The sequence below is a fragment of the Ideonella sp. WA131b genome (assembly GCA_023657425.1).
In the GTDB taxonomy this organism is placed as follows: domain Bacteria; phylum Pseudomonadota; class Gammaproteobacteria; order Burkholderiales; family Burkholderiaceae_C; genus Rubrivivax.
Window position 1 is genome coordinate 1,699,017 of sequence record JAGTJW010000001.1, and the last position, 226,268, is coordinate 1,925,284.

217 protein-coding genes, 2 tRNA genes and 3 pseudogenes (2 of these 222 cut by a window edge) are annotated in these 226,268 nt (G+C 69.9%); 147 read left to right on the forward strand and 75 right to left on the reverse strand.

Features of this window, described 5'->3' with window-relative positions:
- The 3 genes from KA711_07780 to KA711_07790 form a co-directional block, all read left to right on the forward strand.
- On the forward strand, positions 1-1,278 hold the 3' portion of the coding sequence (locus KA711_07780) for a CBS domain-containing protein (protein MCM0608884.1). The gene continues 153 nt to the left of window position 1, outside the view; only the last 1,278 of its 1,431 coding nucleotides appear in the window; its start codon lies beyond the left edge, outside the window; its stop codon occupies positions 1,276-1,278.
- A gap of 121 nt (positions 1,279-1,399) precedes the next feature.
- Entirely contained in the window at positions 1,400-1,771 is a 372-nt protein-coding gene (locus KA711_07785) for a response regulator (protein MCM0608885.1), read from the forward strand.
- Positions 1,768-3,960 carry a DNA polymerase III subunit epsilon gene (locus tag KA711_07790; GenBank protein MCM0608886.1) on the forward strand — a complete coding sequence of 731 codons (2,193 nt, stop codon included), beginning with the start codon at positions 1,768-1,770 and terminating at the stop codon, positions 3,958-3,960. The genes KA711_07785 and KA711_07790 overlap by 4 nt, the downstream gene beginning before the upstream one ends.
- Before the next feature lie 8 nt (positions 3,961-3,968).
- Here KA711_07790 and KA711_07795 read toward each other — a convergent pair whose 3' ends face one another.
- A complete protein-coding gene (locus KA711_07795; protein MCM0608887.1) occupies positions 3,969-4,142 on the reverse strand; it encodes a hypothetical protein in 174 nt (57 codons plus the stop codon).
- A gap of 394 nt (positions 4,143-4,536) precedes the next feature.
- On the opposite strand from KA711_07795, the gene KA711_07800 reads away from it, so the two are divergent.
- From KA711_07800 to KA711_07810, 3 genes are all read left to right on the forward strand, one after another.
- The gene (locus KA711_07800; protein MCM0608888.1) at positions 4,537-5,892 is read left to right on the forward strand and encodes an HlyD family efflux transporter periplasmic adaptor subunit; all 1,356 of its coding nucleotides are present in this window, start codon (positions 4,537-4,539) and stop codon (positions 5,890-5,892) included.
- Positions 5,893-6,636: 744 nt separating this feature from the next.
- The gene (locus tag KA711_07805; GenBank protein MCM0608889.1) at positions 6,637-7,680 is read left to right on the forward strand and encodes a hypothetical protein; all 1,044 of its coding nucleotides are present in this window, start codon (positions 6,637-6,639) and stop codon (positions 7,678-7,680) included.
- A gap of 197 nt (positions 7,681-7,877) precedes the next feature.
- Positions 7,878-10,061 carry a peptidase domain-containing ABC transporter gene (locus KA711_07810; protein ID MCM0608890.1) on the forward strand — a complete coding sequence of 728 codons (2,184 nt, stop codon included), beginning with the start codon at positions 7,878-7,880 and terminating at the stop codon, positions 10,059-10,061.
- Positions 10,062-10,348: 287 nt separating this feature from the next.
- On the opposite strand, the gene KA711_07815 is transcribed toward KA711_07810, so the two are convergent.
- The 6 genes from KA711_07815 to KA711_07840 all read right to left on the reverse strand — a co-directional run bounded on the left by KA711_07815 (position 10,349) and on the right by KA711_07840 (position 16,811).
- The gene (locus KA711_07815; GenBank protein ID MCM0608891.1) at positions 10,349-10,621 is read right to left on the reverse strand and encodes a hypothetical protein; all 273 of its coding nucleotides are present in this window, start codon (positions 10,619-10,621) and stop codon (positions 10,349-10,351) included.
- A gap of 155 nt (positions 10,622-10,776) precedes the next feature.
- Positions 10,777-12,336 carry a malonyl-CoA synthase gene (locus tag KA711_07820; protein ID MCM0608892.1) on the reverse strand — a complete coding sequence of 520 codons (1,560 nt, stop codon included), beginning with the start codon at positions 12,334-12,336 and terminating at the stop codon, positions 10,777-10,779.
- A 123-nt stretch (positions 12,337-12,459) separates the two neighbouring features.
- The gene (locus KA711_07825) at positions 12,460-13,449 is read right to left on the reverse strand and encodes a tripartite tricarboxylate transporter substrate binding protein (protein ID MCM0608893.1); all 990 of its coding nucleotides are present in this window, start codon (positions 13,447-13,449) and stop codon (positions 12,460-12,462) included.
- Between the two features lie 38 nt (positions 13,450-13,487).
- Complete coding sequence (locus KA711_07830) at positions 13,488-14,735, reverse strand: malonyl-CoA decarboxylase family protein (GenBank protein MCM0608894.1); 1,248 nt, start codon at positions 14,733-14,735, stop codon at positions 13,488-13,490.
- 49 nt (positions 14,736-14,784) lie between these two features.
- Positions 14,785-15,510: a GntR family transcriptional regulator gene (locus KA711_07835; protein MCM0608895.1), complete on the reverse strand. Its 726-nt coding sequence runs from the start codon at positions 15,508-15,510 to the stop codon at positions 14,785-14,787.
- A gap of 80 nt (positions 15,511-15,590) precedes the next feature.
- On the reverse strand, positions 15,591-16,811 hold the full coding sequence (locus KA711_07840; protein MCM0608896.1) for a cation:proton antiporter: 1,221 nt from the start codon (positions 16,809-16,811) through the stop codon (positions 15,591-15,593).
- Between the two features lie 168 nt (positions 16,812-16,979).
- Here KA711_07840 and KA711_07845 point away from each other — a divergent pair, with 168 nt between their 5' ends.
- The 4 genes from KA711_07845 (at position 16,980) to KA711_07860 (ending at position 25,900) form a co-directional block, all read left to right on the forward strand.
- On the forward strand, positions 16,980-19,088 hold the full coding sequence (locus KA711_07845; protein ID MCM0608897.1) for a D-(-)-3-hydroxybutyrate oligomer hydrolase: 2,109 nt from the start codon (positions 16,980-16,982) through the stop codon (positions 19,086-19,088).
- Positions 19,089-19,092: 4 nt separating this feature from the next.
- Positions 19,093-19,551, forward strand: coding sequence for a (2Fe-2S)-binding protein (locus KA711_07850; GenBank protein MCM0608898.1), 459 nt, complete (start codon positions 19,093-19,095; stop codon positions 19,549-19,551).
- A gap of 121 nt (positions 19,552-19,672) precedes the next feature.
- On the forward strand, positions 19,673-19,840 hold the full coding sequence (locus KA711_07855) for a hypothetical protein (protein MCM0608899.1): 168 nt from the start codon (positions 19,673-19,675) through the stop codon (positions 19,838-19,840).
- A 93-nt stretch (positions 19,841-19,933) separates the two neighbouring features.
- Entirely contained in the window at positions 19,934-25,900 is a 5,967-nt protein-coding gene (locus KA711_07860) for an excinuclease ABC subunit A (protein ID MCM0608900.1), read from the forward strand.
- A 16-nt stretch (positions 25,901-25,916) separates the two neighbouring features.
- On the opposite strand, the gene KA711_07865 is transcribed toward KA711_07860, so the two are convergent.
- The 6 genes from KA711_07865 to KA711_07890 form a co-directional block, all read right to left on the reverse strand.
- Positions 25,917-26,144 (reverse strand): hypothetical protein, encoded by a 228-nt coding sequence (locus KA711_07865; GenBank protein MCM0608901.1) that lies wholly within the window; start codon positions 26,142-26,144, stop codon positions 25,917-25,919.
- A gap of 87 nt (positions 26,145-26,231) precedes the next feature.
- Positions 26,232-26,840, reverse strand: coding sequence for a sulfoxide reductase heme-binding subunit YedZ (locus tag KA711_07870; GenBank protein ID MCM0608902.1), 609 nt, complete (start codon positions 26,838-26,840; stop codon positions 26,232-26,234).
- Between the two features lie 19 nt (positions 26,841-26,859).
- Positions 26,860-27,831, reverse strand: a complete 972-nt coding sequence (gene msrP, locus KA711_07875) for a protein-methionine-sulfoxide reductase catalytic subunit MsrP (GenBank protein ID MCM0608903.1) — start codon at positions 27,829-27,831, stop codon at positions 26,860-26,862.
- A gap of 51 nt (positions 27,832-27,882) precedes the next feature.
- The gene (gene ccsB / locus KA711_07880; GenBank protein MCM0608904.1) at positions 27,883-29,235 is read right to left on the reverse strand and encodes a c-type cytochrome biogenesis protein CcsB; all 1,353 of its coding nucleotides are present in this window, start codon (positions 29,233-29,235) and stop codon (positions 27,883-27,885) included.
- On the reverse strand, positions 29,232-31,379 hold the full coding sequence (locus KA711_07885; protein ID MCM0608905.1) for a cytochrome c biogenesis protein ResB: 2,148 nt from the start codon (positions 31,377-31,379) through the stop codon (positions 29,232-29,234). Before KA711_07885 ends, ccsB begins: the two co-directional genes overlap by 4 nt.
- 93 nt (positions 31,380-31,472) lie before the next feature.
- Positions 31,473-32,111 carry a cytochrome c4 gene (locus KA711_07890; GenBank protein MCM0608906.1) on the reverse strand — a complete coding sequence of 213 codons (639 nt, stop codon included), beginning with the start codon at positions 32,109-32,111 and terminating at the stop codon, positions 31,473-31,475.
- Positions 32,112-32,191: 80 nt separating this feature from the next.
- Here KA711_07890 and KA711_07895 point away from each other — a divergent pair, with 80 nt between their 5' ends.
- Both KA711_07895 and KA711_07900 read left to right on the forward strand, forming a co-directional pair.
- Positions 32,192-32,962: a YihA family ribosome biogenesis GTP-binding protein gene (locus KA711_07895; protein MCM0608907.1), complete on the forward strand. Its 771-nt coding sequence runs from the start codon at positions 32,192-32,194 to the stop codon at positions 32,960-32,962.
- Positions 32,959-33,870 (forward strand): alpha/beta fold hydrolase, encoded by a 912-nt coding sequence (locus KA711_07900; GenBank protein ID MCM0608908.1) that lies wholly within the window; start codon positions 32,959-32,961, stop codon positions 33,868-33,870. The genes KA711_07895 and KA711_07900 overlap by 4 nt, the downstream gene beginning before the upstream one ends.
- A gap of 163 nt (positions 33,871-34,033) precedes the next feature.
- Here the strand turns inward: KA711_07900 and groL are convergent, their stop codons facing one another.
- Both groL and groES read right to left on the reverse strand, forming a co-directional pair.
- Positions 34,034-35,677 (reverse strand): chaperonin GroEL, encoded by a 1,644-nt coding sequence (gene groL / locus KA711_07905; protein ID MCM0608909.1) that lies wholly within the window; start codon positions 35,675-35,677, stop codon positions 34,034-34,036.
- A 131-nt stretch (positions 35,678-35,808) separates the two neighbouring features.
- Positions 35,809-36,099 carry a co-chaperone GroES gene (groES, locus tag KA711_07910; protein MCM0608910.1) on the reverse strand — a complete coding sequence of 97 codons (291 nt, stop codon included), beginning with the start codon at positions 36,097-36,099 and terminating at the stop codon, positions 35,809-35,811.
- 255 nt (positions 36,100-36,354) lie between these two features.
- On the opposite strand from groES, the gene KA711_07915 reads away from it, so the two are divergent.
- Genes KA711_07915 through KA711_07925 form a run of 3 tightly spaced genes read left to right on the forward strand, consistent with a single transcriptional unit; the run spans position 36,355 to position 38,860 of the window.
- Positions 36,355-37,227 carry a hypothetical protein gene (locus tag KA711_07915; protein MCM0608911.1) on the forward strand — a complete coding sequence of 291 codons (873 nt, stop codon included), beginning with the start codon at positions 36,355-36,357 and terminating at the stop codon, positions 37,225-37,227.
- Positions 37,224-37,637 carry a hypothetical protein gene (locus KA711_07920; GenBank protein MCM0608912.1) on the forward strand — a complete coding sequence of 138 codons (414 nt, stop codon included), beginning with the start codon at positions 37,224-37,226 and terminating at the stop codon, positions 37,635-37,637. Before KA711_07915 ends, KA711_07920 begins: the two co-directional genes overlap by 4 nt.
- A gap of 5 nt (positions 37,638-37,642) precedes the next feature.
- A complete protein-coding gene (locus KA711_07925) occupies positions 37,643-38,860 on the forward strand; it encodes a hypothetical protein (GenBank protein ID MCM0608913.1) in 1,218 nt (405 codons plus the stop codon).
- Here the strand turns inward: KA711_07925 and nagA are convergent.
- From nagA to KA711_07970, 9 genes are all read right to left on the reverse strand, one after another.
- The gene (gene nagA / locus KA711_07930) at positions 38,821-39,924 is read right to left on the reverse strand and encodes an N-acetylglucosamine-6-phosphate deacetylase (GenBank protein MCM0608914.1); all 1,104 of its coding nucleotides are present in this window, start codon (positions 39,922-39,924) and stop codon (positions 38,821-38,823) included. The genes KA711_07925 and nagA overlap by 40 nt on opposite strands.
- Before the next feature lie 5 nt (positions 39,925-39,929).
- Positions 39,930-40,139, reverse strand: a complete 210-nt coding sequence (locus KA711_07935; protein ID MCM0608915.1) for a DNA gyrase inhibitor YacG — start codon at positions 40,137-40,139, stop codon at positions 39,930-39,932.
- Positions 40,136-40,957 carry a cell division protein ZapD gene (gene zapD / locus KA711_07940; GenBank protein ID MCM0608916.1) on the reverse strand — a complete coding sequence of 274 codons (822 nt, stop codon included), beginning with the start codon at positions 40,955-40,957 and terminating at the stop codon, positions 40,136-40,138. Before zapD ends, KA711_07935 begins: the two co-directional genes overlap by 4 nt.
- A gap of 34 nt (positions 40,958-40,991) precedes the next feature.
- Positions 40,992-41,612 carry a dephospho-CoA kinase gene (gene coaE / locus KA711_07945; GenBank protein MCM0608917.1) on the reverse strand — a complete coding sequence of 207 codons (621 nt, stop codon included), beginning with the start codon at positions 41,610-41,612 and terminating at the stop codon, positions 40,992-40,994.
- Positions 41,613-41,623: 11 nt separating this feature from the next.
- On the reverse strand, positions 41,624-42,568 hold the full coding sequence (locus tag KA711_07950) for a prepilin peptidase (protein ID MCM0608918.1): 945 nt from the start codon (positions 42,566-42,568) through the stop codon (positions 41,624-41,626).
- A 7-nt stretch (positions 42,569-42,575) separates the two neighbouring features.
- Positions 42,576-43,796 carry a type II secretion system F family protein gene (locus tag KA711_07955; protein ID MCM0608919.1) on the reverse strand — a complete coding sequence of 407 codons (1,221 nt, stop codon included), beginning with the start codon at positions 43,794-43,796 and terminating at the stop codon, positions 42,576-42,578.
- 46 nt (positions 43,797-43,842) lie between these two features.
- Complete coding sequence (gene pilB, locus KA711_07960) at positions 43,843-45,579, reverse strand: type IV-A pilus assembly ATPase PilB (protein ID MCM0608920.1); 1,737 nt, start codon at positions 45,577-45,579, stop codon at positions 43,843-43,845.
- 409 nt (positions 45,580-45,988) lie between these two features.
- Positions 45,989-46,065, reverse strand: a tRNA-Pro gene (locus KA711_07965).
- 15 nt (positions 46,066-46,080) lie between these two features.
- Positions 46,081-47,010: a polyprenyl synthetase family protein gene (locus KA711_07970; GenBank protein ID MCM0608921.1), complete on the reverse strand. Its 930-nt coding sequence runs from the start codon at positions 47,008-47,010 to the stop codon at positions 46,081-46,083.
- A 211-nt stretch (positions 47,011-47,221) separates the two neighbouring features.
- Here KA711_07970 and rplU point away from each other — a divergent pair, with 211 nt between their 5' ends.
- The 4 genes from rplU to KA711_07990 all read left to right on the forward strand — a co-directional run bounded on the left by rplU (position 47,222) and on the right by KA711_07990 (position 50,086).
- The gene (gene rplU / locus KA711_07975) at positions 47,222-47,533 is read left to right on the forward strand and encodes a 50S ribosomal protein L21 (GenBank protein MCM0608922.1); all 312 of its coding nucleotides are present in this window, start codon (positions 47,222-47,224) and stop codon (positions 47,531-47,533) included.
- 12 nt (positions 47,534-47,545) lie between these two features.
- On the forward strand, positions 47,546-47,803 hold the full coding sequence (gene rpmA / locus KA711_07980; GenBank protein MCM0608923.1) for a 50S ribosomal protein L27: 258 nt from the start codon (positions 47,546-47,548) through the stop codon (positions 47,801-47,803).
- Between the two features lie 64 nt (positions 47,804-47,867).
- A complete protein-coding gene (gene obgE / locus KA711_07985; GenBank protein MCM0608924.1) occupies positions 47,868-48,968 on the forward strand; it encodes a GTPase ObgE in 1,101 nt (366 codons plus the stop codon).
- Positions 48,965-50,086: a glutamate 5-kinase gene (locus tag KA711_07990; protein MCM0608925.1), complete on the forward strand. Its 1,122-nt coding sequence runs from the start codon at positions 48,965-48,967 to the stop codon at positions 50,084-50,086. Before obgE ends, KA711_07990 begins: the two co-directional genes overlap by 4 nt.
- On the opposite strand, the gene KA711_07995 is transcribed toward KA711_07990, so the two are convergent.
- Positions 50,087-50,671, reverse strand: a complete 585-nt coding sequence (locus tag KA711_07995) for an RNA pyrophosphohydrolase (protein ID MCM0608926.1) — start codon at positions 50,669-50,671, stop codon at positions 50,087-50,089.
- Between the two features lie 165 nt (positions 50,672-50,836).
- On the opposite strand from KA711_07995, the gene KA711_08000 reads away from it, so the two are divergent.
- Genes KA711_08000 through KA711_08010 form a run of 3 tightly spaced genes read left to right on the forward strand, consistent with a single transcriptional unit; the run spans position 50,837 to position 54,344 of the window.
- Entirely contained in the window at positions 50,837-52,591 is a 1,755-nt protein-coding gene (locus KA711_08000; GenBank protein ID MCM0608927.1) for a proline--tRNA ligase, read from the forward strand.
- Positions 52,592-52,614: 23 nt separating this feature from the next.
- On the forward strand, positions 52,615-53,739 hold the full coding sequence (locus KA711_08005) for a DUF418 domain-containing protein (protein MCM0608928.1): 1,125 nt from the start codon (positions 52,615-52,617) through the stop codon (positions 53,737-53,739).
- Positions 53,736-54,344, forward strand: coding sequence for a lytic transglycosylase domain-containing protein (locus tag KA711_08010; GenBank protein MCM0608929.1), 609 nt, complete (start codon positions 53,736-53,738; stop codon positions 54,342-54,344). The genes KA711_08005 and KA711_08010 overlap by 4 nt, the downstream gene beginning before the upstream one ends.
- Before the next feature lie 15 nt (positions 54,345-54,359).
- Here the strand turns inward: KA711_08010 and KA711_08015 are convergent, their stop codons facing one another.
- The 5 genes from KA711_08015 to KA711_08035 all read right to left on the reverse strand — a co-directional run bounded on the left by KA711_08015 (position 54,360) and on the right by KA711_08035 (position 58,648).
- On the reverse strand, positions 54,360-54,923 hold the full coding sequence (locus KA711_08015) for a UbiX family flavin prenyltransferase (protein ID MCM0608930.1): 564 nt from the start codon (positions 54,921-54,923) through the stop codon (positions 54,360-54,362).
- A 13-nt stretch (positions 54,924-54,936) separates the two neighbouring features.
- Positions 54,937-55,251, reverse strand: a complete 315-nt coding sequence (gene grxD / locus KA711_08020) for a Grx4 family monothiol glutaredoxin (GenBank protein MCM0608931.1) — start codon at positions 55,249-55,251, stop codon at positions 54,937-54,939.
- 93 nt (positions 55,252-55,344) lie between these two features.
- Complete coding sequence (prmC, locus tag KA711_08025) at positions 55,345-56,187, reverse strand: peptide chain release factor N(5)-glutamine methyltransferase (protein ID MCM0608932.1); 843 nt, start codon at positions 56,185-56,187, stop codon at positions 55,345-55,347.
- Positions 56,180-57,274, reverse strand: coding sequence for a peptide chain release factor 1 (gene prfA / locus KA711_08030; GenBank protein MCM0608933.1), 1,095 nt, complete (start codon positions 57,272-57,274; stop codon positions 56,180-56,182). Before prfA ends, prmC begins: the two co-directional genes overlap by 8 nt.
- Before the next feature lie 72 nt (positions 57,275-57,346).
- A complete protein-coding gene (locus KA711_08035; GenBank protein MCM0608934.1) occupies positions 57,347-58,648 on the reverse strand; it encodes a glutamyl-tRNA reductase in 1,302 nt (433 codons plus the stop codon).
- Between the two features lie 85 nt (positions 58,649-58,733).
- Here KA711_08035 and KA711_08040 point away from each other — a divergent pair, with 85 nt between their 5' ends.
- Positions 58,734-59,012, forward strand: a complete 279-nt coding sequence (locus KA711_08040) for a hypothetical protein (protein ID MCM0608935.1) — start codon at positions 58,734-58,736, stop codon at positions 59,010-59,012.
- A gap of 13 nt (positions 59,013-59,025) precedes the next feature.
- On the opposite strand, the gene miaB is transcribed toward KA711_08040, so the two are convergent.
- From miaB to KA711_08055, 3 genes are all read right to left on the reverse strand, one after another.
- Entirely contained in the window at positions 59,026-60,399 is a 1,374-nt protein-coding gene (gene miaB / locus KA711_08045) for a tRNA (N6-isopentenyl adenosine(37)-C2)-methylthiotransferase MiaB (protein MCM0608936.1), read from the reverse strand.
- The gene (locus KA711_08050; GenBank protein ID MCM0608937.1) at positions 60,396-60,785 is read right to left on the reverse strand and encodes a hypothetical protein; all 390 of its coding nucleotides are present in this window, start codon (positions 60,783-60,785) and stop codon (positions 60,396-60,398) included. The genes miaB and KA711_08050 overlap by 4 nt, the downstream gene beginning before the upstream one ends.
- 81 nt (positions 60,786-60,866) lie before the next feature.
- Positions 60,867-60,943 (reverse strand) — tRNA-Met (locus KA711_08055).
- A 77-nt stretch (positions 60,944-61,020) separates the two neighbouring features.
- Between KA711_08055 and ftsY the strand changes: the two genes are divergently transcribed.
- Entirely contained in the window at positions 61,021-62,076 is a 1,056-nt protein-coding gene (gene ftsY, locus KA711_08060; protein MCM0608938.1) for a signal recognition particle-docking protein FtsY, read from the forward strand.
- 227 nt (positions 62,077-62,303) lie between these two features.
- Here the strand turns inward: ftsY and ffh are convergent, their stop codons facing one another.
- Entirely contained in the window at positions 62,304-63,701 is a 1,398-nt protein-coding gene (gene ffh, locus KA711_08065; protein ID MCM0608939.1) for a signal recognition particle protein, read from the reverse strand.
- Positions 63,702-63,778: 77 nt separating this feature from the next.
- On the opposite strand from ffh, the gene ccsA reads away from it, so the two are divergent.
- The 15 genes from ccsA to KA711_08140 all read left to right on the forward strand — a co-directional run bounded on the left by ccsA (position 63,779) and on the right by KA711_08140 (position 81,297).
- Positions 63,779-64,594, forward strand: a complete 816-nt coding sequence (gene ccsA / locus KA711_08070) for a cytochrome c biogenesis protein CcsA (protein MCM0608940.1) — start codon at positions 63,779-63,781, stop codon at positions 64,592-64,594.
- A 28-nt stretch (positions 64,595-64,622) separates the two neighbouring features.
- Positions 64,623-64,883, forward strand: a complete 261-nt coding sequence (locus tag KA711_08075; GenBank protein MCM0608941.1) for a hypothetical protein — start codon at positions 64,623-64,625, stop codon at positions 64,881-64,883.
- Between the two features lie 18 nt (positions 64,884-64,901).
- Entirely contained in the window at positions 64,902-66,746 is a 1,845-nt protein-coding gene (locus tag KA711_08080; protein ID MCM0608942.1) for a histidine kinase, read from the forward strand.
- A gap of 51 nt (positions 66,747-66,797) precedes the next feature.
- Positions 66,798-68,243, forward strand: a complete 1,446-nt coding sequence (locus KA711_08085; GenBank protein MCM0608943.1) for a sigma-54-dependent Fis family transcriptional regulator — start codon at positions 66,798-66,800, stop codon at positions 68,241-68,243.
- 33 nt (positions 68,244-68,276) lie between these two features.
- Positions 68,277-68,900 (forward strand): 1,6-anhydro-N-acetylmuramyl-L-alanine amidase AmpD, encoded by a 624-nt coding sequence (gene ampD, locus KA711_08090; GenBank protein MCM0608944.1) that lies wholly within the window; start codon positions 68,277-68,279, stop codon positions 68,898-68,900.
- A 384-nt stretch (positions 68,901-69,284) separates the two neighbouring features.
- Positions 69,285-72,170: a ribonucleoside-diphosphate reductase subunit alpha gene (locus KA711_08095; protein MCM0608945.1), complete on the forward strand. Its 2,886-nt coding sequence runs from the start codon at positions 69,285-69,287 to the stop codon at positions 72,168-72,170.
- Positions 72,171-72,440: 270 nt separating this feature from the next.
- Positions 72,441-73,577, forward strand: coding sequence for a ribonucleotide-diphosphate reductase subunit beta (locus KA711_08100; GenBank protein MCM0608946.1), 1,137 nt, complete (start codon positions 72,441-72,443; stop codon positions 73,575-73,577).
- Between the two features lie 247 nt (positions 73,578-73,824).
- Positions 73,825-74,265 carry a histone gene (locus KA711_08105; protein MCM0608947.1) on the forward strand — a complete coding sequence of 147 codons (441 nt, stop codon included), beginning with the start codon at positions 73,825-73,827 and terminating at the stop codon, positions 74,263-74,265.
- 151 nt (positions 74,266-74,416) lie between these two features.
- Entirely contained in the window at positions 74,417-75,526 is a 1,110-nt protein-coding gene (locus KA711_08110) for a hypothetical protein (protein MCM0608948.1), read from the forward strand.
- 33 nt (positions 75,527-75,559) lie between these two features.
- The gene (gene purE, locus KA711_08115) at positions 75,560-76,048 is read left to right on the forward strand and encodes a 5-(carboxyamino)imidazole ribonucleotide mutase (GenBank protein MCM0608949.1); all 489 of its coding nucleotides are present in this window, start codon (positions 75,560-75,562) and stop codon (positions 76,046-76,048) included.
- A gap of 65 nt (positions 76,049-76,113) precedes the next feature.
- Entirely contained in the window at positions 76,114-77,220 is a 1,107-nt protein-coding gene (locus tag KA711_08120) for a 5-(carboxyamino)imidazole ribonucleotide synthase (protein ID MCM0608950.1), read from the forward strand.
- A gap of 20 nt (positions 77,221-77,240) precedes the next feature.
- Positions 77,241-78,212: a threonylcarbamoyl-AMP synthase gene (locus tag KA711_08125; protein ID MCM0608951.1), complete on the forward strand. Its 972-nt coding sequence runs from the start codon at positions 77,241-77,243 to the stop codon at positions 78,210-78,212.
- Positions 78,213-78,333: 121 nt separating this feature from the next.
- Positions 78,334-79,257 carry an esterase gene (locus KA711_08130; protein MCM0608952.1) on the forward strand — a complete coding sequence of 308 codons (924 nt, stop codon included), beginning with the start codon at positions 78,334-78,336 and terminating at the stop codon, positions 79,255-79,257.
- 148 nt (positions 79,258-79,405) lie between these two features.
- Positions 79,406-80,569 carry a phospholipase gene (locus KA711_08135; GenBank protein ID MCM0608953.1) on the forward strand — a complete coding sequence of 388 codons (1,164 nt, stop codon included), beginning with the start codon at positions 79,406-79,408 and terminating at the stop codon, positions 80,567-80,569.
- Positions 80,570-80,592: 23 nt separating this feature from the next.
- The gene (locus KA711_08140) at positions 80,593-81,297 is read left to right on the forward strand and encodes an OmpW family protein (GenBank protein ID MCM0608954.1); all 705 of its coding nucleotides are present in this window, start codon (positions 80,593-80,595) and stop codon (positions 81,295-81,297) included.
- Here the strand turns inward: KA711_08140 and KA711_08145 are convergent.
- Both KA711_08145 and dacB read right to left on the reverse strand, forming a co-directional pair.
- Positions 81,285-81,572 (reverse strand): SemiSWEET family sugar transporter, encoded by a 288-nt coding sequence (locus KA711_08145; GenBank protein MCM0608955.1) that lies wholly within the window; start codon positions 81,570-81,572, stop codon positions 81,285-81,287. The genes KA711_08140 and KA711_08145 overlap by 13 nt on opposite strands.
- Positions 81,573-81,601: 29 nt before the next feature.
- Positions 81,602-83,002: a D-alanyl-D-alanine carboxypeptidase/D-alanyl-D-alanine-endopeptidase gene (gene dacB, locus KA711_08150; protein MCM0608956.1), complete on the reverse strand. Its 1,401-nt coding sequence runs from the start codon at positions 83,000-83,002 to the stop codon at positions 81,602-81,604.
- Between the two features lie 102 nt (positions 83,003-83,104).
- Here dacB and tsaB point away from each other — a divergent pair, with 102 nt between their 5' ends.
- The 3 genes from tsaB to KA711_08165 are packed head-to-tail and all read left to right on the forward strand — an operon-like array spanning position 83,105 to position 85,191.
- Positions 83,105-83,848, forward strand: a complete 744-nt coding sequence (tsaB, locus tag KA711_08155; protein ID MCM0608957.1) for a tRNA (adenosine(37)-N6)-threonylcarbamoyltransferase complex dimerization subunit type 1 TsaB — start codon at positions 83,105-83,107, stop codon at positions 83,846-83,848.
- 13 nt (positions 83,849-83,861) lie between these two features.
- A complete protein-coding gene (rimI, locus tag KA711_08160) occupies positions 83,862-84,383 on the forward strand; it encodes a ribosomal protein S18-alanine N-acetyltransferase (GenBank protein ID MCM0608958.1) in 522 nt (173 codons plus the stop codon).
- Positions 84,370-85,191, forward strand: coding sequence for a uracil-DNA glycosylase (locus KA711_08165; protein MCM0608959.1), 822 nt, complete (start codon positions 84,370-84,372; stop codon positions 85,189-85,191). The genes rimI and KA711_08165 overlap by 14 nt, the downstream gene beginning before the upstream one ends.
- A gap of 68 nt (positions 85,192-85,259) precedes the next feature.
- On the opposite strand, the gene glmU is transcribed toward KA711_08165, so the two are convergent.
- Positions 85,260-86,660 (reverse strand): bifunctional UDP-N-acetylglucosamine diphosphorylase/glucosamine-1-phosphate N-acetyltransferase GlmU, encoded by a 1,401-nt coding sequence (glmU, locus tag KA711_08170; protein ID MCM0608960.1) that lies wholly within the window; start codon positions 86,658-86,660, stop codon positions 85,260-85,262.
- A gap of 34 nt (positions 86,661-86,694) precedes the next feature.
- Between glmU and KA711_08175 the strand changes: the two genes are divergently transcribed.
- A complete protein-coding gene (locus tag KA711_08175; protein MCM0608961.1) occupies positions 86,695-87,564 on the forward strand; it encodes a hypothetical protein in 870 nt (289 codons plus the stop codon).
- On the opposite strand, the gene KA711_08180 is transcribed toward KA711_08175, so the two are convergent.
- Complete coding sequence (locus KA711_08180) at positions 87,542-89,053, reverse strand: deoxyribodipyrimidine photo-lyase (GenBank protein MCM0608962.1); 1,512 nt, start codon at positions 89,051-89,053, stop codon at positions 87,542-87,544. The two genes, KA711_08175 and KA711_08180, sit on opposite strands and share 23 nt — an antisense overlap.
- Before the next feature lie 41 nt (positions 89,054-89,094).
- Here KA711_08180 and KA711_08185 point away from each other — a divergent pair, with 41 nt between their 5' ends.
- From KA711_08185 to KA711_08210, 6 genes are all read left to right on the forward strand, one after another.
- Entirely contained in the window at positions 89,095-89,703 is a 609-nt protein-coding gene (locus KA711_08185; protein ID MCM0608963.1) for a YqgE/AlgH family protein, read from the forward strand.
- The gene (gene ruvX / locus KA711_08190) at positions 89,700-90,113 is read left to right on the forward strand and encodes a Holliday junction resolvase RuvX (GenBank protein MCM0608964.1); all 414 of its coding nucleotides are present in this window, start codon (positions 89,700-89,702) and stop codon (positions 90,111-90,113) included. Before KA711_08185 ends, ruvX begins: the two co-directional genes overlap by 4 nt.
- Entirely contained in the window at positions 90,100-90,594 is a 495-nt protein-coding gene (pyrR, locus tag KA711_08195; protein ID MCM0608965.1) for a bifunctional pyr operon transcriptional regulator/uracil phosphoribosyltransferase PyrR, read from the forward strand. Before ruvX ends, pyrR begins: the two co-directional genes overlap by 14 nt.
- A complete protein-coding gene (locus KA711_08200; protein ID MCM0608966.1) occupies positions 90,594-91,556 on the forward strand; it encodes an aspartate carbamoyltransferase catalytic subunit in 963 nt (320 codons plus the stop codon). Before pyrR ends, KA711_08200 begins: the two co-directional genes overlap by 1 nt.
- Before the next feature lie 76 nt (positions 91,557-91,632).
- Positions 91,633-92,943, forward strand: a complete 1,311-nt coding sequence (locus KA711_08205) for a dihydroorotase (GenBank protein ID MCM0608967.1) — start codon at positions 91,633-91,635, stop codon at positions 92,941-92,943.
- Positions 92,943-93,677 (forward strand): 1-acyl-sn-glycerol-3-phosphate acyltransferase, encoded by a 735-nt coding sequence (locus KA711_08210; protein MCM0608968.1) that lies wholly within the window; start codon positions 92,943-92,945, stop codon positions 93,675-93,677. Before KA711_08205 ends, KA711_08210 begins: the two co-directional genes overlap by 1 nt.
- Before the next feature lie 46 nt (positions 93,678-93,723).
- Here the strand turns inward: KA711_08210 and gpmA are convergent, their stop codons facing one another.
- Positions 93,724-94,479, reverse strand: coding sequence for a 2,3-diphosphoglycerate-dependent phosphoglycerate mutase (gene gpmA, locus KA711_08215; protein ID MCM0608969.1), 756 nt, complete (start codon positions 94,477-94,479; stop codon positions 93,724-93,726).
- 59 nt (positions 94,480-94,538) lie between these two features.
- Here gpmA and KA711_08220 point away from each other — a divergent pair, with 59 nt between their 5' ends.
- The 4 genes from KA711_08220 to KA711_08235 all read left to right on the forward strand — a co-directional run bounded on the left by KA711_08220 (position 94,539) and on the right by KA711_08235 (position 96,902).
- Positions 94,539-94,958 carry a rhodanese-like domain-containing protein gene (locus KA711_08220; protein MCM0608970.1) on the forward strand — a complete coding sequence of 140 codons (420 nt, stop codon included), beginning with the start codon at positions 94,539-94,541 and terminating at the stop codon, positions 94,956-94,958.
- A 54-nt stretch (positions 94,959-95,012) separates the two neighbouring features.
- Positions 95,013-95,270, forward strand: coding sequence for a glutaredoxin 3 (gene grxC, locus KA711_08225; GenBank protein MCM0608971.1), 258 nt, complete (start codon positions 95,013-95,015; stop codon positions 95,268-95,270).
- A 143-nt stretch (positions 95,271-95,413) separates the two neighbouring features.
- Positions 95,414-95,884, forward strand: coding sequence for a protein-export chaperone SecB (gene secB / locus KA711_08230; GenBank protein MCM0608972.1), 471 nt, complete (start codon positions 95,414-95,416; stop codon positions 95,882-95,884).
- Between the two features lie 22 nt (positions 95,885-95,906).
- Positions 95,907-96,902: an NAD(P)-dependent glycerol-3-phosphate dehydrogenase gene (locus KA711_08235; GenBank protein ID MCM0608973.1), complete on the forward strand. Its 996-nt coding sequence runs from the start codon at positions 95,907-95,909 to the stop codon at positions 96,900-96,902.
- Positions 96,903-96,912: 10 nt separating this feature from the next.
- Here the strand turns inward: KA711_08235 and KA711_08240 are convergent, their stop codons facing one another.
- The gene (locus KA711_08240; protein MCM0608974.1) at positions 96,913-97,383 is read right to left on the reverse strand and encodes a tRNA (cytidine(34)-2'-O)-methyltransferase; all 471 of its coding nucleotides are present in this window, start codon (positions 97,381-97,383) and stop codon (positions 96,913-96,915) included.
- Positions 97,384-97,385: 2 nt separating this feature from the next.
- Complete coding sequence (locus tag KA711_08245; protein ID MCM0608975.1) at positions 97,386-98,138, reverse strand: ComF family protein; 753 nt, start codon at positions 98,136-98,138, stop codon at positions 97,386-97,388.
- 21 nt (positions 98,139-98,159) lie between these two features.
- On the opposite strand from KA711_08245, the gene KA711_08250 reads away from it, so the two are divergent.
- The 7 genes from KA711_08250 to KA711_08280 all read left to right on the forward strand — a co-directional run bounded on the left by KA711_08250 (position 98,160) and on the right by KA711_08280 (position 104,655).
- Complete coding sequence (locus tag KA711_08250; protein MCM0608976.1) at positions 98,160-99,071, forward strand: biotin synthase; 912 nt, start codon at positions 98,160-98,162, stop codon at positions 99,069-99,071.
- A gap of 224 nt (positions 99,072-99,295) precedes the next feature.
- Complete coding sequence (locus tag KA711_08255; protein MCM0608977.1) at positions 99,296-99,844, forward strand: DUF2244 domain-containing protein; 549 nt, start codon at positions 99,296-99,298, stop codon at positions 99,842-99,844.
- A gap of 16 nt (positions 99,845-99,860) precedes the next feature.
- Positions 99,861-101,030, forward strand: coding sequence for a cytochrome c oxidase subunit II (gene coxB, locus KA711_08260; protein MCM0608978.1), 1,170 nt, complete (start codon positions 99,861-99,863; stop codon positions 101,028-101,030).
- A gap of 30 nt (positions 101,031-101,060) precedes the next feature.
- The gene (gene ctaD / locus KA711_08265; protein ID MCM0608979.1) at positions 101,061-102,695 is read left to right on the forward strand and encodes a cytochrome c oxidase subunit I; all 1,635 of its coding nucleotides are present in this window, start codon (positions 101,061-101,063) and stop codon (positions 102,693-102,695) included.
- Positions 102,696-102,848: 153 nt separating this feature from the next.
- Positions 102,849-103,478 (forward strand): cytochrome c oxidase assembly protein, encoded by a 630-nt coding sequence (locus KA711_08270; protein ID MCM0608980.1) that lies wholly within the window; start codon positions 102,849-102,851, stop codon positions 103,476-103,478.
- A gap of 62 nt (positions 103,479-103,540) precedes the next feature.
- Positions 103,541-103,717 carry a DUF2970 domain-containing protein gene (locus KA711_08275; GenBank protein MCM0608981.1) on the forward strand — a complete coding sequence of 59 codons (177 nt, stop codon included), beginning with the start codon at positions 103,541-103,543 and terminating at the stop codon, positions 103,715-103,717.
- A 53-nt stretch (positions 103,718-103,770) separates the two neighbouring features.
- On the forward strand, positions 103,771-104,655 hold the full coding sequence (locus KA711_08280; GenBank protein MCM0608982.1) for a cytochrome c oxidase subunit 3: 885 nt from the start codon (positions 103,771-103,773) through the stop codon (positions 104,653-104,655).
- Between the two features lie 71 nt (positions 104,656-104,726).
- Here KA711_08280 and KA711_08285 read toward each other — a convergent pair whose 3' ends face one another.
- Positions 104,727-104,963 (reverse strand): DUF2909 domain-containing protein, encoded by a 237-nt coding sequence (locus KA711_08285; GenBank protein ID MCM0608983.1) that lies wholly within the window; start codon positions 104,961-104,963, stop codon positions 104,727-104,729.
- 36 nt (positions 104,964-104,999) lie between these two features.
- Between KA711_08285 and KA711_08290 the strand changes: the two genes are divergently transcribed.
- Genes KA711_08290 through KA711_08310 form a run of 5 tightly spaced genes read left to right on the forward strand, consistent with a single transcriptional unit; the run spans position 105,000 to position 109,139 of the window.
- A complete protein-coding gene (locus KA711_08290) occupies positions 105,000-105,746 on the forward strand; it encodes an SURF1 family protein (protein ID MCM0608984.1) in 747 nt (248 codons plus the stop codon).
- The gene (locus KA711_08295) at positions 105,721-106,419 is read left to right on the forward strand and encodes a hypothetical protein (protein ID MCM0608985.1); all 699 of its coding nucleotides are present in this window, start codon (positions 105,721-105,723) and stop codon (positions 106,417-106,419) included. Before KA711_08290 ends, KA711_08295 begins: the two co-directional genes overlap by 26 nt.
- Before the next feature lie 11 nt (positions 106,420-106,430).
- Positions 106,431-107,582 (forward strand): COX15/CtaA family protein, encoded by a 1,152-nt coding sequence (locus tag KA711_08300; GenBank protein ID MCM0608986.1) that lies wholly within the window; start codon positions 106,431-106,433, stop codon positions 107,580-107,582.
- Between the two features lie 25 nt (positions 107,583-107,607).
- Positions 107,608-108,531, forward strand: coding sequence for a heme o synthase (locus KA711_08305; GenBank protein MCM0608987.1), 924 nt, complete (start codon positions 107,608-107,610; stop codon positions 108,529-108,531).
- A complete protein-coding gene (locus KA711_08310; GenBank protein MCM0608988.1) occupies positions 108,510-109,139 on the forward strand; it encodes an SCO family protein in 630 nt (209 codons plus the stop codon). The genes KA711_08305 and KA711_08310 overlap by 22 nt, the downstream gene beginning before the upstream one ends.
- A 34-nt stretch (positions 109,140-109,173) precedes the next feature.
- On the opposite strand, the gene rpoH is transcribed toward KA711_08310, so the two are convergent.
- Positions 109,174-110,091 (reverse strand): RNA polymerase sigma factor RpoH, encoded by a 918-nt coding sequence (rpoH, locus tag KA711_08315; GenBank protein ID MCM0608989.1) that lies wholly within the window; start codon positions 110,089-110,091, stop codon positions 109,174-109,176.
- A gap of 465 nt (positions 110,092-110,556) precedes the next feature.
- On the opposite strand from rpoH, the gene KA711_08320 reads away from it, so the two are divergent.
- Positions 110,557-111,666 carry a Tat pathway signal protein gene (locus tag KA711_08320; protein MCM0608990.1) on the forward strand — a complete coding sequence of 370 codons (1,110 nt, stop codon included), beginning with the start codon at positions 110,557-110,559 and terminating at the stop codon, positions 111,664-111,666.
- A gap of 88 nt (positions 111,667-111,754) precedes the next feature.
- Here KA711_08320 and KA711_08325 read toward each other — a convergent pair whose 3' ends face one another.
- Positions 111,755-114,979: a CHASE domain-containing protein gene (locus KA711_08325; GenBank protein ID MCM0608991.1), complete on the reverse strand. Its 3,225-nt coding sequence runs from the start codon at positions 114,977-114,979 to the stop codon at positions 111,755-111,757.
- Positions 114,979-116,073: a redox-regulated ATPase YchF gene (gene ychF, locus KA711_08330; protein MCM0608992.1), complete on the reverse strand. Its 1,095-nt coding sequence runs from the start codon at positions 116,071-116,073 to the stop codon at positions 114,979-114,981. Before ychF ends, KA711_08325 begins: the two co-directional genes overlap by 1 nt.
- A gap of 76 nt (positions 116,074-116,149) precedes the next feature.
- On the opposite strand from ychF, the gene KA711_08335 reads away from it, so the two are divergent.
- A complete protein-coding gene (locus KA711_08335; GenBank protein ID MCM0608993.1) occupies positions 116,150-117,046 on the forward strand; it encodes a pirin family protein in 897 nt (298 codons plus the stop codon).
- A gap of 46 nt (positions 117,047-117,092) precedes the next feature.
- Here KA711_08335 and KA711_08340 read toward each other — a convergent pair whose 3' ends face one another.
- A complete protein-coding gene (locus KA711_08340) occupies positions 117,093-118,043 on the reverse strand; it encodes an MOSC N-terminal beta barrel domain-containing protein (GenBank protein ID MCM0608994.1) in 951 nt (316 codons plus the stop codon).
- 49 nt (positions 118,044-118,092) lie between these two features.
- Here KA711_08340 and KA711_08345 point away from each other — a divergent pair, with 49 nt between their 5' ends.
- The 4 genes from KA711_08345 (at position 118,093) to KA711_08360 (ending at position 121,709) form a co-directional block, all read left to right on the forward strand.
- Entirely contained in the window at positions 118,093-119,241 is a 1,149-nt protein-coding gene (locus KA711_08345) for an FAD-dependent monooxygenase (protein MCM0608995.1), read from the forward strand.
- 114 nt (positions 119,242-119,355) lie between these two features.
- A complete protein-coding gene (locus KA711_08350) occupies positions 119,356-119,772 on the forward strand; it encodes a DUF3429 domain-containing protein (protein MCM0608996.1) in 417 nt (138 codons plus the stop codon).
- A complete protein-coding gene (locus tag KA711_08355; GenBank protein MCM0608997.1) occupies positions 119,756-120,838 on the forward strand; it encodes a DUF3108 domain-containing protein in 1,083 nt (360 codons plus the stop codon). Before KA711_08350 ends, KA711_08355 begins: the two co-directional genes overlap by 17 nt.
- Before the next feature lie 79 nt (positions 120,839-120,917).
- A complete protein-coding gene (locus KA711_08360; GenBank protein ID MCM0608998.1) occupies positions 120,918-121,709 on the forward strand; it encodes an enoyl-CoA hydratase in 792 nt (263 codons plus the stop codon).
- A 486-nt stretch (positions 121,710-122,195) separates the two neighbouring features.
- Here the strand turns inward: KA711_08360 and KA711_08365 are convergent, their stop codons facing one another.
- Positions 122,196-122,771: a pyridoxamine 5'-phosphate oxidase family protein gene (locus KA711_08365; protein ID MCM0608999.1), complete on the reverse strand. Its 576-nt coding sequence runs from the start codon at positions 122,769-122,771 to the stop codon at positions 122,196-122,198.
- A 33-nt stretch (positions 122,772-122,804) separates the two neighbouring features.
- Positions 122,805-124,301 (reverse strand): lysine--tRNA ligase, encoded by a 1,497-nt coding sequence (lysS, locus tag KA711_08370; GenBank protein MCM0609000.1) that lies wholly within the window; start codon positions 124,299-124,301, stop codon positions 122,805-122,807.
- 103 nt (positions 124,302-124,404) lie between these two features.
- On the opposite strand from lysS, the gene KA711_08375 reads away from it, so the two are divergent.
- Positions 124,405-125,451, forward strand: coding sequence for a glycosyltransferase family 2 protein (locus tag KA711_08375; GenBank protein MCM0609001.1), 1,047 nt, complete (start codon positions 124,405-124,407; stop codon positions 125,449-125,451).
- Positions 125,452-125,480: 29 nt separating this feature from the next.
- On the forward strand, positions 125,481-126,560 hold the full coding sequence (locus tag KA711_08380; GenBank protein MCM0609002.1) for a glycosyltransferase: 1,080 nt from the start codon (positions 125,481-125,483) through the stop codon (positions 126,558-126,560).
- Here KA711_08380 and KA711_08385 read toward each other — a convergent pair.
- On the reverse strand, positions 126,550-127,545 hold the full coding sequence (locus KA711_08385; protein MCM0609003.1) for a glycosyltransferase family 2 protein: 996 nt from the start codon (positions 127,543-127,545) through the stop codon (positions 126,550-126,552). The genes KA711_08380 and KA711_08385 overlap by 11 nt on opposite strands.
- A gap of 112 nt (positions 127,546-127,657) precedes the next feature.
- Between KA711_08385 and KA711_08390 the strand changes: the two genes are divergently transcribed.
- From KA711_08390 to KA711_08455, 14 genes and pseudogenes are all read left to right on the forward strand, one after another.
- Positions 127,658-128,956 (forward strand): hypothetical protein, encoded by a 1,299-nt coding sequence (locus KA711_08390; protein ID MCM0609004.1) that lies wholly within the window; start codon positions 127,658-127,660, stop codon positions 128,954-128,956.
- 4 nt (positions 128,957-128,960) lie between these two features.
- Positions 128,961-129,890 carry a class I SAM-dependent methyltransferase gene (locus KA711_08395; GenBank protein ID MCM0609005.1) on the forward strand — a complete coding sequence of 310 codons (930 nt, stop codon included), beginning with the start codon at positions 128,961-128,963 and terminating at the stop codon, positions 129,888-129,890.
- Between the two features lie 61 nt (positions 129,891-129,951).
- Positions 129,952-130,734, forward strand: a complete 783-nt coding sequence (locus KA711_08400) for a glycosyltransferase (GenBank protein ID MCM0609006.1) — start codon at positions 129,952-129,954, stop codon at positions 130,732-130,734.
- Positions 130,735-130,831: 97 nt separating this feature from the next.
- The gene (locus KA711_08405) at positions 130,832-131,836 is read left to right on the forward strand and encodes a glycosyltransferase family 2 protein (protein MCM0609007.1); all 1,005 of its coding nucleotides are present in this window, start codon (positions 130,832-130,834) and stop codon (positions 131,834-131,836) included.
- Between the two features lie 16 nt (positions 131,837-131,852).
- On the forward strand, positions 131,853-132,557 hold the full coding sequence (locus KA711_08410; GenBank protein ID MCM0609008.1) for a methyltransferase domain-containing protein: 705 nt from the start codon (positions 131,853-131,855) through the stop codon (positions 132,555-132,557).
- Positions 132,550-133,779, forward strand: coding sequence for a DegT/DnrJ/EryC1/StrS family aminotransferase (locus KA711_08415; protein MCM0609009.1), 1,230 nt, complete (start codon positions 132,550-132,552; stop codon positions 133,777-133,779). The genes KA711_08410 and KA711_08415 overlap by 8 nt, the downstream gene beginning before the upstream one ends.
- A gap of 30 nt (positions 133,780-133,809) precedes the next feature.
- On the forward strand, positions 133,810-134,967 hold the full coding sequence (locus KA711_08420; GenBank protein MCM0609010.1) for an ATP-binding protein: 1,158 nt from the start codon (positions 133,810-133,812) through the stop codon (positions 134,965-134,967).
- 17 nt (positions 134,968-134,984) lie between these two features.
- Positions 134,985-135,597 (forward strand): annotated as a pseudogene (locus tag KA711_08425) (sugar transferase).
- Positions 135,598-136,355: 758 nt separating this feature from the next.
- Entirely contained in the window at positions 136,356-136,778 is a 423-nt protein-coding gene (locus tag KA711_08430; GenBank protein ID MCM0609011.1) for a hypothetical protein, read from the forward strand.
- Complete coding sequence (gene istA / locus KA711_08435; GenBank protein ID MCM0609012.1) at positions 136,771-138,231, forward strand: IS21 family transposase; 1,461 nt, start codon at positions 136,771-136,773, stop codon at positions 138,229-138,231. The genes KA711_08430 and istA overlap by 8 nt, the downstream gene beginning before the upstream one ends.
- A 13-nt stretch (positions 138,232-138,244) precedes the next feature.
- Positions 138,245-139,006: an IS21-like element helper ATPase IstB gene (gene istB, locus KA711_08440; protein ID MCM0609013.1), complete on the forward strand. Its 762-nt coding sequence runs from the start codon at positions 138,245-138,247 to the stop codon at positions 139,004-139,006.
- 39 nt (positions 139,007-139,045) lie between these two features.
- Positions 139,046-140,965 (forward strand): polysaccharide biosynthesis protein, encoded by a 1,920-nt coding sequence (locus KA711_08445; GenBank protein MCM0609014.1) that lies wholly within the window; start codon positions 139,046-139,048, stop codon positions 140,963-140,965.
- Positions 140,966-141,039: 74 nt separating this feature from the next.
- The gene (locus KA711_08450; GenBank protein MCM0609015.1) at positions 141,040-141,303 is read left to right on the forward strand and encodes a type II toxin-antitoxin system ParD family antitoxin; all 264 of its coding nucleotides are present in this window, start codon (positions 141,040-141,042) and stop codon (positions 141,301-141,303) included.
- On the forward strand, positions 141,300-141,629 hold the full coding sequence (locus tag KA711_08455) for a type II toxin-antitoxin system RelE/ParE family toxin (protein ID MCM0609016.1): 330 nt from the start codon (positions 141,300-141,302) through the stop codon (positions 141,627-141,629). Before KA711_08450 ends, KA711_08455 begins: the two co-directional genes overlap by 4 nt.
- 44 nt (positions 141,630-141,673) lie before the next feature.
- Here the strand turns inward: KA711_08455 and KA711_08460 are convergent, their stop codons facing one another.
- The gene (locus tag KA711_08460) at positions 141,674-141,928 is read right to left on the reverse strand and encodes a BrnA antitoxin family protein (protein MCM0609017.1); all 255 of its coding nucleotides are present in this window, start codon (positions 141,926-141,928) and stop codon (positions 141,674-141,676) included.
- Positions 141,929-142,167: 239 nt separating this feature from the next.
- On the opposite strand from KA711_08460, the gene gmd reads away from it, so the two are divergent.
- The 3 genes from gmd (at position 142,168) to KA711_08475 (ending at position 145,059) form a co-directional block, all read left to right on the forward strand.
- On the forward strand, positions 142,168-143,298 hold the full coding sequence (gene gmd / locus KA711_08465) for a GDP-mannose 4,6-dehydratase (GenBank protein ID MCM0609018.1): 1,131 nt from the start codon (positions 142,168-142,170) through the stop codon (positions 143,296-143,298).
- 14 nt (positions 143,299-143,312) lie between these two features.
- The gene (locus KA711_08470; protein MCM0609019.1) at positions 143,313-144,275 is read left to right on the forward strand and encodes a GDP-L-fucose synthase; all 963 of its coding nucleotides are present in this window, start codon (positions 143,313-143,315) and stop codon (positions 144,273-144,275) included.
- Positions 144,276-144,900: 625 nt separating this feature from the next.
- A complete protein-coding gene (locus KA711_08475) occupies positions 144,901-145,059 on the forward strand; it encodes a hypothetical protein (GenBank protein MCM0609020.1) in 159 nt (52 codons plus the stop codon).
- Positions 145,060-145,103: 44 nt separating this feature from the next.
- On the opposite strand, the gene KA711_08480 is transcribed toward KA711_08475, so the two are convergent.
- Positions 145,104-146,162, reverse strand: coding sequence for a hypothetical protein (locus KA711_08480; protein ID MCM0609021.1), 1,059 nt, complete (start codon positions 146,160-146,162; stop codon positions 145,104-145,106).
- A 469-nt stretch (positions 146,163-146,631) separates the two neighbouring features.
- On the opposite strand from KA711_08480, the gene KA711_08485 reads away from it, so the two are divergent.
- The 12 genes and pseudogenes from KA711_08485 to KA711_08540 all read left to right on the forward strand — a co-directional run bounded on the left by KA711_08485 (position 146,632) and on the right by KA711_08540 (position 159,603).
- Positions 146,632-148,671, forward strand: coding sequence for a S8 family serine peptidase (locus KA711_08485; protein ID MCM0609022.1), 2,040 nt, complete (start codon positions 146,632-146,634; stop codon positions 148,669-148,671).
- Positions 148,656-149,444, forward strand: a complete 789-nt coding sequence (locus KA711_08490; GenBank protein MCM0609023.1) for a hypothetical protein — start codon at positions 148,656-148,658, stop codon at positions 149,442-149,444. The genes KA711_08485 and KA711_08490 overlap by 16 nt, the downstream gene beginning before the upstream one ends.
- A 252-nt stretch (positions 149,445-149,696) precedes the next feature.
- Positions 149,697-150,086, forward strand: coding sequence for a type II toxin-antitoxin system Phd/YefM family antitoxin (locus KA711_08495; GenBank protein MCM0609024.1), 390 nt, complete (start codon positions 149,697-149,699; stop codon positions 150,084-150,086).
- A gap of 170 nt (positions 150,087-150,256) precedes the next feature.
- On the forward strand, positions 150,257-151,006 hold the full coding sequence (locus tag KA711_08500) for a hypothetical protein (GenBank protein MCM0609025.1): 750 nt from the start codon (positions 150,257-150,259) through the stop codon (positions 151,004-151,006).
- Positions 151,006-151,514: pseudogene (locus KA711_08505) on the forward strand (NAD-dependent epimerase/dehydratase family protein). Before KA711_08500 ends, KA711_08505 begins: the two are co-directional and overlap by 1 nt.
- Positions 151,515-151,655: 141 nt before the next feature.
- The gene (locus KA711_08510) at positions 151,656-152,402 is read left to right on the forward strand and encodes a class I SAM-dependent methyltransferase (protein MCM0609026.1); all 747 of its coding nucleotides are present in this window, start codon (positions 151,656-151,658) and stop codon (positions 152,400-152,402) included.
- Between the two features lie 455 nt (positions 152,403-152,857).
- Positions 152,858-154,045 (forward strand): NAD-dependent epimerase/dehydratase family protein, encoded by a 1,188-nt coding sequence (locus tag KA711_08515; GenBank protein ID MCM0609027.1) that lies wholly within the window; start codon positions 152,858-152,860, stop codon positions 154,043-154,045.
- Between the two features lie 35 nt (positions 154,046-154,080).
- Positions 154,081-155,343 carry a glycosyltransferase family 4 protein gene (locus tag KA711_08520; GenBank protein ID MCM0609028.1) on the forward strand — a complete coding sequence of 421 codons (1,263 nt, stop codon included), beginning with the start codon at positions 154,081-154,083 and terminating at the stop codon, positions 155,341-155,343.
- 32 nt (positions 155,344-155,375) lie between these two features.
- A complete protein-coding gene (locus tag KA711_08525) occupies positions 155,376-156,548 on the forward strand; it encodes a glycosyltransferase family 9 protein (protein MCM0609029.1) in 1,173 nt (390 codons plus the stop codon).
- On the forward strand, positions 156,545-157,135 hold the full coding sequence (locus KA711_08530; protein ID MCM0609030.1) for a D-sedoheptulose 7-phosphate isomerase: 591 nt from the start codon (positions 156,545-156,547) through the stop codon (positions 157,133-157,135). The genes KA711_08525 and KA711_08530 overlap by 4 nt, the downstream gene beginning before the upstream one ends.
- Positions 157,132-158,058, forward strand: a complete 927-nt coding sequence (gene rfaE1, locus KA711_08535; protein MCM0609031.1) for a D-glycero-beta-D-manno-heptose-7-phosphate kinase — start codon at positions 157,132-157,134, stop codon at positions 158,056-158,058. Before KA711_08530 ends, rfaE1 begins: the two co-directional genes overlap by 4 nt.
- 195 nt (positions 158,059-158,253) lie before the next feature.
- Positions 158,254-159,603, forward strand: a complete 1,350-nt coding sequence (locus KA711_08540) for an ISL3 family transposase (GenBank protein ID MCM0609032.1) — start codon at positions 158,254-158,256, stop codon at positions 159,601-159,603.
- Positions 159,604-159,816: 213 nt separating this feature from the next.
- On the opposite strand, the gene wecB is transcribed toward KA711_08540, so the two are convergent.
- From wecB to KA711_08565, 5 genes are read right to left on the reverse strand one after another with little or no spacing between them, the layout of a single operon-like run.
- Positions 159,817-160,926, reverse strand: coding sequence for a UDP-N-acetylglucosamine 2-epimerase (non-hydrolyzing) (gene wecB / locus KA711_08545; GenBank protein MCM0609033.1), 1,110 nt, complete (start codon positions 160,924-160,926; stop codon positions 159,817-159,819).
- Between the two features lie 4 nt (positions 160,927-160,930).
- Positions 160,931-161,944, reverse strand: a complete 1,014-nt coding sequence (locus KA711_08550; protein MCM0609034.1) for a polysaccharide biosynthesis protein — start codon at positions 161,942-161,944, stop codon at positions 160,931-160,933.
- 20 nt (positions 161,945-161,964) lie between these two features.
- Positions 161,965-162,840, reverse strand: coding sequence for an SDR family oxidoreductase (locus tag KA711_08555; GenBank protein MCM0609035.1), 876 nt, complete (start codon positions 162,838-162,840; stop codon positions 161,965-161,967).
- Positions 162,841-162,885: 45 nt separating this feature from the next.
- Positions 162,886-163,446 carry an HAD family hydrolase gene (locus tag KA711_08560; protein MCM0609036.1) on the reverse strand — a complete coding sequence of 187 codons (561 nt, stop codon included), beginning with the start codon at positions 163,444-163,446 and terminating at the stop codon, positions 162,886-162,888.
- Positions 163,443-163,976, reverse strand: a complete 534-nt coding sequence (locus tag KA711_08565; GenBank protein MCM0609037.1) for an adenylyltransferase/cytidyltransferase family protein — start codon at positions 163,974-163,976, stop codon at positions 163,443-163,445. The genes KA711_08560 and KA711_08565 overlap by 4 nt, the downstream gene beginning before the upstream one ends.
- A gap of 335 nt (positions 163,977-164,311) precedes the next feature.
- Here KA711_08565 and KA711_08570 point away from each other — a divergent pair, with 335 nt between their 5' ends.
- On the forward strand, positions 164,312-164,992 hold the full coding sequence (locus KA711_08570; GenBank protein ID MCM0609038.1) for a methyltransferase domain-containing protein: 681 nt from the start codon (positions 164,312-164,314) through the stop codon (positions 164,990-164,992).
- Here KA711_08570 and KA711_08575 read toward each other — a convergent pair.
- The 6 genes from KA711_08575 to KA711_08600 all read right to left on the reverse strand — a co-directional run bounded on the left by KA711_08575 (position 164,943) and on the right by KA711_08600 (position 172,649).
- Entirely contained in the window at positions 164,943-166,391 is a 1,449-nt protein-coding gene (locus tag KA711_08575; protein MCM0609039.1) for a hypothetical protein, read from the reverse strand. The two genes, KA711_08570 and KA711_08575, sit on opposite strands and share 50 nt — an antisense overlap.
- Before the next feature lie 26 nt (positions 166,392-166,417).
- Positions 166,418-167,728 carry a glycosyltransferase family 2 protein gene (locus KA711_08580; GenBank protein ID MCM0609040.1) on the reverse strand — a complete coding sequence of 437 codons (1,311 nt, stop codon included), beginning with the start codon at positions 167,726-167,728 and terminating at the stop codon, positions 166,418-166,420.
- A gap of 25 nt (positions 167,729-167,753) precedes the next feature.
- Positions 167,754-169,235, reverse strand: coding sequence for an oligosaccharide flippase family protein (locus KA711_08585; GenBank protein MCM0609041.1), 1,482 nt, complete (start codon positions 169,233-169,235; stop codon positions 167,754-167,756).
- Between the two features lie 158 nt (positions 169,236-169,393).
- Positions 169,394-170,524, reverse strand: a complete 1,131-nt coding sequence (locus KA711_08590) for a lipopolysaccharide biosynthesis protein (GenBank protein MCM0609042.1) — start codon at positions 170,522-170,524, stop codon at positions 169,394-169,396.
- A gap of 53 nt (positions 170,525-170,577) precedes the next feature.
- Positions 170,578-170,751, reverse strand: coding sequence for a hypothetical protein (locus tag KA711_08595; protein MCM0609043.1), 174 nt, complete (start codon positions 170,749-170,751; stop codon positions 170,578-170,580).
- Complete coding sequence (locus KA711_08600) at positions 170,748-172,649, reverse strand: SLBB domain-containing protein (protein ID MCM0609044.1); 1,902 nt, start codon at positions 172,647-172,649, stop codon at positions 170,748-170,750. Before KA711_08600 ends, KA711_08595 begins: the two co-directional genes overlap by 4 nt.
- Before the next feature lie 142 nt (positions 172,650-172,791).
- On the opposite strand from KA711_08600, the gene KA711_08605 reads away from it, so the two are divergent.
- Together KA711_08605 and KA711_08610 are read left to right on the forward strand one after the other, a co-directional pair.
- Positions 172,792-173,895 carry a glycosyltransferase family 4 protein gene (locus tag KA711_08605; protein ID MCM0609045.1) on the forward strand — a complete coding sequence of 368 codons (1,104 nt, stop codon included), beginning with the start codon at positions 172,792-172,794 and terminating at the stop codon, positions 173,893-173,895.
- Between the two features lie 7 nt (positions 173,896-173,902).
- A complete protein-coding gene (locus KA711_08610) occupies positions 173,903-175,357 on the forward strand; it encodes a DEAD/DEAH box helicase (protein MCM0609046.1) in 1,455 nt (484 codons plus the stop codon).
- 299 nt (positions 175,358-175,656) lie between these two features.
- Here the strand turns inward: KA711_08610 and KA711_08615 are convergent, their stop codons facing one another.
- Positions 175,657-176,421 carry an SAM-dependent methyltransferase gene (locus KA711_08615; protein MCM0609047.1) on the reverse strand — a complete coding sequence of 255 codons (765 nt, stop codon included), beginning with the start codon at positions 176,419-176,421 and terminating at the stop codon, positions 175,657-175,659.
- The gene (maf, locus tag KA711_08620) at positions 176,418-177,002 is read right to left on the reverse strand and encodes a septum formation inhibitor Maf (GenBank protein ID MCM0609048.1); all 585 of its coding nucleotides are present in this window, start codon (positions 177,000-177,002) and stop codon (positions 176,418-176,420) included. The genes KA711_08615 and maf overlap by 4 nt, the downstream gene beginning before the upstream one ends.
- 76 nt (positions 177,003-177,078) lie before the next feature.
- On the opposite strand from maf, the gene KA711_08625 reads away from it, so the two are divergent.
- From KA711_08625 to KA711_08735, 23 genes are all read left to right on the forward strand, one after another.
- The gene (locus KA711_08625; protein MCM0609049.1) at positions 177,079-177,633 is read left to right on the forward strand and encodes a DUF177 domain-containing protein; all 555 of its coding nucleotides are present in this window, start codon (positions 177,079-177,081) and stop codon (positions 177,631-177,633) included.
- A 167-nt stretch (positions 177,634-177,800) separates the two neighbouring features.
- Positions 177,801-177,983 carry a 50S ribosomal protein L32 gene (gene rpmF / locus KA711_08630; protein MCM0609050.1) on the forward strand — a complete coding sequence of 61 codons (183 nt, stop codon included), beginning with the start codon at positions 177,801-177,803 and terminating at the stop codon, positions 177,981-177,983.
- Between the two features lie 68 nt (positions 177,984-178,051).
- Positions 178,052-179,071: a phosphate acyltransferase PlsX gene (gene plsX, locus KA711_08635; GenBank protein MCM0609051.1), complete on the forward strand. Its 1,020-nt coding sequence runs from the start codon at positions 178,052-178,054 to the stop codon at positions 179,069-179,071.
- Entirely contained in the window at positions 179,068-180,048 is a 981-nt protein-coding gene (locus KA711_08640) for a ketoacyl-ACP synthase III (GenBank protein MCM0609052.1), read from the forward strand. The genes plsX and KA711_08640 overlap by 4 nt, the downstream gene beginning before the upstream one ends.
- 48 nt (positions 180,049-180,096) lie before the next feature.
- The gene (fabD, locus tag KA711_08645) at positions 180,097-181,035 is read left to right on the forward strand and encodes an ACP S-malonyltransferase (protein ID MCM0609053.1); all 939 of its coding nucleotides are present in this window, start codon (positions 180,097-180,099) and stop codon (positions 181,033-181,035) included.
- Positions 181,032-181,793 (forward strand): 3-oxoacyl-ACP reductase FabG, encoded by a 762-nt coding sequence (gene fabG / locus KA711_08650; protein MCM0609054.1) that lies wholly within the window; start codon positions 181,032-181,034, stop codon positions 181,791-181,793. The genes fabD and fabG overlap by 4 nt, the downstream gene beginning before the upstream one ends.
- Positions 181,794-181,877: 84 nt before the next feature.
- Positions 181,878-182,117 (forward strand): acyl carrier protein, encoded by a 240-nt coding sequence (gene acpP, locus KA711_08655; GenBank protein ID MCM0609055.1) that lies wholly within the window; start codon positions 181,878-181,880, stop codon positions 182,115-182,117.
- Between the two features lie 17 nt (positions 182,118-182,134).
- Positions 182,135-183,382: a beta-ketoacyl-ACP synthase II gene (gene fabF / locus KA711_08660; GenBank protein MCM0609056.1), complete on the forward strand. Its 1,248-nt coding sequence runs from the start codon at positions 182,135-182,137 to the stop codon at positions 183,380-183,382.
- 24 nt (positions 183,383-183,406) lie between these two features.
- The gene (locus KA711_08665) at positions 183,407-183,850 is read left to right on the forward strand and encodes a hypothetical protein (GenBank protein ID MCM0609057.1); all 444 of its coding nucleotides are present in this window, start codon (positions 183,407-183,409) and stop codon (positions 183,848-183,850) included.
- A gap of 37 nt (positions 183,851-183,887) precedes the next feature.
- Positions 183,888-184,502, forward strand: coding sequence for an RNA polymerase sigma factor RpoE (rpoE, locus tag KA711_08670; GenBank protein ID MCM0609058.1), 615 nt, complete (start codon positions 183,888-183,890; stop codon positions 184,500-184,502).
- A 31-nt stretch (positions 184,503-184,533) separates the two neighbouring features.
- The gene (locus tag KA711_08675) at positions 184,534-185,109 is read left to right on the forward strand and encodes an anti-sigma 24 factor (GenBank protein ID MCM0609059.1); all 576 of its coding nucleotides are present in this window, start codon (positions 184,534-184,536) and stop codon (positions 185,107-185,109) included.
- The gene (locus KA711_08680; protein MCM0609060.1) at positions 185,109-186,185 is read left to right on the forward strand and encodes a MucB/RseB C-terminal domain-containing protein; all 1,077 of its coding nucleotides are present in this window, start codon (positions 185,109-185,111) and stop codon (positions 186,183-186,185) included. Before KA711_08675 ends, KA711_08680 begins: the two co-directional genes overlap by 1 nt.
- A 51-nt stretch (positions 186,186-186,236) precedes the next feature.
- Positions 186,237-187,724 (forward strand): DegQ family serine endoprotease, encoded by a 1,488-nt coding sequence (locus KA711_08685; protein MCM0609061.1) that lies wholly within the window; start codon positions 186,237-186,239, stop codon positions 187,722-187,724.
- Positions 187,725-188,282: 558 nt separating this feature from the next.
- Positions 188,283-190,091 (forward strand): translation elongation factor 4, encoded by a 1,809-nt coding sequence (gene lepA, locus KA711_08690; GenBank protein ID MCM0609062.1) that lies wholly within the window; start codon positions 188,283-188,285, stop codon positions 190,089-190,091.
- A 25-nt stretch (positions 190,092-190,116) separates the two neighbouring features.
- A complete protein-coding gene (gene lepB / locus KA711_08695; protein MCM0609063.1) occupies positions 190,117-191,085 on the forward strand; it encodes a signal peptidase I in 969 nt (322 codons plus the stop codon).
- Positions 191,086-191,103: 18 nt separating this feature from the next.
- A complete protein-coding gene (locus KA711_08700; protein MCM0609064.1) occupies positions 191,104-191,493 on the forward strand; it encodes a DUF4845 domain-containing protein in 390 nt (129 codons plus the stop codon).
- Positions 191,494-191,531: 38 nt separating this feature from the next.
- Complete coding sequence (gene rnc / locus KA711_08705) at positions 191,532-192,215, forward strand: ribonuclease III (protein ID MCM0609065.1); 684 nt, start codon at positions 191,532-191,534, stop codon at positions 192,213-192,215.
- Positions 192,212-193,156, forward strand: coding sequence for a GTPase Era (gene era / locus KA711_08710; protein MCM0609066.1), 945 nt, complete (start codon positions 192,212-192,214; stop codon positions 193,154-193,156). The genes rnc and era overlap by 4 nt, the downstream gene beginning before the upstream one ends.
- Positions 193,143-193,964 carry a recombination protein O N-terminal domain-containing protein gene (locus tag KA711_08715; GenBank protein MCM0609067.1) on the forward strand — a complete coding sequence of 274 codons (822 nt, stop codon included), beginning with the start codon at positions 193,143-193,145 and terminating at the stop codon, positions 193,962-193,964. The genes era and KA711_08715 overlap by 14 nt, the downstream gene beginning before the upstream one ends.
- Entirely contained in the window at positions 193,961-194,764 is an 804-nt protein-coding gene (locus tag KA711_08720) for a pyridoxine 5'-phosphate synthase (protein MCM0609068.1), read from the forward strand. Before KA711_08715 ends, KA711_08720 begins: the two co-directional genes overlap by 4 nt.
- Entirely contained in the window at positions 194,761-195,177 is a 417-nt protein-coding gene (locus KA711_08725; GenBank protein MCM0609069.1) for a holo-ACP synthase, read from the forward strand. Before KA711_08720 ends, KA711_08725 begins: the two co-directional genes overlap by 4 nt.
- A complete protein-coding gene (gene nagZ / locus KA711_08730; GenBank protein MCM0609070.1) occupies positions 195,174-196,244 on the forward strand; it encodes a beta-N-acetylhexosaminidase in 1,071 nt (356 codons plus the stop codon). Before KA711_08725 ends, nagZ begins: the two co-directional genes overlap by 4 nt.
- Positions 196,245-196,293: 49 nt before the next feature.
- Positions 196,294-196,440, forward strand: coding sequence for a LacI family DNA-binding transcriptional regulator (locus tag KA711_08735; GenBank protein MCM0609071.1), 147 nt, complete (start codon positions 196,294-196,296; stop codon positions 196,438-196,440).
- 67 nt (positions 196,441-196,507) lie between these two features.
- Here KA711_08735 and KA711_08740 read toward each other — a convergent pair whose 3' ends face one another.
- The 3 genes and pseudogenes from KA711_08740 to dbpA all read right to left on the reverse strand — a co-directional run bounded on the left by KA711_08740 (position 196,508) and on the right by dbpA (position 199,596).
- Positions 196,508-197,449 (reverse strand): alpha/beta hydrolase, encoded by a 942-nt coding sequence (locus KA711_08740; protein ID MCM0609072.1) that lies wholly within the window; start codon positions 197,447-197,449, stop codon positions 196,508-196,510.
- Between the two features lie 107 nt (positions 197,450-197,556).
- Positions 197,557-198,111 (reverse strand): cupin domain-containing protein, encoded by a 555-nt coding sequence (locus tag KA711_08745; protein MCM0609073.1) that lies wholly within the window; start codon positions 198,109-198,111, stop codon positions 197,557-197,559.
- Between the two features lie 34 nt (positions 198,112-198,145).
- Positions 198,146-199,596: pseudogene (gene dbpA / locus KA711_08750) on the reverse strand (ATP-dependent RNA helicase DbpA).
- 128 nt (positions 199,597-199,724) lie between these two features.
- On the opposite strand from dbpA, the gene KA711_08755 reads away from it, so the two are divergent.
- Entirely contained in the window at positions 199,725-200,891 is a 1,167-nt protein-coding gene (locus KA711_08755) for a sterol desaturase family protein (protein MCM0609074.1), read from the forward strand.
- Here the strand turns inward: KA711_08755 and KA711_08760 are convergent.
- From KA711_08760 to gcl, 4 genes are all read right to left on the reverse strand, one after another.
- Positions 200,881-201,318: a BLUF domain-containing protein gene (locus KA711_08760; protein MCM0609075.1), complete on the reverse strand. Its 438-nt coding sequence runs from the start codon at positions 201,316-201,318 to the stop codon at positions 200,881-200,883. The genes KA711_08755 and KA711_08760 overlap by 11 nt on opposite strands.
- A 196-nt stretch (positions 201,319-201,514) precedes the next feature.
- Positions 201,515-202,393 (reverse strand): 2-hydroxy-3-oxopropionate reductase, encoded by an 879-nt coding sequence (locus tag KA711_08765; protein MCM0609076.1) that lies wholly within the window; start codon positions 202,391-202,393, stop codon positions 201,515-201,517.
- Positions 202,390-203,166 carry a hydroxypyruvate isomerase gene (hyi, locus tag KA711_08770; GenBank protein ID MCM0609077.1) on the reverse strand — a complete coding sequence of 259 codons (777 nt, stop codon included), beginning with the start codon at positions 203,164-203,166 and terminating at the stop codon, positions 202,390-202,392. Before hyi ends, KA711_08765 begins: the two co-directional genes overlap by 4 nt.
- Before the next feature lie 5 nt (positions 203,167-203,171).
- The gene (gcl, locus tag KA711_08775; GenBank protein MCM0609078.1) at positions 203,172-204,962 is read right to left on the reverse strand and encodes a glyoxylate carboligase; all 1,791 of its coding nucleotides are present in this window, start codon (positions 204,960-204,962) and stop codon (positions 203,172-203,174) included.
- 105 nt (positions 204,963-205,067) lie between these two features.
- On the opposite strand from gcl, the gene KA711_08780 reads away from it, so the two are divergent.
- On the forward strand, positions 205,068-205,970 hold the full coding sequence (locus tag KA711_08780) for a LysR family transcriptional regulator (protein MCM0609079.1): 903 nt from the start codon (positions 205,068-205,070) through the stop codon (positions 205,968-205,970).
- A gap of 153 nt (positions 205,971-206,123) precedes the next feature.
- Positions 206,124-207,587: an exodeoxyribonuclease I gene (gene sbcB, locus KA711_08785; GenBank protein ID MCM0609080.1), complete on the forward strand. Its 1,464-nt coding sequence runs from the start codon at positions 206,124-206,126 to the stop codon at positions 207,585-207,587.
- A gap of 12 nt (positions 207,588-207,599) precedes the next feature.
- Here the strand turns inward: sbcB and KA711_08790 are convergent, their stop codons facing one another.
- The 4 genes from KA711_08790 to KA711_08805 form a co-directional block, all read right to left on the reverse strand.
- Positions 207,600-209,879 carry a PBP1A family penicillin-binding protein gene (locus KA711_08790; GenBank protein ID MCM0609081.1) on the reverse strand — a complete coding sequence of 760 codons (2,280 nt, stop codon included), beginning with the start codon at positions 209,877-209,879 and terminating at the stop codon, positions 207,600-207,602.
- Positions 209,880-210,391: 512 nt separating this feature from the next.
- Positions 210,392-210,541 (reverse strand): hypothetical protein, encoded by a 150-nt coding sequence (locus KA711_08795; GenBank protein MCM0609082.1) that lies wholly within the window; start codon positions 210,539-210,541, stop codon positions 210,392-210,394.
- A gap of 131 nt (positions 210,542-210,672) precedes the next feature.
- Positions 210,673-211,668 (reverse strand): CoA ester lyase, encoded by a 996-nt coding sequence (locus KA711_08800; protein ID MCM0609083.1) that lies wholly within the window; start codon positions 211,666-211,668, stop codon positions 210,673-210,675.
- A 20-nt stretch (positions 211,669-211,688) separates the two neighbouring features.
- Positions 211,689-212,678, reverse strand: coding sequence for a malate dehydrogenase (locus tag KA711_08805; GenBank protein ID MCM0609084.1), 990 nt, complete (start codon positions 212,676-212,678; stop codon positions 211,689-211,691).
- A gap of 141 nt (positions 212,679-212,819) precedes the next feature.
- Between KA711_08805 and KA711_08810 the strand changes: the two genes are divergently transcribed.
- From KA711_08810 to KA711_08885, 16 genes are all read left to right on the forward strand, one after another.
- Positions 212,820-213,593, forward strand: a complete 774-nt coding sequence (locus KA711_08810) for a GntR family transcriptional regulator (GenBank protein MCM0609085.1) — start codon at positions 212,820-212,822, stop codon at positions 213,591-213,593.
- A 101-nt stretch (positions 213,594-213,694) separates the two neighbouring features.
- Positions 213,695-214,129 (forward strand): succinate dehydrogenase, cytochrome b556 subunit, encoded by a 435-nt coding sequence (gene sdhC, locus KA711_08815; protein ID MCM0609086.1) that lies wholly within the window; start codon positions 213,695-213,697, stop codon positions 214,127-214,129.
- 23 nt (positions 214,130-214,152) lie between these two features.
- Complete coding sequence (sdhD, locus tag KA711_08820) at positions 214,153-214,515, forward strand: succinate dehydrogenase, hydrophobic membrane anchor protein (protein MCM0609087.1); 363 nt, start codon at positions 214,153-214,155, stop codon at positions 214,513-214,515.
- Positions 214,512-216,323 carry a succinate dehydrogenase flavoprotein subunit gene (locus KA711_08825; GenBank protein MCM0609088.1) on the forward strand — a complete coding sequence of 604 codons (1,812 nt, stop codon included), beginning with the start codon at positions 214,512-214,514 and terminating at the stop codon, positions 216,321-216,323. The genes sdhD and KA711_08825 overlap by 4 nt, the downstream gene beginning before the upstream one ends.
- A gap of 60 nt (positions 216,324-216,383) precedes the next feature.
- The gene (locus KA711_08830) at positions 216,384-217,088 is read left to right on the forward strand and encodes a succinate dehydrogenase iron-sulfur subunit (GenBank protein MCM0609089.1); all 705 of its coding nucleotides are present in this window, start codon (positions 216,384-216,386) and stop codon (positions 217,086-217,088) included.
- On the forward strand, positions 217,088-217,459 hold the full coding sequence (locus KA711_08835) for a succinate dehydrogenase assembly factor 2 (protein ID MCM0609090.1): 372 nt from the start codon (positions 217,088-217,090) through the stop codon (positions 217,457-217,459). Before KA711_08830 ends, KA711_08835 begins: the two co-directional genes overlap by 1 nt.
- Before the next feature lie 15 nt (positions 217,460-217,474).
- Positions 217,475-218,785, forward strand: coding sequence for a citrate (Si)-synthase (gene gltA, locus KA711_08840; protein MCM0609091.1), 1,311 nt, complete (start codon positions 217,475-217,477; stop codon positions 218,783-218,785).
- Positions 218,786-218,892: 107 nt separating this feature from the next.
- Positions 218,893-219,939, forward strand: a complete 1,047-nt coding sequence (gene dusB / locus KA711_08845) for a tRNA dihydrouridine synthase DusB (protein MCM0609092.1) — start codon at positions 218,893-218,895, stop codon at positions 219,937-219,939.
- The gene (locus tag KA711_08850; GenBank protein MCM0609093.1) at positions 219,936-220,175 is read left to right on the forward strand and encodes a Fis family transcriptional regulator; all 240 of its coding nucleotides are present in this window, start codon (positions 219,936-219,938) and stop codon (positions 220,173-220,175) included. The genes dusB and KA711_08850 overlap by 4 nt, the downstream gene beginning before the upstream one ends.
- A complete protein-coding gene (gene purH / locus KA711_08855) occupies positions 220,172-221,749 on the forward strand; it encodes a bifunctional phosphoribosylaminoimidazolecarboxamide formyltransferase/IMP cyclohydrolase (protein MCM0609094.1) in 1,578 nt (525 codons plus the stop codon). The genes KA711_08850 and purH overlap by 4 nt, the downstream gene beginning before the upstream one ends.
- A gap of 36 nt (positions 221,750-221,785) precedes the next feature.
- A complete protein-coding gene (locus KA711_08860; GenBank protein MCM0609095.1) occupies positions 221,786-222,418 on the forward strand; it encodes a 1-acyl-sn-glycerol-3-phosphate acyltransferase in 633 nt (210 codons plus the stop codon).
- Between the two features lie 12 nt (positions 222,419-222,430).
- On the forward strand, positions 222,431-223,408 hold the full coding sequence (locus KA711_08865) for a phosphatidate cytidylyltransferase (GenBank protein MCM0609096.1): 978 nt from the start codon (positions 222,431-222,433) through the stop codon (positions 223,406-223,408).
- A gap of 118 nt (positions 223,409-223,526) precedes the next feature.
- Positions 223,527-224,075, forward strand: coding sequence for a crossover junction endodeoxyribonuclease RuvC (ruvC, locus tag KA711_08870; GenBank protein ID MCM0609097.1), 549 nt, complete (start codon positions 223,527-223,529; stop codon positions 224,073-224,075).
- A 526-nt stretch (positions 224,076-224,601) separates the two neighbouring features.
- Positions 224,602-225,288, forward strand: a complete 687-nt coding sequence (locus KA711_08875) for a CsgG/HfaB family protein (GenBank protein ID MCM0609098.1) — start codon at positions 224,602-224,604, stop codon at positions 225,286-225,288.
- On the forward strand, positions 225,288-225,704 hold the full coding sequence (locus KA711_08880; GenBank protein MCM0609099.1) for a DUF4810 domain-containing protein: 417 nt from the start codon (positions 225,288-225,290) through the stop codon (positions 225,702-225,704). Before KA711_08875 ends, KA711_08880 begins: the two co-directional genes overlap by 1 nt.
- 23 nt (positions 225,705-225,727) lie before the next feature.
- Positions 225,728-226,268: the 5' portion of a DUF799 family lipoprotein gene (locus KA711_08885; protein MCM0609100.1), read on the forward strand. Its footprint extends 116 nt past the window's final position; only the first 541 of its 657 coding nucleotides appear in the window; its start codon is at positions 225,728-225,730; its stop codon lies off the right edge, out of view.

Consider the following 226,268-nt stretch of genomic DNA (forward strand, 5'->3'; position numbering starts at 1 on the left):
GTGCGCGACCGCGCGGCCGACGGCGCCGAACGCATCGGCATCTTCACCACGACGGACCTTCGCGACGCGCTGCTGCACCCGTGCCCGCCGCAGCAGCTGTCGGTGCGCGAGGTGGCGCGCTTCGGGCTCGTGTCGGTGCCGGCCGAGGCCGACCTCTTCGAGGCGCTGTGGCTCATGGTCAAGCACCGTGTGCACCGGCTCGTCGTCACCGGGGCCGACGGCGCGGTGGTGGGTGTGTTGGGTCAGCTCGACCTGGTGAGCCTGGTGGCCAATCACTCGCACATGGCGGCGCTGCAGATCGACGAGGCCAACACGCTGGCCGAGCTGCGCGGGGCCGCGCGCCGCATCGACGCCCTGGTGGCGCTGCTGCACGGCGGCGGCGTGCGCATGGAGCGCATCGCCTCGGTGGTGAGCGAGTTGAACGGCCGGCTGCTGGCGCGGCTGTGGCAGCTGCTGGCGCCGCCGGAGCTGCTGGCCCAGAGCTGCCTGCTCGTGCTGGGCAGCGAGGGCCGCGGCGAGCAGATCCTCAAGACCGACCAAGACAACGCGCTCATCCTCGCCGACGGGCTGGCCCTGCCCGAGGCCGAGCTGGCCGCGGTGGCGCGCCGCGTGAGCGACGCACTCCAGCAGCTGGGCTGGCCGCCCTGCCCGGGCGACGTGATGATCACCAACCCGCTGTGGCGGCAGCCGCTGGCGGGCTGGCTCCGCACGCTCCAGGGCTGGGTGCGGGGCGATGCCGGCCCCGACGGGCCCATGCACCTGGCGATGTTCGCCGACGCCGCCGCCGTGGCCGGCGACGCGGCCCTGTTGCGGGCCGCTCGCGCGCCGCTCGTGCCGCTGGTGCAAGGCCACGACACCTGGCTGGCGCGCTTTGCCGCAGCCGCCGACCAGTTCGCCGAGCCGGGGAACTGGCTCACCCGGCTCACCCAGCGCGCCGCCGACGAGCCCATCGACCTGAAGAAGCTCGGCACCTTCCCCATCGTGCACGGCGCGCGCGCGCTGGCGCTGCAGGCCGGCATCGCCGAGACGGGCACCGCGGCGCGCCTGGCGGCACTGGCCGCGAACGGGGGGCTGGATGCCGCCTTCGCGCGCGACCTCACCGACGCGCTGCACCACTTCATGGCCCTGCGTCTGGCGCGTGGCCTGGCCGGCGAGACGGGCCCGGTGCTGCCGGCGCAGCTGCCCACGCTGGACCGCGAGGCCCTGCACGACGCGCTGGCCATCGTGCGGCGCTTCCGCGCCCACCTGCGCCAGCACTTCCACTTCGATGCGCTGTAGCCCGCCCGTTGAAAAGGGGCCTGGCGCACGCCTGGCCGGCCAGGCCGGGTTGGGCGAGGGCGCCCGCAGCCGACGACCCGGCCACGGGCACGACCACGGCCACGACGATGGAGACGACCCCATGACGACGCACACCGTGCTCATCGCGGATGACGAGCCCAGCATGCTCGTCACGCTGGAGTTCCTGATGCAGCGCGAGGGCTACCACGTGCTGCTGGCGCGCGACGGCGATGAGGCGCTGGCGCAACTGCGCGCGCACCGGCCCGACTTCGTGCTGCTGGACGTGATGATGCCGGGCAAGACCGGCTTCGAGGTCTGCCAGGCGGTGCGCGCCGACGAGGCACTGGCCCGCACCAAGGTGCTGCTGCTGAGCGCCAAGGGCCGCGACATCGACATCGCCCAGGGGCTGGGCGTGGGCGCCGACGCCTACATGACCAAGCCGTTCTCCACGCGCGAGCTGGCGGCCCGGGTGCGCGGGCTGCTGGTGCCATGAAGCCGGCCTCGGACCGTGCGGCGCTGGTGGCCGCTGTTGCGCCGGCCGCGCTGCTGGCCGCAGCGCTGGGCGGCACCGGCGCGCTGTTGGCGGCCACCTTGGCATCGGACGAACGCGCCATGGCCTGGTCGTGGCTGGAGCCGCGGCTGGCGCTGGTTCTGATGCTGTGGCTGGTGGCGTCCATCGCCCTGGGCGCAGGGGCCCGTGCGCTGTGGCTGCGCCACGGCGCCTCAGCCGGGCGCCTGGCCGAGACCCTGCAGGTGCTGCGCCTGGCGCCGGCTGGCCGGCGGCTCGGGCTCGACGGCCAGCCGCGCGGCACACGCGCGCTGGCCGAGACCGTCAACGCCTTGCTGGCCGAGCGCGAGGCGCTGCTCGGCACCATCGACCGCCGCGTGGCCGAGGCCGCGGAGGGCATCGCGCAGGAGCGCAACCGCCTGGCGGCGCTGATGGCCGAGCTGACGCAGAGCGTGGTGGTGTGCAACCTCGACGGTCGCGTGCTGCTGTTCAACGCCCGCGCGCGGCTGCAGTTCGGCGCGCTGGCCCAGGCGCGGGCTGACGGCGTGACCCACGGCCCGATCGGCGGTGCCGAGCCGCTGGCGCTGGGCCGCAGCATCCATGCCGTGCTCGACCGCCGGCTCGTCGCGCACGCGCTGGAGTCTGTGCAGCAGCGGCTGGCATGCGGCGCTGCACACGCGTCGGCCACCTTTGTGACGGGCACCCGCGGGGGCCCGCTGCTGCGCGTCCAGCTGGCGCCGGTGCGTTCGCCCGGCGGCGAAGCCCGGGCGCTGGACGGCTACGTGCTGATGCTCGACAACGTCACCCACGACCTCGGCGAGGAGCTCGCGCGCGACCGCGCGCTGCACCGCCTGGCCGAAAGCCAACGTGCGGCCCTGGGCACCCTGCGCGCGGCCGTGGAGCTGCTCGACGAACCCGGCCTGGCGCCGCCCGTGCGCGAACGTTTCTTCGCCATCGTGCGCGACGAGATCGGCACCCTGACGCGCCAGTTGGACGACGCCGCCGCTGCGGGGCTGCAGGCGCAGAAGACGCGCTGGCCGCTGGAGGTGATGCTGGGGGCCGACTTCGTGGCCACGGCTGCGCGCAGGCTCCAGGCCGGCGGTGGCCCGCGTGTGGCCAGCGGCGAGGTCGACCCGGCGCTGTGGCTGCGCGTGGACAGCTACTCGCTGCTGCAGGCCCTGGCCCACCTGGCTGGCCGTCTGGCCGGTGACTACGGGGTGGCCTGGCTGGCGCTGCGCCTGCAGCCCACGGCCACGCCGGGCGATGGCAAGGCCTGGCTCGATCTCGTGTGGCCGGCTCAGCCCATGAGCACCGAGACCGTGACGGCCTGGGAGGCCGAGCCCATCGTGGCCGACGGCGAGCCCACCGGGCTGAGCGTGCGCGACGTGCTCGAGCGCCACGGCGGCACGCTGTGGTTCGAGCGCGCCCGCGCCCGCCAGGAGTGCTTCTTCCGCCTGCTGCTGCCGCAAGCCGCCGGCGCGGTCGCCCCGCTGGCGGTGGCGCTGCCCGACAGCCGGCCCGAGTTCTACGACTTCGAGCTCTTCGGCCGCGGCGGCGATGCCGGTGGCGGCCCCGACCGGCCGCTGGCCGAGCTGGTCTACACCGTGTTCGACACCGAGACCACCGGCCTGGACCCGGCCGGCGGCGACGAAATCATCCAGATCGGTGCCACGCGCGTGGTGGCGGGCAAGGTGCGGCGCGAGTCGGTGTTCGAGCAGCTGGTGGACCCGCAGCGCAGCGTGCCCGAGGCCGGCATCGCCATCCACGGCATCCGGCCCGGGCAGCTGGCCGGCCAGCCGACCATCGCCGCGGTGCTGCCGGCCTTTGCCGACTTTGCCGCCGACACCGTGCTGGTGGCGCACAACGCCGCCTTCGACCTGCGCTTCCTGCAGCTCAAGGAGGCGTCCACCGGCGTGCGCTTCGGGCAGCCGGTGCTCGACACGCTGCTGCTGTCGGCCGTGCTGCACCCCGGGCAGGAGAGCCACCGCCTGGAGGCCATCGCCGAGCGGCTGGGCGTGCCGCTGCTGGGCCGCCACACGGCTTTGGGCGACGCCATCGTCACCGCCGAGGTCTTCGTCAAGATGCTGCCGCTGCTGCGCGAGCGCGGCCTCGTCACACTGGGCCAGGTGCTGGAGGCCAGCCGCGCCACCTGGCAGGCGCGCGTGCGGTACTGAGCGTGTGCTCAGCCGCGCGGCGCCGCGGAAACGGCCGCCACGGGTGCGGCGGCCTTGGCAGCCAGCTCCAGCGCTTGCGCCTCGTGGCGCGCCAGACCGTCGACGAAGCCCAGGATCGCCAGCGTCACGAGTGCGGCGCAGGCCAGAGCGGGGGTGTTGATCGTGGCAGGGCGGTGGAACATGGCGATCTCCTTCGGGAGGGGTTCCCGACCTCGGGAACCGATGGATCGCACTGTAGGCAGCGGCCCCGTGCCGCACCACGGCGATGCGACGGGCTGCAGTTGCGCCGCGGTGAAGCGCGGCGTCGATTGATGGACGGTGCGTAGACGCCGGTCCCAGGCTTGCGGTGGCGCCCACTGCGGCAAGCCCGCCTTGGGGCCGGCTGCCGCCTCACAAGCGGCTTCTGGGAACCGTGCCCAAGCACGGAGGGCGTGCGTCCGTTCTGGCGGGGCCACCATAGGACGAGGGTTAGTCCTCTCCCCCCCCCCCCCAAGTAACCCGTCAATGATCTGGCGTGTGGACTCGCGCAGAGTCCCCTTCAAGAGTGCAACAAGGATTCTGCTGAAGTAGACGCCCATGGCCACAGCGCTGTTCCGCCAGGAAGTTCTGGAAGGGCAGAAGGCCCAGTGGCTGGGTGCCATCCGCATTGCGCGGCCTCCCAGCTTTGCCTGGGTCACGGGCATCAGCATCGTGCTGGCGCTGGCCTTGCTGGCGTTTTCCGTGTGGGGCCAAGTCACGCGCAAGGCGCGCTTGGGTGGCCTGCTGGTGCCCACCGGCGGCTTGGTTCAGGTGGTGGCGCCGCAGGCCGGCACCGTGGCCGACTGGATGGTGGCCGAAGGCGACAGCGTCATCGCGGGCCAGACGCTGGCCCGCATCAGCTTGGAGCGCCACACCGCCAACGGTGAAGCGCATGCGCTCTCCAGGATCGCCATGGAGCAGCGGCGAAGCAGCCTTGAAGCGGAGTTGCGCGTCGTCGATCAGCAAACCCGCCAGCGGCATGACGCCTTGTCAGACCGCATCCGCAGCCTGGCGACCGAAGAGCGACAGGCGCAGGACAATCTGGAGACATCGGCGCAGCGGGTTCAACTGGCCCAGCAGAACCTGCGGCGTTACCAGGAGCTGGCGTCCAGCGGCTTTGTGTCGGCGCTTCAAGCCCAAGAGCGGCACGAGGAACTGTTGGACCTGCTGGCCCGCCAGAGCGCGGCGCAGCGGCAGGTGCAGGCTTTGCAGCGTGATCAGCAGAGCTTGGTGGCCGAGCAGGCCCAGAACGCCAGCAGCGGCCAGAGCAGCCGCCAGCAGGTGCAACGGGCCCTGGCGAGCCTGGACCAGGAGGCGATAGAGGCCGATGCGCGTCAAGCCGTGCTGCTCAAGGCCAGCAAGGCCGGCCGGGTGTCTGCGGTGGCGGTGCAGCGGGGTCACACCGTGCAACCCGGCCAGCCGGTGATGAGCCTGGTGACGCAGGTGCAACCAGCAGCCACCGCGCCGACCCACGACTCGGCGCCCGCGGACGGCGCCCTCGAGGCCCATCTGTTTGCGCCGACCCGCACCGCGGGCTTCGTGCGCCCCGGCCAGCCAGTCTGGCTGCGCTACGCCGCCTATCCCTACCAGAAGTTCGGCATGGCGCGCGGCGAGGTGCTGCAGGTCAGCGAATCCCCGCTCAACGCGCAGGAGTTACCACCTGGCCTGGCGCAGGGTGTGATCAGCCTTGCCGGCACCCAAGAACCCTTGCGCCGCATCACCGTGAGGCTGGATCAACAGTTCATCGAGGCTTACGGCGAACGCATCGCGCTCACAGCCGGCGCGTCGCTGGAAGCGGATGTGGTGCAGGAGAAGCGCTCGGTATGGGAGTGGCTGTTTGAACCGCTGCTGGCGGCCAGACAGCACTTGAAGGTTCTGTCGGATCACCCTGAGAAGCTCGGCACGAATGGGTGAGCTGGGGGGTGGGGCAGAGGCGGGCCGGCGCTGTCCGGCGGATCAATCAGGAGACTTGAATGAAACTGATCTCAACCGAACTACTCGCCCTTGTCGCTGGCGGAGACGCTGCCGTTACACGACCTCCCGGAACAAACTCTTGGGGGGAGAAGCTCCCAGAGCTCGTTGATGCTGTTTGCACCCACATCGAAATCGGCCCACTGAACAAGTCGTGGTGCATAAACAGCAACGGAACAAAGACCGAGACGCTGTGCACAGGGGCTAACAAGGGCGTTAAGGGCGTTGGGGGCGCTGGGGTAGGCGTTTGCTCGTCTGTGACGACACCGTTAGGAGCTTCTAACTCCCAATTTGGAGGCCCCTCCTCGTTGGTACGGCAAGATTCCTTCTGAGGAGGAGGTTTGTAGCGTAGATGGCAGGCGACGGACCGCTAAGCCATAGCGGCCCGTCGCGAAAGAGATAATGGGCTCTCCTGAAATTTGTGTGGGTAGCCTGGGGGCCGACCGAGTCCCGAAGACGTCGCCTGTATGGACATCCCCCACCCCCAACCCGCCCCCGAGGGCGGGAAGGTCCTCGCCGCCGGACGGGCTCGGGAGCCAGGCGCCGCAAGGCTTTGCCTGGCCCGAGCCCTGGAGCGTAGAGGCGGATTCGGGCGCGTCAAGGGTCCGCTGCGCCGGGCTTCGCCCGCCCTTGACCCACCCGAATCCAACCACTCGAGATTCAAGAGAGGCAGATAATGCCGTTCTCGTGAACTTCGGAGCCATAATGCGTCAGTGCGCAAAGACCATCGCAGCTTCAGTCACAATGGCGCTTGTGGTTTCCGCCGCGACGCTAGGTTCCAGAAACCTGCAAGCGGAACAGCGGAAAGACTCGATGCCGAGGGTCGGCCAAACGGTTGAGTCGGTGGTGCGTCCAAGTATTGATTCCGTAAGTTGTTCGCAATTCAATTCGAGGCTGATGGCAAAATCTCCTGCTAAAGGCGCTGTCAATCCAGCCGTAGCAGAGGAATTCTTGATCTATCTTCGACAAGTCGGCGCAGACATGGGTGCGCAGATTGTTGAGGTTGCGCCGCGCGAATTTGCTTGGTGGCTTCATGTATTGGGGCCGGTGAGCGCGCTGACCGTAACAATGGCGATTCATGAGACATCGCATGATGTTGATCAATACCTCCGAATCTGCGGAGATGGAACAGCGAGGTATCGTATCGGCGTAGATCTCTTTGCGTCTGGAATCAGACGGGGAGAGTCCCCGACGATTGCGTCATCGCTAACCCAAGGCAACAGCAGGGCTCTGCATTTGATGACCGAGATTCGGCGCAGAAAGTATGTTTTCGAAGCCGCCTCTGGCAACGACATAACTTCTTTGTTTGGAGAATTGACTGCGTATCTCGGTGAAGCCGATACAGAAATTGCTCTCTATCGCAGGCATCTTTCCGGGGAGCGAATGATGGCGCCCGGTGTTACTGCCATTAACGGAGGGCTGTCTGGTCTTATTGACATGACCGTACTCATGAAGGTATATCTTCAGGCTCTTCAGCGGGATGATCCGGCCGCCTTTGAAAGAGTCTTTCTAAAGACCAATGTGTCATGCTTGATTTCAAGAGCACACGCCGACTCACGGGACTTGGTGAATAGAGCAGTTGAGCTTGACATCCAGCGACGTCTTGGGTTCGATATAGGACTCTCGCGATTGGCGGCGTTGCGCTTTGCGGAACTGGTAGAGGTTGGCTCAAGAGGAGGCGGGATCTATGCTGACATTAAGCGGCGGGCAGCAGTTTCCAAGACCTGTTAGCCTAAGTGATTGGTGCTCTAGGTCATGACGAAATCATTCTCATCGTGTGATTGAATTCGTTCAATGCCCTCATTCGCCGTATCAACCGGTCGTTGTGCGAGTGAGTGGGCGGCAACCTTCTTGGCTCAATCTTCCGTCGTTGCTGCGTCGTTGCCTTTGGTTGACCTGGGCGAACTTCCAGCGGCTTTGGACCTGCCATGAAGGCCATCCTTCAGACCCAGGCCGCCGAGTGTGGCTTGGCCTGCCTGGCGATGGTGTGTGCACACCATGCCCAGCACATCGAATTGGCTGCGTTACGCAGGCAGCTGCCCATCAGCCATAAAGGGGCCACGCTGCGCCAGTTGATGCAAGGCGCCAGCCAGCTGGGCTTTTCGTCGCGCCCGCTGCGCTTGGAGATGGATGAGATGTCGCAGCTCACCACGCCTGCCATCCTCCACTGGAACCTCAATCACTTCGTCGTCTTGGCCGGCTTCAAGCGCGGCAAGGCCGTGATCCTGGATCCTGCCATCGGTGAGCGTCGGCTGTCGCTGGCGGAGGTCTCGAAGCACTTCACCGGGGTTGCATTGGAGCTCACGCCCCATGTGGACTTCAAGCCTCAGCAGTCGCCGCCGCGCGTCAAGCTCTCGGCGCTCATCGGCAAGGTGCAGGGCATCAGGCGTTCGCTGCTTCAGATCTTTGCAGTCGCGCTCGTCCTGCAGCTCTTCGCCATCGCCGGCCCCCTGGCCAATCAGGCCGTCGTCGACGATGTGTTGACCTCGGGCGATCACGATCTGCTCACGGTCGTGGTGCTGGGCTTTGGCATCCTGATGGTGATTCAAACCGCCCTGGGCTTTGCGCGCAGTTGGATGGTGATGGTGCTGGGCCAGACGCTCTCGTTGCAGTGGATGGGCAACGTCTTCGCGCACTTGATCCGCCTGCCGCTGCGCTACTTCGAACAACGGCATCTGGGCGACATCACCTCGCGCTTCGGTTCCGTCGGCGTCATCCAGCAGACGGTCACCACGGCGGTTGTCGAGGCGGTGCTGGACGGCCTGATGGCGGTGGCCGCCCTGATCATGATGTTGTTGTACGCCCCGGTGCTGGCCTCGGTCGTCATCACTGCGGTCTGTGCATATGGGCTTGTGCGCTGGGCTTCGTTCCGCCCCTTCCGCGATGCGGCCGCCGAGCACCTGGTCGTCTCGGCCAAAGAGAGCACGCACTTTCTCGAAACCCTACGTGGCATCCTGCCTCTCAAGTTGTTCGGCAGGGAAGAAGAGCGACGCGCCCTTTGGCAGAACCTCATCGTCGAGGTGCAGAACCGTGATGTGCGCACCGCCAAGATGGGCATCGCCTTCTCCACGGCCAATGCCTTCATCTTTGGCATCGAGAACCTGGTGGTGCTGTGGCTGGGGGCCAAGCTGATCATGGGCGCGCAGCAGTCGGGCGGCCTGCACGCGGCCGCGGCGGCCGATGCAGGTGCCAGCGCCTTCACGCTGGGCATGCTGATGGCTTTTCTCAGCTACAAGGGCCAGTTCACAGGGCGGGTGTCGGCGCTGATCGACTATGCCGTGCAGATCAAGATGCTGGGCCTGCACAGCGAGCGTCTGGCCGACATCGCCCTGGAGCCGCCCGAGCGGGACGAGGTGCCCTACAACGATCTGCAGCATCTTGAGCCGTCGCTGGAGCTGCGCCATGTGAGTTTTCGCTATGGCGAGGGCGAGCCCTGGATTCTGGAGAAGGCCAGCTTCAAGGTGGAGGCCGGCCAGAGCGTGGCCGTGATGGGCCCGAGTGGCGCTGGCAAGACCACCTTGCTCAAGATCGTGTTGGGCATTCTGGAGCCGCAAGAAGGAACGGTGCTTTACGGCGGCGTTCCGATGCACCAGCTGGGCATTGCCAACGTGCGCAGGCGCATCGGCACCGTGATGCAGGACGACGTGTTGTTGACCGGCAGCATCGCGGACAACATCAGCTTCTTCGATGTCGAGATGGACCACACGCGTGTGCAAGATTGCGCCAAGCTGGCCAACGTGCACGCCGACATCATCCGCATGCCGATGGGTTATCACACGCTGATCGGAGACCTGGGTTCGGGTCTGAGCGGCGGCCAGAAGCAGCGCATCCTGCTGGCCCGTGCGCTCTACAAGGCGCCCCGCGTGCTGGCACTCGATGAGGCCACCAGCCACCTGGACGTCGCCAATGAGCAGGCCGTCACGGCTGCTCTGTCCATGCTGACGCTCACCCGATTGATCATCTCGCACCGCCCCGAGACGATGGCTGGCGTACAGCGGGTTGTGCAGCTGACGGACGGCCAAGTGGGGGAGGTGAAGATTGGAAAGCCGGGTGATGGCATGCGGCCGGTCGAGACCGTGACGCAGCATGGGCGTGACGATCAGCCAGCTTGATGGCGTAGGCCCCCGAGTTGCGCTGTCGCGTTGCCCAACGATCCGGCCGGGGTTGACCGTCAGTGAAGGTCTTCTTCGCGCCGGTGGCGCGCGCAGTGTCGACTGTTGACCGACCTTGCGTTAGCTGTAGGGCGCGGTCGAGAGGTGGCTGTTGGCAGCGGTCCGAATGGCCTCAACGGCCTCGTAATCTCGCGTGGCATCTTCGGCAGTGTGGGCACGCTCCAGCAGGAAGTCGACCAGGCGATCCAGATCTGCGTACACCTCAGGGGTGAATTCGAACTTGAGTGTCACTTCCTCCATCGCTTGAACCGCGCTGCGCCCTTCGCTTCAAGCTTCGACAAGACGGCGTCCGAAGGGATGGACGTTCCGGTGCTCGCGTACTCTGCCAGTGTGGCGTCGCAGCGCGCAGTGAAGTCCGTTTGCGCGCGCTGGAGTTCGATGGCGCGGCGCACCGAAGCCTCCACGACCTCCGTGAGCGTTTCTCCGGGCAGGAGCACCGAGTCAAGACCATCACGCCACCCTGGCTCAACGCTGACTTCGGGAGTGACAGCGGTTTTCATCGCATCAATGGTTTGCGCTTGCACTACAACTCAAGGAGAACGGGCCTTCCAGGCCCGCCCCGCAATGGCGATGCGGCGTGGGCCAAGACGCTGCGCAGATCTGTTGTCCGCTGCGGAGTCTGCACGGGGTCCCTGCCTGAGCCCTGCCCGCAGATTCACGCCGCAAACAAGCCGCGATTCCGCTCGCGCAGCAGGTTCTTCTGCACCTTGCCCATGGCGTTGCGCGGCAACTCGCTCACCACCTCCACGAACTTGGGCACCTTGAAGCCGGCGATGCGCCCCTTGAGTGCACCGATCAGCGCCGCGGGCTCGGGCGCGGCGGTGCCCGGCCGGGCCACCACCACGGCGATCACGGCCTCGCCGAAATCGGGGTGCGGCACGCCCACCACGGCGCTCTCGGCCACGCCGGGCAAGGCGTTCAGGAAGCCCTCGATCTCGGCCGGGTAGACGTTGTAGCCGCCGGTGATGACCAGGTCCTTGCTGCGGCCGACGATGGTGCAGAAGCCGTCGGCCTCGAGCTTGCCGACGTCGCCGGTGCGGAACCAGCCGTCGGCGGTGAACTCTTCGGCCGTCTTCTCCGGCATGCGCCAGTAACCCTTGAAGACGCTGGGGCCCCGCACCTGCATGTGGCCCACCTCGCCCGGCGGCAGCACCGCGCCATCGTCGCCCACCACGCGCAGGCCCACGCCGGGCAGCGCCGGCCCCACCGTGCCGCCGCGGCGCGCGGCCTCGGGGCGGTAGGGGTTGCTGGTGAGCATGACGGTCTCGCTCATGCCGTAGCGCTCCAGGATGACGTGGCCGGTGCGCGCGCGCCAGGCCTGGAAGGTCTCCAGCAGCAGCGGTGCGGAGCCGCTGATGAACAGGCGCATGCCGCGGCAGGCCTCGGCCGTGAGGCCGGGTTCGGCGAGCAGCCGCACATAGAGCGTGGGCACGCCCATGAAGACGCTGGCCTCGGGCAGCCGCGCCACCACGGCCCGGGGGTCGAAGCGGTTGAGCCACAGCATCTTCGCGCCCGCCAGCAGCGCGCCGTGGCAGGCCACGAACAGGCCGTGCACGTGGAAGATGGGCAGCGCGTGGATCAGCGTGTCGCGGCCCTGCGCGCCCCCGGTGCGCCAGGCCCAGGCGCGCTTCAGCACCTCGGCATTGCTGCGCAGGTTGCCGTGCGTGAGCATCGCGCCCTTGCTGCGCCCGGTGGTGCCGCTGGTGTACAGGATGGCCGCCAGGTCGTCGTCGCCGCGCAAGGCCGGCTCGTGCGTGTCGGCGTGCTGCGCGGCGCGCTGCAGCAGCGAGCCGCTGCGGTCGTCGCCGAGCGTGAACACGTGCCTCGTGCCGGCCCTGAACGCGATCTTGGCCAGCCATCCGAAGGCCTTGGGCGTGCAAACCACCAGTGCCGGCTCGGCGTTGCCGACGAAGTACCCGATCTCGGCCGCCTGGTAGGCGCTGTTCAGCGGCAGGAACACATGGCCGCTGCGCAGGACGGCCAGGTACAGGATGAGCGCCTCGACGCTCTTGTCGACCTGCACCGCCACGCGCGAGGCGGGCGGCAGGTCGAGCGAGTCGATGAGGTTGGCCATCATCGCGCTGGCGCGCTCGAGGTCGCGCCAGGTGTAGGCCAGGCCGTCCGACGACATGGCGGTGTCGGTCGTCTCGATGGCGATGGTGTCGAGATCGGCCGGAAAGCCGCCCCGCAGGGCGACGAAGAGGTTGGCGTTCAAGGCGGGTTACTCGCAGCTGGCAGACACCACCGTTCGCGCTGAGCCTGTCGAAGCGCCCACTGCGCACCCGGCTTCGACAAGCTCAGCCCGAACGGTGTGGATTCTCAAAGGGCAAGGGTGGGGTCAGTCCAGTTTCGCGCCACTGTTCTTCACCACCTCGGCCCAGCGCTTGACCTCGGCACTGACGAAGCGCCCCATGTCGGGGCCCCAGGTGTTGGGGATCTCGGTGCCCAGGCCCGTCCACGCGGCCTTGATCTCGTCGCTGGCGAAGGCCTTGCGCATCTCGGCCTGCATGCCGGCCACGGCCTCGGCCGGCGTGCCCTTGGGCGCCCAGATGGCGTACCAGGTGGCCACCTTGTAGGTGGGCACGCCGCCCTCGGTGGAGGTGGGCACCTCGGGGAAGCCCGGCGCGCGGCGCTCCGAAGCGACGGCGATGGCGCGGATGCGGCCGCCGCGGATGTGCGCCGCGCTCGAGCCCAGGCCGTCGAAGGCCAGGTCCACCTGGCCGGCGATCAGGTCTTGCAGCATCGGGCCGGCGCCGCGGTAGGGGATGTGCGTGATGAAGGTCTTGGTCTGCAGCTTGAACAGCTCGCCGGCCAGGTGGTGGCTGGTGCCGTTGCCGGCCGAGCCGTAGTTCAGCTTGCCGGGGTTCTTGCGGATGAACTCCAGCAGCTGCGGCAGCGTCGTGGCCTGCACCTTGCCCGGGTTGACGACGATGACCTGCGGCACGCTCGACACCAGCCCCACGGGGATGAAGTCGGTCTCGATGTTGTAGTCGAGCTTCGGGTACATGCTCGGCGCGATCGCGTGGTGCACCGCGCCCATGAAGAAGGTGTAGCCGTCGGGCGCGGCCTTGGCTGCGATGCCGGCGCCCAGCGTGCCGCCGGCGCCGCCCTTGTTGTCGATGAGGAACTGGCGGCCCGAGTTCTTGGTGATCGATGCGAAGAGGGGCCGCGCGAACGCGTCGGTGCCGCCGCCGGGCGGGAAGGGCACGATGATGTTCACCGGCTTGTTGGGCCAGGCGCCCTGGGCGCGGGCCAGGGACGGCAGGGCCACGCCGGCGGCGAGGCCGGCGGTGCCGAGGATCGCCTCGCGGCGGTTGAAGTGGGTCATGGTGTGGTCTCCGGTCGTGTTGTTGTGGAAGGAATCAATCAGACGGGGCTGCCGACGGCACGCGAGCGTGCCACCTCGCCCTGGCGGAAGCGGGCATGGCTGGCCTCGACCTTGCCCAGGTCGTAAAGGTAGTTGACCATCATGCCGAAGGACTGCTTCAAGCCCTTGCTGGCCATGTTGCCACGCGGGTTGAGCCGCTCCAGGCGCGCCCCGTTGTCAAGGTGGAAACGCGCCACAGGGTCGCCGGCCGGCGTGGGCGACAGCAGCAGCAGGTAGGCACTGGCCAGCAGCGCCAGCGCGCCGCGGTCGTCGTCGTCCATCAGCGCATGAACGGCCGCGCCCTGCAGCGCGCCGAGGTCGCCGTTGCAGCGCTCGCGCAAGCGGGCACGGGCCGCGTTCAGCTCGGCGGCCGAGCCCTTCTTCAGCCCGGGCAGCGCGTCGAGCTCGGGCTCTGACAGCAGCCATTGCGCCAGCCCCGGAATCGGCGACAGCGTGCAGAAGGTCTTCAGCCGCGGCAGCTCGCGCTGCAGCTGCGTGGCCACCGTCTTGATGAGGAAGTTGCCGAGGCTCACGCCGCGCAGCCCCGGCTCGCAATTGCTGATGCTGTAGAAGGCCGCGACGCGGAAGCGGTCGGGCAGCAGCGGTGTGCTCAGCTTGTCGATCAGCGGCGTGATGGCGGCCGGCATCTCGGGCAGCAGCGCCACCTCCACGAAGATCAGCGGCTCGTTGGGCAGCTGTGGGTGGAAGAAGGCGAAGCAGCGGCGGTCGGGCTGCAGCCGGCGGCGCAGGTCGTCCCAGCCGTCGATGGCGTGCACGGCCTCGTGGTGGATGATCTTCTCGAGCAGCTGCGCCGGCGAGTTCCAGTCGACGCGCCGCATCTGCAGGAAGCCGGGGTTGAACCAGCTCGTCAGCAGGTGCAGCAGGTCGGCCTCGATCACTTCGAGCTCCGGCCGCGCGCGCAGCCGCTTCAGCAGCGCGCGGCGCAGCCGCAGCACCGCGGCCGTGCCGCCGGGCGTGCGGTTCAAGCGGCGGAACAGCTCCTGCCGCGCCGGCTCGGCGGCGCGCGTCAGCGCCAGCAGCGAGGACGCGTCGCGCTGCGCGGCGTAGGCCTCGGCCAACTGCAGCACCTGGGCCGGGTCTGGGCTCAGGTCCTTGGCGAGGTAGGTGAACAGGCCATCGAGCTCGTCGTCGTCCAGGCCGTCGAGCCGATCGATGAGGCCGGCGGCGATGGCCATGCCGCCGAGCTCGCCTTTCTCGCCGAGCAGGCGCTTGCAGTCGGCCACCATGCGGCGCACGGCGCGTTCGCGGCGCTGGCGCAGCGCGACGGCGCGGATTTCATCGAGCACGGCCGGGCTCCTTTGGCTTGGGGCTGCGGGCCTGGGCGCGGCGCAGCTTCTTCAGCGCCGCGAGCTGCGCCATCAGGTGATCGTGCATGGCGCGTTCGGCGCGCGCGGCGTCGCGCTGCTCGAAGGCGTCCATCAGCACGCGGTGTTCGTTCAGCGAGGCCTCGATGCGCCCCGGCAGCGCGAGCTGCCGCCCGCGCATCAGCCGCACGAAGCGGCGCAGATCGCCCGTCACGCGGTCGAGCCAGCGGTTGCCAGCCAGTTGCTGCACGGCGCTGTGGAAGACATGGTTGACGCGGTAGTAGCCCTCCAGGCTGCCGGCGGCGGCGTGGCGCTCGAGCTCGTCGTGCAGGCGCCGCAGCTGGTGCACAGCCTCGTCGTCGGCGCGCTCGCAGGCCTCGAAGGCGCAGCGGCCCTCCAGCAGCGCCATCACCGGGAACAGCGCGTCGGCGTCGGCCTCGGTGATCTCGACGACACGGCAGCCGCGGTGCGGCACCAGCTCCACCAGGCCCTCGGCCGCCAGCACCTTGAGCGCCTCGCGCAGCGGCGTGCGGCTCACCTGCCAGCTGGCGGCGAGGGCCTTCTCGTCGATCCAGTCGCCGCTGGCCAGGGCGCCGTCGAAGACCAGCGTGCGCAGCTGATCGGCCACGCTGTCGTGCAGCGAGGTGGCGCGCGGCGCGGGCGCGGCGCCGGCGCGCAGGGGGATCGGATCAGCCATGGGCCGATCGTAGTTCTGTAATTACGTCATCACAGCCGGGTTTGCCCGCGGGCGGGCGCCGGCACCGGCTGCCCGCCCCGTCAGCCGGACTTCGACACCACCGCGGCCAGCCGCGCCAGCCGCGGCGCCACCATCGGCACCGTCAGCATCGTGCTCGCCACGGCCATCAGCAACAGCGCCGTGAAGGTGTCGGCGCTGATGATCTGGCGGTCGAGCAGGATGCTGGCGAAGATGATTTCGATCAGCCCCTTGGTCTGCAGCAGCCAGCCCACCGTGCGCGCCTCGCCCGGCGCCCAGCCCTGCAGCCGCCCGGCCAGTGCCACGCCCAGCAGCTTGCCGGACACCGAGGCCAGCACCAGCGCCGCCGTGACGGCGAACACCGCCACGCCGCCCACCCCCCACTCGGTGCGCAGGCCGGTGGACAGAAAGAACACCGGCATCATCACCAGCAGCACGTTGGCGCGCAGCGCGTCCAGTTGCGGCAGCGGGAACCATTCGCGCTCCAGCACCGCGCCGGCCAGGAACGCGCCGACCATGTAGTGCAGCCCGCACCAGTCGGCGCCCAGCGACACCAGCGCCAGCCAGGGCAGCATGAGGAACCAGCGGTCGCGTTCGGGCATCCGCACCAGCAGTTTTCGGAAGCCCCAGGCGGCGAGCGCAAACAGCACGATGAAGATCGCCTGGCGGCCCAGGCGCGTCCAGTCCAGCAGGATCACCGCCAGCACGGCCCAGATCAGGATGTCGTCCAGGCTGGCATAGCGCAGGATGCGCTGGCCCAGCGGCTGGCGCAGGATCTCCATCTTCTCCATCAGCAGGATCAGAATGGGCAGCGCCGTCACCGCGCAGCCCATGCCGATGCCGGCGACAAACTGCCAGGGCTCGGCCTTCGGGCCCATCCAGCCCGTGCCCGTGAAGGCCAGCAGGCCCATCGCCAGCAGCGAGCCGAAGAGCAGCGGCATCACCAGCGCGCAGCCGGCGGTGATGGCACTTTCGGTGCGGTGCTTCCAGGCCGACTTCAGGTCGAGCTCCAGCCCGGCGATGAACACGAACAGGCTGACGGCCCACCAGGCCAGGCCATTGAGGCTTTGCACGACGGCGGGCCTGAAGACGGCCGCGAACAGCTCGGGGAACGCCGCGCCGAAGAGGCCGGGTCCGAGCAGGATGCCGGTGACGATCTGCACCACCACCAGCGGCGCCCAGTAGTCGGTGCGGCCCAGTCGCCAGATGGCGTAGGGCACGAAGAAGATGACCGCCATCGCGATCAGGAACAACTCGACGGTGGTCAGGGGCGGGCCGCTCATGCTGGGCGCGGATTGTGCCGGCCGATCCGCGACTCTCGCGCAGTCCTGCGCATTAGGGGTGTCCTGTGCCGCGGATGGGGCGACCGTGCCCACAATGCCGGCCAGCGGCACACCGACCTCGATGCCGGCTGTGCTGCCGTCCATGAACGAGATACAGGAGACACCCCCATGATCCACTCTCTCACCGGGGCCCGCACGGGCTTGGCCCTGGCCGCGTTGGCCGCGCTGGCCGCCTGCGGCAGTGACACCGAGGTCACCATCGGCAGCGGCGACTACGCCGTCAACACCCGGCCCGCGTTCCTGGTGGGCGCCGTGCGCAGCGCCAGCTACGACGGCACGGCCGACGACCTGCTCACCGCCGGCCTCGGTCGCGCCGGCCTGGCCAGCGCCGTGGCGCCCACGCTGAGCGCCGCGCCCACCGCGGCCGAGCTGCGCAAGCTGGCTATCCACACCAACTACCGCGCCATCGTCGACACCACCGCCGGCGGCGGCTTCGGCACGCTCTACGGCCCCAACATCATGGCCGATGGCACCGTGGGCACCGGCGACGGCAAGATCGCCGGCACCGAGCACATCGGCATCGGCCCCGGCGGCGTGACGATGATGGTGCAGGTGCCGTCCAGCTTCAGTGCCAGCGCACCCTGCATCGTGACGGCGGCGTCCTCGGGCTCGCGCGGCGTCTACGGCGCCATCGGCTCGGCCGGCGAGTGGGGCCTCAAGCGCGGCTGCGCCGTGGCCTACACCGACAAAGGCACGGGCAACGGCGTGCACGACCTGCAGAACGACACCGTCAACCGCTACGACGGCACGCGTGCCACGGCAGCTGCCGCGGGCAGCGACAGCAACTTCACCGCGGCCCTGAGCGCGGCCGAGCTCACCGCCTTCAACGCCGCGACGCCCAACCGCTTTGCCGTCAAGCATGCGCACTCCGGCATCAACCCCGAGGCCGACTGGGGCACGTTCACGCTGCAGGCGGTGGAATTCGCGTTCTACGTGCTCAACCAGCAGTTCGGCGCGCCGCTGCCCGACGGCTCGCGCACCAAGCTCATCGTGCCGGGCAACACCATCGTCATCGCCTCCAGCGTGAGCAACGGCGCCGGCGCCGCGCTGGCCGCCGCCGAAAACGACGGTCTCGGCCTGATCGACGGCGTGGCGGTGAGCGAGCCCAACATCCAGATGGCACCCGCGGCCGGCCTGAGCATCGAACGCGGCACGCTGCCGGCCTACACCGGTGGCAGCAAGCCGCTGTACGACTACTTCAGCTACGCCAACCTGCTGCAGCCCTGCGCCGCGCTGGCCACGGCAGCCACCGGCTCGCCCTTTGGCTACACCGGCGGCACGGCGTTTGTTGCCGGCAACCGCTGCGCCTCGCTGGCGGCCAATGGGCTGGTGACGGGCGCCACCACGCTGGAGCAGGCCAACGACGCGCTGGCCCGGCTGCGTGCCTACGGCTGGGAGCCCGAGTCCGACCTGCTGCACGCGAGCCACTACCTCTTCGCCAGCCCGGCGATTGCGGTGACCTACGCCAACGCGCACGGCCGCTTCCCCGTGCAGGACAACCTCTGCGGCTTCAGCTTCGGCGCGGTCGACGGCGCCGGCCTGCCCACGGCGGCTGCCCCTGCGGCCATCGCCGGCGTCTTTGGCACCGGCAACGGCGTGCCGCCCAGTGGCGCGCTGCAGCTGATCTGGAACAACGCCGTCGGCGGTGCACGCAACCACGGCGCCGCAGCCAGCCCCAGCACCGGTGCTCTGGACTTCGCCTTCGACGGCGCGCTGTGCCTGCGTAACCTGTGGGCTGGCGCCGGCGCGCAGGCTGACGCCGTGCGCGCCGGCGTGGTCGAAGTGCGGCGCAGCGCCAATCTGCGCGGCACGCCGACGATCATCGTGCACGGCCGCAACGACACACTCGTGCCGCCCAACTTCAGCTCGCGGCCCTACCTGCTGCGCAACGCGCAAGTGGAAGGCGCGGCCAGCCGCGTGCGTTACGTCGAGGTCACGAACGCGCAGCACTTCGACTCGTTCCTGCCGTTCCCGGGCTACGACACGCGCTTCATTCCCTTGCACGTGTACTTCAACCGCGCCATGGACGCGATGTGGGCGCACCTGAAGAACGGCGCCGCGCTGCCGCCCAGCCAGGTGGTGCGAACCACGCCGCGAGGCGGCACCCCGGGCGCGGCCACTGCCATCGCGGCGTCCAACGTGCCGGCCATCGCGGCCAACCCGCCGGCCGGCGACCGCATCACCATCGACGGCAGCACCCTGCGCATCCCGGAGTGACCTCATGACGACGCTCACGCTCAACGGCCGCGACACGACGCTGGCTGCCGACCCGTCGACCCCGCTGCTGTGGGTGCTGCGCGACGAGCTCGGCCTGACCGGCACCAAGTTCGGCTGCGGCCTGGCGCAGTGCGGCGCCTGCACGGTGCACATCGACGGCGCCCCGGTGCGCTCGTGCGTTACGCCGCTGGCGGCGGTGGCGGGCGCCCCGGTGGTCACGATCGAGGGCATCGGCAGCGACCGTGTCGGCGCCGCGGTGCAGGCGGCCTGGCTGAAGCACGACGTGGCGCAGTGTGGCTACTGCCAGAGCGGGCAGGTAATGGCCGCCACGGCGCTCCTCAGCCGCGCGAAGAAGCCCACCAACGCGCAGATCGACGAAGCCCTGGCCGGCAACCTGTGCCGCTGCGGCACCTACCAGCGCATCCGCGCCGCCATCCACGACGCCGCGGCGTCGCTGGCCTGAGGGAGCCCGCCGTGATCGTCGACTGCCTCCACCAGCAGACCCGGGCCTGTGGCCCGCGGCCGGCCGCGCACAGGGTGCCGCCCGGCTCGGCAGCCAGCCGCACGAGCAGCCGCGCGACTTCGTGTTGATCGCGCGCGACGGCAGCGTCACCTTGCGGAGCAACTGCCTGGACATGGGCCAGGGCATCGAGACCGCGCCGGCCCTGGCGCCGCTGGCGCCGGCCTTCGCCAACGCCGTGGCGCCCCTGACGGGCCGCCGCCAGCGCGAGCTGCCTTTCCGCTGGGCCTGAACCCGCGCCGCTGACGCCGGGACGACGCGACCGTGCGTCCGCGCGGCGCGACCGCGTCCCTAGAATCCCCCGCCTTCAACTCTGAAGGCCTGCATGTCGACCGGTCTGATCCGCATCCGTGGTGCCCGCCAGCACAACCTGAAGAACCTGGATCTGGACATCCGCACCGGCGAGCTGACGGTGGTGACTGGCCCCAGCGGCAGCGGCAAGAGCTCGCTGGTGTTCGACACGCTGTACGCCGAGGGCCAGCGCCGCTACGTCGAGACTTTCAGCGCCTACGCCCGGCAGTTCCTCGACCGCATGGATCGGCCCGCCGTCGACAAGGTCGAGGGCGTGCCCCCGGCCATCGCCATCGACCAGACCAACCCCGTGCGCAGCTCGCGCTCGACGGTGGGCACGATGACGGAGCTGAACGACCACCTCAAGCTGCTGTTCGCGCGCGGTGCGCAGCTGTTCGACCGCGAGACGGCGCTGCCGGTGCGGCACGACACGCCGCAGACCATCTTCGACGACCTGCGCGCGCGGGCCGAGGCGGCCGGCGACCCGCGCCTGGTGTTCACCTTCCCCGCCGAGTTGCCGGCCGACACCAGCGTCGCGCAGCAGGAGCAGTGGCTGGCGGCCAGCGGCTTCACGCGCGTGCAAGGCGAGCGCGTGGCGGGGAATCGGAAGATCCTCGACGTGGTGGCCGACCGCTTCCGGCTGGCGGGCACCGAGCCGGTCCGCGTGATGGAGGCCATCGAGCTGGCCCTCAAGCGCGGCGGCGGGCGGCTCACGGTGTTTGCCGGCGATGCGGCCGAGCCGTGGCGCTACAGCACCGGCCTTCACTGCCCCGAGAGCGACATCCGCTACGCCGAGCCGCAGCCGGCGCTCTTCAGCTTCAACAGCGCCTACGGCGCCTGCGAGGCCTGCCGCGGCTTCGGCCGCGTCATCGGCGTCGACTTGGGCCTGGTGATTCCCGATGCGAAGAAAACGCTGCGCAACGGCGCCATCAAGCCGATGCAGACGCCGGCCTGGAAGGACTGCCAGGACGACCTCGTCAAGTACGCGGGCGAGGCCGGTATCCCGCGCGACACCCCCTGGGGCCAGCTCACGCCCGCGCAGCGCGAGTGGGTGATCGAGGGCACGCCGAACTGGAAGGGGAACTGGAACACGCAGTGGTACGGTGTGCGCCGCTTCTTCGAGTACCTTGAGAGCAAGGCCTACAAGATGCACATCCGGGTGCTCTTGTCCAAGTACCGCAGCTACACGCCCTGTGGCGCCTGTGGTGGTGCCCGGCTCAAGCGCGAGGCGCTGCTGTGGCGCCTGGGCAGCGCGGCGGATGCAGAGGGCGTACTCAACCTGTCTGTTCCCGCTGAGCTTGTCGAAGCCCCCGCGGGCACTTCGACAGGCTCAGTGCGAACGGAGAACTGGCCGTCCGATCGAGTGGAGCACCGGCCATCCGTTCGGGCTGAGCCTGTCGAAGCCCCCGCTGGCACTTCGACGGGCTCGGTGCGAACGGAGTACCGGCGCTTCATGCCGATCGGCGTCAACTGGTCGCGCGCGCAGCTCAAGGCCCTGCCGGGCCTGAGCCTGCACGACCTGATGCAGCTCCCCATCGAGCGCCTGCGCCGCTTCTTCGATGGGCTGACGCTGCCGAGCTCCATGCTTGACGTGGCGCTGAAGCTCCTGCTGGACGAGATCCGCACGCGCCTGAAGTATCTGTGCGACGTGGGGCTGCACTACCTGACGCTGGATCGGCAAAGCCGCACGCTCAGCGGCGGCGAGGTGCAGCGCATCAACCTCACCACCGCCCTGGGCACCAGCCTCGTCAACACCCTGTTCGTGCTGGACGAGCCCTCGATCGGCCTGCACCCGCGCGACATGAGTCGCATCAACCAGGCCATGCTGCGCCTGCGCGATGCGGGCAACACCCTGGTCGTCGTCGAGCACGACCCGGCCGTGATGCTGGCCGCCGACCGCCTGATCGACATGGGCCCGGGCCCGGGCGAGCGCGGCGGCCAGATCGTCTTCGACGGCACGCCCGAGGCCGCGCGCGCGGCGGACACGCTGACCGGCGCCTACCTCGGTGCGCGCAAGCAGGTGTCGGCGGGCTTTCGCCAGCTGGTGGAACCCAGCAGCCCCAGGCTCCTGCTCGAAGGCGCGCGCGAGCACAACCTGCAGGGCGTGGACCTGGCCGTGCCGCTCAACCGCCTGGTGTGCGTCACCGGCGTCAGCGGCAGCGGCAAGAGCAGCCTGATCCAGGACGTGCTCTACCCCGCGCTGGCCCGCCACTTCGGCAAGGCCACCGAGGCGCCCGGCGCCTTCGATCGCCTGCTGGGCGCCGAACAATTGGCTGACGCGGTTTTCGTGGACCAGAGCCCCATCGGCAAGACGGCGCGCAGCAACCCGGCCAGCTACGTGGGCGCCTTCGATGCTCTGCGCGCGCTGTTCGCCGAGGCACCACTGGCGCGCGAGCGCAGCTACACCGCCGGCACCTTCAGCTTCAACGCGGGCGATGGCCGCTGCCCCACCTGCGGCGGCAGCGGTTTCGAGCACGTGGAGATGCAGTTCCTCTCGGACGTGTACCTGCGCTGCCCCGACTGCGACGGCACGCGCTACCGCGCGCCCGTGCTCGACGTGAAGCTGGTGCGCGGGCCGCACCGGTTTTCCATCGCCGACGTGCTGGCGCTCACCTTCGCCGAAGCCGCGCACTGGTTCCAGGCCGACCGCGAGGTCGTGGCGCGCCTGCAGCCCATCATCGACGTGGGCCTCGATTACGTGCGCCTCGGCCAGCCGGTGCCCACGCTCAGCGGCGGCGAGGCGCAGCGCCTCAAACTCGCCGGCTTCCTGGCCGAGGCTGCGAACTCGCCCGCGCAGCGTGTGGCCAAACACGGCACGCTGTTTCTCTTCGACGAGCCCACGACGGGCCTGCACTTCGACGACATCGCCAAGCTGATGCGGGCCTTCCGCAAGCTGCTGGCGGCAGGGCACTCCCTGGTGGTCATCGAGCACAACCTCGACGTCATCCGCGCCGCCGACTGGATCGTGGACCTCGGGCCCGAGGGCGGCGAGGCCGGCGGCTTGGTCGTCTGCACCGGCACGCCCGACGACGTGAAGGCCCACGCCACGTCGCACACGGGCGAGGCGCTGCGCGAGTACGAGCGGGCGATGGGATTCCAGGCCGGCGAACCTGCTCCCCCGTTCGGGCTGGGCCCTTCGACGGTGCTCAGGACAGGCCTGTCGAAGCCCCTGCGCACCACCAGCGCTTCGACAAGCTCAGCGCGAACGGCGGATGGTGGCTCAGCGCGAACGGCGGATGGTGGCTCAGCGCGAACGGAGGCTGATGGCTCAGCACGAACGGCGGATGGTGCGTCAGTGCGCGCCACCCACGACGACGCCATCCACATCGTCAACGCGCGCGAGCACAACCTCAAGTCGCTGAGCGTGCGGGTGCCGCGCGGCAGCTTCAACGTCGTCACCGGCGTCAGCGGCTCGGGCAAGAGCACGCTGGCCTTCGACATCCTGTTCAACGAGGGGCAGCGGCGCTACCTCGAGAGCCTGAACGCCTACGCGCGCAGCATCGTGCAGCCGGCGGGGCGGCCCGAGGTCGATGCCGTCTACGGCATCCCGCCCACGGTGGCCATCGAGCAGCGCCTCTCACGCGGCGGCCGCAAGAGCACGGTGGCCACCACCACCGAGGTCTGGCACTTCCTGCGCCTCCTGTGGGTGAAGCTGGGCCTGCAGCACTGCGTGCACGACGGCGCGCCCGTGAAGGCGCAGAGCGCCGAGAGCATCGCGCACCAGATCCTCCGCGATCACGCCGGCCAGCACGTGGGCCTGCTGGCGCCGCTGGTCGTCAACCGCAAGGGCGTCTACACCGACCTCGCCAAGTGGGCGCACGCCCGCGGCCACACGCACCTGCGCGTGGACGGCGAGTTCCTGCCCACGATGCCCTTCCCGCGCATCGACCGCTTCAAGGAACACACCATCGAGCTGCCGGTGGGCGACGTGGTGGTGGACGCCGCGAACGAGGCCGCGCTGCGCCAGCGGCTGCAGCAGGCCCTCGAGGCCGGCCGCGGCGTCGTGCACCTGCTGGCCCCCCTCGACCAGCTGGCCGTGGCCATGGACTTCGGCGGCACCGGGGCCGGTGTGGGCACGGTCAAGGTCTTCAGCACCAAGCGCGCCTGCCCGGTGTGCGGCACCAGCTACCCCGAGCTGGATCCGCGCATGTTCAGCTACAACAGCAAACACGGCTGGTGCACCACCTGCGTGGGCACCGGGCTGAAGCTCACGCGCGAGCAGCGCAAGGCCTTTGACGACAGCGTGAAGGACGACGACACGCAGGGCCGCGAAGTGAGCTTCCCGTCGGAGGAGGCCGAGGTCGAGGGCCTGGTCGACGAGCCCTGCCCGGACTGCTTTGGTGCGCGGCTGAACCCGGCCTCGCGGGCCGCCACCTTCGGGGGTCAGCCCATCGATGCCATCGCGCGGCTGTCGGTGCACGAGGCGCGCGCCTGGGTGGCGGGGCTTGCGCTGCAAGGCCGCGATGCGGGCATCGCCCGCGACGTGGTCAGCGAGATCGCCAGCCGCCTGCAGTTCCTGCACGATGTGGGCCTGGGCTACCTGACGCTGGACCGCGCCGCGCCCACGCTCAGCGGCGGTGAGGCGCAGCGCATCCGCCTGGCGGCGCAACTGGGCAGCAACCTGCAAGGCGTGTGCTACGTGCTCGACGAGCCCACCATCGGCCTGCACCCGCGCGACAACGGCATCCTGCTGGACGCGCTGGCGCGCCTGAGTGAAGGCGGCAACACGCTGGTGGTGGTGGAGCACGACGAGGACACCATCCGCCGCGCCGAGCACCTCATCGACATCGGCCCCGGCGCGGGTGTGCGTGGGGGCCGGCTCGTCGCCCAGGGCACGGCGGCCGACCTGATGAAGGCGCCGGAGTCCATCACCGGCCGCATGCTGGCCTCGCCCCTGAAGCACCCGCTGAAGCCCCGCCGCGAGATCACGCCCGAGACGCCGCTGCTGCGCCTGCAGGGCGCCGCGCTGCACAACCTGCAGGCGCTCGACCTGCTCGTGCCGCTGGGCCGCCTGGTGGCGGTGACGGGCGTGAGCGGCTCCGGCAAGAGCACGCTGGCGCGCGAGGTGCTGCTGGCCAACGTGGCGGCCCAAGTGGCGCACCGGGCCACCAAGGCCGGGCGCGACGCGGCTGCGGCGGGCCGCCGGCCCAGCCTGCAGGGCTGCAGCGCGCTCAGCGGCTTCGAAGGCATCGACCGCGTGCTCGAGGTCGACCAGACACCGATCGGCAAGACGCCACGCTCCTGCCCGGCCACCTACATCGGTTTCTGGGACGCCATCCGCCGGCTCTTCACCGAGACGCTGGAGGCCAAGGCGCGGGGCTATGCCGCCAACCGCTTCAGCTTCAACACCGGCGACGGCCGTTGCCCGGCCTGCGAAGGCCAGGGCCTGAAGACCATCGCGATGAGCTTCCTGCCCGACGTGAAGGTGCCCTGCGACGCCTGCCACGGCGCACGCTTCAACGCCGAGACGCTGGCCGTCACCTGGCGCGGCAAGAGCATTGGCGACGTGCTGCGCATGGAGGTGGACGAGGCTGTGGCCTTCTTCGCCAGCATGACCGCCATCGCGCACCCGCTGCAGCTGCTGCAGGACGTGGGCCTGGGCTACCTCACGCTCGGCCAGCCCAGCCCCACGCTCAGCGGCGGCGAGGCGCAGCGCATCAAGCTCGTGACGGAGCTCAGCAAGGTGCGCGACGATGTCACGCGCCGCGGCCAGCGGGCGCCCAGGACGCTGTACGTGCTGGACGAGCCCACCGTGGGCCTGCACATGGCCGATGTCGGGCGCCTGATCCAGGTGCTGCACCGTCTGGTGGACGGGGGCCATAGCGTGATCGTCATCGAACACGACCTCGACGTCGTGGCCGAGGCCGACTGGGTCATCGACCTCGGGCCCGAGGGCGGCAGGGCGGGGGGCCGGCTGGTGGCCGAAGGCCCGCCCGAGGCCGTGGTGGCGCGCGGCACGCACACCGGGCGCGCGCTCGCGTCGGTGCTGGCGCGGGGGTGACGCGCCGGCCGCGGGCTCAGCGGCGGCGCTTCACCCACCAGGTGAACACGCCCGTCATGGCCATCAGCGGCCACAACAGCGAGCACAGCAGCACCCACGGGAACATGCGCTGCATCGGATCGCGGTCATCGGCCGCCGAGCGTCGGGTATGGCCCTCGCTGAACAGGTGACGATGGGTGTGGGTGGCCAGGCCGAACAAGGACCCGAACACGACGAACAGCACGATGAACGTGGCGGCACCCATGGCGCGCTCCCGCAGTGTGAAGTGGACCTGCAGTCTGCCGCGTATCGGCCCGGCAATCAACAAGATCTGACATTCCAGAGTGTCAATTCAATCTGACACCCCAGCTCGCCAGCGCCACCACAGCCGCCACGCCAGCAGCGCCGCGATCACCGTCGCGTACACGGCCACCTCAGCGAAGTCGTTTTTCCCCGCGCGCATCCAGAAAAAGTGCAACAGCGCCAGCAGCGCCACCACGTAGACCGCGCGGTGCAGCGCCTGCCAGCGCGTCGGGCCCAGGGCGCGGATGGCGCGGTTGAAGGACGTCAGCGCCAGCGGCAGCATCAGCAGCAGCGCGGCCGTGCCGACGAGGATGAAGTTGCGCTTGGCGATGTCGGGCAGGATCAGCGCGAGGTCCAGGCCCATGTCCAGCCAGGCGTAGCAGGCGGCGTGCAGGCAGCCGTAGAAGAAGGCGAACAGCCCCAGCATGCGCCGCAGCCGCGCCACCGCCGGCAGCGCGAGGGCCTGCCGCAACGGCGTGACGGCCAGCACCAGACACAGGAAGCGCAGCGTCCACTCGCCGGTGCCGCGGATCAGCGCTTCGGCCGGGTTGGCGCCCAGCGTGTTCGTCACGGCCCCGTGCAGCAGGGCCACGAAGGGCGCGAGCGACAGCGCGAAGACGCCCGGCTTGGCCCACGGGTGCAGCAGCAGCCGCTGCACACGCAAGGCCGCCACGGCGTCAGAAGAACTTGCGCAGGTCCATGCCGGCGTACAGCTGCCCCACCTGGGGCTCGTAGCCGTTGAACATCAGCGTCGGCCGCCGCTTGGCGAAAAGGCCGCCGTCGTCGCCGATGCGGCGCTCGGTGGCCTGGCTCCAGCGCGCGTGGTCGACGCGCGGGTTCACGTTGGAGTAGAAGCCGTACTCGTGCGGCGCTGCCAGCTCCCAGCTCGTCTTGGGCTGCGCCTGCACGAAGCGGATGGCCACCAGACTCTTGCCGCTCTTGAAGCCGTACTTCCAGGGCACGACCAGGCGCAAGGGGGCGCCGTTCTGGTTGGGCATCACCTCGCCGTACATGCCGAAGGCCAGCATCGTCAGCGGGTGCATGGCCTCGTCCATGCGCAAGCCCTCGACATAGGGCCAGTCGAGCACGCTCGAGCTTAAGCCCGGCATCTGCGCGCGGTCGGCCAGGGTCACGAACTGCACGAACTTCGCGTTGCCCGTGGGCTCGACGCGCCGGATGAGCTCGGCCAGCGACCAGCCCACCCAGGGGATGACCATGCTCCAGCCCTCGACGCAGCGCAGCCGGTAGATGCGCTCTTCCATCGGCGCCAGCTTCAGCAGTGTGTCGATGTCGAAGCGGCCGGGCTTGGCCACTTCGCCTTCCACCTGCACCGTCCAGGGCCGCGTCTTCAGCGTCTGGGCGTAGCGGGCCGGGTCGCGCTTGTCGGTGCCGAACTCATAGAAGTTGTTGTAGGTGCTGGCGTCGCCGTAGGCGGTGAGCTTGTCCGCCAGGCTGGCGCCCGGCACCGCGCTTCTGGCGCCGGGCAAGGTGGCCAGCTTGCCCGGGCGTGCGGTCTGCGCGGCCGCCGGCAGGGCCAGCGCCGTGGCACCGGCTGCAGCCAGCCACTGGCGGCGTGTGAGGGCGAGATTACGCGGCGTGATCTCGGAAGGCACGGGGTGCCGGAAGCCGCGGTCAGGGTGGTGGTGCATGGTGCCTGCTGGGAGCCGACCCAAGCCGATTCGTTCCCCGCCGAGTGGGAGTTACAGCTCGCCGTAGGAGTGCAAGCCCGACAGGAACATGTTCACGCCCAGGAAGGCAAAGGTCGTGATCGCCAGGCCCACCAGCGCCCACCAGGCGCTCACCGCGCCACGCAGGCCCTTCATCAGGCGCATGTGCAGCCAGGCGGCGTAGTTCAGCCACACGATCAGGGCCCAGGTTTCCTTGGGGTCCCAGCTCCAGTAGCCGCCCCAGGCCTCGGCCGCCCACAGCGCGCCCAGGATGGTGGCGATGGTGAAGAAGGCGAAGCCGATGGCGATGGCCTTGTACATCAGGTCGTCGAGCACCTCGTACGACGGCAGCCGCGCCGCGATGCGGACGCGCAGCGTGAGGATGCCGGCCACGAGCAGCGCGCTGACCCCGAAGTACAGGGCCCAGTAGGTGGAAAGCGGGTCGACATTGCGGCGGAACACCAGGGGCTCGAAGCACAGCACCACGCCGAGCAGCCACAGCGGCGCCAGCTTCCACCAACGCCTCTCTTCGGCCTGCTGCTTGATCAGGTAGGCGAAGGCCACCATGGCCGCGATCGCGAAGGTGCCGTAGCCGACGAAGTTGGCCGGCACGTGCACCTTCATCCACCAGCTCTGCAGCGCCGGCACCAGCGGCTGGATGGCGTGGGCCTCGCGCACCAGCGTGTACCAGAGCAGGAAGCCGACCGCGGCGCTGACGATCAGCATCGCAAAGGCGCCCAGGGCGCGCGTGCGGTAGTGCTGCTCGTAGTACAGGTAGAACAGTGTCGTCATCCAGCAGAACATGACGAACACTTCGTAGAGGTTGCTCACCGGGATGTGGCCGATGCCGGTGCCGATCTGGTGGCTCTCGTACCAGCGCACCAGCGAGCCGATCAGCGCCATCACCACCGCCGACCAGGCGAAGAGGCTGCCGAGCTTGAGTGCCGTGTTGTCATGGCCGTCGGCCGCCTTGCGCGCCAGCAGGCCGATCCAGTACATCACCGTGCTCAGCACGAACAACAGGCTCATCCACAGGATGGCGCTCTGGCTGGACAGGAAGTACTTGAGCAGGAAGACGTTCTCGCCGGCCGCGAGGTCGGCGCCGAAGTCGTCGGTCGTGCGCGCATACAGCGCGATCGCGATCAGCACCGAGGCGCCCAAGCCCAGGCTCAACACGCGCAGCGGGCCCCAGAACCAGCCCAGGGCGATGAGGCTCGGCGCGCTCAGCGCGAGGATCCAGGTCTCGTAGACGTCGAGACCGCCGCCGTAGCGTTGGAAGGCATAGCCCGCCCCTGCCACCACGAGAGCGGCGAAGATCCAGTCGAACGCCGAGCGCCGCGCCAGCGGGTTGGCACTGCGCCCCAGGATGAGCGTTGTCGTGTTCATGCAGCGGTCTCCTTCAGCAGCGCCTTGTTCAGGCGCTCGAACTCGTGGTCGCCGTCGAGCGTGCGGCGGGTGCTCGACAGGGCGGTGGTGATGCGCGTGCGGGTGGTGTCGCCGGGCGCGGCCGGGTCGGGCTGCAGCCACACCCACAGGCGCCGGTCGCGCACGTAGAGCATCACGAAGACTCCGACGATCAGCAGCGCACAGCCGAGGTAGACCAGGTTCTTGCCCGGGGCGCGCGCCACCTGGAACACACTGGCCTGCACCTGCTTGAAGTCGGTAAGCTGGAAGATCATGGGCGCCGGGTAGAAGTAGCTGTCCGACAGCGAGGTGACGGCCAGCGTCATGTAGCGCTCGGCCTGCTCGCCGGGCAGCAGCGGCTTCAGGCCGGCCTGCTCGCGCGTGAGGTTCATCAGTTCGAACAGCGCGCCGTTCAGGATGCGCAGCATGACCTCGCTGACGCGGAGCCGGTCGGCCTCGGGGACCGTGCTCTCCAGGAAGTCGGCCAGCGACTGCAGGCCGCTGACGCGCTGGCCGTGCGCCGCTGGCAGCTTGCCGGCCTCGGTGCCGGCGAAAAGGCCCAGCACGCGGCGCGTCGTGCCCAGCAGCTGCTCGGCGATCTCGGGCTGGTCGGCGGGCGCCGCCAGCGTCACGTAGCGGCGGGCTGCACGCTCGCGCTGCGTCGGGTCGTCGAGCGCCGCGCGCAGGCGTCGCCAGCCCTCGAGGCTGCCCTGCTCGTCGGCCGGCACACGCAGGTATCGGAACTCGTCCTGCGGCGTCTCGCGCATGCCGAACAGAAACACGTTGGCGCCCTCCAGCATCACCGGCGACATGAAGTTCTGGAACTCGCGTGCCTGGCCAGCGGCGTCGCGCAGTCGGTAGGTGATGCTGGGGCCGATGTTGGTGAGGTCGCGCTTGGTGACCACCTTGTCACCCGCGCCCAGGCGCTGGTCGATCGAGTGCACGAGGTCGACGCGGCGGACGTCGGCGCCGGCCTGGTCGGCCGCCGAGGCCATCAGGTTCTCGACGTTGATGACACGCAGCGTGGCGAACTCCAGTGTCTGCTTCTCCTCGCCCTTGGGTCCGGTGCTCACCAGCTGCGTGGCGCCTCCGATGGTGCCCTTGACCTCGAAGGGCTCGCCCGGTCCCAGCGGCAAGGCGCGCAGCGTGACGCTGGAGCCACCGTCGTCGAAACTGCTCTGGTAGATGGCAATGCCGCGGTGGAAAGCGGGCTTGTTGACTTCGACGCGGTGCTCGATCTTCTCGCCCGTCTGGCGGTCGTGCACGACGATCTCGCTGGCGAACAGCCGGGGCATGCCGGTGGGGTAGTACTCGACGATGAAGCGCTTGAGCTCGACCTCGAACGGCAGCTCCTGCAGCACCACGCCGCCGGGCATGCTCAGCACCGCGGTGCCGGCGCTCATGCCTTCGGGCACGAACAGGTTGCCGCGGAAGGTGGGGTTGCTCGCCGAGAGCCGGTGCTGCTCGGGCACGTCGGGGATCATGCCGCTTCCGGCGAAGACGCTCTTGCCCAGCAGCGCCATCGTGGCGCGCACCATCATGTCGCCGTCGAGCAGGCCGCCGATGCAGATCAGCACGATCGAGCTGTGGGCGGCCAGGTAGCCGATCTTGTTCGGCCGGCCCTTGCGCGCGGCGATCATCACGCCGTGGTCCCGCGTCTGCACCTTGGCGTGCCAGCCCTGCGCCGCCAGCAGGCGGCTGATGCGCGCCAGCGCCTGGGCGGGCGGCTCGGCCACCGCGGCCTGGCCCTTGTGGGCGAAGGCCACCAGGCTTTGCTCGCGCACGCCTTCCTTGTACTGCGACCAGTCGCTGACGATCTTGGGCAGGTTGCGCGCGATGCACAGGCTGGTGGACAGCACCAGGAAGGCCAGGATCAGCAGGAACCAGGGCGCGCTGTACACCGTCTGCAACTGCAGCGCGCCGAAGACCTCGGCCCAGAACGGCCCGAACTGATTGACGTAGTTGATGGCCGGCTCGTTCTGCTTGACCACCGTACCGATGACGCTGGCGATGCAGATGACCGACAGCAGGGTGATCGCGAAGCGCATCGAGGACAGCAACTCGACGGACTCGCGCAGGACGCGCGAGCCAAAACGGACCTCGACGCCGGACGTGGAAACAGCCATGCCCGGATTATGGGTGTCGGCTCTGCCGGCCAGGGCTGCAAAAACGCAAAGGGCCGGCACATGGCCGGCCCCGTGGGCAGCTGCAGGCCGGCGTCAGCGCAGGCCGGCGGCGAAATCGGACACGGCCTTGATCTCGCGTTCGTTCATCTTGCCGGCGATCGCCATCATCTGGGCATTGTTGGCCCGCTCGCCCAGACGGAAGGCGTTCATCTGGGCCTCGGTGTAGGCGACGTGCTGGCCGGCGATGCGCGGGAACTGCGCCGGAATGCCGCTGCCGGCTGGGCCATGGCAGCCGGCACAGGCCGGCACGCCCCTGGCCTTGATGCCGCCGCGCCAGATGGCCTCGCCCAACGCCACCGTCTCCTTGTTGCCGGCAAAGCCCTTGGGGGTGGGCTTGTTGGCATAGAAGGCGGCGATGTGCTTCATGTCCTCTGTCGACAGCGCGGCGGCCATGCCCTGCATGATGGCGTTGCGCCGCTTGCCGCTCTTGAACTCCTGCAGCTGCTTGGCGATGTACTCGGGATGCTGGCCCTGCAGGATGGGGTTGGCGGGCGAGCCGCGCGTGCCGTCGGCCGTGTGGCAGGCCAGGCAGGTGGCGGCCAGCTGCTGGCCGCGGGCGAGGTCGGCCTTGAATGCCGGCACCGGTGTGGCGGCCAGGGCCGCGGAGGACGCAAGCAGGGCGGCGGCCAGCAGGGCCGGTCGGCTCCGGGAGAGGGCGGTCAGCAGCTTCATGCAGGGGCTTTCGGGGGCGGGCTGTCCCGTGGCGTCACACGCCGCAGGCCGGACAAAACCCACGAATTTTACAATGCGCCATGACTCCACCCTTTCGCGCCACCCGCGTCGGCCCGTCGGCCGCGCCAAGCCCGCGTCATGCCGTCACGCCGGTGGCCTCGCCCGGGGCGCGTGCCGCGCTGGCCTGGCTGCATGGCGCCCGCTTCCTCACGACTGCGAGCCGGCTCGACCAGCTCCCGACCGACGAGCTGCGCGAGATCGCCTTCGTCGGCCGCAGCAACGCCGGCAAGAGCAGCGCCATCAACCGCCTGACGCAGCAAAAGCGGCTCGCATTCGCTTCGCGCACGCCCGGACGCACGCAGCACATCAACCTGTTCGACCTCGGTCCGCGCGACGCCGCCGAGGCGCGACTGGCCGACCTGCCCGGCTATGGCTATGCCGCGGTGGAGCGCGCGGCCAAGCTGCGCTGGCAGGAGGTGATGGCCCAGTACCTGGCGCTGCGCCGGCCGCTGCACGGCGTGGTGCTGCTGGCTGACTCGCGCCTGGGCCTGACCGATCTCGACCAGCGCCTGCTGGCCCTGGTGGCGCCGCGCGTGGCCATGGGCGAGGTGCGGCTGCTGGTGCTCTTGACCAAGGTCGACAAGCTCAACCGTTCCGAGGCGCAGCTGGCGCTGCGCGGGGCCACCGAGGCGCTGGCGTCTTTGGGAACCGAGTCCGCCGACGTCGGCGTGAGCACCTTCTCGGCGCTGTCCGGCCAGGGCGTGGCGGATGTCGCCGAGGCGCTGCGCGGCTGGATCGTGCCGCCCGCCACGCCCGCCGAGACCGCCACGTCGGCGGCCCCGGAGGCCTGAGGGTGCTGGCCGGCGTCCGCCTCGCCGAGGCCCACCTGCCCGGCGGCACGGTGCTGGCCTGTCGCAGCGCCGGCACGGGCCCGGTGCGCGCGCTGCTGCTGCATGGCTTCCCTGAGGCCGCCTTTGCCTGGGACGGCGTGCTGCAGCGCCTGGCGCCCCGCCATGCCGCGGTGGCGCCCAACCAGCGCGGCTACCCGGGCAGCTCGGCGCCGGCCGGCGACGCCGCCTACCGCGCGCGGCATTTGGTGGCCGACCTCGCGGCGCTGATCGAGCAGCTCGGCGCGCCGCTGCCGCTGCTGGTGGCGCACGACTGGGGCGGCGCCGTGGCCTGGAACCTGGCGGCGCAGCGGCCGGATCTGATCCGCCGGCTGCTCATCATCAATTCGCCGCATCCCGCCACCTTACTGCGCGAACTGCGGCACGACCCCGAGCAGATCGCCGCCAGCGCCTACATGAACTTCCTGGTGCGCCCGGACGCCGCGGCGCTGCTGGCCGAAGGCGACTTCCGGCGGCTGTGGCCCTTCTTCGGTGACGCTGCCTGGCTCGACGCCGCGCAGCGCGAGCGCTACCGCGAGGCCTGGCGCAACGGCGGCCGCGGGCTCGACCCGATGCTGGCCTGGTACCGCGCCTCGCCGCTGCGGCCAGCGCTGCCGGGCGACGCCAGGCTGGCGCAGATCGACCTGCCCGACGAAGCCGTGACCGTGCGCGTGCCCACCACCGTGCTGTGGGGCGAACGGGACGCGGCGCTCCGCCCGGGGCTGCTGCGCGGGCTGGAGCGCTGGGTTCCGCAGCTCGAACTGACGCGGGTGCCCGAGGGCTCGCACTGGCTGGTGCACGAGCAGCCGGGCTTGGTGGCCGACACGGCCCAGGCACTCATCCAACAGGCCCTGGGGCAGACCGGGCCGTAGCGCGGGCGCAGAGGGCCCAGCGCCGGCTGGCCAAGCCGGCGCCTTGCGCGCGCTGGGCGCGGCCGGCAACGAAAAAGGGCCCATGCCTTGCGACGCGGGCCCTTGCGACAAGCTGCCGCGGGCGAGGATTCACCCCTCGCGCACGCAGGCGCTCACGTCTGACTCACATGTCCATGCCCATGCCGCCCATGCCGCCCATGCCACCGCCGGCCGGGGCCGGGGCCTCGTCCTTCGGGGCCTCGGCGACCATGCACTCGGTGGTCAGGATCAGGCTCGCCACCGAGGCGGCGTTCTGCAGTGCGGTGCGGGTGACCTTGGTGGGATCCAGGATGCCCATCTCGATCATGTCGCCGTAGGTGTCGTTGGCGGCGTTGAAGCCGTAGTTGCCCTTGCCGGCCAGCACCGTGTTGACCACCACGCTCGGCTCGCCACCGGCGTTGTAGACGATCTCGCGCAGCGGGGCCTCGACGGCCTTGAGCACCAGCTTGATGCCGGCGTCCTGGTCGGCGTTGTCGCCCTTGACCGAACCGGCGGCTTGGCGGGCGCGCAGCAGCGCCACGCCGCCACCGGCCACGATGCCTTCCTCGACGGCGGCACGGGTGGCGTGCAGCGCGTCTTCGACGCGGGCCTTCTTCTCCTTCATCTCGACTTCGGTGGCAGCACCGACCTTGATGACGGCCACGCCGCCGGCCAGCTTGGCCACGCGCTCCTGCAGCTTTTCGCGGTCGTAGTCGGAGGTGGCTTCCTCGATCTGGACGCGGATCTGCTTGACGCGGGCCTCGATGTCGGTGGCCTTGCCGGCGCCGTCGATGACGGTGGTGTTCTCCTTGGCCACTTCCACGCGCTTGGCGCTGCCCAGGTCGGCCAGTGTGGCCTTCTCGAGCGTCAGGCCCACTTCCTCGGCGATGACCTTGCCACCCGTCAGGATGGCGATGTCCTCCAGCATGGCCTTGCGGCGGTCGCCGAAGCCCGGGGCCTTGACGGCCACGACCTTCAGGATGCCGCGGATGGTGTTGACCACCAGCGTGGCGAGCGCCTCGCCCTCAACCTCTTCGGCGATGATCAGCAGCGGGCGGCCGCTCTTGGCCACCTGCTCCAGCACGGGCAACAGGTCGCGGATGTTGCTGATCTTCTTGTCGTAGAGCAGCACGAAGGGGTTGTCCAGGAGGGCAACCTGCTTCTCGGGGTTGTTGATGAAGTAGGGCGACAGGTAGCCGCGGTCGAACTGCATGCCCTCCACGATGTCGAGCTCGTTGTCCAGGCTCTTGCCGTCTTCGACGGTGATGACGCCTTCCTTGCCGACCTTGTCCATCGCGCTGGCGATGATCTGGCCGATGGACTCGTCGCTGTTGGCCGAGATGCTGCCGACCTGGGCGATTTCCTTGCTGGTGGTCGTGGGCTTGCTGGCCTTCTTCAGCTCTTCCACGAGGGCGTGGACGGCCCGGTCGATGCCGCGCTTGAGGTCCATCGGGTTCAGGCCGGCCGCCACGTACTTGAAGCCTTCGCGCACGATGGCCTGGGCCAGCACGGTGGCGGTGGTGGTGCCGTCACCGGCGTTGTCGCTGGTCTTGGAAGCGACTTCCTTGACCATCTGCGCGCCCATGTTCTGGAGCTTGTCCTTGAGCTCGATCTCCTTGGCGACCGAGACACCGTCCTTGGTGACCGTGGGGGCGCCAAACGAGCGCTCGAGCACGACATTGCGGCCCTTGGGGCCGAGGGTGACCTTGACGGCGTTGGCCAGGACGTTCACGCCCTCGACCAGGCGGGCACGGGCGTCACCGCCGAAAACAACTTCTTTAGCTGCCATGTATCAATCTCCGATGTCTGTTGATTCAGCCAGGGGGCAGGCGCGGGGCCGGCTTCGCCGAGCCGCTGCCTGAGCCCCCTCGGGGGGTGCCGGATCGCGGCGACCGCCGCGACCGCAGCCTGGGGGCTCGATTACTTCTCGACGACGGCGAAGAGGTCTTCTTCGCGCATCACCAGCAGTTCGTCGCCGTCGACCTTGACGGTCTGGCCGCTGTACTTGCCAAACAGCACGCGATCACCGACCTTGATGTTCAGGGTGACGAAGTCCCCCTTGTCGTTGCGCTTGCCAGGGCCGACGGCCAGCACCTCGCCCTGGTCGGGCTTCTCGGCGGCGTTGTCGGGGATCACGATGCCCGAGGCAGTCTTGGTTTCGTTCTCAAGACGCTTCACGATCACGCGGTCGTGCAACGGACGCAGCTTCATAGGATCTCCTTGGGTCTCAACAATGAACGCGGTTCTGAAAAGTCAGTACCCGCTGACAATGAGGAGCGGGGTCTGGGACCGGCAGGGTGCCGGGCCGCCTCCACTCGTTAGCACTCGGCTTTGGTGAGTGCTAGCAATCTGATTATAGGGGGCGGCTTCAAGGGTTCAAGGGGGAGCTGCGCAATCCCCGCCAGCGCGTCGGGGCCCTGGCTGATCCGGGTGGTCGGCGTCGACGCGGCCCGCTACCGTGCGCCCATGTCGAGCCCGCGCCGCCCGAGGACCGACCGCCGTGCCTGGATGGTGGAGGCCGCCGTGTGCTCCCTTGCCCCGTGGCTGGGGCCGGCGGCCCGCGCCCAGGCGCCGCTGCTGCCTCTCTTCGACGCCCACCTGCACTACAGCCACGACGCCTGGCAGCGCATCCCGCCGCCGCAGGCCGTGGCGCTGCTGCGCGAGGCGGGGCTGAAGAAGGCGATGGTGTCCAGCAGCAGCGACGAGGGCACGCAGAAGCTGTATGCCCTGGCACCCGAGCTCGTGGTGCCGGTGCTCAGGCCCTACCGCAGCCGCGGCGAGATCGGCACCTGGGTGCACGACCGCTCCATCGTCGTCCACTTGCAGGAACGGCTGGCGAGGTACCGCTACGTCGGTCTGGGCGAGTACCACGTGTTCGGTGCGGATGCCGACCTGCCGGTGATGCGCAGCGTGGTGCAGCTGGCACGCGAACGCGGCCTGCTGCTGCACTCGCATTCCGATGCCGAGGCGGTGGAGCGGCAGTTCGGGCAGTGGCCCGAGGCCCGCATCCTTTGGGCGCACGCCGGCTTCGACGCGCCCGAGAACGTGGCCGCGGTGCTGCGCCGCCACCGTCGGCTGTGGGTGGACTTGGCCTTCCGCAGCGATCACGCCAGCGGCAGCACGGTCGAGCCCGGCTGGCGTGCCCTCTTCACCGAGTTCCCCGACCGCGTGCTGTTGGGCACCGACACCTTCACCCCCGAGCGCTGGTACTACGTGGGCGAGCACGCCCGCTGGTCGCGCCAGTGGCTGGCCACGCTGCCGGCCGACGTGGCCGAGCGCATCGCCTGGAAGAACGGCGAGGCGCTGCTGGCCGCGCTGCCGCCGCTGGGGGCGCGATGAAACGCGCAAGCCTGCTGGTCGCCGCCGTGCTGGCTGCGCAAGCCGCGCCGGCGCAGACGCCCGCCGCGCTGGCGCCCGCCGAGTGCCCGGCGGTCGAACCCGGCGCGGCCGTCATCGATCAGCCCGGTCTGCGCGCCACCTGGCGGGCCGAGCCGGCGCCGGCCGTGTCGCGCCCGTTCAAGCTGCAGCTCACGCTGTGCCCGGCACGCGCCGAACTGCGGCGGGTGGACGCCACGATGCCCGAACACCGTCACGGCATGAACTACCGCCCGCGGCTGCAGCCCGCCGGCCCGGGCGCCTGGACCGTCGACGGCCTGGTGTGGCACATGCCCGGCCGCTGGGAGCTGCTGCTCGTCGTCGTGCTCGACGGCCAAGAGCAGCGCCTGGTGCAGTCGATGGTGTTGCGCTGACTGGCATGCACCGGGCCGCACTCGCCGGGCTGCTGGCCGGCTGGGCCCTGGGGGCGGCGGCCGCACCTGCGCTGTTGGATTTCACGACGGACGAACTCGCCCAGATCCGGTCGCACGGCCCCTGGCCGCCTCCGCCGGTGCATGACCCCGCCAACGCGCTCGAAGGCCGCCCCGGGGCGATCGCCTTCGGCCGCCGCCTGTTCCGCGACCGCCGCCTGTCCATCGACGGCCGCGTGGCCTGCGCCAGCTGCCACCGGCCGGCCAACGGCTTTACCGACCGCCGCCCCACCGCGGGTGCCCGCCGCGGCGAGGGCCCGCGCAACACGCCCACGCTGTGGGACGTGGCCCAGCAGCGCTGGTTTGGCTGGGGCGGCGCGACCGACTCGTTGTGGGCCGCGTCGATGGTGCCGATGCTGGCCACCGGCGAGATGGCGCACACCGTGCCGGCGCTGGCCGCGCGTGTGCGCGCCACGCCCGATCTCGCCGCCGGCTGGCAGCGCGCGCATGGCCTGGCGCAAGGCCGCACGATCCCGGCCGACGACGAGGCGGTGGTGGTGGGCCTGGCCAAGGCGCTGGCGGCCTGGCAGGCCACCATCGTCTCGCCGCGCACCCCCTTCGACGAGTTCCGCGACGCGCTGGCCCGCGGCGACCTGCGCGCTGCCGCCCGCTACCCGCAGGCCGCGCAGCGCGGCCTGCGCCTGTTCATCGGCGAGGCGCGCTGCAGCGTCTGCCACGCCGGGCCGCGCTTCTCCAACGACGAGTTTGCCGATGTCGGCGTGCCGTTCTTTGTGCCGGCGGCCCAGGGCGGTGGTGTCGACAGCGGCCGGCACGGTGGGCTGCGCGCGCTGCAGGAGGGCCGCCTCACGCGGCTGGGCCCGCACCACGACGCCGCCGCCGCCGCCGACCCGCGCGCGCTGCTCACGCGGCAGCTGAAGATGGAACCGCGGCACTTCGGCGAGTTCCGCGTGCCGGGCCTGCGCCAGCTGCTGCACACGGCGCCCTTCTGGCACGACGGCAGCGCAGCCACCTTGGGCGCCGTGGTGCGCCATTACAGCCTGCTCGACGAAGACCGCCTTCACGCCGACGGCGAGCGCATTCTGTGGCGGCTGAACCTCACGCCGCGGCAGGCGGCCGACCTCGAGGCCTTCCTGCGCACGCTGAGCACGCCGCTGCCCACGCGCGCTCAGCGCACCACGGCCTCGCCTTCCACCCACACGCGCTGAAGCGCGCCACTGGCGCCGTCCACCTGCACCACGTCGGCCCAGGCGCCGGGTGCCAACACGCCGCGGTCGGCCAGACCCAGGTGCTGCGCGGCCAGCGTGGCGGTGCGCCGCGAGGCCTCGGCCAGCGGCAGGCCCAGCTGCAGCAGCTTCGTGAGCGCGCGGTCCATCGTCAGCGCGCTGCCGGCCAGCGTGCCGTCGGGCAGCCGCACGGCGCCGAGGCACTTGAACACGGCCTGGCGACCGAGCCGGTAGTCGCCGTCGGGCATGCCGGCGGCGGCGGTGGCGTCGGTCACGCAGTACAGGCCGGGGATGCAGCGCAGCGCCACGCGAATGGCCCCTTCGTGCACGTGCAGCCCGTCGGCGATGAGTTCGGCGCGTTCGGCGTGCGCCAGCGCCGCGCCCGCCAGGCCCGGCTCACGATGGTGCAGGCCGGTCATGGCGTTGAACAGGTGCGTGAAGCCGCTGGCGCCGGCGGCCAGCGCGGCCACACCGTCCTCGTAGCGCGCGGCCGAGTGGCCGATCTGCACGACGAAGCCGGCGCGCCTGAGCTCGACGATCAGCGCCAGATGGCCCGGCAGCTCCGGAGCGATCGTCACCAGCCGGATCGGCGCCAGCGCGTGCAGCGCCCGCACCTCGGTCATCGTGGCCGTGGTGGCGAAATCGGGCTGTGCGCCGAGCCGTTCGCGGTTGATGTAGGGGCCCTCGAGGTGCACGCCCAGCACGCGCGCGCCGCCGGCCGCGCGCGTGGCGACGTGCGGTGCCACACCGCGCAGCGCAGCCTCTATCTCGTCGCGCGGGGCTGTCATCGTGGTGGCCAGCAGTGCGGTGGTGCCATGACGGGCGTGCGTGCGCGACAGCGTGGCCACCGCGTCACTGCCTTCCATCGTGTCGCCGCCGCCACCACCATGCACGTGCAGGTCTACGAAGCCGGGCAGCAGGCAGGGCCCCTGGCGCGCCTGGGCCTCGCCGATCGGGGCGCCGTCGACGGCGGCGATGCGGCCGTCAGCACCCAAGCGCACCGGCCCGCTGCGCCAGCCGTCCGGCGTGAGCGCGGCCCCGGGCAGGGTGGTCACGGTGTCTCCGGCGGCAGCGTGCCGTCGGGCGGCGCGTCGGCGGGCAGGCGGAGTCGCTCCGAGGCCCAGTCCCCCAGGTCGCCGTTGCGGCAGCGCTCGCTGCAGAACGGGCGGCTGGGGTTGGACAGGGCAAACACCGCCGGGCCGCGGCAGTGGGGGCAGGTGACGCGGCGCTCGGCGCTGCCGCCAGGGCCGGGCGCCGTCATGCGCAGAGGCTGAGCTCGAAGCGGCAGTCGCTGCCGGCGGCGCGCAGCCGGCCCTCGGCGTCGGGGCGCATGAAGCGGATCGACACCATCAGGCGGTGGCCGCTGATCTCGGGCACCAGGTCGTCGGCGGCGTCGACGCGCACGCGCAGCAGCTGGTAGACCTTGGGGCCGTTGGCCGCCGCGGCGCCTGCCGGCTGCAGACTCTGCTGATACTGCCCGCCGGGCGCGACCATGCGCTGCGGCGTGCCGCTGTCGCGGAGCAGGCCCAACAGCACCTGCAGCGCCTGGGCCAGCGGCGCCAGCGTGGCGGTCCACCCGGCGAGGTCGTCGCGCCGCCGCTGCGGCGGGTGCTGTTGCCAGGCGTAGTAGGCCGGCAGGTCGAACTCGCAGGTTCCGCCGGGAATGCTGATGCGGCTGCGGATGCTCATCAGCCAGTCGTTGGACGCCAGCGACTGGCCGGCCTTGCCCTGCAGCGCGTTCAGCCCCGCGAAGGCGTGGTCGATGCGGCCGGTGATGGCGTCGAGAGCGCGCTCGTCAACGCCGTGCAGGCCGCGGTAGGTCTGCAGTTGCGTGCGGTGGCGCTCAAGTTCCTTGAGCAGGTCGCTTTTCAGGTCGGCGCGCGGGGCCACGTCCATGATCTCGAACAGCGTGGCCAGCGCGAAGTGGTGGTCGACCGGCGCATCGCGCGAGGCCAGGGTGCCCAGGCGGTCGAACAGGTGCTCGAGCCGCAGCATCGTGCGGATGCTCTCGTTAAAAGGGTACTCGTAGAGAACCCCGGTGCGCTCCCGGGCTGGCTCGTTTGACTGCACGGGCAGCATTGTTCCACAGGGCCTGCCGCCCGCCGGGGCACGGTCAGCCCGACGCGGCCCGGAACCAGACCTGCCAGAGCGCCTGCACCTCGGCGCGCAGCGCCTCAAGCGAGAGGCCGTCGTTGTGGATGACAGCGTCGGCCAGCGCCCGGCGCTGCGCTCGCGGGATCTGCTGCGCGATCACGCGGCGGGCCATCGCCTCGTCCCAGCCCGGCCGTTCAGCCACGCGCGCGGCCTGGGTGTCCTCCGGGCAGTCCACCACCAGCACGCGCGCCACGCGGGCGCGCCAGGCAGACTGCGGCGTGAGCAGCGGCACGTCGAACACCACGGGCCGGCCGTCCGCGGTGGCGGCCTGGCGCTGGGCCTCGGCGCCGATGAGCGGGTGCAGGATGGCCTCGAGTCGTGCCTTGGCGTCTGCATCGGCGAAGGCCCGCCTGCGCATGCGTTCGCGGTCGAGCGCGCCGTCGGCGGCCACGAACTTGGGGCCGAACGCTTGGGCCACCGCCGGCATTGCCGCGCCGCCGGGCGTGGTGAGGCTGCGCGCGATGGCGTCGGTGTCCACGAGCTGTGCCCCGAGATCGACCAGCATCGCGGCAACGGTGCTCTTGCCGCTGCCGATGCCGCCGGTCAGGCCGATGGCGGCGCCGGGTTCGAGTCGGCCCACGGGCAGGCCGGCTACCAGCCGATCCAGCCCAGCAAGGTGGGCAGACCGACAAGAATGGTCACCACGCCGCCACCGGCCAGGAAGGGCCCGAACGGCACGAAGCGACCCTCACGCAGCGCGCCGCTGGCCTTCATCGCGAGGCCGATCACCGCGCCCAGCAAGGAGGCCATCAGCAGGATCGGCAGGATGGCCGTGGCGCCAAGCCAGGCGCCGAGTGCCGCCAGCAGCTTGAAGTCCCCATAACCCATGCCTTCCTTGCCGGTGGCCAGCTTGAAGGCCCAGTACACCGCCCACAGCGAGAGATAGCCCGCCGCCGCGCCGGCCACCGACTGCATCAGGGTCAAGCCGGGCAGCCAGCCCAGCGCCGCGGCCCCGACGCCGGCCCACAGCAGGGGCAGCGTCAGCGTATCGGGCAGCAAGGTGGTGTCCCAGTCGATCAGGCTCAGCGCCAGCAGTGCCGCCACCACGCCGCACCACAGTAGAGCCAGCGGCTGTGGACCGATCAGCCAGCCCAAGGTGCCGAACAGCAGTGCGGTGGCGGCCTCCACCAGTGGGTAACGCAGCCCGATGCGGGTACCGCAGGCCGAGCACCTGCCACGCAGTGCCAGCCAGCTCAACACCGGAACATTCTCGAACCAGCGGATCCGATGGCCACAGGCGGGGCAGCGGGAGGCCGGTCGCGCCAGGCTCAGCACGGGCAGCCCGGCGATCGACTTCTCGAGCGTGTCCGAAGCCAGCAACAGCCGCTCGGGCATTGCCGCGCCAAAGGTGCGCTGGTACGACTCGGCGTCAGCGAGCTGCGCGCCCACGTCGCCCCACCACTGCCGCTCCAGCATCAGCGGCAGGCGGTGCACGACGACGTTGAGGAAGCTGCCCACCAGCAGACCCAGCAAGGCCAGGGCCCAGGGCGAGAGCAGCAGGTCCAGCGGCCAGGCCGCGAAGAAGCCACCGGGCATGCCGTCCTCAGACCACGGCGCCGAGCTTGAAGATCGGCAGGTACATTGAGACGACGATGCCGCCGATGAGCGTGCCCAGGATGACGATGATCAAGGGCTCCATCAGGCTCGACAGGCCCTTGACCATCTCGTCGACCTCTTCCTCGTAGAACTCGGCGGCCTTCGCCAGCATGTGGTCGAGCGAGCCCGATTCCTCGCCGATGGCCGCCATCTGCAGCACCATGCTCGGGAACACGCCGGTCGACGTCATGGCGGTGGTGAGCGCCGAGCCGGTGGAAACGTCACGCTGGATCTGCTCGGTGGCGATCAGGTAGACCGCGTTGCCCGAGGCGCCGCCGACGGAATCGAGAGCTTCCACCAGCGGCACGCCGGCGGCGAACATGGTCGACAGCGTGCGTGACCAGCGGGCGATGACCGACTTGTAGATCAGGTCGCCGAACACCGGCACGCGCAACAGCAGCCGGTCCACCGCCATCTGCATCTCTTCGGAGCGCTTCCAGATCTGGAAGAAGAAGAACCCGCCGCCGCCGATGAGGATCGCCATCAACCAGCCCCAACTGACGAAGAACCTGGACATCGCGATCACCGCCAGCGTCGGCACGGGCAGTTCGCCGCCGAAGCCCTTGAACACCTCCTCGAGGGCCGGGATGACGAACCACATGATCACCGTCAGCACGATGACGGCCACCACGATCACGGCGATCGGGTACATCAGCGCCGACTTGATCTTCCGCTTGATGGCGAGCGTCTTCTCTTGGTAGACGGCCAGACGGTCGAGCAGCTGCTCCAGGATGCCGCCGGTCTCGCCGGCCTCGACGAGGTTGCAGTACAGCGCATCGAAGTGCATCGGGTGTTTGCGAAAGGCACTCGACAGGCTGGTGCCGGTCTCGACGTCGGAGCGGATGTCGGTGAGAAGCTTGGTCAACCGCGGGTTGTTCGCGCCGCGCGCCACGATGTCGAACGACTGCAGCAGCGGCACGCCGGCCTTCATCATGGTCGCCAGCTGCCGCGTGAAGATCGCGATGTCCTTCTGCCTGATCGCCTTGCCCCCGCTGGTGCGCCGCTTGCGCACGCGGGTGACCAGCACGCCCTGGCGTCGCAGGCTGGCGTTGACCACGGTCTCGCCGCCGGCGCGCATCTCGCCGCGAACGATCTTGCCGTTCCGGTCCTTGCCCTCCCATTCGAAGATGAGTTCCTTCGGGGATTTCAGGCTCGCTGCGGTGGCCATGGACGCGTGCGTTGGATGACTTCGTGGATGGCGGCAGTGGCGGGCATCACTCGTTGGTGACCGTGATCACTTCCTCGAGCGTGGTGACGCCGGCACGAACCTTGACCAGGCCGGACTGGCGCAGGTCGCGCACGCCATCGGCTTCGGCCCGCTTGGCGATGTCCAGCGCCGTACCCTGTGTCAGGATGATGCGCTGCATCGCCTCGGTCATCGGCATCACCTGGTAGATGCCGACCCGTCCACGGTAACCATTTGTGCATGAACTGCAGCCCACGGCGCGGTAGGGCCTCCAACTGCCGTCCAGGTCTTCGGGCTTGAAGCCGGCCTTCTGCAGGCTCTCGCGCGGGTAGTCCGCCGGCTTCTTGCAGCTCTCGCAGAGCTTGCGCGCCAGACGCTGCGCCGTGATCAGCAGGACGCTCGACGCGATGTTGAACGGCGCCACGCCCATGTTCATGAGGCGCGTCAGCGTCGTGGGTGCGTCGTTCGTGTGCAGCGTGCTCATCACCAGGTGGCCGGTCTGAGCGGCCTTGATGGCGATGTCGGCCGTCTCCAGGTCGCGAATCTCGCCGACCATGATGATGTCCGGGTCCTGGCGCAGGAAGCTCTTCAGCGCTGCGGCAAACGTGAGGCCGGCCTTGTCGTTGACGTTGACTTGGTTGATGCCGGGCAGGTTGATCTCGGCCGGGTCCTCGACCGTGGCAATGTTCACGCCCGGCTGGTTGAGCATGTTCAGGCAGGTGTAGAGCGACAGCGTCTTGCCCGAACCGGTGGGGCCGGTGACCAGCACCATGCCGTAAGGCCGCTGAATGGCAGCCATCAGGCGGTCTTTCTCGATCTTCTCGTAGCCGAGGGCCTCGATGCCGACCTTGGCGCTGGATGGATCGAGGATGCGGATCACCACCTTCTCGCCGAACAGCGTGGGCAGCGTGCTGACGCGGAAGTCGATGGCCTTGCTGCCGAACTTCAGCTTCATGCGGCCGTCTTGCGGCACGCGTTTCTCGGCAATGTCCATGCGCGAGATGACCTTGATGCGCGAGGCCAGCTTGTCCTTGATGGCGATCGGCGGCTGGGTGATCTCTCGCAGTTCGCCGTCGATGCGGAAGCGGACGCGGTAGCTGTGCTCGTAGGGCTCGAAGTGAAGGTCCGACGCTCGCAAGTTGATGGCGTCGATCAGCATCTTCTGCAGGAAGCGGACGACCGGCGCGTCCTCGACATCGGCCGTGACCTCCTGGCTCTCCTGCTGGGCGCCGTCCCCTTCGGTGACGTCGAATTCGAAGTCGCCGCTGGCCAGCGTCTCCAAGGTCTCGTTGGCGCTGATGCTCTGGCTGTCGAGCTGGCGCACCAGCTTGTCGTACTCGACGATCACCCACTCGGGTTGCAGCTGAAGCGCGAACTTGATGCGTTCGCTGGCTTCCTGATCGGTGGGGTCGGCGGCCCCAAGGAAGATGCGGTTGCCCCGCTTGCCCAGGGCGATCAGCTGGTACTGGTTGGCGATCTTCGAGTCGATGATGTTGCGCGGCAGCTTCTGCAGGTCGACCGCGTTGAGGTCGAGAAGCGGCAGCGCCAGCGCCGTGGACAGCGCGTGCGCGATCTCGTCGGGCCTGGCGGCGTTGGCCCCCACCATGGTGGCCAGGAAGCTGGCCTTGCGGTCGCGCGAGCTCTTGGACAGTTCCTCGGCCGTCTTGGCCGACAGCTTTCCGGCATTGACCAGCACGCGGGCCACGCCCGAGAGGGGCGCCGACAACGGCGGCGGGGATGGATCGACCTGCGTTTCGGCGGCCATCGGCAAGCGGACGGGGTGTGACGGGGAAATTGCCATCATCGCCGATCCGCCAAGAGGTGTAAACGCACCGTCTCCCTGTCCGGCGCAACCTCCGCCAGCGGCTTTGGCCGCCCGGCCCTTGGGGTTGGGCCGATTTCGGGGCCCATGCGGCGTTGCGACGCGGACCCGGGCGTACAGCCCGGGCCGCGCGCGGCGCCTGGCCTGGGCCCCGAAGTCGGCCCAAGGCGGGGCTGGATTTCCGCCGCCCACGCTCCCAGGCTGCCAAGATTGGCGAGCCGTCCTCTGTCGTTGGGGAGGCAAGGGGGCAACAAGCCAGAAGAACCCAAGCAGCCAACGCCCGCCGAAACGACGAAGCCCCGCAGTGCGGGGCTTCGCAAGTCCTTGGAGTCCTTGAGATTCCAAGAAATCCTGGTCGGGGTGAGAGGATTCGAACCTCCGGCCTCTACGTCCCGAACGTAGCGCTCTACCAGGCTAAGCTACACCCCGTTTCGGGCGTCGCGCTCAGGAAGACCTGTTCACCGCCCGAACCGATAATTCTAGCAGAGCTTCGCGGGCCCTCGACGGCGGCAGCTTGGCCAACGCCTGGCGCGCTGAGTCGGCCTCGGCCTGGGCGGCGTCGCGCGTGCCCTGCAGCGCACCCGTGCGGCGGACGATCGCCAGGATCTCATCGAGACGGTGCTCGCCGCCGAGCTCGATCGCCTCGCGCAGCGTCTCCCGCTCACGCGGCGTGGCGCGCGCCATTGCCAGCAACAGCGGCAGTGTGGGCTTGCCCTCGCGCAGGTCGTCGCCGACGTTCTTGCCGAGTTTGTGGCTGTCGCCTTCGTAGTCAAGAAGATCATCGACGAGTTGGAAGGCCGTTCCCAGTGCGCGGCCGTAGGCCCCGGCGGCCTCCTCGACCTCGGCCGAGGCTCCGGCCACCACGGCGCCCAGCCGGGCGCTGGCCTCGAACAGCTTCGCAGTCTTGAATCGGATGACCTGCAGGTAGTCCTCGATCGTGAGATCGGGGTCGTGCATGTTCATCAGCTGCAGCACCTCGCCTTCGGCGATGACGTTGGTGGCGTCGGCCAGCACGCGCAGCACGTGCATGCGGTTGACCGACACCATCATCTGGAAGGCTCGCGAGTACAGGAAATCGCCCACCAGCACGCTGGCAGCGTTGCCGAACATGGTGTTCGCGGTGGCGCGACCGCGCCGCAAGGCCGACTCGTCGACAACGTCGTCGTGCAGCAGCGTGGCGGTGTGGATGAACTCCACGATGGCCGCAAGCTCGTGGCGCTCGGGGCCATCGAAGCCCAGGGCTTCGGAGAACAGCAGCACCAGCCGTGGCCGGATCCGCTTGCCGCCGGCGCCGACGATGTACTGCGAAATCTGGTTGACCAGCGCCACGCGCGACGCGAGCCGCTCGCGGATGACCTCATCAACCCTCCGCATCGCCGTGTCCAGCGGGTCGGCGGCAGCAATGACGGGGACGGTGGCGTTCAGCACGGCGGATGACGACTGCAGGTGCTGATTATAGGAAGTCCGCCGGGTCGGCCGTTCCGCCAGACGCGGCGCCAGGCTGCGGGCCGGCTGCATGATCCTCCGCCGTGCTATATTCAAAGGCTCTGCGCCAAGCGCGGAGCTTCACTGAAAGGTCCTCCACATGTACGCGGTCATAAAAACCGGTGGCAAGCAATACAAGGTCGCTGCCGGCGAAAAGATCAAGGTAGAACAGATTGCTGCGGACGTGGGCCAGGAGATCACCATCGAGCAGGTCCTCGCCGTGGGCGAGGGCGCTGAGCTGAAGGTGGGTACGCCCTGGGTCGCGGGTGCGAGCGTCATGGCCACGGTCGTGGCCCATGGCAAGCACGACAAGGTGCGCATCTTCAAGATGCGTCGCCGCAAGCACTATCAAAAGCACGGCGGCCACCGCCAGACCTACACCGAGCTGCAGATCGCTGCGGTCAACGGCTAAGGAGCACTCACCATGGCACAGAAAAAGGGCGGCGGCTCCACCCGCAACGGCCGCGATTCTCAGCCGAAGATGCTTGGCGTCAAGGTCTACGGCGGTCAGGCGGTCAGCGCAGGCGCGATCATCGTGCGCCAGCGCGGCACCAAGTTTCACGCCGGTCGTGGCGTGGGCATGGGCCGCGACCACACGCTGTTTGCGCTGGTCGATGGCACGGTGTCGTTCGACGTCAAGGGCGAGCTGAACCGCCAGACGGTGTTCGTCACGGCGGCCTGAGCGGCACGCTTCCTTACCGCGAAGCCCCGGCCCGCCGGGGCTTCTTCGTTGAGGCCTCGGCAACATGAAGTTCTTCGACGAAGCCACCATCGACATCTCGGCCGGCCACGGCGGGGCCGGCTGCGTGAGCTTCCGGCGCGAGAAGTTCATCCCCTTCGGCGGCCCCAATGGTGGTGACGGTGGCCGTGGCGGCAGTGTGTTCGCGGTGGCCGACCAGAACATCAACACGCTCATCGACTACCGCTACACGCGCCGCTTCGATGCCAAGAACGGCGAGGCCGGCCGTGGGTCCGACCAGTTCGGCGCCGCCGGTGCCGACATCGACATGCGCATGCCGGTGGGCACCATCATCCGCAATGCCGACACCGGCGGGACGATGGCCGAGCTGCTGCAGCACGGCCAGCGTGTGCTGCTGGCCAAGGGTGGTGACGGTGGCTTCGGCAACCTGCACTTCAAGAGCAGCACCAACCGCAGCCCGCGCCAGAAGACACCGGGCTGGCCGGGTGAGGCCTTCAAGCTGCAGCTCGAGTTGCGCGTGCTGGCCGACGTGGGCCTTCTGGGCATGCCCAACGCGGGCAAGAGCACCTTCATCGCGGCCGTCAGCAACGCGCGGCCCAAGATCGCGGACTACCCGTTCACCACGCTGCATCCCAATCTGGGCGTGGTGCGCGTGGGGCCGGAGCGCAGCTTCGTCATCGCCGACATCCCCGGCTTGATCGAAGGCGCCAGCGAAGGCGCGGGCCTGGGCCACCAGTTCCTGCGCCACCTGCAGCGCACGCGCCTTCTGCTGCACATCGTGGACGTGGCGCCCTTCGACGACAGCGTCGACCCCGTTGCCCAGGCCCGGGCCATCGTCGCCGAGCTGAAGAAGTACGACCCCGCGCTCCATGCCAAGCCGCGCTGGCTGGTGTTCAACAAGCTCGACATGGTGCCGCCCGAGGAGCGCCAGGCGCGTGTCAAGGACTGCGTGAAGCGCCTGCGCTGGAAGGGCCCGGTGTTCGCCATCTCGGCATTGGCGCGCGACGGGCTGCAGCCGCTGCTGGAGAAGATCCAGAACTTCGTGGCCGAGCAACTGCCGCCGCCTCCGCCCGCGCCCGACCTGCGCTTCGATGCGTCGCCACCGTCCTCGGAGGGTAAGGTTCAAGACGACGAGGCCGCACGATGAGCGTGCTGCAGTCAGCCCGCCGCATCGTCGTCAAGGTTGGCTCCAGCCTCGTCACCAACGAGGGCCGGGGTGTCGATGCCGAGGCCATCGACAACTGGTCGCGCCAGCTCGCCGCTCTGGCGCGCGAAGGGCGAGAGTTGGTGATGGTGTCCAGCGGCGCCATTGCCGAGGGCATGAAGCGCCTGGGCTGGGCCACGCGCCCGAAGCAGCTGCACGAGCTGCAGGCCGCGGCCGCTGTGGGCCAGATGGGCCTGGTGCAGATGTACGAGACGCGGCTGCGCGAACATGGCATGCCTAGCGCCCAGGTGCTGCTGACGCACGCCGACCTCGCCGACCGCGAGCGCTACCTCAACGCGCGCTCGACGCTGCTCACGCTGCTGTCCCTGGGCGTGATCCCGGTGATCAACGAGAACGACACCGTCGTCAATGACGAAATCAAGTTCGGCGACAACGACACGTTGGGCGCGCTCGTGGCCAACCTGGTGGACGCCGATGCCTACGTGATCCTCACCGACCAGCGCGGCCTCTTCAGCGCCGACCCGCGCAAGGATCCGGCCGCCCGCTTCATCGACGTGGCCACCGCCGGCGACCCGGCGCTGGAGGCCATGGCCGGCGGCGCCGGCAGCGCCATTGGCCGCGGGGGCATGCTCACCAAGGTGCTGGCAGCCAAGCGCGCGGCACGCAGCGGCACGAGCACCATCATCGCCTGGGGCCGCGAGCGCGATCTGCTGCTGCGCCTGGCCTCGGGCGAGGCCATCGGCAGCGCGCTGGTGGCCGGCACCGCCAAGCTGGCGGCGCGCAAGCAGTGGATGCTCGACCACCTGCAGCTGCGGGGCGCCGTGCGCGTGGACGCGGGCGCGGTGGCCAAGTTGCGCGACGAGGGCAAGAGCTTGCTGCCCATCGGCGTGCACGAGGTCGAGGGCGAGTTCGCGCGCGGTGACGTGATCGCGGTGCGCACGCAGGGCGCTGGCCTGGAGATCGCTCGCGGACTGGCTAACTACTCGTCAGCCGAGTCGCGCCTGATCGCGCGCAAGCCCAGCTCGCAGATCGAGACGCTGCTGGGCTATGCCAACGAGCCGGAGTTGATCCACCGCGACAACCTGGTGCTGACCTGCTGATCACCCCGTGGGTTCGCCGCCCTCGGGCATCGGCGACGGGCTGGTGTTGCGCGCCTCGGGCCCCTGCCGTCTGGCCCGCAGTCCCGTGCGCAGATAACGGTTTTGGTGATTGGTGCGCGGCAGGTAGCGGGCCAGTTCGGTAAGCGCCAACTCATAGACGCCGCGCTTGAACTCGATGACCATGTCCAGCGGTACCCAGTAGTCGTTCCAACGCCAGGCGTCGAACTCAGGGTGATCGGTGGCGCGCAGGTTCATGTCGCTGTCGCGGCCGAGCAGGCGCAGCAGGAACCAGATCTGCTTCTGGCCACGGTAATGACCGCGTGCTTCCCTGCGGATGAAGTGGTCGGGCACCTCGTAGCGCAGCCAGTCGCGCGTGCGCCCCATGATCTGCACATGATCGGGGCGCAAGCCGACTTCCTCGTGCAACTCGCGCAGCATCGCCTGCTCCGGCGTTTCGCCATGCTGGATGCCGCCCTGCGGGAACTGCCAGGAGTGCGTGCGGAGGCGTTTGCCCCAGAACACCTGATTGCGCGAGTTCAGCAGAACGATGCCGACGTTGGGCCTGAAGCCTTCCCGGTCGAGCATAATGAACCCCGATTTGTGACTGATTTCATTATTGCACCGCAACGGTGCGACCCCGGAACCCGGGAAACCCGCAACCGTTGCCGGCATGCAGTCAGCAGGCGGCTTCGGCGCTGGAGGGGTGCTTGCCCGGCAGGGCCGACACGCCGGGCCCACCCGAAGAGCCACATGAAAGCCTCCCAGACCCTCATCTCCACCCTCAAGGAAGCGCCCTCCGACGCAGAGGTCGCCAGCCACCGGCTGATGATGCGCGCCGGCTTCATCAAGCGGCTCGGCGCCGGCATCTACAGCTACATGCCTCTGGGCCTTCGTGTGATCCGCAAGGTCGAGGCCATCATCCGAGAGGAGATGGTGCGTGCCGGCGCCGTGGAGTTGCTGATGCCCGTGGTTCAGCCTGCCGAGTTGTGGATGGAGACCGGCCGCTTCCAGGCCTACGGCCCCGAACTGCTGCGCGTGAAGGACCGCCACCAGCGCGACTTCGTGATCCAGCCCACGAGCGAAGAGGTCATCACCGACATCGCCCGGCAGGAGTTGCGCAGCTACAGACAACTGCCGCGCAACTTCTTCCACATCCAGACCAAGTTCCGCGACGAGCGTCGGCCGCGCTTCGGCCTCATGCGGGGCCGCGAGTTCACGATGAAGGACGCGTACTCCTTTGACCGTGACAAGAACAGCGCGCTGAAGAGCTACCAGCTCATGTTCGAGGCCTACAGGCACATCTTCGACCGCTTCGGCCTGCAGTACCGGGCCGTGGCTGCCGACACCGGCGCCATCGGCGGCGACGCCTCGCACGAGTTCCAGGTGATCGCCGACACGGGGGAGGATGCGATCGTCTACTGCCCCAACAGCGACTACGCCGCCAACATCGAACTCGCCGAGGCCCTGCCGCTCATCGTGCAGCGTGGCGCGGCCACGCAGGAGATGGCGCAGACCCCCACGCCCGGCAAGAGCACCTGCGAAGACGTGGCGGAGCTGCTGAGGCTGCCGCTGGCGCAGACCGTGAAGTCCCTGGTGCTGGCGACCGACGAGCTCGACGACAAGGGCGACATCGCCAAGACGACGGTGTGGCTGCTGCTCGTGCGCGGCGACCACAGCCTCAACGAGGTGAAAACCGGGAAGGTGCCGGGCCTGAAGGCCGGCTGGCGCTTCGCCACCGTGGCCGAGATCGAGGCGCACTTCGGCTGCAAGCCCGGCTACCTGGGGCCGATCGGCCTGAAGATGCCCGTCAAGGTCGTGGCCGACCGCACCGTGGCGAACATGGCCGACTTCGTCTGCGGCGCCAACGAGCCCGACGTCCACCTGACGGGCGTCAACTGGGGCCGCGATCTGCCCGAACCCGATCTGGTGGCCGACATCCGCAACGTCGTGGTCGGCGACCCCAGTCCCGATGGTCAGGGCGCGCTCGCCATTCAGCGCGGCATCGAGGTGGGCCATGTCTTCTACCTCGGCACCAAGAAGTACAGCGTGCCGATGGGTGCCACTTTCCTGGACGAGAACGGCAAGCCCCAGCCCTTCGAGATGGGTTGCTACGGCATCGGCGTGACGCGCGTGCTGGGCGCGGCCATCGAGCAGAACTTTGATGAGCGCGGCATGATCTGGCCGGCGGCGATTGCGCCTTTCGAGTGTGTGATCTGCCCCATCGGCATGGACCGCAGCCCCGACGTGAAGGCCGCCGCGGAGCAGCTGCACGACGAGCTGGCTGCCGCCGGCATCGACGTGGTGCTCGACGACCGCGGCGAGCGCCCCGGGGCCATGTTCGCCGACTGGGAACTGATCGGCGTGCCGTTGCGACTGGTGATTTCCGACCGCGGCCTGAAGGCCGGTACGGTGGAGATGCAAGGCCGGCGCGACAGCGGCGCCACCGTGGTGCCGCTGGCCGAGGCGGCCGCCAAGGCCGTGGCGGCGCTGCCCGCTCGCCACTGAGCGGCTGGCGACCCGCCGAGCCTGTGTCGAGAGGGGTTCGCGAGCCACTCCCGGATGCGCTGCGTGCGCTGGCGCTGCTGGGCGTGCTCGTGGTCAATGCCGCAGTTTATCTCAGCAGCCCCTGGGGCGCCTTGCTGGGCGACGCGGCCGCGCGGGCGGGCGGTGCTGCGCGGCTGCTGCAGGGCTTGTGCGCTTTTCTTGTCCAGGGCAAGGCGTATCCCATCCTGGCCTTCCTGTTTGGCATGAGCCTCGCGATGGCGCTGGCCAGCCGGCCGCAGGCTGAGGCCCTGGAGCGCGCGCGGTCGCGCCAGCGCTGGCTGCTGGTGCTCGGGGTGCTGCATGGCGTCTTCATCTACTTCGGCGACATCCTCACCATGTACGCGCTGATCGGTGGGCTGGTGCTGCGCCACGCCACGGCGCCCTGGGGGCGCTTGCGCCGGGTGCTGCGACGCGCGCTCATCTGGGCCCTGGTGGTGGGTGCCGTGGCGGCCGTGGTGGTGCTGGCGGGCCTGGCATGGGCTCCGGCCGCCGACCTCGGCGCAGACGCCGAGCCCAACTTCACCGACGTGGCCAGCTGGCCCGAGTTCTGGCGGCTGAACGCCGAGGGCTATCTGTTCATCCAGGTCGGGACCCTGTTCATCGGCTTCGCCCTGCTGCGACTGCTGATGCTGGCGGGAGTTGCCGCGGCGCGCCTGCGCTGGTTGACGCATCGGCGCTGGGAGCAGCAGCGCCTGCAGCTGCTGCGCCGTTGGGCCTGGCCTGCGCTCGTGCTCAATGCGGTCTATGGCCTGGGCTATGTCGTCTTCGGCGGCGACCGCGCCGCCCTGGGCATGGTTGAGCTGCTGGGCTTTTCGGTCGGGCCGCTGCTGTCGATGGTGATGGTGACCGCACTGGCCCAGCATGCGCGGCACGCGCGCTGGCCGCAGGCACTGGCACCCTTGGGCCAACGCACGCTCACGCTGTACGTGGGCCATGGCCTGTTCTGCGTGCTGCTCTTCAGCGGTGTCGGGCTGGGTCTGCAGCCAGGCCCCTTCGGCCTGCTTGCATTCGCGCTCCTGCTGTGGGCGGCGGCCGGGTTGGCAGCGCACACGAGCGGCAAGCGCCGTTGGCCGCTCGAAGCCTGGATGGCCTGGGCAATCCGGCGATGACCAGCCGCCGTGCCTGCCTGAGCCTGCCGCTGCTGCTGTTGCCCGGCCGCACGGCCCAGGCTGGCGCCCAGTTGGAGGAGCCGCTGTCGGACGCCGTGCGCACGGCCCTGTCGGCCGCGGTGTCCGAGCGCGCGCCGCCCAAGCCCCGCTTCGCGAGCACGGACGAACGCATGGCCTATCTGCGCTGGCTGGGCGCGGCCAGCGACCGCCTCAAGCGGCGCAAGGCCGAGCACCACGTGCGCATCGAGTTCCTCGAGACCTTGTGGTACGAGAGCCGCCGCGCCGCCCTGGAGACGGCGCTGGTGCTGGGACTCATCCAGGTGGAGAGCGGCTTTCGCAAGTACGCCATCAGCCGCGCCGGCGCGCGGGGCTACATGCAGGTGATGCCGTTCTGGGCGCGCTTGATCGGCGAAGGTGACGAACGCAGGCTCTTCTATACCCAGACGAACCTGCGTTTCGGCTGCGTGATCCTGCGCCACTACCTCGAGCGCGAGCGCGGCGATCTCGTCATGGCGCTGGGCCGCTACAACGGCAGCCACGGCCGCATGGAGTACCCCAAGCTCGTGTTCGGCGCGCGCCGGCAGTGGGACCTCCCCAGTGCCTGACGCCGCGCTGCCGGGCTACAGCCCCTTCCAGGCCTTGGGTGCGGCGCTGGCAACGCCCACCAGGGCCAGCACGCGTTCCACGCCTTCGGCGACCATCTCGTCGATGCTGGCCGGTTTCAGGTAGAAGGCCGGCAGCGGCGGGAAGACGATGCCGCCCATCTCGGTGACGGCCGTCATGTTGCGCAGGTGGGCCAGGTTGAAGGGCGTCTCGCGCACCATCAGCACCAGCCGCCGCCGCTCCTTGAGCGTGACGTCGGCAGCCCGCGTGAGCAGGTTGTCCGACAGGCCGTGCGCGATCGCGGCCAGCGTCTTCATCGAGCACGGCGACACCACCATCGCTGCGGTGCCGAAGCTGCCGCTGGCGATGCAGGCGCCCACGTCGCCAGGTGCGTAGGCGTGGTCCGCCAGCGCCTCGAGCTCGCCGCGCGCGAGGCCCAGCTCGTGGTGCACGTTGAGCACGCCCGAGGGCGTGGCCACCAGGTGCGTCTCCACGCCCAGCGCCCGCGCGCGCTTGAGCAGCGTCACCGGGTACAGCGCGCCCGTGGCGCCGCTGATGCCCACCACCAGGCGGGCGGGCAGGGCCGCCGTCACCTCAGGTTTTCGCCAGCAGCTGCTGCAGCTCGCCCGACTGGTACATCTCCATCATGATGTCCGAGCCGCCGACGAACTCGCCGTTGACGTAGAGCTGCGGGATCGTGGGCCAGTTGGCGTAGTCCTTGATGCCCTGGCGGACCTCGTCGTCCTCGAGCACGTTGAAGGTGCTCACGCCGCTGGCGCCCGCGGCCTTGAGGAGCTGGATGGCGCGGCCAGAGAAGCCGCACTGGGGGAACTGGGCCGTGCCCTTCATGAAGAGCATGACCTTGTGGCCCTTGACCATCTCGTCGATGCGCTGCTGGACGTCGCTCATGGTGTTGCTTGATTGGCTGCGGAACAGGGCTGGGATCGTAGCGCCGCGCGGGAGTCAACGCAGCGGGCAGGGCGGGTGCATCGGGCGGACGGGTCAGTCGTGCGGCCGTCGGCCGCCGGTGCAGCGGGGGTGGCCGGCGAGGTCTCGCCGGTGGCCGAGGGCCTCGAAGCCGGCCGCCGCCAGCAACGCGGCCACGGCCTCGGCCTGCTGGAAGCCGTGCTCCAGCAGCAGCCAGCCGCCGGGCGCCAGATGCGCCGCGGCGCCGGTCACGATGGCGCGCAGGTCGGCCAGCGCATCGCCCGCAGCGGGCACCAGGGCCGTGCGTGGCTCGTGGCGCAGCGCCGGCAGGTGGGGGTCGTCGGCGCCCAGGTAGGGTGGGTTGCTCAGCACCAGGTGCAGCTGCGGCGCGGCCAGCGGCTGCCACCATGAGCCCTGCAGCCACTGCACCGGCAGGCCCAGCCGCGTGCCGTTGGCGCGTGCCACGGCCAGGGCGTCGGCGCTGGCGTCCACGGCGCGAAGCACGGCGCGCGGGCAGGCACGGGCCACGGCCAGCGCGATGGCACCGCTGCCGGTGCCCAGGTCGGCCACCTGGGGCGTGGTGATGCCGCTCAGTTCGTTGGCCAGCAACTCGAGCGCCCAGTCGACCAGCGTCTCGGTGTCGGGACGCGGATCCAGCACGGCCGGGCTCACCTTCAGTTCCAGACCGTGGAAGCCGCGCCAGCCGGTGAGGTAGGCCACGGGCTCGCCGGCGGCGCGGCGGCGCAGCAGGGCGCGCAGCTGCTCAGCCGTCGTGGCGTCCAGCGGCTCGTCGGCGTGCGCCAGCAGCCAGGCGCGCGGCCGCTGCAGCACGCAGCTGGCCAGGGCCTGGGTGTCGAAGCGGTCCAGGCCCAGCGCGCGGGCCTCGTGCAGCAGCTGCGCGAGCGTGGCCTCAGCCACCGCCGCCACCCCCCAGCTCGGCCAGCTGCTCGGCTGCGCGCGCGGCCACCAGCGCGTCGATGACGTCGCCGAGGTCGCCGTCCATCACCTGCTGCAGCTTGTACAGCGTGAGGTTGATGCGGTGGTCGGTCAGCCGGCCCTGCGGAAAGTTGTAGGTGCGAATGCGGTCGCTGCGGTCGCCGCTGCCGACCAGGCTCTTGCGTGTGGCGGCTTCCTTGGCGGCGCGTTCGCTGGCTTCCTTTTCGCGCAGGCGCGCCTGCAGCACGGCCATGGCCTTGGCCTTGTTGCGGTGCTGGCTGCGGTCGTCCTGGCACTCGGCCACCAGACCCGTGGGCAGGTGCGTGATGCGGATGGCGCTGTCGGTCTTGTTGACGTGCTGGCCGCCCGCACCGCTGGCGCGGAAGGTGTCGATGCGCAGCTCGGCCGGATTGAGCGTGATGGCCTCGGCCTCATCGGGCTCGGGCATCACCGCCACCGTGCAGGCTGATGTGTGGATGCGGCCCTGGCTCTCGGTGGCGGGGACGCGCTGCACGCGGTGGCCGCCGCTTTCGAAGCGAAGCTTGCCGTAGACGCAATCGCCCTCGACACGCAGCACCATCTCCTTGTAACCGCCCTGTTCGGAATCGTTCTGCGACAGCACCTCGGTGCGCCAGCCCTGACGCTCGCAGAATCGCAGGTAAAGGCGCGCCAGGTCGCCGGCGAACAGCGCGCTCTCGTCACCGCCGGTGCCGGCGCGGATCTCGAGGAAGGCGTTGCGCTCGTCGTCGGGGTCCTTGGGCAGAAGGGCGGTCTGCAGCTCGGCTTCCAAGCCCTGCATCTCGGCCTCGGCGCTGGCGATTTCTTCTGCGGCCATGGCCGCCATCTCGGCGTCGTCGCCGTCCAGCAGCTCGCGCGCCGCGGCGGCGTCGGCCTCGCGCTGGCGATAGCGCTGCCAGCGCGTGACGATGCCCTGCACCTCGGCCTGCTCGCGCAGCAGGGCGCGGTAGCGCTGGGCGTCGGCGGCCACGCCGGGGTCGGACAGCGTGGCGTCGAGCTCGGCCAGGCGCAGGGCCAGGCGCTCGAAGCGGTTGCGCAGGGTGGGGTTCATGGGGCAGGCAGGCCAGGACGCACGGCCCGGCCAAGGCGCGCCGCAGAGCACGCCGACCCGGCCGTGCCGGTGCTAACGGGAGGAGGCGTCGCCGCCGGGGCGGCCGGAACGCAGGAAAAGGCGCGACACCGTGTCGACCAGACGCAAGCGCTCGGCACCCTCGGCCGCGTGCAGCTCGGCCATGGTGCCGTGCAGCATCTTGTGCGTGAGACCGCGACTCAGGGCCTCGAGCACGGTCTCGATGGACTCGCCCTTGGCCAGCAGCTTCTTGGCGCGGTGCAGCTCCAGTGCCACCCAGTCGTCGGCCTGGCGGTTGAGCGCCTGGATCAGCGGCACGGCAGCGCGTTGATCCAGCCAGTGCTGGAAGCTGCTGACACCGGCGTCGATGATGGCCTCGGCCTGCTGCACGGCGGCCTGACGCTTGTCGGAGGCACTCTGCACCAGCGTGGAGAGGTCGTCGACGGTGTAGAGGTAGACGTCCGGGAGTCGCGCGACCTCGGGTTCGATGTCGCGCGGCACGGCCAGGTCGACCATGAACATCGGCCGCCGGCGGCGCGCCTTCAGCGCCCGCTCCACCGCGCCCAGACCCACGATGGGCAAGGTGCTGGCGGTGCAGGAGACGACGGCGTCGAACTCGTGCAGCCGGTCGGGCATGTCGGCCAGGCGCATGGCCTCAGCGCCGAAGCGTGCGGCCAGCTTCTCGCCGCGCTCGAGCGTGCGGTTGGCCAGCGCGATGGTCTTGGGCGTGCGCGCCGCAAAGTGAGTGGCCACCAGTTCGATCATCTCGCCGGCACCCACGAACAGCACCTTGATCTGGGCGAGGTCTTCGAACAGCTGCGAGGCCAAACGCACCGAGGCCGCCGCCATGCTCACGCTGTGGGCGCCGATCTCGGTGGAGCTGCGCACCTCCTTGGCCACCGAGAAGCTGCGCTGGAAAAGCTGGTGCAGCGTGGTGCCCAGGGTGCCGGCTTCATCGGCCAGGCGCACGGCCTGCTTCATCTGGCCCAGGATCTGCGGCTCACCCAGCACCATGCTGTCCAGGCCGCTGGCCACGCGGAAGGCGTGGCGCGCGGCGGCGCGGTCTTCCATCACGTAGCTGTGCGACTGCAGCTGATTCGGCGCGATGCCGCCCTGGGTGGCCAGCCACTCCACCGCGGGCCGCACCAGCTCGGCCGCGCCGGTCGGCGTGGCGCTGGCCACGTAGAGCTCGGTGCGGTTGCAAGTGGATACGAGCGCCGCCTCGGGCACCGCCCGCTGCAGCTGCTGGCGCAGGGCCTGCAGGGCCGGGGCCGTCTGTTCGGGCGCAAAGGCCAAGCGGCCGCGGAGGTCCAGCGGGGCCGTGGTGTGATTGAGCCCGAGGGCGATGACGCTCACGCCACAATTGTAGGAGTCGACAGACCGCCGCACCACCCCGGGGCGTCGATGCCATTTTGTCCTGGTCAAACCTGCGATCCAGCCGATGGGCCCGCTCGACGCTGTCTGGCATCTTGCCAACCTCTTCCTGCCTGCGCTGATGCTTGGCACGCTGGCGGCCGCGCTGGCCAAGCTGCTGTGGCGGCGTGAACTGGCCGGCGTGCCCTGGCGTCGGCTGGCGGTTGCAGCCGCGGCCGCGGCCGCGGCAGTGGTGCTGCTGGGCGTGGTGGTGTTCGGCCGCGACGGCCGCATGGCCACCTATGCCGGGATGGTGCTGGCGACGGCCGGCGCGCTGTGGTGGCGGGGCTTTGGGCCGGGGCGCTGAGGCGCCGATGGCTTCAGGCTGCAGCCGGCTCGTCTTGCAGCACCGGCGTGCCACGCAACGAGTGCGGCAGCGCCTCGGTGATGCGCACGTCCATCATCTGCCCCACGAGCCGCGGCGACTGAGGCCCGCCGTCGAAGTTGACGATGCGGTTGCACTCGGTGCGCCCCATCAGCTCGGCGGCATTCTTCTTGGACGGCCCTTCGACCAGGATGCGCTGCACCGTGCCGACGCGGCTGGCGCTGATGCGCCGCACGTTGGCCTCGATGGTGGCCTGCAGGTGCTGCAGGCGCTTGAGCTTCGCGGCCTGCGGCGTGTCGTCGGCCAGCGTGGCGGCGGGCGTGCCCGGGCGCGGGCTGAAGACGAAACTGAAGCTGGCGTCGTAGCCGATGTCCTCGATGAGCTTCATCATCCTGCCGAAGTCTTCTTCGGTCTCGCCGGGGAAACCGACGATGAAGTCGCTCGAGAGGCTGATGTCGGGCCGCACGGCACGCAGCTTGCGGATCGTGCTCTTGTATTCCATGGCCGTGTAGCCGCGCTTCATGGCCATGAGGATGCGGTCGGAGCCGTGCTGCACCGGCAGGTGCAGGTGGCTCACCAGCTGGGGCACGCGGGCGTAGACGTCCACCAGCCGCTGCGTGAATTCGTTGGGGTGGCTGGTGGTGTAGCGGATGCGCTCGATGCCGGGGACTTGCGCCACCAGCTCGATGAGCAGCGCAAAGTCGGCGATTTCGGCCGTGTCACCCATGGCGCCGCGGTAGGCGTTGACGTTCTGCCCCAGCAGTGTCACCTCCTTCACGCCCTGCTCGGCCAAGCCTGCCACCTCCACCAGCACGTCGTCCACCGGGCGGTGCACCTCCTCGCCGCGCGTGTAGGGCACGACGCAGTAGCTGCAGTACTTGCTGCAGCCTTCCATGATCGACACGAAGGCGGAGGCGCCTTCCACGCGTGCCGGCGGCAGGTGGTCGAACTTCTCGATCTCGGGGAAGCTGATGTCCACCTGCGGCCGCTGCTGCTGCGCGCGGGCCTCGATCATCTGCGGCAGCCGGTGCAGCGTCTGCGGGCCGAACACCAGGTCGACGTAGGGCGCGCGCTCGATGATGGCCGCGCCCTCCTGGCTGGCCACGCAGCCGCCCACGCCGATCAGCACCCCTTTCTTCTTGAGGTGCTTGACGCGGCCGAGGTCGGAGAAGACCTTCTCCTGTGCTTTCTCGCGCACGCTGCAGGTGTTGAAGAGGATGAGGTCGGCGGCCTCGGGGTCGTCGGTCTTCTCGTAGCCCTGGGCGGCGCTCAGCACGTCGGCCATCTTGTCCGAGTCGTACTCGTTCATCTGGCAGCCGAAGGTGCGGATGAAGACCTTCTTCGGGGCCTGGGCGTCGGTCGGGTTCATGGCTTGATCCAGGTTTGGGCGGCGCTGTCAAAACGCCAGGCGGCGGCCTCGGCGGGCGTCGATGGCCAGGGCTTGCGCGCGGCCTCGGCCGGTGTGAGCAGCCAGACGTCGAGCAACTGACCTTGCAAGTCGCGGGTGTAGTGCACCCGCAGTGTCTGGCCAGTGAGCTGGCCGCTGAGCACGATGCGGTTGCCGGCATCGCGGATGCGTGCGCCGGGTGCCAAGCTCGCCGGCTGCCGATTCAGCAGGACCAAGGGCGGCGCTGTGAGGACGAGATCGCCGCGCAAGGCCGTGGCCGGAAAACTCCGGTTGGGCTGGGCCAGGGCGGTCGTGGCCGCGGCGGCCAAGACGAGCGCGGCGGCAAGCAACGGGGCACAGCGGGGCATGGTGTGGATCCAGGGGCTGTGGTGCTCTGCCCGGCGGGCGGAGCAAAAACGGCCCGAGGGTGACTCGGGCCGTCGCTGTTCTGGTGGCGCTTCAGGGATTTGAACCCCGGACCTGCGGATTATGATTCCGTCGCTCTAACCAACTGAGCTAAAGCGCCTGAACGGTCGAGTATAGCCCGCAGCCTTCGGCGGGTGTGAAGAGCGCCCACCGTCCGCAGCCGCAGGTGCCATCCCGATGTTCAGCTTCTTCCGCAAGAAGGCGCCGCCGACCGCCGCCAGCCCCGGTTCCGCACCGCCGGCCCAGCCGCCGGCCCTGACCGCAGCCGGGCAGGATGCCGAGCCGGTTGCGGCCCCGCCACCCGAAACAGGCGCTGAGCGCAGCGGCTGGATCGGCCGCCTCGCCCAGGGCTTGCGCAAGACCGGCTCCAGCCTGGCGAAGGTCTTCACCGGGACGAAGATCGACGACGCGTTGTACGAAGAGCTCGAGTCGGCGCTGCTGATGGCCGATGCCGGCGTTGCGGCCACCGAGGTGCTGCTCGCCGACCTGAAGCGCCGCGTCAATGATCACAAAGCCACCGATCCGGCGTCGGTGAAGCTGCTGCTGGCCGATGCCATCACCGAGTTGCTGGCGCCGCTGGAGAAGCCGCTCGTGGTGGGCGAGGCCACGCCGACGGTGATCATGGTGGTGGGCGTCAATGGCGCCGGCAAGACCACCAGCATCGGCAAGCTGACGCGCCACCTGGCCGAGTCCGGAGCCCAGGTGCTGCTGGCGGCCGCCGACACCTTCCGCGCTGCGGCGCGCGAGCAGCTTGCGGTGTGGGCCGGACGTAACCGCGTCCAGATCGTCAGCCAGGAAGGCGGCGACCCCGCCGCCGTCAGCTTCGACGCCGTGCAGGCCGGCCGGGCCCGCGGCTGCGACGTGGTCATCGCCGACACCGCCGGCCGCCTGCCGACGCAACTGCACCTGATGGAGGAGCTGAAGAAGATCCGCCGCACCATCGCCAAGGCTCAGGAGGGTGCGCCGCACGAGGTGCTCCTGGTGGTGGACGGCAACACCGGCCAGAACGCGCTGGCCCAGGTCAAGGCCTTCGATGCCGCACTGGGGCTGACGGGCCTGGTCGTCACCAAGCTCGACGGCACGGCCAAGGGCGGTGTGCTGGTCGCCATCGCGCGCTGGGGTGCGACGCGGCCGGGCGGGCCGGTGCCGGTGTACTTCGTCGGCGTGGGCGAGAAGCTCGAGGACCTGCAGACTTTCCACGCGCGCGAGTTCGCGCAAGCGCTGCTTGGCTGACGCCGCGGCGTCAGCCACCTTCTGGCAGCACTTCCTCGATGTCGGCCACCGGGATCAGCGGCACCGTCAGCACAAGCACGGTCAGCGGTGCCGCGTAAGGGGGGAGGATCGCCATCCGGATGGGTGCAGGGGTTGCGTCAAGGACGAATCCCCAACTTCGACCGCCGCGGTCCCGGCCTCGAGGGTCACGGGCAGAAAAGGCGTCTCGGAGTGTCAGCGCAGGGCGTTCAGCGCGGCATGCCGGGGAAGCCGCCGCCCGGACCTCCGCCGCCCATCCCGCCGCCGAATCCGCCCCCCATCCGCTTCATCATCTTCATCATCCCGCCGCCCTTCATCTTCTTCATCATTCCCTGCATCTGCTCGAACTGGTTGAGCAGGCGGTTCACCTCCTGAACCGGCACGCCCGCACCGGCCGCGATGCGGCGCTTGCGGCTGGCCTTGAGGAGCTCGGGCTTGCGGCGTTCCAGCGGCGTCATCGAGTGGATGATGCCTTCCATGCGGCGCACGTCTTTCTCGGCCTTGCCGAGGTCGGCGCCCTGGGCCCTGGCGGTCAGCTGGCTGGGCAGCTTGTCCATCAGCCCCGACAGGCCGCCCATCTTCTTCATCTGGCTGATCTGGGCGAGGAAGTCCTCGAGGTCGAAGCCGCCGCCGCTCTTGACCTTCGCGGCCAGCTTCTGCGCCGAGGCGATGTCGACGCCCTTTTGCACCTCCTCGACGAGCGCGACGATGTCGCCCATGCCCAGCACGCGGCCGGCGTGGCGCTGGGCATCGAAGACCTCCAGTCCGTCGATCTTCTCCGAGATGCCGGCGAACTTGATCGGCGCGCCCGTGACCTGCCGCACCGACAGCGCGGCGCCGCCGCGGCTGTCGCCGTCGAGCTTGGTGAGCACCACGCCGGTGAGCGGCAGCGCGTCCTTGAACGCCCGGGCCGTGTTCACCGCGTCCTGACCCTGCATCGCGTCGACGACGAACAGCGTCTCCACGGGGTTGAGCGCCGCGTGCAGCTCGCGGATCTCGGCCATCAGGGCCTCGTCGATGGCCAGGCGGCCCGCGGTGTCCACCAGCAGCACGTCGACGTAGTGGCGCCGGGCGTGGTCGAGTGCGGCCAGGGCGATGTCGCGCGGCTTGTCTGTCGGCTGCGACGGGAACCACTCGGCCCCCGCCTGCGCCGTCACCGTCTTGAGCTGCTCGATGGCCGCCGGCCGGTAGACGTCGGCCGAGACGGTGAGCACTTTCTTCTTGCGCTTCGTGATCAGGTGTTTGGCGAGCTTGGCGGTGGTCGTCGTCTTGCCGGCACCCTGCAGGCCGGCCATCAGGATCACAGCCGGCGGCTGCGCGGCGAGGTTGAGGTCCGAGACCCCCTCGCCCATGGTCGCTGCGAGCTCCTTGTGCACGATGCCCACCAGCGCCTGGCCCGGGTTCAGCGAGCCCACAACCTCGGCGCCCAGCGCCTTGTCCTTGACGCGGGCGATGAAGTCGCGCACCACGGGCAGCGCCACGTCGGCCTCGAGCAGCGCCATGCGCACCTCGCGCAGCATGTCCTGCACGTTGCCCTCGGTGATGCGGGCCTGGCCTCGCATCGTCTTGACGAGCCTGGAGAGCCGATCGGTGAGGTTGCTGGCCATGGGCGCGCCGAAGTGAGGGGTTGGGGCAGGTGCCGCATGGCACACTGACGGGCATGATTTTATCGACCGGCTCCCCCATGCTCGCCCCCGGTGGCGGGCTGTTGCTGGTGCTGGTGGCCTCGGGCCTGTATCTGCTGGCCACGGTGCCGGCGGCGTCTTGGGGCCGCCTGTCGCTGGTGGGCCTGCTGGGTGGCTTCGTGCTGCATGCCCTGCTGCTGCTCATTGACATCGGCGGCTTGGGCCAGCCCACGCCGGGTGCCCGTCTGGGCTTCGGTCCGGTGCTGTCCACCGCCGTGTGGATGGTGATCGCGGTTTACACCGTCGAAAGCCGGCTGCTGCCCGTGCCGGTGGTGCGGCAGTGGCTGGGCCTGACGGGAATCGTGGCGGTGCTGCTGGCAGCCACCTTCCCGGGCGATCCACGCGTCATGCACTCGGCGCTGGCGCCATTGCACTTCGCGCTCGGGGTGGGTTCGTACGGCCTCTTCGGCGCCGCCGTTTTGCACGGTCTGTGGCTGGATGCTGCCGAACGTCGGCTGCGCGGCAGTGGCGCCGCCGCGCTGGCGCGCGGCCCGGCGCCGGGCTTGCCGCTGCTGCAGCTCGAACGCATCACCTTCCGTTTCGTCGAGGTTGGCTTCCTGGTCCTCACGGCCACCTTGGTGTTGGGTCTGGTCTCCACCTTTCTCGCCCCGCAGGGCCGCTGGATCGAGCACAAGACGGTTTTCTCGGTGCTGGCCTGGGCGGTCATCGGGGGGCTGCTCTTGGGCCGCCGGGTTCGTGGGTGGCGGGGCCGCCAGGCCACGCGCTGGCTCTATGCCGGCGCAGTGCTGCTCCTGCTGGGTTATGCCGGTTCACGCTTCGTGCTCGAGGTCGTGCTCGGCCGCGCTGCGGTCTGACGGTGTTTGGCATGGGCAGCCCTCCCCGATGAAGTTCGTCGTCCTGCTGCTCGTGTTCGTGGGTGCGCTTGCCTGGCTCGCGGTGTCACGCCGACAGCGCCCGCCCGACCTGCCGCCGGTGCCGCTTCGCCCCGGCAAAGACGATGAGCGCATCGAGGCACCGCAGGCGATGGTCACGTGTGCGCACTGCGGCGTGCACGTGCCGCAGGCTGATGCCTTGTTCGACGCCGCCGGCCACCCCTATTGCGGCGAGGGGCACCGCCAGGCAGGGCCGCGCCGCAGCGGCTGAGCGCCGCGGCCATCGGCGATGGACCCTCGCGATGCCGACCGTCGCCGTGGCGACCGCCGCCGCGCCGGCCTGCGCGCTGCCGAGCAGCGACCCATCGACGATGGCGGTAGCGACGCCTTCGGGCCCACCCGCAGCGCGCCGACGGCCGGTGACAGCCGCTTTTTCGACCGCCAGGTGCATCGGTTGCGCCACGCCCAGGACGCGGCCTTTGCGCGCGTGGTGCGCACTTACATTGCAGCGCGCGCCGCCCTCGGGCTGAGCGTGGTCGCGGTGCAGGGCATCAGCGCCTGGACCGGCGCCCGTCAGCCCGAATGGGCCGTCCTGGTGACGCTGGCCTACGCCGCCCAGGCCATCTCGTTGTGGCTGCTTCCGCGCCTGGGCGCGCTGGCCGAGCCGGTCAGCGAGAGTTCGCAGCGGCGTCGTCAGTGGTGGTCGACCATCGGCATCGACTTGCTGGCCTTCTCGGTGCTGCACCTGAACGAGGTCGGGACGTCGTTCAACTATGCGGCGTTGCTGGTGTTGCCCGTGCTGATGGCCGGCGTGCTGACCTCGCGCGCACGCGCACTCGGCACCACGGCGTTGGCCACGCTGATGCTGCTGGCATCGGCCTGGGAACACGGGGGCGACTCACCGACCTTGATCCTGCAGTCCGGCCTGGCGAGCATCGGCTTGTTCGTGATCGTGCTGCTGGCCAGCGAGCTGGCCAGCCGCCTCGCGCGCGAGGAAGCGGCCGCACACGACAGCCTGGAGCTGGCACGTCAGCAGGCCCGGCTCAACCGCTTGGTGATCGAGGAGATGGTCGACGGCGTTCTGGTGGTCGACCGAACGCTTCAGGTGCGCGCTGCCAACCCGGCGGCGCGCGCGCTGCTGGTGGATCAGGGGCTTGCGCCCCCGGCGCCGTTTTCGCTGGACCGGTTGCCGGCCTGGGCCGCGCTGTGGCAGGCCGCGCAGCAAGCCGTGGCCAGCGGCCAGTGGCCAGAGGCCGGTCAGGACGTGACGCTCGGTGTCGGCCAGGGCCACACGCGCACACTGCGGCTGCGCGTGCGCTTCATGCGCAAGTGGGCAGCCGACGTCGCAGGCTCCGAGCCGGCGGCCGTGCTCTTGCTTGAAGACCTTCGAACGCTGCAGGCGCGGGTCCGCCAGGACAAGCTGGCCGCGATGGGCCGCGTCTCCGCTGGCATCGCGCACGAGATCCGCAACCCGCTGGCGGCCATCGCGCAGGCCAACGCGCTGCTGATGGAAGACCCGCTGACGCCGGGGCAGCAGCAGCTTGCTGCCATGGTGGACGACAACGTGCAGCGCCTGAAGCGGCTGGTCGACGACGTGATGGAGGTGGCACCCGGTTCCCTGCCGTCGCCGCAGGCCGTGGACGCGGCAGCGGTGGTGGCGCAGGCTGCGGCCGACTGGGTGCGCACGCAGGGCCTGTCGATGGGCCCGGCCAGCCCGCTGCGCGCCGAGTTGCACGCCAGTCCGCTGGGTGTGGACTTCGACCCCGAGCACCTGCGCCGCGTGCTGGTGAACCTGCTCGACAACGCGCTGCGGCACGCCAGCGGCGAGCCCGGTTCGGTGGTCCTGCGCCTGCTGGCCCTGGACGAACGGCTCGCGCTGCTGTCGGTGCTGTCCGACGGTGCCCAGATTGCGCCCGAGGTCGAGCGGCGGCTGTTCGAGCCGTTCTTCTCGACCCGCAGCCGCGGCACCGGACTCGGCTTGTATATTTGCCGCGAGCTGTGCGAACGCTACGGCGCCAGCATCGAGTACCGTCCCCTGCCCGCGACCGAGCGGCTGCGCAACGAGTTCGCGGTGCGCATGCGCCGAACGACCCTCACAGGGTCTGCGTCCGCGCCCGCGCTGCCGCTGGCCTGATTGGCTCCTTGAGCGAACCCGCCGCCCGTGTCCAACACGCCCAACCTCCGCCTGCTCGTCGTCGACGACGAGCCCGACCTGCGCACGCTGTACGAGCTCACCCTGTTGCGCGAGGGTTACGACGTCGACAGTGCTGGCTCGGTGGCGGAAGGCTGGGCGATGCTGCAGCAACGCGGCGCGGGCGGCTATCAGCTGTTGATCACGGACATGCGGCTGCCCGACGGCAGCGGGCTGGACCTGCTGCACCGGCTCCAGGAGGCCGGCCGGCCCGAGAAGACCGTGGTCATCACGGCCTACGGCTCACCCGAGAACGCAGTCGAGGCCTTGAAGTCGGGCGCCTACGACTACCTCACCAAGCCCGTCGACCTGCGCCAGTTCCGCGCCGTCGTGGCGTCGGCATTGGGCCGCCTGCCCACGGCGCCTGCGACGCGCAAAACGCCACCGGCGGGTGCACCGCGGCGGCCGGCGCTGCAGCGGCTGCTCGGCGACTCGGTCGCGATGCAACAGGTGCGCTCGCTGGTGGACAAGGTGGCGCGCAGCATGGCCCCGGTGCTGGTGCATGGCGAGTCGGGCACGGGCAAGGAGCTGGTGGCGCGGGCCATCCATGACTGCTCGGCACGTGCCGGCGGCCCGTTCGTGGCTGTCAACTGCGGGGCCATTCCCGAGAGCCTGCTCGAGGCGGAGTTCTTCGGCTACCGCAAGGGTGCGTTCACCGGCGCCCACGAAGACCGCGAAGGCTTCTTCCAGGCCGCGCAGTCGGGCACGCTGTTCCTCGACGAGATCGGCGACCTGCCGCTGTCCATGCAGAGCAAGATGCTGCGCGTGATCCAGGAGCGCGCCGTGCGCCCACTGGGCGCGACCGCCGAACAGCCCGTGAACGTGCGCATCGTCAGCGCCACGCACAAGGACCTCGGTGCCGAGGTGCAGAGCGGCCGTTTCCGGCAGGACCTTTTCTATCGCCTCAACGTCATTTGCATCGTCGTGCCGCCGCTGCGCGAGCGCATGGGCGACGTGCCGGCCATTTGCCGCGCGGTCATCGAGCGTATCGCCCGTGATGTCGGTGTGACGGTGCCCCCCGAGCTGGCGCCAGACGCCGAGCAGCGCCTGCTCCGCCATGCCTTCCCGGGCAACGTTCGCGAGCTCGAGAACCTGCTGCATCGCGCGCTGGCATTGGCCAGCGGGCCCGATATCGGCGTCGACGACCTTGGCCTGCCCGCAGGCCGCTTCGAAGACACGGTCGCAGAGGCCGAACCGCAGCAGCAGCCCGGGGCGGCCTTGGCCGCTGCGGTCGAGCCCACGCTGCCGAGCGACCTCGTGGCCTACCTTGACGAGGTCGAGCGGCAGGTGCTCGAACGCGCGCTCAAGCGCCATCGCTACAACCGGACTGCCGCCGGCGCGAGCCTGGGACTTTCACTGCGGCAGATGCGTTACCGCATGGCCCGGCTGGGGATCGGCGGCGATGCGGCGGCGGCCGAACCCGATGGCGATCCGACCTGAGCGGCGCGTCCGCGGCGCTTGCAGGGCCGGGCGGTGAGCCGGCGTGCGGCTTGGCACGGCGACGGCTGGTGGGCACCGGCGTCCTGGCGCCCTTCACCCAACGTGGGGCCGCGTCCGCCGGGCGTGCAGCCGACGCTGGCCATCGTGCACTCGATCAGCCTGCCGCCGGGCCACTACCGGGGCGATGCGGTCGAGCGCCTGTTCACGAACCGCCTGAATTGGGACGAGCACCCGTACTTCGAGTCCATCCGCGGCCTGCAGGTCTCGGCCCACTTCTTCGTGCGGCGCAGCGGGCGCGTCGTGCAGTTCGCCGCCACGGGCGCGCGCGCCTGGCATGCGGGTGTGTCGAGCTGGCGTGGGCGGTCGAACTGCAACGACTGGTCCGTCGGCATCGAGCTCGAAGGCCTGGACAGCGGTGGCTTCGAGCAGGCGCAATACGCTTCGCTGGTGTGCCTGCTGGCTGCGCTGGCCCGCCGGTATCCGCTGCGCGAGGTGGTGGGGCATGAGGACGTGGCCCCGGGTCGCAAGACGGATCCCGGGCCAGCGTTTGACTGGTTCGGCCTGGCGCGTAGCCTGCAACGCAGCCCGCTGCGGGTGCCGCGTGTCGGGCTGGCTCCGCGGCGCGCTTCAGCAACGGTGCGCTCTCCGGGGCCGTGACGCTGCGTTTCGCCCCTGCTGGCGCGGCGGCCGCAGCGGCGTACCAAGACGGGCGCGGCAGTGTGGCCAGCGAGCCGCGTCTGGCCGCTGACGGATCGCGGCCGCGCGTGCGCGGCCGCGGCGTCGGCACAACGGTGGGCAATCCGGGAAGGCCCTTGGTGCACACTAGCGCTAGTGCCTTGATGGGGGTTGGCACCCCAGATATAGTGCTTTACCGGGAATCCCGCTGACCGCGGCGGCCCTCCGACACCACCGGGCCCGTCACGCGCAGGCCGTGCTTGGCGACAGTACCCGCCCACCCGGGCAGGGGCGCCTGGGCATATTCACCGCATCGACGGCTTGCGCGCCGGCGGTGCGCATCACGAACGACACAGAGGGGATCGAATGCAATCTGTCGACATCGCCACCCCGGCGCCGCAGCGCATGCCGCTGGCCAGCACCAGCACCGCTCCGCAGGCCGGCGCCTACACCGCTTACCAGATCATCCGCCGCAACGGTGCGGTGGTGGGCTTCGAACCCGACAAGATTGCGGTCGCGCTGATGAAGGCGTTCCTGGCGGTGCATGGCACGCAGGGCGCGGCCTCGGCCAGCGTGCGCGAGACGGTCGAGCAGCTCACCGGCAGCGTTGTGCGCGCGCTGCTGCGCAGCCGCCCGGGTGGCGGCACCTTCCACATCGAGGATGTGCAGGACCAGGTCGAACTCGGCCTGATGCGCGGCGGTCACCACGAAGTGGCGCGCGCCTACGTGCTGTACCGTGAGCGCCGCGCGCAGGAGCGCGCGCGCCAGGGCACGCCGGCGGTCGTCAAGGCGCCCGACCTGCACGTGCTGGAGAACGGCCAGCGCGTGCCGCTGGACATGGGCGCGCTGCGCGCCCTGGTCGACAGCGCCTGCGCCGGCCTCGGCGCTGAGGTGCAGGCCGACCCCATCATGGCCGAGACCCGCCGCAACCTTTACGACGGCGTGCCGATCGACGAGGTCTACAAGGCCGCCATCCTGGCCGCGCGCACCCTGATCGAGAAGGAGCCCGCCTACACGCGCGCCACCGCGCGTCTGCTGCTGCACACCATCCGCCGCGAGATCCTGGGCGAAGAGATCAACCAGGCGCAGATGGCCACGCGCTACGCCGAGTACTTCCCGCAGTTCGTCAAGAAGGGCATCGAAGCCGAGCTGCTCGACGACAAGCTGCTGCAGTTTGACCTCGTCAGGCTCGGTGCCGCGCTCAAGGCCGAGCGCGACCTGCAGTTCGACTACCTTGGCCTGCAGACGCTGTACGACCGCTACTTCCTGCATGTGTCCAAGCGGCGCATCGAGATGCCGCAGGCCTTCTTCATGCGGGTGGCCATGGGCCTGGCGCTCAATGAGATCGACCGCGAGGCCCGAGCCATCGAGTTCTACGAGGTGCTCTCCAGCTTCGACTTCATGAGCAGCACGCCCACGCTGTTCAACAGCGGAACACGGCGCAGCCAGCTCAGCAGCTGCTACCTCACCACGGTGGCCGACGACCTGGACGGCATCTACGAGGCCATCAAGGAGAACGCGCTGCTGAGCAAGTTTGCCGGTGGCCTGGGCAACGACTGGACGCGCGTGCGCGCCCTGGGCAGCCACATCAAGGGTACCAACGGCGAGAGTCAGGGCGTCGTGCCTTTCCTGAAGGTCGTCAACGACACCGCAGTGGCCGTCAACCAGGGCGGCAAGCGCAAGGGCGCGGTCTGCGCGTACCTCGAGACCTGGCATCTCGACATCGAGGAGTTCCTCGAACTGCGCAAGAACACCGGCGACGACCGGCGTCGCACGCACGATATGAACACCGCCAACTGGATCCCCGACCTGTTCATGCGGCGCGTCATCGAAGGCGGTCACTGGACGCTGTTCAGCCCCAGCACCTGCCCCGATCTGCACGACAAGTTCGGCACCGGGTTCGAGGCCGCCTACGCCGCCTACGAGGCCAAGGTCGACAGTGGCGAGCTCAAGCTCTTCAAGCGCATGCCGGCCCGGGACCTGTGGCGCAAGATGCTCTCGATGCTGTTTGAGACGGGCCATCCCTGGATCACCTTCAAGGACGCCTGCAACGTCCGCTCGCCGCAGCAACACGTGGGCGTGGTGCACTCGTCGAACCTGTGCACCGAGATCACGCTGAACACCTCCGACACCGAGATTGCCGTCTGCAACCTCGGTTCGGTGAACCTGGTGCAGCACCTCAAGGATGGCCGTATCGACCAGGCCAAGTTGAAGAAGACCGTGTCGACGGCCATGCGCATGCTCGACAACGTCATCGACATCAACTACTACGCGGTGAAGAAGGCTCGCGACAGCAACCTGCGCCACCGCCCGGTGGGATTGGGCTTGATGGGCTTCCAGGACTGCCTGTACCAGCTGCGCGTGCCGTACTCGAGCACCGAGGCCGTGGAGTTCGCCGACCGCAGCATGGAGGCCGTGTGCTACCACGCCTACTGGGCCAGCACCGAGCTGGCTGCCGAGCGCGGCCGTTACAGCAGCTACCGAGGCAGCCTCTGGGACCGCGGAGTCCTGCCGCAGGACACGCTGTCGCTGCTGGCCCAGGCGCGCGGCGGCGAGCAGTGGGTGCAGGTTGACCGCAGCGAGTCGATGGACTGGCCCGCCCTGCGCCAGCGCATTGCCGAGCACGGCATGCGCAACAGCAATTGCGTGGCCATCGCGCCCACGGCCACCATCAGCAACATCATCGGTGTCGACGCCTCCATCGAGCCGAGCTTCGGCAACTTGAGCGTCAAGAGCAACCTGTCGGGCGAGTTCACGGTCGTCAACGAGTACCTGGTGCGCGACCTCAAGAAGCTCGGCCTTTGGGACGATGTGATGGTGGTTGACCTCAAGCACTTCGACGGTTCGCTGCGGCCGATCGACCGCGTGCCGGAGGAGCTCAAGCGTCTGTACGCCACGGCCTTCGAGGTCGACCCGAGCTGGCTCATCGAGGCCGGCGCGCGGCGCCAGAAGTGGATCGACCAGGCGCAGTCGCTCAACATCTACATGGCCGGCGCGTCGGGCCGCCGCCTCGACGAGACCTACAAGCTCGCGTGGCTGCGTGGGCTGAAGACCACGTACTACCTGCGCACCACCAGCGCCACCTACAGCGAGAAGAGCACGGTGGCCCCGGGTGCGCTGAACGCGGTGCCCATGGTGGAGGGTGCAACCGGCGGCGCGGTGTCGACGGCCGTTTCGGCGGCGAACGCCGAGCCCGCGAGCGACGTCAAGTTCTGCTCGATCGACAACCCCGATTGCGAAGCCTGCCAGTGAGGCCTTGCTGATCGACGGGCCGCATCGTCGGCAGGCACTGCATGGGTCCTGCCACGATGCGCTGCTGCAACAACGAGTTCATCGCGATGTCAACCAGTGCTTGGTGTTCGCGCACAACACTCGGATAATTCAACGCCACAGGACGTAGAACCCATGCTGGTCTGGGAAGACGAAGTCAAGCCACAACCCACCGTGATGCCGCCGCAGGCGCCGATCGCGCCGCCGAAGCCTTCAGCCCACAGCGCGCCGATTGCCGCTCCGGCATTCTCGGTGCTACCCGCAGCAGCATCGCTGCCGCTTCAGCTGCCCAGCAATCCGTTTCCGGCAGTCGCCACGCTGCCCACGCCGCCACGGGTCGCAGCGTCTGGCGACGCTCACGCCAGCGGCGAGCGGCGCGTCAACATCGCCGACAAACGCATCATCAACGGCCAGACCGACGTCAACCAGCTGGTGCCGTTCAAGTACAAGTGGGCCTGGGAGAAGTACCTCTCCACCTGCGCAAACCACTGGATGCCGCAGGAGGTGAACATGTCGCGCGACATCGCGACATGGAAGGATCCCAACGGCCTGACCGAAGACGAGCGCCGCATCATCAAGCGCAACCTCGGCTTCTTCGTCACCGCCGACTCGCTGGCCGCCAACAACATCGTGTTGGGCACCTACCGCCACATCACGGCGCCCGAATGCCGGCAGTTCCTCTTGCGCCAGGCGTTTGAGGAGGCCATCCACACGCACGCCTACCAGTACATCGTTGAGAGTCTCGGCCTTGACGAAGGCGAGATCTTCAACGCCTACCACGAGGTCTCGTCGATCCGGGACAAGGATGAGTTCCTGATCCCGTTCATCGACGCGATCATGGACCCCCACTTCCACACCGGCACGCCCGAGGCCGACCAGAAGTTGCTGAAGAGCCTGATCGTGTTTGCCTGCCTGATGGAGGGCCTCTTCTTCTACGTCGGCTTCACGCAGATCCTCGCGCTGGGCCGGCAGAACAAGATGACGGGTGCAGCTGAGCAGTACCAGTACATCCTGCGCGACGAGTCGATGCACTGCAACTTCGGCATCGACTTGATCAACCAGATCAAGCTCGAGAACCCGCACTTGTGGACGCCGGCCTTCAAGGCGGAAATCAAGGCGCTGTTCGAGAAGGCTGTCGAGCTTGAGTACCGCTACGCCGAGGACACCATGCCGCGCGGCGTGCTGGGCCTGAACGCGAACATGTTCAAGGGCTACCTGCGCTACATCGCCAACCGGCGCGCGACGCAGATCGGCCTGGATCCGCTGTATCCCAACGAGGAGAACCCTTTCCCCTGGATGAGCGAGATGATCGACCTGAAGAAGGAGCGCAACTTCTTCGAGACCCGTGTCATCGACTACCAGACCGGCGGCGCGCTGGCCTGGGACTGAGCCATTGCGCAGTCCCTTGCCGGAGAGCGGGCCAAAGCCCGGCGCACGGGCACCGTGCGGCGGGGCGACAGAGAGATCAAGAATGACGGATCAAGCCCGGCGATCAGACCGGGCGGGTTCGTGACCCCGTTCATCGCACCGGGGCGACCGCCGGGGGCACGTGCCCACCGGCAGACCCCCGGGTGATGAATCCCCGCGCCGGAACGACCGGCGTGGTGCTTGTTGCAACTTGATCAAGGAGATCGTTATGGCAACTGCGAAGAAGGCCGCTCCGGCCAAGAAGGCTGCGGCGAAGAAGGCCGCTCCGGCGAAGAAGGCGGCCGCCAAGAAGGCCGCCCCCGCCAAGAAGGCGGCGCCGGCGAAGAAGGCCGCTCCGGCCAAGAAGGCGGCGGCCAAGAAGGCTGCACCGGCGAAGAAGGCTGCTCCGGCCAAGAAGGCGGCGGCCAAGAAGGCCGCACCGGCGAAAAAGGCCGCCCCGGCCAAGAAGGCGGCCCCGGCGAAGAAGGCTGCAGCCAAGAAGGCCGCGGCGCCGAAGAAGCCGACGGCGAAGAAGGCGGCTGCCAAGAAGGCCGCGAAGAAGCCGGCGGCCCCCGCGCCTGCTGCGCCTGCGGCCGCGCCTGCTGCCCCTGCCAAGACCACGCTGAATCCGGCGGCCGCCTGGCCGTTCCCCACGGGCAACAAGCCCTGAGTTCAGCGGGGCCCCGGCGGGCCTGGGGCTATCCGACAAGGGCGATCCGCAAGGGTCGCCCTTTTTTCTGTCGGGTCTTCGCCGTTCAAGGCGCTTCCGCGTCGACATGGGCGGAAAGAATCATGACGCGGGGTGGTGGCAGGAGTGGACCATGAGTCAGTATCTGCGACGGGTTGAAGAAGCGATACGAACGGATCGCGACCCCTACAGACGGGCGGAGAGTCGGGCGTTGCGGGCCCAGTACTTGGCGCGACTTAGCCGGTTTGCCGAGGCGCAAGGGGAGATTGATGCCTTGCGTCAAGACTTCGGGAGCGGCCAAAGCGGCCGTGTCACCTGCCTGGTCATGATCGCCGAAGGCGTCCTGCATCACTACCAGTCCTTCAGCGCAGTCGCGACCGACCGGCTCAGTCGGGCGCTCTTTCTGGGGCAGGCCATGCGGGACGGCGAAGTGATCGCCCTGGCCGCGGCGTGGAAGGGCTTTCTGGACTTCGAGTACTCACGCTTCGAGTCGATGGCGCGAACACTGGCGCTGGCCATAGACTCCTGGCCGCCCCAGGAGCACACGGCGAAGACAAGAGTCTTCCTCGTGCTCATGCTTGCGGAGATGGTCTTGGGCAAGTCCGAGGCCGCCCAGCTCTGTTTCAGGCAGGCGCACCATCATGCGGTGGCCGACGGCGACCAGGCCTCGATCGATGCGCTGGTCTTCGACCGGGCTTCGTTCGCCCTGTCCCGTCAACGTCTGGATTGGGCCCTGGGCCAAGGCAACCCCGACTGGATCGAAAGAACCAGGCTTGAGCTGGAATCGTCCCGTAACCTGAACAAGCTGGTGAGCATCCAGACCCTGGCCGAGCATGTGGTGTTCGGCCTTGCGCGGACGGACTTGATGCTTGGCGAGTTCGCCAAGGCCGCCACCGCTCTCGAAGCTTATGTCGGCAGCAAGTCGTTTCGCGCCGGTCACTTGAACGACTCCGCTCTCCGTGCCGAGCTGGCCTATTGCCACTGCATGGCCGGCGAGAGGGCGCGCGCACAGCACTTCGCGGCCTTGATCGACATCGAAGCGCTCAGGACCTTGGATCCCGACGAGCGGGTGGTCCTGTCGAAGATGCTCCTGGCGCTTGAGCAGGCCGGGCTGGACATCCCCGGAGCGCCGTCCGTGTCTGAATTCGCGCGAGACGCATCGAGCGATCATCAGGAGTTCGAGCGCCGGCTGGGCGAGGCGCTGGCTCTGTTGCGGCCACGGCTGCCAGAATCTGCGTTCTGACCGCCCTTCCCGCCGAGCCTGGCGCCTCCCCACGTGAACACCTTGATCGCCCTTGTCATGGGCTCCTCCAGTGACTGGGAGACCCTGCGCCACGCTGCCGAGATCCTCGATCGTTTCGGCCTGCCCTACGACAAGCAGGTGGTCTCGGCGCACCGCATGCCCGATGAGTTGTTCGCATATGCCGAGCAGGCCGCCGGCCGAGGCATCCGGGCCATCATCGCGGGGGCTGGGGGAGCGGCGCATCTGCCCGGTATGTTGGCCGCCAAGACCACGGTGCCGGTGCTGGGCGTGCCGGTTGCCAGCAAGCATCTGCAAGGCCTCGACTCGCTCTATTCGATCGTGCAGATGCCCAAGGGCATCCCGGTGGCCACCTTTGCCATCGGGGCCGCCGGTGCAGCCAATGCCGCGCTGTTCGCGGTGGCGATGCTGGCTCTTGCGGACGCGCCGCTGCACGAGCGTCTCGAGGCCTTCCGCGCCGAGCAGACCGCCGCCGCCCGGGCCATGACGAAGGACCTGACGTGAGGGTCACCGCGCCCGCGCCGCAGGCCCGCGCCGTCGCGGTGCTCGGCGGTGGTCAGCTCGGGCGCATGTTCGTGCACGCCGCCCAGGTGGCCGGCCTGCGCGTGACCGTGCTCGAGCCCGACGCCGCCAGCCCTGCGGGTGCGGCCGCCGACGACCACCTCGTCGCCGCCTACGACAACGAGGCCGCGCTCGCTGTGCTTGCGACAGGCTGCGGTGCGGCCACCACCGAGTTCGAAAACGTGCCGGCGCAGGTGTTGCGGCAGCTCGCCGCGCGCATCACGGTGTCGCCGCCGGCGGCCGCGGTCGAAGTCTGCCAGCACCGCGCGCGCGAGAAGGCCTGCTTCCAGGCCGCCGGTGTGCCCTGTGCGCCATTTGCCGTGGTCGACAGCGAGGCCACGCTGGCTGCCGCGGCCGGCGCCGGGCTTGTGCCGGGCATCCTCAAGACGGCCACGCTCGGTTACGACGGCAAAGGCCAGATGCGCGTCGACAGCGCCGGGGCGCTGGCTGTGGCCTGGCAGCAGCTCGGCCGCACGGTCTGCGTGCTCGAACAGCGACTGCCGCTGGCGCGCGAGATCAGCGTCATCGTCGCGCGCGGGCGCGACGGCCACAGCGTGCACCTGCCGGTGCAGCAGAACCTGCACCACGAAGGCATCCTGGCCGTCACCGAGGTGCCGGCGCCCGACGTGAGCACGGGGCTCGCCGACCAGGCCGTGGCCTGCGCCCGCCGCCTGGCCGATGCGCTGGACTATGTCGGCGTGCTGTGTGTCGAGTTCTTCGTGCTCGCCGACGGCAGCCTGGTGGCCAACGAGATGGCACCGCGACCGCACAACTCCGGCCACTACAGCATCGACGCCTGCGACCTGTCGCAGTTCGACCTGCAGCTGCGCACGTTGATGGGATGGCCGCTCACGATGCCCCGCCAGCATTCGCCGGCCGTCATGCTGAACCTGCTGGGCGAGTTGTGGTTCGACGGCGTGGCCACCACGGTGCCGCGTGAGCCCGACTGGCCCGCCGTGCTTGCGTTGCCCGGCGTGCGGCTGCACCGGTACGGCAAGGCCGAGCCGCGGCGCGCGCGCAAGATGGGCCACCTCACGGTGACGGCGGCCACCGCTGCCGAAGCCCGTGCCGTGGCCCTGCAGGCGGCGGCGCGCCTGGGCCTGCCGCCGTTCTGAGCGGCCGCGTCGAAGCCGCCATGCCGCTGCTGCAAGGCCCCGAGGGCGTGCACCGTGCTGCACGGGCCTTGGCCGACGGCGAACTGGTGGCCTTCCCCACCGAGACCGTCTACGGCCTCGGCGCCCGCGCCGATGACGACGCGGCCGTGGCGCGGATCTTCGCCGCCAAGGGGCGCCCGGCCGACCACCCGCTGATCGTGCACGTGGCCTCGTTCGCGGCCGCCCAGGCCTTCGCGGCGGTGCTGCCCGACAGCGCCCGCCGCCTGATGCAGGCCTGCTGGCCAGGCCCGGTGACGGTGATCGTGCCGCGGCGCGACGGCATCGGCGCCGCAGCGGCGGGTGGGCAGGCCAGCGTGGGCCTGCGCATGCCCTCGCATCCGCTGGCCTTGGCGCTGCTGCACGAGGCGGCAGCCCTGGGCGTGCCCGGCGTGGCCGCGCCCAGTGCCAACCGCTTCGGCCGGGTCAGCCCAACGCTGGCCGCGCATGTGCAGGCGGAGTTCGGCCCGGCGATGTGGGTGCTGGACGGCGGCCCCTGCGAGGTCGGCATCGAGTCGGCCATCGTGGACTGCACGCGGTCGCCGCCGGCTGGTCCGGCGCTCTTGCGTCCGGGCCAGCTCGGGCGCGAAAGCCTCGAGCAGGTGCTCGGGCAAGTCCTGGCCGAGCCCGACGCGGCCTCGCCCAGGGCTTCGGGCACGCTGGCGTCGCACTACGCGCCGGCCGCCGCGCTGCGGCTGGTCGCACCGGCCGACTGGCACGACGCCGTCGAGGCGGCACCGCCCCTGCCCGGGGTGGCGCTGTACACGCGCCGGGTGCCGCCGCCGGGGTGGTGGCACCGGCCGATGGCCGCCGGAGCCGACGCCGCGGCGCACGAATTGTTTGCCGTGCTGCGTGAGCTCGACGCCGCGGGCGCGCGGGCCATCTGGGTCGAGGCCCCGCCGGCCGTCCTGGCCTGGGACGGTGTGCGCGACCGCCTGCGTCGTGCCGCGGCCTGAACCGCCGGGTGGCCGTCCGCGGCCGGGCGATGCGCGTCCGGGCGACAATGCGCGCTCTGATACCGGAGCATCGATGAGTCCTCGTCTTCCCGGTCGCCGGCCCCACAGGGCGTTCGGCGCCATGTTCGCCGCCCTGGCGGCCGCGCTGGCCGTCGTCGCCTGCGGCGGCAGCACCTCGCAGCTTGAACCCTTCGTCGCCGAACGGGTGTTCGCCGTCGGTGATGACGCCAGTGCGCTCACCAGCGAAGGGCGCAACTACGCCGTCAACGGCCTGAACACCGAGGGCACTGCCGTCAACTGCGCCGCCAGGCCCAACTGGGTGCAGGTGGTCGCGGGCCTGTACGGCCTCACGCTGGCCCAGTGCAACACGGCGACGCCGCCAGCGACCCCGCGCGCATTCACGCTGGCGGCGCCCGGCGCCCGCGTGGACGACGCCGTGACGCAGATCGATGCGCAGATCGCTGCCGGCGGCTTCCGCGACAAGGACCTGACGCTGTTCTTCATGGGCATGAACGACGTGCTTGAGCTGTACCAGCAGTACCCGGCGCAGTCCGAGGCTGCGCTGCTCGCCGAGGCTGGGCGCCGCGGCGAGCGCGCGGCGGCCCAAGTCAACCGGCTGGTCGACCTGGGCAGCAAGGTCCTCGTCGCCAACCTGCCGGACATGGGTCTGTCGCCTTACGCCCGCGCCCAGGCCGCGGCCCACGCCGGCAGCGGCTTCGACCGTGCGGCGCTGATCTCGCGGCTGACGCTGGCGTTCAACGAGCGGCTGGGCGTGCGCATCCGCATCGACGGCCGCTTTGTCGGCCTCGTTCAGCTCGACCTGCGCACTCAGCAGGCGGTGAGCATCTCGCCCTCTTATGCCGGCTTCAGCGACATCGCCACCGCGGTGTGCACGGCGGCACCGCCCAACTGCACCACCGCCACCGTGGTGACCGGCATCGACGCGGCCTCAGCCCTGTGGGCTGACGGTACGCGGCTGGGCTCAGGCGGCCAGTCCGCCCTGGCCCAGCTCGCGCTGCAGCGCGCTCAGCTCAACCCCTTCTGACGCTCGCGGAGCGGCCCCTGACAAACCCGGACTCGGGTTTGGCCGGGCGCGTGAGGTGCTGCCGTGCCCGTACAGTGATTGGTGTTGAATCGAACGGTCGTTCGATTCTCACCGGCCCTGTTGCCGGCCCCGCGGCCGAGGAGACACGATGATCCGATTGCGCACCACCCTCACCGGACTGGCCCTGGCCGCCCTGCTCGTCGCCTGCGGCGGCAATGACGGCAACAGCGCCGACACCACGCCGGCCGTGCGGGTGGCGGCGCTGAAGGTGATGGGCGACAGCCTGGCCGACGTCGGCACCTTCGGGTTGCGCTTCACGGTGCAGGGCAGCGAGAGCCTGACCTTCCCCGAGCGCATCGGCGTGCTGTACGGGCTGGGCCGCGGCTGCAACTTCTTCGCCTTCACCGGCACCACCTTTGTGCCCAACACCGCGGCGGGCTGCAGCAACTACGCGATCGGCGGCGGCGTCATCAACGGCACCGGGTCGGGGCTGACACCTTCCGACCCACGGATCATCTCGGTGCAGCTGGCGGCGGCCACGGCCGCAGGCAATTTCGGCGCCAACGACCTGTTGCTCGTCGACGGGGGTGGCAACGACGCCGCCACGCTGGTGGGTGCCTACCTGAGCGCCGCGACCGACGGCGGCGCGGCCTACACCGCGCTGCTGGGCACGCTGCTCACGCCAGCGCAGGTGGCGGCGGCGGTCAGCGGCGGCGCTGCCGGGCTGGCGGCGGCCGGTGGCCAGTACATGCAGGCACTGGCCGACCGCTTCGCCGACCAGCTGCGCGACGGAGCCCTCAACAAGGGCGCACGCCGCATGGCGCTGCTCAACATGCCCGGCATCACCAACACCCCGCGTTTCCAGGCGGTGCTCGACGGCATTGCCGCGGCCTCCGGTGGCGGCAACGCCGGGGCTGCGGCGCGCGCGCAGAGCGAAGCCCTGTTCAAGGGCTGGGTCGAGGCCTTCAACGCCCGTCTGGCGGCGCGCTTTGCCGGCAACACCTCGGTGGTGATCATCGACTTCTACACCGCCTTCAACGAGCAGATCGCGATGCCCGCGCAGTACGGCCTGAGCAACGTTCGCGCCACGGCCTGCCCGGTCACCGGCGTGGGCACCGACGGCCTGCCCACCTACAACTTCGCCACCTGCACCGACACCGCGCTGTCGGCGGCGCCGCCGGCCGGTGCCACCGGGGGGGCGAACTGGTGGCGAAGCTACGCGTTCTCCGACGGCTTCCACCCCACGCCCTACGGCCACCAGTTGCTGGCGCAGGCGATCTCGCTCGAACTGGCCCGCGCGGGCTGGCTGTGAACCCGTTGCCCGGAGAACTGTCCATGAGCGCCTTCCACCGTCTCTTCCGCGCCCCTTCAACGGGCACCAGGGCCTGCATCGCCTTTGTGGCGGCTGCGGCCTGCCCGGGCCTGGCGGCCGCCCAGGGCGCCGGCAGCTGGCTGCTGCGGGGCGGGGCCACCACGATCCAGCCCCAGGTCCAGAGCGGCGACCTCTCGACCCCGAGCACGCCGCGCTCCCAGGCCGACCTGGAGTCCGACACCCAGGCCACCGCCGGCATCACCTACATGATCACCGACCGCTGGGCACTCGACCTGCCGCTGTCGGCCGGCTTCAAGCACGATCTCGTCGGCGCGGGTGCGCTGGCCGGCGTCGGCAGGCTGGCCGAAGTGAAGCTGCTGCCGATCAGCCTGATGCTGCAGTGGCGCTTCGGCGAGGCCGACGCCGCGCTGCGCCCCTACCTGGGCCTGGGGCCGACCTACGCCCGCTTCTACGGTTCGCGCAGCACGGCGGCGTTGTCGGGCATCACCGGCGGCAGCCCGGCGCGGCCCACCACCCTCGAGATCGAGTCGAAGTGGACCGCCAGCGTGCAGCTGGGCGCGGCCTGGCGCGTCGCGCCGCGCTGGCAGCTCGATGCCGCGGTGTCGCACACGCCGCTCAAGACCGAAGGCCGGCTGTCGACCGGCCAGACGCTGCCCATGAAGCTCGACCCGCTGAGCCTGAGCCTGGGCCTGGCCTACCGGTTCTGATCCCCGGCGCCACGGGCGCCGCGCTCGACGACGATCTTCGTCGTCAGGATGGTCGCGGCCAGAGCCAGCGTCACCGCGTTGGCAACGATGATCGGCCACTCGCCCAAAGCCAGGCCGTACAGCAGCCAAAGCGCCACGCCGGCGGTGAAGGCCGCGTACATCCCCAGCGAGACGCCGCGCGTGTCGCGCGTGCGCAGCGTCAGGATGGCCTGCGGCAGGAACGAGGCGGTGGTCAGCGTGGCGGCCGCGTAGCCGATCCAGTCTTGTGCGTTCATCTCGGGCAGAGCCTCCGGTTCGTGGTCGCTCAGCGCGCCGGTGCGTCGCGCACGGTCCACTGCACCAGCGTGTCCAGTGCCGGCCGTGCGGCGCCGGCCTGCGGGTGGTTGACCATGGCGACGAAGATGTAGCGGCGGCCGCTGTCCGACAGCACGTAGCCGGCCAGCGCCGTCACCTCGCGCAGCGAGCCGGTCTTCAGCTGCGCGCGGCCCCCGGGCGCGCGTGAGCGGCGCAGCGTGCCGTCCTGGCCGCTGATGGGCAGCGAGGCCAGCAGCTCGCCGAAGTGCGGCCCGTCGGCGGCCTGCTGCAGCAGCCGCGCCAGCCGCCGTGCCGGCAGGCGCGACAACCGCGACAGCCCCGAGCCGTTGTCGACCACCACCGCCGCGTCCAGCGCGCCGGTGCGTTCGGCCAGCCACGCCGCCAACACCTCGCGCGCACGCTCGGCCGTCACCGGCGGCGCTGGCGTGCCGGCGGGCGCGGCGTTTAGCGCCAGCGTCAGCAGCAGCTGCTGCGCCATCACGTTGTTGCTGAACTTGTTGATGTCGCGCACGACCTCGGCCAGCGGCGGCGAGCGCAAGGTCAGCGTGGGCGGCGTGCCCTCGGGGGCCGCGCCCTCGCGGACCCGGCCGCTCAGCGTGCCGCCCAGCTCCTGCCACAGGCCCAAGAGCAACCGGGCGTCGTAGGTGGCGGGCTCGGCGTCGGCCAGCGGCCAGTTGCGCTCACCGCAGGCAGCAGGGTAGCTGCCGGCAAAGCGCAGCCGGCGCGGCTCGGCACTGGCGCGCAGGCCGGCACGCCAGTCGCCGCAGGGCGTGCCGGCGGCGGCCAGGGGCACGCTGGCGTCGACGGTGGTGTGCGCCAGCGGGGTGTCCAGCGCCACGCGCGCCACACCGGCCGAGGTGTCGGGCACGAAGCTGACGATGGAGGAGCGGAAGTTCAGCAGCAGCGCCGCCGGCAGCGCGTTGTAGGGGCGCAGCCGTTCGCCGTCGAAGTCGCCCGGGTCGCCGGGCTGCGGCGCAAAGGCACGGCCGTCGAGCACGATGTCGCCGCGGATCTCGCGCAGGCCCCACTGGCGCAGCTGGCGCAAGGCCAGCCAGAGACGCTCGACCACCAGCTTGGGGTCGCCGCGGCCCTGGATGACGAGATCACCCTGGAGCACGCCGTCCTTCAGGGTGCCGGTCAGCCACAGCGGCGTCGGCCAGGTGTAGGCGGGGCCCAGGCGCTCGAGCGCTGCCAGGGTGGTCGGCAGCTTCATCACCGAGGCCGGGTTCATGGGCGCGTCGGCGCGCCAGGCCAGCGCGGGCTGCGCCGCGCCCAGCTCCTGCACCAGCACCGCCACGGCATCGAGTGGGATGGCGGCGCGCTGCAACGCCTGGCGCGTCTCGGGCGGCAGTTGCGTCGCGGCGCCGGCCGGCGCGTAGGCCGTGACCATCAGCAGCGCGGTCCACAGCGCCGGGAACAGCGCCCGCAAGGGCAGGGCACGGTGGTTGGCGGCAGGCATCGGAGGCCATGATCGCACGGCTACACTGACCGCATGAGTGCCCTGCCAGGGACGGGGCCGGTGATCCTGGCCCTCGACACCGCCACCGAACGACTCTGCGCCGCGCTGGCCGACGGCCGCACGATCCACACCCACGACGAAGCCGGCGGCGGCGCCGCCTCGGCGCGGTTGCTGCCGGCCTTGCAGGGGCTGCTGGCTCGGGCCGGTGTGGCCGGGCCGGCGCTGGATGCCATCGCCTTTGTGCAGGGCCCGGGCGCCTTCACGGGCCTGCGCACGGCCTGCGCGGTGACCCAGGGCCTGGCCTGGGGTTGGCGCAAGCCGGTGCTGCCGCTGGACGCGCTGATGCTGCTGGCCGAAGACCTGCGCGAGCCCTCGGCCTGGGCCGAGGGTGCCGAGGTCGCCGTGGCCGTCGACGCGCGCATGGACGAGATCTACGCCGCCCGCTATGCCTGGCGCGGCGGCCGGTGGCAGTCCACGCAGGCCCCGGCGCTGTGGGCCTGGCCCGCGCTGGCCGAGGCCTGGGCAGCCGCGCCGGTGCCCCAGGGCCTGGCCGGTTCGGCCCTGGGTCCATTCGCTGACCGCATCGCCTGGCCGGCCGCCGCGTGGCGCCGCGACGAGCCGCTTGATCGTGCCGCGGCGCTGGGCCGCATGGCCCTGCAGGCCTGGGCCCAGGGCGCCGCCGTGCCCGCGGCTGCGGCCCTGCCGCTGTACCTGCGCGACAAGGTGGCGCAGACCACGGCCGAACGCGCCGCGGCGCGCGTCGCCCGAGCCGCCTGATCCGCCGCCACCGATGAACGCCCGGCTCCCCAACCCGCCCGCGCCGGCCGATGCGCCGACGGCCACGCCGTGGCCGGCGCTGCAGGCCATGACCCCGGACGACGTGGATGCCGTGCTTGCCGTGGAGGTGCGCGCCTATGCCCACCCCTGGTCGCGCGGCAACTTCATCGACTCGCTGGCGGCCGGTTACGCCGCCAGGCTGGCCCGCGATGGCGAGGGCGCCGTGCTGGGCTACTTCGTCGCCATGCCCGGCGTCGACGAACTCCACCTGCTGAACCTGACCGTGGCGCCCGAGCATCAGGGCCAGGGCCACGGCCACGCCTTGCTGACGGCGGTGCTGGCCGATGCGCGCGGGCTGCCGGCGTCGCGGATGCTGCTGGAGGTGCGCGAGAGCAACGCCCGCGCGCGGCGGCTCTACGCGGCCCGTGGCTTTGCCGAGATCGGCCGCCGCCGCGCCTATTACCCGGCGCGCAGCGGGCGCGAAGACGCCATCGTCATGAGGCGCGTGCTGGAGGCCGCCGATGGCTTGGACTGAGCGCCAGCACCGCCTGCTGGCGGCGATGGGGCTGCGGCTGCTGGGCCCGCCGGCACGGGACGCGCTGGCCGCATCCCTGCCCGAGGCCGCACCCGAGCCCACGCCCGCTGTCGGCCTGGCCGAGGCGCCGCCGAGGCGCACCGCGCCCAGGCCTGCGCCCGGCTCGGCGCCCATGACGGCGTCCGTTCCTGCCGCAGCGGCGCCTTCCGCCCTGGGCTCGCTCGGCGCGCTCGACTGGCCCGCCCTGCGCCAGGCCGTGGCCGATTGCCGCGCCTGCGGGCTGTGCGAGAAGCGCACGCAGACGGTGTTCGGCGCTGGCCACGAGCAGGCGCGCTGGATGGTGGTGGGCGAGGCCCCGGGCGAGCAGGAAGACCGCGAGGGCGAGCCCTTCGTCGGCGCCGCCGGCCAGCTGCTCGATCGCATGCTCGCGGCCTTGCAGCTCACGCGCGCCGCCGACGGCGAGGCGCCGCAGGAGCAGCGCGTCTACATCGCCAACACGCTGAAGTGCCGGCCGCCGGGCAACCGCAACCCGCAGCCCGACGAACTCGCGAAGTGCGAGCCTTTCCTCGTGCGCCAGATCGAGCTGCTCAAGCCTCGCATCATCCTTGCCATGGGCCGCTACGCCGTGCAGGCGCTGCTGCGCTCCGAAGAGCCCATCGGACGGCTGCGCGGCCGCATCCACCGCTACCAGGGCGTGCCCTTGGTGGTGACCTACCACCCGGCCTACCTTCTGCGCAACCAGCCCGAGAAGGCCAAGGCCTGGGACGACCTCTGCTTCGCGGCCGACGTATTCGAGCGCGGGGCCTGAACCGCACCCCGGGCGCGGAACCGGCTATGCCGTGCCGCTGCCCGGGCCCCCTCGGGGGGCGGCGAGCGTCAGCGAGCCTGGGGGCTCGTCTTCTTTGGCCGCGTCCAGCCGGGGATCGTGGTCTGCTTCGCCCGGGCCACCGTCAGCTGTCCGGCCGGCGCATCCTTGCTGACCGTGCTGCCGCCGCCGATGGTGGCTCCGGCTCCCAGCGTCACCGGCGCCACCAGCACGCAATTGCTGCCCACGTGCACGTCGTCGCCGATGATCGTGCGGTGCTTGTTCGTTCCGTCGTAGTTGGCCGTGATGCTGCCGGCGCCGTAGTTGACGCGCGCGCCCACCGTGGCGTCGCCGAGGTAGGCCAGGTGGTTGGCTTTGGCACCGGCGGCCAGTGTGCTGTTCTTGACTTCAACGAAGTTGCCGATGTGCACCTCGTCGCCCAGCACAGCGCCCGGCCGCAGCCGCGCGTACGGGCCCACCCGTGCACCGGGGCCAACCTCGGCACCCTCGATGTGGGTGAAGGGATGGATCACCGCGCCGGCCGCGATGCGGGCATCGCGGATCACGCAGTGCGCGCCGACGCGCACGCCGTCGTCCAGGTGCACGCTGCCCTCGAACACGCAGCCGACGTCGATCTCGACATCGCTGCCGCAGGTGAGGGCACCCCGCACGTCCAGCCGGCCGGGGTCGGCCAGACGCACGCCGGTGTCCATCAGCGCATGGGCCACGCGCCGCTGCTGGCGGCGTTCCAGGTCGGCCAGCTGGTGCGGGCTGTTGACGCCCAGCACCTCGGTCTCGTCGGGTGCCGCCACGGCCACCACCGGCACGCCCTCGGCCACGGCCAGCGCCACCACGTCGGTCAGGTAGTACTCCCCCTGCGCGTTGTGGTTCTTCAGGGCCATCACCCAGCGCGCCAGCAGTGCGGTGGGGGCGGCCAGCATGCCGGTGTAGACCTCGCGCAGGGCGCGCTGCTCGGCGCTGGCGTCCTTGTGCTCCACGATGGCGCGCACCGAGCCGGCTGCGTCGCGCACGATGCGGCCATAGCCTTGGGGGTCGGCCAGTTCGATCGTCAGCAGCGCCAGCGCGCCGCTGCCGGCAGTCTGCGCCGCGGCGTCCACCAGCGCCTGCGCGGTGGCGGCGCGGATCAGCGGCACGTCGCCGTTGAGCACCAGCGTCGTCGCGTGCCTGGGGTCAAGAGCCGGCACCGCCTGCTGCACGGCGTGGCCGGTGCCCAGCTGCGGCAGCTGGCGCACGAAAACCAGCCCGGAGCCGGCGCAGGCGGCCTCGACCTGCTCGGCGCCATGGCCGGTGATCACGACGGTGTGGCGCGACGCCGCATCACCCACGCGGGCAACGGCATCGAGCACGTGCTGCAATAGACTTCGGCCGGCGATCGTGTGCAGCACCTTCGGCCGCGCGCTCTTCATGCGGGTACCCTTGCCCGCGGCCATGATCACGACGTTCAAACCCATGCCCGATTCCCGCATCCGGTGGTGGAAGCTGCTGATCATAGGCAGCGTGCTGCTCGTGGCCGCGGGCTGCAGCGCGCTGCGTGTGGCGTATTCCAACGGGCCGACGCTGGCCTGGTGGCAGCTGGACGGCTGGGTCGATGCCGACCGCAGCCAGGCTCCGGCGGTGCGGGCCGCCATCGACCGCTGGTTCGCCTGGCACCGCAGCACCCAGCTGGCGCCCACGGCGGCCTTGTTGGCCGAGGCGCGCGCGCAGGTGATGCAGCCGGTCACGCCCGAGGCGCTGTGCCGCTTCAACGAGCGCGTGCAGACGCTGACGCAGCCGGCCATCGGACGCGCCCTCGAAGAAGCGGCCGATTTGCTGCCGCTGCTCACCGAGGCCAACTTCAAGGCCATGGAGACCAAGGCCGCCGACGAGCGGGCGGACGACCGCGAGCGCTTCCTGCAGTCCGACCCCGCCGAGCGCCGCGCCGAGGCGTTGGAGCGCGCGCGCAAGCGTTTCGAGCGCCTTTACGGCCGGCTCGGCGAGCCCCAGCTGGCCGTGCTGCGCGACGGCCTGGCCGAGCTGCCGCTGGACCCGGAGCGCTGGCTCGCCGACCGCGAGCGGCGCCAGCGCGAGATGCTGGCCCTGCTGCGCCGGCTGCAGGCCGAGCGCGCGCCGCGCGAGCAGCGGATCGCGGCGCTGCGGGCCATCGCCGCAGAGGGTCTGCAGCCGGCCGATCCCGAGCGTCTGGCGCGCCAGCGCAAGCTCGTGGAGGCCAACTGCGCCCTGGCGGCCCGGCTGCACAACAGCACCACCACCGCCCAGCGCGAGCGCGCACGCGCCAACTTCCTGGCCTGGGAGACCGACCTGCGCGCCGTGATGGCGCCGCCCGTCGGCAGCGCTACGGCGGCGACTTCGACTTGACGACGGCGTAGCGCGCGAGCGTCTTCTCGCGCGCCTGGGCGTGGTCGACCACGGGCTGCGGGTAGTTGCGGCCGAGCTGCAGGCCCGCGGCGGCCAGGTCCACCGGCCGCGCCACCCAGGGCGCGTGGATGGCGGCGTCGGGCAGGGCGGCCAGCTCGGGCACATAGCGGCGGATGAAGCGGCCCTGCGGATCGAACTTCTCGCTCTGGCTCACCGGGTTGAAGATGCGGAAGTAGGGCTGCGCGTCGCAGCCCGAGCTCGCCGCCCACTGCCAGCCGCCGTTGTTGGCGGCGAGGTCGAAGTCGTTGAGGTGCCGCGCGAAGTGGCGCTCGCCCCAGCGCCAATCGAGCCCCAGGTCCTTGCTGAGGAAGCTCGCCGTCACCATGCGCAGGCGGTTGTGCATGTAGCCGGTCTGGGCCAGCTGCCGCATGGCGGCGTCGACCAGCGGGTAGCCCGTGCGGCCCTCGCACCAGGCGGTAAACAATCCCTCGGCGGCCTTGCCGTGCTCCCAGCGGATGCGGTCGTACTCGGGCTTGAAGGCGTGTGCCGCCACGCGCGGGTGGTGGTGCAGGATCTGGTGGTAGAAGTCGCGCCAGATCAGCTCCGACAGCCAGACCTCGGCGCCGCGGCTGCCGGCCTGCCGGCGCTCGAGGGCCTGCCGCGCAAGCTGGCGCACACTCACGGTGCCGAAGCGCAGGTGCATGCTCAGGTAGCTGGGGCCCTTGACGGCCGGGAAGTCGCGAGTCTCGTGATAGTGGTCGATGCGATCGAGGAAGTCCGCCAGCAGCGCCTGCGCGCCGGCCGGCCCACTGGGCAGCTTCAGCGCGTGCAGGTTGGTGGCGGCAAAGCCGATGTCGGCCAGTGTTGGCACGCCCGTCTCGGGCGCAGGCCGCGGCGCCAGCGCGGCAGCGTGCGGCGCCACCGCATGGGCCTTCAGCGGCAAGGGCTCGATTTTCTTCAGCCAGGCGTTCTTGTAGGGCGTGAACACGCTGAAGGCGCCGCCAGCGAGCGTGAGCACTTCGCTGCGCTCGAACACCACGTGGTCCTTGCTGGTGTGCAGAGCCACCCCGGCACCGGCCAGCCGGCCGCGCAGCAGCGCGTCGCGTGCCAGCGCCGCGGGCTCGTCGTCGTGGTTGGCGAACACGGCCTGCACCTGCAGCGTCGCGGCCAGCGCCGGGATCTCGTCCTTCGGCCAGCCGTGGCGGACGATCAGCCCGGCGCCTTCGATGCCGTGCGAGGCCGCCAGCGCGCGCAATTCGGCGTCGACGCCGACCAGGCTGTCGCGGATGAACTCGACGCGGCGGTCTGCCCGGGGTAGCGCGTCCAGGATGTCGCGGTCGAAGACGAACGCGCACCACACCTGCCGGGCCTGCGTGAGTGCGTGGTGGAGCGCGGCATGGTCGTCGGCGCGCAGGTCGCGGCGCAGCCACACCAGCGCGCGGGCCAGGGGCTTTTCGGCGGAGTGGGCGGGGGCTCGGGCCGGCTTCATCGCAGGGCCGCAAGTGTGCCGCACGACCTAGAATCCACCTCATGGCCGACCCCGTCAAGCCCGATTCAGCGCCTTGCGCGGCGCGCATTGACCTGACGAACCACTTCCTGGTCGCCATGCCGGGCATGGCCGACGAAGCCTTCGAGCGCACGGTGGTCTACCTGTGCGAGCACACCGAGAAGGGCGCGCTGGGCCTGGTCATCAACAAGCCCATCGACATCACGCTCAAGAGCCTGTTTGAGAAGATCGAGCTCAAGCTCGACCACCGCGCCGAGCTGGCGGCCCAGCCGGTGTTCTTCGGCGGCCCGGTGCAGACGGAGCGCGGCTTCGTGCTGCACGAATCCACCGGACCCGAGTCGCCCTACAACTCCACCTTGTCGGTGCCTGGCGGCCTGGAGATGACGACCAGCAAGGACGTGCTCGAGGCCCTGGCCGGCGGCGCCGGCCCGCGGCGCGTGCTCGTGACGCTGGGCTATGCCGGCTGGAGCGCCGGGCAGCTGGAACACGAGATCGGCCGCAACGGCTGGCTCACCGTGGGCGCCGACCCGGCGGTGATCTTCGACACGCCCGTGCCGCAGCGCTACGACAAGGCGCTGTCGCTGCTCGGCATCGATCCGCGCATGCTCTCTGCCGAGGCCGGACACGCATGACCGGTGCGGCGGCGCCGGCCACACTGCTGGCCTTCGACTACGGCACGCGCCGCACCGGCGTGGCGGTGGGCAACACGCTGCTGCGCCGGGCGCGCCCGCTGTCCACCCTGGTGGCCGAGGGCGACGCCGTGTTCGCCCAGGCAGAACCCCTGATCCGCGAGTGGCAGCCGGCCGCACTGGTGGTGGGTATACCGCTGCACCCCGACGGCGCCGCGCACGAGAACACCCACCGCGCCGAGCGTTTTGCGCGCCGGCTCGGTGGCCGTTTCGGCCTGCCGGTGCACCGCGTCGACGAGCGCTACAGCACCACCGAGGCGCTGGCCGCCGGTGCGCGCGGCCAGGCGGCCGATGCCGCCGCCGCGGCGCTCCTGCTCGACCAATACTTCCGGGAGCAAGATGCTGCAGCTTGACGCCGAAGCCCTCTACGCCGAGCTGCTGGCCGGCTTGAAGCCCCTGCTGAAGCCCGATTCGCGCCTGGTGGGCATCTGGCGGGGCGGCGCCTGGTTGGCCGAGCGGCTGCAGCGCGACCTGGGCCTGCCCGGCAGCCCGGGCGTCATCAGCAGCACGTTGCACCGCGACGACTACGCCGAGCGCGGCCTGGCCGCGGGCGTCGGGCGCACGGCGCTGCCCTTCGCCATCGACGCCGCGCACCTGGTGCTGGTGGACGACGTGCTCTACACCGGCCGCACCATCCGCGCCGTGATCAACGAGCTCTATGACTTCGGCCGCCCGGGCAGCGTGCAGCTGGCCGTGCTCGTGGACCGCGGCGGCCGCGAGCTGCCCATCGCGGCGGCCTTTGCCGCGGCGCGCCTGGTGCTGCCGGCCGAGCAGAAGCTGGCCCTGGCGCGCGCCGACGACGGCCGCTTCTCGTTCAGCGTGGAGGAGGCCTGATGCGCAGCAAGCGCAACCCGCAGCTCAACGCCCACGGCGAGCTGATCCACCTGCTCAGCATCGAGGGCCTGCCACGCGCGGTGCTGACGCAGATCCTCGACACCGCCGGGACCTTCCTGAGCGTCAACGACCGCGAGGTGAAGAAGGTGCCGCTCTTGCGCGGCAAGAGCGTGTTCAACCTGTTCTTCGAGAACAGCACGCGCACCCGCACGACCTTCGAGATCGCCGCCAAGCGCCTGAGTGCCGACGTCATCAACCTCGACATCGCGCGCAGCAGCACGGCCAAGGGCGAGAGCCTGCTCGACACCATCGCCAACCTCAGCGCGATGCACGCCGACATGTTCGTGGTGCGCCATGCCGAGAGCGGCGCGCCGTATCTCATCGCGCAGCACGTGGCGCCGCACGTGCACGTGGTGAACGCCGGCGACGGGCGCCACGCGCACCCGACGCAGGGCCTGCTCGACATGTACACGATCCGCCACTGCAAGCGCGACTTCACGCAGCTCACCGTGGCCATCGTCGGCGACATCCTGCACTCGCGCGTGGCGCGCTCCGACATCCACGCGCTCACCACCCTGGGCGTGCCCGAGATCCGCGCCGTGGGCCCGAAGACGCTGGTGCCGGGTGACCTGGCCGGCATGGGCGTGCGCGTTTGCCACAACATGGCCGAGGGCATCCGTGGCGCCGATGTGATCATCGTGCTGCGTCCGCAGAACGAGCGCATGAGCGGCGCGATGATCCCGAGCGCGGCCGAGTTCTTCAAGCAATATGGTCTGACGCAGGAGAAGCTGGCGCTGGCCAAGCCGGACTGCATCGTCATGCACCCCGGGCCCATCAACCGCGGCGTCGAGATCGACAGCGCGGTGGCCGACGGCACGCACAGCGTGATCCTCCCGCAGGTGACCTTCGGCATCGCGGTGCGCATGGCCGTCATGAGCACGATCGCGGGAAATCAAGCATGAGCCCCCACGCTCACATTCGTTCGCGGCCTCCCGAGGGGGCGCGGCCCTCCTCAAGGCGGCCCATCGGAGGGCCGGCATGAAGATCCTCATCCGCAACGGCCGCGTCATCGACCCCGCCAGCGGCCGCGACGAGACGGCCGATGTCGCCATCGCGTCGGGCCGCATCGTCGGCATCGGCACGCCCACCGAGTTCGCGGCCGACCGCGTGATCGACGCCACCGCCCTGGTGGTGGCCCCCGGCCTCGTGGACCTGGCCGCGCGGCTGCGCGAGCCCGGGCAGGAGCACGAAGGCATGCTCGAGAGCGAGCTGGCCGCGGCCGCTGCCGGCGGCGTCACGAGTCTCGTGTGCCCGCCCGACACCGACCCTGTGCTCGACGAGCCGGGGCTGGTGGAGATGCTCAAGTTCCGCGCCCGCAAGCTCAGCCGCTGTCGGTTGTTTCCGCTCGGCGCGCTGACGCGCGAGTTGAAGGGCGCCACGCTCACCGAGATGGCCGAGCTCACCGAGGCCGGCTGCGTGGGCTTCTCGCAGGCCGATCTGCCGCTGCCCGACAGCCTGGTGCTCATGCGCGCGCTGCAGTACGCCGCCACCTACGGCTATGCCGTTTGGCTGCACCCGCAGGACGCCGCGCTGGGTCGGGGCGTCGCGGCTTCGGGGGCGGTGGCCACCAGGCTGGGCCTGTCGGGTGTGCCCGTGGTGGCCGAGACGATCGCGCTGCATACCCTCATCGAACTCGTGCGGGCCACCCGGGCGCGGGTGCACCTGTGCCGGCTGTCCAGCGCGGCCGGCGTGGCCCTGGTTCGCGCGGCCAAGGCGGAGGGCCTGCCGATCACGGCCGACGTCAGCATCAACTCGCTGCACCTCACCGACGTCGACATCGGCTTCTTCAATCCCGACATGCGCCTCGTGCCGCCGCTGCGCCAGGGCGCCGACCGCGACGCGTTGCGCGCCGGGCTGGCCGACGGCACCATCGACGCGCTCGTCTCCGACCACAACCCCGTGGCCGAGGACGCGAAGAACCTCCCCTTCGGCGAAGCCGAGCCGGGCGCCACGGGCCTGGAGTTGCTGCTCAGCCTGGCGTTGCGATGGGGCCGCGACAGCGGGCTGCCCCTGCACACCGCGCTGGCCCGCGTGACCTGCGATCCCGTGCGCGTGCTCGGTGACGCGGTGGGATCCCTCGCCAGCAGCGCCGGCCGCCTGGTCGAAGGCGGCGTGGCGGATCTCTGCCTGTTCGACCCCGCCGACGACTGGGCCCTGACGCCGGGCATGCTGGTCAGCCAGGGCCAGCACACGCCTTTTGCCTTTGGCCACACCGGCATGGCGCTGCCCGGGCGGGTGCGCTGCACCCTGGTGGCGGGCACGCTGGCCTTCGAGAGCGGCAGGCGCTGATGCGGTCGCTGATCGCGCTGCTGCGCCTGCTGCGCTGCTGCCTGCATCTGCTGCACGGCATGGCGGTGATGACGCGCTTTCCAGCGCTCGACGCGGCCGGGCGCCATGCGCGCATCGGCTGGTGGTCGGCGGCGCTGGTGCGCCATCTCGGCCTGGCGTTGCACGTCAGCGGCACGGCACCGCGGTCCGGGGCCACGCTGGTCGTGGCCAATCACGTGTCCTTTCTCGACATCGCCGCCATCCACGCGGCCATCCCGCACGCGCGCTTCGTCTCCAAGGCCGACGTGCAGGCCTGGCCCTTGCTGGGCTGGCTCATCAGAAACGCCGGCACCTTGTTCATCGAGCGCGAGCGCAAGCGCGACGCGTTGCGCGTGGTGCACGCGATGGCCGAGTCGCTGCAGCGCGGCGAGACGGTGGCCGTGTTTCCCGAAGGCACCACGGGGCCGGGCGACGTGCCGCTGCCCTTTCATGCCAACCTGCTGCAGGCGGCCATCGCCACCGGCACGCCGGTGCAGCCGGTGGTGTTGCGCTACGCCGTGCCAGGCGAGCGCTGCGCCACTGCCGCGCAGTTCCTCGGCGAGACCACGCTGCTGCAGGCGGTGTGGCGCATGGCCTCGGCGCGCGCACTGGCCGTGCACGTCGACATCCTGCCGCCGGTGGCCAGCGCCCACGCCGACCGTCGAGCGCTGGCCGAACACCTGCGCCAGCAGGTGGCCGCGCGCCTGGGCGCTTGAGGTCGCCCCCGGCGGCGGTCAAGGTGCCCGGCGAAGCCGGTTGACCTCAAGCCCGGCCCTGAGCCGCCACGGCCGCAGCGGCCCGAGCGGCTGCCTCGGCGTCGCCCAGGTAGTGGCGGCGGATGGGCTTGAGCGCGGCGTCCAGCTCGTAGACCAGCGGGATGCCGTTGGGGATGTTGACGCCCACGATCTCGGCGTCGCCGATGCCGTCGAGCATCTTCACCATCGCGCGGATGCTGTTGCCGTGGGCCGCGATCAGCACGCGTTGACCGCTGCCGATGGCCGGGACCAGCACTTCATCCCAGAACGGCCGCACACGGGCGACTGTGTCCTTCAGGCACTCGGTCAGCGGCACCTGCTCCGGCGCCAGCCTGGCGTAGCGCGGGTCGTTGCGCTCGCAGCGGGGATCCGACGGCTCCAGCGCCGGTGGCGGCACGTCGTAGCTGCGGCGCCAGATCAGCACCTGCTCGTCGCCGAACGTCTTCGCCATGTCGGCCTTGTTCAGGCCCTGCAGCGCGCCATAGTGGCGCTCGTTGAGCCGCCAGTCATGGCGCACCGGAAGCCAGGTGCGTTCCATCGTGTCGAGTGCGTGCCACAGCGTCCACACGGCGCGCTTGAGCACCGAGGTGTAGGCGACATCGAAAGCCCAGCCGCCTTCGCGCAGCAGACGACCGGCCTCGCGCGCCTGGGCCACGCCGGTATCGGTGAGCGGCACGTCGGTCCAGCCGGTGAAGCGGTTCTCGAGGTTCCAGGTGGATTCCCCGTGGCGGATCAGGACGAGCTGGTGGACCGGTTTTGGCATCGCCGGGATTCTATGATCCGGGGTTTGCACTTCCGGCCGCTTCCGCTGCCGACGCCACCGTGAGCTTCATCGCCGAAAACTGGATCCTGATCCTCGTCGCCTTCGTCTCCGGCGCCCTGCTGGTGTGGCCGATGGTCAACAAGGCCGCCGGCGGCGGCACTGCCGTCGGCACCTCGGAGGCCGTGCGCCTGATCAACCGCGAGAAGGGCGTGCTGATCGACGTCGGCGAGCCGGGTGAGTACGGCCAGGCGCACGCCAGCGGCGCGCGCAACGTGCCCTTCGGCCAACTCGAGGGCTCCAAGGATCTGCCCACGAACAAGGCGCTGCCGGTCATTGTGCTGTGCCCCACGGGCTCGCGGGCGGGTCGTGCTGCAGGACTGTTGCGCAAGGCCGGCTACGACAAGGCGGTGTCGGTGTCTGGCGGCAACGCTGCCTGGCGCGAGGCCCAACTGCCGATGGAGAAGTCGGCCGCAGGGTGATTGGGGTGCGGGGACAATCTTCACCCGCCCTTCATCCCCCGTCCAGGAGAGTCCATGAGCAAGGTGCGCATGTACACCACCCAGGTGTGCCCGTACTGCATCCGGGCCAAGGCGCTGCTCAAGCAGCGCGGCGTCGAGCAGATCGACGAGATCCGCGTCGACCTCGACCCGGCCCAGCGCGACGCGATGATCGCGCTCACCGGCCGCCGCACCGTGCCGCAGATCTTCATCGGCGACACGCATGTCGGCGGCTGCGACGACCTGATCGCGCTCGACCAGCGCGGCAGCCTCGCGCCGATGCTCGCGCGCTGACCAAAGCGGCACGCCCGGCCGGGCTGCGCCCGGTGCCGCGCTGCGGCGCCGCTCGTCGATAATGCGTGCTTCCGGCCCGTTGCCGCCCTCGGCACCGGGCCTTGTTTCACGCGCATTCCCCCACCCCAGGCGAGAGCAGGACCATGGCCGACGAGACCCCCGTTTTCAACATCCAGCGCATGTACCTGAAGGACCTGTCGCTGGAGCAACCCAACTCGCCGCAGATCCTTCTCGAGCAGGGCCAGCCGCAGGTCGACATCAACCTGCAGATGGGTGCCGACCAGGTCGCCGACGGCGTGTTCGAGATCACCGTTGCCGCCACCGTCACCGCCAACCTCAAGGACAAGACGCTGTTCCTGGTCGAGGCCAAGCAGGCCGGCATCTTCGAGATCCGCAACGTGCCGCCGGAACAGCTCCAGGGCATCGTCAGCGTCGTTTGCCCGCAGATGGTCTACCCCTACCTGCGCGCCATCGTGTCCGACGTCTGCACGCGCGCCGGCTTTCCGCCGATCCTGCTGACGGAAGTCAACTTCCAGGCCATGTTCGAGGCCCAGCAGCAGCAGGCCGCCGCGGCGGCCAACGGCGGCTCGCGCATCATCACCGGCGCGAACTAAGGGCGTCGGCGGAGGCACGGCGATGCAGATCGCGGTGCTCGGCGCTGGTGCCTGGGGCACGGCCCTGGCCGCTGCCGCGGCAGCCGCCGGCCACGACACGTGGCTGTGGGCGCGTGATGCGGCCCAGGCTGCGGCCCTGCAGGCCACGCACACCAACGCCCGCTACCTGCCCGAGGTGGCGCTGCCGCCGTCGCTGCGGGCCACGGACGACCTGCCTGCGGCGCTGGCGCACGGCCAAGGCGCCGACGGCCTGCTCGTCATCGCCACGCCCATGGCCGGCCTGCGCAGCCTGCTGCAGGCGCTGCCGGCGGACGCCCCGGCGCTGTGGCTCTGCAAGGGTTTCGAGGCTGGCACCGGCCTGCTGGGCCACGAGATCGCGCGCACGCTGCGCCCGGGGCGGCCCTGCGGCGTGCTCAGCGGGCCGAGCTTCGCGCTGGAGGTGGCGCGCGGCCTGCCCACCGCGCTGGTGGCCGCCAGCGCCGATGCCGCGCTCGCCGCGCGCGCGGTCGAGGCCTTCCACGGTGGCGCGCTGCGCGTCTACACCAGCGCCGACATCGTGGGTGTGGAGGTCGGCGGCGCGCTGAAGAACGTGCTGGCCATCGCCACCGGCATCGTCGACGGTCTGCCGGCGGCGGGCCTGAATGCCCGTGCGGCACTGATCACGCGCGGGCTGGCCGAGATGACGCGCCTGGGCCAGGCGCTGGGCGCGCGGCCCGACACCTTCATGGGCCTGTCGGGACTGGGCGACCTGGTGCTCACCGCCACCGGCTCCTTGTCGCGCAACCGCGCGGTGGGTCTGGCGCTGGCCGCCGGACGGCGCCTGCCCCAAGCGCTGGCCGAGTTGGGCCACGTGGCCGAAGGCGTGCCCACCGCGGCGGTGGCGCTGCAGCGCGCGCAGGCCCTCGGCGTGGACATGCCGATCACGGCTGCCGTGGTGGCGGTGCTCGAAGGCCGCCTTGCCCCCGCGCAGGCCGTGGCCGCGCTGATGGCGCGCGATGCCAAGGCCGAGGCGGGTTGATCCGGCCTCTTCAGACGCCGCCCACGTAGCCCTGCTGGCGCCAGGCCTCGAACACCACCACCGCCACCGCGTTGCTCAGGTTCAGGCTGCGCTGGCCCGGCCGCATCGGCAGGCGCACGCGCTGGGCCGGCGCGAATCGTTGACGCAGCTCGGGCGCGAGCCCGCGCGATTCGCTGCCGAAGACGAAGCTGTCGCCCAGCTGCCAGCGCACCGCCGGCAGCGCCTGCGAGCCGTGCGTGGTGAAGGCGAACAGGCGCGCCGGGTCGGGCTGCGCAGCGGCAAGGAAGGCGTCGAAGTCGGCATGCCGCTGCACCTCGGCCCACTCGTGGTAATCAAGCCCGGCGCGGCGCAGCAGCTTGTCGTCCATCGAAAAACCCAGCGGTTCCACCAGGTGCAGCGTGCAGCCGGTGTTGGCCACCAGCCGGATGACGTTGCCGGTGTTGGGCGGGATCTCCGGCTCGACGAGCACGATGTGGAACATGTTCAGGCGCTGCCCGGCGCGGGCGTGCGCGCAAACACCCACACGTGCACGGCCGTGGCGCCCGCGCGGCGCAGTTCCTGCGCGGCGGCGGCCACGGTGGCGCCGGTGGTCATGACGTCGTCCACCAGCGCCACGGCGCGGCCGGCCAGCGCAGCGCGCTGCCTGGGCTCGGCCATGAACGAGCGCGCGAGGTTGGCCTCGCGTCCGGCCCGCGACTGGCCGGTCTGGTGCGGGGTGTCGATGGGTCGCAGCAGCAGCGCGTCGTCAGCCGGCAGGCCGCGCAGACGGGCGACGCGGCGGGCCAGCTCCCAGGCCTGGTTGTAGCCGCGCTCGGCCAGCCGGGCCGGGGCCAGCGGCACGGGCAGCACCAGCGTCGGCGCGGGCAGCGTGGCCGGCGGCGCGGACGCCGCCACGGCGCGGGCCAGCCGGTCGGCCAGCAGGGGGGCCAGCTCCACGCGGCCATGGAACTTGAAGGCCTGCACGAGGCTGTCCCAAGGGAAGCCGTAGTCGGCCGCGGCCACGGTGGCGTCGAACGGCGGCTCCTGGGCGCCCAGGCAGCCGCCGCAGCGGTGCACCGGCGTGCCGGTCGGCAAGGCGCAGCGTGTGCAACGTGCGCGCAGCGAGGCAAAGCGCGTGTCGCAGCCCGGGCACAGGGCGTCGCCCGCGGTCCACTGGCGGCACAGCTCGCACTGCGTCGGCCAATGCCCCTGGCGAGGGGCACCGGGTGCTGGGGAACCCAGAAGGTCGCGGAGCATGGCGTCCCTATACTGCCACGCATGCCCGTGCCCGACGCCCCCGCCACCGCGCCCCGGCCGGTGGACGCGGTGGCGCTGGCGCGCTGGCGCCGCCGGCTGCGCGACGCGCCGGAGCCGCCCTGGCTGCACACCGAGGTCGCGCGCCGCATGGCCGAGCGGCTCGCGGTGGTGAAGCTGCAGCCGCCGGCCGTGCTCGACTGGGGCCTGCAGCCGCGCCACGACCGCCTGCTGCTGTCCAGCGCCTACCCGCAGGCCTGCATCACGCCGGTGGATCCCGACGCCCCTGACGCCCCGCCGGCCGTCCTGCCCTGGTGGCAGCGCCTGCTGTCGCGCGGCGCCGCCCCCGCCGTGCGGGCCCCCGCCGCAGTGCCCGCCGGCCAGGCGCAGCTGGTCTGGAGCACGATGCTGCTGCACACCTTGCCCGACCCGCAGGCACAATTCGTGGCCTGGCAACGCGCGCTGGCGGTCGACGGATTTCTGATGTTCTGCACCCTCGGGCCGGGCACGCTGCAGTCCCTGTCAACGCTGTATGCCGCAGCCGGCTGGCCGGCGCCGCTGGCCCCGCTGGTGGACATGCACGACCTCGGCGACATGCTGGTGCACGCCGGCTTCGCCGACCCGGTGATGGACCAGGAGACGCTGCGCCTGACCTGGGGTCACCCCGATGCCGCGCTGGCCGAGCTGCGCACGCTGGGCCTCAACGCCGCGCCGACGCGCGCACCGGGCCTGCGCACCCCGCGCTGGCGGAAAGGCCTGTTGCAGCATCTGGAGGCCACCCGCGGCCCCGATGGCCGGCTGAGCCTGGCGTTCGAAATCGTGTACGGACACGCCTTCAAGCCGCTGCCCCGGGCACGCCTGGCAGCCGAGACCACGGTGGCGCTGGATGACCTGCGCACGATGGCCCGGCGCCGACCGCCGACCCCGCTGCGCTGACGCGGTCCTGACTCGACCTGCGTGGGCGTTTTGCCGCTTTATCCACGTCATTACCCGAGGGGGTGCTGAGCTAGAATTCGTGTCGTCCAAAAGGGTTGGGATGCGCCCGGTGACGGCCGCAGCCCCTGTCGACACCGAGAGTCGGGCTTGGCGCCGCAAGCAGAACCAGCACCCGCCGCACACCGTCACGACGTCCGCCGTTCCTGCAGTAGCCGTTCTCCAGCATGTCCGTCACCGCCGTACCAGCGCCTTGGGCCCCTGCGCCCCGCACGGGTTCCTCGTTCGGCCGCCGGCTGCTGAACCCGGGTCCCGGTGGCCGCCCGGCGCTGCAGTGGCCGCTGCGCCGCAACTGCTCGATCACGCCGCGTCAGCTGGGCGCGGTGTTCCTGTCTCTCTGTGTCGTGTCGGTGGCCGTGTCGGCATTCTTCGTGGCGCAGGGCGCGCCTTACGTTGCCGCCTTCGCGGGCATCGAGCTGCTGGCGGTCGGCGTGGCGATGCTGATCTTCGCCCGCCATGCCGGCGACCACGAGACCCTCACGCTGGAGGGCCGCTCGCTGCATGTCGAGCAAAGCCTCGGCAGCCAGGTGCGGCACACGCTTCTCGACACCGAATGGCTCGCTGTCGAGCCCGCCGCCGGCCAGGGCTCCCTGGTGCAGCTGCGTGGGCGCGGCGGAAGTGTGCGCGTCGGCCGCTTCGTGCGGCCCGAACTGCGCGCCGCCCTGGCCCAGGAACTTCGCACGGCCTTGCGCCGCGGTCCCGAAATCGAACCTTGACCCTGAAGTGAAACCGATGACGCGCTCGACATCCTTCCGTCAACGCCTGCGCCAGGCTCCGCTGGCCCTGGGCGCCCTGTTCGCATCGGGCGCCGCCATGGCCGTGTCCGACCTGCCCGGCGGCCCGGCGGTCAACCAGCTCAACCTGCATCCCGCAGCGACGCAGATCGCCGAGCAGCAGCACTTCCTGCACTGGTTCATGCTGATCGTGTGCACGGTGATCTTCGTTGCCGTGTTCGGGGTCATGTTCTATTCGATCCTCAAGCACCGCAAGTCTCTGGGCCACAAGCCGGCGAACTTCCATGAGAGCACGGCGGTGGAGATCGCCTGGACGGTGGTGCCCTTCATCATCGTCATCGCCATGGGTGCCATGGCCACGCGCACCGTGGTCGCGATGAAGGACACCACCAACGCCGACCTCACCATCAAGGCCACCGGTTACCAGTGGCAGTGGGGCTACGACTATCTCAAGGGTGAGGGCGAGGGGATCGCCTTTCTGTCCGCGCTGGATGCCTCGCACCGCGTGATGTCCGACCAGGGCAAGCCGCAAGGCGCCGACTACCTGCTCAAGGTCGACAACCCGCTGGTGGTGCCCGTCAACCAGAAGATCCGCATCGTCACCACCGCCAACGACGTGATCCACGCCTGGATGGTGCCGGCCTTCGGCGTCAAGCAGGACGCCATCCCGGGCTTTGTGCGCGACACCTGGTTCCGCGCCGAGAAGACCGGCGACTTCTACGGCCAGTGCGCCGAGCTGTGCGGCAAGGAACACGCCTACATGCCGATCCACGTCAAGGTGGTCACGGCCGACGAGTACACCGCCTGGGTGGCGGCCAGGAAGAAGGCGATGCAGGCCAAGGCCGACGACCCGAGCAAGGTCTGGGTGCTGGCCGACCTCGTGGCCCGCGGCGAGAAGGTCTACAACGCCAACTGCGCCGCCTGCCACCGCGCCGACGGCAAGGGCGCCGGCCCGATCAAGCCGCTGGACGGCAGCGCGATCGTCTTGAATGAGCCCGCGCGCCAGATCGAAATCCTGCTCAATGGCGCCGCCAACGGCGCGATGCCAGCCTGGAAGCAGCTCTCGGACACCGAGATCGCGGCCGTGCTGACCTACACCAAGAACTCGTGGTCCAACCAGACCGGCAAGCTCATCCAGCCTGCCGAGATCATGGCCGCGCGCAAGTGACCGACTGAATCTGCAAGAGGCATCCGAACCATGAGCGCAGTCCTTCCCCCGCACGGCCACGTTGCCGGTCACGACCACGCCCACGACGACCACGACCACAAGCCCACCGGCTGGCGCCGCTGGGTCTTCGCGACGAACCACAAGGACATCGGCACGATGTACCTGTTGTTCAGCTTCGCGATGCTGATGGTGGGCGGCGTCCTGGCGCTGGGCATCCGCGCCGAGCTGTTCCAGCCGGGGCTGCAGTTCGTGAACCCGGAGCTGTTCAACCAGCTCACCACGATGCACGGCCTGATCATGGTGTTCGGCGCCATCATGCCGGCCTTCGTGGGCTTCGCGAACTGGATGATCCCGCTGCAGATCGGCGCGAGCGACATGGCCTTCGCGCGCATGAACAACCTCAGCTTCTGGCTGCTGATCCCAGCGGCGCTGATCCTGGCGGGTTCGTTCTTCATGCCCGGCGGCGCGCCGGCCGCGGGCTGGACGCTCTACGCCCCGCTGACGCTGCAGATGGGCCCGTCGATGGACGCCGCGATCTTCGCGATGCACATCATGGGCGCGAGCTCGATCATGGGCTCGATCAACATCATCGTGACGATCCTGAACATGCGCGCACCCGGCATGACGCTGATGAAGATGCCCCTCTTCTGCTGGACCTGGCTGATCACCGCCTACCTGCTGATCGCGGTGATGCCGGTGCTCGCGGGCGCGATCACGATGACGCTGACCGACCGCCACTTCGGCACCAGCTTCTTCAACCCCGCGGGCGGCGGCGACCCGGTGATGTACCAGCACATCTTCTGGTTCTTCGGCCACCCCGAGGTCTACATCATGATCCTGCCGGCCTTCGGCATCGTGAGCGCCATCATCCCGGCCTTCGCGCGCAAGAAGCTGTTCGGCTACACCAGCATGGTCTACGCCACGGCATCGATCGCGATCCTGTCGTTCATCGTGTGGGCGCACCACATGTACACGACCGGCATGCCCGTCACCGGCCAGCTGTTCTTCATGTACGCCACGATGCTGATCGCGGTGCCCACGGGCGTGAAGATCTTCAACTGGCTGGCCACGATGTGGAAGGGCTCGATGACCTTCGAGACGCCGATGCTGTGGTCAGTGGGCTTCCTGTTCGTCTTCTCGATGGGGGGCTTCACGGGGCTGATCCTGGCGATGGCGCCGATCGACATCCAGCTGCAGGACACCTACTACGTGGTGGCGCACTTCCACTACGTGCTCGTTGCGGGCTCGTTGTTCGCGCTGTTCGCGGGCGTGTACTACTGGGGCCCCAAGTGGACCGGCGTCATGTACTCCGAAGTGCGCGGCAAGATCCACTTCTGGGGCTCGCTGTTCTTCTTCAACATCACCTTCTTCCCGATGCACTTCCTCGGGCTGGCCGGCATGCCCCGCCGCTACGCCGACTACCCGATGCAGTTCGCCGACTTCAACATGATCGCCTCGATCGGCGCCTTCGGCTTCGGGCTGATGCAGGTGTACTTCTTCGTGTTCGTCGTCGTGCCCATGATGCGCGGCAAGGGCGAGCCGGCGTCCCAGAAGCCCTGGGAGGCCGCCGAAGGCCTGGAGTGGGAGGTGCCGTCTCCGGCGCCGTTCCACACCTTCGAGAACCCGCCCAAGCTCGACGCCACCGCCACCCGCGTGGTGGGCTGAGCGGGGCGCGAGACGACGCGATGGCACGCACCCCCGAGCAACGCAAGGCGAACCTGCGGCTTGCGCTGATCCTGGCGTCGCTGGCGGCGTTGCTCGGCGGAGGCTTCGTCGTGCGCATCGCCTTCTTCGGCGCATGACCCAGAGGCAGGCACCATGAAGCGACTGCTCGCCGACAACCGGCGCATGCTCGGCAAGCTGCTGCTGATCGTGCTGCTGATGTTCGGCTTCGGATACTCGCTGGTGCCCATGTACCGGGCCATCTGCGAGGCGCTGGGCATCAACGTGCTGACGCTGTCGCAGCAGCGCGCGGCCACGGGCGTCTGGACGGGGGCCCACGGCCGGACCACCAACACCCAGGTCGACACCACGCGCTCCATCACCGTGGAGTTCGACGCCAACGTGCGCGGACCCTGGGACTTCAAGCCTGCGAAGCGCTCGATCCAGGTTCACCCGGGCGAACTGGCCACGGTGATGTACCAGTTCACCAACATCCAGAAGCGCACCATGGCCGCGCAAGCCATCCCCAGCTATGCGCCCAAGCAGGCCAGCCCGCACTTCAACAAGCTCGAGTGCTTCTGCTTCAACGAGTACACGCTCAGGCCCGGCGAGTCGCGCGAGTGGCCGGTGGCCTTCGTCATCGACCCCAAGCTGCCGCGCGACGTGACCACCATCACGCTCTCCTACACCTTCTTCGAGGTCGGCGGCAAGGTGCCGCCGCAGCCGCTGGGCACGGTGGGCCAGCAGACCGCGGCCGTGGTGCCCGGCCTGGGAGCCGGCTCGTGACGGACAGCGCGCGCGGCCCGCTCGCCAGCGCGACACAGCGCCCACTGTCCTTCGGGCAGACGATGAGGGCGGTGTTCTGGGGCTTCTTCGGTGTGCGCCGCGCGCGCGACATGGGTGCCGACGTCAGCCGGCTCAATCCGGTCCACCTGCTGATCGGCGGCCTGCTCGGGGCTGCCGTGTTCGTCGTCACGCTGGTGCTGCTCGTCCGCTGGGTGGTGGGCAGTGGCGTGGCCGCCTGACCGCAACGATTCAAGTTTCTGCAGTTCCGAGGGTTCGAGGAGATACACAAGCCATGGCAGCCACTACCCCCGCGGGCCAGACCCCGTACTACTTCGTTCCCGCGCCTTCGCGCCACCCGGCGCTGATGGCGGTGGGCCTGTTCCTCGTCATCCTCGGTGCGGGCCAGTGGGTGAATGACCACGCATGGGGCGCCTGGGTGCTGCTGGCCGGCATCGTGGTGTGGCTGACGGTGATGTTCCAGTGGTTCAGCCAGGCCATCGCCGAGAGCGAAGGCGGCCTGTACTCGCAGCGCATCGACGTCTCGTTCCGCTGGAGCATGAGCTGGTTCATCTTCAGCGAGGTGATGTTCTTCGCGGCCTTCTTCGGCGCGCTGTACTGGGCCCGCGTGCACACGCTGCCGATGCTGGGCAATCTTGACCACCAGCTGCTGTGGCCCGACTTCAAGGCCATCTGGCCGAGCGCCGGAGGCGGTGCCACGGCCTCGCCAGCCGGCATCGTCGAGCCGTTCCAGACCATGGGGCCCTTCTGGCTGCCGACGATCAACACCGCGCTGCTGCTGTCCAGCGGCATCACGCTGACCATCGCGCACCACGCCCTCATCGCCGGCCAGCGGGCCAAGACGATCACCTGGATGTGGATCACGGTGGCGCTGGGCGCCATCTTCCTGTGCGTGCAGGCCTATGAGTACCTTCACGCCTACCGCGACCTGAACCTCAAGCTCAACAGCGGCATCTTCGGCAGCACCTTCTTCATGCTCACCGGTTTCCACGGTTTCCACGTGTTCGTGGGCATGCTGATGCTGATCTTCATCACGCTGCGACTGATGAAGGGCCACTTCACACCCGAGCGCCACTTCGGCTTCGAGGGCGCGGCCTGGTACTGGCACTTCGTCGACGTGGTGTGGTTCGGCCTGTACATCCTGGTGTACTGGCTCTGACGACACCGGGGCGGCCGCGGGCCCGCCGCTGCTCGCCGACAACGCCGCCGCTGCCGCGGCGTTGTTCGTTTTCAGGCCGGCACCGGCAGCCCGCCGGGCCGCACCCAGCCCATCGCCCAACCGATCAGGATGACGATGAACAGCGCCACGCACAAGCCCACGCGCACCGCCAGCGCCCTTGCCATGCGGCGGTCGCGGGCAGCAGGGTCGTCGCTCGTCGCGCCGGGGTCGCGCTTGAGCATGAAAAAACCGGCGCTGGCCAGCGCACCCAGAACCGCCACGAGCACCAGCACCATCAGGACCTTCATGCCGCCGGATTATCCAGCCCGGCCCCGGGGTCGGCCGTGAGCAAACGGCGCCTGCACCCGGTCGTCCTGCTGGCTGCCGTCGGCTTGACGCTGCTCACGGCCCGCCTGGGCTGGTGGCAGCTCGACCGCGCCGCCGAAAAGCAGGCGCTGGAGCGCCAGCGCCAGGAGCAGCTCGCGCAGCCGGTGCTCGTGGGCGAGGAACTGCCGCACCGTGCCGAGGCCGTGGAGCCGCTCGTGCAACGCCGCGCGCAACTGCAGGGCCGCTGGCAGGCCGAGGCCACCGTGGCGCTGGAGAACCGTCCCATGGGCGGCCGGGTGGGCTTCTACATCGTCACGCCGCTGCAACTGGCCGACGGCAGCGCGGTGCTGGTGCAGCGCGGCTGGATCCCGCGCGACCTGCAGGACCGCACGCGCCTGGCGCCCTTCGACACGCCCGCCGCCGAGGTGAGCGTGCAGGGGCGCATCGCCCCCCGCGTGCCGCGGTTGTACGAGCTTGGCGAGGCGGGCGGCGGGGTGCTCCGGCAGAATCTTGAGATCGACGCATTTGCGCGTGAACGGGGCCTGAGTCTGCGGCCGTGGGTGCTGATCCAGGACGACAGCCCCGGCGCGCCGCCCGACGGCCTGCTGCGCGAGTGGCCGGCCCCGGGCAGCGGTGTCGACAAGCACCACGGCTATGCCTTCCAGTGGTTTGCGCTGTCGGCGCTGACGCTGGGCCTTCTTGTCTGGTTCCAGTTTTTCCGGCCCGCCCGGCCCGACCATGCCTCCGAACGCCCTCCCACCTGAGCAACCGCTGGCGATGACCGTGCACGACATGGCCACGCCCGACCTCGCCGAGCCGGTGCAGGCCGGGCAGCGGCGCACGGTCAGCGGCCGGCTGAAGATGCTGCTGGTGCTGCTGGTGTGCGCCTCGCCGGTGATCGCCTCGTACTTCACCTACTTCGTCATCCGGCCCGAGGGTCGCACCAACTACGGCGAGCTCGTCCTGCCCCCGCGCGAGCTGCCCACCACCCTGCCGCTGGCCACGCTGGACGGCGTGCCCGTGGCCCCGGCCTCGCTGCGCGGGCAGTGGCTGCTGGTGGTGGTGGTGGACCCGGCTTGCGGCGAGGCCTGCGAGCGGCGCCTGTTCATGCAGCGGCAGCTGCGCGAGATGCTGGGGCGCGACCGCGACCGGCTCGACAAGATCGTGCTGGTGGCCGGCGACACCGCGCTCAAGCCCGAGCAGCGCGCTGCGCTCGAGGCCGCCCCGCCGGCCACCTTGCTGCGCGCCCCGCGCGAGGCGCTGGCCGGCTGGCTCGCGCCGCAGGCCGGGCACGCGCTCGACGAGCACCTCTACGTCGTCGACCCCATGGGCATGTGGATGATGCGCATGCCGCCCGCAGCCGAGCCGCAGCGCGTGATTCGCGACCTGCGCAAGCTGCTGCGCGCCTCGTCGAGCTGGGACAACGCGGGGCGCTGAAGCACAACGCGATGGACGGCTCCGAGCAGGCCCTGGTCGATCTCGCGCCGCTCTTGCGGCTGCTGCTGCTGGCGCTGCTGCTGGCCGCCTTGCCGCTCGCGTGGTGGTGGCTGCGCGCCCGCGGCGCCGACACGTGCGGCCGCATGGCCACGCTGACCGCTCTGACGCTGTTCCTGACCTTCGACCTCATCGTCTTCGGCTCCTTCACGCGGCTGTCCGACAGCGGCCTGGGCTGCCCCGACTGGCCGGGCTGCTACGGCGAGGTCAGTCCCTTCGGTGCGCGCGAGGACATCGTCGCCGCACAGACCGCCGCACCCGGCGGACCCGTCACCTGGAGCAAGGCCTGGATCGAGATGGTCCACCGGTATCTGGCGATGACGGTGGGCGTGCTCATCCTCGTGATGGCCGTGTTCAGCTGGGTCGGCCGGCGCCGGCTGCCGTTCTCGCCGTGGTGGCCGACCGTGACGCTGGCCTGGGTGATCGTGCAGGGGATGTTCGGCAAGTACACCGTCACGCTCAAGCTCTACCCGGCGGTGGTGACGCTGCACCTGCTGGGGGGGCTGCTGCTGCTGGCGCTGCTGGCGGCGCAGCACGCGGCGTTCCGCCAGCAGCCGCTGGCGCTGGCCGACACCCGGCCGCTGAAGCGTGCAGCGGCCGTCGTCATGGCGCTGCTGGTGGCGCAGATCGCGCTGGGCGGCTGGGTGAGCACCAACTACGCGGTGCTCGCCTGCACGGGCTTGCCCACCTGCAACGGTCAGTGGTGGCCGGAGATGGACTTCGGCACCGGCTTCACGGTGTTGCGCGGCCTCGGCGGTGACGACGGCGTGCTGCGCACGGTGCCCTCGCAGGTGGCCATCCACATGGCGCACCGGCTCGGCGCGCTGGTGCTCACGGCCGCGATGCTGGGTCTGGTCTGGGCCTTGTGGCGGCGACGCGCGGCTTGCGCGGCCACCGGCCGCTTCGCGCTGGGCCTGCTGGCGCTGCTGGGCCTGCAAATCATGACCGGGCTGTCTAACGTGGTTCTGGGCTGGCCGCTGACGGCGGCCTTGGCCCACTCCGCGGGCGCCGCGGGGCTGGTGCTGCTGATGACGCTGCTGCTGGCGCGCTTGCCCTCGGCCAGTGGCGTGACGCAAGCGCACGGCCCGCGGCCGGCCACTGCCTAGAATCCCGGCCTACGTCCCGCACACCATGGCCCAGAGCATCGCCGCCCCCGCCGCCCCGGCCCCCCGGGGTTCCCTGTGGCGCCAGTACAGCGCGCTCACCAAGCCGCGCGTGGTGCAGCTGATCGTCTTCTGCGCCCTCATCGGCATGCTGCTGGCCGAGCCCGGCTGGCCGCGCTGGGGCCTGGTGGCCGTGGCCTCGGCCGGCATCTGGCTGGTGGCGGCGGCCGCGGCCGCCTTCAACTGCCTCGTCGAGCAGCAGATCGACCGCCGCATGGCCCGCACCGCCTGGCGCCCCACCGCCAAGGGTGAGCTGACCACATCGCAGGCGCTGGTGTTCTCCACCCTGCTGTGCGCTGCCGGCTGTGCGCTGCTGGCGATGGCGGTGAACCCACTGACGATGTGGCTCACGCTCGCCACCTTCGTCGGCTACGCCATCGTCTACACCGTGGTGCTGAAGCCGCTGACGCCGCAGAACATCGTCATTGGTGGCGCCAGCGGGGCGATGCCGCCGGTGCTGGGTTGGGCCGCGATGACGGGTGAGGTCGGCGCCGAGTCGCTGATCCTGTGCCTGATCATCTTTTTGTGGACGCCGCCGCACTTCTGGGCCCTGGCGCTGTACCGGGTGGAGGACTACCGCCGCGCCGGCCTGCCCATGCTGCCGGTGACGCACGGCGCCGACTTCACCAAGCTGCAGGTGCTGCTGTACACGGTGGTGCTTTTTGCGGCGACGCTGCTGCCCTGGGTGTTCCGCTTCAGCGGCTGGGTCTACCTGGCGGCCGCCGTGGTGCTGGGCGCACTGTTCGTCGGCTACGCCTTCAAGCTCTGGCGCGACTACTCCGACGCCCTGGCCCGCCGCACCTTCCGCTTCTCGATCTGGCACCTGTCGCTGCTGTTCGCGGCGCTGCTGCTCGACCACTACCTCGACCCATGGTTGTTCGGCGCTCCTTGATCGCCCTTGGCGTGTTTGGCGGCCTGGCCCCGCTGCTGGCGGCCTGCGACCGCGCCGCCCTGCCCGGTGTGGCGGGCGGCAAGCCGGCCTTCAAGGCCATCGACATCACCGGCGCCGAGTACGCGCAGGGCCTCGAGCTCACCGACCCCGACGGCCAGCGGCGCACGCTGGCCGAGTTCAAGGGCCAGGTGGTGGTCGTGTTCTTCGGCTTCACGCACTGCCCCGACGTCTGCCCGACCACGCTCGTGGAGCTGGCCGGCGTGAAGAAGCAGCTCGGTCCCGACGGCGAGCGCGTGCAGGGCGTGTTCGTCACCGTGGACCCCGAGCGCGATACGCCCGAGCTGCTCAAGGCCTACGTCGAGAATTTCGACAAGGGCTTCGTCGCGCTGCGCGGCACGCCCGAGGAGACGCGCGCCGTGGCCAGGCACTTCAAGGTCTTCTACAACAAGGTGCCGGGCAAGACCGACACCAGCTACACGGTGGACCACACGGCCGGCAGCTACGTGTTCGACACCGCCGGCCGCATCCGGCTGTTCACGCGCTACGGCGGCGGCGCCGAGGCGCTGGCGCACGACCTGCGCATCCTGCTCAACGAAAAACCGGCCTGAGGCCGGTTTTTCGGGGGAAAGCCAAGCGTCGTCGTCAGGCCAGGGCCTTGCGCATCTTCTTGAGGGCGGCCACCTCGATCTGGCGGATGCGCTCCGCACTCACGCCGTATTCGGCGGCCAGCTCGTGCAGCGTCATGCCGCCGTGGCCGTCGTCGCGCACCTTGAGCCAGCGTTCCTCGACGATGCGGCGGCTGCGCGCATCGAGCACGCCCAGCGCCTGCGCGATGCCGTCGCCCGCCAGCCAGTCGCGGTGCCGCGCCTCGATGCGCTGTGTGGGCTCCTGCGTCTCGTCGGCCAGGTAGGCGATCGGGGCGTAGCTTTCCTCGCCGTCGCCCTCCTGCGGCTCCAGCGCGGTGTCGCCACCGGCCAGCCGCGTCTCCATCTCGACGACCTCTTCGGGCTTGACGTTCAGCTCGCGCGCCACGTGCGCCACCTCGGCGGGCGTCAGCGTGTTGCGGAAGGTCTCGGCATCTTCACCGGCGCTGGCCTTGAGCTGCTGCTTCATCGAGCGCAGGTTGAAGAACAGCTTGCGCTGCGCCTTGGTCGTGGCCACCTTGACCATGCGCCAGTTCTTCAGGATGTACTCGTGGATCTCGGCCTTGATCCAGTGCATGGCGTAGCTGACGAGGCGCACGCCCTGCTCGGGGTCGAAGCGGCGCACCGCCTTCATCAGGCCGACGTTGCCTTCCTGGATGAGATCGCCCTGTGGCAGGCCGTAGCCGACGTACTGGCGCGAAATGCTGACCACCAGGCGCAGATGGCTCAGCACCAGCCGCCCGGCCGCCTGCAGATCGCCCCGATCGCGCAGCGCGCGGCCAAGCTCCACCTCTTCGGGGGGGCTCAACATCGGCAGGCGGTTGACGGCCGAGACGTAGGCATCGAGGTTGCCCAGCGGGGGCACCAGCGACCAGGGGTCACGGACGGCCAGGGCGGCGGACGCGGTGGTGTTCATGCTGACTCGGAGATTCCCCAAGATCGGAAGTTCCGAAGATATTAGCACTCGCACCTGGCGAGTGCTGATCAAGATGTGCAGGAAAGCCGCCTTCCAACCGTCCGTCAGACAGAACCCACGACCCGGCCGGCGCGTTTGTCGCCTTCCTGGCACGCCTGCGGCTCCTTCATTTCCCTCTTGAGCTTGTGCTTGCCGTCTGTGCCGTGGCACTGGAAGCGGCTGGTCGCGAGCAGCTGGCCCGGCGGCGGCTTGGCCGCCCGTGCGTTGGCGCGCGCAGCTCTGAGCGGCGGGTGCGTTGGCGAACAGATCGGACGCGGTCCCGTGCCTACATTGGGCTGCGCCGCCATTGCGGCAGCGAGCCGGCTGAAGGGCGTAGGAGCGCGGTCACACCCGCTCAGCCGACGTGCAGCCCGAGAAGCGCCCGACGGCGGTGACCGCCCGTCTGCCGGGCAAGGTCTAGCAGCCATGATCAAGCGCAGACAGTTTGTGGCCTCCACGCCGTGGCTGGTGGCCAGCCCGCTGGTCCTGTCGGGTTGTTCCCCGGGGCCTGAGCTCGACGGCTACGAAGCATTGGCCGAGCGCACCTGGCAAGTGGGCCGGCCGGCCGGTGTCAGGGGCGAGGCGCTCGGCCGGGAGCTGGTGCGCTGCGCCACCCTGGCGCCGTCCGGCCACAACACGCAATGCTGGAAGTTCGCGCTCGACGCCGATGGCCGTTCCGTCGCCATCCACCCCGACTTGGCGCGACGCTGCCCCGCGGTGGACCCGGACGATCACCACATGTTCGTTTCGCTGGGCTGCGCCACCGAGAACCTGGCTCAAGCCGCGCTCGCCCACGGCCTGATGGCACAGGCGCGTTTCGACGCGACTGACGGCGCCGTTCGCGTGCGCCTCGAACCCACACGGGCCCAGGAGACGCCCCTGTTCGCCGCCATCGCCAGCCGCCAGTGCACGCGTGGCGACTACGACGGCAAGCCCTTGTCCGCCGACGAGCTGGCCTTGCTGCAGCGTGCTGGCAGTTCCGACATGGTGAACCTGCTGCTGCTGACCGAGCGCCCGGCCATCGAGCTGACGCTGGACTACGTGATTCACGGCAACACCGCGCAGCTGGCCGACGCCGCCTTCATCAGGGAGTTGAAGGCCTGGATCCGCTACAACCGAGCCGATGCGGTGCAGACGCGCGACGGGCTGTATGGCGAGTCCGCTGGCAGCCCCAACCTCCCGGCCTGGATCGGGGACCTGGTGTTCGGATGGGTCGTCACACCACAAGGCGAGACCGACAAGTACGCGCGTCAGGTGCGCAGTGCCGCCGGGATCGCTGTGTTCGTCGGCCAGGCCGCTGACAAGGCGCACTGGGTGGAGGTGGGACGGTGCTACGAGCGCTTTGCCCTGCAAGCCACCGCCTTGGGCATCCGCAACGCTTTCTTGAACCAGCCGGTCGAAGTGGCCGCACTGCGCCCGCCGTTTGCGGCCGCGTTGGGCCTGGCCGGCCTGCGGCCGGACCTGGTGGTGCGATTCGGCCGCGGCCCGGTGCTGCCACGCTCCCTGCGGCGCCCCGTTGACGCCGTGCTGGCTTGACGATCCGGGGCAGTTTGCGGACACCCGGGCATACCGGCCCATCCTGGGGCTCGCTTCGGGGCCGAGCCCAACGCCGGGCGCTTGCAGTTCACAGCAACCAGCGTGTCTCGGTGTTCGCGAGCGCTTCGTCGAAGTGACGCAGGAACAGCGCCACGTCGACCGGCTTGGTCAGGTACTGCAACGCGCCCAGCGTGAGAGCCGCCCTCAGGTGGTCGGGCGTGGCGTCGGCAGAGACCACGATCACCGGGATCTGGGCCAGCGCGTCGTCGTTCTTCATGTGACGCAGCAGCTCAACGCCAGAGATGTCGGGCAGTTGCATGTCGAGCAGGATCAGGTCGGGCGGCTCGCTGCGGATCGCGGCCAGCCCGTCCAGGCCGAGCATGGACACGGCCAAGCGCACCTGCGGCCGTTGCCCGAGGATGCCCCGCATCACCTCGACGTTGGTCGGGTTGTCCTCGATGTAGTGCACCAGGCGCTGGGCGTAAGGCGCGGGCCTGCTCACGGCGGCCTCGGGCTCGACGGCCACGCGCTCGTGGGTGGCCGGCAGCGTGAAGGTGAAAGTAGAGCCGACCGCCAGCTGGCTTTCCACCGCCAGCGAGCCCCCCATCAAGCCGAGCAGCCCCTGCGAGATCACCAGGCCGATGCCGGTGCCCTCGATCCCGCTGTGCTCTCGTCCCAGTCGGTTATAGGGCTGGAACAGGCGCTCCATCTGCGCCGCGTCCATGCCCAGTCCGGTGTCCCTGACGGCCACGCGCACGGCGGTGTTGCCAGCGCGCGCCACGTGCACGCGCACCGAGCCCCCGGGTCGGTTGTACTTGATGGCGTTGGTCAGCAGGTTGGTCAACACCTGCCTCAAGCGCATGGCGTCGCCCATGGCCGCCGGCACGCCCGGCTCGGCGATGACCTCGATCTGGATGCCGCGTTGGCTGGCCGCCGACGCAACCAGGGCCAACGCCGCCTCGGCCAGCGCCCGCATGTCCACCGGCTCCAGCGCCAGCGACACCGAGCCCGATTCGATGCGCGACAGGTCCAGCGTCTCGTTGATCAGATCCAGCAGGTGCCAGCCGGCACGCTGGATCAGGCGCACCCACTCCTGCTGGTGCGGCGCGAGTGCCGGATCGCGGTCCATGCCCAGGAGCTGGGCGAAGCCGATCATCGCGTTCAGCGGCGTGCGCAGCTCGTGGCTCATGCGCGAAAGGAACTCGTTCTTGGCGCGGTTGGCCTCCTCGGCGCGCTGCCGTGCCTGCTCCGAGGCCTGCAGCCGCAGCTGGTCGGCCACGTCTTCGACCACCGCGACCACGCGCAAGACGCGACCGTTGTCGTCCCGCAGCGCGCTGGCGATGACGCGAACCGGTGTCCACTGCCCGTCCTCGCCCGGCGCCTGCAGGCGCAGGCTGGCCACGGTGCGGCTGGCGGCGCCGGCCACCAGGTCGCGGCGCACCGCGACCAAGGGCTCGCGGTCGTCCGGGTGGGCGAACTCCAGCACGGAGGTGCCGACCAGCCGGTCCGGCGCCAGGCCGGTCATCTGGCAAAAGCGGGCGTTGCCCTCAATGACCTCGCCCCGGTGGTCGAGGAACAGCACGCCCAGCGGTGCGTTGTCCAGGATGCCCTGCAGCCGCTCGCGTGTTTCCTGCTGCGCCGCTTCGGCGCGCCGCCGCTCGGCCACCTCGGCGCGGAACTGCGCCGTGCTGGCGGCCACCGCCAGCACGGTTCGGCGGGTGTGGCCGGTCACCACCAGCAGCAAGGCCCCCAGCAGCGTGGCGGCCGCCAGGCCGGTCAGGCTCAGCAGGCCGGCCTCGCCGCTGACCCGCAGCGCCGGCATGACCGGCGCCGACGCCCGCAGCAGCCAGCTCCGGCCGGCCCAGTCCAGCCTCTGTTCGTGGCGATGACCGTCTGCCGCCGGTCCGCAGGCCGAGGCCTCGCCGCTGCCGGCCAGCCGGCGCAGACGGGCAGAGGGATCGGCGTCGAGCAGGCACCACGAGACCCGGCCTCGGCCGCGTTCGTCTATGCCGGCCAGCGCGAGCTCGATGCTCAGGCTGATGAACACGACGCCGGTCCAGCGCTCCCGTCGTTCCAACGGCGTGCCGGGTTCGGTGGCTCCCGGCCTGTACAGGGCCTGGTAGAGCAGGACGCCAGGCTCGTCGCGCCCGGACTGGCCCAGCGCCAGGGCTGCCGACGCCCGGGGTTGGCCGCTGTCGCGCGCGGCCTCGATCGCCGGCCGCGCCACGTCGATCGACAGCGCGTTGACGCCCAAATCACCGCGGTTGCGGTCTGCCGGTGCGAGCTGGCGCACCACGAGCAGCTCGCCGCGCTCACGGCGGTCGCTTCCGCCGTCGCGGTCGACCACGCGGAACTCGGCACGGCCCTGACGCCGGGCCTCGTTCTCCAGCGCGGCAACGCCCGCCTCGGCCACGCGCTGGCCCACGCCCGTGGCCTGCAGTGCGTCGAAGCGTGCCAGCCAGCCGGCCGAGGCGGCGTTCAGCCCGGCCTCATCCAGCGGCCGCCCGGCCACCCGGGCCGCCGACTGCAGGCCCTTCAGGGCCAGCGAGGCGTTGTCCAGCCGTTGCCGCACCTGCGCCACCAGCTGTGTGGCGGCGTAGTCAAAGCGCTCGGCTTCGCGGGCGGCGTCGAGCTGTCGGAGCTGATGCACGCCCAGCGCCAGCACCGCCAGCGCGGCCAGCAGCGGCAGCGCCAGCGTGCGCCGCCTCGGCCGCCAGTCGGCGCGCGGCTGGCCGATCAGCGTCAGCACCAAAGGCGCCGTGATCAGCACGCCCACGGTGTCGCCCATCCACCAGGTGGACCAGTTCGGCAAGACGTCGTCCGCGTCGAGCACGCCCCCCAGTGCCAGCGCTGCGGTGCCCACGCTGGCGCTGACCGTGCAGGCCAGGAAGCCGCCCAGCAGCCCGGCTCGGGCGATTTCGCGCGGCTCGCTCAGCACCAGCGGCATGGCCACCGCACGCCGCACCATCCAGGCGCCGAGCTGCGCCTGCAACACCGCTCCCAGGCCGATGAGGGCCGGGATCGACAGCAGCGTCACCCAGCCCTCGGCGCCGCGCGCCGCCCCCAGGCCGGCGTTGAGCAGGGTCGCGCCCACGAACACGCCGACCAGCGCCGAACGCCCGGCCACCAGAGTGGCCGCCAGCGCGACGCCGGCCGACGGGAACAGCGGCGAGGCGAAACCCGGTGGTCCGGCCAGCATCAACGCCAGCGCGCCGAAGGCCAGGTAGGCCAGGGCCGTGAGCCCGGCCTGCTGCCAGGCAGGGGCACCGAGGCCCGGGCCGACGCCGGCAGCCCCGGGTGCGCCGTCGGCCATCAGACGTTGAAGAGAAAGTTCATGACGTCGCCATCCTTGACCACGTACTCCTTGCCCTCGGCCCGCATCCTGCCGGCATCCTTGGCGCCCTGTTCGCCCTGGTGGGCGACGTAGTCATCGTAGGCGATCGTCTGCGCGCGGATGAAGCCCCGCTCGAAATCAGTGTGGATGACCCCGGCCGCCTGCGGCGCCGTGGCGCCGATCGGCACCGTCCAGGCCCGCACCTCCTTGGGCCCGGCCGTGAAGTAGGTCTGCAGGCCCAGCAGCGTGAAGGCGGCGCGGATCAGGCGGTTCAGGCCCGGCTCGTCCTGGCCCATCTCGGCCAGGAACAGTGCCTTGTCCTCGTCGGCCATGTCGGCCAGCTCGGCCTCGGTCTTGGCGCAGATGGCCACCACCGGCGCGGCCTGTTTCGCGGCATAGCCGCGCAGCTGCTCGAGCAGCGGGTTGTTCTCGAAGCCGGTCTCGCTGACGTTGCCCACGAACATCGCCGGCTTGGCCGTGATCAGGCACAGCGGCTTGAGCACCACCAGTTCCTCGCGGCTGAAGGCGATGCCGCGCACCGGCTTGGCCTCGTTGAGCGCGGCCTCGCACTTCTTGAGCACGTCCACCAGGCGCGCGGCCTCCTTGTCCTGCCCGGCTCTGGCCACCTTGCTGTAGCGCGCCAGGCTCTTCTCGACCGTGGCCAGGTCGGCCAGGCAGAGCTCGGTCTGGATGACCTCGATGTCGGCGACGGGGTCGACCTTGCCGGCGACGTGGATGACATTGGGGTCTTCGAAGCAGCGCACCACATTGACGATGGCGTCGGTCTCGCGGATGTGGCTCAGGAACTGGTTGCCCAGGCCCTCGCCCTGGCTGGCGCCGGCCACGAGACCGGCGATGTCGACGAACTCCACGATGGCCGGCACGATGCGCTCCGGCTTGGCGATCCCGGCCAGCTTCGCGAGCCGCGGGTCGGGCAGCTCGACGATGCCGACGTTGGGCTCGATGGTGCAAAACGGGTAGTTCTCGGCCGCGATGCCCGCCTTGGTGAGCGCGTTGAAGAGGGTGGACTTGCCGACGTTGGGCAGGCCGACGATGCCGCACTTGAGGCTCATGTCGCGGGTGCTTTCAGGAAGAGCCCGCCAGCGGGCGGGCGAACGGACGCGTCTGGATTTTCCTACACTGCCCCGCATGGCCCTCACGCTCATCCACCCCCATGCCAAAGACCTCGGCGGCGGCTTCGTCGTGCGCCGTCTGCTGCCGGCGGCCGCCCGCCAGGCGGTGGGGCCCTTCCTCTTCTTCGACCACTTCGGCCCGCTGGCCCTGCAGCCCGCCGACAACCACGACGTGCGGCCGCACCCGCACATCGGGCTGGCCACGCTGACCTACCTCTTCGACGGCGCCATGCAGCACCGCGACAGCACCGGCGCCGTGCAGCGCATCGAGCCCGGCGCCGTCAACTGGATGACCGCGGGCCGCGGCATCGTGCACAGCGAGCGCACGCCGGCCGACCTGCGCGGCCGCACCCACACCCGCCATGGCCTGCAGCTGTGGGTGGCCCTGCCCGCGGCCGACGAGGCCATCGAGCCCTCGTTCGCGCACACGTCGGCCGCCGCCATCCCCGAGCTCGAGGTGGGCGGTGCCGTGGTGCGCGTGCTCGTGGGCAGCGCCTTCGACGCCACCAGCCCGGTGGCGGTGCGCTCGCCGACCCTCGCCATCGACATCGCGCTGGCCGCCGGTGACGCGCTGCCGCTGCCGCCGGCCGCCGAGCGCGCGGTCTACGTGGTCGACGGCCCCGTCACGTTGGACGGCGAGCTTGTGCCGCCGTTCACCCTGGCCCTGCTCGCGCCCGGCGACGAGCCCCTGCTGGCCGCCGAGGGCCCGGCGCGCGCGGTGTTGATCGGTGGCGATCCGCTCGGCCGCCGGCTGCTGTGGTGGAACTTCGTCGCCACGCGGCGCGAGCAACTGGCCGAGGCCGCCGCCGCGTGGGCCGCCGGCCCCGGTGCGGCAGGCGATGCCGCGGCGCGCTTTGCCCAGGTGCCGGGCGAGACCGAGTTCATTCCGGCGCCGCCCTTCCCGGCGGCCTGAGCTGTGAACGCAGGTTCACAGCTCAAGAGCAGCGCCGGCTTGGCCTTCAGCCGAAGGCGTGGCGCACCGCCACCGTCTGGCCCGTGCGCAGCACCAGGCCCGCACCGGCCACGACGACGGCGTTGATGCCGAAGGTCAGGCCGCCGCTCATGCGCGGGTCGGCGCGGAAGCCGGCCAGCGTCTGTGCCACGGCGGTGCCGGTGGCGGCCGTGGCGGGGTCGACGTCGGGGATGCTGCAGCGCACGCAGGGCTTCACCAGCCGCAGCGTGGCGATGCCGGCGCCGGTGTCGATGTCGATCTCGTGCAGGTGGTCTTCGTCCCAGGGCGCCAGGCCCTCGAGCACGAGGTTGGCGCGGAAGCGCTCCATGCCCACCGGCGCGTGGCCGGCGGCGGCCAGGCGCTGGTTCAGGTCGGCCAGCGACGCGGCATTGGCCACCAGCAGCGGGTAGCCGTCGCTGAAGGTGTTGGGCGCCTTCAGCGTGCCGGTCCAGCGCTCGCTGCTCAGCCGCTCCTCGTCGGGGTCGAAGCGCACCAGCCGCAGCGCCGCGCCGGCCACCGGGCCGAGGAAGTCGCTGAACCACTGCGCCGCCAGCGCGCCCATGTCCCAGGCCTTGACCACGTCGTCCCACACGCGCACGCGCGTGCGCGCCTCCACGGTGTCGAGCTTGAGGTGCAAGGCCAGCATGCCGGGCGCGCGCAGCACCAGCTCGCCGCCGCGCAGCGTGGGGCGGATGAGCGCCATGCGGGGCCACTCGCGCTGGGTGAGCATGTCGCCGTGGCGGTCGACGACCATCCAGGTGCGGTCGAGGTCGAGGCCGGTGTCGACGAGCTCGGCGCTGTCCAGCGCCAGCGCGCCACCGGACTTGACGGGGTGGATGGCCAGGGCCGAGAGGCGGGCGTTTTGGGCAGGTGACACGGCGTTCACGGCGGAGTGCGGGGGTGGAGCCCGGGGCAGGGCGGGGGCCAGGCGGGGGGTGTGCCCAGCCCGTCGCTTCATTGTGCCTGGGGGCCCTTGCTACGATGGCGGGCTGCCCCGCAAGCACCCGATGCCCGACCCGAAGCCCCAGACGCCCGCAGGCGCCGCCCGCCACGATGTGCTCGTGCGCGGCGGTGGTGCCGTGGGCCTTGCGGCGGCCCTGGCGTTGGCGCGCCAGGGCCTGCGCGTGGCCTTGCTGGCGCCGGCTGCGGCAGCCCGGGCCGAAGACGTGCGCGCCTATGCGCTGAATGCCGCCTCGGTGTCGCTGCTGCGTACGCTCAAGGTCTGGGACGCGCTGCCCGCCGATGCCCGCACCGCCGTGCACGACATGCACGTGCAGGGCGACGACGGCTCGGCAGCGCTGCACTTCTCGGCCTGGGTGCAGGGCGTGCCCGAGCTGGCCTGGATCGTCGACGCGGCCGAGCTCGAGCGCGCGTTGGCCACTGCCGCCGGCTTTGCGCCGCACCTCGAGCAGGTCGCGGCCCCGGTGCCCGCGGCCCTGACGGTGCTGGCCGAGGGCAAGGACTCGGCCACCCGCGCCGCGCTGGGCGTGCACTTCACGCGCCACGGCTATGGCCAGCGCGGCATCGCGGCGCGCCTGCTCGCCAGCCAGCCGCACGTGCAGCAGGCGCGGCAGTGGTTCCGCAGCCCCGACGTGCTGGCGCTGCTGCCGCTGGACCGCCCGCAGCCGGGCCATGGCCTGGGCCTGGTCTGGTCGCTGCCCGACGAGCGCGCCCAGGCGCTGATGGCGCTGTCCGACGCCGCCTTCGAGGCCGAGCTGATGGCCGCCACCGCGGGCGCCGCCGGCAGCCTGTCGCTGGTCAGCCCGCGCCAGCAGTGGCCGCTGGCGCTGGCCGAGGCCAGCGCCGTGCACGGCCCGGGCTGGGTGCTGGTGGGCGACGCCGCGCACGTGCTGCACCCGCTGGCGGGCCAGGGCCTGAACCTGGGCCTGGCCGACGTGGCCGCGCTGGCCGAGGTGCTGGCCGCGCGCCAGGCCACCGAGTCCTGGCGGCCGCTGGGCGACGAGAAGCTGCTGGCCCGCTACGCGCGCCAGCGCCGCGCGCCCACGCAGGCGATGGCGCGACTGACCGATACCCTGCTGCACCTCTTCGCCCACCCCCACCCGCTGCTGCGCCAGCTGCGCAACCGCGGCCTGGCCACGGTCGACCGGCTCGGGCCGCTGAAGAAGCGGCTCACCGCGCAGGCCCTGGGCCTGTGAGCGGCCCGTGCACCCTTCCGTCCTCGAGGCCCTGCCTGCCATGAAGTCCTTTCTGCGTCGCGCCGGCCTGCGGGTCGGGGCCGCCCTGCTGCTGGCAGCCGCGGCGGCCAAGAAGTGAACGCCACCGCGCGCTGGCTGGGCCATGCCGGGCTCGTGCCCTTCGTGGGCGGCACCGCCCTGGTGTGGCTGGTGCAGGGCGAGGCCCGGGTCTACGCGGCGATGGCGCTGCTGGCCTACGCCGCGCTCATCGTCAGCTTCCTCGGCGGCATCCACTGGGGCCTGGCGATGCGCCAGCCCGAACCGCCGCCAGCCACCCTGGCCTGGGGCGTGGTGCCCCCGCTGGTGGCCTGGCCTGCGGTGATCATGCCGGCCTACGCCGGCCTCGTGCTGCTGGGCCTGATGCTGGTGGTGTGCTACGTCGTCGACCGCCGCAGCTACCCGCGCCTGGGGGCCGCGGCCTGGTTGACGCTGCGCTTCCGGCTCAGCGCCGTGGCCTCGATCGCCTGCTTCGTCGGTGCCGCCGGCAGCTGAGAGGCTCCGCCGCGCCGGCCTGGCCACGCTGGTGGTGGCCGTGGCGGTGCTCCACCTGGCCGTGCTGCCGGCCCTGCTGCCTTCCGATTGGCCGGCCCGCCTGGGCGCGGGTGCGGCGGCCGACGTCCGCCCGGCGCGGCTGGCGGTGCAGTTCGTGCAGGTGCTGCAGCCGCGCCAGCCGGCACCGGCTGCGCGCCGCCTGGCCAGCGCGCCTGGCCGGGTGGCCGCGGCGGCCGGGGCCGGCGATGCGGGCCTTGCGGCCCTGCCCGAGCTGCCGCCGCTGCCCGAACGCGCGGCGCTGGCGGCCGTGCCGCTGCCCGCGCCCGCAGCGCCTACACCGCCCGCGGCCGAGGCACCGCGGGCCGCCGCCTCGGCCCCGCCCGACGCCACCGCCTTCGACTGGCCACCATCCACGCGCCTGAGCTACCGCATCAGTGGCGACGTGCAAGGCCCGGTCGAGGGCCATGCCCGGATCGAGTGGCTGCGCCAGGGCCTGCGCTACCAGGTGCACCTTGATCTGACGGTGGCGCTGCTGGCCACGCGCCATGTCAGCAGCGACGGCCTCATCACCCCGGCCGGGCTGGCGCCACGCCGCTACGACGAAGAGACGCGCATCCTGCTGCGCGAGCCGCGCCGCGTGGCCATCGAGCTCGGCCCCGAGCAGCTGCTGCTGGCCGATGGCCGCGTGCTGCCGCGGCCCGAGGGCGTGCAGGACAGTGTCAGCCAGTTCGTGCAGATGACCTGGCTGTTCAACGCCCGGCCGGAGCTGCTGCAGCCCGGGCAGTCGCTGAGCTTCCCGCTGGCGCTGCCGCGCCGCGTGCTGCCCTGGGTCTACGACATCGTGGGCCCGGCCACGGTGGCCACCCCGGCGGGTGAGCTGGCGGCCGTGCACATACGACCCCGGCTGGAGGCCGGCGGCGGCGACCTGACGGCCGAGTTGTGGGTGGCGCCCTCGCTGCAGAACCTGCCGGTGCGCATGCTCATCCGGCAGGGCCCACAGGGCCGCCAGGCCATGCTCGAACTGCTGCTGGAGCGCCTGCCGGAGCAGGCAACCCCGGCGCGCTGAGCCTGGGCCCGACCGGGGCCGCCTTATAGTGCTCCGGCGTCCCTGCGCGGCAGGGCGCTTGACCGCCAGGACCCGACCGATGACCGACGAAGCCCTGATCCTGACCGACCTCCGTGGCGACGGCCCGCGCCGCACCGCGCTCGTCACGCTCAACCGCCCCAAGCAGCTCAACGCCCTGAACGACGCGCTGATGGACCAGCTCGGCGAGGCGCTCCTGCGCTTCGACGCCGATGCCACCATCGGCTGCATCGTCATCACCGGCAGCGAGCGCGCCTTCGCGGCCGGCGCCGACATCGGCGCCATGGCCGACAAGACCTTCGCCGAGGCCTACGGCGGCGACTTCATCACCCGCAACTGGGAGACCCTGCGGCGCATCCGCAAGCCCGTGATCGCCGCGGTGTCGGGCTTCGCCCTCGGCGGCGGTTGCGAGCTGGCGATGCTGTGCGACTTCATCATCGCCGCCGACACGGCCCGGTTCGGCCAGCCCGAGATCAAGCTCGGCATCATCCCCGGCGCCGGGGGCACGCAGCGCCTGCCGCGCGCCGTGGGCAAGGCCAAGGCCATGGACATGGTGCTGACGGCGCGCATGATGGACGCCGCCGAGGCCGAGCGCGCCGGCCTGGTGAGCCGCGTCGTGCCGGCCGACAAGCTGCTCGACGAGGCCCTGGCCGCCGCCGAGGCCATCAACGCCATGAGCGGACCCAGCGTGATGATGGCCAAGGAGTGCGTGAACCGCGCCTTCGAAAGCGGCCTGGCCGACGGCGTGAGCTACGAGCGCCGCCTGTTCCACGCCCTCTTTGCCACCGCCGACCAGAAGGAAGGCATGGCCGCCTTCGTGGCCAAGCGCAAGGCCGAGTGGCAGCACCGCTGAGCGCTGGGTCGCCTACCGTTCGGGCTGAGTGGCAGCACCGCTGAGCGCGGTGCCGTCAACCGTTCGGGCTGAGCCTGTCGAAGCCCTTGCAGCGGGTCGCCGGGCCCTTCGACAAGCTCAGGGCGAACGGTAGAGGGCTCAGGGCACCAGCCAGCGCGCGCCCTCGGCGCAAAAACGCGGGCGGCGGCGTGTGTTGCGAGCGGCGCCTGTTCCACGCCCTCTTTGCCACCGCCAACCAGAAGGTAGGCTTGGCCGGCTTCGTGGCCAAGCGCCAGGACGAGTGGCGGCACCGCTGAGCGGCGGGGCCGTCAACCGTTCGGGCTGAGCCTGTCGAAGCCCTTGCAGCGGGCCGCCGGGCTCGCCAACCGTTCGGGCTGAGCCTGTCGAAGCCCTTGCAGCGGGTCGCCGGGCCCTTCGACAGGCTCAGGGCGAACGGCGGAGGGCTCAGGGCGAACGGCAGAGGGCTCAGGGCGAACGGCAGAGGGCTCAGGGCACCAGCCAGCGCGCGCCGTCGGCGCCAAAGCGCGCGCGGCGGTGGCCGTCGCGGTGCAGCTCCAGCCAGTCGGTGCTCTGCACCTGGCACTCCAGCACGGCAAAGTGGCTGCGGCTGCCGCGGTCGGGCGCGGCCTGGCGGTCATCGCCCAGCGTCGTGCCGGGCGGCAGCGGCGCCAGATAGTCTTGTGCCGCGGGTGTGAGCTGCAACTGCGCCCAGCGCGACGACACCTGCAGCCCGCCGGTGTGCAGCACCAGCGCCACCTGCAGCCGCAGCTGCCAGCCCAGCGCCGCCGACCACAGCACCAGCACACCCTGCGGCCGGCGCTCGGCCTGCTGCGCCTTGGCGCTGCGCGCGTCGGTGTAGACGAGCAGGCGGCGGGCCTCGGGATCGCAGTCGCGCAGCACCACGGTGCGCGCCTCCGGGTGCACGCCGTCGGCCTGGGCCGACACGGTGGCCAGCGTGGCCAGTCGCCAGGCGTGGTCGCGCTCGCGCACCGCGCGCGCAAGCTCGTGCCACAGCGCGGCTTCGATCTCCGGCAGCGCCTGCAGCCGTGCGGGCGCTGCCATGCGCGGTTCAGCCTTCTCGGCGCAAGGCCGGCGTCATGCCGATTCCCGGCGCAGGGCCGGGAACAAGATCACATCGCGGATGCTCGGGCTGTCGGTGATCAGCATGATCAGCCGGTCGATGCCGATGCCGCAGCCGCCGGCCGGCGGCATGCCGTACTCCAGCGCGCGGATGTAGTCGGCATCGAAGTGCATGGCCTCGTCGTCGCCCGCGTCCTTGCTGGCCACCTGGGCGTGGAAGCGGGCGGCCTGGTCCTCGGGGTCGTTGAGCTCCGAGAAGCCGTTGGCCACCTCGCGCCCGGTGATGAACAACTCGAAGCGCTCGGTGATGCTCGGGTTTCCGTCGGCGGCGCGCGCCAGCGGGCTCACCTCGACGGGGTAGTCGATGATGAAGGTGGGCTGCCACAGCTGCGCCTCGACCTCGGCCTCGAAGAGGCCGAACTGCAGCTCGGCCAGGCTCCAGTGCGGCAGGGCCTCTTCGCCCGCGGCCACGATGCGGGCGCGCAGCACCGCCGGGTCGTCGGCCTCGGCTTCCGTGAGGCCCGCGATGGCGATCAGCGACTGCCGCACGCTCAAGCGCGCAAAGGGCTCGTCGAGGTGCACCTCGCGGCCGGCGTAGCTGAGCCGCGCCGAGCCGGTGGCCGCGCGCGCGGCGTGGCGCAGGATGGCCTCGGTGAAGTCCATGAGCTCCACGTGCGTCCAGTACGCGGCGTAGAACTCCATCATCGTGAACTCGGGGTTGTGGCGGACCGAAATCCCCTCGTTGCGGAAGTTGCGGTTGATCTCGAACACGCGCTCAAAACCGCCCACCAGCAGCCGCTTGAGGTAGAGCTCGGGCGCGATGCGCAGGAACATCTCTTGATCGAGCGCGTTGTGGTGCGTGGCGAAGGGCCGCGCGTTGGCGCCACCGGGGATGGGGTGGAGCATGGGAGTTTCCACCTCGAGGAAGCCGTGCTCGACCATGAAGCCGCGGATGGACGCCACGGCCTTGCTGCGCGCCACGAAGCGCGCGCGCGCGCTGTCGTCGGTGGCCAGGTCCACGTAACGCTGGCGGACCTTCTGCTCGGGGTCGGTCATGCCGTGGAACTTGTCGGGCAGCGGGCGCAGACTCTTCACGAGCAGCCGCACGTGGGTGGCGCGGATCGAGAGCTCGCCGGTCTTGGTGCGGAAGAGGGTGCCCTCGCAGCCGAGGATGTCGCCCAGGTCCCAGTGCTTGAACGCGGCCAGCAGCTCGGCGCCGACCGCATCTTGCGTGACGTAGATCTGGATGCGGCCGGAGCCGTCCTGCAGCGTGCCGAAGCAGGCCTTGCCCATCACGCGCTTGAGCATCAGCCGGCCGGCCACCACCACGGCGATGGCCTTGGGCTCCAGCACCTCGTTGGGCTCGCCCTCGTGGGCCTGGTGCAGGTCGGCGGCGTGGTGCTTGGGCCGGAAGTCGTTGGGGAAGGCCACGCCCTGGGCGCGGAGCGCGGCGAGCTTGGCGCGGCGTTCCGCCATCAGGGAGTTGTCGTCGTCGGTCGTCGTCATGCGCATCTCGAAGCCAGGGCGCGATTTTATGGGCGCGGCCTGCGGCCCCCGCCGCCTGCCGGGCCCTGCGTGAAAATGCCTGGGCCAGACCCGCACCCACTGCCTGCGCATGCCCTCGCCCCACGAACACCCGACGCTTGCGACGGGCTGCGCCGTGATCGTGCTCAACTGGAACGGCGCCGATGACACGCTGGAGTGCCTGCGCTCGCTGCGCGACGGCGGCGACCCCTGCCGCGTGGTCGTGGTCGACAACGGCTCCCGCGACGGCTCGGCCGGCCGCATCGCTGCAGAACTGGCCGAACTCGGCGTGCCCTGCGTCCGCTGCACGCCCACTGCGCCCCCGCCGGCCCTGGCCCCGGCCGCGGCCGACGGCTTTGCCGTCTGGCTGCTCGAAGCCGGCGAGAACCTGGGTTTCGCCGCCGGCTGCAACGCCGGGCTGCGCGTGGCGCAGGCCCTGGGCTGCGGCCTCGTGGCTTTTCTCAACAACGACACCGTCGTGGAGCCCGGCGCGCTGGGCCGGCTGGTGGCCCGCCTGGAGGCCGAGCCCGGCTGCTTCGCCACCCTGCCCATGATCACCGTGCACGGCAGCGACCGCATCTGGAACTGCGGCGGCACCCTCTGGCGCATCGGCCTGCGGCGCTACCACCTGGCCGGCCGGCCGCGGGCCGAGGGCGCGCGCCGCGGCGAGATCCGCTGCAGCTTCTTCACCGGCTGCTGCTTCGTCACGCGCACGGCGGCCTTTGCGGCCCGGGGTGGCTTCAGCGAGCGCTTCTTCTTCGGCGAAGAAGACTTCGAGCTCGCGCTGTGGCTGCAGGCGCAGGGCGGCCATGCCGTGTGCCTGCCCTCGGCCGTGGTGCAGCACAAGGTCAGCGCCGCCCTCGGCGCCGCGTCGGCCGCAGCGGCCGACCCGCGGCGCGCGCGCGTGGCCGTGCACTACCTGAACCGCTTCATCCACATGCGGCTGCGCCTGGGCCGTTGGCGCTGGCGGCTGTGGTGCGCCGCCTACCTGCCCTACGTGGCGCTGCTGTTGTGGCGCAGCGGCACGTTGGCGGCGCCGGCCCTGCCCGGCTTCGTGCGGCGGCTGCTGGCCCGTGCCGGCACCATGGACCGCGTGTCGCGCAGCGACTTCGAGGCCGTGATGGCCGGGCGCTGGTGATGCCTGTCGCGCCCGTGCGCCGGCTGCTCATGCTGGCCCCGGCCAGCGTCATCCACACGCAGCGCTGGGCTGCGGCGCTGGCCGGCCGCGGCGTCGAGGTGGTGCTGGCCACGCAGCACCCCGACGCGGCCTGGGCGCCGCCGGCCGGCGTGCGCGTGGTGGCGCTGCCCCATGCCGGCACGGCGGGCTACTTCCGCAACGTGCCGGCGCTGCGCCGCCTGCTGCGCCGCGAGCAGCCTGCGCTGCTGCAAGCCCACTACGCCAGCGGCTACGGCACCACGGCGGCCCTGGCGGGCTTCCATCCCTGGCTGCTCTCGGTGTGGGGCAGCGATGTCTACGACTTCCCGACCGAGAGCCGCCTCAAGGGCTGGTGGCTGCGCCGCAACCTGCGCAGCGCAGACGCCGTCGCCTCCACCAGCGAGGCCATGGCCCGGCAGGTGCGGGCTCTGCTGCCGACGGTCGGCGAGGTCGCCATCACGCCCTTCGGCATCGACAGCGGGCGCTTCGCGCCGCAGCCGCAGGCCCACGAAGGCCTGGTCATCGGCACCGTCAAGACGCTGGCGCCCAAGTACGGCATCGACGTGCTGCTGCAGGCCTTTGCGCGCTTGTCGCGGCGCTGGTCGGCGGACCCCCGCGTGCTGTCGCTGCAGATCGTCGGCGGCGGCCCGCAGCGGGCCGAGCTCGAGGCTCTGGCCCAGGCGCTGGGCATCGGCCCGCAGGTGCGCTTCATCGGGCCGGTGCCGCATGCCGAGGTGGCAGGCTGGCTCAACCGCATGGACATCTACGTGGCCGTCAGCCGACTGGACAGCGAGAGTTTCGGCGTGGCCGTGCTGGAGGCCTCGGCCTGCGCGCTGCCGGTGGTGGTGAGCGACGCGGGCGGGCTGCCCGAGGTCGTGGTGCACAACGAGACCGGCCTCGTCGTCCCAAGGGAGGACCCCGCCTCACTGGCCCAGGCGCTGGAGCGGCTGGTGGCCGACGCCGATCTGCGCCGCGCCTTCGGTGCTGCCGGCCGCAAGCGGGTGCGGCAGCACTACGAGTGGACGCGCAGCGTCGACCGCATGCTGGCGGTGCTGGAGGCCGTCAGCGGCGGGCGCCCGGCTACATCGTGACGAGCAGGTCCCGGGCGACGCTGCGCAAGCCGTCGCTGAAGCGCCCGTAGCGCCCCGCCAGCGCCTCCCGCAGCACGGGCCCCAGCCGCGCGGCCCGGGCTTGCGGCAGGCCGGCCCGCAGCCGCTCGTGGGCGAGCAGCTCCTCGACGCGCCGGGCCCGCTCGGGCCGGACGCCATCACCCAGCGCCTGCACCCGCTGCCAGAGCACCTCGGCCCGCGCGAGCCGGCCGCGGCGGCGCAGGCTGCCGCCGGGCGCCAGGGCGCTGCGCATGGCCTTGAGCCAGGGCACCGGAGACGGCACCCCGATCACATTGGCCCCGTGCTGCCGGTAGTCGATGAGCGCCGACTCGACGACATCCATGCGGCCGACCGTCGCGGCGATGAGGGCCAGCCACTCGTCGTGCCACCACTGGGCAGGAAAGGGCAGCGCCGCCTCGAGCAGGCGCCGCCGGAACAGGGTGGTCGCGCCGGTGACGCAGCTGCGCCGCAGCAGCACGCTCAGGGCGTCGCCCGCATGAATGCGCGCCAGCTCCCAAGGCTGCAGACCGAAGCCCTGGAGCAGCGTCCGGCCCAGCGGCTGCCCCTCGGCGTCGACCAGCCGGGCATCGGAGTGCACCAGGTCGAGGTCCGGCCGTGCATCCATGCAGTCCACCAGCGTGCGCAGGCGGTGCGGCTGCCAGACGTCGTCCTGGTCGCACAGCGCGATCAACTCACCCCTGCACTGGCGCACGGCCTGCTCGAAGTTTGCGCGCGCACCCAGGGGCTGGGCGTTGCGCAGCACCCGCAGCGCGATGGGCCGGGCCGCGTTGCCGCCGGAGCTGGCGTCCAGCAATCGGCAGACGAGCTCGACACTGCCGTCGGCAGAGGCGTCGTCCGACAGAAGCACCTCGTCAGGCGGGAGCGTCTGGGCGCAGATGCTGCGGATCTGCTCCTCCAGGAAGCGCGCGCCGTTGTGGGTGCACAGCGCTACCGAAACCGATGACATGCCGTGCATGCGGAGCGGGGATCGCAGGTGTCGTGGCGGTGGGCGATGGTAGTCGCTCCGTGTGGGGCAGCACCCGAGCCGGCGCTGCCGGGCCCCGATACGATCAAGCCGTATGCAGTTGCCGCAGTCCTGGATCAGAGGCACGGGCCTTGCCTTCTGGCCGGTGCTGGAGTTACTGGCCGTCGTGGCGGCGCAGTTCGTGCTCACGCCGCTGCTGCTGCATCGGCTGGGGCCTGGGCAGTTCGGCGTCTGGGTGCTCGTGCAGAGCACGCTGTTGGCGTGCAGCTTCATGTCGCTGGGCGCCAGCACCGGCCTTCTGCCCGTGCTCTCCGCGGCCGTGCACCGCGGCGACCGTGCCGGCGCCGCCGCCGCCCTGCGGTGGCTGATCCGCCGCACGGCGGTGGTTTCTGCCGCCGTGGTGCTGGGCAGCCTGGTCGCCCTGGGGCTGGGCTTGCTGACGCCCGAGCTCGTCGGCGGTGGCGATCACGCCGGGCTGCTCGTGCTGTGTGCAGTGGCGTGGATGGCGGCCACCGAGCTTGACGGCGCGTTTGCATCGAGCCTCAAGGCCTGCGGACGGTTCGCGTTCGCCGCCCGGCTTGAAACCGCCGCGCGCGGGGCGCAGGTCGCCGTGATCGCGTGGGTGGTCCAGGACGGCAGCCACGCCTTGCTGCCCATCGCGGTGTCGCTGGCCGTCACCCTGGGCAAGCTGGCTTTCCGGCTGTGGGCGCTGCGCCGCGAAGGCTTGCTGGCGCCGATGCCGGCGCCGGCAGCCGGCCCCGCAGGGCAGGTGTCCCGCGACCTGGCGCGCACCAGTGTCTGGTTGTGGATCAGCCTGCTGGGCAGCCTCGTGTTCAATGCCTTCGACCGCTGGTTCGTCGGCGCCTGGTTCGGAGCTTCCGTGCTGGCCGCCTACGCCGTCTGCGTTCAGCTCGCGCAGGTGCCGCACGCACTGGCGGCGGCGGCGGGCCAGGTGCTCGTGCCCTGGGCGGCCCGGCAGGCCGGCCCGGGCGCAGGCAGCCACCGGCGGCTGCTGACGACGCTGGGGTGGACCACCGCGTTGGCTGCACTGCCGTCGCTGCTGCTGCTGCTGATCGTCCAGCCCTTGCTGGGGCTGTGGATCTCGCCGGCCTTCGCGGCGGAGCATGGCGGGCTCGCACGTCAGCTGACGCTCGTCTTCCTGCTGCTGTCGCTCAACGTGCCGGCCTACTTCCTGCTGCTCGGGCTGGGCCATGCGCGGTTCCCGACCATCGTCATCGGGGCCTGCGGCATCTTCTTCGTCGTCGGTGCCATGCTGCTGCCCCGCGAGCTCTCGACCTTCGTCAACCTGAAGGCCCTCTTTGCGCTGCTCTCGCTGGCGCTGCCCCTCGGTTGTGCCCTGGTGCTGCTCGGTCGGGCCCGCACGGCCACCTGACCGCATGAGCCCTTCCCTGCCACACACCGCCACCGCGTGCCGCACCTGCGGCAGTCTGGACACCCTGCCCATCGGCAGGTTGCCCGATGTCGCCGAATTTGCCGGCACCCGGCTCGAACGCCCGCTCGCGGGCGGCTGCCTGCAGCGTTGTGGCGCCTGCGGGTTCCTGTTCCGCACGCCCATCTTCGATGACGACGCCTACCTCTCGCTCTACGCCCAGGGCAGCCCCGAAGTCTGGGAGCCGCGCGACGATCGCGAGGACTTCCGCCTGATCCGCAGCCGCGTCGGCGATGCCCCGCTCGATGTGCTGGACGTCGGCTGCTACACCGGGCATCTGCTGGCCACGCTGCCCAAGCCTTGCCGTCTTTACGGCGTCGAACCCAACGCCGCGGCCGCGGCCATCGCCGAGTCCCGCGGCGTGCGCGTCATCGCCGGGCACTGGCATCAGCTGGCATCCGCCGGCCAGCGTTTCGACCTCATCACCGCGTGCGATGTCATCGAGCACTTCGGCAACCCCCTGGCCTTCCTGCAAGGGCTCGCCAGCCTTCTGCGCGAAGACGGCCGTCTCATCATCACCACCGGCAACGCCGAGGCCTGGCTGTGGCGGCTGCTGAAGGCCCGCTTCTGGTACTGCCAGTACGCCGAGCACATCAGCTTCATCGGGCCGGGCTGGCTCGCGCGGATGGGCGGCCGGGCCTCGTTGCAGGTGACCGAGCTGCAGTCCTTCTCGCACAGCCGGCTGCCGCCGCCCGTGCGGCGGATCAAGACCTTGCTCCGGACTGTGCGGGCCTTTTCCACCGGCACATCGCTGCCGCGACGGCGCCACGCCGCGGCCGACGCGGCCGGCGCGGCCAACGCTGCCGACGCGGACCCCGGTCCGCTCGGGGCGGGCCTGACGAAGGACCACATCCTGTGCGTCCTCAGGCGGGTGTAGAGCCATGACGATCCGCTCATGCTGATCGGGCCGGTGCTTCAGTGCAACGGGTTGTTCCGCCGTGTCTGAGCGCATCCCGCAGACGGCCGAACGATGGACCGATGCCGCCGCGCTCGGTGCCGCGGCCGTGACCGTGGTCACCGTGTGCCGCAATCCCGGCGCGCTGCTCGGGCAGGCCATCGCCAGCGTCCAGGCGCTGCAACGCCCCGATGTCGCGCACGTGGTGATCGACGGCGCCTCCAGCGACGGCACGCTGGCCTGCCTGCGCGCCATGCGCGGCCGGCTCGCGCATTGGCAGAGCGAGCCGGATGCCGGCATCTACGACGCCATGAACAAGGGCTGGGCCCTTGCGGAGGACGAGTCGTACATCCTCTTCCTGGGGGCCGACGACCGGCTGGAATCGCTGCCCTCCGCGGCCGAGCTGCTGCAGGCGCGCAGCCGCGGGGTGGTGTTGATCTACGGCGAGGCGACCGTTGGCGAAACGCCCTTCGTGTCGCGCTACACCGACGAGCTGCGCTTCGGCAACACGCTGCACCACCAGGCACTGCTGGTGCACAAGCGGGCCCATCTGCAGCCGCCGTTCGACCCGCGTTTGCGCGTCTATGGCGACTGGGACTTCAACCTGCGCCTCTGGAAGCAAGGGGCGCAGGCCGAGCACCTGCCTTCGCTGCGCAGTCGGGTGGGGCCGGGCGGTCTGAGCAGCTCCTTGCCGCTCGGCGAGACGCTGCGGGTCGTGCACCGCCACTCGGGCCCGTGGCAGGCCGCCCATCTGGCTGGCTGGATGGCCTGGAAGTGGCTTCGCGCGCTCATGAGGCGGCCAGGCGGCAGGCGCAGCGGCCTGTAGGCGCGTGGGCGGCAGCCATCCAGCCCCGCGCGCGCCCCGCCCTGGGCGAGAATCCGCGCCCACGCCCGCCCCGGGCCCGCCTGCTGCCTGCTGCCCTGTGCGTGTCTCCGTCATCGTGCCCTGCCGCAACGAAGCCGCGTTCATCGACGCCTTCGTGGCCGCCGTGCGGGCCCAGCGCCTGCCCGCGGGCAGCGAGCTCGAGCTCGTGGTGGCCGACGGCGCCAGCGACGACGGCACGCGCCAGCGGCTCGACGCGCTGGCGGCGGCGGAGCCGCGGCTGCGTGTGCTCGACAACCCCGAGCGCATCACCCCCGTGGCGCTGAACCGCGCCATCGCCGCCAGCCGCGGCGAGGTGCTGGTGCGCATGGACGTGCACACCCGCTACGCCCCCGACTACGTGGCGATGTGCGCGCAGGTGCTGGCCGAGACCGGCGCCGACTGCGTGGGTGGCGCCTGGCGGCCGGTGGGCGAGGGCGCCACCGGCCGGGCCATCGCGGCGGCCTTCCGCAGCCGCTTTGGCAGCGGCGGCGCGGCCTCGCGGCGCGAGGGCTATAGCGGCCCGGTCGACACCGTCTACCTCGGCGCCTGGCGGCGCGAGACGCTGCTGGCCCTGGGCGGCTTCGACGAGGCGCTGGTGCGCAACCAAGATGACGAGCTGGCGCTGCGCATCACCCGCGGCGGTGGCCGCGTCTGGCAAGACGCGCGCATCGTCAGCCACTACACCCCGCGCGAGAGCCTGGGCGCGCTGGGGCGGCAGTTCTTCCAGTACGGCTACTGGAAGCTGGCCGTCATCCGCAAGCACCGGCTGCCGGCCTCGGCGCGCCACCTGGTGCCCTTTGGCTTTGTGGCCACCTTGCTGCTGCTGGCGCTGGCCGCGCCGTGGTGGGCGCCGGCCGCCGCGGCCCTGGCCGCGCTGGGCGGTGCCTACGCGCTGGCGCTGCTGGCCAACGGGCTGCTGGCCGCGCCGCGACTGGCCCTGCGCGTGGCCCTGGCCACCGCCTGCATGCAGCTGGGCTACGGCCTGGGCTTCGGCCGCGCGCTGTTCGAGCGGGTGGTCCTGCGCCGCGGCCCGGCCGCGGCCATGACGCGCCTCACGCGCTGATCGCCTGAGGCCCGCCATGCAAGAGCCCGACGACGACGTCGCCGCGATGGCCGGCCGCTACGCGCGCCGCGCGGCGCTGGCCGGCCTGTACGGCCCGCTGCGCCCCGAGGTGATGCAGGCCCGCCACGAGCGCCTGCGCGTGCTGGCCGCCTTGCTGCGCCGCCACGCCCGCGCCCCGCTGGGCGAGCTGCGCCTGCTTGAGGTGGGCTGCGGCCAGGGCGGCAACCTGCTCGATCTCATCGGCCTTGGTTTCGAGCCCGCCCACCTGCTGGCCAACGAGTTGCTGCCCGAGCGCGCCGCCGCCGCCCGCGCCCGCCTGCCCACCGCCGTGCGCGTGCTGCCGGGCGACGCCCTGGCCCTGCCGCTGCCCGACGCCGGGCTCGACCTGATCCTGCAGAGCACCGTCTTCAGCAGCCTGCTCGACCCCGGCTTCCGCGCCCGCCTGGCGGCGCGCCTGTGGGCCTGGCTCAAGCCCGGCGGCGCGGTCATCTGGTACGACTTCGCCGTGGGCAACCCCCGCAACCCCGACGTCGCCGGCATGCCCTTGGCCGAACTGCGGCGGCTGTTCCCGGCCGCTAGCATCGATGCCCGCCGCGTCACGCTGGCGCCGCCGCTGGCGCGCCGGGCCGCGGCGCTGCACCCGGCGCTGCCGGCCCTGCTGAACACCGTGCCGCTGCTGCGCACCCACCGCCTGGCGTGGATCGCCAAACCCGATGCCTGATCAGCCCGCCCCGCCCCAGCCACCCTTCCTGCCCTTTGCCCTGCCCGACATCGGCGAGGCCGAGATCGCCGAGGTCGTGGACACGCTGCGCTCGGGCTGGGTGACCACCGGCCCCAAGGCGGCCCGCTTCGAGCGCGCCTTCGCGCAGTTCCTGGGCGACGAGGCTCTGCACTGCATCGCCGTCAACAGCGCCACCGCCGGCCTGCACCTGGCGCTGGAGGCCGTGGGCATCGGCCCCGGCGACGAGGTCATCACCACCACCCACACCTTCACCGCCACCGCCGAGGTGGTGCGCTACCTCGGCGCCGACGTGAAGCTGGTGGACGTGGACCCGGCCACGCTCAACATCGACCCGGCCGCGGTGGAAGCCGCCATCACGCCGCGCACCAAGGCGATCATCCCGGTGCACTACGCCGGCCTGGCGGCCGACATGCCGGCCTTGCTGGCCATCGCCAGCAAGCACGGCCTGAAGGTGGTGGAAGACGCCGCGCACGCACTGCCCACCACCTGCCAGGGCCGCCTGGTGGGCACGCTCGGCAGCGACGCCACGGTCTTCAGCTTCTATGCCAACAAGACCATCACCACGGGCGAAGGCGGCATGCTGGTGACGCGCAACGAGGCCCTGGCCCGGCGCGCCAGGCTCATGCGCCTGCACGGCATGAACCGCGACGCCTTCGACCGCTACACCGCCAACGTGCCGGCCTGGTACTACGAGATCGTGGCGCCGGGCTTCAAGTACAACCTGACGGACATCGCGGCGGCGCTGGGCATCCAGCAGCTCAGCCGAGCGCAGGCCTTCCATGCGCAGCGCTGCCAGCTGGCGGCGGACTACGACGAAGCCCTGGCCGGGTTGCCGCTGGTGCTGCCGCCGCAGCCCCTGGCCGGCGACCAGCACGCCTGGCACCTCTACGTGCTGCGCCTGGCCGAGGGCGCCGGCATCGAACGCGACCGGCTCATCGAAAGCCTCTACGCAGCCGGCATCGGCTGCAGCGTGCACTACATCCCCCTGCACCTGCACCCGTACTGGCGCGACCGCTACGCCCTGCACCCCGCGCAGTTTCCGCACAGCCAGAGGGCCTACGAGCGCATGCTGAGCCTGCCGCTTTACACGCGCATGGGGCTGGCCGACGTGCAGCGCGTGGCAGCGGCCGTGCGGCAGGCGCTGGGCGCCCGGTCTGGATCTGTACAATTTCAAGATCCAACTTTGAAACAGTACAAGTAGCCGGCCCACCCCGGCCCTTCCATCCTTGCCATGATCACCCGCCAGGCTGCGACCACGCTGCACCAGCTCGCCCTGGGCTTCCCGGTGCTGGTGATCACAGGCCCGCGCCAGTCGGGCAAGACGACCCTGGCGCGCCAGGGCTTCCCGCAGCTGCCCTATGTGAACCTCGAGGATCCTGACACGCGCGCGCTGGCCAGCTCCGACCCGCGGCGTTTCTTCGGCCGGCTGGCGGGTGGTGCGGTGCTCGACGAGGTCCAGCGCGCGCCGCAGCTGCTGTCCTACCTTCTCGGCGTGGCCGATGCGTCACCGCAGATGGGGCGCTGGGTGCTCACCGGCTCGCAGCAGTTCGGCCTGATGGACGGCGTGACGCAGTCTTTGGCCGGCCGGGCCGGCCTGCTGACGCTGCTGCCGCTGAGCAACGCCGAACTGCAGGGGCGCCCAGGCACGCTGGAGCAGCGCCTCTGGCAGGGCAGCTACCCGACGCTCCACGCCGAGGGCCGCCAACTGCGCCCCGAACACTGGTACGCCAGCTACATGGCCACTTACGTCGAACGTGACGTGCGCCAGCTGCTCAACGTGGCCAACCTGCAGCTCTTCCAGCGTTTCGTGGCCATGTGTGCGGCGCGCAGCGGGCAGCTGCTGAACCTCAACGCCATGGCGTCCGACTGCGGCATCAGCCAGCCCACCGCCCGCCAGTGGCTCACGGTGCTCCAGGCCAGCCATCTGCTGACGCTGCTGCCACCGCATCACCGCAATTTCGGCAAACGCCTGGTCAAGACACCCAAGCTGTATTTCCTGGACACCGGCCTGCTGTGCTGGCTGCTGCGCATCGGCTCGGCGGAGGAGCTGCTGATCCACCCCGCCCGAGGTGCCGTCTTCGAGACCTGGGTCGTGGCCGAGGCCCTGAAGCACCGATACAACCTCGGCCTGCCCGCGGACCTCTACTTCTGGCGCGACAACCACGGCCTGGAGGTGGACCTGCTCTTCGAGTCTGCCGGCCGCCTGCACAGCGTGGAGTGCAAGTCGGGCACCACCTATGTCGCGGACTGGATGGACGCCGCCCGCCGCTGGCGGGCCGCCGCCGGTGCCCAGGCGGCGGGCACCACCTTGGTCTACGGTGGCGACGAGGGCTTCGATCGCGAAGACCACCGCGTGCTGAGCTGGCGCGAGCTGGGTGCGGTCGCATAGCGCGGTGCAATGAGCCCATGGCCAAGCGTCTGTTCGACATCGCCGTGAGCCTGCTCGTGCTGCTGCTGCTGGCCCTGCCCATGCTGGCCATCGCGGCCTGGATCCGGCTCGACTCGCCCGGGCCGGTGTTTTTTGGCCAGCAGCGCGTGGGCCGCCACGGTGTGCCGTTTGTCATCCACAAGTTCCGCACCATGCGCCATGTGGCGGAAGCCGGTGCCACGGGTCTGCCGCTCACCGTGGGGAACGATGCCCGCATCACCCGCGCCGGCCGCTGGCTGCGCCGCACGCGGCTCGACGAGCTGCCGCAGCTGCTGAACGTGCTCGCGGGCCACATGAGTCTGGTGGGCCCGCGCCCCGAGGTGCCGCGCTACGTGGCGCTGGTCTCGCCAGAGTTGCGCGCGCGCGCTGGCCGTGCGCCCTGGCATCACCGACCCGGCCTCGCTGGAGCACCTTGATGAAGCCGCGCTGCTGGCCGCCGCGGCCGACCCCGAGCGCGAGTACGTCGAGCGCATCCTCCCGCGCAAGGTAGCGCAGGCGGCGGCCTACGCCGAGCGCGCCACACTGGCATCAGACCTGGCCGTGCTGGCGCGCACGGTGCGTGCGCTGCTGCGGCGGCGGCCAAGCCCATGAAGGCCGCCGCCGCTTTAGGCCTCTGGCACCGGCTCGACCTGCTGCTGGCGCGCCTGCGCCGCCACCGCGAGCCGCTGGCGCTGTGGGCGCCGGCTTGAATTTGTCTTCTTTCAGCCGGTCTGAACGTGCGTGTTCTTGCTGATCCGTCTTCTTCGGATCACCGTCTCTGACGGTCTTCTTCAGCTCCGTTCTCCTTCTTCTTCAGACTCTGCGCCGACGAGTGTTCGCTCGAGGTGGTTGTCGCGCTCGACGGGTTCGTTGGGGAGCGACGATGGCCAAGGCGGGACAGCGCAAGTGCATGTCGTGCGGGGAGTTTTTCCTCCCCGACCATCGCAGCGGTGAACGTCAGCGCTACTGCTGCGCCGTCGATTGCCGGCGCGCGAGCAAGGCAGCCAGCCAGGCCGCCTGGTTGTCCAAGCCATCCAACCGCGACTACTTCAGCGGCCCCGTGCACGTCGCCCGCGTCCAGGCTTGGCGCGCCGCGCATCCCGGCTACAGCTGCGACCGGGTGCGCCCGCCGCGGGCGTTACAAGATCTCTTGCCGCTGCAAGTGCCTGATTCGATTGAGGAATCGGCCAATCGTGTCGAGGCTCCCGGGGCGCCCCCGACCGTGGCGTTACAAGATCTCTTGATCGCCGAATCGCCTTTGCTGGCGGGGCTTGTGGCCCATCTGTTCCAGCCGGCGCTACAAGATGACATGGCCAGCACCACCCGGCGCCTCGTACAACTTGGGCGCGACGTGATCAACGGGAGGTGCGGTGAAGGCCATCAAGCAGCTACTTCGGCCCGAGCGGCTGCGCCAGGTCCCCGAGCAGTTCAGCTGGGTTGACCAGGCGCTCGTGCAGCAGCACTTCATCGACCGCTGTGAGGCCCGCTCGGCGGCGCTGTACCTGTTCCTGGTCACGGTGTCCGATGCCCAGGGCCTGAGCTACTACGGCTCGGCCACGCTCGCCCGGCGGCTGCACCTGAGTGACGAGCAGTTCGCCGCGGCACGCCAGCAGCTCATCGAGCTGGATCTCATCGCCTATCGCTCGCCGCTGTACCAGGTGCTGGCCCTGCCGGGGACCGTGGCGGCGCAGCGCCCGGCGCCGCGTCCACCGGGCGTTGCCGGGGCCAACACCGGCGGCCAGCCCGTGAGCCTGGCCGCGCTGCTGCAGCAGGCTCGAGCGCGCCGTGGTTGACTACGAGACCTACTGCCGCATCCGTGACCACCTGGTGCGCCAGCAACTCACGGTGGCGCAGACCGCGCGAGCGCTGGGCCTGGATGTACGCACCGTCGCCCGGTGGGCGCAGGCCGAACAGTTCCGAGCGCGCAAGGCCGTGCTGCGCGCCAGCAAGCTCGACGCCTTCAAGGGCCAGATCGTGCGCTGGCTCGACGCCCACCCGTACAGCGCCCAGCAGATCTACCAGCGGCTGCTCGAGGCCGGCTACGGCGGCGGCATCACCATCGTCAAGGACTACGTGCACCGCATCCGCCCGCGACAGCGGCCGGCCTTCCTCAAGCTGGACTTCGAGCCGGGCGAGTGCGCGCAGCTCGACTGGGGTGAGTTCGGCACCGTCGCCGTGGGCAACACGCGCCGGCGCCTGAGCTTCTTCGTGATGGTGCTGTGCTACAGCCGGCGCATGTACCTGGAGTTCACCGTGTCGCAGGAGATGGAGTTCTTCCTGGCCTGCCACGAGAACGCCTTCGCCGCCTTCGGTTCAGTGCCCGCGCGGCTGATGGTCGACAACCTGAAGTCCGCCGTGCTCAAGCGCCTGGTCGGTGAGGCGCCGGTGTTCAACCCCAAGTACCTCGACTTCTCGCGCCATTGGGGCTTCCAGATCACCCCCTGCAACGTGGCTTCGGGTTGGGAGAAGGGACGCGTGGAGAACGGCGTGGGTTACGTGAAGAAGAACTTCCTGGCCGGCCAGGAGTTCATCGACTTCAGCGCCGTGCAGCCCGCCGCGCAGCTGTGGGTGGACACGGTGGCCGACGTGCGCGTGCACGGCGCCACCCAGCGCCGACCCGTGGACATGTTCGAGGAAGAGCGCGCCCGCCTCAAGCGGCTCAACCCCGTCGGGTTCGACCTCGCACGCGTGCGCACGGCAAGCGTCAACAAGCAGTTCCGCGTCGCGCTGGACTCCAACACCTACTCCGTGCCCTCGCGCCATGTGGGTCAACGCCTGACCCTGAAGGCCTGGGCCGACCGCTTGTGCATCTATGCCCACGACCAACTCGTCGCGCTCCACGCGCGAAGCATGCAGCGCAACAAGGACTTCGAGCTTGCCGAGCACGCCCAGCAACTCGCCCAGCAGCGCAAGAGCGCCCGCGAGCAACGCCTGCTGGTGCAGTTCCTGGCCCTGTCGCCGCGCGCCCAAGCCTACCGCGAGGGCCTGGAGGCCCGGCGTGTGAACGCCCGGGTGCACCTGCGCCAGATCCTCGCCCTGGCCGAGATGCACGGCCGCGAGGCCGTCGAGCGCGCCATCGACGACGGTCTGGAGCTGCAGGCCTTCAGCGCCGAGTACATCGCCCACATCCTGGCCGCGCGCCGGCGCATCGGGGCCGAGCCCGCCGCCCTGCAGCTCACCCGCAGTGCCGACCTGCTCGACATCGAGATCCCCGCGCCCGACCTGTCCATCTACGACCGTGAGTGAAGGAGCGACAACCATGCGAGCACGCCACGCCCACCCCGATGCCCTGTCCGCGCAGGCCAAGCTCACCGCGCTGAACCTGCCGTTCATGCGCGAGAACTACCAGCCACTGGCCAAGGCCGCCGCCGACAAGCAGTGGTCGCACTTGGCCTACTTCGCCGAGCTGCTCAACGGCGAGGCCGCCCAGCGCGAGGACCGACGCGTGCAGCGCTGCATCCGCCAGGCCCGCTTCCCCGTGCTCAAGACCATCGACAAGTTCGACTGGAACTGGCCCACCAAGATCAACCGGCCGCAGATACAGAACCTGTTCCACCTGGACTTCGTGGCCCGGCACGCCAACGTGGTGTTCATCTCCGGCGTCGGCCTGGGCAAGAGCCACTTGATGACGGCCCTGGGCTATGCAGCGTGCCAGCGCGGGCACTCGGTGCTGTTCACCGGCGCCATCGACATCATCAACACGCTGGCCACCGCGCAGGCCGCCGGCGGCCTCAAGCGGGCGCTGGCAGCCTACGTCAAGCCCGAGGTGCTGTGCATCGACGAGCTGGGCTACCTGCCCATCGACAAGTTCGGCGCCGACTGCCTGTTCCAGATCATCAGCCACCGCTACGAGCGCGGCACCACGCTGTTGACAACGAATCGCCCGTACAAGCAATGGGCCGGGATCTTCAACAACGACGCGACCCTGGCCTCGGCACTCCTGGACAGGCTGCTGCACCACGTCGAGACCGTCGTGATCGAAGGCAAGAGCTACCGCGGCCAGTCACACGCCGAGATCTGAAGCACGCCGGCATCCACTGCGTGCCGCGTCAGCGCCGGCATCACGCCACTCCCTCCGCGATCCCCTCAGCATTTCGAAACCGGCCAGAACTCAACACGTTCGCACCGGCGCCCACAGGCGCTGCTCGTCGACGCCGCGGTGGTGGCGCTGTGCTGGAACGCCACCTACCTGTTCCGCCTGGGGTTCGAGCGATGGTTCGTGGCACGCGCCGGCTACGACACGTGGGTGCTGGCCGGCGTGGTGCTGGCCTACGTGGCGGCCTTCTGGCTGCTGCGCGTGCCCCGGGGGCTGTGGCGCTTCTCGGGCTTTGGCGACGTGCAGCGCTTCGCGCTGGCCTGCGCGCTCGCCGGTGGCCTGAGCGCGGCGGTGATCATGGCCGCGGGGCTGGTGAAGATCCCGCGCTCGGTGCTGGCGCTGCACCCGGTGGTCACGCTCATGGGCCTGGCGCTGGTGCGCATGAGCTACCGCATGTTCTACGAGCACCTGCGCGGCCGCATCGCCGGGCCGGTGGGCGAGGTGCGGCGCGCCGTGGTGCTGGGGGCCGGCGCGGCGGCGCGGCTGCTGCTGGCAGGCCTGCGCGCCCAGGGCTGGGCCGTGCTGGGCCTGCTGGACGACGATCCCGGCAAGCAGGGTGCCGTGGTCGGCGGCGTGCCCGTGCTCGGCCCGCTGCACACGCTGCCGCATCACGCCGGTCCCGGCAGCGAGGGCGCGGCCACGCACATCGTGGTGGCCATGCCCTCGGCCACGCGGGCCGAGCGCCGCCGCGCCTTCGACCTGGCCGCGGCCACCGGCCTGCCTGTGCTCACCGTGCCCAGCGCCGACGAGCTGCGCACCGGCGCGGCCCGCGTCGAGCGGCTGCGCGACATCGAACCGGAAGACCTGCTCGGCCGCGAGCCCGTGGTGCTGGACGAAGCCGGCGTCGCGGCCACGCTGCGCGGCCGTGTGGTGCTGGTCACCGGTGCCGGCGGCAGCATCGGCAGCGAGCTGTGCCGGCAGGTGGCGCGCTTCGGGCCGGCGCGGCTGGTGCTGGTGGAGCTGTCGGAATTCAACCTCTACACGCTCGAGCAGGAGCTGGCCGAGGCCTACGCGCAGGTGCCGTGCGTGCCGCTGATCGGCGACGTGAAAGACGCCGCCTGGATGCAGGCCACGCTGGCCCGCTGGCGGCCGACCGTCGTCTTCCACGCCGCGGCCTACAAGCACGTGCCGCTGATGGAGGGCCGCAATGCCGCCGCCGCCCTGGCCAACAACGTGCTGGGCAGCGTGTTCACGGCCGAGGCGGCGGCGCTGGCCGGTGTGGAGCGCTTCGTGCTCATCAGCACCGACAAGGCCGTGAACCCCAGCAACGTGATGGGCGCCAGCAAGCGCGCGGCCGAGCTGGCCGTCACGGCGCTGGCCGCGCGCCACCCGGGCACGCGCTTCATGGCCGTGCGTTTTGGCAACGTGCTGGGCAGCAGCGGCAGCGTCATCCCGCGTTTCAAGGAGCAGATCGCACGCGGCGGCCCCGTGACCGTGACGCACCCGGACATCATCCGCTACTTCATGACCATCCCCGAAGCCGCACGCCTGGTGCTGCAGGCCGGCGCGCTGGGCGAGAGCGGGCAGGTGATGGTGCTGGAGATGGGCGAGCCGGTGAAGATCGTCGACCTCGCGCGCGACCTCATCCGCCTGTCGGGCCACACGGTGGATGAGATCGCCATCGAGTTCACCGGCCTGCGCCCCGGTGAGAAGCTCTACGAGGAACTGCTGGCCGACACCGAGGCCACGCTGCCCACCCCGGTTGAGCGGCTGCGCGTGGCGCGCATCGCGGCCGGCGATGCGGCGGCGCTGGGCAGCTGGTTGGCCCAGGCGCAGGCCGTGGGCGCCGACGACGAAGCGGCGCGTGCGCTGCTGCGGCGCTGGGTGCCGGAATACCGCCCGGCTGCCGATGATCCCGCCCGTTCAACCCACGGCAGCACATGAAGAGTGCCCCGATCACTGGCATCGCCGGCCGAGACGGCCTTGCCAAGGTTTGCCAAGACATCTAGGCTGCCGGCATGAGCACAATGAACATTTCCTTGCCCGACAGCCTCAAGGCATTCGTCGACGAACAGGTCAGCCAGCGTGGCTACGGCACCAGCAGCGAGTACGTGCGCGAACTGATCCGCCGCGATCAGGATCGGCTGCAACTGCGCAACAGGCTGCTGGCGGGCGCTTCGTCGGCATCGACAGCGCCGGTGAACGAGACCTACTTCGAAGGCCTGCGCGAGCGGGTTCGCGGCGCGGCCCAGGTGGCGAGCAAGACACGCAGCCGGTCGTGAAGCCCAAGCCCGTCGTCCCGCGCGACAAGGCCCGGCAGGATGTCGAGGATGCACTCAGGACCTACATGGCCGAAGACGCCGAGGCTGCCGCGCTCGGTTTCATCGACGCCTTGGAGCAGGCCTACGCGCACATCGGGCGCTATCCTGCGACTGGGTCACCTCGCTACGCGCATGAACTGAATCTGCCGGGCCTGCGCTCCTGGCCGCTGACGCGCTACCCCTACCTCGTCTTCTATGTCGAGCGCTCGGACCGCGTCGATGTCTGGCGTGTGCTGCACGGCCAGCGCGACATCCCTGCGTGGATGCAGAACCCGGAAGACATCTGAGGCGGCAGCAAGCCTGCGGGCTGCGTGGTCGTGCGCGTCATGCATCAAGGCGCCATGCGCGCCACCAGCGCTGCCAGGCGTGTTTGCCAACCCGGGCCACTGGCTCGCCATCGTTCCAGGGCCTGGGGCTCCACACGCACGGTCAAACGGGCCTTCACCACCGCCGACTTGGGCCGACCACGCAGCTTGGCTTGCAGCGTGGCGGGCAGCTCGGGCAAGCGCCTGGCAGCGGCAGCCTCGTCAGCCGTCCATTCGGGGTTGTCGTCGTCAACCGGATGGGTCTTGGGTTTCCTGCTCATGGATGCGCACCTCTCCGAAATCGAGCTGCCCTGCGAGTGCAAACGACAGTCCGCGTTCCCGGATGTTGCGTTCGTTCTTTGCAGGGTCGAAGCTGACCTCCATGGCTATTTATTGTGCGCACGAAAAGTCGACTGTCAAGGCCCGGGCGTCATGGCTGCCCGCGCGCGCTGCCGCGGCGCTGGGTGCCGGCTGACCACCCGGCCACCGATAATCCCGCCAGTTCAACCTACGGCATCGCATGAAGAAGGCACTCATCACCGGCGTCACCGGCCAGGACGGCAGCTACCTCGCCGAGTTCCTGCTGGAGCAGGGCTACGAGGTGCACGGCATCAAGCGCCGCGCCTCGATGTTCAACACCCAGCGTGTCGACCACATCTACGAAGACCCGCACATCGACAACCGCCACTTCGTGCTGCACCACGGCGACCTGACCGACGGCAGCAACCTCACGCGCATCCTGCAGCAGGTGCAGCCCGACGAGGTCTACAACCTGGGCGCGCAAAGCCACGTGGCCGTGAGCTTTGAGGCGCCGGAGTACACGGCCGATGTCGACGCCCTGGGCACGCTGCGGCTGCTCGAGGCCATCCGCCTGCTGGGCCTGAAGGACCGCACGCGCTTCTACCAGGCCAGCACGTCCGAGCTCTACGGCCTGGTGCGCGAGACGCCGCAGACCGAGACCACGCCCTTCCACCCGCGCAGCCCCTACGGCGTGGCCAAGCTGTACGCGTACTGGATCACCGTCAACTACCGCGAGGCGTATGGCCTGTACGCCTGCAACGGCATCCTGTTCAACCACGAGAGCCCGCGCCGTGGCGAGACCTTCGTCACGCGCAAGGTCACGCGCGGCCTGGCCCAGGTGGCGCAGGGCCTGGCGCCGTGCCTGTACATGGGCAACCTGGGCGCCCTGCGCGACTGGGGCCACGCGAAGGACTACGTGCGCATGCAGTGGCTGATGCTGCAGCAGAGCCAGCCTGAGGACTACGTCATTGCCACCGGCGTGCAGCACTCGGTGCGCGACTTCATCGGCTGGACGGCCCAGGAGCTGGGCCTGCAACTGCGCTTTGAGGGCGAGGGCGCCGACGAGCGCGCCGTGGTGGCCGCCGTGCACGACGCCGCCAAGGCCCCGGCGGTGAAGCCGGGCGACGTGGTGGTGCGTGTCGACCCGCGTTACTTCAGGCCCGCCGAGGTGGAGACGCTGCTGGGCGACCCCGCCAAGGCCAAGCGCCAGCTGGGCTGGGAGCCGCGCATCACCGCGCGCGAGATGTGCGCCGAGATGGCCGCCGAAGACCTGAAGCTGGCGCGCCGCGCCGCGCTGCTGCGCGCCCACGGGCACGACGCGCCCGTGGCCAGCGAGGAACGCGGCGCGTGAACGCCGCCGCGGACCTGGACGCGCCGGTGTTCGTGGCCGGCCACCGCGGCATGGTGGGCTCGGCCATCGTGCGGCGGCTGGCGGCGCTGGGCCACCGCCGCATCCTCACGGCCCCGCGCGAGCAGCTCGATCTGGCCGACCAGGCCGCCGTGCGCGCCTGGCTGCAGCGCGAGCGGCCCACCGCCGTGGTGCTGGCAGCCGCCAAGGTGGGCGGCATCCAGGCCAACAACAGCTACCCGGCCGACTTCATCGCCGAGAACCTGCAGATCCAGCTCAACGTCATCGACGGGGCCCACCGTGCCGGCGTGCAGCGGCTGCTGTTCCTGGGATCGAGCTGCATCTACCCCCGCCTGGCGCCGCAGCCCCTGCGCGAAGACGCGCTGCTCACGGGCCCGCTCGAGCCCACCAACGAGCCCTACGCGGTGGCCAAGATTGCCGGCATCAAGCTGTGCGAGAGCTACAACCGCCAGCACGGGCGCGACTACCGCAGCGTGATGCCCACCAACCTGTACGGCCCGGGCGACAACTTCCACCCCGAGCACAGCCACGTCATCCCGGCGCTGATGCGCCGCTTTCACGAGGCCGCGCAGCGCGGCGACGCCGAGGTGGTGGTGTGGGGCAGCGGCACGCCCATGCGCGAGTTCCTGCACGTGGACGACATGGCCGCGGCCAGCGTGCACGTGCTGCACCTGCCGGCCGAGGTGTACCGCCAGCACACGCAGCCCATGCTCAGCCACATCAACGTGGGCACCGGCGTGGACTGCAGCATCCGCGAGCTGGCCGAGACGGTGGCCCGCGTCACGGGCTACGCTGGCCGGCTGGTGTGGGATGCGAGCAAGCCCGACGGCACGCCGCGCAAGCTGCTGGACGTATCGCGCCTGGCCGCGCTGGGCTGGCGCGCGGGCATCCCGCTGGAACAGGGCCTGCGAGAGACCTACGCGTGGTTCTGCGCGCACGCGGCGCACGTGCGCGGCTGAAGCGGGGCTTGCCCTGCTTGCCAAAGCCCCCGCGGGCACTTCGACAGGCTCAGTGCGAACGGTTTTTTGGCGACGGCGCCCGGCGTCTTGCAAACCATCCGTTCTTGACCCCGAGCCCTCGCAAACCATCCGTTCTTGACCCCGAGCCCTCGCAAACCATCCGTTCGGGCTGAGCTTGTCGAAGCCCCTGTGGGCACTTCGACAGGCTCAGTGCGAACGGTTTTTTGGCGACGGCGCCCGGCGTCTTGCAAACCATCCGTTCTTGACCCCGAGCCCTCGCAAACCATCCGTTCTTGACCCCGAGCCCTCGCAAACCATCCGTTCGGGCTGAGCTTGTCGAAGCCCCTGTGGGCACTTCGACAGGCTCAGTGCGAACGGTTTTTTGGCGACGGCGCCCGGCGTCTTGCAAACCATCCGTTCTTGACCCCGAGCCCTCGCAAACCATCCGTTCTTGACCCCGAGCCCTCGCAAACCATCCGTTCGGGCTGAGCTTGTCGAAGCCCCTGTGGGCACTTCGACAGGCTCAGTGCGAACGGTTTTTTGGCGACGGCGCCCGGCGTCTTGCGAACCATCCGTTCTTGACCCCGCGAGGCCAAGGCGCCCGCCAGCAAGCCGGCGGACCCCGATGTCCTCCCGTAGCCTGCCCGTCAGGCTCTCCAAGAATGCGCGCCAGGACTTCATCGACATCCATCACAAGGAGTGCCATCACGTGGGCAAGCGTATGGCGGTCGGGCAGGCGGCCGAGCCGGAGATTTCGCAGCCCAAGGCAGAGAGCCTGGCCTGAGCTTCAGGCACAACATCCAGGCGCGAACATGACGACGGTGCAAATCAACTTGCCCGATGAACTGGCACAGAAGGCGGCCAGCGCATCGCTGCCCGCAGCGCATCAACAGCTGCCGGATGGGCGGCAAGAAGCTCCTGCAGCGCAGGCAGCCGCGTCCTGGCCGCCTCCATGACGGGCCCGGGGGCCGCCGCGGCGGCTTGCTCCAGCGCCCCGTCTTCCAGGTCTGAGAGCACCGCGGCCAGAACGGCTGCCTGCTGCAGGTCTTTGCGGGCCTTGGCCGTGTCAGAGTGCCGCTGGGTGCTGGAGTACAGCTTGTGCCACAAGAAGCGTGCGGGGTCAGGCAGGTTGGCCGGTACGCAATGGCTGCCCGCCAGCACGGCACCGCCGCGTGGCGCCTGCAGCAGGTAGTCGAAGAACGGCACGGTCTGCGCATGCCAGGCCAGCTCGGGCACGGGCACGACGCTGCCCAGCACGGCGCCCGGCACCAGCACGTCGACCCTAAGGCCTTCTGCCCCGGGCCTCTTCACGGAGGTCGACGGTGCGCCGGACGCGAGGCCGGGCACCGGGAAGAACTCCAGAAGCGTGGCCTGCACCGTCTGCAGGAAGGAAACCGGTGCTGCCAGCTTCAGCGCTTGCCGTCGCGCCAGGTCGATGTCTTGCGTTCTGGCGGCAACAGCCACCGCGCCCAGCTCGTTGAGCAGCGACACGAAGGCCAAGGAACCGACGACTGCCAGCCCCCCGGCAAAAAGCTGCCGGTTGTGCAGCTCGACGAGCAGCCGCGCCGCGTCTTTATCGGCAACCTGCATCCCGAGTGCGCGAAGCTGCCGCACCTGGGACTGCATCCAGACAGCTGCATCCATCCGCGTCTGCATCGCCTGCAGGGCAGCGCTGTCGGATTGGCGACAGACGAAGTCTTCCACCTCCTTGCCCGCAACCGACTTGTAGCGCCGATACCAGTAGCCTTGCCCCTTGATGGATCGCAGCGTCAGGGTCCCGGGGGTGCCGGGCAGCAGCTCAAGCTCTGTCCGCGCCCGTTCCTTGACCTCGGCATACTGGGTGTGGAAGTTCAGCTCGAGGCGGCGGTAAAGGGGCGTCGCGGGCATAGGCGTTCTGCTGTGGCGGCGCGAGTCTAGCCCATCTACCCCGCTGAATTCCGCTTTGCGGGGTAGACGCGATCTTCCGGCTGGCCTGCCCCCATCCAGCAGCAAGGCCGGGCGGACTCGCTCCATCACAAGGAGTGCCATCACGTGGGCAAGCGTATGGCGGTCGGGCAGGCGGCCGAGCCGGGGATTCGCAGCCCCCGCGGGCACTTCGACAGGCTCAGTGCGAACGGTGTTTTGGCGACAGCGCCCGGCGGCCCACCGCCTGGCTTTCCCCAGCCAAGCGATGCGGTAAGGCCGGCGTGCACGTGATGACCTGCACTTTGACCCTAAACTCCTGCAGGTTGATGTCTGGGCGCAAAACCTTGCGTCTCTCACCGCCGGCAACATCGCCGCCTCTCCGCTGGGCCGCCTTTGCAGGTGAACCGGTCGGATTTCAACTGATCCTGGTTCTGCGAAAGAGCGCCTTGCCATGAAAACGCAACTCCCCCCGGCCGCTTCCGCCTTGGGCCGGCGCGTGCACCTGCTTCGATTGGGGCTGACCGCAGCGGCCTTGCTTGCAATGGCAGCCTGCGGCGGTGGCGGCGGCGATGCGGCCGGCAACGCCGCAGCCAACACCAACCCCACGGTGAGCGCGCAGGTGCAAGACCTGCAGCCCAGCGACCCGGCCGACTCCGTTGGCGTCTTCGTGCAGCTCCAGACCGCAACACCCACCAGCGGCGCCAGCGTCACCGCCGACGATGCGCGCGAGCTGGCCCAAAGCCAGTTTCTGGCCGATCTGGCTGAGGCCGCCAAGCGCCCGGCCGTCGGTGCGAGCACCGGCACCAGCTGTGACGTGAGCGCCTTGTCGGCCCGCATCGCCCAGGCCTACAAGCCCAAGAGCGGCACGGCGGTGCGCATCGAACTCTCGGCCTGCGAACTCGGCCTGCTGCCCAAGATCGGCAACGTCAAGGGCGTGTTCGCCGACATCCCGCTGAGCACCAACCAGGTTGCCACCAGCAACACGGTAGCCGCCCTGAACAAGGCGGTGGTCGACGGCTTTGACGGCAGCAAGGCCTGGCCCAGCTACACGGTAGGCGGCAACGCCCTGCAAGCCGTGGGTGCCGGCACCGTGATCGCGGTGCTCGACACCGGTGTGGACGAGCGGCACCCCGCTTTCAACGGTACTGGCAAGGTGCTCAAGGGCGCGTGCTTCTCGACACCTTCGACGGGCGGCATCGGCTTTTGCCCCAACGGCGCCACCGTCGACACGGTCAGCGCGGAGGCGGGCCGCAGCTGCGTAGACAAGTTCGGCAGCGCCAACGGCGCCCAGGCCCTGGGCGGTGGTTGCGGCCACGGCACCAGCATGGCGGCCACCGCGGGCATGGCCTACATCAACGGCGCGGTCACCGCAGGTGGCCTGGCCAAGGCGGCCTCGATCCTGCCGGTGCAAGTGTTCAACGGCAGCACCGGCAACGGCAAGATCAGCGTGTCTGCCAACTCCGGCGATCTGCTGGCCGGTATCGAGTGGGTCACGGCACAAGCCCAGGCCCGGCTTGCTGCGGGCCAACCGCCCATCGTGGCCATGAACCTCAGCCTGGGCGGCGGAAGCTTCAGCGCCGCCTGTGATTCAGATTACGTCGGCAGCCTGTTCTTCACCGCCTTCTCCAACCTGCGCGCCCAGGGCGTGGTGCCCGTGGTGGCCGCAGGCAACGCCTACAACACCACGGCGATCTCGTTCCCGGCCTGTGTGAGCAACACCGTCAGCGTGGCCGCCACCAAGCTGGGCGGCACCACCCCGGCGAGCTACACCAACTTCAGCTCGCAGGTGAAGCTGTTTGCCATTGGTGGCGACATCGAAGCCCGGTACAGCATGCCCACGCCCTGCCCGTCGGCCAGCCAGGGCTTCGAGTGCTGGGCCCCCGGCGCCGGCACCTCGCCGGCCACGGCCATGGTCTCTGGCGCCGTGGCGGTGCTGCGCAGCCTGAAGCCCGGTGCCAGCCTGGCCGAGATCGAGGCGGCGCTGCTCACCAGCGACAAATCGCTCACCCTCAACGGCCAGACCCGGCCCTTGCTGCGCACCTCCAAGGCGGGAGCCCAGCTCTTGGGGGTGGCGGGTGTGGACACCCCCCCAGCGCCGCCGCCACCACCGCAACAGCCACCACCGCAACAGCCACCGCCACCGCCACCGCCCGTGGCCGCGGAACTCACCCGGCTGTGCGTTTACAGCGGCACCAACTACACCGGCCGCCGCGCCTGCGGGGTGTTCGCCAAGGGCAGCGCTTTGGTCTCCACGGGCTCCTGGCAGGTGGCGTCGCTGCGCTTCTTTGCCTTTGACGTCGCCAACCCGACCGCCGCAGCCCCGCTCGCCGCCAACCCCTTCCCCACGGTCACCCTGTACGACACCCTGACGCGGATCTCCCGCAACGGCGCTCAGGGCGTGGTGGTCAAGGCTGACTCTGCCGATCTCACCGGCATCCTGCCGTCCAGGGGCCAGGTGCGAATGCTCAGTTTCGAGTGGCCCGCCAACTGATGGCCGGCGCGCCGTGGGCCGGCGCGCTGGCTTGCGGCCTGGCAGGGCTGGCGCTGGCGCCCGGTGCGTGGGCGCAGAGCGCACCGGGGGGGCTGCGGCTGGGCTTGTCTGCGGGCTACACCCACTACAGCGAGCCGCAGATGCAGCTTGCTGGTGCCCACCTGGGGCTGCATCTTCGGTGGGCGCAACCCCGCGGGCTGGAGAACTGGGCGTTCGAGGCCCATGCTCTGCTGGGCGCGCCCGACTACAGCAGCCCCGTCAGCGGAACGATCGACCGACGCCCCACCGTCCAGACCGCGTGGCGCGCGCTCTATGGCAAGCCGGTGGGCACCGAGCCGGCGGCCCGCTTCGAGGCCGGGCTGGAATGGCAGGCCTACTACAACGACCTGCGGGGCACCACCAGCCGTGGCGATGTGGGCTACGAGCGCGAACGCTACGGCCTGTGGGCGGTGGCCGCCTACCAGGCACCGGTGGCGGGCGCGCAGGCCTGGGGCGCACAGAGCTGGCGGCTCGAGGCAGCGGTGCTGTTGCAGGGCTGGGCAGTGTCGCGGCTTTCGCAGGTATCGACCGTCTACGACGACACGGTGAACCGCCAGAACCGTGGCCTGGCGCTGCGCGCGCAGCGCAGCTACCGCCACGCGCCCGGCTGGTTCACGCCCTACGTCAGCGTCAGTTGGCTGGATGATTCAGACATCAAGCGCAAGCCCAGCTACACGGTGAAGGAACCCACCAACACCACCTGGCAGCTCGGCGTGAAGTGGTTCTGGCAGTAGCCGGCAGGCCGCGGGGCCGTGCACGCCGATTCCAGGCTGCGCTGGTGCGAGCCGCGCAAGAAGATGCCGAACGGGCCGCCAACCCCAAGGCCCCCGCGCCACGGCCCACGGCCTGCGCGCCTGGGCCTGAGCGAGGTGAGCGAACTCGCGCGCGCGGCCGGCTCTGCGAGGGCGATGCTGCGCGAGCAGCTGCGCCGCCGTGCAGGAGCGTATATTGAACTGGTCAGGACACCAGTCATTGTGAGGTGAGCCATGCAGACGTGGCCTATCCAAGACGCCAAGGCGCGGTTCAGCGAGTTCCTTGAGACTTGCCTTGCCGAAGGCCCGCAGATGGTGACGAAGCGGGGAGCTGAGGTTGCGGTTCTCGTTCCGGTGGACGAGTGGCGCCGACTCCAGGCTGCGGCGCGGCCGAGCCTCAAGCAACTGCTGCTCTCCGAGCAAGGACGTGGCGACCTGGTGGTTCCAGCTCGAGGTGCCGCGCGTCGACACGCGCTCAGCTCGATGCTGGCTGTGCAAGGCCTCTTTCCAGGCGCAGGCCCCACCCGGTCAGAGAGAAACGGCATCCCGCTGTTGCTTGGCCGCCGGCCTGCGGTGCCCGTGACCATGGAGTTGGTCAACCGACTCCGCGACGAGCAGCCATGACGCGCTTCGTCTGGGCGTCAACGTCCTGATCGCGCTGGTGGACAGCCTCAGCTTGGTTGACAACGCCTTGGTGGATGCATCAGTGCTGTCGAGCCACAGCCGCGTGACGGACTGGCTCTGCCAGTAGCCACCAAGCCACGGGCCGGCGCGGTTTTGGATAAACCCCGCCCATGAAACCCGCACGTCTTCTGCTGGCTGCAGCCTGCCTGGTGGCCTTGCCCGTGCCCGTGCACGCCAACCCCCTGCAAGAGCTGCGCGACACCCTCGGCCGCCTCGCCGGCCACACGCCGCTGAAGGCCAGCGTGCACATCAAGAGCGAAGACCGCAGCTCCGACGGCGACGAGACCGAGACGAACACCGGCCTGGCCAGCGTGCAGCTGGAAGACGGGCCGCAAGGGCTGCGCCTCATCTACCCCCAGGCGGCGCTGGTGCGGGCCGCGCAAGAAGGCGCCGAACGGGCCGCCAACCCCAAGGCCCCCGCACCCACGGCCAACGGCCTGCGCGCCCTGGGCCTGAGCGAGGTGAGCGAACTCGCGCGCGCGGCCGCCACCCTGCAGCGCGAGCTTGCCAGGGCCGTGTTCAAGGCCGAACGCAACGAGCCCTGGCAGGGGCGCCCGGCCCGGCTGCTGGTGTTTGACGTGCCCCCGGCGAAGAAAGACAAGTACGTCAAGAAGCACGAGTCGACGCTGGAGGTGTGGATGGCCCCCGACGGCACGCCCCTGGCCAGCCGTGCGCGCCACCGCATCGAGGGCAGCGCCTTCGTCGTCATCAGCTTCGAGGCACAGAGCACCGAGGAACAGGTCTTTGCCGTCCTCGGCGAGCGCCTGGTGGCCACGCAGCGCATCAGCGCCCAGAGCGGCTCGGGCATGGGCCACAAGGGATCGAGCCGTAGCGAGTACACGCTGCGGGCGCTGGATTGATGCGGGGGGCTCTTGAGCCCATGAACGAGCCGTATGCGATTGCCAGAATTGCCGGCATCAAGCTGTCCGAGAGCCACAACCGCAAGCACGGCGCGACTACCGCAGCGTGATGCCCACCAACCTGTACGGCCCGGGCGACAGCTTTCACCCGGAGGACAGCCGCGTCCTCCCAGCGCTGATGCGCCGCTTTCACCAGGCCGCGCAGCGCGGCGACGCCGAGGTGGTGGTGGTGGGGGGCAGCGGCACGCCCATGGGAGAGGTCTTGCACGTGGATGACATGGCCGCGGCCCGCGTCACGGGTTTTGGTGGCCGGCTGGTGTGGGACGCGAGAAAGCCCGACGGCCCGCCGCGCAAGCTGCTGGACGTGTCGCGCCTGCCGGCCCTGGATTGGCGCGTGGGCATTTCGCTGGAACAGGGCCTGCGCGACACCTCTGCGTGGTTCCGGGATCACGCGGCGCACGTGCGTGGCTCAAAGGGGCTCGCCAGTTTTGACTGGGTGGCGCCCTAAGCGCCGGAGCCGGCGTGCGCGCCGCGCAGGTAAACTCATTGGGCTGCTTCGCCTAGCTGGCGCTGGAGGGAGCGGTTCGATGGCCTGCGCTGATTTCGCACCAGTCGCGAGCGACCCACCCGACGACAAGACTCCCAGCCGATGACCCAAGCGTTGTTCGATCCCGCCGCCCGCATGCTGGGCGAGTATCTCCCGTACGACGGCGGCATCGAGTTCTTCGGCCGTGTCGCCACCGTGCTCAAGCCGAGCGACGTCGTCGTTGACCTGGGCGCCGGCCGGGGCGCCTGGTTCTACGAAGACCGCAGCGAGCCGCGGCGCCGCCTGCGCGACTTCAAGTCGATGGTAGCGCGCGTGATCGGGCTCGATGTCGATCCAGTCGTGCTGACCAACCCCACCACCACCGAGAACGCCGTTATCCGCGACGACCGACTGCCGCTGGACGACGCCTCGGTCGACGTCATCGTCTCCGAGTACGTGCTAGAGCACATCGAGAAGGTGCCAGTGTTCGTGGCCGAGATCGATCGCGTGCTCAAGCCCGGTGGCTACTTTTTCGCCCGCACGCCGCACAAGTACCACTACGTCTCGGTCGCGGCACGCTGGGTGCGCAACGCCAGCCACGTGGCCTTCCTCTCGCGCGCGCAGCCGCACCGCAAGGCCGAGGACGTCTTCCCTACCGCTTATCGCCTCAACACGATGGCAGACATCCGCCGTAACTTCGAACGTTATGAGGACTTCAGCTACCTTTACGCGTCAGAGCCGAGTTACTTTTTCGGCAGCCGGCTCGGCTACCGACTTTTCTCGCTGCTGCACGCGCTGCTGCCAGCGGTCTGTGTCGCCAACATCTACGTCGTGATGCGCAAGCCGCTGTCGGCGGCCCGCGCCCGCTAGCCTAGGCAGGCATCGCCTTGGCCGAACCCGACGACGTGGTCGCAAGCTGGCCAACGGCGCCGACACTTTGGGGCTGGCGGCGCTGCCGCGTTCACTGGTGTTCATCAGCGGGGTGTTTGGCATCCCGTACTGCGGCCACGTCAGCTACCTCGCCGGGGCGCAAGCACTCAGCGCCCTCCTGCGAGAGCACGTCAAGAAGCACGAGTCGACGCTGGAGGTGTGGATCCGAGCCATAGAGGCGGGGCGGCCCTGGTCCAGCAGCTGGCGTTGACGCTCGGGACTGCGCTTGGCTGAGCTCGCTTGAGTGACCGATTCGCCTTGGCTGCGGCGCCTCGCAGGCCCTGCGTGGCCGCACGTGCTGTCCGCCAAGCGATCACTGCAGTCAGATAAGATTCTGGGTCGCCCTGCGTTTTCGCAGGGTAGGTTCTTGTGTAGATGAACGGGAGAGATGCTCTGTGGGCAAACGTGATGTTGTCGTGGTGACGGGTGCGGGCGGGTTCATTGGCGGTCACCTGGTGAAGCGCCTCATCGACGAGGGCCATGTCGTCCATGCCGCCGACATCAAGCCGTTGGAGGACTGGTATCAGGTTCATCGGCAGGCGAAGAACTTTGCGGGTCCTATCAAGGGGGACTGCCGAGATTTCAAGGTCTGCAGGACGATCTGTGCCGGCGCGAAGGAGGTCTATCAGCTAGCGGCTGACATGGGTGGCATGGGCTTCATCGAGAACAACAAGGCCCTGTGTATGCTCAGCGTCCTAACCAATACGCACATGTTGCTCGCGGCGCAGGAGGCCGGCGTCAGGAGCTTCTTCTATTCGTCCTCTGCCTGCGTCTACAACGCCGAAAAACAGACCGATCCCAGAGTCACTGCACTCAAGGAAGCCGACGCATACCCGGCGCTGCCTGAGGATGGATACGGTTGGGAGAAGCTGTTCAGCGAGCGCATGTGTCGTCACTTCCGTGAAGACTTCGGTATGCGCACACGGGTTGCGCGCTTCCACAATGTCTATGGTCCACATGGAACGTGGGAAGGCGGCCGTGAGAAGGCTCCGGCCGCTATCTGCCGCAAAGTGATCGCCGCCAAGATTTCCGGCAAACACGAGATCGAGATCTGGGGCGACGGGCACCAAACTCGGTCGTTCATGTATATCGACGACTGCGTTGATGGCGTTCTGAAGATCGCGCACAGCCAGGTACTCGAACCGCTGAATCTGGGTTCAAGCGAGCTGGTCAGCATCAACCAGCTTGTCGATGTTGCTGAAGAGATTGCAGGCATCAAGCTGAAGCGCAGCTACTTGCTCGATGCACCCAAGGGTGTGGCCGGCCGCAACAGTGACAACACCAAGATCATTGAACAGCTGGGTTGGGAGCCAAGCACGCGGCTGCGTGACGGAATGGCAAGAACCTACGCTTGGATTGAGGCTCAGTTTGCAGCCAAGTACTCCGCCCGGACTGCACACAAGAGCAGCATCAGTACGTTCAAGAAAGGCTCGCACCCGATTCCGGGAGATGGATTTAACCCCGAGTCGCGCCGCATGAGCACGTGGAAGCAGGGCATTCCAGCGGGCTATGGCCTGCCTAAGCCAAAGGCCGTGAAGGTGGCGAAGACGACGGTGTCCGGCGGACGCAAGAAGGTCGCCTGAAAACGTGTATGCGTGCCTGCGCAGGCACCTAACTGATGCTTGGTGTCGATGAAGCGCAGCGCCCAGTGAAACCGAGTTTCCTAATCATTTCGCAGGTCTACGTGCCGGATCCGGCCAGCGTGGGCCAGCACGTAGCTGACGCCGCGGCTGAGATGGCGCGGCGCGGATATCGAACGATCGTCTACACCGCATCACGGGGCTATGACGATCCGTCGCGCCGTTACCCAGCGCGGGAAGTTCTAGATGGCGTCGAGGTGCGTCGCCTACCCTTCTCGTCCTTTGGCAAGTCGTCCATCGCTGTGCGTCTGCTGGCGCAGTCGATCTTTCTGTTGCAAGCAGCCGTGCTGGGCATATGCACGCGTGGCTTGTGCGGTGTCATGGTCTCGACCTCCCCGCCGTTTTGTGGGATTGCGGGTGTCATCATCGGCGGGATCCGTCGGGTACCAGTCAAGTATTGGTTGATGGACCTCAACCCTGATCAGATGGTCGCGATGAAGCTCCTTCCCGCGAGTTCCCTGCCGGTAAGGATATTCGATGCCTTCAACAGAGCGATCCTCAGGCATTCGGCCAGCGTGATCGTCCTCGACCGGTTCATGGCCGCAAGGGTTTTGCATAAGCTGCCTGGTGTAGCGACCAAGCTGGAAGTCATGCCCCCCTGGCCACATGACAACCATCTGGAGAACCTTGCGCACAGTGACAACCCCTTTCGGCAGGCTAGGGTGTCACCCGGGAAGCTCGCGGTCATGTACTCGGGAAACCACTCGGCGGCGAACCCGCTCAGGACGCTGCTTGATGCAGCAAAACGGCTTGAGTCGGACCCTCGGCTGCTCGTGATCTCGATCGGTGGCGGAGGGGCCAAAAGCGAAGTTGAAGACAGGATCGCTGCTGGTGCTTCGAACATCGTCTCTCTCCCCTATCAGCCTCTGGACCAGCTGCGGTTCTCGCTGAGCGCCGCTGACGTGCATGTGGTGTCAATCGGTTCCGATGTTGTCGGCATCGTGCATCCCTGCAAGGTCTACGGAGCAATGGCGGTCTCAAGACCCATCTTGCTGCTGGGCCCCAGTCCAAGCCATATCAGCGACCTGATCAAGCAGTACGGCATTGGCTGGCAGATAAGCCATGGTGATGACGAGGGTGCGATTCAGGTGCTTCGCCAAATTCTCGACACGCCGGCCAATATCTTGGATGAAATGGGGCGCCGAGCCGCCGACGCAGTTGCCCGAACGCTCAGCAGAGCGCAGTTGCTGAACCGTTTCTGTGACGTACTGCAGCGTGGACTGCCCGCACCCACGGCCTAAACCAGCTGAAGTCGCAGACGGCTCCGTTCACGATGAAGGTGATGAATCTTGGCTTGGTGCGCCGAGCACGGAGAATTGATCGGCTTTGGTCGGTAGTGGCGTTCGTACGCCGCTTGTGGCAACCATCCTCCAGCCCAATGGCACTCGGACAGCCAACATCGTTTCTGGTGCTCGATCTTCATCTGATCGGCGATGCAGTGATGCTTCTGCCCTTCTTGGCAGCGATAAAGCGTCGCTATCCAACCGCTCAAGTCACGGTTGTGGCAGGGCCGTGGAATCGACCGGTACTCGCGAGCGATCCTTCGATCGACGAACTGATCGAGTTTTCGGCGCCATGGGTCAAGGGACAGGGCATACGAGCTTCCTGGACAGCATCGCGCAACCTCGTGCGACTATTGCGTTCGAAGCGGTGGGACGTTGGTATCGACACACGCGGCGATATACGCAACATCCTCATCCTCTACTTTGCCAACTGCATCAGGCGCGTAGGCTTTGACTTCACTGGCGGCGCCAGCCTCCTCACGCAGGTCGTACCAGATGACGGGCGTCTGGCGTCGCTTCTTGAGCATCACGAGCGCTTAGCGGCATGCCTCCACGCTTTCGACGGGCAGCCTTTTGTGTCTAAGCTTACGTTGACGGATCAAGAGCGAGACAGCGCGTGGTCCATTGCACCCTACGTCGGATTCCATTTTGGGGCATCGTTGCCGCTTCGCCGCCTCCCGGTCGATGAAGCGGCTAAGCTTGTCGCGGCAAGCCTCAGCGATTGGAGCGGGCCTGCGTTGGTCTTCAGTACCCCAGATCTCGAAGCCTACGTAGAAACTTTGATGGCGGCCTTAAGCCCCGCATTGCAAGGCCGGTTGAAAGTCTGGCGCGGCGATCTGCGCAGCTTTATCGTGGCGGCAAGCAGAGCGCACGTTCTGTACACTATGGACAGTGGCCCAGCACATTTGGCCGCAGCAACAGGGAGTCCAACGGTAGTGATGTTTGGACCCAATAGAGCAGAGTACGCGGCGCCACGTGGCCGCAACGTAGTGAGCGTACAGTTGGATCCGCCCTTGACCTGTCAGCCATGCGATCAGCATAAATGTGTGCACCCCAGTGACGTGCAGGCATGTTTGCGAGGCCGTGTACCCGATGCAGTTGCGGCAGGGCGTCGGCTCGTTGTTTCCGGCGAATCACTTCCGGCCTTGAGCCAAAAACCATGAGCCTGTTTCTCTTTAACCTGCAGGAACATACTCGGCTGGTGGAACAACTGCATCTACTCGACCGAGAAGTGCAGCGGGCCATTGACGCCCTAACCGCGGTTTTGGCCAGCGGCGGCAAGCTATTGCTCTGCGGTAACGGCGGGTCGGCCGCTGATTGTCAACACATCGCTGCCGAATTCGTAGGCCGATTCATGGATGAGAGGCGACCATTGCCGGCCATCTCGCTCAGCACCGATACCTCGGCGCTGACGTGCATCGGCAATGATTACTCCTTCGACGCAGTGTTTAGCCGCCAAGTGCGAGCGCTTGGCACGCCAAAGGATGCGCTGATCGCGATCTCAACTTCAGGTAACTCGAGCAACGTCGTCAAAGCTGTTGAGGCGGCGCGTGAGATTGGCATGCTCACGCTCGGCCTTAGCGGGCGAGGTGGTGGCGCTTTGAGCCAGCGAGCGGAGCTGAACATCGTTGTTCCCCACGAAGTCACGGCGCGCATCCAGGAGGCTCACATCCTGATTGGGCACACGCTGTGCGGTGGCGTTGAACAGCAGTTAGGCCTAGTGCCAAAGACCGCGGAAAAACGCCCATGAGCGGACCAGTCCCCTCTGTCACCGTGGTTGGTGACTGCATGCTTGACCGGTATTGGGACGGCCGCGTGACGCGAATATCGCCAGAGGCGCCTGTGCCCATTCTTCACATGGGTAGTCAGAGCGACCGCCTCGGCGGCGCGGCCAATGTAGCCCTCAACGTCAGAAACCTCGGGGGAGCCGTGCGCCTGCTTGGCGTCGTCGGGGATGATGCCAACGGCCGCGACTTTCTGAATCTCTTGAGCGCAGAAGGGATCGGCCACGAACTGATTGTCGATGCGCGGGCGACGACCATCGTGAAGCTCCGCGTGGTCAGCCAGCATCACCAACTCCTGCGTGTTGACTTTGAGAGGCCGCTAGCAAAGGCTCTGGCTTCTGCAGTTGCGGAACGCTTTCGAAGCGAATTGCCTCGCAGCGGTTGCGTGGTGATGAGCGACTATGCGAAGGGCGCTCTGAACGAAGTCGGCATGATGATCCGTGCGGCCAAGGAGCGAGGCCTGTCGGTTGTCGTCGATCCAAAGGGTGACGAATTCAGTCGCTACACGGGAGCCGACGTCATCACGCCCAACCAGGGCGAGCTCGCACAGGTTGTAGGCGCGTGGATCGATGAGGACGATCTTCAAGAAAAGGCGACAGCACTGCGCACGAGGCTCGGTATCGCCAGTTTGCTTTTGACGCGCTCAGAGCGGGGGATGAGCCTGTTCTCCGAGGCCTGCGGCGAATCTGGGCGCATGGACTTTCCGGCTGAAGCGCGCGAGGTCTATGATGTCACGGGTGCTGGCGATACCGCTATCGCTACCTTGGCAGTTATGCTTGCTGAAGGTCGTAACTTAATCGAGGCCACGAGGCTGGCAAATAGGGCTGCCGGTGTCGTGGTCGGGAAGTTCGGCACCTCCTCTGTGACACGTGGTGAATTGCTTGACTGACTGATCAATTGCGCTGCTAGCCTGTTAGGCTCGTGGAACTAGCACTCTGAAGCGCTGAGCGAAACTGGCCCCTCGTCATTTCGTGTGGAACCCAACAGACAGAATGGCCGGTCGTCGTCGAGCCCGGTGGGCATGTGGGCAGGCTGCCTTTGAGCCTGTCCATATGTCCACGGGGCGGTAGCCAGGAGTACTGATTTGAACGTTGGCGTGGAGGCGCTGTTCACCGGCGCATTGGGTCTGCAAGCACCATGGGTGGTGCGGGAGGTTCGGCTTGACACCGCCAAGCACCGCATCGATTTCGACGTTGAGTGCAAGCAGTCGCTGCTGGCGTGCCCGGCTTGCGGTGCGGCCTCGCAGAAGGTGCATGACCGGCTGCCGCGCTCGTGGCGGCATCTGGACTTTTTCCAGTACGAGGCGTGGCTGCACGCCGAGGTGCCACGCGTGGGGTGCACGGCCTGCGGCAAGACGACGCAACTGACAGTACCGTGGGCTCGCCAGGGCAGCGGCTTCACGCTGCTGTTTGAAGCATTGGCGCTGACGATGTGCAGGGACTTGCCCGTGCGCCAGGCGGCCAGGGATCTGCGGGTGCGCGACAAGCAGTTGTGGCGCCGCATCGAGCACTACGTGAGCCAGGCGCGGAGCAAGCAGGACATGAGCCAGGTCCGCATCGTGGGCATCGACGAGACCAGCCTGCGCCGCGGGCATGACTACGTCACCGTGGTGCACGACCTGGATGCCAAGCGGCTGCTGTTCTGCACGCCCGGACGTGAGCACCAGACGGTTCAGGCCTTCACGCAGGATCTGCATGCCCACGGCGGTGAGCCCACAGCGATCGCCCACGTCTGCATGGACATGAGTGCGGCGTACCTCAAGGGGGCTGCCACCTACCTGCCCAACGCGCTGGTCAGCTACGACCGCTTCCACGTCGTCAAACTCGCAGGCGAAGCCATGGACGAGGTGCGCGCAGCCGAGTGGAAGACCGAGCAGGCGCAGGTGCAGCAGGAACTGGGCGTGCTGACGGCCAAGCAGCGCCGCTCCATCCTGTGGGGCATGCGCAGGAATCCTTCGGGCTGGACGGCCACGCAGCTTCAAGCCATGCACTGGTTGCAGCGAGCAAACCTGAAGACTGCGCGTGCCTGGCGGCTGAAGATGGCGCTGCGCGAGGTGTTCGCCAACGCACGCCGCCACAACCAACCCGAGCTCGCTTGCGCCGAGTTGAAGGCCTGGCTGTCGTGGGCGCGGCGCAGTCGCCTGGAGCCCTTCAAGCGGCTGGCGGCCACGCTCAGAGACCACTTCGATTCAGTCGTGCGAGGCATGCTCGATCACCGCAGCAACGCCTTCGTCGAGGCGATGAACGGGCTGATGCAGCAAGCCAAGCGCGCGGCCCGCGGCTTCAGGACAGCAGCCAACTTCATCGCCATCGCTTATCTGCGCCTGGGCAAGCTCACCCACTTGCCGGCATCGCCCTTCGTGCCGGCAATGGCACTGTCAGCGGGCCTGACACAGCATCGGATGTGCGGTCAAGTTCCACACGGAACGGCATAGAGCCAGCACGTCGCCGTGACGGATCCGCACAGCGCCTTGTGGGTCAAGCGTGGCCTAAACGACAAACGGGGGCAGAAGACCCGAAGCTTCACCTGACTTGGTAGAAGCGCATCCTCGAAGAAAGCCAGGGTGTTACGAACATCCCGTCAATTGGGAGGGAATCTTAGTTATTAAGATTCGGGCGAATTGTCTGAAGCGCAAGCAACATGGTGATCAGCGCCGCCAGACGCGACGGTTGACGAAGCCGGTATAGCTGATGATGATGCGCAGCACCTTGTCTGACACATTGGCTGGCTCGTAGTCTTTCACCAGTCTCAGCGAGCGTTCAGTCCCTCGCGATTGGGTTTCCAGGACTTTCAGGCCTTGAAGGACGCGCTCGACATCGAGCCCGACTAGCATCACGGCAGCTTCCTCAAAGCCCTCGGGACGCTCCTGAACCTCGCGCAGATTGAGTGCAGGAAAGTTCAGAATCGAAGACTCCTCGGTGATCGTTCCGCTATCTGAGAGCGTGGTGCGTGCATCCTTTTGCAGGCGCACATAGTCGAAAAAACCGAACGGCTTGTGAAACTGAACCATGGGGTGGGCGAGCAAGCCCAGAGCTTCCATGCGCTTTCGCGTCCGCGGATGTGTGGAGACGATCACGGGATCAGCGTAATGCTCAGCCAAAGCGTTCATGATCCCGAAGAGTTTGGCGAGGTTCTCCGGCACGTCGACGTTCTCCTCGCGGTGGCAACTGACCACGAAGTAGCGACCGGTCTGCAGCCCAAGACGCTGTACTGCTGTGGAGGCCTCAATGCCGGGCAAGTAGTGCTCGATTACCTCGCGCATTGGGCTGCCAGTCTTGATGACCTGATCCGGCGGCAATCCTTCGCGAAGCAGGTACTCGCGGGCGATCTCGCTATACGTCAAATTGATGTCGGCGATGTGGTCAACAATTCGCCGATTGATCTCCTCAGGTACCCTGAAGTCGAAGCAGCGGTTCCCTGCCTCCATGTGGAAGATCGGAATCTTTCTCCGCTTGGCGGCGATCGCGCCCAGCGCACTGTTGGTGTCGCCCAGCAGAAGTAGAGCATCCGGACGGTGCTCGTCCAGAACACGATCGGTGGCAATGATCACCTGGCCGATGGTCTCCGCCGCCGTTGCACCTGCTGCGTTCAAGAAGTGGTCGGGCCTCCGGATGCCAAGCTCGCTAAAGAAGACATCATTCAGTTCGTAGTCGTAGTTCTGTCCTGTATGCACCAACACGTGGCTACAGTGAAGATCCAGCTTCTCAATCAGCCGTGAGAGCCTGATGATCTCCGGCCGCGTGCCGACGATCGTCATCACCTTAAGCACGAACGGCCTCCCGCACCAGATCCAGCGACATAAGCACGCGCTTGACACCTTCCCCGTCGAGCCGGTGGGTGTTGTGAGAGGTGTAATCCTCGAGCTTGGCGATCGTGAGTTCGCCCTCAACAAAGTACTTGTCGTAGTTAAGGTCTCGCGAGTCGGCTGGGATGCGGTAGTAGCCACCAAGATCCTCGCAGCGCACCATCTCCTCTCGCGAGACCAGCGACTCGAAAAGCTTTTCTCCGTGGCGGGTTCCGATGATCTTGATCTCGCTCTTGGCGCACAACAGATCTCGCATCGCCTGCGCGAGGTCGCCCACCGTGCAGGCGGGTGCCTTCTGCACGAAAATGTCACCTGGCTGCGCGTGCTTGAACGCATAGAGAACGAGCTCGACCGACTCCTCCAGTGACATCAGGAACCGGGTCATGTTCGGGTCTGTGATCGTCAGCGGCTTACCTGCACGCAGTTGCTCCAAAAACAGGGGAATCACCGAACCCCGCGAAGCCATGACGTTGCCGTAGCGGGTGGCGCAGAGAACCGTTCGCTGCGGATCGCACAGGCGCGAATTGGCGATCATTACCTTCTCCATCATCGCCTTGGACATGCCCATTGCGTTGATTGGGTACACAGCCTTGTCCGTGCTCAGCACCACGCAACGGCTGACGCCTCTTGTGATCGAGGCGCGGATCACGTTCTCGGCGCCGATCACGTTCGTGCGCACTGCCTCCATAGGGTAGAACTCGCACGAAGGTACTTGCTTCAGTGCGGCTGCGTGGAAGACGTAGTCCACTCCGATCAGCGCGTCGTAGATGCTGTCGTAGTTGCGGACGTCGCCGATGTAGAACTTAACCTTGTCGTTCTTCAATGCGATGCGCATGTCCTCTTGCTTCTTCTCGTCGCGGCTGAAGACGCGGATCTCGGCAAAGTCGCCTGATCGCAAGAAGCGCTCAAGCACCGCGTTGCCGAACGAACCCGTTCCGCCGGTGATGAGCAATACCTTGTCGTTGAACATTCTGGGGTCCTGTCTGGAAATCAATCGGCCGCGGCGGCCTGGAACGCGTGCATGCGGGCGACAAGCGCTGGCCAGTCGTCCGGCGCGTAGCCAGTCTCCGTGCGGAAGCGGGTGGAGTCGAGCGAACGGTCGATGAGCACCGCGTCGTCTTCGACGATCTCGATCTCCTTGCCGTAGGTGCGCGCGACAAGTTTGAGAAGGTCGAACTTGTTGATGGGCGATGCCGATACATGGTAGGTGCCGCGCAGCGCAGGCCGCGGCAGAACATGGTCGCGGATGACGCGCGCGAGCTCAATCGTTGGGAGCCCGGAGAACACCGCACGCCGATAACCGCTTACCCGCCCTTGCTGTGCGAGGAACCAGCCCACCAGTCCATTCGCGCTGCTGAGCTCGTGCCCGATGATGGAGGTGCGAAGCGTGACCGCGTGGGGGTAGTCCACCTCGCCCAGCAACTTGCTCCGCCCATACAGGTCTTGTGCGTCCGGTGAGTCGCCCTCGATGTAGTTGCCTCGGGCGCCGGAGAAGACGCAGTCGGTACTAACGTGCACGAGCCGCGCACGGGCGACGTCGCACAACCGCGCCAAGCGGTGCGGCAGCATCGCGTTGATTGGCAGCGCGAGAAGCGGGTCGTCCGCCTCTGCGAGCTGCTTAACAAGGCCGATGCAGTTGATCACCACTTGGGGCCGAACGGCCGAGAAGAGGCGCATCAGGCTGTCGGTGTTCTCAACGTCGACGCCAGCAATCACTCGCCGCCGAACGGCGGACGGCAGCTTCGCCAGTTGCGAGGTCGTCCGCATCGAGCCAAAGGCGGTGTAGCCGGGGCTGGCCGCAAAGAACCGCAGTACGGCGTTGCCTAGCATGCCAGAGGCGCCCAGAACAAGCACGGTGGTAGGCATGGGGTTGATCATCGTCGGGACTCCAGACTGCGCGAGGACGCCCGCTCACCACGGGGTGGCCTTGAGGTGCGCAGCGACCACCTCAAGAAGACTGACGCCATGGCCATCGGCGCCACATGATCGGGTGTCGACTGCGCCACCGATCAGCCAACAGCGGCCCAAGCCAGCTGCTCGCCCTGCTTCAATGTCACTCGCCTTGTCACCGAACAGGCACGAGCTACCGAGATCGAGGCCGTGAACGGCGGCGGCACGAAGAATCAGGCCCGGCTGCGGCTTGCGGCAATCGCAGTCTCGGCGGTAGGCCGCCACCGTGCCTTGCGGGTGGTGAGGACACGCGTAGATGCCGGTCAGCAGCACACCTTGGCGCTGAAGCTCGGTCTCGATGAAGTGGTTCAGGCGCCCAAGATCAGCCTCCGAATACAGGCCGCGTGCGATGCCAGACTGATTGGTAACGACGACCAGCGAGTAGCCGGCCGCCTGCAACTGTTGCAGCGCCTGCACCGCGCCAGGCAGCCATTCGAAGTCCTCGATTCGGACCACGTAGCCGTGATCGGCGTTGAGAACGCCGTCGCGGTCGAGGAACGCAGCGCGCCGCGGCCCGGTCATCGTGCCGTGTCCTGGCCCAGGATGCGGCGAACAAGCGAGGTTGTCGAATAGCCATCGACGAATGGCAGCGCCAGCGAGCGCCCACCCCAGCTACGCACCAGCACTGTCTCGGTCAGCGTCTCGATATCGTAGTCGCCCCCCTTTACGTAAGTGTCGGGTCGGCACTGAGCCAGCAGTGCCACCGGCGTCGATTCGTTGAAGAGCACAACGGCATCGACCGACTCGAGCGCCCCCAGGACGCAGGCGCGGTCGAGCTCGCGGTTCAGTGGCCGCCCAGGGCCCTTGCCCAGCCCGCGCGCTGAAGCGTCGCTGTTGACCCCAACGACCAAAGCCGCACCGAGTGCGCGCGCCGCGGCGAGGTAGCTGACGTGGCCGCGGTGGAGGATGTCGAACACGCCGTTGGTGAAAACCAGCGGTCGAGGCAGCGTTGCCAGGGCCGCGGCGTTGCTGCGGTCAATCAGCTTGTGCAGAAGGTCGTCGGGATCGGCCACGAGCAGCCTCAGAGGGTCACGGGCTCGTTGAGAGTGCATGCCGCATAAGCAGGTGGTGAGCCGCGGGTACCAGCACAGCAGCCCTCTAGACCTGCTTGAGAGCGCACTCTGCGACGACCACTTACCAAGCGTAGCCAAGAGGCGGGATCAAGCGAAAGTGGGTCCATTGGCTGGAAATCCTGTCCTCAGGTGGGTCGCTCGCGACCGGGTGCTGTGCGTATGGCGCCAGGCCGATTCGCTGCGTGCATGTTGGCATGCCTTACCGACCCGCATTTTACCTGTCCATCAGACGCCCGAGGATTCGGCCGAAGCGTCATCTGCAGGCAGGGCCGCGCGATAACATGCAAGCCCCGAACGCTTCCGAGACTGGCCCGATGCACCTGCGTCGACTCATCAGCATAGCCTTGTATCCCAACGGCAAGGTGCACTTCCTGACACGTCTGCGGGAGGACCCGAGCGTGCTCGATGTGGGGTGCGGCAACAACTCGCCTTTCCTCGTGAAGTCGATCCTTCCGCGTTCGGCCTATACCGGCATCGACATCGGCGACTACAACCAGACCAAGCCAAACAATGCCGATCGCTATGTCTTGACCACACCCGAAGCATTCGCGAGCCGAATTGCTGATTTCGGCGAGTGCTTCGACGCGGTGATTTCTTCGCACAACCTGGAGCACTGCAACGATCGCGAGGCAACGTTCCGCGCGATGCTCCAGGTCACCCGAATGGGTGGGCTCATGTACCTATCCTTTCCAAGCAAGGATAGCGTGTCATTCCCAAGCCGGGCCGGCACGCTCAATTACTTCGATGACCCGACGCACAGAGACGCTCCGCCAGACATCGATTTGCTGCTGACAATCGCCCGAAATCAAGGTTTCGAGATCGTCTTTCTGACTCGCGGCAATCGTCCGTTGCTGGCGTGCATGCTCGGGCTCTTTCTGGAACCAGTGTCCAGGTTCCGTCGCAAGGTCATGCGGGGCACTTGGGAGCTCTACGGCTTCGAGGTAATCATGATTCTTCAACGCGTGCGTCGCGTGGGCGAGGCTCCGTCCGGCTGATCCAGCGGATCAGCGCAAAGACCAACAGCGCCGGAAGCAAGGTCTTGATAAGTGGTGTGAGGTGATAGAAGACCGAGTACTTCAACGTGATGATGGCCGTGGCGTGGCAGAACGCATAGATCACCAGACTCCACCATCGCGCGCGCCATCGAAGAAAGCACCGCACGATCACAGCGAAGAATGCGCCGTTCACGAGACCTCGAAACAGTAAATCCAGTTCGCCTCCCCAAATCGCACTGTCCGCGATCGGGCTCAGCGTCATCGGGGCCACCAGAGCATCGGGAAAATAGTTTCTCGCGTACCACTCCATCGGATTCCAGCGAGTAAAGTCGCCAAACGTCACGAGCGAAACGAAGTCGTTAAAGAACATCGGCCATTCTGTCGGTGGGATGCTCCCTTGTGCGCGCTCTGCATAGAGATGGAACCCCGTCAAGAAGACGGCGCCAAACTCGCCCGCGGTCTTGACGCCTTCGTCAGCAACGCGATCCTGAACGGCCCCAAGATCGCCTTGCGCCTCTCGGATGAACTCGACAGCCGTAAACACAGCGCCAAGCAAGATGCAAAAAACCGCCGCGCGCAGCAGTGAAACGCGACGCACTAGCAGGTGGTACAAGAACGCCGCTTGCAGGAGGATCATCAACGAAAGAATACGGGAGCCGAGCGAGTACGTTGTTTCATGAACGCACAGGGCGATGAGCACCAACGGAATCAGCCTACGGTAGCGCTCATAGTTGAGGAAAAGCAGAACGAGCAGAATGGAGTAGAAGCCAATGTTCAATCGCACGCACACCGACACGAACTTGCGGACCGGCCAGGAGAGATGGTCGTAGCGAATGTAGTGCTCGTGATAATTGGTCACCGGGGCTGACAGCAGGAGGAGGCTGGCGATGCAAACCACGATCAAGCCGAGCAGCAATGTCACCATCACATCGCTGGAATGGTTTTGATCTGGCAGAGACAGGCGCATCGGAAGCGGTGCGCGGCCACGCGCCATCAGATAGCCGATGGCGACGCTTCCGATGAACAGGACGTGACGCCACAGGTGAGTGGTCAGTTCCTCGACATCCGGCAGCAGAAGCGCCAATGGTCCGGATTGATCAGCAGTGCCCGCAGCCAAGCCGAAGCCGGGGATCGCCGTGTACACCACTGCCCAGGCCAGATAGATGAAGCCCAGTTCGCCGAATATGCTTCCGCACAGTCTGGCCCACAGCAGAATACTAAAGAGGATGAACAAGACTGTTGCGATCACTGTCGGCGCGACCAGCTTCGCCACCGCAGGCGCAACCGCCATGCTCACAGCCCCAAGCACAGCCGCCGATGCCAACAGCACCCCAACCGTCAGCAGCGCAGTACGCGCTGCCGAAGGGGCCTGTGTCGATGCTGACATGATGGAGCCCATCTCGTCGCTAGTCGATCAGGCCATCCCTAGCGGCGCCACTCGCTTTGGGGTGGGAACGCGGCCCCCTTCTTGATCGAGAGCATCCTATAGCTCAGCGAGTTCACAAGGAGGTTCCATGCGGTAGAGAGGGAAAGCTCAGGCGCCGCCTTGTGGATGTAATGCGTGACAAACGCTGCATCGTAGATGTTCTCGATGCCGAGGCGCGACGCGTTGAAGTACAGGCGCTTTGGGCTGATGGCATTGCCCTCGAGCGGCCGCCGCCGGTTCTTGCGGCGCTTGCCGGCTTCTTCACGGAAGAACGCGCCCAGGCCGTGGTGTTCAGCAATGGCGTCCAGGATAGCAAGTTCCCGCGTCATGCGTTCCGTCGCAAACTGCCCATCCTCCAGTTCCGACAGAGCTCGATTCAACATCTGCTTGAAGTCAATTGGTGGGAAGGTCCCGGGCCAGCCGGGAAGATCGCGGGCAGTGAGCAGGAAATCCACGGTCATCACTGCGATTAGCGGGGAATAGGGTTGGTGCGCCAACTCCTGGTGCATCGGGATGGCTTCGGCCTTCTCAAAGAAGGCCTCGGACTGCTTCCGAGCCGCGTCCGTACCTGCGATGTAGTTCAGGCCAGCCGAACTCGGTGAGCCTCCCCCGATGGCGAACGGAGTCCCGGAGAAAGCGTAGGTCTCGACTTCGCCAGCGAGCACGATGCCCGAGTAACCATCTGGAGTCGAAGGCACATAGAATCGATGCTGAGCCGATCGCGCGCGGACCCGGTCTATCAGGGCAGTCGACGCCACGCCCTTGATGTAGATCATTGGCGACTCGATGTCCGTAACGTAGAACAAGTCCTTTGCTTGGTTGGCTAGGAAGTCTGTGGATCGGACGATTCGGCGCCCGTGGCACGGTCTTCCCCTGCGAGCATGCAATATGAGCTGTCCAGTAGGCGAGCGCGCTCCTGCATAAAGGTAGATTGGCGCAGGCCAAGCAAGCATCTCCTGATCCGTGTCGAGCAGGGTGTCGCGCATACCCCGAATGCCATAGGGCAAGAGCCCATCGTCACCCCCAAGGGCCATCACATAGCCGGGCTTGACCTGATTCAAGGCGAATTCGAAGTTGTCGCGCATGCCGACCGAGCCGCCGGGTGTCGCGTAACGGATGCGCGGATCCTGGCGCGCAGCTTCCTCGACCACCTCGCGCGTGTGATCCGTGCTGCCGTCGTCTGCGACGATGACCTCGAAATTGTCGTAGTCCTGTAGCGCGCAGGTCCTCAACGTGTGCCGCAGGTAGTCGGCGCGATCCTTGGTAGGGATGATGACGCTGAAGCGTGGGTGGGGGTCCCTTTGGGACATGCTCGTCTTCTCCGTGCCAGAGGGTTCAGGTTGCTCGACTGCTCATGCGGGTCGCGTACCGCTGTGCCATCAGCGCAACTGTGATGGAAAGAAGCCCGGCGGCTGCGCTCCAGGCTAGCCCAGACCAACGGCCGATCTCGTTGGGCATCAGCCAGCCGGTGGCCGCGATGAGCGGCCCCGCCGACAGCAGTGGGGGCAGCAGCACCGATCGGTACCAGCGCATCAGTTCGCCCCGCAGGAGGCGACGGTGCATGAGCCAAAGGCCGAGCGTGATGTCTGACAGCCCGTGCAGCAGCCACACGGCGGTGGCACCCGCGATGCCAATCACTGGCACTGCCACCAAGATCAGCGGGACGCCTGCCAGGATCGAACCTGCCATCATTTGAGTGTGCAGCCTGGTCCAGCCGTGTGCCTGCTGGAAGGCCGCCGGCAACCAGCACAAGCCGGAGCAGGTGATGCCCAGCACCAGCAGTCGGAATGTGGTGACGATCGTTGCGTCCTGCCGGCCGAGCCACGCATGCATGAGTTCCGGTGCGAAGGCAAACGCCGTCAGGCCCAGCGGCAGCAGCAGGGTGCCCATCATGCGGCAGCCGTGAAAGTACTCGCGATTCAGTGCGTCCTGGTCGGACAAGGCCACCAGCTCGGCAAAGCGAGGAAAGAAGGTTCTGTAGAAGGGCTGTATGCCCAATTGCAGAAGGCCAGATCCTGCGAACGCCACCGCATACTGGCCGAGTGCCTCTGTACTGACCATGCGGCTCAGCATGATTCGGTCGGCGCTGGCGAGCAGCACCGCGAACAGAGCCGTGAGCGCCATTCCTGTGGTAAAGCCGCGAATTTTCGCCAGCACGCCACGCTGGAAGGTGGGCACCCCGGCTTCGGGATGAGACAACAAGTGCCAGATGAGCGAGCGAGTACACAACGTCTGCACCGCTGCGACGCCGATCTGCACGGCAAAGAACCACACGAGGTCGGCGCGCCACAGCAGGATCGCCGCCCCCGAGCCGTAGCGCAGGGTGTTGCCAGCAATCTGCATCACGTTCATGTAGCCGTGCGCCTGCATGCCTGCCAAGCCGTTTGTGTAGAGCGCGCAAGGAAACTGCAAGCTCAGGCTGAACGCCATCAGCAGCATGGCCACCGACAGACTGTCCTGTGGCAGGGTGCCAGCGTTCAGCCAGCGCTGGGCGATCGCGTCTGCGAAGGTAACGAGCACCAGGAGCAAGGCGACGGCGATCCCCCAATACAGCAGCTCCAGGGTTCTGAGCAGGTCGCGGCGCGCGCGAGTTCCGCCAGCGTCGGGCGACGCACTGGCCATGCCTTTGGTCAGCGATGCGCCAATGCCCATGTCGAGCAGGCCCATCATGACTTGGAGCATCAGCCACAGGCCTACGATGCCGTACCCCGCCAATCCCAGCTTCGACACGTACCAAGGCGTCGAGACGACGATCAGCAGTCCCGACCAGGCCCCGCCGATGAGATTGAGAGTGACGTTGCGTTCTGGAAGCTTCAAGGTGGAGTCCAGGCCCCCCGCCATGCCGGCGGGCTTCGATCGTGATCCGTCTTGGGGTGTCGCGGCACTGTGCTGAGGGCAACTCGGTGCCCTTCGTTTCGGCGCGTCTGCATGGAATGGCGCCAGGCGCGATGAGTCTTGCAGCGCGACGAGAATCCTTAACTCCCGTGCAGCGCTCTGCGGATCCTGGACCACCTCTGCGTCGCGCCCGGGCCTGTCTGGGAGCGCCGCATCAAATCGCCGATGACGAGTAGGGCAATGGCAAGCAGAAATGCAATGACTGTCGTCACCACTGCAGTCACAGCACGTCTGGGTTTGGACTTCTTCTCCGCGGGGCGCGCGACATCGACCACCTGGGTCAGAGCACCTTCCCGGCTTTCGTCCAGCCGGGCGATCTCGAACTGCTTTGCAAACAGTTCATAGAGGGTCTCCTGGTACTTGAACTCGCGGTACTTGCTGATGTAGCCAGCGCCGTCGCGCACATCGACGGAACTCTCCAGCTTTGTCAGCTCGGTTCTCAGGGCGGCGACCAGCGACAACTGCTGTTGCACTTCGAGTGTCGTATCTGCCAGACGCTGCCTGAGGGTGTGCAGTCGAACTTCGGCCGCAGTGACCTCGGCCCGCAATCTGGCGTAGCGGTCTGCGGCTGCTTTCGGCTCCGCCTTCAGCGCACCCGGATCGAATCCGCTCGACTGCAGCAGTAGCTGTGCCTTTGTCAGGTTTTCACGCGCAGCACTGAGTTGCTCCTGAAAAAAGGCCCGACGCTGCTGAGCTTCTGTCAGCGCGAGCTGGCTGGTCACCCGACGCAGCTGCTCGACGTAACGGTTGGCCATCGCAGCAGCACGTTCCGGATCCTTGTCATCCACCTCGACCGTGATGAGCCCGTCTCGCCTGCCAGCCGAGATCCTTACGTTTTGACCAAGTTCCTTGCGCGCGTCGACCCGGTAGTCCGATTCGTAGACCTCCATCAACTTGAACTCATCGATGATCCGGTCCTGAACAAGCGCACTCTCCATCAGCGCTACGTACTGATCGATGGGACTCCTGATGCCACCTGCGACGCCTGCCAGACCGGAGAGCGCTCCAAGAGAAGCAAGCGCCGACGCCGCGGCGCTCTGCTGCTGCTGAGGTGGCAGGAAGACTGTCCTCGAAGTGAAGGTCGGTGGGATGAGGTAGGTGATGCCCAGGGCCAGAAGGCCTGCACCCAGAGGAACGAAGATCAACCGACGCCAGTTGGCGATCAACAGGCAGACGAAATCGAGAAGTGCAAAGCTTGAGTCGTCCTTCAGACGGGTGGCATCTTGAGCGTCGCTAGCCCCGGAAGTCGCGCTGTCGCCGGTCGTCACTTAACTGGCTCCTCGATGCCCACGATGCCGGCGCCACTGGAATCGAACCAGAACGCGCGCCCCGTCAGTACCTCTGCTTCTTTATCGCTGACCAGTTCCCGCGCGGTGCTGTCGTCGTTGCATGCCGCCAACCAGTCACCCTGCAGCGCTGCATCTGCCAACTCAATCATCGCGTCGCACTCACAATCCCCGCCACCCCCAGCCCGAACTGGAACACGATCTGGGTCCAGTCCTTCGCCGCCTGCAGGAAGGTGGTCTTGTCCAACTCTTCCGGCACGAAGACGGTGTCGCCGGGCTCGGCAGGCAGCTGGTCCAGCCCTGTAGACCGGCCCAGCCACGTGCCGCCGCGCTGGGCGGCGCTCACCACGCTGCCGTTGCTGCGCACCACAAACACGCTGCCGCGGTCGGAGCCCTTGGTGGGGCCGCCTGCCAGCTGCACGTAGTCGCCCAGGCTGCGCCCGGGCAGGTGCAGGTAGCTGGCGGCGTTGAAGACGCTGCCAAACACGCCCACCGTGGTGGGGCGCGCGGGGATGAAGATGCGGTCGCCGTCTTCAAGGGCCAGATCGGGCAGCTCGGTGGCATCGGGCGCCAGCTGCAGCACGATGCGGCCGGTGGGCCGCAGTGCGCGCAGGCGCTCCACCAGCCGCTGCGTGCCGGCGGCCCGCGCTTGCTGCGTGGCCGCATCCTCGGCAGTGGTCACGCGTTGCGATCCGGCGGCGCGTGTAAGGTCGGTCTCCAGGTCGCGCAGGGCGCGGTCGTAGTTTTCCTGCTGCGTGCGCTGCACGCTGGCGCGTGAAAGCTCCGTGGCAAACAGGTAGGCGCCGGGGGCGTAGCCGCCGGCCGCGCGGATGGCGTCTTGCACGCTGCTGCTTTGGGGCAGCACGTATTCGCCCGGCCGCAGCACCTCGCCCTCTACCTTGATGCGCTTGGCCTGGCGCTGCACCGGCAATGCGGCGCTCACGGCGCTAAAGGCGCGCAGCAGATCACCGTGCGCCAGGCCGGCGCGCTCGTCACGCGGCAGCTCCAGCTGGGCGATGCGGCCGGTGTTGCGCTCGGCCAGGCGCTCCACCGCCAGGCGCGTGCGGTCGGCCACCGCGGTAAAGCCGCCCACCATGCGCAGCGCGTCGGCCACCGTCTCGCCAGGCTTCAGCTCCACCACGGCCGGCTGGTTGACGCTGCCGACAAAGCCCACCTGCGTGCCCACCGGGCCCACGTGCACCACATCGCCCGCGCTCAGCACGCGGTCGGCCGAGCGGTCGCCGTTCAGCAGCAGTTCATACAGATCAAACCGCGCCACGGTTTGGGCGCCGCGCCGCAGCTCGATGGCGCGGAAGCTGCCCGCCGCCGAGGGGCCGCCCGCGCGCAAGAGCGCCGTGAGCACCGTCGAAAGGCTGGTCACCGTGTACGCGCCGGGGTTGACGGCAAAGCCCGTCACGAACACCCGTATGCCGCGCAGCTGGCCCAGGGTGACGCTGATCTCGAAGTTGCGGAAGACACCCGCCACGCGGCGCTGCACCACCGCGGGCAGCTCGCTCAGCAGCACGCCCGACACCTGCACCGCGCCCACGCGGGGTATGGTGATGCGGCCGGCACGGTCTACCACCAGGCGCAGGTCGGCATCGACCGTGCCCCAAAGGGTCACCAGCACCTCGTCGCCGGGGCCGATGATGTAGTCGGCGGGCGCCAGGGGGCTGAGGTCGGTGCCCAGCAGGTCGAGTGCGCCCGTCACCAGCTCGGCGCCAAAGCGGCGCACGGTGGCGTCGCCACCAATCTGCTGCTGCACATAGCGCTCAAACTCGCCCGGCACATAAGGCGCGGCAGCGGGCGCGGGCGCGGGCGCGGGCTGGGCGGCGGGCTCGCGCGGGCCAAAGCGTTCAGCGGCCGGGGCGCGCAGGCGCAGGGGGCCGCCACCGGTGGCCTGTGGCTCCAGCGTGTCGGCGGTGGCTTGCGGCAGGGCCGGGTTGAGTGAGGTCTGCGCCTGCGCGCGGGGCCCCAGGGTGGCCAGCGCAAGCAGCCCGGCAGCAGCGGCCAGCGCAAGCGCTCGGTGAGACCAGGCAAACAGGGGCATCGTGGCGCAGCAGACGGGGATGGGTGAAGACAAGGCCGCACAGCCGGGCCCGGCGAACCTGGGGCCGCGCTGTTTCGTGAAGTGCGGCCGATCATTCTAGCCACCGGCCTCGGGCCGGCCGGCCGGCCCCTAGAATCAGCCGATGCTCGCGTTGATGATTGCCTTTGCCCTCTCGCTCGGTGTCACCCTGTTGGTGGTGCATGTGGCGCGCAGGCGCGAGCACGTGTTCCTCGATCACGATCTTTCGGGCCCGCAGAAGTTTCATGTGAGCCCGGTGCCGCGGGTGGGGGGCATCGGCATCTTCGTCGGGCTGCTGGCGGCCCTGGGTCTGCTGGCGGTGGAGCAGCCACAGGCGCGCATCGGGTTGGCGCTGCTGGCCTGCGGCCTGGTGGCCTTGGGCGTGGGCCTGGTGGAAGACATCACCAAGCGCGTCAGCCCCCGTATGAGGTTGATCGCCACCGCCGCATCGGCCTTGCTGGCGGCCTGGTGGCTGGGGCTGGCCATCACCCACACCAGCCTTCCGGGGCTCGACTGGCTGGTCTCCTTCAGCATCGGCTCCTGGCTGCTCACCCTGCTGGCGGTGGCCGGCATCGCCAACGCCGTCAACATCATCGACGGCTTCAACGGCCTGGCCTCGATGTGCGTGGTGATCATGCTGGCCGCGCTGGCCTATGTGGCCTACGAGGTGGGAGACCCCGTCGTGGGCGCCATCGCGCTGGCCGGCATCGGCGCGGTGCTTGGCTTTTTCGTCTGGAACTTCCCGGCCGGCCTCATCTTCCTGGGCGACGGTGGCGCCTACTTCCTGGGCTTTTTTGTGGCCGAGGTGGCGCTGTTGCTGCTGGTGCGCAACCCCGAGGTCTCGCCACTGTTCCCGCTGCTGGTGTGCATCTACCCCGCGTTCGAGACGGTGTTCTCCATGTACCGGCGGCGCTTCATCCGCGCGCTGCCGCCCAGCATGCCCGACGGCATCCACCTGCACTCGCTCATCTACCGCCGCGTCATGCGCTGGGCCGTGGGCGACCGCAGCGCCAAGGCGCTGACGCGCCGCAACTCGATGACGTCGCCGTTCTTGTGGCTGCTGTGCATGCTGTCGGTGGTGCCGGCGGTGCTGTTCTGGAACAACACGCCTTTGCTCGTGGGGTTCCTGGCGATCTTCATCGTGAGCTACGTGATGCTGTACTGGCGCATCGTGCGCTTCAAGTCGCCGCGCTGGATGCGCGCCTTCATCAGGCGCCGGCCCCGATAATGGGCCGATGACCGAACCGTCCCCCACAGCCTTGCCCGTTCCGGGCGATGCGACCGAGGCGCCGCTCTTCAGCAGCCTCCCCCTTGATCCCAAACTCCTGCGCGCCGTGGCCGACAGCGGCTACCTGGCCATGACGCCCATCCAGGCCAAGGCCATCCCCATCGTGCTGGCCGGGCGTGATGTGATGGGGGCGGCGCAGACGGGCACGGGCAAGACGGCGGCCTTCACCATCCCGCTGCTGCAGAAGATGCTGCGCCACGAAAACGCCAGCATGAGCCCGGCCCGCCACCCGGTGCGGGCGCTGGTGCTGGCGCCCACGCGCGAGCTGGCCGATCAGGTGGCCGAGAACGTCAAGAAGTACGCCAAGCAGACGCAACTGCGCTCGGCGGTGGTCTTCGGCGGCATCGACATGAAGCCGCAGACGCTGCAGCTCAAGGCGGGCGTCGAGGTGCTCATCGCCACGCCGGGCCGGCTGCTCGATCACATCGAGGCCAAGAACGCCGTGCTGGGCCAGGTGGAGTACGTGGTGCTCGACGAGGCCGACCGCATGCTCGACATCGGCTTCCTGCCCGATCTGCAGCGCATCTTGTCGTACCTGCCCAAGGCGCGGCAGACGCTGCTGTTCAGTGCCACCTTCAGCCCCGAGATCAAGAAGCTCGCCGCCAGCTACCTGCAAGACCCCGTGCTCGTGGAGGTGGCGCGCCCCAACGCCACCGCCAGCACGGTGGAGCAGCGCTTCTACAGCACCACCGACGACGACAAGCGGGCCTTCATCCGCCAGCTGATCAAGGCGCGCGATCTCCGCCAGGCCATCGTCTTTGTCAACAGCAAGCTGGGCGCTGCCCGCCTGGCGCGCAGCTTCGAGCGCGACGGCCTGCGCACCCAGGCCCTGCACGGCGACAAGAGCCAGGACGAGCGGCTCAAGGCGCTGGCCGCCTTCAAGGCCGGTGAGGTGGATCTGCTCGTGGCCACCGATGTGGCCGCCCGCGGCCTGGACATTGCCGATCTGCCGGCGGTCTTTAACTTCGACGTGCCCTTCAACGCCGAAGACTACGTGCACCGCATCGGCCGCACGGGCCGGGCGGGGGCCTCGGGGCTGGCGGTCACGCTCGTCACGCGGGACGACGCCCGCCTGGTGGCCGACATCGAGAAGCTCATCAAGAAGAAGATCGATCTCGAGCCGGTCGAGCTGGATGACGAGCGCCCGCGCTGGCGTGACGAGCGGCCCGCGCGCCGCGACGACGAGCCGCCGCGCAGCGAGCGGCCCGTGCGCGCCGAGCGCCCCACGGCCCCGCGCCCGCCGGCCGACCCCATCTTCGACAAACCCTACGAGCCCGCTGCGGGTGGCGAGGCCGCGCCCCCTTGGGACGCCGCCAAGCCCGGCGCGGCCGTGCCGCGGGCCGTGTCGCCCAGCATCCGGCCCAAGCGCAAGGTGGGGGCGCTGCTGGGCGGCGGTCGCTGAGCGTGAGCCGTCGTCTGTTGGGGACGAGGGCTTCGACAGGCTCAGCCCGAACGGTTTGGCGGGGAACGCCGCTTTTCAGCCCGGCAGCCAGGCAAACGCAGCCCGCACGGTTTGGCGGGGAACGCCGCCTTTCAGTTCGCCAGCCAGGCAAACCCAGCCCGAACGGTTTGGTGGGGAACGCCGCTTTTCAGCCCGGCAGCCAGGCAAACGCAGCCCGCACGGTTTGGTGGGGAACGCCGCTTTTCAGCCTGCCAGCCAGGCAAACGCAGCCCGAACGGTTTGGCGGGGGACCCCGCCTTTCAGCCTGCCAGCCAGGCAAACACGGCGGGCAGTCGGTCGGGCAGGGCCAGCGGCTGCTGCCGCCAGGCCGCCACGGGGGCGCTGCGCGTGCAGCCGCCTTCGAGCGTGAGGCCCACGCTCACCGCGAGCCGCGTCGTCGGCTGCAGCACCTGCACCAGCGCCTGCAGCAGCGCGGCGTTGCGGTAGGGCGTCTCGATGGCCAGCTGCGTCTGCCCCTGCCGGCGCGAGCCGGCCTCGAGCTCGCGGATGCGCGCGGTGCGGGCCTCGGCCTCTTGCGGCAGGTAGCCCACGAAGGCAAAGCTCTGGCCGTTCAGGCCGCTGGCGGCCAGCGCCAGCATCAGCGAGCTCGGGCCCGCCAGCGGCTGCACCGGCACGCCGGCCGCATGCGCCGCGGCCACCAGCGCGCTGCCGGGGTCGGCCACGGCGGGCAGGCCGGCCTCGCTGAGCAGGCCCAGGTCGTGGCCCTGCAGGGCGGGGGCCAGCAGGGCGGCCCAGTCCACGGCAGGCGCCGTGCCGCGCGCGCCGCCTTTGGGCGGCCGCGGCAGCTCGGCCATGTGCAGCGCCTGCAGCGGCTGCGCCAGCGGCAGGTGCTGCGCCACCCGCTTGAGCAGCGCCCGGGCCGACTTGGCGTCTTCCACCACCCAGTGCTGCAGCGCCGCGGCGCGCGCCAGCACGGCCTGCGGCAGCACGGTGTCCAGCGGCATTTCGGCGGTGCCCAAGTCCAGCGGCGCCGGCACCAGCCACAGCGTGCCCGGCGGCGTCATGCGCGGGCCAGCGGCTCGATGCCGGCCGCGCGCAACAGCGCGCAGGTGCGCATCAGCGGCAGCCCCACCAGCGCCGTGGGGTCGTCGCTGTCGATGGCCTCCAGCAAGGCGATGCCCAGGGCCTCGCTCTTGGCGCTGCCGGCGCAGTCGTAGGGCTGCTCGGCGCGCAGGTAATGCTCGATCTCGCCCGGCGTGAGCACACGGAAGCGCACGCGCACCGGGGCCAGCAGGGCCTGCTCGAAGCCGGGCGCGACGACGGCCACGCCCGTCTGGAAGACCACGCTGCGGCCCGACAGCCGTGTGAGCTGCGCCACCGCGCGCCCGTGCGTGTGCGGCTTGCCCAGGGGCTCGCCGTCGAGATCGGCCACCTGGTCGGAGCCGATCACCACGGCCCCGGGCCGGCGCGTCTGCACGGCGCGGGCCTTGGCCAGCGCCAGGCGCAGCGCCAGCGCCGCGGGGGCCTCGCCGGGCAGGGGCGCCTCGTCGACCTCGGGCGAGACCACCTCGAACGGCAGGCGCAGGCGTTGCAGCAGCTCGCGCCGGTAGCGCGAGGTGGAGGCCAGGATCAGGACCGGTGGCATGCCGCGATTGTGGCCGCCGCGCCGGCCGGGGCGGGCTGGCTACACTGCCCCGGGCCTGCACGCACCCGCTCCCACCATGGCCCGTGAACGCCCCACCGACCCCCTGGCCGCCCCTGTGGCGGCGCTGTGCCGTGCCGGCGAAACCCTGCTCGGCGCCTGGCTGCTGGCCGAGTTGCCGCGCCTGGCCGCCAGCCTGTGGGTGCCGCCCTCGGCCGACGAGCGCGTGGGCTGGCAGGCCCGCTTTGGCCAGGTGCAGCCGGCAGCCGGCCCGCCCCAGCAGTGGCTGGAACTCGAAGCACACACTCACATCGCTTTGCAGTGCCAGCGCTGCCTGCAGGGCGTGCAGCAGCCGCTGGCCCTGGAACGCCGCTTCCGCTTCGTGGCCACCGAGGCCGAGGCCGAGCGGCTCGATGCCGAGAGCGACGACGACCACCTCGTGCTGCAGCCGCGGCTGGATCTGCGCGCCCTGCTCGAAGACGAGCTGATCCTCGAGCTGCCGCTGGTGCCGCGCCACGAGGGCCCTTGCCCCGAGCCCCTGCCGCAGCCTGCGGCCGAGCCGCCCGAGGCGCAGGCCCGGCCCAAGCCCTTTGCGGCGCTGGCCGCCCTGCGCAAGGGCCGACCGCCCACCTGAACGGCGCTGGCCTGCGCTGCTATACTGGCGGGCTTTGCGACGCGAACCACGGGCCCTGAACCAGGGCTGCGGCAGGCGCGGCGCGTGGCCTGCAGCGCTGCTGCGGGCGCCCACCGCAGCCTTCGCGGCTGCCCACTTTGCCGTTTCCAGCCGCTACGGAGCCCCACATGGCCGTTCAGCAAAACAAGAAGTCGCCGTCCAAGCGCGGCATGCACCGCTCGCACAACGCCGTGGCCGCGCCCGGCACGGGTGTTGAGCCCACCACCGGCGAGGTGCACCTGCGCCACCACATCAGCCCCACGGGCTTCTACCGCGGACGCAAGGTCATCAAGACCAAGGCCGACGCCTGAGATCGCCTGCGCTGCGGCCTGCCGTGAGCGCTGAGAACTCCCCGCCCGTCCGCATCGCCGTCGACTGCATGGGCGGCGACCACGGCCCGGCCGTCACGCTGCCGGCCTGCCGCGCCTTCCTGGGCAGCCACCCCGGCGCCGAACTGGTGCTCGTGGGCACCGAGGCCGCGCTGGCGCCCGCCGCCGGCTGGGCGCGCTGCACCCGCGTCATCGCCACCGAGGTCGTCATGATGGACGACCCCGTCGAGGTCGCCCTGCGCAAGAAGCGCGATTCCTCCCTGCGCGTGGCGCTGCAGCAGGTGAAGGACGGCGCCACCACGGGTGTGCAGGCCTGCGTGTCGGCCGGCAACACCGGCGCGCTGATGGCCGTGGCGCGCTACCTGCTCAAGACGCTGGACGGCGTCGACCGCCCGGCCATCGCCACCGTGCTGCCCAACCGCGCCGACGGCTACACCACGGTGCTCGACCTCGGCGCCAACGTCGACTGCACGCCCGAGCACCTGCTGCAGTTTGCGGTGATGGGCAGCGCGCTCGTCACGGCCGTCGATGGCAAGGCCGAGCCGGTGGTCGGCCTGCTGAACATCGGCGAAGAAGCCATCAAGGGCAGCGATACCATCAAGCGCGCGGCCGAGTTGTTGCGCGCCGCCGGTGATGCCGGGCAGATCCGCTTCCACGGCAACGTCGAAGGCAACGACATCTTCAAGGGCACGGTCGACGTGGTGGTGTGCGACGGTTTCGTCGGCAACGTGCTGCTGAAAACCAGCGAGGGCCTGGCCTCCATGCTCAGCGACTTCATCAAGCAGGAGTTCACGCGCGGCGTCGGGCCCCGGCTGGCGGCGCTGGTGGCGCTGCCGGTGCTCAGGCGCTTCAAGCACCGCGTGGACCCCCGCCGCTACAACGGCGCCGCGCTGCTGGGCCTGCGCGGGCTGGTGTTCAAGAGCCACGGCTCGGCCGATGCGTTTGCCTTCGAGATGGCGCTGGCGCGCGCCCACGAGGCCGCGGCGCACGGTCTGGTGGCCCGCGTGCACGACATGATCGTGCCGACGCTGATGGCCATGCCCGCTGCGCCGGCCGAGGGTGCCGCGTGAGCGCTGCCTACTCGCGCATCACCGGCACCGGCAGCCACCTGCCGCCGCGCCGCCTGAGCAACGACGACATGGCCGCCATGCTGGCCGAGCGCGGGCTGGAGACCAGCGACGCCTGGATCGTGGAGCGCACGGGCATCCGCTTCCGGCACTTTGCGGCCGACGGCGTCGACTGCTCCGACCTCGCCCTGCCGGCCTGCCAGGCCGCACTGGCCGCGGCCGGGCGCCGCGCCGAAGAAATCGACCTCATCGTCGTGGCCACCTCCACGCCCGACATGGTGTTCCCGTCCACCGCCACCATCCTGCAGCACAAGCTGGGCGTGCACGGCTGCCCGGCCTTCGACGTGCAGGCGGTGTGCTCGGGCTTTGTCTACGCGCTCACGGTGGCCGACGCGCTCATCCGCACCGGCAGTGCGCGCTGCGCGCTGGTGGTGGGTGCCGAGGTCTTCTCGCGCATCCTCGACTTCAACGACCGCACGACCTGCGTGCTGTTTGGCGACGGCGCCGGTGCCGTGGTGCTGGAGGCCAGCGCCGAGCCGGGCATCCTGGCCTCCGAGCTGCACGCCGACGGCCGCCACATGGGCATCCTGTGCACGCCCGGCACCGTGGCCGGCGGGCAGGTGCTGGGCTCGCCGCTGCTGCGCATGGACGGCCAGGCCGTCTTCCGGCTGGCCGTGGGTGTGCTCGAAGACGCCGCGCGCGCCGTGCTGGCCAAGGCCGGCCGCACGCCCGAAAGCCTGCAGTGGCTGGTGCCGCACCAGGCCAACATCCGCATCATGCAAGCCACCGCCAGGAAGCTGAAGCTCGCGCCCGAGCGGCTGGTGGCCACGGTGGCCGAGCACGGCAACACCTCGGCCGCCTCGGTGCCGCTGGCGCTGGACGTGGCCGTGCGCGACGGCCGCATCCGCCGTGGCGACAGCGTCATGCTCGAGGGCGTGGGCGGCGGCTTCACCTGGGGGGCGGTGCTGCTCGACTTCTGAGCATCCCTGGCCGCCGCGCAATCGACAAACCCACCCACCCGATCAACGATGCCCGCCTTTGCTTTTGTCTTTCCGGGCCAGGGTTCCCAGTCCGTCGGCATGCTCGACGCCTGGGGCGACCACCCTGCCGTGCGCGACACCCTCGCCGAAGCCTCCGCGGCCCTCGGCCAGGATCTTGGCGCGCTCATCCACAGCGGCCCGAAAGAGGCGCTGGAACTCACCACCCACACGCAGCCGGTGATGCTGACGGCGGCAATCGCTTGCTTCCGCGCCTGGCGCGCCGAAGGCGGTGCGATGCCGGCGGCGCTGGCCGGGCACTCGCTGGGCGAGTACAGCGCGCTGGTGGCGGCCGGCGCGCTGACGCTGGCCGATGCGCTGCCGCTGGTGCGCTTCCGTGCCGAGGCCATGCAGCGCGCCGTGCCGGTGGGCGCCGGGGCCATGGCCGCCATCCTGGGCCTGGAGGCCGAGGCCGTGCGCGCCGGCTGCGACGAGGCCGCGGCCGCCACCGGCGAGCCGGTGTCGCCGGCCAACTTCAACGATCCCCGGCAGACCGTCATCGCCGGCAGCCGGGCCGCCGTTGACCGGGCCTGCGAGCTGCTCAAGGCCGCAGGCGCCAAGCGCACGCTGCCGCTGGCGGTGTCGGCGCCCTTCCATTGCGCGCTGATGAAGCCCGCGGCCGACGAGCTGCGCGCGCGGCTGGCCACCGTGGCCCTGGCGCCGCCGGCCGTGCCGGTGCTGAACAACATCGATGTGGCCGCGCCCGCCGAGCCCGATGCCATCCGTGATGCGCTCTACCGCCAGGCTTTCGGCCCGGTGCGCTGGGTCGAGCTCACGCTGGCGCTCAAGGCGCGCGGGCTGCGGCACATCGTGGAATGCGGCCCGGGCAAGGTGCTGGCCGGGCTCGTCAAGCGCATCGACGCCGAGATCCAGACCACGACCCTGCTCGACCCGGCCAGCCTGAAGGCGACGCAGGAGATGCTGGCATGACCCTTCCACAAGCCCAGGGCGACCGGGCCGGCGTGCAGGTGGCCCTCGTCACGGGCGCCTCGCGCGGCATCGGCCGCGCCATCGCGCTGCGGCTGGCGGCCGACGGGTTCAAGGTCGTCGGCACCGCCACCACCGAGGCCGGCGCCGCCGGCATCGCCGCGGCGCTGGCGCCGCACGGCGGCGAGGGCATCGTGCTCAACGTCACCAACGGCGCCGCGCTCGACGCCGCCATCGACGGCATCGTCAAGCGCCACGGCGGCCTGCACGTGCTCGTCAACAACGCCGGCATCACGCGCGACGGCCTGTCGATGCGCATGAAGGACGAGGACTGGGACGCCGTGCACGACACCAACCTCAAGGCGGTGTTCCGCGCCTGCCGGGCCGCCACGCGGCCGATGATGAAGCAGCGCTACGGCCGCATCGTCAACATCACCAGCGTCGTCGGCGCCATCGGCAACGCGGGGCAGGCCAACTACGCCGCGGCCAAGGCCGGCGTGGCCGGCCTCACGCGGGCGCTGGCGCGCGAGCTGGGGCCCCGCAGCATCACCGTCAACTGTGTGGCGCCGGGTTTCATCGCCACCGACATGACCGAGGGCCTGCCCGAGGCCGCCCGCGCCGCGCTGATGGCGCAGATCCCGCTGGGCCGCCTCGGCCAGGCCGACGAGGTGGCCGCGGCCGTGGCCTTTTTGGCCAGCCCCGGCGCGGGCTACGTCACCGGCACCGAACTGCACGTCAACGGCGGCATGGCCATGGCCTGACCGCCGGCTGCCACGCCTCCAGGCACTGCCCACCCCGGCCGCTAGAATCCGCGGCGTTTTTCCGATCCCACTCCAGGAGGAGTCATGAGCGATATCGAAGCCCGAGTCAAGAAGATCATTGCCGAACAGCTCGGCGTGCCCGAGTCCGACGTGACCAACGAAAAGGCCTTCGTGGCCGACCTGGGCGCCGATTCGCTCGACACCGTCGAGCTGGTGATGGCACTCGAAGACGAGTTCGGCATCGAGATTCCCGACGAAGAGGCCGAGAAGATCACCACGGTGCAGCTGGCGATCGACTACGCGGTCTCGCACCACAAGGCCTGAAGGCGCGCCCGGCCGGAATGGGTACGCGTCGCAGGGTCGTCGTCACCGGTCTCGGGCTGGTCAGCCCGGTGGGCAACAGCGTGGCCGAGGGCTGGGCCAATCTGGTGGCCGGCCGCACCGGCATCGGGCCCATCACGCGCTTCGACGCCAGCGCCATGGCCTGCCGCTTTGCCGGCGAGGTCAAGGGCTTCCGCATCGAAGACTACATTCCGGCCAAAGAGGCGCGGCACATGGACACCTTCATCCACTACGGGATGGCGGCGTCCATGCAGGCGGTGGCCGATGCCGGCCTGCCCACCGGCGCGGCGCTTGGCGAGGATGCCGCCGAGCGCATCGGCGTCATGGTGGGCTCGGGCATCGGCGGCCTGCCGATGATCGAGCAGACGCACGCCGAGTACGCGGCGCGCGGCCCGCGGCGCATCAGCCCGTTCTTCGTGCCGGCCTCGATCATCAACATGATCTCGGGGCACGTGTCCATCCAGTACGGCTTCACGGGCCCCAACCTGGCCATCGTCACGGCCTGCACCACGGGCTTGCACTGCATCGGCGAGGCCGGCCGGCTCATCGAGTACGGCGATGCCGACGTCATGGTGGCCGGTGGCGCCGAGAGCACCGTCAGCCCGTTGGGCATCGGCGGTTTTGCCGCGGCGCGGGCGCTGTCCACGCGCAACGACGACCCGGCCACTGCCAGCCGCCCCTGGGACAAAGACCGCGACGGCTTCGTGCTCGGCGAGGGCGCGGGCGTGCTGGTGCTCGAAGAGTACGAACACGCCCGCAAGCGCGGCGCCAAGGTCTATGCCGAGCTGGCCGGCTTCGGCATGGGCGCCGACGCCTTCCACATGACGGCGCCCAACGTCGACGGCCCCAAGCGCAGCATGAAGGCGGCCCTGCGCAACGCCGGCATCAACGCGGCCGAGGTGCAGTACCTCAACGCCCACGGCACGAGCACGCCGCTGGGCGACATCAACGAGACCAACGCGATCAAGCTCGCGTTCGGCGAGCACGCCCGGAGCATGGTGGTCAACTCGACGAAGTCGATGACCGGCCACCTGCTCGGCGGGGCCGGCGGCATCGAGTCGGTGTTCACGGTGCTGGCGGTTCACCACCAGGTCTCGCCGCCCACGATCAACATCTTCAGCCAGGACCCCGAGTGCGACCTGGACTACTGCGCCAACGTGGCGCGCGACCTGAAGATCGACGTCGCGGTGAAGAACAACTTCGGCTTTGGCGGCACCAACGGCACGCTGGTGTTCCGGCGCGCCTGACGGGCCGCCGCCGCCCCCACGACGATGCGCGCGGCGCCCGCCGTCGAAGTGGCGGTGAGCCCGCCGGCCGCGGCCCGGCACGGCGTGACGCTGCTGGCGGCGCTGGCCGGCGCCTCGGGCGCGGCCTGGGTGGCCGGCCACGCCGGTGCCGCCGCGGCCTGGGGATGGCTGGCGCTGGTGCCGGCCGCGCTGCTGGGCCGCCGGCTGGGCCCGCGCGGGCGCGCCGTGCTCGCCTGGGACGGCCGGCGCTGGCATTGCGACGGCCAGCCCGGCACGGTGGCGGTGCACCTCGACCTGCAGCACACGCTGCTGCTGCGCTGGGTGCCCGAGGCCGGTGGCGGGCGGCGCTGGCTGCTGCCGCACCGCGCGGGCAGTGGTGCGCAATGGCAGGCGCTGCGCGTGGCGCTGTTTGCCGGCCAGCCTGAACCCGCGACCGACGCCGCCGGCCAGCCGCCGCTGACGCCTTGAGCGCAGGACCGCACGACCGCATGACCGGCATGACCGCATGAGCCCCGTCGAGCCCGACACCGACGCCCAGCTGGTGGCCCGCGCCCAGCGCGGCGAGCAGCGCGCCTTCGAGCTGCTGGTGATGAAGTACCAGCGCCGCATCGAGCGCCTGATCGGCCGCATGGTGCGCGACGACGCCCTCGTGCAGGACATCGCGCAGGAGAGTTTCATCCGCGCCTACCGGGCGCTGCCGCAGTTCCGCGGCGACAGTGCCTTCTACACCTGGATGTACCGGATTGCCGTCAACACCGCCAAGAAGGCGCTCATGGACCTGAAGCGGGACCCGGTGATCTTCGAGTCCGCCCTGCAGCCCGCCGACGACGGCGAGGAAACTTCCAGCCGCCAGATCGAACCAAGCGATGGCGAGACGCCCGACGCGGTGCTGGCCAGCAAAGAAATCGCCCAGGCGGTGAACGCCGCGGTCGAGGCGCTGTCTGACGACCTGCGGCAGGCGATCACGCTGCGCGAGATCGAAGGCCTGAGCTACGACGAGATTGCCGACGTGATGAACTGCCCCATTGGAACCGTGCGCTCGCGCATCTTCCGCGCCCGCGAGGCCATCGCCGAACGCCTGCGCCCGCTGATCGACCGCCCCGAAGGCACCCGCTGGTAAGCCAGCCCACCCACTGCCGCCCGTAGCCGCCATGTCTGCCACCTCGCCCCGCCCGCACCCCGGCGCACCCGCCGCCCCGTCGCCCGACTGGCTCTCGGCCGCCGCCGATGGCGATGCCGATGCCCTTGACCGCGCCCTGCGCGTGCTGCGCGAGGGCGACGCCACCGCCGCCGCGCGGGTGCGGGCCGACTGGCGGGCCTACCACCTGATCGGCGACGTGCTGCGCTCGCCCGAGCTGGCCTCGCCGCCCGCGCACGACGCCGCCTTCATGGCCGGCTTGCGCGCGCGGCTGGCCGCCGAGCCGGTGGTGCTGGCGCCGGCCGCGCCGCGCCCGGCGCGCTGGCGGCTGCCGGCCGCCGCGGTGGCCAGTGCCGCCGGCGTGGCCGTGGTGGCCGGGCTGCTCGTCATGGCGCGCGGCGGCGGTGGCGAGGCGCCGGGCGCTGCCGTGCCGCTGGCGGCCGCGCCGGTGCTGCGCGACGGCGTGCTGCGCGACGCCCGCATCGAAGAGTTCATGCGCGTGCACCAGGGCGCGGCCGGCAGCCTGACGCTGCTGCCGCCGGGTGTGCGCCAGGTCGATCTCGTCGTGACTCCGGCGCCGCAGCGCTGATGGGCGGCCTTGCAGTCGAGCGGCTGGCGCAGCCCGCGGTGGGGCCGCGGGCCCGGGCGCGGGCCGCGGCGCTGGCGGGGGTCTTGGTGGCTGTGGTGGCCAGCGCCCCCGCCCAGGCCCAGCCCGCCGCGGCCGAGACGCTGCTGCCCGCCGCCGAGGCCCGCCAGTGGCTGGCGCGCGTGCAGCAGGCCGCGCGCAGCGGCAACTACGAGGGCACGCTGGTCTACAGCGCCGGGGGCCAGCTGACGAGTTCGCAGGTGCGCCACTACCGCGTCGGCGAGCAGACCTACGAGCTGCTCGAATCGATGGACGGCCGCCAGCACCGCATCGTGCGCCACAACGACCTGGTGCAGACGGTGTGGCCCGGCAGCCGCGTGGCCGTGGTCGAAAGGCGCGAGACCCTGCCGGCCTGGGGCACCACGCCGCAGTCCGTTGACCCGCTGGCGCTGGAGAGCTACGAGCTGCGGCTGGAGGGCGCCTCGCGCGTGGCCGGCCGCGAGGCCCAGGTGGTGCGCATGCAGCCGCGCGACATGCTGCGTTATGCCCAGCGCCTGTGGGCCGACGTGACCACCGGCCTGATGCTGCGTGCCGATGTGCTGGCGCCCGCCGCCGACGGGCGGCCCGACCTGAAGGCCGCGCTGGAGTCGCATGCCTTCTCCGAGATCGAGCTCGGCGTGAAGCCGCGGCCCGAACGCGTGACGCAGTGGCTGAACCGGCTGGAGGGCTACCAGGTCAGCCGCCCGCAGCAGCAGCGCACCACGCTCGAGGCCGAAGGCTGGGCCGTGGCGCGGCCGGTGAAGGGCTTCACGCTGGCCGGCTGCCTGAAGCGCGGCATGGCCACGGCCGGCGAGGCCGCCCCGGTGATGCAGGCCGTGTTCACCGACGGGCTGACGCACGTCTCGGTGTTCGTCGAACCCTTCCAGCCCGAGCGCCACCGCCAGGAGCTGCACGCCCAGCGCGGCGCCACCGCCACCTTGACGGCGCGGCGCGACGTGCATTGGGTCACCGTCGTCGGCGACGTGCCGGTGCCCACGCTGAGGTTGTTCGCCGACGCGCTGGAACGGCGCACGCCCTGAACCCCGTTTGATTCCCGTTTCCCCACCCCGAACCGCTGCCGCACCGATCCCATGAAGACCCGCCATCCCGCCCCCGCGCGTACCACCCCCTGGATCGCCCCGGTCCTGCTGAGCCTGCTCGTCGCCGTGCCGGCGGCGCTGCTGCCGCTGCAGGCGGCGCAGGCCCAGCCGCAGGCTGCCGCGGTGACCGGCCTGCCCGACTTCACTGAACTGGTGGAGCGCGTGAGCCCCAGCGTCGTCAACATCCGCACCGCCGAGCGGCGCAGCACCAGCGTCGCTGGCGGCAGCGGGGTCGATCCCGGCATCGAGGAGTTTTTCCGCCGCTTCGGCATCCCCATGCCCAACCAGCGGCCGGCGCCGCGCGGCAACCCGCGCGACGGCGACGAAGAAGCCACGCCGCGCGGCGTGGGCTCGGGCTTCATCCTCAGCGCCGACGGCTTCATCATGACCAACGCCCACGTGGTGGACGGCGCCGACGAAGTCATCGTCACGCTCACCGACAAGCGCGAGCTCAAGGCGCGCATCGTCGGCACCGACCGCCGCACCGACGTGGCCGTGGTCAAGGTCGACGCCACCGGGCTGCCGGCCGTGCGCATCGGCGACGTCAACCGCCTGAAGGTGGGCGAGTGGGTGATGGCCATCGGCTCGCCCTTCGGGCTGGAGAACACCGTCACCGCCGGCATCGTCAGCGCCAAGCAGCGCGACACCGGCGAGTACCTGCCCTTCATCCAGACCGACGTCGCCATCAACCCCGGCAACTCCGGCGGCCCGCTGCTCAACCTGCGCGGCGAGGTCGTGGGCATCAACTCGCAGATCTACAGCCGCTCCGGCGGCTTCCAGGGCATCAGCTTCGCCATCCCCATCGACGAGGCCATGCGCGTGGCCGATCAGCTGCGCACCCTGGGCCGCGTCATCCGCGGCCGCATCGGCGTGCAGATCGGCCAGGTCAGCAAGGAGGTGGCCGAGTCCATCGGCCTGGGCGCGGCGCGGGGTGCGCTGGTCACCGGTGTGGAGCGCGACCAGCCGGCCGAGAAGGCGGGCGTCGAGGCCGGCGACATCATCCTGCGCGTCGACGGCAAGGCGGTGGAGCGCTCGGCCGACCTGCCGCGCCTGATCGGCGGCCTCAAGCCGGGGTCCAAGGCGGTGCTGCAGGTGTTCCGCCGCGGCGCCACGCGCGAGCTCACGGTGACCATCGGCGAGTTCGAGACCGAGCGCCCGGCGCGCCGCGCCGCCGCCGAGCCGAACGCACCCACCCCTGCCGCCAAGAGCACGCTGGGCCTGGGCGTGAGCGAGCTCGCCGACGCGCAGAAGCGCGAGCTGCGCATCACGGGCGGCGTGCGCGTCGACAGCGTCGATGGGCCCGCCGCCCGCGCCGGCCTGCGCGAGGGCGACGTGATCCTCTCGCTGGATAACACCGAGATCACCGACCTGCGCCAGTTCAACGCCACCGTGCAGCGGCTGGAGAAGGCGCGCACCATCACGGCGCTGGTGCGGCGCGGGGACTGGGTCAACTACGTGGTCATCCGGCTCGGGCGCTGAACAGTCCCCCCAGAAGGCGCCGGGGCGGCCAGCGTCCGACTGATCCTTCAGGTCTTTCCACATTGCGAAAAGAGCGGGAGGTCGCGTCGCGGCGGCGGCTGGTCGCCGGGCCCGCCGGCTGGCCGACGCGGCCCGGCAAGAAGTGAGTGGTCTATCACTTCAACCCCGCCTTGGGCGGGATTAGGGCGGTGGCTGTCTAAAATGGGCTCCCGCGATGCTGGATTCGGCTGCTTCCGTCGGCCGCCGTCGCGGCGCCGCGACACCGCTCCCGGCCTGCCCCAGAGCTGTGAATAAACTGTGGACAACTTTCTCTGTCGGAAACCCGCAACGGCCGGAAATCAAGCATTGGCGCGGGTTCCCGGCCGGTCCTTTTGGCTACAATGGACTTCCAACAAGCAGTTGCCAAACGTTCTGTTGGAAGGCGCGTCAACCATTTGGACGCGCCTTTTTTTTGGCTTGGCTTCGGCACGGCGCATCGCGCCTTCACATCGCTGCGCGATGGGAGCCTACGCCGAAGCGGCTGCGCCGCTTTCAGCACGATGAAGCGCGCCCCATCCCATGAACCAAATCCGCAACTTCTCCATCATTGCCCACATCGACCACGGCAAGAGCACGCTGGCAGACCGACTCATCCAGCGCTGCGGGGGGCTCAGCGATCGCGAGATGGAAGCGCAGGTGCTGGACTCGATGGACATCGAGCGCGAGCGCGGCATCACCATCAAGGCGCAGACGGCGGCGCTGCAGTACACGGCGCGCGACGGCCGGGTCTACAACCTCAACCTCATCGACACCCCCGGGCATGTGGACTTCTCCTACGAGGTCAGCCGCTCGCTGAGTGCCTGCGAGGGCGCGCTGCTGGTGGTGGATGCCAGCCAGGGCGTGGAGGCGCAGACGGTGGCCAACTGCTACACGGCGCTGGATCTCGGCGTCGAGGTCGTGCCCGTGCTCAACAAGATGGACCTGCCGCAGGCCGACCCCGAGAACGCCCGCTCGGAGATCGAGGACGTCATCGGCATCGACGCCGAGCACGCCATCCCCTGCAGCGCCAAGACGGGCATGGGCATCGACGACATCCTCGAAGCCGTGATCGCCCGCATGCCGGCGCCGCGTGGCCAGCCCGACGGCCCGCCGCGGGCCATGATCATCGACGCCTGGTTCGACAACTACGTCGGCGTCGTCATGCTGGTGCGCGTGGTCGACGGCAAGCTGGGCAAGGGCGAGCGCATCCGGCTGATGGCCACCAACGCCGTCTACGGCATCGAGCACCTGGGCGTGTTCACCCCCAAGAGCGTGCCGCGCGACGAGTTGCGCGCGGGCGAGGTGGGCTTCGTGATCTGCGGCATCAAGGAGTTGGCCGCCGCCAAGGTGGGCGACACCCTCACGCTGGAGAAGAAGCTCACCAACAACGCCGGCCCGGCCACCGAGCCGCTGCCGGGCTTCAAGGAGATCCAGCCGCAGGTCTTTGCCGGGCTCTACCCCACCGAGGCCAGCGAGTACGACCAGCTGCGCGACGCGCTGGAAAAGCTCAAGCTCAACGACTCCAGCCTGCGCTACGAGCCCGAGGTGAGCCAGGCGCTGGGTTTCGGCTTCCGCTGCGGCTTTCTCGGGCTGCTGCACATGGAGATCGTGCAGGAGCGGCTGGAGCGCGAGTTCGACCAGGACCTCGTGACCACCGCGCCCAGCGTGGTCTACGAGGTCGAGCTGAACGACGGCACGGTGCTGAAGGTCGAGAACCCGAGCAAGATGCCGGATCTCGGCCGCATCCGCGAAATCCGCGAGCCCATCGTCACCGTGCACCTGTACATGCCGCAGGACTGCGTGGGCCCGGTCATGACGCTGGCCAACCAGAAGCGCGGCGTGCAGCTGAACATGGCCTACCACGGCAAGCAGGTGATGCTCACCTACGAGCTGCCGCTGGCCGAGATCGTGCTGGACTTCTTCGACAAGCTCAAGAGCGTGAGCCGCGGCTATGCCAGCATGGACTACGAGTTCAAGGAGTACCGCGCCGCCGACGTGGTGAAGGTCGACATCATGATCAACGGCCAGCGCGTGGACCCGCTGGCCATGATCGTGCACCGCACGCAGAGCCAGTACCGCGGCCGCGCCGTGGCCGCCAAGATGCGCGAGCAGATCCCGCGCCAGATGTACGACGTGGCCATCCAGGCCGCCATCGGCGCGAACATCATCGCCCGCGAGGACATCAAGGCGCTGCGCAAGAACGTGCTGGCAAAATGCTACGGAGGCGACATCACGCGCAAGAAGAAGCTGCTCGAGAAGCAGAAGGCCGGCAAGAAGCGCATGAAGCAGATCGGTTCGGTGGAAGTGCCGCAGGAGGCCTTCCTCGCCATCCTGCAGGTCGATGATTGAGCCCGCGCCCCCAAGCACCCACCGCATGAGCACACTCACCGCTGCGCTGTATGGCGCCCTCGTCGCCTACCTGGGCGGCTGGTTCCTCGGCTTCTGGACGGGCAACTTCTCGCTGCTGCTGTTTGTGCTGACGCTGGTCACGCTGGCCTACTGGTTGGCCGAGCGCGTGCACTTCAAGCCGGCGCGCGTGGCCGCTGCCGAGGCGCTGGAACGCAACGAAGCCGCCCGCCGCGCCGACCTGGCCCGCAAGGGCATCGACAAGGTCGACGGCAACGTGGCCGCCGCCAAGGAGACGCTGCTGATGCAGCCCTGGTGGCTGGACTGGACGGCCGGGCTGTTTCCGGTGATCCTGATCGTTTTCCTGCTGCGCAGCTTTCTCTTCGAGCCCTTCAAGATCCCGTCGGGCTCGATGATCCCCACCTTGCTGGTGGGCGACCTGATCCTGGTGAACAAGTTCCACTATGGCGTGCGGCTGCCGGTGATCAACACCAAGATCATCGAGAACAACGCCGTGCAGCGTGGCGACGTGATGGTGTTCCGCTACCCGGTGGACCCGCGCCAGGACTACATCAAGCGTGTCGTGGGCCTGCCCGGCGACACCATCACCTGGGCCAACCAGAAGCTCAGCCTCAACGGGCAGCCGGTGCCCACCACGGCGCAGGGCGAGTTCTACGAGGCCGACTCGCGCCGCTATGAGCCGCAGTTCTCCGAGAAGCTGGGCGAGGTCGAGCACCGCATCCTGGTGGACCCTCGCCGCCAGTCGTGGTTCGGGCCCGATCCCAAGACCTTCCCGTTTGCCGACCAGTGCCGCTACACGGCCGAGGGCGTGAGCTGCCAGGTGCCCCCAGGGCACTACTTCCTGATGGGCGACAACCGCGACAACTCGCAGGACTCCCGCTACTGGGGGTTCGTGCCCGACAAGAACATCGTCGGCCGCGCGTTCTTCGTCTGGATGAACTTCGGCAACCTGGGCCGCATCGGTCCGTTCCAGTGAGCGCCTGAGGGCCGTTCCATGACCCGACCCGCACCGTCCCATGACGGCCGACGCGCCCGGCAGCGGGGCCTCACCTTGTTCGGCCTGCTGTTCTGGGCGCTGGTCGTCGGCTTCGTGGGCTACCTGCTGGTGCGCGTGGTGCCCACGGCCAACGAGTACCTGACGATCCAGCGCGCGGTCGACAAGATCGCGGCTGGACAGCCCGCCACCGTGGCCGAGGCGCGCGCCGCCTTCGACCGCCAGAAGGACATCGAGTACGCCATCACCGCCATCAGCGGCAAGGATCTCGTGGTGACCAAGGAGAACGACCGCGTCGTGCTGGCCTTCGCTTACGACAAGGAGATCTCGGTGCTGGGGCCTTTGCACATCCTCATCAAGTACGAGGGCCGCTCCAAGCCCGGCCCCTGAGGAGCCCGCGCCCCGTGGCCACCGACGCCCGCCCGAGCCTGCCGCTGGAGTTGCTCCAGCGCCGCCTGGGCCACCGTTTCGCCAACCCGGCGCTGCTGCAGCGTGCGCTCACGCACCGCAGCTTTGGCGCCGAACACAACGAACGGCTGGAGTTCCTGGGCGACACCGTGCTGGCGCTGGCCGTTTCGGAGCTGCTGTACGAGCGCTTCTCGGGCAGCGACGAGGGCGACCTCACGCGCGTGCGCGCCCACCTCGTGCGCGAGGACAGCCTGCACAAGGCGGCACTGGCGCTGGGCCTGCCCGAGCTGCTGCGGCTGTCCGAGGGCGAGGCCCGCGGCGGCGGCGCGCAGCGCCCCTCGATCCTGGCTGACGCGCTGGAGGCGCTGATCGGCGCCGTGTTCCAAGACGGCGGCTACACCAAGGCGCGGGCGCTGGTGCAGGGCCTGTTCGGCGAGGTCATCCAGGCCACCGAGGCCGAGAGCTGGCGCAAGGACGCCAAGACCGAGTTGCAGGAGTGGCTGCAGGCGCGGCGCATCGCCGTGCCCGGCTACCGCATCGTGGCCACGCGCGGCCAGGCGCACGCGCAGACCTTCGAGGTCGAGTGCGCCGTGCCGGCGCTGGAGCGCCGCGCCACCGGGCAGGGGCGCTCGCGCCGCGCCGCCGAGCAGGAGGCCGCCCGCCGCCTGCTCGCCGAACTCAAGGCCCAGAACGGCAGCGCATGAAGCCCGCCAACCCCGCCCCGCCAGCGCCAGGCGGCCCCAGGCGTTGCGGCCTGGTGGCCATCGTCGGCCGCCCCAATGTCGGCAAGAGCACGCTGCTCAACGCGCTGGTGGGGCAGAAGGTCAGCATCACGTCCGAAAAGGCGCAGACCACCCGCCACCGCATCACCGGCATCCGCACGCAGGGGGCGACGCAATTTGTCTTCGTCGACACGCCCGGCTTCCAGACCCGCCACGGCCAGGCCCTCAACCGCACGCTCAACCGCACGGTGCTGGCCACACTGGCCGACGTCGACGCAGTGCTGTTCGTCTGCGAGGCCGGGCGCTTCAGCCTGGCCGACGCGCACGTGCTGGCGCTGCTGCAAGGCGATGGCATGGGCGGCAAGCCGGTGCTGCTGGTGGCCAACAAGCTGGACGCGCTGGCGCGCCGGCAGGACGTGCTGCCCTGGCTCAGGGGCATGCAGGAGCGCCACGCCTTTGCCGAGTTCGTGCCGATGAGCGCGCGCCGGCCCGGCGACGTGGAGCGCCTGCTCGAGATCGTCGCCCCGCACCTGCCCGAGCAGGACTGGCTGCACGAGGAAGACGCGCTCACCGACCGCAGCGAACGCTTCATGGCCGGCGAGATGATCCGCGAGAAGCTCTTCCGGCTGACCGGCGACGAGCTGCCGTACACGAGCACGGTCGTGATGGAGCAGTTCGAGGAAGACGATCCCGACGCCGAGCCGCGGCGCATCCGCCTGGCCGCCACCATCGTGGTGGAGCGCGACGCGCACAAGGCCATGGTCATCGGCGAGGGCGGCGAGCGCATCAAGCGCATCGGCAGCGAGGCGCGGCAGGAGCTGGAGCGCCTGTGGGGCGCGCGGGTGTTCCTGGAGCTGTGGGTCAAGGTGCGCTCGGGCTGGGCCGACGACGAGGCCCACCTGCGGAGCTATGGCTACGAGTAGAGCGCCGCGGCGCGCGCCGGTGCCGCAGCCGGCCTACGTGCTGCAGCGCCACGACTGGAGCGAGAGCAGCCTGATCGTCGAGCTGTTCACGCGCGGGCTGGGCCGTGTCGTCACGGTGGCGCGCGGCGCCAAGAAGCCCACCTCGAACTACCGTGCGCTGCTGCTGCCCTTTCAGCCGGTGGCGGTGGTGCTGGGCGCGCCGCCCAAGGCCGCCGCCGAGGGCCACGACCTGCTGCCCCTGCGCAGCGCCGAGTGGGCGGGCGATGGTTGGCCCGGCCGGGCCGGCGGCCAGCCGCTGGTGCGCGGCGCGGCCCTCTTCAGCGCCTTCTACCTGAACGAGCTGCTGCTCAAGGGGCTGGCCCGGCAGGATCCGCACGAGGCGCTGTTCGACGATTACGCGGCAGCGCTGGACGCCCTGGCTGCGGGGCCAGCGGCCGAGGGCGCGCGCGACGAGGCCGCCGTGCTGCGCGCCTTCGAGCTGAGCCTGCTGCGCGAGACCGGGCTGCTGCCCGATCTCTCGCTGGCCACGCTCAGCGCCCAGCCGCTGGCCGAGGACGGCCACTACACGCTCGACGCCACGCACGGCCTGGTGCCCGCGCCCGACGGCGCCACCGGCGCGCGCTGGACGGCGCTGGAGGCCGCGCTCGGCGCGGGCCGGGCGCGCTTCGAGGCGCTGCACGCCGCCTGCCGCGGCGCCGCGACGGCCTTGCGCAGGCCGCTGCAGGGCCTGCTTCACTATCATCTCGGCCACACGCCGATGCGCACGCGCGAGGTCCTGCGGGGCGTGCAGAAGCTCATCCAGCCATGAACCCGCTCGTCCTCGACCCGGCCGCACCGCGGCACGCCGGCACGGCGCTGTCGGTCAACGTCAACAAGGTCGCGCTGCTGCGCAACACGCGCCACCTGGGCATTCCCAGCGTGCTGCGCGCTGCCACGCTGTGCCTGCAGGCCGGCGCCGACGGCATCACCGTGCACCCGCGGCCCGACGAGCGCCACATCCGCGCCCACGATGTGCATGAGCTTGCCGAGCTGATGCAGGCCTGGCCGCAGGCCGAGTTCAACATCGAGGGCAACCCGTTCCACAACCTGATGGACTTCATCCGCACGCTGAAGCCGCACCAGGCCACCTTCGTGCCCGACGGCGAAGGCCAGTTCACCAGCGACCACGGCTGGAACCTCGCCGCCGACGGTGCGCGCGTGCAGCCGCTCATCGACGAGTGCCACGCCTTGGGCGTGCGCGTGAGCCTGTTCATGGACGCCGAGGCCGAGGGCATGGCCCTGGCCCGCGCCGTGGGGGCCGACCGCGTGGAGCTCTACACCGAGCCTTATGCCGCGGCCGCCGCCGAGCCCGGCAGGCCGCGGCAGGCCGGGCAGCTGGCGCGCTTTGGCGCCGCCGCCCGCAGCGCGCACGCGGCGGGCCTGGGTGTGAACGCCGGCCACGACCTGAACCTTCTCAACCTCACCGACTTCCTGCGCGCCGTGCCCGGCGTGGCCGAGGTGTCGATCGGCCATGCGCTGGTGGCCGATGCACTGGAGCTGGGCCTGCCCGAGACCGTGCGCGCCTACCGCCGCGCCATCGCCGCGGCGCAGGCGGGGGCAGGGCGGTGATCGTCGGCGTCGGCACCGACGTCTGCGACGTCCGCCGCATCGAGGCCACGCTGGCGCGGCGCGGCGAGCGCTTCGCCGAGCGTGTGCTGGGCCCGAACGAGCAACAGGTGTTCGCCGCGCGCCGCGCGCGGGTGCAGACCCGTGGCGTGCGCTACCTGGCCACGCGCTTCTCGGCCAAGGAGGCCTTCTCCAAGGCCATCGGGCTGGGCATCACGAGCCCGATGCGCTGGCGCGACTGCCAGATCCTCAACCACCCCGGCGGCCAGCCCTACATCCGGCTCGACGGCGAACTCGCGCGCTGGTTCGCCGCGCGCGGCTGGGTGGCCCATGTGAGCCTGACCGACGAATCCGACTACGCGGCGAGCTTTGTCGTCGTCGAAACCGCCCCAGCTCCTCCATCCGCTGCACCATGACCCCCGAACAAGCCCCTGTCGTGCTCGACATCGCCGGCACCACGCTGGGCAAGGACGACCGCCGCCGCCTGCGCCACCCGCTCACCGGCGGCTTGATCCTCTTCGCGCGCAACTGGGAGAGCCGCGCGCAGCTCACCACGCTGTGCGCCCAGATCAAGGCCGAGCGGCCCGACGTGCTGATCTGCGTCGACCACGAAGGTGGCCGCGTGCAGCGCTTCCGCACCGACGGCTTCACGCACCTGCCGCCCATGCGCGCCTTGGGCGAGCTGTGGATGAAGGACGCGAACTCGGCGATGGTGGCGCAGGACGCCGCCAGCGCCTGCGGCCATGTGCTGGCCGCCGAGCTGCGCGCCTGCGGCGTCGACCTCAGCTTCGCGCCTGTGCTCGACCTGGACTTCGGTGCCAGCACCGTCATCGGCGACCGCGCCTTCCACCGCGACGCGCGCGTGGCCACGATGCTGGCCAAGGCCGTGGCCCACGGCATGCTGCGCGCGGGCATGGCGCACTGCGGCAAGCACTTCCCCGGCCACGGTTACGTCAAGGCCGACAGCCACCTGGCCGTGCCGGTGGACCAGCGCAGCCTCAAGGCCATCCTCGCCGACGACGCCGCGCCCTACGGCTGGCTCAGCAGCACACTGACCGCCGTGATGCCGGCGCACGTGGTCTACCCCAAGGTCGACGCGCGCCCGGCCGGCTTCTCGCCGCGCTGGCTGCAGGAGGTGCTGCGCGGGCAACTGGGCTTTACCGGTGCCATCTTCTCCGACGACCTCAGCATGGAGGGCGCGCGCCACCTCGACGGCGGCACGCTCACGCATGCCGAGGCCGCGGTGGAGGCGTTGAACGCCGGCTGCGACCTGGTGCTGCTGTGCAACCAGAGCGCCGACGGCGGCGCCGCGGTGGATGCGCTGCTGGGCGGCCTGCTGCAGGCCGCCGAGGCCGGCCGCTGGCGCCCCGACCCCGACGCCGAGCAGCGCCGCAGCGCGCTGCTGCCCGCCAGCCCGCCGCTGCCCTGGGACGAGCTCATGCACGACGCGGCCTACCAGCGATCGCTCGAACGCCTGCCCTGAGGCAGGGGCCTGCCGCACCATGACCGAGCCCGCCCGCAAGCGCGTGCAGATGGCCGACATCGCGCGGCTGGCCGGCGTGTCGGTGTCCACCGTGTCGCGCGCGCTGGCCGGCAACCCGCAGATCAACGCCGACACGCGCGAGCGGGTCAGCCAGCTCGCGCGTTCGCTCAACTACACCATCAACGTCGGCGCGTGAACCTGAAGGCCGGCCGCGCCCAGATCGACGCCGACTGAAAAGCCGTCAGCGGACCCGGAACGGCCGCTCATCCCGCCGGCATCGACCCCGGCCCGCCCAGGGCCGCCACCCAGTCCTCGACCGCCCGCCGCACCTCGGCCGGGCGCTCGGTGAAGGGCCAGTGGTGGCAGTGGATGGTCTCGATGCGCACCCGCGGCCCGGCCAGCGCGGCGCGCATCTCCGGGCCGTCGGCGAAGGTGGCGCCGCTGGACAACAAGGCCAGCACCGGCTGCGGCAGCCCGGCCGGCCGCGGCACGGGCGAGAACATCTCCACCATGTCCTGCAGGTACACCGCCAGCGGCACGTGGCGCAGGTCGGCGCGTGTGCTGCTGTAGTGCGCGATGAAGGCGGCCTCCGCCGCGGGGTCGGGGTCGGCCAGGGCGACACGGGCCTGCTGGTCGAGGGCGCGCAGATCCAGCGGCGGCAGCGTGCGCCGGTGCAGGCCCAGGGCGTTGGCGGTGCGCACCAGCGCGGCGGCCACGCGCAGCAGCGGGGCGGAGCGGGCGATGCGCGCCGAGCGCCCGTGCAGGGCCTGGCGGAACACGGGGTCGACCAGCAACAGGCTGGCCACGCGCAACGGGTGCCGCTGCGCCAGCTGCAGCGCCACCTGCGCGCCCAGGCTGTGGCCCAGCACGTGGGCCTGCGGCAGGCCCTCGGCGTCGAGCACGGCGGCGAGGTCGTCGCACCAGGTGGCGGTGTCCAGCCGCGTGCGCGTGAGCGAGCCGCCGTGGCCGCGCAGGTCCACGCGCAGCAGCCGATGGCGATGGCGCAGCCGGGTGTGCTCGCAGAACTCCTCGAAGCGGCTGGCGTTGCTGGCCAGGCCGTGCAGCAGCAGCAGCGGCGTGCCTGGGCCGGCGCCGCCTTCGGCCGGTGCATGACGGTGCCAGCGCAGCCGCACGCCGTCGGGGCGCGTGAGCGAGCGCGGCTGCCCCGCGGTCGCTGAGTCGATCGGGGTGTTCGTCAAGCTCATGCCGCAAGGCTCAGGCAGCCGTGGCACCGGCCGGTGGCCGGCCCGCCGTGCGCCGGACGGCGTGTCTGGCGGCCCGACGCGGGGCTGGATTTCTGCCGCCCACGCTCCTAGCGTGACTCGCCGCGCCGCCGCGTCGGCTGCATGTCCAGCAGCCGCGGCCGATGGCCCTCGCCGTGGCCGTAATCGGTGGCCTCGAACAGGCCGATGCGCTGCAGGCTGCGCACCATCACTTTGTGGCTGTCGGGGTAGGTGCAGACCTCGTGGCCGTCGTTGAGCCCGGCGCCGAGGAACACCAGGTCCTCGTCGAAGGGGTTGGCGATCTGATGGGCGATGCCGGTACCGGCCGGGCACGAGATGCAGTCGCCAGGGCCGATCTCGAGCACCTCGTCGCCATAGCGGAACAGGCCCCGGCCCGCGAGCACATAGAACACCTCGTCCTCGCGCGCATGGGCGTGGAAGGGGCAGCCCGAGCGGCCGGGCGGCACGCGCGACAGGCTCATGCCCAACCGCGGGCGCAGACGCTTCTCCTGCTCGCCCAGGGCATCGAGCGCGGGAGTGAGCCGCTTGAAGGCGCTGCCCCAGTGGGCCTCGTCCATCTCCACGATCTCGGGCACCTCGGACTGGTTGACGACGAGGGGCGGGCGGGCACGGGCGTTGTCCATGGCCGCAGTATCCACGGGCCAGTGCGGCCGGAAACTACAACCGCCGAACCTTCACCGAGCGGCCTTTCACCTTGCCGGCGTTCAGGCCGCGCAGCGCGCGGTCGGCCACCTCGCGCTGCACCGCCACGTAGGTGGAGAAGTCATTCACATCGATGCGGCCGACCGCGGCGGCCTCCAGCCCCAGGTCTTTGGTGAGTGCGCCCAGCACGTCACCGGCGCGGATCTTCTCCTTGCGGCCGCCGGCCAGCTGCAGCGTCACCATCGGCGGGCGCAGGGGCCCGGCGCCTTCGGCGGCTTTCAGTTCCGTGAGCTTGTGCCACTCGCTCTCGCGCCCCTGCTCGGCCTCGATGCGGCCGATGCGGCCCATCTCGTCGAGGCTGACCAGGCTGAACACCCGTCCGCTTTCGCCGGCCCGCCCCGTGCGCCCGATGCGGTGCGTGTGCACCTGCGCGATCGGATGCGATGTCGACGTTGATCACGGCTTCGAGCTTGTGGATGTCCAGGCCGCGGGCGGCCACGTCGGTGGCCACCAGCACGCTGCAGCTGCGGTTGGCGAACTGCACCAGCACCTGGTCGCGCTCGCGCTGCTCCAGGTCGCCATGCAGTTCCAGCGCCGACAGACCCTGCGCCTTGAGCACCGCCACCAGGTCGTGGCACTGCTGCTTGGTGTTGCAGAAGGCCAGCGTGCTCTCGGGGCGGAAGTGGTTCAGCAGCAGGCCCACGGCGTGCAGCCGCTCGGTCCTCGGCCACCTCGTAGCAGCGCTCGTGGATCAGGCCCGGCGCGTGGCGCTCGGCCAGTCTCACCTCCAGCGGCTCGCGCAGGTAGCGCGCCGCCAGCTGCGCCACGCCCTCGGGGTAGGTGGCCGAGAACAGCAGCGTCTGCCGCCGGCCCGGCGGCGGGCATTGCTGCGCGATGGCGCCGATCTCGTCGGCAAAGCCCATGTCGAGCATGCGATCGGCTTCGTCGAGCACCAGCGTGTTCAGGCCCTCGAGCACGAGCGACTCGCGCCGCAGGTGGTCGAGCACGCGCCCGGGCGTGCCCACCACCACGTGCGCGCCGTGCGCCAGGCTGGCCATCTGCAGCCGCAGCGGCACGCCGCCGCACAGCGTGACGAGCTTGATGTTGTCCTCGGCGCGCGCCAGGCGCCGCAGCTCCTGCGTCACCTGGTCGGCCAGTTCGCGCGTGGGGCACAGCACCAGGGCCTGCACGCCGAAGTGGCGCGGGTTCAGGCGCGCCAGCAGCGCCAGCCCGAAGGCGGCGGTCTTGCCGCTGCCCGTCTTGGCCTGCGCGATGAGGTCCTTGCCGGCCAGCGCCAGCGGCAGGCTGGCGGCCTGGATGGGCGTCATCGCCGCATAGCCCAGGCTCTGCAGGTTGGCCAGCACGTGGGGTGCCAGCGGCAGGGTCGAGAAGGCGGGGCCGGTGGATGAGGAGGATGAGGAGGACGAGGAAGAGGACGAGGGCACTGCGGCCGGGGCTTGGGTCATGGCGCCATTGTCGGTGGGGCTGCGCGGGCCGCTCGCGTGCCGCCGCAAGCCCGGCCCAGTGGGCGCCGGCAAGGGCAAAGGCAGGTGTCGCGCGGACTCCGAGAACGCCCCGTCGATAAGATGTCGACATGCTCGACAAGCTCAGGCGACTGACCACCTCGCACGGCGAGCTGCGCGCGGGCAAGGGACTCATCTCCGGTGTGGTGGCGCTGTCGCTGGCCATCCTGTGTTTTCTGGCCGTGCTGGCCTTCCACTTTCCGGAGTACCTGACGACGCCGCAGCTGCGCAAGAACTACGACGTGGACCTGCTGCGCAAGGTGCTTTACGCGGCGCTGGTGGTGGCCGGCGCGGTGGCGCTGTTCAACATCGTCACCGGGCGCCGGCGCTGGCTGTCCACGGCGGCCTTCGCGCTGGTGGTCCTGAGCGTGGCGCTGGGCGGCCACAAGGTGCCGGTGAACGACTTCCCCGGTGGCACGCCTTACATCGGCCTGGACTGGTTCATCCTCGATCTGCTGGGCAGCACGCTGATCTTCATCTTCATCGAGAAGCTGTTCCCGCTGCGCAAGGAGCAGCCGGTGTTCCGCCCGGCCTGGCAGACCGACTTCCAGCACTTCATCGTCAACCACCTGCTGATCGGCTTCTTTCTGCTGGCGGTGAACCTGCTCGTGCACCGGCTGTTCGGCTGGGCGGTGCATGGCGCGGTGCAGGACTGGGTGCGTGGGCTGAACTTCTGGGTGGCGCTGCTCCTCATCATGCTGGTGGCCGACCTGGTGCAGTACGCCACGCACCGCGCGTATCACGAGGTGCCGATGCTGTGGCGGCTGCACGCGGTGCACCACAGCGTCAAGCACATGGACTGGCTCGCCGGCTCGCGCCAGCACGTGCTGGAGATCGTGCTCACGCGCACGCTGGTGCTGGCGCCCATCTACGTGCTGGGGTTCTCGAAGGAAGTGATCGACGCCTACATCATCGTCGTCGGCTTCCAGGCCGTGTTCAACCACGCCAACGTCAACGTGCGCCTGGGGCCACTGCGCTACGTGATCGTGACGCCCAACTTCCACCACTGGCACCACAGCCAGGAGACCGAGGCCATCGACCGCAACTACGCGGCGCAGTTCGCCTTCATCGACCACCTCTTCGGCACCGCGGTGCAAAGCCCGCGCGCATGGCCCGCGCACTACGGCGTGCAGGGCGACTACGTGCCCGATGGGTTCTGGGCGCAGACGAAGTTTCCTTTTGTCTGGCGGGCCGGCCAGACGCCCGGCCCTGGGGGCGCTCAGGACTTCAGGATCTGACTGCCCGCGCCTGGGCGCCCCCGATGGGGTGGCCGCTGGCGATGAGCTCATCGATCAGCTTCAGCATGAAGCCGCCGGTGGCGGCATACGGGTCGAACTCGGGGTGCTGCATGCGCACCAGGGCGTCGTCGTCGGGCAGCACGACGTGGGCCATCGACCAGCCGGGGTAGCGACGGCGGTCGATCTCCTCGAACGACAGCATCTGCACGTCGTGGTGCCGCGGGTCCTGCAGGATGCGGTTGTAGAGGCGGTTGACCTCGGCGCGTTCGCCCTCCAGCACCTGCAGGTACAGGCCCTGCCCCTGGCACAGCACGCCACTGATGCCGTGGGCGGCGTTGTGCGCCTCGCAGGTGGCCAGGATGTTGGCGGTGACGGTGCCGGTTTGCGGCCCGACGGAGCGGCTGACGTAAAGAACTCGAACCCACATGGCTGACTCGCTTTCGGGGCGGTTTGGCGATCCTCTGGCCGTGCCATGCTTGCCCGCTGTGGCAGCAGTGGGGTCGGGCGGGTGTCCTTGCCCCTTTTTTGGGCGCGCCGAGATGGGCTCACCCCTGCGCAAGACACGCCATGCGACGACGGCAGCGCCGATTCTGCGCCCACCCAAGCCCCGGCGGCCGTGCCGCTCAGCCGATCTCGTGCGCCGCCATCAGCTCCAGCGCCTTCACCAGCGCCGAGTGGTCGGCCTCGGCCAGGCCGTTGGCGGCACACACCTGCATCAGCTGGGCCACGCCCGCCGTGCCCGGCAGCGCCACGCCCAGGGCCTTGGCGCCTTGCAGCGCGAGGTTCAGGTCTTTCTGGTGCAGCCCGATGCGGAAGCCGGGGTTGAAGGTGCGCTTGATCATGCGCTCGCCGTGCACCTCGAGGATGCGGCTCGAGGCAAAGCCGCCCATCAGCGCCTGCCGCACCTTGGCGGGGTCCGCGCCGGCCTTGGCGGCGAACACCAGCGCCTCGGCCACCGCCGCGACGTTCAGCGCCACGATGATCTGGTTGGCGACCTTGGTGGTCTGGCCGTCGCCGCTGCCGCCGACGTGGGTGATGTTCTTGCCCATCAGCCTGAGCAGCGGCTCGGCGCGCGCAAAGGCGGCCTCGCCGCCACCCACCATGATGGTGAGCGAGGCCGCCTTGGCACCCACCTCGCCACCCGAGACCGGGGCATCGAGGTAGTCACAGCCCAGCGCCTGGATACGGGCCGCGAAGTCCTTGGTGGCCATGGGCGAGATGCTGCTCATGTCCACCACCAGGGTGCCGGGCTTCAGGCCTGCGGCCACGCCCTCGCCGCCGAACAGCACGCGCTCGACATCGGGCGTGTCGGGCAGCATCAGGAACACGATCTCGCTTTGTTCGGCCACGGCCTTGGCGCTGGCTGCGCTGCGCGCCCCGGCGGCGGTGATCGCTTCGGGCACCTTGCTGCGCGTGTGCACCGTCATGGCGTGCCCGGCGGCGATGAGGTGGCCGCACATGGGTGCGCCCATGATGCCCAGGCCTATCCATCCGAGCTTCATTGGAAGCGCTCCATCCAGCGGAGGCCGGCTTCGGTGCCGCCGGCCGGTTTGTATTCGCAGCCCACATGCCCGGCATAGCCGATACGGTCGAGGTGGGCAAACAGGAAGGGCCAGGCGATCTCGCCCGTGCCAGGCTCGTGGCGGCCCGGGTTGTCGGCCACCTGGATGTGGCCGATGCGCGGCAGCAGGCGCTCGATGGTGGCCGCCAGCTCGCCCTCGGTGCGCTGCTGGTGGTAGACGTCGTACTGCAGCTTCAGGTTGGGCGCGCCGACCTCGTCCATCAGCGCCACGGCGTCGTCGCTGCGCTGCACCACGAAGCCGGGCACGTCATACCGGTTGATGGGCTCGATCAGCAGCGTGAGGCCGGCGTCCTGCAGCGCCGCCGCGGCGTAGCGCAGGTTGGCCACCAGCGTGGCGCGACCCTCGGCCGCCGTCACGCCGGCCGGCAGCTTGCCCGCCAGGCAGTTGAGTCGTGGCACCTGCAGCACGGTGGCGTACTCGACGGCATGAGCGACGCCTCGCCGGAACTCGTCGGTGCGGCCGGGGTCGGCGGCGATGCCGCGGTCGCCCGCGGCCCAGTCGCCGGCCGGCAGGTTGTGCAGCACCATGGTCAGGCCATGGCGCACGAGTTCTTCGCGCAGCACGGTGGCCGGCTGCTCGTAGGGGAACTGCAGTTCCACGGCCGTGAAGCCGGCGCGCGCGGCGCGCCCGAAACGCTCCAGCAGCGGCGTCTCGGTGAACAGCATCGACAGGTTGGCGGCGAACTGGGGCATGGCTGTCACTCCAGCAGGCCGGCGGCCACCAGGCCCTCGCGGCCCTCGGGGTGGCGGCAGTCGATGTCCTCGAACTCGTTGATCTTGTCGATCTCGGTGCCCATCGCGATGTTGGTGACCTTCTCGAGGATGCATTCCACCACCACCGGCACCCGGAACTCCGCGGCCATGCGCCGGGCTTCCTCGAAAGCGCCGACGAGCTTGTCGGGATCGGTCACGCGCAGCGTCTTGCAGCCCAGGCCCTCGATGACCTTGGCGTGGTCGACGCCGTAGCCCTTGAGCGCGGGGTCGTCGACGTTCTGGTTGTCGAAGGCCAGCTGCACCGCGAAGTCCATGTCGAAATTGCGCTGGCTCTGGCGGATGAGGCCCAGGTAGCTGTTGTTCACCAGCACCTGCACGTAGGGCAGGCGGAACTGCGCGCCCACGGCCAGCTCCTCGATGAGGAACTGGAAGTCGTAGTCGCCGGCCAGGCCGACCACCGTCTTCGTCGGATCGGAAGCCACCACGCCCAGGGCGGCCGGCACCGTCCAGCCCAGCGGGCCGGCCTGGCCGCAGTTGATCCACTGGCGCGGGCCGTAGACGTGCAGGAACTGCGCCCCGGCGATCTGGCTCAGGCCGATGGTGGTGACGTACACCGTGTCGCGCGGGAACACCGCGTTCATGGCCTCGTACACGCGCTGCGGCTTGATCGGCACCTGCTCGAAGTGCGTCTTGCGGTGCATCAGCCGCTTGCGCTCGGCGCAGCGCTCGGCCCACTCGGCGTAGTCGTTCAGGCGGCCGGCGGCCTTCCACTCGCGCGCCACCTGCACAAAGAGTTCGAGCGCCGCCTTGGCATCGCTGACGATGCCGTAGTCGGGCGCGAACACGCGGCCGATCTGTGTGGGCTCGATGTCCACGTGCACGAACTTGCGGCCCTTGGTGTAGGTCTCGACGCTGCCGGTGTGGCGGTTGGCCCAGCGGTTGCCGATGCCGAGCACGAAGTCGCTCGCCAGCATGGTGGCGTTGCCGTAGCGGTGGCTGGTCTGCAGGCCGCACATGCCGGCCATCAGCGGGTGGTCGTCGGGGATGCTGCCCCAGCCCATCAGCGTGGGGATCACGGGCACGCCGGTGAGCTCGGCAAACGCCACCAGCAGATCGCTCGCGTCGGCGTTGATGATGCCGCCGCCGGCCACGATGAGCGGCTTCTTCGCGGCCATCAGCATCTCGAGCGCCTTCTCGACCTGCTTCTTCGTGGCCGCCGGCTTGAACACGCCGAGTGGTTCGTAGGTGTCGATGTCGAACTCGATCTCGGCCATCTGCACATCAAACGGCAGGTCGATCAGCACCGGCCCCGGCCGGCCCGAGCGCATCAGGTGGAAGGCCTGCTGGAAGGCGCGCGGCACCTGCGCCGGCTCCAGCACCGTGGTGGCCCACTTCGTCACCGGCTTGGCGATGCTCTGGATGTCGACGGCCTGGAAGTCCTCCTTGTGCAGCCGCGCGCGCGGCGCCTGGCCCGTGATGCACAGGATGGGGATGCTGTCGGCCTGCGCCGAGTACAGGCCCGTGATCATGTCGGTGCCCGCCGGGCCGCTGGTGCCGATGCACACGCCGATGTTGCCGGCCTTGGCGCGCGTATAGCCCTCGGCCATGTGGCTGGCGGCCTCGACGTGCCGCGCCAGGATGTGGGCGATGCTCTGGCGCTCGCGCAGCGCGGCATACAGCGGGTTGATGGCGGCGCCGGGCACGCCGAAGGCGACCGAGACGCCTTCCTTTTCCATCACCAGCACGGCGGCCATCGCAGCCTTCATCTTTGCCATCGCAGTGTCTCCGTCGGGGTTGTCGTGGCCGGCATCGTCGCGGCGGCTGGCCGGCGAGGGAAGGTCAGCGCACCGATAGCCTCCATTCCATGGTGGAATGGCGACATGGACCGCATCCAGGGTCTGCAGCTCTTCGTCCGCGTCTGCGAGACCGGCTCGCTCACGCGGGCCGCGGTCGACCTGGGCGTGACGCAGCCCACCGCCACGAAGCACATCGCCCAGCTCGAGAAGCGCCTGGGCGCGCGCCTGTTCCACCGCAGCACGCGCGGCGTCACGCCCACCGAGGTGGGCGCCGCCTACTACGACCAGTGCAAGGCGATCACGCTGCAGCTCGACGCTGCCGACAACCTGGCCGCGCTGATGCAAAGCCGCGTGCAGGGAGCGCTGCGCATCAACAGTTCGGTGGCCTTCGGCCGCCGCGTGCTGGTGCCGATGGTGCTGCGCTACATGCAGCAGCACCCGGGCGTGACCGTGGACCTGGGCTTCGAGGACCGCTATGTGAACCTGGTGGAGCAGGGCATCGACCTGGCCCTGCGCATGGGTCGGCTGGCCGACAGCTCGCTGGGCGCTCGCTACCTCGGCACCAACCCCTGGGCGCTGGTGGCGGCGCCCGCCTACCTGGCCGAGGCCGGCACGCCGAAGCGGCCCGACGACCTGGCCCGCCATCGCGCGCTGATCTACAGCACCGTGCAGGGTGACGAGCGCTGGCACTTCACGGGCGCCGACGGCCGCAGCGCCAGCGTGGCCGTGAAGGGCCCGCTGCGCAGCAACAACCTCTCGGCGCTGCTGGCCGCGGCACGCGCCGGCATGGGTGTGGCGGCGCTGCCGCTGTACGTGGCGCAGGCCTCACTGGCGCGCGATGAACTCGTGCTTCTGCTGGAGCGGCACACGCTGCCGGCGCAGCCCATCCACGCCGTCTATCCGAGCCCACGCCAGGTGCCGGCCAAGGTGGTGAGCTTCGTCAACTGGCTGCAGGGGCAGTTCGACGACGGGTGGTGGGGGCGCTGAGAGCCTCGAAGTCGGTGCAGGGCAGCGGGTGGTCGGAGCCGGCGCGGGCCGTGGCCCGGCCTGGCGCGAGGGCGGCCAGGAGGCGTCGGTTCTTCAGGGCCGGCCATGCCGGGCCGCTGCGCTATCGTGCCGGACGCGGACTCTTCGCCTGCCATGCCCGACACCACCTTCTACTGGCACGACTATGAGACCTCGGGCGTGGACCCGCGGCGCCACCGCCCGGTGCAGTTTGCCGGCCTGCGCACCGACCTCGAGCTCAACGAGATCGGCGATCCGCTGGTGGCCTACTGCCAGCCTGCGCCCGACGTGCTGCCCGATCCCGAGGCCGTGCTGCTGACCGGCATCACGCCGCAGCACGTGCAGCAGCACGGCGTGACGGAGGCCGAGTTCGCCAGCCGCATCGAGGCCGCGCTGGCGCAGGACGGCACCATCGGCGTGGGCTACAACAGCATCCGCTTCGACGACGAGGTCACGCGCTTCCTGTTCTGGCGCAACCTCATCGACCCCTATGCGCGCGAGTGGCAGAACGGCTGCGGCCGCTGGGATCTGCTCGACGTGCTGCGCACCTGCTGGAGCCTGCGGCCCGAGGGCCTGGCCTGGCCGAAGCACCCCGCGGGCGAGCTCAAGGGCCGGCCGTCGTTCAAGCTCGAAGACCTCACGCGCGCCAACGGCATCGAGCACGGCCAGGCCCACGACGCGCTCGCCGACGTGCGCGCCACGGTGGCGCTGGCGCGGCTCGTGAAGGCCGCGCAGCCGCGGCTGTGGGCCTACTGCCTGAAGCTGCGCCGCAAGGACGCCGTCTGGGCCGAGATCGGCCAGGGCCGGCCCTTCGTGCATCTCTCTGGCCGGTATGCGGTGGAGCGCGGCTGCCTGGCCATCGTCTGGCCGCTGGCGCCGCATCCCACGAACAAGAACGAGCTGATCGTCTGGGATCTCGCGCACGACCCCGCCGAGCTGGAAGGGCTGGACGTCGAGACGATGCGCCGCCGGATGTTCACGCGCGCCGACGCCCTGCCCGAGGGCGAGTCGCGGCTGCCGATCAAGACCATCCACGTCAACAAGAGCCCGGTCGTCATCGGCAACCTGGCGGTGCTGGGCCCGGCCGAGGCGCGCTGGGGCCTGGACCGCGCCACCGCCGAGCGCCACGCCGTGCAGGCTGCGCGCTTGGCTGAAACCCTGGCGCCACGCTGGCGCGAGGTGTACACGCGGCCCGCCGAGCCCGCGCCCGACGTCGACGAAGATCTCTACGGGGGCTTCGTCGGCGACGAGGACCGCCGCACCCTCAACCGTCTGCGCGCGCTGCCCTGGCCGCAGCGGGCCGAGCGGGTGCACGGCGGGCGCGTGGCCTTTGCCGACGGGCGGCTGGAGGAACTGCTGTTCCGCTGGCGCGCCCGCAACGCGCCCGAGACGCTGGACGCCGGGGAGCAGGCGCGCTGGCAGGCCCACCGTGTGGCGCGGCTGGTGCACGGCGAGGGCGGTGCGACCACGCTGCAGGCCTTCCAGGAGCGCGTGGACGCGCTCTACGACGCCGCCGTGGAGCGCGGCGACGAGCGTGCCCAGGCGCTGCTCGACGCGCTGGTGGACCACGCCGAGCGCATCGCGCCCGAGGCGGGCTGAGGCTGCGCCCCTTCAGCGGCTGGCCGCCGGGGCCGGCGCCCCTGCGGCCGTCGGCGTGGTGGCCTCGGCCACATTGCCGATGGCGCGGATGAAGCCGCCGTCGGCAAACTCGGTGTAGCGCCAGTCGCCGCCCACCCGCAGCACGTCCTCGGGCGGCTCCAGCGGCTGCACCGGCACGCCGCGCAGCGCGCGCGCCATGGCGTCGATCCACACCGGCAGCGCGAGGCCGCCACCGGTCTCGCGTTCGCCCAGGCTGCGCGGTTCGTCGTGGCCGATCCAGCCCACGCCCACCACGCCCGGCGCCCAGCCGGCAAACCAGGCGTCGACCGCGTCATTGGTGGTGCCGGTCTTGCCGTAGAGGTCGGGCCGCTGCAGCGTGGCCTGTGCGCGCGCGGCAGTGCCGCGGGCCGTCACGTCCTGCAGCAGCGAGTTGGCCAGAAACACCGTGCGCGCCGGCAGCACGCGCGTGGCCCCGTCCAGCGGCGGGGCCGGCGGCGCCTCGAAGAGCACGCTGCCGTCGGCGGCCACGATGCGCTCGATCAGCACCGGCGCCACGCGGTGCCCGCCGTTGGCGAACACGCCGTAGGCCGCCGCCATCTCCAGCGGCGTGACGCTGCCCGTGCCCAGGGCCAGCGTCAGATCGGAGGGCTGGCGATTCATGTCGAAGCCGAAGCGGGCGATGCCGTCTCGGGCCGCCGCCAGACCGATGCGGTGCAGTACGCGGATGCTCACGAGGTTCTTGCTGCGCACGAGGCCGTCGCGCACCGTCATCGGGCCGTCGAAGGCGCCGTCGCTGTTGCCGGGGTTCCAGTTCGGCGCGCCGCCGTCCGTGGCCTGGAGCGGCAGGTCGTCGACCACGGTCTCGGGCATCACGCCGTGCTCGAAGGCCGTGGCGTACAGGAAGGGCTTGAAGCTCGAGCCCGGCTGCCGCCGCGCCTGCGTGGCGCGGTTGAAAGGCCCGCGGCTGAAGCTGAAGCCGCCCACCAGCGCGCGCACGCGGCCGGTGGCGGGGTCGAGCGCGACATAGGCGCCGTCGGCCTCGGGCCATTGCGCCACGCTCCAGGTGGGGGTGCCGCCCGGCCCGGGCGCGGCCTGCAGGCGCAGCACCGCGCCGCGCCGCACCGCCCGCGCGGCCGGCGCCTGCGGCCGCAGCGCGGCGCGCACCAGCCGCAGGCCTTCGCCCGACACCGTCACCGTCTCGCCGCTGGCGAGCTTGACCTGCAGCGCCCTCTCGGATGCGGCCATCACGATGCCGGCGCGCAGGTCGTCGTCGTCGCGCACGTCACGCAAGGCCAGCGCCGCGGCACGCTCGGCGGCCTCGGGGTCGGCAGGCAGCTCCTCCTGCTCCTCGGGGCCGCGCCAGGACTGCCGGCGCTCGTGCGCCAGCAGCGCCTTGCGCAGCGCGGCATGCGCCGCGCGCTGCTCGTCGGCATGCAGGCTGGTGACGACGCGGATGCCCTCGGTGTAGGCGCGCTCGCCGAGCTGCTCGAAGACGGCGCGGCGCGCCATCTCGCCCACATGCTGCGCCGCCACCTCGGGGCCGCGCGTGCGGCGGTACACCAACTTCCGGGCCACGGCCGCGTCGTGCTCGGCCTGGCTGATCTTGCCTGAGCGCAGCATGCGCTGCAGCACCCAGCGCTGGCGCCGGACGGCTGCGGCCTCGTTGGCAAACGGGTTGGCGTAGATGGGGTTCTGCGGCAGGCCCGCGATCAGCGCCAGCTCGGCCAGGTTCAGCTGCTGCAGCGGCTTGCCGAAGTAGGTCTCGGCCGCTGCACCCATGCCGTAGGCGCGCGTGCCCACGTAGACCTGGTTCAGGTACAGCTCGAGGATCTGGTCCTTGGTCAGTGCGGCTTCCAGTCGGCGCGCGATCAGGGCCTCCTTGAGCTTGCGCTCCACCGTGCGCCGCGTGCTCAGGAACATCGTGCGGGCCACCTGCTGGGTGATCGTGCTGGCACCCTGCGGCACGCCGCCGCTGAGGTTGGCCAGCGTGGCGCGCGCCACGCCGCGCCAGCTGATGCCGTGGTGCCCGTAGAAGCCGGCGTCCTCGGTGGCGATGACGGCGTCCTTCAGTGCCTGCGGCATCTGCGCGACCGGCACGAAGACGCGCCTTTCGCTGCCGAACTGCGCGATCTCGGTCCCATCGCCGGCCAGCACCACCAGATGCTGGCGCGGGCGGTATTCAGTGGCCTCGTCCAGCGGTGGCAGGTCGAGCGCGTACCAGGCCAGCAGCAGGCCGAGCAGCAGCGCACCGACCAGGGCCACGGCCCCCAAGACCAGCAGCAGGCTGCCGATGACGACGCCGCCGCGGCTGCGACCTGGCAGGCTGATCAAGGAGCGATCTCGTAGGTCGCGAAGCCGTCGCCCTCGTGGCGCACCAGCCTCACCTGCGGCACCAAGCCGGGGCACCGCCCGGCGCAAGGGGTCGACGATGTCCAGCACCTCCACCCGGCCCGCCAGGTGCTGCCGGTCCCAGAGCATGATCGGCGGCGGCTCGACCGCGATGACGCCGATCCTCAGCGTGTGCGCCGCACCAGTCTCGTCGACGACGGCGCGGTCCTGGTAGCAGTCCCAGGACAGCAGGTGCCTGTGCAGATCCGTGGTGCCGATCACGCGCAGTTTCTGCGTCTGCGCATGGGTCCACGCTCCTAGGAGCGAGCGCGGCGACGAGCAGGCCCAGGGCCTGCAGGCGGGGGTGGAAGGCGGTCACGACGGCGGGCAGGCAGCGGCTGGGCCTGCAAGGCTACCTGAGCATCCCCAGGGCCGGAGGCCGCCCGCCGCCCGCCCTGAGGGGGGCACTCAGCCGCTCAATGCTGCGAGCGGCCGTGGTGCTTTTGCGCCCACTCTTCGGCCCAGGCGTCGGCCTTGGCCTGCTCGCGGGCGCCCATCGTCATGGTCCAGGTCAGAAAGCCGGCGGCAAACAGCAGCGGGACGAGGGCAAGCAGCAGCGTGGTCATCGGGAGCTCCGGGGATCGGATCGGGGTGGATGGCTTATCGGCATCGAGTTCGCCGACTGGAGTGCCCCCTGTGCTGCACGGCCGCATCAACCTTGGCCCACGCAGCCGGTTCAGCGCCGCGTCAGGGGTCTTCAGGGCGCGAGCGGGCCGAACCAGGCCCCACGCAGCTCTTCGGGCAAGCCCGGCGTGCCGGCGGAGCGCGTCCGTTCGGCCCGCTGCATCACCTGCCAGAAGTAGCGGTAGCTGGCCCGGTCGTGCAGCGTGTCCTCGTGGCGGATCGGGGCCCAGTCGGCGGCGGCGGCGGCGCGCAGGATCTCCACCGCCTGGGCCAGCTCGGCGGCTGAGGGCGCGAAGGCGGCGACGATGGTGCGCACCTGTGCCGGGTGGATGCTCCACATGCGCGTGCAGCCCAGCAGATCCACCGCCTTGCGCGCGGCCTCGGCCAGGGCTGCGCTGTCGCGGAACTCGGTGACGACCCCGTGCGCGGGCACCTTGCCGTGGGCGTGGCAGGCGGCGGCGATCTCCAGCTTGGCGCGCACCACCAGCGGGTGGTCGAACTGGCCCTGGGCACTCATCGCCCACTGCGGGATGGCGCCGCGGTGCGCCGAGACGAAGTCCATCAGTCCGAAGCTCAGGCTCTCGATGCGCGGGTGGGCAGCCAGCGCCTGCACCTCGGCCAGCGCGCCGTGGGTCTCCACCAGCGCGTGCAGCGGCACGTCGGCGCCGCCCATCGCGTCGATCGTGCGGGCGGCCTGCGCGATGCAGGCCACGCCGCGCGGCTTGGGGATCATCAGGTAGGCCGGGCGCTGCGCGGCGCCCAGCACGGTGGCGGCCACCTCGCCGAAGGCCGGGTGGGCCACCGGCAGCAGCCGCACGCCGACTCGCCCGTAGCGGTTGAGCGGCCCGCCCAGCAGGCCGGCGATCAGCCGCGCGTGCTCGAGCTCGCGGCCTACCGGGGCGCCGTCCTCGTTGTCCAGCGTGACGTCGAACACCGGGCCGAGCTCGGCCTGCAGCTGCAGGCTCTTGGTCATGCGCGGCTCAACCCCGGCGTAGTGGTCACACACCGGCAGGGCCGGCACGGCCCGGTCTTCGGGGTCGAACAGGGCGACGCGGGGATGCAGCGGCATGACGGCGCGCCCGGGGTCGATCAGAGCAGGTGCTTCACGCCGTCCTGCTCGCCCGTCAATTCGGCCAGGGTCTTGTCGATGCAGCCCTGGCTGAAGGCGTCGATCGGCAGGCCCTCGACGATCTGGTAGCGGCCGCCAGCGCAGGTGACGGGGTAGCCGAACATCACGTCCTTCGGGATGCCGTACTCGCCGTTGCTGGGGATGCCCATGGTCACCCACTCGCCGTTGGTGCCCAGCGCCCAGTCGCGCATGTGGTCGATGGCGGCGTTGGCGGCGCTGGCCGCCGACGACAGGCCGCGCGCCTCGATGATGGCGGCGCCGCGCTTGCCCACGGTGGGCAGGAACACGTCCTGGTTCCAGGCATGGTCGTTGATCATGTCCTTGACCGAGGCGCCGTCGATGGTGGCGAAGCGGTAGTCGGCGTACATCGTCGGGCTGTGGTTGCCCCACACCGCCATCTTGCGGATGGCTGCCACCGGCTTGCCGGTCTTGGCGGCGAGCTGGCTGAGCGCGCGGTTGTGGTCCAGGCGCAGCATGGCGGTGAAGTTCTCGCGCTTCAGGCTGGGCGCGCTCTTCATCGCGATCCAGGCGTTGGTGTTGGCCGGGTTGCCGACCACCAGCACCTTGACGTCGCGGCTGGCCGCGGCGTCCAGCGCCCGGCCCTGGGCGGTGAAGATCTGCGCGTTGGCGGCCAGCAGGTCGGCGCGCTCCATGCCGGGCCCGCGCGGGCGGGCGCCGACGAGCAGGGCGTAGTCGGTGTCCTTGAAGGCGGTCTTGGCGTCACCGTGGGCCTCCATGCCGGCCAGCAGCGGGAAGGCGCAGTCCTCAAGCTCCATCATCACGCCCTTGAGCGCCTTCTGGGCCTTCTCGTCGGGGATCTCCAGCAACTGCAGGATCACCGGCTGGTCCTTGCCCAGCATCTCGCCGCTGGCGATGCGGAACAGCAGGGCATAGCCGATCTGGCCGGCGGCGCCGGTGACGGCCACGCGCACGGGCTTTTTCGTGGTCATGGGGAGGCTCCTGGGGATGGGGTACGGGATCGGGCCCGGCGGCGCAGCCGGTCGGCTGCGGGGGGTGCCTGGGCGGGCCTGGATTCTAGGCGCGCAGGCCTGACTTGACTCTTATGTCTTATGGAAGACACATGGGGCACAATGGCCGCTGCCATGACCGTCGCGACCCCGTCGTTCAGCCCGCTGTACCAGCAGATCAAGTCGCTGCTGGTGCAGAGCCTGCAGGCCGGCGAGTGGCAGCCCGGCCAGGCCATCCCCAGCGAGACCGAGCTGGCCGCGCGCTTCCGCGTCAGCCAGGGCACGGTGCGCAAGGCCATCGACGAGATGGCGGCGGACAACCTGCTGGTGCGCCGCCAGGGCAAGGGCACCTTCGTGGCCAGCCATGCCGAGCAAAGCACCCAGTACCGCTTTCTGCGGCTGGTGCCCGACAGCGGCACGCGCGCGCCGCTGCAGCGGCGGCTGCTCGACTGCCGCCGCCTGCGCGCGAGTGCCGACGTGGCCCGCGCCCTCGACCTGCGTGCCGGAGAGGCCGCGGTTCAGGTGCGCCGGCTGCTCCTGGCGCCCGATGAGGGCGCTGCCAGCGGTGCTGCCCGCCCTGCGCGCCCCGTGGTGCTCGACGACCTCTGGCTGCCCGGTCCGCTGTTCAAGGGCCTCACGCTCGAGCGCATGGAGGCCTGGCGAGGGCCGCTGTACCGCCTTTTCGAGGCCGAGTTCACCGTGCACATGGTGCGCGCCGAGGAAAAGCTGCGCGCGGTGGCCGCCAGTGCCGACGAGGCCGCGCTGCTGGGTGTGGCACCCGGGCAGCCTTTGCTGAGTGTCGAACGCTTGTCGTACACGTACGGCGACAAGCCGGTCGAACTGCGGCGCGGCCTGTACCTCACCACGGCCCACCACTACCGCAATGCCCTGATGTGATGCCCGAACCGACGCCTGTTTGCCCGCTTGCAGGCCCGCGTAAGGCACGGGGCGTGCAATAGACTTTGGCGGGTTTCCTGCAGTAACCGAAAGACAAGGACATGTCCGAGATGACACGAGCGCGGCCGGCAGAACGACCCGGCACGATGCGGCTGATCGACGCCACGAAGTACCGCCTGCCGCTGGCGGCCTATGTGTCGATCCTGCACCGCGCCAGCGGCGCGATGATGTTCCTGCTGCTGCCGCTGCTGGTGTGGCTGTTCGACCAGAGCGTCACCTCCGAGGTCAGCTTCGAGGTCTTCCGCAGCGCCTTCGCGGCCGGCATCGGCTTCGTGCCGGCCTGGCTGCTCAAGCTCGTGCTGCTGGGCCTGATCTGGGCCTACCTGCACCACTTCGTGGCCGGCGTGCGCCACCTGTGGATGGACGCGACGCACAGCGTCTCCAAGGCCCAGGGCCATCAATCGGCCGTGCTCACCTTCGCCGTCAGCCTGCCGCTCACCGTGGCGCTGGGCGCCAAGCTGTTCGGGCTGTTCTGAGCCCACCCAACCCCCACACTCCCATGGCAGTCAACTACGGAAGCAAGCGCGTCGTCGTGGGCGCGCACTACGGCATGCGCGACTGGCTCAGCCAGCGCGTCACGGCGGTGCTGATGGCGCTGTTCACCCTCGTGCTGCTGGCGCAGGTGTTGTTTGGCGGCGAGATGGGCTACGACCGCTGGGCCTCGATCTTCAGTGCCCAATGGATGAAGCTGCTGACGATGGTCGTGTTCGTCTCGCTCGGCTGGCACGCCTGGGTGGGCGTGCGCGACATCTGGATGGACTACGTCAAGCCCGTGGGCGCACGCCTGGCGCTGCAGGTGCTGACCATCGTCTGGCTGGTGGGCTGCATCGGCTGGGCCGTTCAAGTTCTGTGGAGGCTCTGACCGTGTCCCTGGCCCACCTACCCAAGCGCAAGTTCGACGTGGTCATCGTCGGGGCCGGCGGCTCCGGCATGCGGGCTTCGCTGCAGCTGGCCCGCGCCGGCCTGAACGTGGCGGTGCTGTCCAAGGTGTTCCCGACGCGCAGCCACACGGTGGCGGCGCAGGGCGGCATCGGCGCCAGCCTCGGCAACATGGCCGAGGACAACTGGCACTACCACTTCTACGACACGGTGAAGGGTTCCGACTGGCTGGGCGACCAGGATGCCATCGAGTTCATGTGCCGCGAGGCGGGCCGCGCGGTCTACGAGCTCGAGCACATGGGCATGCCCTTCGACCGCAACCCCGACGGCACCATCTACCAGCGCCCCTTCGGCGGCCACACCGCCAACTACGGCGAGAAGCCCGTGCAGCGCGCCTGCGCCGCGGCCGACCGCACCGGCCATGCCATGCTGCACACGCTGTACCAGCAGAACGTGGCCGCGCGCACCAACTTCTTCGTCGAGTGGATGGCGCTGGATCTCATCACCGACGCCGACGGCGACGTGCTGGGCGTGACCGCGCTCGAGATGGAGACCGGCGAGGTGCACGTGCTGCAGGCCAAGGTCACGCTGCTGGCCACGGGCGGCGCGGGCCGCATCTACGCCGCCAGCACCAACGCCTTCATCAACACGGGTGACGGCCTGGGCATGGCGGCGCGCGCCGGCATCCCGCTGGAAGACATGGAGTTCTGGCAGTTCCACCCCACCGGCGTGCACAACGCGGGCGTGCTGCTGACCGAGGGCTGCCGCGGCGAGGGCGCCATCCTGCGCAACGCCCACGGCGAGCGCTTCATGGAGCGTTATGCGCCCACGCTCAAGGACCTGGCGCCGCGCGACTTTGTCTCGCGCTGCATGGACCAGGAGATCAAGGAAGGCCGGGGCTGTGGTCCGAACAAGGACTACATCAACCTCGACATGACGCACCTGGGCGGCGACACCATTCTGAAGCGCCTGCCCAGCGTGTTCGAGATCGGCCACAACTTCGCCAACGTCGACATCACGAAGGAGCCGATCCCCGTGGTGCCGACCATCCACTACCAGATGGGCGGCATCCCGACCAACATCAATGGTCAGGTGGTCATTCCGCGCCACGGCGCGCACAACGACATCGTGAACGGCCTGTACGCGGTGGGCGAGTGCTCCTGCGTCAGCGTGCACGGCGCCAACCGGCTGGGCACCAATTCGCTGCTGGACCTGCTGGTGTTCGGCAAGGCCTCGGGCGACCACATCGTCAAGAGCTTCAAGGCCGCCGACAAGAGCCACAAGCCGCTGCCGGCCGACACGGCCGACCGCTCGCTGGCCCGCCTGGCGCGCCTGGACGGCGCCACGAACGGCGAGTATGCGCAGGATGTCGCGAACGACATCCGCACGACGATGCAGCAGCATGCCGGTGTCTTTCGCACGCAGGCCAGCATGGACGAGGGCGTGGGCAAGATCAACGCGATGCGCGCCCGCGTCGAGGCCATCGGCCTGAAGGACAAGAGCAAGGTCTTCAACACCGCGCGCATCGAGGCGCTGGAGGTCGAGAACCTGATCGAGGCCGCGCAGGCCACGATGACCAGTGCCGCCGCGCGCCGCGAGTGCCGCGGCGCCCACACCGTGAAGGACTACGAGCGCGGCGCCGACGACCCGCACACCCCGCTGGGCCGCAACGACGCCGAGTGGATGAAGCACACGCTGTGGTACAGCGAGGGCAACCGCCTGGCCTACAAGCCGGTGAACCTGAAGCCGCTGACCGTGGATTCCGTGCCGCCCAAGGTGCGGACCTTCTGAACCCGAGCCCCGTTCGCGCCAAGCCTGTCGAAGCGCTGTCCATTCGACCCTGAGTGCACCATGACCCTACGCACCTTCCAGATCTACCGCTTCGACCCCGACACGGACGAGAAGCCGCGCATGCAGAGCTACAGCGTCGAGCTCGACGGCACGGAGCGCATGCTGCTCGACGCCCTGATGAAGCTCAAGGCGCAGGACCCCACCTTGAGCTTCCGCCGCAGCTGCCGCGAGGGTGTGTGCGGCTCGGATGCCATGAACATCAACGGCAAGAACGGCCTGGCGTGCCTGACCAACATGCGCACGCTGCCGGGCCCCATCGTGCTCAAGCCGCTGCCGGGCCTGCCGGTGATCCGCGACCTCATCGTGGACATGACGCAGTTCTTCAAGCAGTACCACAGCATCAAGCCCTATCTCGTGAACAACACGCCGCCGCCCGAGAAGGAGCGGCTGCAGTCGCCCGAGGAGCGCGAGGAGCTCAATGGCCTGTACGAGTGCATCCTGTGCGCGAGCTGCTCCACCAGCTGCCCAAGCTTCTGGTGGAACCCCGACAAGTTCGTGGGCCCGGCCGGGTTGCTGCAGGCCTACCGCTTTATCGCCGACAGCCGCGACCAGGCCACCGGCGAGCGGCTCGACAACCTCGAGGACCCGTACCGCCTGTTCCGCTGCCACACCATCATGAACTGCGTCGACGTCTGCCCCAAGGGCCTGAACCCGACCAAGGCGATCGGCAAGATCAAGGAACTCATGGTGCGCAGGGCGGTTTGATGGACCACCTTGCCAACCCCGTTCGGGCTGAGCCTGTCGAAGCCCTTGCCGGCCCTTCGACAAGCTCAGGGCGAACGGGCCTTGGGCGCCTCGACGAACGGAGTCTGAGCAAACTGCGCTGGCGCTGCCGGCGCGGCCTGCTCGAGAACGACCTGTTCATCGAACGCTTCTTCCGACACCACGAGGAGTCGATCACGACAAGGCAGGCCGCGGGGCTGATGACCCTGATGGATCTTGCCGATAACGACCTGCTGGACCTGCTGCTCGGCCGCAAGCCGCTGGCGGGCGAGGTCGACACGCCCGAAGCGCGCGAGGTGCTGGCGCAGTTGCGCAGCGCACCCGTGCCGCCCCACGCCAAGCACGCCCTCTGAAGAAAGGCCCCACCGATGACCCCCTCCGACGTGAAAGCCACGCTCTCGTTCAGCGACGGCAGCCCGAGCATGGAACTGCCCCTGTACAAGGGCAGCATCGGCCCGGACGTGATCGACATCCGCAAGCTCTACGCGCAGACCGGCAAGTTCACCTATGACCCCGGCTTCCTGAGCACGGCCTCGTGCAACAGCACCATCACCTACATCGACGGCGACAAGGGCGAGTTGCTGTACCGCGGCTACCCCATCGAGCAGCTGGCCACGCACTGCGACTTCCTCGAGGTCTGCCACCTGCTGCTCAATGGCGAGCTGCCCAACCAGGCCGAGCGCGACAGCTTCGTCAAGACCATCACCTACCACACGATGGTCAACGAGCAGATGCAGTTCTTCCTGCGCGGCTTCCGGCGCGACGCGCACCCGATGGCCGTGATGACGGGCCTGGTCGGCGCGCTCTCGGCCTTCTATCACGACAGCACCGACGTCCATAACGCGCAGCACCGCACCATCGCCGCGCACCGGCTGATCGCCAAGATGCCCACGCTGGTGGCCATGGCCTACAAGTATGGCGTCGGCCAGCCTTTCATCTACCCGAAGAACGACCTCAGCTACAGCGCGAACTTCATGCGCATGATGTTCGCCACGCCCTGCGAGGACTACGTGCCGAACCCGGTGCTGGTGCGCGCCATCGACCGCATCTTCATCCTGCACGCCGACCACGAGCAGAACGCCAGCACGTCCACCGTGCGCCTGTGCGGCAGCTCGGGCACCAACCCGTTCGCGGCGATCGCGGCCGGTGTGGCCTGCCTTTGGGGCCCGGCGCACGGCGGCGCCAACGAGGCCGCGCTGACGATGCTCAAGGACATCCAGCGCCAGGGCGGCGTCGAGAAGATCGGCGAGTTCATCAAGCAGGTCAAGGACAAGAACTCCAACGTCAAGCTGATGGGTTTCGGCCACCGGGTCTACAAGAACTACGACCCACGCGCCAAGCTCATGCGCGAAACCTGCCACGAGGTGCTGCAGGCCACCGGCCTGCACGACGACCCGCTGTTCAAGCTGGCGATGACGCTGGAGAAGATCGCGCTGGAGGACGACTACTTCGTCAGCCGCAAGCTCTACCCGAACGTCGACTTCTACTCGGGCATCGTGCAGAGCGCTTTGGGCATCCCGGTCAGCCTGTTCACCGCCATCTTCGCGCTGGCACGCACCGTGGGCTGGATCGCGCAGCTCAACGAGATGATCGGCGACCCCGAGTACAAGATCGGCCGCCCGCGCCAGCTTTTCGTGGGCTCCCCGGCACGCGACGTCAAGCCGATTTCCGCGCGCTGAGCAGGCCCGCACCCATCCCGGAAGGGCCGCCTGCGGGCGGCCTTGTCTTTGGCACTCCGGGGCTATACTCGCGCCTCATTTTTGAGCAGCCCGACGTGCTGAAACCGCTGCGCCTCGGCGCGTTCATCCTGCCGAACAACCTGTTCGTGGCGCCGATGGCCGGCGTGACGGACCGGCCCTTCCGAACGCTGTGCCGCCGCCTCGGCGCGGGCCATGCGGTCAGCGAGATGGTGACGAGCCGGCGCGAACTGTGGAACTCGCTGAAGACCTCGCGCCGCGCCGACCACGCCGGCGAGCCCGGGCCCATCGCCGTGCAGATCGCGGGCGTGGAGCCCGCCGAGATGGCCGACGCGGCGCGCTACAACATCGACCGCGGCGCGCAGATCATCGACATCAACATGGGCTGCCCGGCCAAGAAGGTGTGCAAGGTCTGGGCGGGCTCGGCGCTGATGCAGGACGAGCGCCTGGCCATCGCCATCGTCGAGGCCGTGGTGGCCGCCTGCGCGCCGCGCGGCGTGCCCGTGACGCTGAAGATGCGCACCGGCTGGTGCGCCGCCGCGAAGAACGCGCCGGTGCTGGCCCGCGCGGCGCAGGACGCCGGCATCGCGCTGCTCACGGTGCACGGCCGCACGCGCGAGCAGGGCTACGGCGGCACGGCGGAGCACGAGACCGTGGCCGCCATCAAGGCCGCGCTGCGCATCCCGGTGGTGGCCAATGGGGACATCGCCAGCCCCGAGCGCGCCGCCGAAGTGCTGCGTGCCACGGGCTGTGACGCCGTGATGATCGGCCGCGCGGCGCAGGGGCGGCCGTGGATCTTCGGCGACATCGCGCACTTCCTCGCCCACGGCACGCACCGCCCGCCACCCCGGGTGGCCGAGGTGCGCGGCTGGCTGCTCGAACACCTCGACGACCACTTCCGCCTGTACGGCGAGTTCAGCGGCGTGCGCAGTGCGCGCAAGCACATCGGCTGGGCCGTGGGCAGCCTGCCGGGCGGCGAGACCTTCCGCCAGCACATCAACACCCTGGATGATGCGCGGGCGCAGCACGATGCCGTGGCCGCGTTTTTCGACACGCTGGCCGCCACGCGCGAGCGCCTTCCGCTGCCGGTGAGGCCGGCAGCCAACGACGACGACACCGAGGCCCTGGCCGCATGAGCCGAAAGGCCATCGACGCCTGCGTGCGCGACAGCGTCGAGCAGTACCTTGCCGACCTGCGCGGCGCCGAGCCCGGCGATCTGCACCGCCTGTTCATGGCCGCTGCCGAGAGGCCGCTGCTCGAGGTGGTGATGCGCCATGCCGAAGGCAACCAGAGCAGGGCTGCACAGTGGCTCGGCATCAACCGCAACACGCTGCGGCGCAAGCTGCTCGACCACAAGCTCATCAAGCCATGAAGACCGCGCTTCTCTCGGTGTCCGACAAAACCGGCATCGTCGACTTCGCCCGCGCGCTGGCCGCGCAGGGTGTGCGGCTTCTGTCCACGGGAGGTACAGCGCGCCTGCTGGCCGATGCCGGCCTGGCCGTCACCGAGGTGGCCGAGGTGACCGGATTTCCCGAGATGCTCGACGGCCGCGTCAAGACCCTGCACCCGCGCATTCACGGCGGCCTGCTGGCGCGGCGCGACGTGCCGGCGCACATGGCCGCGCTGCAGCAACACGGCATCGGCACCATCGACCTGCTGGTCGTGAACCTCTACCCCTTCGCGCAGGCCACGGCGCGCGCCGACTGCACGCTGGACGACGCCATCGAGAACATCGACATCGGCGGCCCGGCCATGCTGCGCGCCGCGGCGAAGAACTGGGACGGTGTGGCCGTGGTCATCGACCCGGCCGACTACGCGCAGGTGCTGGCCGAGCTGTCCGACGGCGGCATGCGGCGCAGCACCCGCTTCATGCTGGCGAAGAAGGTGTTCGCGCACACGGCGGCCTACGACGGCATGATCGCCAACTACCTGGGTTCGGTGGCCCCGGGCGCCGAGGACGTGGGTCATGCCGTGCCGGCGCGCGAGGCCTGGCCCGCGGTGTGGACGGCGCAGTTCGTGAAGGCGCAGGACATGCGCTACGGCGAGAACCCGCACCAGAGCGCCGCCTTCTATCGCGAGGCCAGCCCGCCACCGGGCACACTCGCCGGCTACCGGCAGCGGCAGGGCAAGGCCCTGAGCTACAACAACATCGCCGACGCCGACGCCGCCTGGGAGTGCGTGCGCAGCTTCGACCTGCCGGCCTGCGTGATCGTGAAACACGCCAACCCCTGCGGCGTGGCCGTGGGCGCCACGCTGGCCGAGGCCTATCAGAAGGCCTGGCAGACCGACCCCACCTCGGCCTTCGGCGGCATCATCGCGTTCAACCGCCCGCTCGACGAGGCCACGGCCCGCCAGATCGGCGACAACAAGCAGTTCGTCGAGGTCATGATCGCGCCGTCCGTCACGCCCGAAGCCGCGGCCGTGCTGGCGCCCAAGCAGAACCTGCGCGTGCTCGAAGTGGCCGCCGGCAATGGCGCCAATGCCATCGACAGCAAGCGCATCGGCGGCGGTCTGCTGCTGCAGTCGCCGGACAACAAGAACGTCGCCGTGGCGGAGTTGCGCGTGGTCACGAAGCGGGCGCCCACGCTGCAGCAGATGGACGACCTGATGTTCGCCTGGAAGGTGGCCAAGTTCGTGAAGAGCAACGCCATCGTGTTCTGCGGGGGTGGCATGACCCTGGGCGTGGGCGCGGGGCAGATGAGCCGGCTCGACAGCGCCCGCATCGCGCGCGTGAAGGCGGGCGCCGCCGGGCTCAGCCTGGCGGGCTCGGCGGTGGCCAGCGACGCCTTCTTTCCGTTTCGCGACGGCCTGGACGTGGTCATCGACGAGGGCGCGGTCTGCATCATCCAGCCCGGCGGCAGCCTGCGCGATGACGAGGTCATCGCGGCGGCCGACGAGCGTGGCGTGGCCATGGTCTTCACCGGCACGCGGCACTTCCGGCACTGATGCGGCCTTGCATCGGCCGGGGATAGCATCCGGCGCATGTCGCTCGCGTCCATCACCGGTGCGTTGCTGGCCTTCATCGCCCGACTCGTCACCGGCGCGCAAGGCCACTGGAAGGGCTGCCCGCCCATGGCCGAGCAGCGCATCTACTTCGCCAACCACCAAAGCCACCTCGACTGGGTGCTGATCTGGGCGGCGCTCCCGCACGAGCTGCGCACGCGCACGCGGCCGATCGCGGCACGCGACTACTGGGCCGGCAGCCCCTTTCGCCGTTGGCTCACGACCGAGGTGTTCCACGCCGTCTACGTCGATCGCTCGCGCAGCGCCAACCCCGATCAGGATCCGCTGGAGCCGCTGGTGGCGGCGCTCGAGCAGGGCGACTCGCTGGTGATCTTCCCGGAGGGCACGCGCAGCGCCAAGGGCGAGCCCATGCCCTTCAAGAGCGGCCTGTATCACCTGGCGCAGCAGTTCCCGGGCGTGCAGTTGGTGCCGGCGTGGATCGACAACGTGCAGCGCGTCATGCCCAAGGGCGAGGTCGTGCCGGTGCCGGTGCTGTGCACGGTGACCTTCGGCGCGCCGCTGCGTCTGGAGGAGGGCGAGGACAAGCGCGTGTTCCTGGAGCGCGCGCGCGAAGCCGTGATCGCGCAGCGGCCAGCGGGCAGTGGGGGCTGAGTGATCGAGGCCCTGGGCACTCTGCGCCGCCTGGATACCGACCAGCAGGTGGGCCTGCTGTTCGTGGTGCTGTTCGGGCTGCTGTTGCTGCTGAGCGCGGTGATCGTGGCCCTCACCTGGCGCGAGAGCGGCGAGGAGTCCACCGAGGACGCGCGCGAGCGCCGTCGCAACTTGCGCCGCGACCTGCGGGCGCTCTGGGTGGGCGCGCTGGTGTTCTGGGCAGCCTGGGCGAGCGGGCCGCTGGGCGCCACCACCGCCTTGGGCGTGATCTCGTTTCTGGCGCTGCGCGAGTTCATCACGCTGGTGCACACGCGCCGCGGTGACCACCGCAGCCTGCTGCTGGCCTTCTTTGTGGCGCTGCCACTGCAGTATGTGCTGGTGGGCACGCGGGCCTTCGACCTGTTCACCGTGTTCGTGCCGGTCTACGTCTTCCTGGCCATCCCGGTGGCCGGTGCGCTGGCCGGCGACCCCGGGCGCTTCCTGGAGCGCAACGCCAAGATCCAGTGGGGCATCATGGTCTGCGTCTACGGCCTGAGCCACGCGCCGGCACTCTTGCTGCTGGACCTGCCCGGCTACGCCGGGCGCGGGGCCTTCCTGCTGTTCTTCCTGGTCGTGGTCACGGCCGCGGCGCAGCTGGCGCAGGAGACGGCCAGTCGTCGCCTGCGCCGCCGCCCGGTGGCGCGGCAGATCGACCGCAGCTTCTCGTGGCGCGCCTTCGGCCTGGGCCTGGCGGCTGCGGCGCTGGTGGGTGCGGCGCTGTTCTGGATCACACCCACCGGGCCCTGGCAGGCGGCGACGATGGCGCTGGTGGCCGCGGGCTGCGGCTCGCTGGGCGAGCTGGTGATGCGGGCGCTGAAGAAGGACGCGGGCGTGCGCTACTGGGGCAACCGCAGTTCGGTCACCGGTGCCGTGGGCCTGCTGGACCGCGTGGCGCCGCTGTGCTTCGCGGCCCCTGTGTTCTTCCACTTCGTGCGCTGGTATCTGGTCTAGCGGATGCGCATCCTCGGCATCGATCCCGGCCTGCAGCGGACCGGCTTGGGTTCCGGCCCGGCGCTGGCGCGCCTTCACGCCGGCTGCGCCGGCATGAGCCTTCACTGAAGCCGGTCCGATGCGCATCCTCGGCATCGATCCCGGCCTGCAGCGGACCGGCTTTGGCATCGTCGATGCTGAAGGGCAGCGTCTGCACTACGTGGCCAGCGGCACCATCGCCACCGCGGAGGCGCCGCGCGGCGACTTGCCGGCGCGGCTGAAGATCATCTTCGACGGCATCGGCGAGGTCGTGCGCCGCTACACGCCCGACAGCGCCGTGGTGGAGATCGTCTTCGTCAACGTCAACCCGCAGAGCACGCTGCTGCTGGGTCAGGCGCGCGGCGCCGCGCTGGCGGCGCTGGTGAGTGCCGGCCTGCCGGTGGCCGAGTACACCGCGCTGCAGATGAAGAAGTCGGTGGTCGGCCACGGGCTGGCGGCCAAGGCCCAGGTCCAGGCCATGGTGCAGCGGCTCCTTGTGCTGCCCGGTCTGCCCGGCCCCGACGCCGCCGACGCGCTGGGCCTTGCCATCACGCACGCCCATGCCGGCGCGCACCTGGTGGCGATGCAGGCCCATGCGCCGCTGCCGCGTGGCCGGCGCGGCGCCTTCCGCGCCGGGCGGACGCTCTGAAGGCCAGGGCGGAGCCGGTGCGTCGATGCAGTGGGCAGCGTGCAGCCCCTCGATCTCCGGCATCGGGATGCCCAGGAGAGCCGCAGTGGGCCGCAGCGTCCCGACCCGGCGGATGGCGTCGATGCCGTCTTCGGCTCGGCCCACCCGGTGCGAACCTGGCCACAGCCGCCGCAGGATGTCCTCAAGCTGCGCCAGCAGCGGCGCCTCGTCGTCGGCATCCGGCGTCACCAAAGCGCGGCCCAGAGTCACTTGCAGCTCTCCGACAACCGGGCAACTTCGTAGTCCTGTCATTCGACCGACGACGCCGGAAACGCTTTTTTGGCTCCTGCCGCGCGCCTCTTTCCGCCCCGTCTCGGGTTCGCGCCGACGGCTGGCGCGCTCGTGCCGAACGGCCGGCCTTCGACGCCGGAGTCGTGTCGTCCGGTCCGCGCTGGTGCACAGTCTGTCCCTAGGAGCGTGCCGCATGCCGCTCCGTGTCCGCAAGGCATCCACATCCCTACAACCTTCTTGATCGAGAGCCTGCCCTATGAACACCCACCGCATCGCCGCAGCCGTGCTGCTGGTCGCCGGCCTCTCTTCGGGCTGCGCGACCACCGAGACCTCGCGCGCCGTTGAACCTGCGCGCACTGCTGCGGCGGCCACGCCGGCGCCGGCCCAGGCCGGCCCGCGCGCCCCCATCGCGGTGGGCAACTTCGACAACCGGTCCAGCTTCGGCCGTGGCATCTTCTCGGACGGCGGCGACCGTCTGGGCTCGCAGAGCAAGACCATCCTCGTGGCCCACCTGCAGCAGAGCAACCGCTTCAGCGTGCTCGACCGCGAGAACCTCGCCGAGGCCCGCCAGGAGGCGGCACTGCGCCAGGCGCCGCAGGCCATCCGGGGCGCCGACTTCCTCGTCACCGGCTCGGTCAGCGAGTTCGGCCGCAAGGAGGTGGGCGACCGTGCGCTGTTTGGCCTGCTGGGCCGCGGCAAGACGCAGGTGGCCTACGCCAAGGTCACGCTGAACATCGTCAACCCGCTGACGTCCGAAGTGGTTTACTCGGTGCAGGGGGGCGGCGAGTACACGTTGTCGGAACGCGAGATTCTCGGTTTCGGCAGCACCGCCAGCTACGACGCCACGCTCAACGGCAAGGTGCTCGATCTGGCCATCCGCGAGGCCGTGGACCGGCTGGTGGCTGGCCTGGACGGCGGCGCCTGGAAGCCGGCGCGGCCCTGATGAGCCCGCAGCAAGCCGTAGGCGCCCCGATGCGTAGGCTGGGCGGTGGCGCGCTGCTGGCGCTGGCGGCTGTGCTGGGAGCGCCTGGCGCCAGCGCGCGGCCGATGTTGTACGAGTGGGGCGCCTACCCGGCGGCGCTGGCGACGCAGCTGCGCGAAGCCGGCGGCGACGCCGCGCGGCAGGCCGCGCTGCTCGAGCAGCAGCTGCAGCGAACCGCCGCCAAGGGGCGCGCCGTGCCGCCGGGGCTGCACGCGCACCTGGCACTGCTGCACGCGCAGCTGGGCAACGATGCCCGGGCCGTCGAGCACCTGCGGGCCGAGAAGGAGCTGTACCCGGAGTCGGCCCGGTACATGGACTTCCTGCTGGCCAACGCGCGGCAGCAGCCGGGCGCCCCGACGCCGGAGGCCCCGAAGTGAGCCCGGCGCTGCGCAGGGCCGCGATGCTGCTGGCGGTGGTGCTGGCCGCGCTGCTGGGCGGCTGCGCCGCCGTGGACAAGGCTCCGGCCGATCCCTGGCCGGCACTGCGCGAGGCGCGGCCGGCCTCTGTGCTGGTGTTGCCGCCGGTGAATGACAGCCCCGACGTGCAGGCTCCCGGCAGCGTGATGGCGCAGACGGTGCTGCCGCTGGCCGAGCGGGGCTACTACGTGTTCCCGGTGGCGTTGAGCAACGAGACGCTGCGCCTCAACGGCGTGCAGACGCCGAAAGACGCCCAAGACATCAGCCCCCAGAGGCTGCGGGAGGTGTTCGGGGCCGATGCGGCGCTGTACCTGCGGGTGCGCGCCTACGGTTCGGTGTATCGCGTCATCAGCGCCGACTCGGTGACGGCGGTGGATGCGCGGCTGGTGGACCTGCGCGATGGTCGCACCCTCTGGACCGGCAGCGCCAGCGCCAGCAGTGCCGAGCAGCGTGGCAGCCTGTCGGGCGGTCTGTCGAGCCTCTTGCTGCAGGCCATCGTCGAGCAGGTGGCGTCGAGCCTCAGCG

Coding starts and splice junctions, on each gene's coding strand:
- KA711_08120 (MCM0608950.1), top strand. CDS start 76,114: ATGTTCGTGCACGCCGCCCAGGTGGCCGGCCTGCGCGTGACCGTGCTC.
- KA711_08240 (MCM0608974.1), bottom strand. CDS start 97,383: ATGTTCCACATCGTGCTCGTCGAGCCGGAGATCCCGCCCAACACCGGC.
- KA711_08395 (MCM0609005.1), top strand. CDS start 128,961: ATGAGCCCTTCCCTGCCACACACCGCCACCGCGTGCCGCACCTGCGGC.
- KA711_08185 (MCM0608963.1), top strand. CDS start 89,095: ATGGCCGACCCCGTCAAGCCCGATTCAGCGCCTTGCGCGGCGCGCATT.
- coxB (MCM0608978.1), top strand. CDS start 99,861: ATGACGCGCTCGACATCCTTCCGTCAACGCCTGCGCCAGGCTCCGCTG.
- KA711_07990 (MCM0608925.1), top strand. CDS start 48,965: ATGAGCGTGCTGCAGTCAGCCCGCCGCATCGTCGTCAAGGTTGGCTCC.
- KA711_08095 (MCM0608945.1), top strand. CDS start 69,285: ATGCAATCTGTCGACATCGCCACCCCGGCGCCGCAGCGCATGCCGCTG.
- KA711_08500 (MCM0609025.1), top strand. CDS start 150,257: ATGAAACCCGCACGTCTTCTGCTGGCTGCAGCCTGCCTGGTGGCCTTG.
- KA711_07815 (MCM0608891.1), bottom strand. CDS start 10,621: ATGAAAACCGCTGTCACTCCCGAAGTCAGCGTTGAGCCAGGGTGGCGT.
- KA711_07865 (MCM0608901.1), bottom strand. CDS start 26,144: ATGGGTGCCGCCACGTTCATCGTGCTGTTCGTCGTGTTCGGGTCCTTG.
- KA711_08080 (MCM0608942.1), top strand. CDS start 64,902: ATGGACCCTCGCGATGCCGACCGTCGCCGTGGCGACCGCCGCCGCGCC.
- rpoE (MCM0609058.1), top strand. CDS start 183,888: ATGAGCCCCGTCGAGCCCGACACCGACGCCCAGCTGGTGGCCCGCGCC.
- KA711_08010 (MCM0608929.1), top strand. CDS start 53,736: ATGACCAGCCGCCGTGCCTGCCTGAGCCTGCCGCTGCTGCTGTTGCCC.
- KA711_08780 (MCM0609079.1), top strand. CDS start 205,068: ATGGACCGCATCCAGGGTCTGCAGCTCTTCGTCCGCGTCTGCGAGACC.
- grxC (MCM0608971.1), top strand. CDS start 95,013: ATGAGCAAGGTGCGCATGTACACCACCCAGGTGTGCCCGTACTGCATC.
- KA711_08685 (MCM0609061.1), top strand. CDS start 186,237: ATGAAGACCCGCCATCCCGCCCCCGCGCGTACCACCCCCTGGATCGCC.
- KA711_08040 (MCM0608935.1), top strand. CDS start 58,734: ATGGGCCCGCTCGACGCTGTCTGGCATCTTGCCAACCTCTTCCTGCCT.
- KA711_08795 (MCM0609082.1), bottom strand. CDS start 210,541: ATGACCACGCTGCTGCTTGCCCTCGTCCCGCTGCTGTTTGCCGCCGGC.
- KA711_08075 (MCM0608941.1), top strand. CDS start 64,623: ATGAAGTTCGTCGTCCTGCTGCTCGTGTTCGTGGGTGCGCTTGCCTGG.
- KA711_07840 (MCM0608896.1), bottom strand. CDS start 16,811: ATGAGCGGCCCGCCCCTGACCACCGTCGAGTTGTTCCTGATCGCGATG.
- KA711_08560 (MCM0609036.1), bottom strand. CDS start 163,446: ATGACCGGGCCGCGGCGCGCTGCGTTCCTCGACCGCGACGGCGTTCTC.
- nagZ (MCM0609070.1), top strand. CDS start 195,174: ATGACCCCCGAACAAGCCCCTGTCGTGCTCGACATCGCCGGCACCACG.
- KA711_08530 (MCM0609030.1), top strand. CDS start 156,545: ATGAGCCTGTTTCTCTTTAACCTGCAGGAACATACTCGGCTGGTGGAA.
- acpP (MCM0609055.1), top strand. CDS start 181,878: ATGAGCGATATCGAAGCCCGAGTCAAGAAGATCATTGCCGAACAGCTC.
- KA711_08510 (MCM0609026.1), top strand. CDS start 151,656: ATGACCCAAGCGTTGTTCGATCCCGCCGCCCGCATGCTGGGCGAGTAT.
- KA711_08245 (MCM0608975.1), bottom strand. CDS start 98,138: ATGCTCCGCGACCTTCTGGGTTCCCCAGCACCCGGTGCCCCTCGCCAG.
- KA711_08580 (MCM0609040.1), bottom strand. CDS start 167,728: ATGTCCCAAAGGGACCCCCACCCACGCTTCAGCGTCATCATCCCTACC.
- KA711_08000 (MCM0608927.1), top strand. CDS start 50,837: ATGAAAGCCTCCCAGACCCTCATCTCCACCCTCAAGGAAGCGCCCTCC.
- miaB (MCM0608936.1), bottom strand. CDS start 60,399: ATGAACCCGACCGACGCCCAGGCCCCGAAGAAGGTCTTCATCCGCACC.
- KA711_08605 (MCM0609045.1), top strand. CDS start 172,792: ATGCTCGCGTTGATGATTGCCTTTGCCCTCTCGCTCGGTGTCACCCTG.
- KA711_07785 (MCM0608885.1), top strand. CDS start 1,400: ATGACGACGCACACCGTGCTCATCGCGGATGACGAGCCCAGCATGCTC.
- rpoH (MCM0608989.1), bottom strand. CDS start 110,091: ATGAACACCACCGCGTCCGCCGCCCTGGCCGTCCGTGACCCCTGGTCG.
- ruvX (MCM0608964.1), top strand. CDS start 89,700: ATGACCGGTGCGGCGGCGCCGGCCACACTGCTGGCCTTCGACTACGGC.
- glmU (MCM0608960.1), bottom strand. CDS start 86,660: ATGGGTTTGAACGTCGTGATCATGGCCGCGGGCAAGGGTACCCGCATG.
- KA711_08850 (MCM0609093.1), top strand. CDS start 219,936: ATGAGCCGAAAGGCCATCGACGCCTGCGTGCGCGACAGCGTCGAGCAG.
- KA711_08300 (MCM0608986.1), top strand. CDS start 106,431: ATGGACGGCTCCGAGCAGGCCCTGGTCGATCTCGCGCCGCTCTTGCGG.
- KA711_08735 (MCM0609071.1), top strand. CDS start 196,294: ATGGCCGACATCGCGCGGCTGGCCGGCGTGTCGGTGTCCACCGTGTCG.
- ccsB (MCM0608904.1), bottom strand. CDS start 29,235: ATGAACACGACAACGCTCATCCTGGGGCGCAGTGCCAACCCGCTGGCG.
- KA711_08525 (MCM0609029.1), top strand. CDS start 155,376: ATGAAGGTGATGAATCTTGGCTTGGTGCGCCGAGCACGGAGAATTGAT.
- KA711_08880 (MCM0609099.1), top strand. CDS start 225,288: ATGAGCCCGCAGCAAGCCGTAGGCGCCCCGATGCGTAGGCTGGGCGGT.
- KA711_08740 (MCM0609072.1), bottom strand. CDS start 197,449: ATGAGCTTGACGAACACCCCGATCGACTCAGCGACCGCGGGGCAGCCG.
- KA711_08420 (MCM0609010.1), top strand. CDS start 133,810: ATGATCACCCGCCAGGCTGCGACCACGCTGCACCAGCTCGCCCTGGGC.
- lepB (MCM0609063.1), top strand. CDS start 190,117: ATGAGCACACTCACCGCTGCGCTGTATGGCGCCCTCGTCGCCTACCTG.
- KA711_08595 (MCM0609043.1), bottom strand. CDS start 170,751: ATGATTGAGTTGGCAGATGCAGCGCTGCAGGGTGACTGGTTGGCGGCA.
- KA711_08180 (MCM0608962.1), bottom strand. CDS start 89,053: ATGAAGCCGGCCCGAGCCCCCGCCCACTCCGCCGAAAAGCCCCTGGCC.
- rpmF (MCM0609050.1), top strand. CDS start 177,801: ATGGCCGTTCAGCAAAACAAGAAGTCGCCGTCCAAGCGCGGCATGCAC.
- KA711_07790 (MCM0608886.1), top strand. CDS start 1,768: ATGAAGCCGGCCTCGGACCGTGCGGCGCTGGTGGCCGCTGTTGCGCCG.
- KA711_07925 (MCM0608913.1), top strand. CDS start 37,643: ATGCACCGGGCCGCACTCGCCGGGCTGCTGGCCGGCTGGGCCCTGGGG.
- KA711_08285 (MCM0608983.1), bottom strand. CDS start 104,963: ATGAAGGTCCTGATGGTGCTGGTGCTCGTGGCGGTTCTGGGTGCGCTG.
- KA711_08810 (MCM0609085.1), top strand. CDS start 212,820: ATGGCCGCTGCCATGACCGTCGCGACCCCGTCGTTCAGCCCGCTGTAC.
- gmd (MCM0609018.1), top strand. CDS start 142,168: ATGAAGAAGGCACTCATCACCGGCGTCACCGGCCAGGACGGCAGCTAC.
- KA711_08385 (MCM0609003.1), bottom strand. CDS start 127,545: ATGTCATCGGTTTCGGTAGCGCTGTGCACCCACAACGGCGCGCGCTTC.
- fabG (MCM0609054.1), top strand. CDS start 181,032: ATGACCCTTCCACAAGCCCAGGGCGACCGGGCCGGCGTGCAGGTGGCC.
- KA711_08460 (MCM0609017.1), bottom strand. CDS start 141,928: ATGAGCAGGAAACCCAAGACCCATCCGGTTGACGACGACAACCCCGAA.
- KA711_08165 (MCM0608959.1), top strand. CDS start 84,370: ATGGCTTGGACTGAGCGCCAGCACCGCCTGCTGGCGGCGATGGGGCTG.
- KA711_08135 (MCM0608953.1), top strand. CDS start 79,406: ATGATCCGATTGCGCACCACCCTCACCGGACTGGCCCTGGCCGCCCTG.
- gcl (MCM0609078.1), bottom strand. CDS start 204,962: ATGGCAAAGATGAAGGCTGCGATGGCCGCCGTGCTGGTGATGGAAAAG.
- KA711_08345 (MCM0608995.1), top strand. CDS start 118,093: ATGCCCGACCCGAAGCCCCAGACGCCCGCAGGCGCCGCCCGCCACGAT.
- KA711_08830 (MCM0609089.1), top strand. CDS start 216,384: ATGACCCTACGCACCTTCCAGATCTACCGCTTCGACCCCGACACGGAC.
- maf (MCM0609048.1), bottom strand. CDS start 177,002: ATGCCACCGGTCCTGATCCTGGCCTCCACCTCGCGCTACCGGCGCGAG.
- KA711_08210 (MCM0608968.1), top strand. CDS start 92,943: ATGCGGTCGCTGATCGCGCTGCTGCGCCTGCTGCGCTGCTGCCTGCAT.
- KA711_08050 (MCM0608937.1), bottom strand. CDS start 60,785: ATGCCCCGCTGTGCCCCGTTGCTTGCCGCCGCGCTCGTCTTGGCCGCC.
- KA711_07885 (MCM0608905.1), bottom strand. CDS start 31,379: ATGGCTGTTTCCACGTCCGGCGTCGAGGTCCGTTTTGGCTCGCGCGTC.
- KA711_08295 (MCM0608985.1), top strand. CDS start 105,721: ATGCCTCCGAACGCCCTCCCACCTGAGCAACCGCTGGCGATGACCGTG.
- KA711_08205 (MCM0608967.1), top strand. CDS start 91,633: ATGAAGATCCTCATCCGCAACGGCCGCGTCATCGACCCCGCCAGCGGC.
- rfaE1 (MCM0609031.1), top strand. CDS start 157,132: ATGAGCGGACCAGTCCCCTCTGTCACCGTGGTTGGTGACTGCATGCTT.
- KA711_08365 (MCM0608999.1), bottom strand. CDS start 122,771: ATGGCAGCGCCCGCACGGCTGCAGGCGCTGCCGGAGATCGAAGCCGCG.
- KA711_08680 (MCM0609060.1), top strand. CDS start 185,109: ATGGGCGGCCTTGCAGTCGAGCGGCTGGCGCAGCCCGCGGTGGGGCCG.
- KA711_08235 (MCM0608973.1), top strand. CDS start 95,907: ATGCAGATCGCGGTGCTCGGCGCTGGTGCCTGGGGCACGGCCCTGGCC.
- KA711_07970 (MCM0608921.1), bottom strand. CDS start 47,010: ATGCGGAGGGTTGATGAGGTCATCCGCGAGCGGCTCGCGTCGCGCGTG.
- KA711_08280 (MCM0608982.1), top strand. CDS start 103,771: ATGGCAGCCACTACCCCCGCGGGCCAGACCCCGTACTACTTCGTTCCC.
- rimI (MCM0608958.1), top strand. CDS start 83,862: ATGAACGCCCGGCTCCCCAACCCGCCCGCGCCGGCCGATGCGCCGACG.
- KA711_08485 (MCM0609022.1), top strand. CDS start 146,632: ATGAAAACGCAACTCCCCCCGGCCGCTTCCGCCTTGGGCCGGCGCGTG.
- KA711_08700 (MCM0609064.1), top strand. CDS start 191,104: ATGACCCGACCCGCACCGTCCCATGACGGCCGACGCGCCCGGCAGCGG.
- KA711_07810 (MCM0608890.1), top strand. CDS start 7,878: ATGAAGGCCATCCTTCAGACCCAGGCCGCCGAGTGTGGCTTGGCCTGC.
- KA711_08755 (MCM0609074.1), top strand. CDS start 199,725: ATGCTCGACAAGCTCAGGCGACTGACCACCTCGCACGGCGAGCTGCGC.
- msrP (MCM0608903.1), bottom strand. CDS start 27,831: ATGCACCACCACCCTGACCGCGGCTTCCGGCACCCCGTGCCTTCCGAG.
- KA711_08390 (MCM0609004.1), top strand. CDS start 127,658: ATGCAGTTGCCGCAGTCCTGGATCAGAGGCACGGGCCTTGCCTTCTGG.
- secB (MCM0608972.1), top strand. CDS start 95,414: ATGGCCGACGAGACCCCCGTTTTCAACATCCAGCGCATGTACCTGAAG.
- KA711_08270 (MCM0608980.1), top strand. CDS start 102,849: ATGAAGCGACTGCTCGCCGACAACCGGCGCATGCTCGGCAAGCTGCTG.
- era (MCM0609066.1), top strand. CDS start 192,212: ATGAAGCCCGCCAACCCCGCCCCGCCAGCGCCAGGCGGCCCCAGGCGT.
- rplU (MCM0608922.1), top strand. CDS start 47,222: ATGTACGCGGTCATAAAAACCGGTGGCAAGCAATACAAGGTCGCTGCC.
- KA711_08105 (MCM0608947.1), top strand. CDS start 73,825: ATGGCAACTGCGAAGAAGGCCGCTCCGGCCAAGAAGGCTGCGGCGAAG.
- KA711_08320 (MCM0608990.1), top strand. CDS start 110,557: ATGATCAAGCGCAGACAGTTTGTGGCCTCCACGCCGTGGCTGGTGGCC.
- fabD (MCM0609053.1), top strand. CDS start 180,097: ATGCCCGCCTTTGCTTTTGTCTTTCCGGGCCAGGGTTCCCAGTCCGTC.
- pyrR (MCM0608965.1), top strand. CDS start 90,100: ATGCTGCAGCTTGACGCCGAAGCCCTCTACGCCGAGCTGCTGGCCGGC.
- fabF (MCM0609056.1), top strand. CDS start 182,135: ATGGGTACGCGTCGCAGGGTCGTCGTCACCGGTCTCGGGCTGGTCAGC.
- KA711_07920 (MCM0608912.1), top strand. CDS start 37,224: ATGAAACGCGCAAGCCTGCTGGTCGCCGCCGTGCTGGCTGCGCAAGCC.
- KA711_08380 (MCM0609002.1), top strand. CDS start 125,481: ATGCTGGCCCCGGCCAGCGTCATCCACACGCAGCGCTGGGCTGCGGCG.
- KA711_08450 (MCM0609015.1), top strand. CDS start 141,040: ATGAGCACAATGAACATTTCCTTGCCCGACAGCCTCAAGGCATTCGTC.
- KA711_07845 (MCM0608897.1), top strand. CDS start 16,980: ATGATCCACTCTCTCACCGGGGCCCGCACGGGCTTGGCCCTGGCCGCG.
- KA711_08250 (MCM0608976.1), top strand. CDS start 98,160: ATGCCCGTGCCCGACGCCCCCGCCACCGCGCCCCGGCCGGTGGACGCG.
- gpmA (MCM0608969.1), bottom strand. CDS start 94,479: ATGCCAAAACCGGTCCACCAGCTCGTCCTGATCCGCCACGGGGAATCC.
- KA711_08200 (MCM0608966.1), top strand. CDS start 90,594: ATGCGCAGCAAGCGCAACCCGCAGCTCAACGCCCACGGCGAGCTGATC.
- KA711_08275 (MCM0608981.1), top strand. CDS start 103,541: ATGAGGGCGGTGTTCTGGGGCTTCTTCGGTGTGCGCCGCGCGCGCGAC.
- KA711_08340 (MCM0608994.1), bottom strand. CDS start 118,043: ATGAAGCGACGGGCTGGGCACACCCCCCGCCTGGCCCCCGCCCTGCCC.
- prfA (MCM0608933.1), bottom strand. CDS start 57,274: ATGAACCCCACCCTGCGCAACCGCTTCGAGCGCCTGGCCCTGCGCCTG.
- sdhC (MCM0609086.1), top strand. CDS start 213,695: ATGTCCGAGATGACACGAGCGCGGCCGGCAGAACGACCCGGCACGATG.
- wecB (MCM0609033.1), bottom strand. CDS start 160,926: ATGACGATCGTCGGCACGCGGCCGGAGATCATCAGGCTCTCACGGCTG.
- KA711_08575 (MCM0609039.1), bottom strand. CDS start 166,391: ATGGGCTCCATCATGTCAGCATCGACACAGGCCCCTTCGGCAGCGCGT.
- KA711_08415 (MCM0609009.1), top strand. CDS start 132,550: ATGCCTGATCAGCCCGCCCCGCCCCAGCCACCCTTCCTGCCCTTTGCC.
- sbcB (MCM0609080.1), top strand. CDS start 206,124: ATGCCCGACACCACCTTCTACTGGCACGACTATGAGACCTCGGGCGTG.
- KA711_08305 (MCM0608987.1), top strand. CDS start 107,608: ATGGCCCAGAGCATCGCCGCCCCCGCCGCCCCGGCCCCCCGGGGTTCC.
- KA711_08140 (MCM0608954.1), top strand. CDS start 80,593: ATGAGCGCCTTCCACCGTCTCTTCCGCGCCCCTTCAACGGGCACCAGG.
- KA711_08835 (MCM0609090.1), top strand. CDS start 217,088: ATGGACCACCTTGCCAACCCCGTTCGGGCTGAGCCTGTCGAAGCCCTT.
- KA711_08610 (MCM0609046.1), top strand. CDS start 173,903: ATGACCGAACCGTCCCCCACAGCCTTGCCCGTTCCGGGCGATGCGACC.
- KA711_08860 (MCM0609095.1), top strand. CDS start 221,786: ATGTCGCTCGCGTCCATCACCGGTGCGTTGCTGGCCTTCATCGCCCGA.
- hyi (MCM0609077.1), bottom strand. CDS start 203,166: ATGCCCCAGTTCGCCGCCAACCTGTCGATGCTGTTCACCGAGACGCCG.
- KA711_08520 (MCM0609028.1), top strand. CDS start 154,081: ATGCTTGGTGTCGATGAAGCGCAGCGCCCAGTGAAACCGAGTTTCCTA.
- KA711_08570 (MCM0609038.1), top strand. CDS start 164,312: ATGCACCTGCGTCGACTCATCAGCATAGCCTTGTATCCCAACGGCAAG.
- ccsA (MCM0608940.1), top strand. CDS start 63,779: ATGCTCGCCCCCGGTGGCGGGCTGTTGCTGGTGCTGGTGGCCTCGGGC.
- dacB (MCM0608956.1), bottom strand. CDS start 83,002: ATGGTCACGGCCTACGCGCCGGCCGGCGCCGCGACGCAACTGCCGCCC.
- lysS (MCM0609000.1), bottom strand. CDS start 124,301: ATGCGCATGACGACGACCGACGACGACAACTCCCTGATGGCGGAACGC.
- KA711_08325 (MCM0608991.1), bottom strand. CDS start 114,979: ATGGCCGACGGCGCACCCGGGGCTGCCGGCGTCGGCCCGGGCCTCGGT.
- purH (MCM0609094.1), top strand. CDS start 220,172: ATGAAGACCGCGCTTCTCTCGGTGTCCGACAAAACCGGCATCGTCGAC.
- KA711_08565 (MCM0609037.1), bottom strand. CDS start 163,976: ATGCACTCTCAACGAGCCCGTGACCCTCTGAGGCTGCTCGTGGCCGAT.
- KA711_07835 (MCM0608895.1), bottom strand. CDS start 15,510: ATGGCTGATCCGATCCCCCTGCGCGCCGGCGCCGCGCCCGCGCCGCGC.
- KA711_07860 (MCM0608900.1), top strand. CDS start 19,934: ATGTCGACCGGTCTGATCCGCATCCGTGGTGCCCGCCAGCACAACCTG.
- lepA (MCM0609062.1), top strand. CDS start 188,283: ATGAACCAAATCCGCAACTTCTCCATCATTGCCCACATCGACCACGGC.
- KA711_08805 (MCM0609084.1), bottom strand. CDS start 212,678: ATGACCACGAAAAAGCCCGTGCGCGTGGCCGTCACCGGCGCCGCCGGC.
- KA711_07915 (MCM0608911.1), top strand. CDS start 36,355: ATGTCGAGCCCGCGCCGCCCGAGGACCGACCGCCGTGCCTGGATGGTG.
- KA711_07935 (MCM0608915.1), bottom strand. CDS start 40,139: ATGACGGCGCCCGGCCCTGGCGGCAGCGCCGAGCGCCGCGTCACCTGC.
- KA711_07825 (MCM0608893.1), bottom strand. CDS start 13,449: ATGACCCACTTCAACCGCCGCGAGGCGATCCTCGGCACCGCCGGCCTC.
- KA711_08480 (MCM0609021.1), bottom strand. CDS start 146,162: ATGCCCGCGACGCCCCTTTACCGCCGCCTCGAGCTGAACTTCCACACC.
- ftsY (MCM0608938.1), top strand. CDS start 61,021: ATGTTCAGCTTCTTCCGCAAGAAGGCGCCGCCGACCGCCGCCAGCCCC.
- KA711_07890 (MCM0608906.1), bottom strand. CDS start 32,111: ATGAAGCTGCTGACCGCCCTCTCCCGGAGCCGACCGGCCCTGCTGGCC.
- KA711_08495 (MCM0609024.1), top strand. CDS start 149,697: ATGCAGACGTGGCCTATCCAAGACGCCAAGGCGCGGTTCAGCGAGTTC.
- KA711_08675 (MCM0609059.1), top strand. CDS start 184,534: ATGTCTGCCACCTCGCCCCGCCCGCACCCCGGCGCACCCGCCGCCCCG.
- ruvC (MCM0609097.1), top strand. CDS start 223,527: ATGCGCATCCTCGGCATCGATCCCGGCCTGCAGCGGACCGGCTTTGGC.
- rpmA (MCM0608923.1), top strand. CDS start 47,546: ATGGCACAGAAAAAGGGCGGCGGCTCCACCCGCAACGGCCGCGATTCT.
- KA711_07850 (MCM0608898.1), top strand. CDS start 19,093: ATGACGACGCTCACGCTCAACGGCCGCGACACGACGCTGGCTGCCGAC.
- KA711_07995 (MCM0608926.1), bottom strand. CDS start 50,671: ATGCTCGACCGGGAAGGCTTCAGGCCCAACGTCGGCATCGTTCTGCTG.
- KA711_07895 (MCM0608907.1), top strand. CDS start 32,192: ATGACTCCACCCTTTCGCGCCACCCGCGTCGGCCCGTCGGCCGCGCCA.
- KA711_08375 (MCM0609001.1), top strand. CDS start 124,405: ATGCCCTCGCCCCACGAACACCCGACGCTTGCGACGGGCTGCGCCGTG.
- KA711_08600 (MCM0609044.1), bottom strand. CDS start 172,649: ATGCCCCTGTTTGCCTGGTCTCACCGAGCGCTTGCGCTGGCCGCTGCT.
- KA711_08550 (MCM0609034.1), bottom strand. CDS start 161,944: ATGTTCAACGACAAGGTATTGCTCATCACCGGCGGAACGGGTTCGTTC.
- groES (MCM0608910.1), bottom strand. CDS start 36,099: ATGAAGCTGCGTCCGTTGCACGACCGCGTGATCGTGAAGCGTCTTGAG.
- zapD (MCM0608916.1), bottom strand. CDS start 40,957: ATGCTGCCCGTGCAGTCAAACGAGCCAGCCCGGGAGCGCACCGGGGTT.
- KA711_08475 (MCM0609020.1), top strand. CDS start 144,901: ATGTCCTCCCGTAGCCTGCCCGTCAGGCTCTCCAAGAATGCGCGCCAG.
- groL (MCM0608909.1), bottom strand. CDS start 35,677: ATGGCAGCTAAAGAAGTTGTTTTCGGCGGTGACGCCCGTGCCCGCCTG.
- KA711_07795 (MCM0608887.1), bottom strand. CDS start 4,142: ATGTTCCACCGCCCTGCCACGATCAACACCCCCGCTCTGGCCTGCGCC.
- KA711_08625 (MCM0609049.1), top strand. CDS start 177,079: ATGGCCCGTGAACGCCCCACCGACCCCCTGGCCGCCCCTGTGGCGGCG.
- KA711_08410 (MCM0609008.1), top strand. CDS start 131,853: ATGCAAGAGCCCGACGACGACGTCGCCGCGATGGCCGGCCGCTACGCG.
- KA711_08555 (MCM0609035.1), bottom strand. CDS start 162,840: ATGCCTACCACCGTGCTTGTTCTGGGCGCCTCTGGCATGCTAGGCAAC.
- pilB (MCM0608920.1), bottom strand. CDS start 45,579: ATGGCCGCCGAAACGCAGGTCGATCCATCCCCGCCGCCGTTGTCGGCG.
- obgE (MCM0608924.1), top strand. CDS start 47,868: ATGAAGTTCTTCGACGAAGCCACCATCGACATCTCGGCCGGCCACGGC.
- KA711_08745 (MCM0609073.1), bottom strand. CDS start 198,111: ATGGACAACGCCCGTGCCCGCCCGCCCCTCGTCGTCAACCAGTCCGAG.
- KA711_08765 (MCM0609076.1), bottom strand. CDS start 202,393: ATGAAGCTCGGATGGATAGGCCTGGGCATCATGGGCGCACCCATGTGC.
- ffh (MCM0608939.1), bottom strand. CDS start 63,701: ATGGCCAGCAACCTCACCGATCGGCTCTCCAGGCTCGTCAAGACGATG.
- KA711_08130 (MCM0608952.1), top strand. CDS start 78,334: ATGTTCGCCGCCCTGGCGGCCGCGCTGGCCGTCGTCGCCTGCGGCGGC.
- KA711_08255 (MCM0608977.1), top strand. CDS start 99,296: ATGTCCGTCACCGCCGTACCAGCGCCTTGGGCCCCTGCGCCCCGCACG.
- KA711_07950 (MCM0608918.1), bottom strand. CDS start 42,568: ATGCCCGGTGGCTTCTTCGCGGCCTGGCCGCTGGACCTGCTGCTCTCG.
- KA711_08145 (MCM0608955.1), bottom strand. CDS start 81,572: ATGAACGCACAAGACTGGATCGGCTACGCGGCCGCCACGCTGACCACC.
- KA711_08335 (MCM0608993.1), top strand. CDS start 116,150: ATGGCCCTCACGCTCATCCACCCCCATGCCAAAGACCTCGGCGGCGGC.
- KA711_08310 (MCM0608988.1), top strand. CDS start 108,510: ATGGTTGTTCGGCGCTCCTTGATCGCCCTTGGCGTGTTTGGCGGCCTG.
- istB (MCM0609013.1), top strand. CDS start 138,245: ATGCGAGCACGCCACGCCCACCCCGATGCCCTGTCCGCGCAGGCCAAG.
- tsaB (MCM0608957.1), top strand. CDS start 83,105: ATGAGTGCCCTGCCAGGGACGGGGCCGGTGATCCTGGCCCTCGACACC.
- gltA (MCM0609091.1), top strand. CDS start 217,475: ATGACCCCCTCCGACGTGAAAGCCACGCTCTCGTTCAGCGACGGCAGC.
- plsX (MCM0609051.1), top strand. CDS start 178,052: ATGGGCGGCGACCACGGCCCGGCCGTCACGCTGCCGGCCTGCCGCGCC.
- KA711_07955 (MCM0608919.1), bottom strand. CDS start 43,796: ATGGCCACCGCAGCGAGCCTGAAATCCCCGAAGGAACTCATCTTCGAA.
- KA711_08715 (MCM0609067.1), top strand. CDS start 193,143: ATGGCTACGAGTAGAGCGCCGCGGCGCGCGCCGGTGCCGCAGCCGGCC.
- KA711_08720 (MCM0609068.1), top strand. CDS start 193,961: ATGAACCCGCTCGTCCTCGACCCGGCCGCACCGCGGCACGCCGGCACG.
- sdhD (MCM0609087.1), top strand. CDS start 214,153: ATGGCAGTCAACTACGGAAGCAAGCGCGTCGTCGTGGGCGCGCACTAC.
- KA711_07800 (MCM0608888.1), top strand. CDS start 4,537: ATGGCCACAGCGCTGTTCCGCCAGGAAGTTCTGGAAGGGCAGAAGGCC.
- KA711_08760 (MCM0609075.1), bottom strand. CDS start 201,318: ATGTGGGTTCGAGTTCTTTACGTCAGCCGCTCCGTCGGGCCGCAAACC.
- ctaD (MCM0608979.1), top strand. CDS start 101,061: ATGAGCGCAGTCCTTCCCCCGCACGGCCACGTTGCCGGTCACGACCAC.
- KA711_08125 (MCM0608951.1), top strand. CDS start 77,241: ATGCCGCTGCTGCAAGGCCCCGAGGGCGTGCACCGTGCTGCACGGGCC.
- KA711_07830 (MCM0608894.1), bottom strand. CDS start 14,735: ATGGTGGCCGACTGCAAGCGCCTGCTCGGCGAGAAAGGCGAGCTCGGC.
- KA711_08665 (MCM0609057.1), top strand. CDS start 183,407: ATGCGCGCGGCGCCCGCCGTCGAAGTGGCGGTGAGCCCGCCGGCCGCG.
- ychF (MCM0608992.1), bottom strand. CDS start 116,073: ATGAGCCTCAAGTGCGGCATCGTCGGCCTGCCCAACGTCGGCAAGTCC.
- KA711_08360 (MCM0608998.1), top strand. CDS start 120,918: ATGACCGACGAAGCCCTGATCCTGACCGACCTCCGTGGCGACGGCCCG.
- KA711_08615 (MCM0609047.1), bottom strand. CDS start 176,421: ATGACGCCGCCGGGCACGCTGTGGCTGGTGCCGGCGCCGCTGGACTTG.
- KA711_08800 (MCM0609083.1), bottom strand. CDS start 211,668: ATGCCGCTGCATCCCCGCGTCGCCCTGTTCGACCCCGAAGACCGGGCC.
- KA711_08875 (MCM0609098.1), top strand. CDS start 224,602: ATGAACACCCACCGCATCGCCGCAGCCGTGCTGCTGGTCGCCGGCCTC.
- grxD (MCM0608931.1), bottom strand. CDS start 55,251: ATGAGCGACGTCCAGCAGCGCATCGACGAGATGGTCAAGGGCCACAAG.
- KA711_08110 (MCM0608948.1), top strand. CDS start 74,417: ATGAGTCAGTATCTGCGACGGGTTGAAGAAGCGATACGAACGGATCGC.